We start from the raw sequence: 224,514 nt of genomic DNA, 5'->3' as shown, positions 1-224,514 counted from the left end.
GTGCGGTGCTCGACCGCCGTCTGGCGGATCGTGGCGCTCTGCGGCGTCGCCGAGGTCAGCGGACTGCTCTTCGAGCCCTCGACGCGAGCAGGCACCGATACTTCGTCCAAGGCCGCTCAGTGACCGCCGCGCACTCCACCGGAACCGGGTTCGACCACGCCGCGCTGATCGTCGACTCGGACGACACCGTCCAGCAATTGCTGGTGCCGGTGCTGCGCAGACACGCGACCGACCGCACACCGGTGCTCCTGGTCGTCGGCCCGCACACCGAACGGGTGCTCCGCGCCGAGCTCGGCCCGGTCGCCGAGACCCTCGAGTGGGGCACACCGGACGCGTTCTACCAGCGGCTCGGTTTCGCGTTCGCGAACTTCCGGCAGTACCTGCGGGAGCAGCACGCGCAGGGCCGGAGCGTGCACGTGATCGCCGAGCCCGACGTCGCGACGGATCTGGAGGCCCCGGTCGACCGGGTCGCCGCGTACCTGAGCTACGAGTCGATGTGCAACGACGTCTACGCCGCGTACGGCTGCCCGATCACCTGCATCTGGGACAGCCGGCGCCACCCGACGCTGGTCATCGAGAACGTCCGCAGCATCCACGACCACGAGCTGACCGTCGACGGCCGGTTGGAGAACGACGGCTTCATCCCCACCGACCGGTACCTCGACGGGCGCGCGGACGTGACGATGCCGCCCGCGCCCGAGGCCTCCGACCTGGACCTCGTCATCGACGAACTGGACGAGCTGACCGGCTGCCGAGCGGCGATCAGCGCCTGGGCGACCGAGCACGGCTTCGCCGACCTGGCCGCGAAGCAGGTCTCCGCGGCCGCGAGCGAGGTCCTGACGAACGGGCTGCGGCACGGCCGCCCACCGGTGCGCGTACGCACCTGGCACCACGACAAGACGCTCGTCGTCCACGTCGAGGACCGCGGCGGGACGCCGATCCCGGCGGACGCGGGTTATCGCCCGCCGCTCCGGCCGGGGGACGGCATGGGCCTGTGGGTCGCCCGGCAGTTCGCGGACGTACTGCTCACGCACACCGACGTGGGATGCACCGCGGTGCGCCTCTACTTCCCGTACGGGGTGACGCACCGCGGCCTCGACGTCGACGAGGGCTGAACCCCGCTCTCAGGGCGCCACCGCACCGAAGTCCGCGAAGCCGGACGGGTCGTGGCGGCCGATGCTGGCGTGTTCGAACAGACCCCAGCCGACCTGGCCGTCGCAGGTCGCCCGCGCCGGGTGGTCGACGACACCCCACACCGTCCGTCCGGCGATCGCCGGGTCCTTCATGTCGTACCGGTCCGCCCGCGACCAGTTGCGGCCGTGCCAGGTGCCGTGCGTCCAGTCCGGATCGCCGCCGTAGCCGGCGCCGACGTGCAGCGGGATGCCGCCCAGCGATTCGACGTCGACGACCAGCGCCTCACCCCGTGCGGTGGTACAGGACAGACGTGCGCCGACCGGGATCCGCGTCCCGCTGGTGTAGTCGATCTCGATGCGCGGCCAGCCGAGTTGCTCGACTCGACCGTCCGGGAACACCCGGGTCGCGTCGTTGAGCGTGCGGTACCCGTCCGGTGTCTCCTGGACGATGATCACGATCGCGAAGTCGTCGAACCGCAGCGGCACGTAGAGCCACCACAGCCCCTCGTTCGGGTCGTCCAGCGGACGCCCGGGCGGCACCGCCTCGCCGACCGGCCGGATCCCCCAGGACCGATCCCGGGTGCCCAGCCAGACCTCCGGGTCGACGCTCACGTCGATGCCGTCCACGACGAGCTGCCCGCTCCACGTCCCGACCTGCGCGAACCGGTTCGCGTCCAACGTGACGCGGGGGCCGCTGAGCATCAGGTGCGACTGCTCCAGCACCGCCGGGAACGACCCCTCCCAGGTGAGGTCGAACCCGACGCCCAGGTCGGCCGCGTCGCAGATGACCCGGATCCGCTGGAGCGGGTCGACGACCTCGATCCGGTACGGCCCGACGGTCTGCTGCAGGCTCCGCGCCTCCAGCGCGTCGGAGAACTTCACCGAGTACTGGACGTCGCCGCGCTTGGCGAGCGCGAACGCGTCGACCACACCGAGGTGCGGGTAGGTACCGAAGCCGGTGATGACCGCGGTCTCGCCGGTCCGGTCGTGCGCCAGGAAGTAGCTACGGTCGTAGAAGTGCCGGTCGCTGGTCGCGCCACGGGCGATCGGCAGCGGTGCCTGGTGGATCGGGTACTCGTCGAGCGGCGTCGGCTTCATGCGTGCATCCACTCCGCGCGTCCGTCGATCATCGCGCGGAGCAGCGTGTGGAACAGCACGTATTCGTCGGGCGTCGGTGGCACGGCGTCCTCCCCGAAATGGATCATCCGGCGTTTGATCCGGCTCATGATCACGGCGTGCCGGACCGCCGCGTACATCAGGAAGAACGGGAAGTCGCGCACGGTGTGGCCGGAGGCCTGCTCGTAGACCGCGACGGCGTCGGACGCCCGGAACAGACCGGGGATGCCCGGGAACTCGAACACCTCGGCGATGTCCTGGAAGAACCGGTGCAGGAACACCATCCAGGCCAGGTCGACCTCGCGCGGGCCGAGCACGCACATCTCCCAGTCCAGCACCGCGACCGGGCGGAACCCGTCGTAGATGACGTTGCCCGGCCGGGCGTCGCCCCAGCAGAGGACCGCCTCGCCGGGGTCGGCCGGCCAGTGCTCCTCCAGCCAGGCGAACGCGTCCTCGATGACCGGGATCCGCAGGCCGTCCGCGGCCCGGGTCCACTCGTAGTACGCGCGCTGGTCGTCGACGAGCTGCCGCAGCGGGTCGGCGCCCGCCTCGGCGGCGAGCAGCGGCAGCCGCCGCCGCACGTCGGTCAGCGCGTGCACGCGAGCCAGCAGCCGCACGGTCGCGTCCTGGAACTCGCGCTGCTCGTCCGGGCCGGCGTCCAGCAGCCAGCCGCCGAACACGTACGGCGGGTTGTCCACCGGGATCCGGCCCTCGACGCGCTCCATCACCAGGAACGGGGAGCCGAGCACGTCCGGCGACTCCTCCAGCCAGTGCAGCCGCGGCACCGGCACGTCGGTGTGCGCAGCGACCGTCGCGATCACGTCGTGCTGACGCCGCAGGTCGTAGGCGGGGAACACCGGGTAGGCGTCGAGGTCCGGTGGGATCCGGGCCACCAGGCCACGTTCCACCCGCTCACCCTCGTGCGTCCAGGCGGCGTCGAACAGCAGCGAGACGCTGGACATCCCGGTCTCCCCCGGCCGGCGCAACTCGCCGACCTCGGCGGGGCCACCGGTTTTCGCCGTCAGCCACTCGGTCAGACGCCGACGGAGGTCCACCAGGTCGGTGACCGTCGTCGTCATGGTCTTGGACACCCGCGCGGGGGTTTCGGACTCGGCCATCGCACGCCTCCCGGCACTGGAACGCGTTCTGGTTTCGCGGACAGTAGAGGCGCGGAGGCCGTGCGGTCAAGGTGTGGATGCCGGCGGGCGCACGCTGGCCAGCGTCCGCTCGACCTCCCAATACGCGCGCATCATCTCGATCCGCCCGTCGTCGTCGAGGCGGTAGACGCTCACGAGTTGGGTGTCGGCCGTCGTACCGTCCTCCAGCTCGGTGCTGAACGTCGCGACGTTCGCGCAGTGCGGGCCGTTGGCGAACGAGTCGTGGATCGTGAAGTGGAAGCGTTTCACCGGCGCGATCGCGAGATCCCAGAACGCACCGATCCCGTCGCGGCCCCGGTGCCCCTTGGCCTCCGGGTCGAAGAACGACGGTCCGACCGGATCCTCGAGGACCGCGTGCTCGGAGAAGAGCGCGAGCCACTCGTCCTTGGACTTGCGTCCGACCGCGTCGTACGACCGCTGCGAGGCGGCCCGCGCCGGGTTCTCGCCGTCCGGCGCGTTCCAGGTGATGAACTCCGACTCGATCATCAGGGCACTATAACGCGTTCTAGTGAGCCGGACCGAGGTTAAGGTCCGGGCATGACGATTCGTCTGGGCTACCAGATCCCGAACTTCACCTACCCGGACACGCCGAACGACCAGCTGTTCGACGTCGTGATCGCCCAGGCGCGCGAGGCGGAAGCGTCCGGGTTCGACACCGTGCTGGTGATGGACCACTTCTACCAACTGCCCGGCATCGGAACGCCCGACCACGCGATGCTCGAGTGCTACACCACGCTCGGCGCGCTGGCGACCGCGACGTCGACCGTACAGCTGTCCGCGCTGGTCACCGGCGTCACCTACCGCAACCCGCCGATGCTCGCCAAGGCCGTGACGACGCTCGACGTGGTGTCGAAGGGCCGCGCGGTCCTGGGCATCGGCGCCGGCTGGTTCGAGCGCGAGCACCACGACTACGGCTACGAGTTCGGCACGTTCACCGATCGGTTCGAGCGGCTCGAGGAGGCGCTCAACATCATCGCGCCGATGCTGCGCGGGGAGGCGCCGTCGTACTCCGGCGCCTGGTACACGGTCCGGAACGCGCTGAACAACCCGCGCGTGCGGCCGACGATCCCGATCATGCTCGGCGGCTCCGGCGAGAAGAAGACGTTCCGGCTCGCGGCGCTGTTCGCCGACCACCTCAACGTCATCTGCGGCCGGGCCGACGTCCCCCGCAAGATCGAGGCGCTGCGGCAGCGCTGCGCGGAGGCCGACCGCGATCCCGAGACGCTGGCGACGAGCTTCCTGACGTCGGTGCTGATCGCCGAGAGCGAGGCGGAGCTGGCCACGCTGCTCGAGCCGCTGTCGCCGGGAGCGCGCTCGCGGATCGTCGCCGGGACGCCGGACCGGGTCGCGGAGATCCTGCAGAAGGAGGTGCTCGACCAGGGCATCACCGGGCTGACGATCAACATGCCGTACACCGGGCACCGGCCGGGCGCGGTGGAGCTGGCCGGGCGGACGCTGCGCTCGCTGGTCGAATAAATGCGCGCAGGCCTGGTGGGATTAGCCACGGTCGTGTTCCTGCTGGCCGGGTGCAGCGGCGACGCACCGGAGCCCGGCGGCGGCCCCACGCCGGAGCCCGGCCGGCCCACACCCGGGTCCGGCGGGCCAACGCCGGGAACGCCGACCGCCGCGCCTCCCGCGGACGCGTCGGCGTTCCGGTGCGAATCGCCGATCGATACCCTCGCCGCGCCGCCGGCGGCGTACACCTCGGTGCTGGACGCGGTCGCGCTCGCCACCGCGTCGGTCCAGCAGGTCACCGCGTCCGGGCCGGACGACCCACATCCGCTGTGGGCGAAGACCGGGCTGGTCATCCGCGCCGGCCACCCGGTCGTGCTCACGGTCCCCGAGACCGCGGCGATCGCCTGGGGCACCAACGGCGGCCGGTGGACGAACCGGCTCGCGATCCCCGGGTGCCCGCCGACGGCCGGGGACCGGGAGCCGTGGATGGCGTACCCGGGTGGCTTCGTCGTCGACGAACCGGCGTGCGTGCCGGTCGAGGTCTCCGCCGGAGACCGGCGGGCGACCCTGCGGGTCCCGGTCGGCCGCGCCTGTTAGGCGGGTGTCACACCCGTGGCCCGGCCGGTGTCTCCATGCCGGCAACGACCACGAGGAGGAGACATGGCCACCACCACGCGGATCCCGGCCGCCGAGATCACCGGACCCTACGGCGCCGTCCTGAAAGCCCTCTGCCGGAAGATGATCGGCACCGTGCCCGAGTCACTCGGGGTGCTCTGGCACCAGCGGCAGGTGCTCCGGTTCGGCCTCGGGACCGGCCGGAAGGCCAAGAAGTGGAAGGCGTGCGACGAGACCCTGAAGGCCTACGCTCACCTCGCGGTGTCGTCGCTGGTCGGCTGCTCGTTCTGCCTCGACTACGGGTACTTCGAGGCACACCACGCGGGGCTCGACCTGACGAAGGCCCGTGAGGTCCCCCGCTGGCGGAGGTCGGACGTCTTCACGCCGCTCGAGCGGGACGTCCTGGAGTACGCCGAGGCGGTGTCGCAGACGCCGCCGGCCGTCACCGACGAGCTCTCGGCGCGGTTGCTCGGGCAGCTCGGTCCGTCCGCGCTGGTCGAGCTCACGGCGTGGGTCGCGCTGGTCAACCAGATGACGCGGATGAACGTCGCGCTCGGCATCGAGTCCGAGGGTTTCGCGGCCTCCTGCGGCCTGCCGCCCCTCGCGCAGCGGGAGGTGGCGTCACCGGCCTGAGGGGAGCAGGTGCGCCCGGAGGAACGTGACCGTGCGGTCGAGGGCAGCCGCGGCCGCTTCCGGCGCGCCGCGCCACATGTGGTCGGCCCCGTCGAACAGCTCGAGCGTCGCGCCGGGGAGCAGTGCGGCGAACCGCTCGCTCTGCCGGACCGAGATGAGGCGGTCGGCCGTGCCGTGCAGGAGCAGGAACGGCGGGGCGCCCGGCCCGGCGTACGTGATCGGGCTGGCCTCGGCGGTGCGCTCGGGGTCCGCGGTGACCGGACCGCCGAGGAGCTGCGCTTCCCGCGAGTCCGGAGCGTCCGGGTCGGCACCCAGGTCGGTGGCGACCGCGCCCAGGTCGCTCGGCGTGTACCAGCCGACGACCGCGTCGACCGCGCTCGACGGCCCGGTGTAGCCGATCTCGCCCTCCAGCGCGGCGGAGTTACCGGTGAGGCCGAGCAGCGCGGCCAGGTGGCCACCGGCCGACTCCCCCCAGGCCGCGATCCGCGTGGTGTCGAGCCCGGCCTCGCTGCCCCGGGCGCGCAGCCACCGCACCGCGGCTTTCACGTCGTGCAGCGGCGCGGGCCAGGTGGCCTCGGCCGACAGCCGGTAATCGACGCTCGCGACCGCGATTCCGGCCAGCGCGAGCCGCTCGAACGGCGTCGGGCGCGTTCCGGCGTACGCCGGGCCGACCGTGCTCCGGCTGCCTACCCGCCAGCCGCCACCGTGCAGGAACACGACGACCGGTACCGGCCCGACCGCCTCCGGCGGCAGGATCAGGTCCAGCTCCAGCGGCCGGTACCCGGGCACGCCCGCGTACGGGATCGCGTTCACCGTCCGGACGCCGTCCGCAGCGACGTGTGCCGGCGGCAGCGGCCCCTCGTGCGCGGGCGGCAGCAGTGGACGCGCCCCGGCTGCCGAGTGGACTCCGGTCATCGCGGCACTCCTGTCATCGTCTCGGCGCCGGTAACCATCCGGAGCACGTCGTTGACGTCCTCGACCGCGTCGCCGCGCCAGGCGACGTGCTGGTCCGGGCGCACGAGCACCAGGTCCGCCCCGAACCGCGGCCGGAGTTCGGGCCGGTGCGCGAGGTCGAGCGTCCGCAGTGGGATACCGAGCCGGCCGGCCGCCGAAACCCAGCCGTCCACGTCCGCCGAGCCGAAGCTCAGCAGCGTGAACTCGGGTCCCAGCCGGTCGTAGAGCGAACCACCGTCCGGCAACCACGCGTGCGGCAGCCGGGCACCGGGGTGCGCGGACGGGACGTACTCGGTCAGCCGCGGCGCCGGGACCGGCGCGCCGTCCGGCACGACGACCGGCGAGTCCGGGTAGTCGTAGCCGAGCACCAGCCCGAGGCTGTGGAACTCCGGGTCCTTGACCTGCAGTGCCTCGGCGAGCCGGGCCCGCAGCGCGCGTCCGGCCTCCCCGGCGTCGGTCAGGTCGGCGCCGCTGTCCAGGTCCTTCTTCAGGGCGGGCGCGAGGAACGCCTCCTGCGACCCGGCCGCGTCGATCGTGCGCTCGGCCACCGGACGCCGTTCGGCCTGGTAGCTGTCGAGCAGGGACGCCGGAGCCCAGCCCCGAAGCACCGCGGCGAGCTTCCAGCCGAGGTTCACCGCGTCGCCGACGCACGTGTTGAAGCCGTGCCCGCCCCACGGCGGATTGAGGTGAGCGGCGTCGCCGACCAGGAACACCCGCTGCCCCCGGTACCGGTCGACGAGCAGCATCCGCGCCGACCACGGGTCGGTGGCCAGCACCTCCACGTCCACGTCGACGCCGATGAGCGCGCGCACCAGCGTCGCCGCGTCGGCGTCGGAGTGCACGCCCTGCACGATGGCCCACCACGTGCCGTCCAGGTCGAGGCGGCCCATCAGGCCGCCGGCCTCGGCACCGATCACCCAGTAGTGGACGCCGAGCGCGCAGAGCGCGCCGGTCTCCAGCGCCGGGGCCCGGAACGTGACGCTGAGGTTCGGCATCGTGCCCGACGCACCCTCGTAGCGGACGCCGATCGCCCGGCGGGTGATCCCGCTGCTGCCGTCGCAGCCCAGCACGTACTCGGCGACGACCTCGTGGCGGCCACCGTCCGGATCACGCACCACCGCCCGGGCCGCGTCGGGACCGTCCTCGACCGACTCCGCGCTCCAGCCGATCCGGAGCGACACCGTCGGCTGCGCGGCGACCGCGTCCCGCAGCACCTGCTCCACCACCGGCTGCGGAACCTGCTGCCCGGCCTCGGCGAACGCCTCCCGGCGATCGGTGACCAGCCCGAACGCCTCGGGGAAGCGGGTGATCTCGTGCCCGAACAGCCCGGTGCAGAAGACGACGTCCTGCGCGTGCTCGACCGGCAGCGGCGCGAGTTCCCGGAGCCGGTCGGCCAGACCCCACCGCCGCAGGTGCTCCATCGTCCGGACGCTGGTGGTCTTGGCGCGCGCCCGCAGCGGGTCGAGCGTGGCACGCGGCTCGACGACCAGCACCTCGATGCCCCGGCGGCCGAGTTCGAGTGCCGCGGCCAGCCCGCTGGGGCCGCCGCCGACGATCAGCACCGGGACGTTCACTGCTTCTCCTGCCACTGCCGGACGTATGCCCGGCCGTAGTCGTTGCCGTGCGGGGTGCGCAGGACGGTGTGGATGTGGAAGGGCTGCGGGGTGTCGTAGTCGAGGAACACCCCGCAGTGGTGGTCGAGCTCGGCGATGACCACCGGCGACTGCACCCGGTAGTAGAAGACGTCACCGGGCTCGTGGCCGCCGATCCAGGAGAACCAGGTCTCGTCCCAGTGCTCCCGGAGCTCCCGCAGCCGGGCCGCGCGGGGCCCGGCAGGCAGCACCGACACGAACCGCTCGACCAGCGCCAGCACCAGGTCCTGCGCGGACGCCGGCAGCTCGGCGACCCGGACACCTTCGAACGGGATGACCCGGTTGTCCTGGAACGCACCGGCCAGGTGCCGTTCGTCGCCGGGGTGGACCCGGCCCTCCGGCATCGCGGGGTCGACCATCTGCGCGTACACCGTGGCGGCCGCCCGCTGCGGCGGGGTCAGCGCCGCCATCACGGCACGACCGAGCGCGATGTGGTCGGCGAACGAACCCCGCCCGGCGTGCTCCCCGGCGTCGATCTCGTTGGGTTCGGCACCGAGGAAGATCGGGGAGACGACCATCCGGCCCTCCACCACCAGGCAGTTGACCGCGCAGTGGTGCCCGTAGAGCTGCCAGCCCCAGGGCTTGTGCGGGTCCGGCTCGCCGTAGAGCGCGAGGTTGTAGCTGAACTCGTTGAGGATCGTCTCCAGGTCCACGACCTCGCCGAGGAACCCGTTGATCAGCATCATCGTGTGCGCCAGCTCGAATCCCTCGGGGGACAGCGACGCGCGCATCAGGTCCAGTGCCTTCTCCCGGACCTCGACCGGCTGGAACTCCAGCCGCAGCCCGGTGTCGAACTGCAGGAACTCCGGGTTGGCCCAGGTCTGCCACTCGACCGCGTCCACCGGGAACGAGACCCGCTCCCGGTCCTCCGGCGCGAGCGCGGCCAGCAGCGCACCGGCCGCCTCCACCATGGCCGCCACCGGTGCCTCCGCCCCGCGCGCGGCCGGCACCAGCGGGTAGAGGCCCTGGCGGAGCACCCCGGATTCGGTGACCCCGCGGAACTCGTTGAGGTACAGCGGTGTCCAGCCCTCGACCAGCCCACCGGTGAACGTGCCCGGCTTCCTGGCGAACTCCCGGTACGCGTACGGGTCCAGACCCCGGACCTCCGCCAGCCGCGGGTGGTCGTGCGGGAACAAGTACTTCCGGAAGCTCATCGTGCCTCGTTACCGACGATCGTGTTGCGCAGCACGCCGATCCGCTCGACGTCCACCTCGACGACGTCCCCGGGGTGCAGCAACCACTGCGGGTCGCGGGCGTAACCGACGCCGGACGGGGTCCCGGTGGCGAGCAGGTCGCCGGGGCGCAGCGTGAACGTGTGCGAGATCAGCGAGAGCGTGTCGCCGACCGTGTAGACCATCTCGTCGGTGCGGCCGTCCTGCACGGTCTCGCCGTTGACCCGGGTCCGCACCCGCAGGCCGTCGCGCAGGTCACCGACCTCGGCGGCGGGCACCAGCGGGCCGAGCGGGCCGGAGTTGTCCCCGTTCTTGCCGAGGATCCACTGCGACGTGAGCTTCTGGGCCTTGCGAGAGGTCAGGTCGTTGAACGCCGAGTACCCGACGACCGCGGCGAGCGCGGTGTCCGGGTCGGCGTCGACGAGCGTCGACCCCACCCAGGCGACGACCTCACCCTCCCAGTCGATGCCGTCCTCGTTGGAGGGCACCGGCACCTCGGCGCCGTCGACGGTGAGCGACTGGGTCCAGCGGGCGAACAGCGTCGGGTAGGGCGGGACACCGCTCTCGGCGAACGACCCTTCGGCGACGTGCTTGAGGTAGTTCAGGCCGATGCAGATGACCCGCGCGCCGGGCAGCACCGGCGGCACGAGCTCCACGTCAGCGACGGCCAGCGTCGGTCCGGTGGCGGGCCGGGCCAGGTGCGCCGCGGCGTCCGCCCAGAACTCCTCCAGGCCGGCGACGACCGTGACCGCGGAACCGTCCGCGGCCAGGTCGGCCACCTCGACGCCGGCGGCGTCGCCGCGGCGCACACCGACGATCCTCACGGGCGGTCCGTGGGCCACGTGTACTGCGGCATGAACTGCATGCGGTGCTGCTGGGCGGCCGCCTGCATCCGCGGGAAGTCCGGGATGAACGGCGGCTGCTCCACGGTGGCGTGGTCGGTGGGCTGCCCCATGTGCTGGAAGAACCGTTCGAACCCGCCGGACATCACGCCGAGGATGCGTGCGGCCTCCTCGACCTGGTAGGCGTGCGGCTTGCCCGCCGGGACGTACGCGAAGTCACCGGCCAGCAGCAGCGACGACGACTTCGTGCCCTCGGCGTCCTCGAAGAACACCCGCAGCTTGCCCTCGAGCACGTAGAACACCTCGTGGGTGTCGTCGTGCGAGTGGGTCGGGATGACGTCCCCCGACGGGCAGTCGCTGGTGATGACGCCGAACTGCCCGTTGGTCTCGTCACCCGAGAGCAGCACCGTGAACAGGTCGGTGAACAGCATCGCGTGCTCGCCCTCGCCGCGGCGCAGCACGTAGGGCTCGGGCTTGCCGGGCAGGCGCCCCTGCCACGCGGGCCGCCCCGACGGGTCGGCCAGGTACTCGAAGCTCATCATGTCTCCGTTGTCAGGTCAGGGCTCCGTCACTTCACACTGCGGCCAGAATGCGTGACCACGATCACGGCGTCCCAGAGGGGTTGCCATTGAATGGCACGGACCTTAATCGAGCTCGTCGGAGCCGAGCGCGATGCGGGACCCGAGGCCGCGGGAGACGGCCCGCGCGGCCGTCCGAACCGCCGGACCGAGTGCCCGCGGGTCGGCGCCCTCCTCCGGCACCAGCACCGACAGCGCCGCGATCATCTGCTCGTCGCCGTCGAAGATCGGCGCGGCGACCGTCACCAGCGGCCGCGGCGCCTGACGGTGCACGACGGCCAGCCCGTCCCGGCGCACCTGGGCCAGCGTCCGGCGCAGCGCCGCCGCCGACACCGGAATCCGCTCCGGCTCGTGCACCAGCGGCCGGGCCAGCACCTCGTCCTGGAACTCCGCGGGCGCGTGCGCCAGCAGCACCAGCCCGACGCCGGTGGAGTGCAGCGGCAGGCGTCCCCCGACGTAGTACAGCACCGGCATCGCGCGGTGCGTCGACAGCCGCTCGACCAGCACCGCCTCGTCACCCTCGCGGACCGCGAGCAGGATGTGCTGCCGGGTCACCTCGGAGAGGTCGCGCATGTAGGGCAGCGCCACCTGGCGCAGCCCGCGGGCCCGGGGCGCGAGCGCCGCGACCTCCCAGAGCCGGAGCCCGACCACGAACCGCCCGTCCGCCCCGCGCTCCAGCGCACCCCACTCCACCAGCCGGGACGCCAGCCGCAGCGCGGAGCTCGGCGGGATCGCGCTCCGTCTGCTGAGCTCGGCGAGGCTCAGCGCCGGGTGGCGCACGTCGAACGCGGCGAGCAGCGCGAGCGCCCGGTCGACGACCGGGTCGCCCTGCGGTGGACGCCGGCCGCGTGCTCGGGGCGGGTCGGTGTTTTCCATTGACCGGCATTGTGCGCCGTGACCACGGTGCCGTGCGAGACTGCCGCGGTGAGTGCCGGGTTGCAGCGAGGATTGGCGCTCCTGGTAGCCGCCGCGTATTTCATGGAGATTCTCGACGGCACGGTGATCGCCCCAGCCGCACCGGCCATCGCCGCCGAGTTCGGCGTCGCGCCGGTCGACGTCAACGTCGCGATCACCGCGTACGCGCTCACGCTCGCGGTCCTGATCCCGGTCAGCGGGTGGCTGGCGTCCCGCTTCGGCGTCCGGCGGGTCTTCCTCACCGCGCTGCTGGTCTTCACGGTGGCGTCGGCCGGCTGCGCCGCCGCGCCCAACCTGCCGGTGCTGACCGGCACCCGCGTGCTGCAGGGCATCGGTGGTGCGCTGATGGTCCCGGTCGGCAGGCTCGCGATTCTCCGGACGACGTCCAAGACTGACCTCGTGCGGGCCATCGCGTACCTGACGTGGCCGGCGCTGCTGGCACCGGTCGTCGCGCCGCTGGTGGGCGGGGTGCTCGCCGAGCACGCGTCGTGGCGGTGGATCTTCCTGATCAACCTGCCGCTCGGTGTCGTCGCGCTGATCGTCGCCCGTCGTCTCGTACCGGACCTGCGGGAGCCCGCGCCGGGGCCGCTCGACCGGGTCGGGTTCCTGCTCATCGCCGCCGGGGTGGCCGCGGTCATCGTGGCCGCCGAGGGCCTGCGCACCGGGTTCGGCGTCGGTGTCGCGGTGGCGCTCGCCGTCGCCGTCCTCGGGATCGCCGCGGCGATCCGTCACCTTCTCCGGACGCCGGACCCGCTGGTGGATCTGCGCCTGCTCCGGGTACGGACGTTCCGGGTGACGGTGCTCAGCGGATCGGCGTACCGGGCGGTGATCACCGCGATCCCGTTCCTCCTGCCGCTGTTCTTCCAGGTGGGGTTCGGCTGGTCGGCGACGCAGGCCGGGTTCGCGATGATGGCGCTGTTCGCGGGCAACGTCGGCATCAAACCGGCCACCACCCCGCTGATGCGCCGGTTCGGCATCCGGACCGTGATGCTGGCGTCGATCGTGGTCGGCGCCGCGTGCCTGGTCGGGATGGCGCTGCTCGCCGACGACCTGCCGCTGGTGGCCGTGCTGGCGCTGCTCGCGCTCAGCGGTGTCGCGCGATCGACCGGCTTCACCGCGTACAACAGCGTCGCGTTCGCCGACGTCGACCCGGCGGACATGAACCATGCGAGCACGCTCCAGTCGACGCTGCAGGAGCTCGGGGTCGGCCTCGGGGTGGCGGCCGGTGCGCTGCTCGTCCGGTTCGGCGACGCGGTGGGCGTCGTCTCCGGGGCGGCCGGGCCGTTCCGGGTGGCGTTCGTCCTGCTCGCGGTTCTGCTGGTGATCCCGGCGATCGAGGGCGCGCGGCTCCCGCGGACGGCGGGCGACACGGTCACCGGGAGGGCCTGACGAGGCTTGTGTCCGGCGGTCCCGGATGCCATGGTTCTGGAACACGTTCTAGTTCCGGAGGTGTGCATGAGGCACGGCGTCGTGTTGTTCGCCAGTGACCGCGGCATCCGGCCCGCCGACGCGGCCCGCGCGGCCGAGGAGGCCGGCTTCGACACGTTCTACGTGCCCGAACACACGCACATCCCGGTCCGGCGGGACGCGCCCCACCCCGGCACCGGCGGTGCGGCGCTCCCCGACGACCGCTACTCGAGGACGCTCGACCCCTGGGTGGCGCTCGCGACGGCCTCGCAGGCCACGACCAGGATCCGGCTGGCGACCGCGGTGGCGCTGCCGGTGGAGTCCGACCCGATCACGCTGGCCAAGACGATCGCGACGCTCGACCACCTCTCGAACGGCCGGGTGACGCTCGGCGCCGGGTTCGGCTGGAACACCGACGAACTCGCCGACCACCGCGTCGACGCGCCCCGGCGCCGCACGGTCCTCCGCGAGTACGTCGAGGCGATGCGCGCGCTCTGGACCCAGGAGGTCGCCGAGTACCAGGGCGACCACGTCGCGTTCGGGCCGTCCTGGGCGTACCCGAAGCCGGTGCAGCCGCACGTCCCGCTGGTGATCGGCGCGGGTGGCGGGCCGAAGACGTTCGCGTGGATCGCGCGCACCGCCGACGGCTGGATGACGACCCCGACCGAGACCGGGCTGCACGAGAAGGCCGACGCGCTCCGCGCGGCCTGGGCCGCCGCCGGGCGGGAAGGCGCACCGCAGCTCCACGTGCTCGCCACCACGCGTCCGAGCCCCGAGTTGCTCGCGTCCTGGGCCGAAGCCGGGGTCACCGACGCGATCTGGGGGTTACCCGATCGGTCGCCGGACGAGGTCGTCGCCTCGCTCCGGCGCCAAGCCGAGCGTCTGGGCCTGGCGGCCACGCGCCCCTGACGCTCAGCGCATCTCGCCCGCGCCGACGTACGGGTGCGGGCTCCGCAGCAGCGCGCCCTCGGAGAACCGGGAGAGCCGGAAGTCGCTCCGCGGCCACCGGCTCGCCCCGCCGGTGACCAGATCCGCGACCAGCTCGCCGACCGACGGGGAGATCTTGAACCCGTGGCCGCTGAAGCCCGCCGCGACGATCAGGCCGTCGATCGGCGTCGCGGAGATCACCGGGTTGAAGTCCGGCGTGACGTCGTAGCAGCCCGCATAGGTGCTGGTCACCGTCGCGTCACCCCATCCGGGGAACCGGTGGCTGAGCTTCTGCGCGCAGCCGTCGAGGAAGTCCTCGGTCGCGCGGTCGAGGTACGCGTCGGGGTCGGCCGGCTCGAGCGTCGCCAGGTCGCTGTTGCCGAACAGCACCCCGCCCACGCCTTCGGCGCGGACGTACTGCAGCGAGACCAGATCCGAGAAAACCGGTACGTCGCCGAGCGGCTGCCCCGGGTCGATCACCACGATCGCTTCGCGGTGGACGACGATCGGCAGCTCGACGCCGTGCGCGGCGAGCAGCGGCACGGACCACGGTCCCGCGGCCACCACGACGGTCCCGGCGCTGATCGTCTCCCCGTCGGCCAGGCGCACGCCGGTGACCCGTCCGGCGTCCACCAGGACGTCGTGGACCGGGGTCGCCTGCCGGATCCGGACGCCGGCGGCCCGGGCCGCGGCCGCGAACGCCTGCGCGGTGCGGTAGGCGTCGCCGTAGCCGCCCCGGGGCTCCCAGGCGAACGCGGCGAAGTCGTCGAGGTAGGCGCCGGGCCAGAGCCGCGCGACGTCGTCGCGGCCGATCTCCTCGGTGCGGACACCGACCGCGCGCTGGTCGGCCAGGCTCGCGCGGAGCGCGGCGACGTTCGGTGCGCCGACCCCCACCACGTACCCGGTCTGCCGGAAGCCGACGTCGGCGCCGAGGACGTCGGCGGCGTTCTCGAACACGTCCAGCGCGGCATCGGCCATCGCGGCGAGCGACGTGACGCCGTAGTGGCAGCGCACGATGCCGCTGGACTTCCCGGTGCCGCCGGAGCCGACCGTGTGCCGCTCGCACACCACGACGTCGGTGATGCCGCGGCTGCTCAGGGCCCAGGCCGCGGCGACACCCTCGAGCCCGCCACCGACGATCACCACCTCCGCCACGGCATCCTCCATGGTGTCTCTGAATATGAAACTTAGTCTCCTACTGAGAAACAGGATAGGGCGCCGGTGTTACGTCCCCGTGTCGCACCCTCGACCTCAGGGTTAGAGATCCAGCGTGAGGCCGTCCGAATCGCACCGGGAGATGCAGCTGAGCATCGCGTCCCCGGCCGCACGTTCGTCGTCGGTGAGGTACTCGTCGCGGTGCAGCGGCACCCCGGCGAGGACCGGCACCCGGCACTCCCCGCAGAGGCCCTGCCGGCAGAGGTTCGGCACGTCGACGCCGGCCGCGCGCAGCGCGTCGAGCAGGCTGGTGCCGGACGGCACCGCGACGTCCCGCCCGGAGCGGGCGAGTCGCGCGACGAATGGACGCCCCGGCGGTGGTTCGACCGCGGCGAACCGCTCCCGGTGCAGGCGCTGCGGTACCCAGCCCGCGCGGGCGGCGTCGCCGAGCACCCGGTCGGTGAGCGGTTCCGGCCCGCAGACGTAGAGGTGGGTACCCAGCGGCTGAGTGGTCAGCGCGGCGGCCAGCGCGGCCCGGAACGCCACCCGGTCGGTGGTCCGGCCGAAGCGGGGGCCCAGCCGGGAGGCCAGCTCGTCGACGAACGCGCCTGCCCCGGGCCGGTGCGCGTAGAGGAGTTCGACCTCGCGCCCCCATCGCGCGGCGTCGCGGACGTGGGCGAGCAACGGCGTGATCCCGATGCCCCCGGCGATCAGCAGGTGCTTGCGCGCGGTCGTCACCGGCGCGAACGCACTGCGGGGCCGGGACGCCGCCACACGGTCACCCGGGCGCAAGCCGTGCAGATACCGCGAGCCGCCCCGGCCGTCCGGGCGCCGCAGCACCGCGATCGTGTACCGGAGCGGGTCGCGACCGACGTTGGTGAGCGAATAGGCGTTCCGCGCACCACCGCACTCCAGAACCAGGTGGCTGCCCGCCGGATGCGCCGGGAGCGCGCCGCCGTCCGCCGCGGCGAGCTCCAGCTCGCGGATGCCGTCGGCGACCTCGGTGCTCCGCCGGACGACGAGGTCCAGCACGGTCACCGCGCGGTGCCCAGGTACGCGGCCCGGTGCCGCGAGACGTGCGCGTGCACGACCAGGTCCCGGCCGCATCCGGCGCACACGACGTCGTCCGCGGCCTCGGTCGTCGTCTCGCAGTGCGCGCACCAGACCCGGCGAAGCCGGTCGTCGGTGACGAGCACCGTCACCTCCGCGTCCACGGCCCCACCGGCCAGCGCGACCGCCCGGGCCCGCAGCACGTCGGCCTGCGGACCGGCGAGCATCAGCCGCCACCCCACGGTCGCGGCGCCGACCTGGTCGGCGAGGTCGCTCAGGACGGTCTCGGTGGCGCGCTCCCCCGACCAGGCCCGGACCGGCCGCCCGAGGACCGCGAGCCGTTCCCGCCAGCGGGCGGCCACCCGCTCGGCGTCGGCGCCGAACGCCAGCACCGCGTACGCGCGGCCGGTCTCGTCCACGCCCGGGTCGGTCCTCGGCCAGCGCGGAACGCTGCTGTGCGCCACGGACCCAGCATCCCAGACCGCCGGGCGTCCCGGTCAGGAGGACGTGAGCAGGCGCAGGAACCGGCGACGGCCGACCTTCGCCTCCGCCTCCTCGGTCGCGACGAGCGCGTCGGCCACGGCTTCGACGGCCGCTGCGGGTGGCTCGGACATCAGGCATTCGATCCGGGCGGTGAGCTCTCGCGGGCTGAACGGCTTCGCGAGGAAGTCGTTGACGCCGGAGTTGAAGCTCTCGCCGATGAACTGCGGCTGGCTGTGCGAGGTCACCATGATGACCGGCACCTCGGCGGTGGCCGGATCGACGCGCAGCAACCGGACGACGTCCAGGCCGGAGAGCCCGGGCATCTGCATGTCGAGCACGACGACGTCCGGGACCCCCTGGCGGACCGCCACCAGGGCAGCAGCCCCGTCCTCGGTCGCGGTCACCGTGTGGCCGGCACGCGCCAGCTTCTCGGTGATCATCCCGCGGATATCCGGGTCGTCCTCGGCGATCACGATCGCACCCACGTGTGCACCTCCGCAGCCTGCTCGTCCCTCTGCCGGACACATCGGCAGATCCGCGCCGCGCGCGAGGGGTGTACCGGGTGCGCTCCGGTTGCAGCAGGCCTTTCCGCATCACCGCACCCGCACTGCTCCCCAGCCACAGCCCCCGGCGCACCCGCACCGCCGATAACTGGATCCGGGGGCACCGGCACCGGCCGGCGACGTGGACGAAAGCGGGGGTCATGCGCGGAACGAGGTGGACGTGGACCGTGGGCCGACTCCTCGCGTTCGGCTACGTCCTCGCGATGCTGGCCTGCGCGGTCCTCGGCGGCAGCGCGTACGCGCGCCTCGACACGATCAACCGGGACCAGGCCTCGGTCGAGGACACCACCCGCGTGGTCGGCCGCATCACCGCGGTCTGGAACCACCTGCAGGCCGCCGAGCGTGGCCAGCGCGGTTACGTCCTCACCGGTAGGCAGCAGTACCTGGAGCCGTACCGCCAGGCGCTCCGCGACATCGACTCCACGTTGGCCGACCTCGACACGCGCACCCGCGACGACGCCGAACACCAGCGGGTGCTGACCGCGCTCCGTCCGGTTCTGGCGGTCAAGCTCGCCGAGATGGCCGAGACCGTTCGGCTGCGCGAGACCCAGGGATTCGCCGCCGCGCAGGAGCTCGTGCTGACCGACCGCGGCGCCGAGGACATGGTCCGGATCCAGACGCTGCTCGCCGGCATGGAGAAGCGTGCCCGCGCGCTGCTCGCCACGTACCGGGCCGAGCAGGAGGCCGAGGTGGCCGCCACCCAGCGGCTGCTGGTCGCCGGGACCGCGTCCGCCGCCCTGCTGATCGGCGCCGGCGCCTGGTGGATCACCCGGTCGGTCACCAGCCCGGTCCGGCGGATCACGCGCGCCACCGAGCAGATCACTGCGGGCAACCTCGACCAGCGCGTCGAGCCGACCGGACCGGTCGAGCTCCGTCGTGCGGCCGAGGCCATCAACGCGTCGGTCGACGCGATCTCCGCGGCCCGGGACGAGGCGATCGCGGCCACCGCCGCGAAGTCGGCGTTCCTCGCGACGATGAGCCACGAGATCCGGACACCGATGAACGCGGTGATCGGGATGACCGGCCTGCTGCTGGACACCGACCTGCGTGGTCCGCAGCGGCAGTTGGCCGAGACCGTCCGGGACAGCGGTGAGGCGCTGCTCGCGATCATCAACGACATCCTCGACTTCTCCAAGATCGAGTCCGGCGAGCTGGAGCTCGAGGACACCCTCTTCGACCTGCAGGAATGCCTCGACAGTGCGTTGAGCCTCGTCGCGCTCCCGGCGCAGGCCAAGGGGCTGGAGCTGGTCGGCCGGCTCGACCCGGCCTGCCCGACGTTCCTGCGCGGCGACGTCACGCGCCTGCGTCAGGTCGTGGTCAACCTGCTGAGCAACGCGGTGAAGTTCACCGAGCGCGGCGAGATCGTCGTGGAGGTGACCGGCCGCCGCGTGGCCGCCGCATCGACCGACCCCGACGGGACCGGACCCGTCGAGCTGCGGATCGCCGTCCGGGACACCGGCATCGGCATCCCCGCCGACCGCATCGACCGGCTGTTCCGCGAGTTCAGCCAGGTCGACGCGTCCACCACCCGCGTCTACGGTGGCACCGGGCTGGGCCTCGCGATCAGCCGCCGCCTGGCGCGTGCGCTCGGCGGCGACCTGCGCGTGTCCAGCGCGGTCGGCGTCGGCACCACGTTCACGCTGACCGTGCGGATGACCGCGTGCACCGACCGCCGGGCCGCCGCAGGCGTCCCGGTCCCCGGCCTGGCCGACCGGTCGGTGCTGATCGTCGATGCGAGCCCGACCAGCAGGCAGGTCCTGGCGGCACAGCTGACCTCCTGGGGGCTGCGCTGCACCGAGGCGGAGTCGGCGGACGCCGCGCTCACCGCCCTCGCCGACCGCCCGTACGACGCCGCGCTGGTCGACCTGCGCCTGCCCGGGACCGACGGGGTCACGCTGGCCCGGCGGATCCGGGAGCTGCCGTCCGGCCGTGAGCTGCCGCTCACGCTGCTGACCGGCGCGATCGGCCACCCGGAGGCCTCCCGGACCGGTCTGTTCCGCGCGATGCTCGCCAAGCCGCTGCGTCCCTCGGTGGTCAGGGCCACACTCGACCAGCTGTTCGACGAGTCCGGCGCCGGTGGTGCCGGCCGCGGACGACGGGCCACCGACGCCGCACCGGCACCGCTGGCCGCGCGCCGCCTGCGGGTGCTGCTGGCCGAGGACAACCCGATCAACCAGCAGGTCGCCCAGCTCATCGTGGAAAAGCTCGGGCACCGCATCGACACGGTCGGCAACGGCCAGGAGGCCGTCGAAGCGCTCGCCCGCACGCACTACGACGCGGTGCTGATGGACATCCAGATGCCGGTGCTGGACGGCCTGGAGGCGACCCGCCGCATCCGGGCCGCGCTGCCCGCCGAACGGCAGCCGCACATCATCGCGATGACCGCGAGCGTGCTGGTCGAGGACCAGGCCGCGTGCCGCGCGGCGGGCATGGACTCCTACCTGCCGAAGCCGGTCCGCGCCGCGGACCTGGCGGCAGCGCTCGCCGCGGTGAGCACGCACGGCACGGGCACCACCACTCCCCCGACTCCGACCTACGCCCAGACCCCGACCGACGAGGACATCGTGGACGACGACTCGATCGACCGGCAGAACCTCGCCGACATGCGGGCCCGCGCCGACGACCTGCTCGAGCCGGACGCCGACGACGCCGAGCGCGCGATGGTCGCGCGGCTGTTCGCGTCGTTCGTCCAGCGGCTGCCCGGCGCGCTCGCGGCGGTCGAGGCGTGCTACGCGGCCGGGGACGACGCGGAGCTCACCGCGGCCGCGCACAGCCTCAAGGGGATGGCGTCGAACATCGGCGCGCTCCGGCTCTCCCGGGTCGGTGCCGCGGTGGAGGACGGCGCCCGCGCGGACGCGCCACCGCCGGCCGACACCGTGCTGCCCCGGCTGCACCACGAGGCCGAGCGCGCCGCCCGGCTGGCCGACCGTCTCGCGGCGGAGTTCGCGCCCGCGCCGTCCGCGGCGGCGTGATGCTCTCCCGTCTCCGCGCCGTTCCGCCGTGGGTGGTGTTCCTCGGCTTCGGTGTGGCCGCGATCGTCGCGTACCGGCTCGCGCCGCTGCTCGGGGTGTCCGAGCTCGCGCGCAACGTCCTCTACTGGACGCTCGACGCGTCGGCCGTCGTCGTCCTGTTGCTCGGCGTCCGCCTGTACCGGCCGAACACCCGGTGGCCGTGGTGGCTGCTCGCGATCGGCCAGCTGTCCGCGCTCTTCGCGGACATCACGTTCTACGGCGCGAGCCTGATCGACGTCACGCTGCCGTACCCGAGCGTGGCCGACCTGCTCTACCTGCTCCAGTACCCGCTGGCCGGTGCGGCGCTGTTCCTGCTGATCCGGCGCCGGACGCCGGGCTGGGACCTGCCGTCGCTGATCGACGCGAGCATCGTCGCCGTCGCCGCGGGCCTGCTGTCCTGGGTGTACCTGATCAGCCCCGGCGCGAGCGGCGGCGGCCTGTCCACGGCGGGTGTGCTCGCGACCGCCGCGTACCCGGTCGGCGACCTGGTGCTGCTCTCGGTCGGCGCCCGCCTGATGCTCGGCGCCGGCAGCCGCCCGCCCGCGTTCGGTTTCCTCGCCGCCGGATTCGCGCTGGTCCTCGTGCCGGACACCCTCTACACCTGGCAGATCTTCGCCGGAACCTACACCGAGGGCGGCTGGCTGGAGACGCTGTGGATGGGGTCGTGGATCCTGCTCGGTGCCGCCGGTCTGCACCCGTCGATGCGTGAGCTGAGCGAGAAGTCCGCGGTCGCGGCACCGGACGCCGGATTCGGACGGATGCTGCTGCTGGCCTCGGCCTCGTTGCTGGCGCCGGCGACGCTGCTGGTCCAGTACCTGCGGCAGGCGCCGCTGCACGTCCCGCTGGTGGCCGTCGTCTGCGCGGTGTTGTTCCTGCTCGTCCTCGCCCGGATGGGTCAGCTGGTCGCCGCGCAGCGGCGGGTGGCGATCACCGACGGCCTGACCGGCCTGCGGACCCGGCGGTACTTCGAGGAGGCGCTGAGCGCGCTGGCGGAGCGGGCGATGAGCGGCCCCGGGCTCGCGGTGCTGCTCCTCGACGTCGACCGCTTCAAGTCCGTGAACGACACGTACGGGCACCACGGTGGTGACCGGGTGCTCTGCGAGATCTCGCGCCGGCTGACCGAGGCCGTGCGCCCCGGTGACCTGGTCGCCCGGTACGGCGGCGAGGAGTTCGCCGTCCTGCTGCCGAGCGTCACGCCCCGGGAGGCGCGCCTGGTCGCCGACCGGGTGCACCAGGCGATCCGCCGGACGCCGATCGCGGTCAACTCGACCACTGGCGCCACGGTCACCGCTTCGGTCGGCGTCGCGACGCTGCCGGTCGACGCGCCCGACCCGGAGTCGCTGATGATGCTCGCCGACCAGCTGCTCTACACCGCGAAGGAGGGCGGGCGGGACCGGGTGGCCGTCGGTGCGTCGCTGGCCGCGGTACCCGCCACCGAGCCGGAGCCCGAACTCGTCAGACGAGCATCATGACCGCGGCGACCAGCCCGCCGAGCACGATCAGCACCCGCAGCAGCGTCGCGGGCAGCCGACGGCCGATCAGCGCGCCGACGTAACCGCCCGCCCCCGAGCCGACCGCGAGCAGGCCCGCCGCGGCCCAGTCCACCTCGGCGAGGACCACGAACACCGCGGCCGCCACGACGTTCCCGGCGGCGACCGAGAGCGTCTTCAGCGCGTTGACCACCCGCAGCTCGAGGTCCGCGCCGAAGCCCAGCACGGCCATCATCATCACACCGGAGCCGCCGCCGAAGTACCCGCCGTAGACGCCGACCAGCGTGCAGAACGTCGTCGTCAGGCCGGACAGCCGGACTCGCGCGGCCGGTTCCCGGCCGCGGCGCAGGACCCGCGTGATGATCGGCTGCAGGCCGACGAGCAGGCAGGTGACGAGGATCAGGTACGGCACGACCGCGGCGAACACACCGGACGGCAGGCTCAGCAGCAGGACGACGCCCAGCACCGCCCCGCCCGCGCAGGTGGCCAGCACGACCGCGGTGACGACCGGCTGTTCCCGCAGCTCCCGCCGGTAACCGAACGAGCCGCTCAGCCCGGCCGGCGTCAACCCGATCGTGTTCGAGACGTTCGCGACGACCGGCGGAAGCCCGACCGCCAGCAGCACCGGAAAGCTCAGCAGCGAGGCGAAGCCGACCGTCGAGATCAGAATCCCGGAGCCGATCCCCGCGGCGAACACGGCCACGTACTCGGCCGTCGAGCTCATGCGCCCATCCTAGGTTCGGGGTTTATCACCCGCGCGCCACGGCCACCTGAGTGAAATGGGATCGGAGTGGGTGGCCATTCTGGCCCTGGTGGCGCTGTTCGTCGCCGGGACCGTCCTCCCGATCAACATGGGCGCGCTCGCCTACGTGGCGGCGTGGCTGGTCGGCATGTACTCGCTCGGCCTGGACGAGAAGGAGATCCTCGCCGGGGTCAGCGGTGACCTGATCCTCACGCTGATCGGCGTCACCTACCTGTTCGCGGTCGCGCGGAACAACGGCACGGTCGACCTGATCGTGCAGTCGGCGGTCCGGGTGGTCGGTGGCCGGGTCGCGCTGATCCCGTGGGTGATGTTCGGGGTGACCGCGGTGCTGACCGCGATCGGCGCGGCGAGCCCGGCAGCCTGCGCGATCATCGGGCCGATCGCGCTCGGCTTCGCCGGCCGCTACGGGATCAACCCGCTGATGATGGGGATGTTCGTCGTTCACGGTGCGCAGGGCGGGGGTTTCTCGCCGATCAGCATTTACGGGACGATCACCAACTCGGTGATGGAGGAGGCGAACCTCCCCAACGGCGAGATCACGGTGTTCCTGGCCAGCCTGGCCGTGAACACCGTGATGGCGGCGATCCTGTTCGCGCTGTTCGGCCGCGGACTGCTCCGCCGCACGGTCTCCACGGCCACCGGCGACGTGGCCGCCGAGACGGACGTGACGGCGGACGTGGCCGCGACCGTGCGGAGTACGGCCGCCGGGCGGACCCGCAGCCGTCTCGCGAGGGAAGCGGGCGGCACCGGCGAGACGCCCGCGAGTGGCACCGCTTCCGACGAGCCGGGCACACGCCGCGAGCAGATCCTCACGCTCCTCGCGTTCGTCGCGGTCGCCGTCGTCGCGCTCGTCTTCGACAAGAACATCGGCTTCGTCGCGATCACCGCGGCGGTCGCGCTGGTGATGCTCTCCCCGTCCCGCCACCGCGACGCGGTCCGCCAGATCGCCTGGCCGACCGTGCTGCTGGTCGCCGGCGTCAGCACGTACGCCACGATCCTCACCGAGGCCGGCTCGCCGGAATTCGTCGGCAACTGGGCCGCCGGGCTCGGCGCGGCCGCACGGGCGCGCTCGTCCTCTGTTACGTCGGCGGCGTGGTGTCGGCGTTCGCGTCGTCCACCGCGCTGCTGCCGGTGATCATCCCCATCGGCGTGCCGCTCGTCGTCGACGGCGGCGTCGACGCGGCGTTCTTCGTCGCCGCGCTCGCGATCGCGTCCACGATCGTCGACGTCAGCCCGTTCTCCACTAACGGGGCGCTGATCCTCGCCAACCATCCGGAGTCGATTCCGGAGGCCGCGTTCTACAAGCAGATCCTCACGTACAGCATCGTCGTCGTGCTCGTCGGCCCACTGCTGGTCTGGGCCGCACTCGTCCTGCCCGGCTGGTAGGGCACTGGTCGGGGGGTCCGATGACGCGACGGTGGGACGCGGTGACCCGGAGGACGGCGGCGTGGGCCGGTGCCGCCGCCGCGTTCACGGTGGTCAGTGGCGTCGCGGTGAACCAAGTGCTGGAGGACGGCCGGATCCGCTGGCCGTGGCTGGCCGCAGCGGTGGCGGTGACCGCGATCGGCGGCATTCTGGCGTCGCTGGTGCGGGGGCCCGCCGCCGCCGACCCGCCCGGAGCCGACGCACCCGCCCTGGACGCGCTGGCCGACACCGTGCGCGCGGTCTGGAAGCCGGAGGAGCGTCATCGCCGGCTCCTCCACCCGCACCCGCTGCCCACCGCGTGGACCACGATCGGGCCACCGGTCGCCGACCACTGGGCCAACATCCGGGCCGACGGGATCGACCGGCCGCTGGCGCTGGACGGCGTCGTGGATCCCCGCCGTCCCGACTCCCTCCAGGAGGTCGTCGCCGACCCTCGGCTCCGCGGCCGCGTGGTGATCCTCGGCGAACCGGGCGCGGGCAAGACCGCGCTGCTGCTCCGGCTGACCCTCGCGCTGCTCGAGACCCGCGCGGACGACGCCGAGCTGCCCGTTCCGGTCCTGCTGCGGCTGTCCACGTGGGACCCCGACACCCGCACGCTGGAGCAGTGGATCACCGGCCGGCTCCTCACCGACTACGGTCATCGCCGCCCGCTCCCGCTGGAGCGGTTACTGCCGCTCCTCGACGGCCTGGACGAGATGCCGGCTCCCCGGCGCTGCCGCGCGCTGCTGGCGCTCACCCACGCGTTCACGCCGGGCGCGCCGCTCGTCCTGACCAGCCGCACCAGCGAGTACCTCGACACGCTCGCCGATCTGACCGGCCGGGTCCTGCCCGCCACCGCCGTCCTCGAACTCACGCCGCTGCCCCACGAGGCGGTCCGCGACTTCCTCACGCTCAGCACGACCGCCGAGCGCCCGGGAGGTTGGGCGAACGTCCTGGCTCGCGACGCGGAGGAGCACCGTGGCCGGCTCGCGTCCGCACTGGCGGAGCCGCTGTGGGTCGACCTCGCGCGGACCACCCACGACGATCCGGACCGGGCCGGCCACGACTCCACCGACCTGCTCGGCCTGCCCGACGCGGCCGCCGTCCACGCCCACCTGCTCGACCGCCTCATCCCCGCGGCGTACCCCGACCCGCCCGAGCCCGCGCCGGACGGGCGCATCTGGCGTTGCCACGACGCACAGCGCTGGCTGGGTGAGCTCGCAACCGACATGAGCGAGCGCGGTACGCAGGATCTCGCCTGGTGGGAGCTCACCCGGTCGCTCTCCCGTCCGGTCCGGACGCTGGTCGGGCTCGCGCTGTGGCTCGTGATCGGCCTGCCGACGTGGTTCGTCACCCTTCCGCTCGAACGGCCGTCCGCCTTCCCGTCCTGGCTCGCGGCCGGGCTCTCCGCCGGGTTCGGGATGGGTCCCGTCGTGGGGTTGTTCGTCGGGCTCGGCTCGGAACCGGTCGGGTCCCGGCGGCGCTCCCGCGACCGGCCGCTCCATCGCGCTCTCGCCGTCAGTCTCGCGTTCGGCCTCACGTTCGGCCTCGCGTTCGCGCTGGTGCCGATGATCGGTGTACCGCTACTGCTCTGGGTCGCGCTCTGGCTGGCCGTGGGCCTCGGGGGCGTGTTCGGCGGTGGGCTCGGCTCGTTACCGCTGCCGTCCCGGCGCCGGATCCGGTGGCGCCGCACCGGCCGCCCGCTCGTCCGGCGGCTCGCCGAGTGGTTCGCGTTCGGGAGCACGTTCACGGTGGCGTTCGTGGCAGCGGGCGTCCTCTGGGCCGGGCTCACCGACAGTCTGCCGGTCGCCGACTGGCTGGCGGCCGGCTACGAAGCCGGGCTGTTCGGTTTCGCGTTCGGCATGGTGTTCGGGTTCGTGGGCGAGTTCACGACGTTCTTCCAGGAGGGTGACGCCGACGTCCCGGCGGCGACCGACCCGGTCGGGCTACTGCGGGACGACCGCCGTCGGGTGCTCGTGGTCGGGCTCACGTCCGGCCTCGTGTTCGGCCTGGCATCCGGGAACCCGATCGCGCCGCCCGCCGAGCTCCCGGAGGCACTCCGCTCGTATCTCGGCTCCGCCGTGTCCCACGGCGTCGGATTCGGTCTCGCGGCCGGGCTCACGTACGGGCTCATCGGCAGCGCGTGGGGACAGCTGCAGGTGGCGCGTCTCTGGTGGTGCGCCCGAGGCCGGTTGCCGTGGCGGGTGATGAGCTTCCTCCGCGACGCCCACCGCCGCGGAGTGCTGCGACAGGCCGGCGGGGTCTGGCAGTTCCGGCACGCCCTGCTCCGCGATCGCATAGCCGCGACCCGACGGGGTAGCCCGCGCTGAGCCCGAATCCCGGACGAACGAGAGGACGACCCACGATGGTGAGCGCCAAGGACCAGGACGTCGTTGAACTCCTGCTCGACCAGCACAAGCAGATCAAGGCGCTGTTCGCCGAGGTCAAGGCCGCCGACGGCGACGCCAAGCGGACCGCGTTCCGGCAACTCGTCCGGCTGCTGGCCGTCCATGAGGCCGCCGAGGAGCAGGTCGTCCACCCGGCAGCCAGGGACGCCGCCGGGGACGCCGTGATCAAGGCCAGGCTCCACGAGGAGCACGACGCCAAGCGCGTGCTCTCCGACCTGCACGACCTGGGCACCGAGGCAGCCGACTTCGACACCCGGTTCGCCGCGCTGGAGCGGGCGGTGCTGCAGCACGCCACGCGCGAGGAGCAGGAGGAGTTCCCCGCGCTGCGGCGGACGATCGACCCCGCTCGGCTGCGGCGCATGGCCGGTGCGGTGAAGGCCGCGGAGGCGGTCGCGCCCACGCGTCCGCACCCGGCGGCGGGAGAGTCGGCGATCGTCAACCTGGTCGCCGGGCCGCCGCTCGCGCTGTTCGACCGGGCGCGCGACGCGGTCAGCGACTGGAGTCGCGCCGCCCGCGGCTGAACGGCGCGCGAAATGCGCGGACTCCCGCGCGCCGCACATATCTTCCGCTATTCCGAATAGTGAGTCACGCCCTCATCATGTCGTGCGCCGTGCGGTCGGAAAGCCTCCCCGACCAGCACGGCGGTACACCTTAGCTTGCATTAACGAGGTCTTCCGCGTCGTCGCGGCGCTCTTACGATTAAGCCCGCTCGACCAGATCGAGATCTCCAATGATTTCTCAGTGAGGGGGCCGCGACTCATGCCACTGCAGTCGGCGCAGGAGCCGGTGGATAGTCCGGAGCGGGTCGCGTCCATCGAGGTGACCGACCCCGCCGACGTCCGCCGTGTAGTCGGGCGCGTGCCTGCTCTGACGGCCGCGGAGGTCACCGCCCGCTACGACGCCGCCGAGCTCGGTGCCGTCCGGTGGCGCGCCACCAACCCGCTGCAGCGCGCCGAGATCATGGCGCGCGCCGCTGCCGACCTCCGGGCCCGCAGCGCCGAGATCGCCGGCGATCTGGTCGCCGAGATGGGCAAGACGCTCGCCGAGGCGACTGTCGAGGTGACCAAGGCCGCCGACTTCCTCGACTACTACGCGAGCTGGGCACGGCAGCCCTACGGCGAGCTGATCGCCGACGGCAGGCCCGGCACGCAGACCAGCGTCCGCCGCGAGCCGCTCGGCGTCGTCACGCTCGTCACGCCGTGGAACGACCCGCTGCTCACCCCGGCCCGCAAGCTCGCGCCCGCGCTCATCGCCGGGAACGCGGTCGTTCTCAAGCCGGCCTCGGAGACGCCGCTGGTCGCCTACCACCTGGCCCGGAGCCTGGAGACCGCCGGACTGCCCGAGGGCGTACTCGGCGTGGTGACCGGCCGGGTCCGCGAGATCGAAGCGGCGTTACTGGACGACCCGCGGATCGCCGCGGTCTCGTTCACCGGCAGCACCGCGATCGGCCGTCAGCTGCAGCACCGGCTCGCCGGCCGCAACGTCCGGGTACAGACCGAGATGGGTGGCAAGAACGCGACCGCCGTGCTCGCCGACGCCGACCTGGCAGCCGCGGTCAGCACGATCGCCGCCGCCTCGTTCGGGCAGGCCGGGCAGCGCTGCACCGCGACCAGCCGCGTCGTCGTCGACTGGACGGTCGCCGAGCCGCTGATCGCCGGGCTGATCGAGGCCGCGCAGCAGGTGACGCTCGGTCCGGGCGGCGCCGAGGGCACCACGATGGGGCCGGTCGTCAGCGCCCGCCATCGCAGCGAGGTGCTCGAGCACATCGACCGGGCCCGCGGCGAGGGCGCCGTGGTCCGCGTCGGCGGTGGCGCCCCGGACGGTGAGGCCTTCACGCACGGCTGTTACGTCGAACCGACGGTCGTCACCGGCGTGGACGCGCGCCACTCGATCTGGCGCGACGAGGTGTTCGGGCCGGTGATCGCGGTGCGGGTCGTCGAGGGGTTCGACGAGGCCGTGGACGCGGTCAACGACTCGGTCTACGGCCTGGCCGCCGCGGTGTTCACCACGAACCTGCAGCGTGCGTACGAGTTCGCCGACCGCGTCGAGGTCGGCCAGGTGTCGGTGAACCTGCCGACGTCCGGCTGGGACGTCCACATGCCGTTCGGTGGTTTCGGCGACTCCGGTTCGCCGTTCAAGGAGCAGGGCGCCGAGGCGCTGCGCTTCTACACGAAGACCAAGACCGTCGCCGTGCGGTACTCGCTATGAAGGTCGGCATCGTCGGCGCGGGCCTCGTCGGCCTCGCGGTCGCCCGCCGGATCGCCCAGCAGGGCGCCGACGTCGTGGTCTTCGAGAAGGAGACCGACGTCTCCCGGCACCAGTCCGGCCACAACTCCGGCGTCGTGCACGCGGGCATCTACTACACCCCCGGTTCGCTGAAGGCGACGCTCTGCCGGCGCGGCGTCCACCTGCTCAAGGAGTTCTGCGCGGAGCACTCACTCGGCTACTCCGAGATCGGCAAGGTCGTCGTCGCGCGCGACGACGTCGAGATCGGCCGGCTGACCGAGATCGAGAAGAAGGCGCACGCCAACGGCGTGCCCGGCGTCCGCTGGCTGGACGCCGCCGCGCTCCGCGAGATCGAGCCGAACGTCGCCGGTGCCGCCGCGCTGCACTCCCCCACCACCGCGATCGTCGACTACGTGGCGATCGCCCGAGCGATGGCCGACGACGTCCGCACGGCCGGTGGCGAGGTGCGGTTCTCCTCGCCGGTCACCGCGATCGATCCGGTCGGCGGGCGGATCCGGGTCCGGGCCGGCGGTACCGAGGTGACGCTGGACCAGCTGGTGATCTGCGCCGGTCTGCAGTCCGACCTGGTGGCCGAGCTGGCCGGCGACGACCCGGGCCCGGCGATCATCCCGTTCCGCGGCGAGTACTACCGGCTGGTGCCGGAACGCGCCGACCTCGTCAACGGCCTGGTCTACCCGGTGCCCGACCCCGCGTACCCGTTCCTCGGCGTGCACGTCACCCCACGGATCGACGGCACGGTCGACGTCGGCCCGAACGCGGTGCTGGCCACCGCACGCGAGGGTTACCACCGGCGGAACGTGAACCTGCGCGACCTCGGGCGCACGCTGCGCTGGCCGGGATTCCGAAAGCTGGCGCTCCAGCACTGGCGGGCCGGGATCCACGAGATGCGCGGCTCGGTGTCCAAGCGCGCGTTCACCGCGGCCGCCCGCGACTACGTGCCATCGCTGCGAACGTCCGACCTGGTACCGGCGCCGGCCGGCGTCCGGGCGCAGGCCGTGGACCGCGACGGCTCGCTCGTCGACGACTTCCGGATCAGCACGCTCGGGCCGGTCACCGCGGTCCGCAACGCGCCGTCGCCCGCCGCGACGTCCGCGCTCGCGATCGCCGAGCACGTCGTGACTCAAATGCACGACCGCTCGAATTCCTGACTTTCTTCACCCTCGTTCCGCCTAACTGCGAAGGACCACCGATGTTCATCGTCGATTCCCAGATCCACATCTGGAAAGAGGAGTCCTCGGACCGCCCGTGGGTTCCCGGCGCGCGCGAGCGCATCCGGCTCAACGGCCACCGGGAGGACCCCTTCAGCTACGAGGAGGCCCTCGAGCTGATGGACGAGGCCGGTGTCGACCGCGCGCTGATCCTGCCGCCGTCCTGGGAGGGCGACCGCATCGACTACGCCCTCGAGGCGTGCGAGGCGTTCCCGGACCGGTTCGGCATCATGGCCCGCATCCCGCAGAACAAGCCCGACGAGGGCGCTGCCCTCATGCGCGACTTCGCCCAGAACCCGTACGTCAAGGGCACCCGGCTGACGTTCCACCGGCCGCAGGACCGGAACTGGATGATCGACGGGACCAACGACTGGTACTGGCCGCTGGCCGAGGAGCTGGGCATCAAGACGATGGTCCACGCCCCGATCTGGAAGGCCGAGCTCGGTCAGATCGCCGCGAAGCACCCGCAGCTGAAGATCATCATCGACCACATGGGCATCATGGCCCGCTGCGTCGACGACGCGATCGGCTACTGGGTCAAGGAGACCGCTGACCTGCACGAGCACCCGAACATCTACGTGAAGGTGTCGGCGATCCCGGGCTACTCGACCGCGCCGTTCCCGAACCTGAACATCGGCAAGTACGTCCGCGAGATGGTCGACGCGATGGGCCCGCAGCGCTGCTTCTGGGGCACCGACATCACCCGCCTGCTCGGCCACGGCCTGACCTACACCGACACGATCGAGCAGTTCACGAAGCACTTCGACTTCACCGAGGAGGAGCTCGACTACATCATGGGTCGCGGCATCTCCGAGTGCCTCGACTGGCCGGTGCCCGCAGCCGGGAAGCTCGCCCCAGTCGCCGCCGCGGAGAGCGCATGACCGTCGACGGCGGCGAGGCTCTCCTCGCCGCCGCCCGCGACCTCGACGTCGACGTCATCTTCTGTTCCTCGGGGTCCGAATGGGCCCCGGTCTGGGAGGCGCTCGCGCGCCAGCACCGGGACGGCGTGCACGGCCCGCGGTACGTCGACCTGATGCACGAGACGCTGGCCGTCGCGATGGCCACCGGATACGGCCTGGCCACCGGCCGTCCACAGCTGGTGCTGCTGCACACCGTGCCCGGCCTGCTGCAGGGCGCCGTCGGTATTCACGGTGCACTGCTGTCCGGCGCCGGGATGATCGTCGCCACCTCGGAGTCGATCTCCTACGGGGAAACCGCGGTGGACCCGGGCTCCCAGTGGTACCGGAACCTGTCGATCGTCGGTGGCCCGCAGGCCGTCGCGCAGCCGTTCGTCAAGTGGTCGTCGCAGGTCGGCAGCGTGTCGAACCTGTACCAGATGGTGCTGCGCGCCTCCGAGCTCGCGCGCCGCGGCCCGGCCGGGCCGGTGTACCTCAACGTTCCGGTCGAGGTGCTGCTGGAGCCGTGGAACCCGCCGTCGATCGTCGGCAGGCCGTTGGCCCTGCCGGGTTCCCGCGTCAGTACAGAACCCGACCTGCAGGCCGCGGCCCGGCGGTTGATCGCCGCCGAGCGCCCGGTGCTGCTCACCGAGTCAGTCGGACGCCATGCGGACGGTTTCGAGGCGCTGGTCGAACTGGCCGAGTTGCTGGCGATCCCGGTGGTCGAGCCGCAGTCCGCCGTGTGCAGCAACTTCCCTCGGACACACGCGCTGCACCGGGGCGGAAATCCGGAACCGCTCAGCGCGGACGCCGACCTGATCGTGCTGGCCTGCACCCGCGCACCGTGGTATCCGCCGAGCAACCGGCCGGCCGACGCGGAGATCCTGGTCATCGACGACGTGCCGCACCGGCCGCACGTCGACTACCAGGTGCTCGGCGCCGACCAGTACCTCGAGGGCGACGTCGGGCCGACGCTGCGCGCGCTGGTGGCCACGGTCAAGGCGATCGGCGTCGACGAAGGACGCGTGGCCGCTCGTCGCGCGGCCCTCGCACCGGCGCCGCTGCCCGCGCCGTCCGGAAAGCTGGACGCCGCCGCGGTCGTCGACGCCCTGCGGGACCTGATCGACCCGGACGCCGCCGTCGTCGACGAGACGATCACTCACGCCCGGATGGTCTCGCAGCATCTGCAGGCCGACCGGCCCGGCCGGTACAGCTACGTGCAGGGCGGTCTCGGCCAGGGCATCGGCGTCGCGCTCGGCGTCAAGCTGGCCGAACCGGAGCGCGAGGTCGTGCTGACGGTCGGCGACGGGTCGTTCCTCTACAACCCGATCGTCCAGTCGCTGGCGGCGTCGAAATCACTCGGCCTGCCGGTGCTGATCGTCGTCTTCAACAACCAGAAGTACCTGTCGATGCAGCTCAACCACCTGCGGTTCTACCCGGACGGCGCAGCCGTCACCGAGCAGAACTTCCTCGGCGTCGACCTCTCCGACCAGCCGCCACTGTCCGAACTCGTCGCTCCGTTCGGCATGCACGGCACGGAGGTCACCTCGCTGGACGAACTGCGTCCCGCGCTCGAGGCAGCGCTGGCCTCGGTGCGGGCCGGCGTCACCGCGCTCGTCGACGTCCGCGTCGTCCGCTGATACCTGGAGGCCCTCATGCCACCCAAAACACTGATCTCCCACCAGTCCCTGCGGGAGCTGGTCAGCGGCCTCTTCGTCGCGGCCGGGACGTCACGGGAGCACGCCGACACCGTCGCCGACGTGCTGGTCTGGGCGAACCTGCGCGGGGTCGACTCGCACGGCGTCTCCCGGGTCCCCCGCTACCTCGAGCTGTTCGACAAGGGTGAGGCGAACCCCAAGCCGGCGATCACCGTCGAGCAGTTGCGGTCCGCGGTCGCGATCGTCGACGCGGACGCCGCGCCGGGCCCGGTGGCGCTGACCACCGCGATGCACCAGGCCGTGAGCATGGCGCGGTCGGCCGGTATCGCGTGGGTCGCGGTCCGGGGCACCGTGCACACCGGCGCGATCGGGTACTACACCGACTGCGCGGCGCAGTACGGCATGGCCGGGCTGGGCATCGTCGCGGGCGTCCCGAACATGGCCTACCCGGGCAGCACGTCGGCCGCGGTGGCGACGAGCCCGCTGTCGGTGGCGCTCCCGGCGGGCAAGCACCCCACGGTGTTGCTGGACATGGCGACCGCGGTGATCGCGCTGGGTCGCATCGCGCAGTACAAGGCTTCCGGCACGCCGCTGCCCGCGGGTTCGGCGCTGGCCGCGGATGGCACCGAGACGACCGACGCGGCGCTGGCGAAGGTGCCGCTGCCGGTGGGCGGTGCGAAGGGCGCGGGCATGTCGCTGGTGTTCGAGCTGCTGGCCAGTGGTCTGACCGCGAACCCGATCGTCAGCAGCTTCCACGGCGGCACGCCCGAGGGAAAGCGGCACCGCCAGAACGCCGTGCTGGTCGCGGTGGACATCTCGGCGTTCACCCCGGTGGAGCAGTTCCGGAGCGTCGTCGACGAGACCGTGGACGCGATCAAGGGTCTGCCGTCGACCGACCCGAACCGCGAGATCCTGGTACCCGGCGAGCGCGGCTCCCGCACGTTCAACGAGCGCCTCACCAACGGCATCCCGCTGACCGAGAAGCTGCTCGGCAATCTCCGCGCGGAGGCCGAGAAGCTCGGCGCCCCAGTGCCCGCGGGGCTGTAACACCGGCGGTCACACCGAAGACCGGCGACCGGCGGGCCCCATGGAGGGAGCCCGCCGATCGTCCCAGGTTGACCGTCCGCAGGCCTGACGGCGTCACTCGGTCGGCTCACGAGCCTCCCGAAGCGCTGCCCAGGCGTCCGCGACCGGACCCAGATGCCCGAGCTTGTCGGGGTTGTTCAACGTCCGGATCGCCTGGATCTGTCCGTCCAGGATGTCGAGTGACCAGACGCTGAGGATGTCGCCGCTCCGATCGTGGAAGATCGCGCCGGGCTGTCCGTTCACCTCACGCAGCTCCACCCCCGCGTCGATCCGGTCGAACAGCGGCATGAGCGCGGCGAGCACGCCGGCCACGTTCTCGGACCCGACGAAGCGGTCGCCCCACTGCGGCCCCTTGCCCCCAGCGTCGCCGATCAGCGCGACGTCGGCGGACAGCAGGTCCCGCACCCCGTCGACGTCCCCGTCCCGGAACGCGTCGAGGAAACGCGCGGCGAGCTTCTCGCGTTCGGCGCGGTCGGCCTCGTACCGGGGGCGCCCCGAGTCCATGTGGCGGCGTGCCCGCACCATGAGCTGGCGGCAGGCGGCCTCCGAGCGCCCCACCGTGGACGCGACCTCGGGGAAACCGAAGCCGAACACCTCCCGCAGCACGAACACCGCACGTTCGAGCGGGCTGAGCCGTTCGAGGAGCAACAGGGCCGCCATCGACACCGAGTCGGCCAGCTCCGCCGCCCGGGCGGGATCGTCGTACGGGTCGGCGAGCAGCGGTTCCGGGAACCACGGTCCGGCGTACTCCTCCCGCCGGACCCGGGCGGAGCGCAGGACGTCGATCGCGATGCGGGTCACGGTCGTCGAGAGGAACGCCTTGACCGAGTCGGGTTGCGTGGACGAGGCGGCGTACCGGAGCCAGGTCTCCTGGACGGCGTCCTCGGCCTCGCTCACGCTGCCCAGGATCCGGTAGGCGATCGAGAACAGCAGCGGACGCAGATCCTGGAACTCGTCGGGGTTCGGGTCGCTCATCACCAGACGATGCTGCCTCCCTCGCCGAAGAACCCGGCGGTCGGTCCGTCGGCGCCGAGCGTGGCCAGCCGCACCAGTACGGCGGCGCCCTGCGCCGGCGTCAGGAAACCGGTGTGGTTGTTGCTGTCGGTGTCGACGTAGCCCGGCGCGGCCGCGTTGACGAGGATGCCGTCCTTGCGCAGTTCCTTGGCGTACTGCACGGTCAACGCGGTCAACGCGCTCTTGGACGGCGAGTACGCGGCCGACGGCAGCAGCGCCGCGAACGGACCGTCCAGGTCGCTGTTCAGCGTCAGCGACCCCGCGTGGCTGCTGACGTTGACGATGCGCGGCGCCCGTGACCGCCGCAGCAGGGGCAGCACCGCGTTGGTCACCGCGATCACCCCGAAGACGTTGGTCTCGAACACCGACCGGACCATGTCCAGGTCGACGCCGCTGGGAATCTGATCGGTGGCGTCGGCGGGCGAGACCTGCCCGGAGCCGGTGATGCCGGCGTTGTTGATCAGGACGTCGAGGTGGCCGAACCGCTCCTCGATCCACGCGGCGGCCGCCCGGACGACGTCCTCCTCGGTGACGTCGAGCGTGACCGCGTGCACGTCGCCGCCTGCCTCCCGCAGCGCGGCAGCGGCTTCCTCACCGCGCCGCGGATCCCGGGCCCCGATCACGACCGTCATGCCCAGGTCGGCAAGCTGCTCTGCGGCTGCCCGGCCGATCCCCTTGTTCGCGCCGGTGACGAGCGCGACTTGCCGATACGTGTTCTGCTCACTCATGACGAGCTCCTCGCCGCGGGAGGGTGCGTCCCCTCCGATTTCGTCTTCCGGACCCGAGACGAGACAGCCCGGCCCGCTGTGACATGCGCGGCCGGGGCCGGGGCCGGGGCACGCGCCGGTGCCGGGCCTACCTGGTGGTAGGCCCGGTGTGGGCTGGCGTTGTGCGGGTTAGAAGGGCGGCGGCTCGTCGAGGCCGCCCGAGGCCGGTGCGCCTGCGAGCGCGGGCTCCGGTGCGAGGGCCCGCGTCCAGTCCGCCGGCATGTCCAGGGTGTCCGGTTCATCGCTTTGGTCGGGTGGGGCGACGGTGTAGGTGTGGCCGGCGGGGCTGGTCCAGGTGCAGGCCCCGGTGTCGGGGTGGTGGACGAGACCCCAGCCCGCTTCGTCTTTGGCGCGGTGATGGCGTCGGCACAAGGGGACCAGGTTTTTGGTGCTGGTGGGGCCGCCGTCGATGCGGCGGATGTTGTGGTCGAGGTCGCAGCGGTAGGACGGTTGGGAGCAGCCGGGGAACATACAGGTGGGGTAGGTGGCCCGCACCAGCTTGGCGAGCTCCGCGGACGGCCGGTACGTGGTGCGGCCGAGGTCGGTGACCACGCCACCGGGGTCGGTGATCCACTTTTCCCAGCGGCTGTCGGCGGCGAGTTCGCGGGCCATCGAGGGTGGGACGGGTCCGTAGCCGGTGAGGTCGCCGGGGGTGTTCGTGGTGCCGAGCACGGTGGACAGTGGCACGGTCAACGCGATCCGCGGCGGCGCGGCACGGCGTCCGGCCAGCACGGTCCGGACCAGCGCCGACATCTCAGCATCGGACGCCTGGCCAGCGCCGGCCGCCGCCCGGCCCGCGGGGGTGCGGCCGCCGGACGCCCGGCCGCCGGACGTCCGGCCCGCGGGCGCCCGACCACCGGACACCGGGCCCGCGGGGGTCCGGCCATCGCGCGCCCGGCCACCGGACACCGGGCCCGCGGACGTCCGGCCGGGGGCCGCCTCGCCATCGGGCGTTCCGCTGTCGGGTGTCTCACCGGCGGGGTCGGCGCCGAGGTCGTCGAGCCCGCCTGAGCCGAAGCGGGTCGCGGTGAGCACGCCGAGTTCGGCCAGAGCCACCAGCGCATCAGCGCGGCGCTGGTCGATGGTGCGTGTGTCGTCGCCGGACCGGACGCGGCCCGAGAGCTGGTCGATGTTCGCGCGCAAACGGGCCGCGGCGTCGGCGGGCAGGATGGCGCGCATCTCGGCCATCCCGTCGGGCAGCGGGGTGAACTCCACCCGCCGACCCTTCCGCGCCTTCTTGTGCCGCTCATCGGCGCCCGCCGGATCCGCCTTCGCGACCTCCTTGCGCGCCTGACGCGCCAACTGCGCCGGTGTCTTGCGCTCAGCCGCATCCAACAAGCGGGCTTCCACGGCGGCGGCCGTCTCATCGTCCAAAGGCTCAAGAGCGTGAACGATCTCCGCGGCGTGCCGGTAGGTGATCAGACCGGCGGCGAGGGCCTGGCCGGTGAGCAGGCATCGGCCGCGCAGCGCGCGGGCCACCTCGAGGCGGTCAGCGGTAGCCAGGCCGGACCAGCGCAGTCCGGCGGCGATCTCCTCCCGGCCCCAGTCCTCGTCGCTCACACCGGACCATTGCCCGGCGACCTGCAGCACTGCATCGTCGAGCCGAGACTCCACCCACGCCGAGACCCGCTGCCACGCTCGCGCGACGAGCACCTGCTCGCTCGCGTCCGGAAGTACCTCTCGGACCCCGGCCTCGTCGATCTCCCGCCGCCGCACCGGGCCCAGCCCGGCGAGTACGGCAATCAGTTCCGGCCCGGGGCATACCCCGTGGAGCCGCGCACCCACTCCGCCTTCACTCATGCCAATGACTGTCGCACACCGGTACGACAAAATGCCGGTCGTCCACAGGCGTGGCGCCCTCGCGCCCGACGCTGTGCACAACCCACCGGCCGCGCCCTTACTGCGGTAAGCGGCTACCCACCCCGGTTTACGGCGCTTGTGCCCGAGACGGCACGATCGAGGGCAACTGTCCTACCGGGAGGAGCACCAGAATGACCGAGCTGCGGGCCAGGACGCCGGACGAGGCCTATCTGTTCGTCGAGCTTCTCCTCGGCCGGGAGGAACCGGTCGATCTGCACCGCGTGACCGGCCTGGTCCTCGACACGGAGCGGCCGGTGGTCCGGGTCAACGGCCTGCACGCCGGCCACCACCACGAGTTCGACATCGCCCTGCCGCCGATCTCGCACGATCCGGTGATCCCCGGCGAGCTCTACGGCACGGGCCGCACGCCGTCCTCGCTCATCGACGCCGGACAGTGGCGAGCCGTCGAGCTGTGGGCGTGCTCCACCCTGGACCAGCTGCTCGCGCAGGTCGGTGGCCGCGGACTCGACCGGACCGCGGTCGAGGACATCGGATACCACGTCGACACCGCGTACTCCGCGCTGGCCGAGATCACCAAGTTCCTGCCGCAGGGAGCCGCCGAGGTCCCGGCGGAGGCGTTCTGGACGACCGACGGGTTGGCGATCCGGGGAAGCCAGCCGGACGCGTTCCGCCGCGAGCGGATCCTCGCGGACGAGGAGCACTACCGCGGCATGGGTGAAGAACTCTCAGCCCGTCAGGGGCAGCTCGGGGACGCTGCCGGACCGCCGGTCGAGGCGATCGGCGGCCTGGCGCGAGCGGAGATCTACAGCTCGTTGCCCCAGAAGTAGCGGGCAGCCATCTCGACCAGCTGCAGCTTCCGGTGCTGCTGGTCGACGGTCAGCCCGGCCGAGGGAGAGAACGCGCCGTTCGTCGAGATCGCGATGTCGTCGATGTGCAGGATCTCGGCCGCGGCGTCCACCCGGGCGACGAGGTCGTTGACGTCCTCGGGCTCCGGGGTGGACACGTCCACCAGACCCAGCGACACGACCAGCCCGCCGACGAGCGGCTCCAGCGGGAACGGCGCCGCCGCGGTGTGCTCGACGCAGAGCCGTTCGAACGGCTGCGCACCCACGAACCACTCGACCTCGGAGTAGCCGCCGCTCACCGCCCCGCCGGTGGTGATGTCGAGGCCGACCCGGAAGTTCTCCGGGGTCTCGAGCCCGTCCAGCACGGCAGCGTCGATCGCGAGCGACCGCCGCAGCACCGCGGACGCGTCGATGCCCAGCTCGGCGGCCCGGGCCCGGCCCGAAGCCGAGAGCAGGTGGCCGTAGAGCGGGTTGGTCAGCAGCACGTACATGATGCCGTCCGCCGCGACCGCGGCGATCTCGTCCCGGATGACGCCCGCGAGCGCTGCCGCATCCGACTCGGACGCGTCCCCGAGCAGCGCCACCAGCCCCGGCGCGGGCAGCGTCAGCATCGTCGAACGCTGGACGCCGGCCAGCAGGAAGTCGGTCTCGTGCTTGGTCAGCCGGCCGTGCGCGACCGGCGTCCCGACCAGCGGGCGCCGCTCGGCCACCTCGTCCGATCCGAGCAGCTCGCCGAGCGGCCCCGGAGAAACGGCGTCCCCGAACCCGTCGACGCCGTTGTAGACCACCGACAGGCGGTGCGGACGCCGGAACTCGCCGTCGGACAAGCCGAGCAGGGCCAGCCGCCGCTGCTCCAGCAGGGCCGCGCTGATCGCGGCGTCCTCGGCCGCGGTCAGCTCGGCGTCGGAGACGCCCGCGGCCCGGGCGTCGACCAGCGCGGGCGGCGGCAGCAGCCGCGCGTGGTGGTCGATGTGGTACTTGAAGTCGTCAGCCATGTCAGTGCGCTCCCGAGGCCAGGCCGGCCCACGCCGGGAAGTCGGTGGCGAAGCCCGCCGAGGCGACGATCGACTCCGCGATCTTCTCGTCCTCGGCGGGGCTGCCGCCGGAGATGCCGACGCCGCCGAGGATCTCGCGGCTCGAGTCTTTACCTGCGAGCGGGTATCCGCCCAGCGTGGCGACGATCGGCTGGTGCCCCATCCGGGCGACCTGGCTGAAGAACACCGGGTCGCTCTTCGCCCAGCCCTCGAGCATGTGCGTCGGGCGCTGCATGACCGCGGCCGAGTACGCCTTCGACAGCGCGATGCTCGGGGTCATCGGGCGGGCGCCGTCCATCCGTTCGGTGAGGATGACGTAGCCGCCCGCGTCGACGACCGATATGCTCAGCGCTTTACCGAGCGACTGAGCCTGCCGCTTCGCGTCCTCGACGAGGGCGCGGGCAACGTCCAGTGAGACGCCGTTCATGCGGGAACTCCTGTGAAGACGCGAGAGAGGAAACGGTCGAGCGCCGCGTTGAACAGCTCCGGCGCCTCCCAGTACATGGAGTGCGGTGCGTCCGGGACCAGCTCCAGCACCGAACCCGGCACCTTGGAAGCGGCGCGGCGCACGGTCGTGCCGGACAGCACGGCGTCCAACTCACCGGCGAGGAAGCAGATCGGCAGGCCGGACGCGACCACGGCCTCGATCGTCGGACCGTCGCTGTTGAGGTTGCGCAGGTCGGCCATGGTCGCGGTGTTGAACGTGCCCTGCTGACGGAACAGGAACGTCTTGGCCGGGTCGGCCGCGCGGAACGCGGGCGTCAGCAGCCGGTCGATGACCGGGAGCTTGACCGCCTCGGCGCGGTCGGCCGCGACGAGCGCGGAGAGCTCCGCGTCGTCGATGCCGCCGAGCGAGTGCGCGAGCACGACCCCGGCGGCCAGCGACGGCTCCCGGAGCGCGGCCTTCAGCGCCGCGGCCGCCCCGATCGACTGCCCCAGCAGGACGGCGGGGCCCACGGACGCGGCCCGGAGCACGGCGAGGACGTCGTCCGGGAAGGCCCGGCTGTCGAACTCGTCGAACGAAGAGTCCGAGTTGCCGAAGCCCCGCAGGTCGAGCGTGACGACCGTGTACCGGTCGCTGAACGCCGGCACCTGCTGCCACCACGCGGCGTGATGGCCACCCGAGCCGTGCACGAACACCACGGCCGGGCCGCTGCCGTGCGTCTCGTAGTAGATCTTCGTGCCGTCCTCGGCGGTGGCGAACATCAGCCCTCCGCCACGGCAGGCTGGAGGTTCGGCGCGCCGTCGATCGGCTTCCGACGGTGGTGGTAGACCAGCTCGATCATCGTGTGGTCCGGGTCGTGGATGTAGCAGAACTTCGACTGGTTCTCCGGCCGCTCGATCGGCCGGGTGTGCCGGATGCCGAGCTCCTTGAGATGGGCCAGGAACCCGTCCCAGTCCTCGACCTCGACCGCGAAGTGGTACGGCGCCATCCGGTCCATCGTCTCGACCGGGGTGAAATGCAGGTCGAAGTCACCGCGGGTCATCAGGACGACCTTGGTGTTGCTCTTCGGCGTCACGTTCTTCATGCCGAAGACCTTCGTGTACCACTCTTTGGTGCGCTCGGGATCGGTGGTCGGGAAGTTGACGTGGTGAATGTAGGCGGGGCGGTTACTCATGACTCCTCCTGCACGATCGGATTCTGCAAAGTCCCGATGCCGGTGATCGAGATGCCCAGCGTGGTGCCGGGCTTCAGGGGGACGACCGCGTCGGTTCCCATCCACAGCACGTCGCCCGGGACGAGCGTGATGTAGCGGGAGATCTCGACCAGGTAGTCGTACGGGTCGAAGATCATCGCTCCGGTCGTGAAGTGGGCGACCGTCTCGCCGTCCACGGTCACGGTCGTCGACGCCGTGAGCGGGTCGGCGTCGGTCTCGATCCACGGACCCATCGGCTTGAACGTGTCGCTGTTCTTCGCACGCCAGAACGTCCGGTCGGAGTGCTGCCAGGCACGGGCGCTGACGTCGTTGCCGATCGTCCACCCGAAGATCCCCGCTACGGCCTCGTCCCGCGAGCAGCGGCGCAGCCGCGCACCGACCACCGCCACCAGCTCGGCCTCGGCCTCGAACCGCCCGGTGCAGTCGGCGGGTTTGACCACCGGGGCGCGGTGCCCGATCAGCGCGCTGTTGGCGCGATAGCCCACCTCGGGCCGGTCCGGCATGGTCGCGTTCGCGTGCGCGACGTGGGCGGCGTAGTTCAGTCCGACCGCGTAGAACGTCGGCGGCACCACCGGTGGCTGCAACCGCACGTCGGCCAGCGGGATCCGTTCCCCGGTGCGCCGGTACTCCCCGAACGGGCTTCCGGAAACCGGGAAGACGAGATCGTCCTGGATCAGCGCGAACCGGTCGAGGACCCGCGCCCATCTCATAGGACCAACTTGTGGGAGACGCGTTTGGTGATCAGGTAGCCGTCGAGGCCCTCCGAGCCGCCCTCCCGTCCGTAGCCGCTCTCCTTGAACCCGCCGGACGGCGCGATCGGGACCGACCCACCGGCGTGGTTGATCGAGAGGATCCCGGCTTCGAAGCGGTCGATGAGCCACTCGGCCCGGTCAGCACGGTGGGTGAAGCCGTAGGCGGCCAGCCCGTAGGGCAGGCTGTTCGCCCGGTCCATCACCTCGTCGAGGTCGGTGTACGGGAGGATCGGCGCAACCGGCCCGAACGGCTCCTCGGTGAGGAGCGCGGCGTCCGGGGGCACGTCGATCAGGACGGTCGGTGCGTAGAAAAAACCGGGCCGGTCGAGCGCGTGCCCCCCGGTGAGGACCTGTGCCCCGGATTCCGAGACCAGCCGGTCGACCGCCTCGCGACGGCGGGCGTTGGCCAACGGCCCCATCTGGACGCCGGGCTCGAGGCCGTTGCCGACCACCACCGCCTCGGTCGCGGTCACGAACGCCTGCACAAAAGCGTCGTGCTGCGACTCGTGGACGAAGAACCGGCTCGGGGACGTGCAGACCTGGCCGGCGTTCGTGAACTTGGCGCGCACGCACGCCTGAGCGGCGGCGACCGGGTCGACGTCGTCGCAGACGATGACCGGCGCGTGGCCGCCCAGCTCCATGATCGCCGGCTTCATGAACGACCCGGCGCGCGCCGCGAGCAGCTTGCCGACCGGGACCGAGCCGGTGAACGCGACGAAGCGGATCGTCGGCGAGGCGATCAGGTGCTCGGAGACCTCGGCGGGCACCCCGAAGACCAGGTTCAGCACGCCGGCGGGCAGACCGGCGTCCTGGTAACACCGGGCCAGCAGGACCGCGGTGGCCGGCACCTCCTCCGACGCCTTGAGGACGATCGAGCACCCGGCGGCGAGCGCGGCGGCGATCTTCCGGTTCGGGCCACCGGCGGGGAAGTTCCACGGCGTGAACGCGGCGACCGGCCCGATCCCCTCGCGGACCACCCGCAACGACTCGCCGGGGCCGGTCGGGATGATCCGGCCGTAGGCGCGGCGGCCCTCCTCGGTGTCCCAGTCGAGCAGCGCGGCGGCGCGGCCCGCCTCGCCGGTGGACTCCGTCAGCGGCTTGCCCTGCTCGAGCGTCATCGCCCGGCCGATCTCGGCGGCCCGCTCGCGCATCAGGTCGGCGGCCCGGTGGAGGATCGCGGTGCGGCGCAGCACCGGGGTGTCGCGCCAGACCCGCCAGCCGCGGGCGGCGGCGGCCAGCGCCCGGTCGAGGTCGGCGGCGGTGGCGAGCGGGACGTGCCCGAGGACCTCCCCGGTGGCCGGGTTGATCACCGGCTCGGTGCGGTCGCCGCTGCCCGCCGTCCACTCGCCGTCGATGTAGAGCGCCGGCGACGGATACCCGGTGGCGGCAGCGGTCTCGGATAGAGCGGTACTCACGATTCGGCCTTCTCCCGGTTGCTACGGAGGGTCCAGAGGTGATGCGGTGGGGTCTCCTCGTGCACGCGCTCGCCGTAGGAGGCGTCCACCCGGTCCATGTCGGCGGCGTACTCGACCCGCCCGCCGCAGGGGGCGTGGAAGAACCGGAAGACGTTCGACCCGACCGTGTGGCGACCCAGCCGGCGCGCTTCCTGCCAGCCGGCCTCGATCATCTGGTTGCCGCCGACGATCACCTCGTCGAAATTGCGGACCTCGTAGGAGGTGTGGTTGATGCCCGCCCGGTCGGGGCGGTGGCAGAGCAACAGATTGTGCTGGTCGTCGTCACCCTCGCACTGCATGAAGGTGCCCATCTTGAGAACGCGGTCGGTGGCCCGGAAATGGAGCCGGTCGAGGTAAAAGTCGGTCGCCTTCTCCCGGCCCTCTTTCGGAATGTTGAGAGCGACGTGGCAGATCCGAAGTGGCCGGACGGTCGGCGTCGGCTCGAGGCCTTTGTTCCACCGCTGGACGTTGCCGTACGCATTTGTCGCGAACGTCGTCGAGTCGAGTTCCACCGGCGCCGCGACCGCTAGTCCGAGCCCGAAACCGGTCTCGTCCAGCGTGTGCGCGACACCGTTCTCGTCGACCGTGACAGGGCGGTCCGTGCGCAGATCGTCGATGAGGGCGTCGAGCGAATCCTGGCTGTCGACGCCCCAGACGACCTCGCGGATCGTGGGGCCCGGCTCCAACCCGGCGGGCAGCGACGGGTCGTCGATCGGCCGCAACTCGACCACCTGACCGGTCAGCGTGGTCAGCTCGGTCTCGCTGCGGCGCAGCAATCCGAAATCCTCGAAGAAACGCGCGCACGTGGGGATGTCATCCACCGCGTAGACGGCACGTTCGATCCGAAGAATAGTCACGGGGGCGCACTCCTCATCCGGATTTTTTTCACCCTATGACGGGCAGTTGATCAGCCTCAACGGCGCGGGACGGCAATCGGCGAACTCTAATCATTCGCCGATTGCGAGGTTCGGCGCGTTGATCGGATTCCGCGCGAACCAGGCGGCGATGTAGTCCAGGAAGACCCGGACCTTGCGCAGCGTGTGCGCGCCCGGCGAGTGCACCGCGTACAGCGACCGGTCCGGGCCCTCGTACTCGGGCAGGACGCGCTGCAGCGCCCCGCTCTCCAGGTCGCCCAGCACCGTGCGCACCGGCATCAGCGCGAGCCCTCGGCCACGGACCGCGGCCTTGCGCAGCGTCAGGTAGCTGTTCGACGAGTACACCGTGGTGAGGATCTTCGCGTGCACGTCCTTGCCGCCCTGGTGCAGGTGCCAGATCGGGTCGTTGATGTGCACCAGGCACTCGTGTTCGGCCAGGTCCTGCGGGTCGGTGAGGGCCGGCCTGCCCTTGAGGTACTCGGGCGCCGCGCAGAGCACGTACTCGATGTTCGCGATCCGGCGGATCAGCATCGTCGAGTCCCGCAGGTCCTTGGTGTGGAACGCGACGTCGTAGCCCTTGTCGAGGAAGTCGAACGTGCGGTCGGACATCCCGCCGACCTCGAACCGGACGTGGATCTTCGGATGGTCGACCGCGAAGTCCGCGATCGCCTCCCCGAGGTCGAGGTTGCCGATCCATTTGGGACAGATCACGGCCAGCGGCCCCTCCGGCTTGTCCCGCAGGCCGCGCAGCGCCGCGTCCTCGGCGTCGAGCTCCTCCAGGATCCGGTGCGCGAAGTCGTGGTACCGCCGCCCGGCCGCGGTCAGCGTGACCGCTCGCGCGGTGCGGTTCACGAGCCGGATCCCGAGCTGCTTCTCCAGCTCGGCGACGTGCCTGGACACCAGCGAACCGGATATCCCCAGGCGTCGGGCCGCCTGGCTGAAGCTGCCCTGCTCGCCGACGCCGACGAAGCTGCGCATGATCGTGATCCGGTCCACTGGTGCTCCTCGTATGTCACGCGCTGCGGGCGCGTAGCTTCTTTCGTCCGGTCGAGACGTGGATGGCTGCCACGATCGCGTCCGCGCCCGGCTTGTCCTCCAGCTCCTCGGCGACGCGTCCGTCCCGGAAGACCAGGACGCGGTCGCAGAGCAGCGACAGCTCGTTCTCGTCGCAGCCGGCGACCAGCACCGCGCAGCCCCGCGCCGCGGCGTCGTGGATCGCGGCGATGATCGCGCGCCGTGCCCCGACGTCGACGGCCTGCGTCGGCTCGTGCAGCAGCAGGAGCTGCGGGTCGGTGGAGAGCCACTTGGCCAGCAGCACCTTCTGCTGGTTTCCGCCGGACAGCTTGCCGACCGGCAGCGACGGCACCGGCGGACGGACGTCGAGCTCGGTGACCCACTTCGCGACGCGCGCCTTCTCGGTGCGACGGTCGACCGGGCGGACGCCGTGCGACCGCACGTTCATGCACGGCAGGACGACGTTCTCCGCGATCGACATGTCGAACGCGAGCCCCTGGCGGTCGCGGCTCTCCGGCACCAGCACCACACCGGCCGCGATCGCCGCGAGCGGACCGGTCCGGCGCACGTCGAGCGTCGTGTCGGCCAGCCGGACCGTGCCGCCGGCCGCCGGGCTGACGCCGGCCAGCAGGTACGGCAGTTCCTCGTAACCGGAGTCGGGCAGGCCGGTGACCCCGACGACCTCACCGGGCCGGACCTCGAGGTCGACCGGCCGGACGAGCCGGCCGGAGACACCGCTGACGACGATCGGCGCGCGCTCGCCGGTGGCCGGCGGCGTCGGCCGGTCCAGGTTCTCCAGCGCGCGTCCGAGCAGCAGGTGGACGAGCTCGGCTTCGGTGAGCCCGTCGGTCGGCCGGTCGGCCTCCACGGCGACGCCGTCCCGCAGCACGGTGACCCGGTCCGCCGCCTCGGTGACCTCCTCCAGGCGGTGGGTGATGAGCAGCACCGACGTCCCGGTGGCCACGACGCCGTCCAGGATCTCGTAGAAGTGCTCGAGGGTCTCGCGGTTCAGCGAGCGGGTGGATTCGTCGAAGATGATGACGCCCTGCCCGCTCTGCGCGTCCTGCAGCGCGCGGGCGATCGCGACGCTCGCGCGGTCCTCCTCGCCGAGCGCGCCGACCTTCGCGTCGAGCGGCACCGTGCACCCGAGCCGGGCGAGCACCTCGGCGGCGGCCGCCCGCTCCTCGTCCCAGCGGATCCGGCGGGACCACCGGCTGGCCCGGAACCGGCCCACCCGGAGGTTCTCCACGACCGTGTGGTCGTTGACCAGGCCCAGCGACTGGTGGACGACGGCCAGCCCGCGGTTGCGGGCCTCCAGCGGACGCACCGGCAGGACCAGCTCCGCGCCGTCGACGACGACCCGGCCACCGGGATCCGCCGGGTGGTACCCGGTGAGGATCTTCGCCAGCGTCGACTTGCCCGACCCGTTCTGTCCTACGAGCGCGTGGATCTCGCCGGGGTGCACGTTGAGGCTGACGTTGCGCAGCGCACGGTTCCGGCCGAACGTCTTCGACACGTTGTCGATGCCCAGGCGGACGCTCGACATGATCAGCTCTCCTTCCAGAGAGCGCCGAACTTCTGCGGGAAGTCGGTCGGCCCGTACCACTCGCCGGACTCCTCGGCCTCCTCGGTCAGCTCGATGTCGGCGATGTTGTCCCTGGTGAAGATGCGGACCGGGATCTCGTACTCCGGCAGCGGCTCGCCGAGCATCAGCCGCAACACGGCGTCCGCGTCGGCCCAGCCCTGGAACACCGAGGCCTGGCCGATGTCGGCGTGCAGGAAGTTCTTCGACTCGACCATCTTCAGACCGGGCAGCTGCGCGCCGGCCGAGGCGCCCTTGAGCGACGCGATCTTGCCGGACTGCTGCGCGCCGCCGAGCGTCGGCTGCAGGTACTGGTCGAACTCCGACACCAGGTAGTTGGCGCCCGGCGTCCGGAGCAGTGCGGAGCTGGTCGACGACGCGATCAGTGAGTAGTTCGCCGACGAGATCTTGTTGATCGTCACCGTGCACTTCGGGCACTCGGAGTCGAAGACCTTCTTCGCGGCCTCGACGTAGGCGACCGTGGACTGGGAGTCCGTGCTCTGGTTGACGACGACCTTCGCGGTGCCGCCGGAGTCGTTGATGATCCACTTCGCGACCGCGGTGAGCGACGCGGTGCCGCCGCCCTCGAGGTAGCCGAGGGTCGTGGTCTCCGGGTGTTTCGGGTCCGGGATCTGGTCGGTGATCAGCACCGGGATGCCCTTGACCTGGGCGGCGTCGAAGCCGTTCGCGGCCAGCGCGTACGGGATCGAGTCGGTGACGATCGCACCGGCGTTCGCCGCGGTCGCCTGAGACACGCAGGCGCTGACCTCGGACGGGTTCGAGTTGCCGTTGCAGAGCTGCATCCGGATCCCGACCGTCGCCAAGGCCTTGGAGAGCGCCTCGGCGGTGATCGCGAACTGGTGCGCCTGCTGGGTGATCGGGATGTAGAAGACGGTCTTGCCGCGGAGCGAGGAGACGTCGCCGACGGGCTCGGTGGGCACCGGGTAGGCGTCCCTGGCCTCGGAGAGCTTCTCGACCTCGGCCGCGAGCGCGCTGTTGGTGCTGTTCGAGCCGGAACCGGCGGTGTCGGCGGCCGGGTTACCGCAGCCGGCAGCGACCAGCGCGAGGGCGGTCAGCGCCAGGACCGGCCGCAGCACGCGCCGGAACCGAGGGGTATCGCGCATCATTGAGCGCCTTTCGGAGGGAGTTTCGGGCCGGCGCTACGAGCCGGAGCGCGCGTGCAGCAGCGTGGAGATCGTGACCGCGACGATCAGGACCCCGCCGTAGAAGACGTTGGCGACCCACCCGGCCACGCCCAGCAACTGGAGGCCGAGGATGCCGGTGGCCAGGAAGTAGACGGCGATCAGCGTGCCGAGCGGGTTGAAGCGGCCGGGCTGGAGGACCGCGGTGCCGAGGAACGTGGACGCGAACGTCGGCAGCAGGTAGCTCTGCGACACGGTCGGGTCGAAACCGCCGGTCGCCGCCGCGGACAGCACGCCGCCGAGGCCGGCGATCAGGCCGGCCGCGAGGAACGCGCCGAACCGGATCCGGTTGACCCGGATGCCCGCCAGGCGGCTGACCTCGCGGTTGGCGCCGACGAACCGCATGTTGCGCCCGAGCGGCGTCCCGCCCAGCACGTAGGCGAACCCGACCATCAGCAGGATGCCCTCGAAGAAGCTGATCGGCAGCCCGCCGATGTCGTAGAGGGCGATCTGCGCGAAGTCGCCGGGCAGGCCGCTGACCGGAGCCAGGTTGCTGATCCACAGCGAGATGCCGAGTACGAACGTGCCCATGCCGAGCGTCACGACGATCGTGTTGACGCCGACCCGCACGATGAGGATCGCGTTGATCAGCCCGCAGACCGTCGCGGCGACCACCGCGGCGATCGAGGCCGGCCAGACGCCCCAGCCGTGGTTGACGACCAGCACCGGGAGCAGGATCGCGGACAGGCCGAAGACCGACGCTACCGAGAGGTCGACGAACTCGCCGACGCAGATCGTGCAGAGCAGCGCCGCGGTGAGGAACACCAGCGCCTGCTGGCTGCCGAAGATCGTCTGGAACGTGCCCTGGGTCAGGAACGTCTCCGGCACCGCGACCGCGTAGATCAGCGCCAGCAGGATCCACACGCCGACTACCGCGAACCGCGCGCCGAACACGCCGGCCGCGGAGGTGACGCCCGAGGTCGCGGCCGGCTTCTCCGGCGCTTCCGGGGCGGTGGCGTCGACGGTTGCCGTCACGCCGGTGTCGCCGTCTCTGGCGCGACTTTCGCGAAGCCCCGGACGTCCGGGTACGGCTCGGTCCAGCCGGGCTTGAGGTCGACCTGGAACGTGTTGAGCAGCATCGCGAGCATCGAGTAGTTGCCGAGGCTGCCGATCAGGTCGACGAGGCCCTGCTCGCCGAACGCCGCCAGGCCGGCCGCGAACGTCTCGTCGCTGACGAAGTGCTTCTCCAGCACCTCGGTCGAGAAGCGATAGAGGATCGCGGCCTCGTGGTCGTCGCCGAAGTCCGGGGTGACGCCCTGGGCCAGCTGCTGGACGCTCTCGGCGGGGATCCCGACCTCGACGGCCTTGTCCGCGTGCGCGTTCCACGAGTACGCGGCGTCGAAGTGACGGGCGGCGATCAGCAGGCTGAGCTCACGCAGGCGGAGCGGAAGCGACGATTCGAATCGGCAGAACGCGCCGAGCGCCTCGACGCGCTCACACAATTCGGGGCTGCGTAACCAGACCAGGAATGGCCCGCGCGTGCCACCCCGGCGGGAAGCGATTCGCTCACTGATTTCCGCCTGACGCGGGGTCAGCTCATCCAGCGGAGGAAGTCGCACGTGCACCGTCCAAGTTCTGAGAGGCAATTTCTCGGGGTGACGTAATCCTGCGGAAACCCCCCGTCGATGTCCACCAGGTGCACTGGCCGGAGCGCGAAACATTAGCGTTCGCGTTCGGGGCGTCCGGACGGCATCCGACGGGCCTAGTCTCGGGTGGCGACACCGCCCCCGTCGGAAGGCTCCACCATGACGATCATCAAGGCAGCGCAGGTCACGCGCCTGGACCGCGGCGGCAGCGTCGCCACGATCCCGCTGATCACGAAGCACAGCGCGGTGGAGAAGACGACGCTGACGTCGGGCATCAGCACTTACCCGGTCGGTACCGGGGCTCCCCTGCACACGCACAACTGCGTCGAGCACGTGACCCTCCTATCGGGGGTTGCCGAGGTCGAGACCGACGGGGAGATCACCCCGCTCGAGGTCTACGACACGACTTATGTCGAGGCCGGAATTCCCCACGCATTCCGCAATATCGGCGACACGCCGATGACCATTTTGTGGGTTTACGATTCCGCGTTCGTCACGCGGACTTTCCTGGCGACCGGCAAGACCGTCGAGCACCTTTCCGCCGACGATCAAATGGTGTCCGAGTAACCTGCCCGCGCGATCAGGGACCTGCGCGTCGCTGTGTCATCGCGGTGCTCCCATCGCCGGACCGTGGCGCGCGAAAGTTGAGTCGAGCCGGGTTCCTCCCCGGCGCCAACAGGCTAAGCACCGCACTGACCTGCGCGCACGAGATCCGGCGACCTTAAAGATTGGAATTCACTCAGGTTTCGAACATCCCGCGAGCGATCGGGCGTTGGATGTGCACCGTGCCGAACAGACAACGTGGTCAGTACGCACGCACCGCCGGTCGGCGTCGCGAGATCGCCCGCGCCGTGCTCCGCCTCGTCGAGGAGAAGGGGCACGCGCAGGTCACGACCGCCGAGGTGGCGCGGCGGGCCCGCACCAGCGAGGCGACGGTTCTGTACCACTTCCCGGGCAAGGATCACCTGCTGGTGGCCGCGCTGGAGTACGCGGACGCGGCGAGCGCGGACCGCGAGGTACGCGACCTCGCCGGATTACGGGCGTTCGTCCGGCGCGCCACCACGCACCACGAACCGGTACTGCGGCTGCACACCGTGCTGGCCGGGAACGCCGCGACCCCGGATCACCCGGCCGCGGAGTACTTCGCGCGAAGGAACGCCGCCGCGATCGACGAGTTCCGACGGCTCGTGGAGGAGCGGCAACGATCCGGCGACGCCCATCCGGGGCTCGACCCGGCGGACGTCGCACGGCAGATCGTCGCGGTGTGGGACGGGTTGACGGCGCAGTGGCTCGTCGATCCGAGCTTCGACCTGGCGGAGACGCTGATCCGGGCGATCCGGCGGCTCACCGCCCAGAACTGGATGGACGTCCGCCGCTCCCTGCTGGCTCCGGAGACCGGGTTGTAGCACGGCTGCGCCGCGCCGCAGTGCGGCGCAGGCGGAAGCCTTGGAACGTGCCCGAGCCGAAGCCGCCCGTGACCCGGTCCAGGTAGATCGCCAGGATCACGACCGCCAGGCCACCCTCGAACCCGGCGCCGATGTCCAGCTGGGTGACGCCACGGACGACGACCTCGCCCAGCCCACCGGCGCCGACCATGCCCGCGATCACCACCATCGACAGCGCCAGCATGATCACCTGGTTCACGCCGGCCATGATCGACGGCAACGCCAGCGGCAACTGCACCTGCCGCAGGATCTGCCCCGGACGCGACCCGAACGCGTGCGCGGCCTCGACGATCTCGGTGTCGACCTGTCGGATCCCCAGCTCGGTCAGGCGGACCGCGGGCGGGATCGCGAACAGCGTCGTCGACACGGTTCCCGGCACCACACCGATCCCGAAGAAGAACACCGACGGGATCAGGTACACGAACACCGGCAGCGTCTGCATGAAGTCCAGCACCGGCCGCACGACCGCCGCGGTCCGCGCGCTCCGGGCGGCCCACACCCCGATCGGCACCCCGATGAGCACCGCTGCGACCGCGGCCAGCAGCACGACGGTCAGCGTCTGCATCGCCGCGGTCCACAGCTCCATCGAGACGATGAGCAGGAACGCGAGCACGGTGAAGATCACCAGCTGCCAGCGCCGCGTCGCCACCCAGGCCAGCAGCGCGAACACCGCGATCACGACGCCGTACGGCGGCGTGTGCAGCACCCAGTAGAGGCCGTTGACCAGCGACGTCACCGCCGAGGCCAGCCCGTCGAACACGCCGCCGAAGTGGTCGAGCAGGAACTGGATGAACGAGTCGACCCACTCGCCGATCGGGACCCTAGGCACGGGGGCCTCCCAGCGCGGTGAGCAGGTCCGTGGTCGGGACGACCCCCACCAGGCGTCCGTCGTCGACGACCACGAGCGGCACGGTCGGGTGCCCGGCCAGGTGGAGGAGGTCGGCGAGCGGCCGGTCCGGCGGCACCGTGTGGTACCCGTCGGCCACCCGCGCCGAGAGGTCCGGCTCCCCCGCGTCGGCGGCGGCCGCCACCGCGTCGTCACCCACGATGCCCAGCAGTTTCTCGTCCCCATCGAGGACGAACACGCCGGACGCCTCGCTGGAGGCGAGCCGTCCGAGCACGTCGGACGGGGCCACCGAAAGGCCCGTGGTCAGCGGCGGCGGACGCATCACGGTCGCCGCGGTGAGGACGCGCGACCGGTCGACGTCGGCGATGAAGTCGCCGACGTAGTCGTTCGCCGGGGCCGCGAGGATCTCCGGGCCGGTCGCGCACTGCTGCACCCGGCCGTCCTTGAGCACCATGATCCGGCTGCCGATCCGCATCGCCTCGTTGAGGTCGTGGGTGACGAACACGATCGTCCGCGGGCGCTCGGACTGCAGGTCCAACAGCAGGTCCTGCATGTCGCGGCGGATCAGCGGGTCCAGCGCGCTGAACGGCTCGTCCATCAGCAGCACGTCGGCGTCGGTGGCCAGCGCCCGCGCCAGCCCGACCCGCTGCCGCATGCCGCCGGACAGCTCGTGCGGCTTCGCGTCGCCGGACGACCCGAGGCCCACGCGGTGCAACGCCTCGTCGGCGCGTTCGAGCCGTTCGTGCGCGGGCACGCCACGTACCTCCAGGCCGTACGCGGCGTTCTGCCGGACCGTGCGGTGCGGGAACAGCGCGAAGTGCTGGAACACCATGCTGACCCGGCGGTTGCGCAGTTCCCGCAGTGCGGCGGCGTCGAGCGCGGTGACGTCCGCGCCGGCGATCCGCAGCGTGCCCGCGGACGGCTCGTGCAGCCGGTTGATCATCCGGAGCAGCGTCGACTTGCCCGAGCCGGACAGGCCCATCAGGACGAACAGCTCGCCCTCGTCGACCGTGAAGCTCACGTCGTACACGGCGAGCTTCCCGCCGGCCTTCGCGATCGCCTCCGGCCGATCGAGCAGTGCCACCGCGCGCTTCTGGCTCAGGCCGTAGACCTTGGACAGACCCTCCCCGGAAATCACCCTCCCACCACCGCGGCCACGCCGTCCTTGCCGTCCGCGGTTTTGACCCCGTCGAGCCACTTCGTGACCGTGTCCTCGTTCGCGGCCAGCCACGCCGACGCGATGTCCTTCGCGGACTTCTTCTGGTTGCCGAACGCGTCGATCCACTCCGACGCGGTCGTCGGGTCGACGCTGATCTGCGAGAGGAACTTCGTCAGGTTCGGGTCGTCGGTCTTCAGGCCCTTCCGGGTGAGGACGCGGATCTGCCCGGCACCCGGCCAGACCTTCTCCGGGTCGTCGAGGAAGTCGACCTTCCACTTCACGACCATCCAGTGCGGCTTCCACGCCAGGAACACGACCGGCTGGTTCTTCCCGACCCGGCGGGTGACCTCGGCGAGCATCGCCTCGGTGCTGCTCTGCACCAGCTTCCAGTCGCCGAGCCCGTACGCGTCCTTCTTGATCGCGTCCAGGATGTACTGGTTGCCGGGAGTGCCGGGCTCGATGCCGAGGATCTCCTTCTTGAACACATCGGCGTGCTTGTCCAGGTCGGCCAGCGACGAGACCTTCAGCTGCGCGGCCTGGTCACCCGGGATACCCGGCGCGTACTCGGTGCCGGTGAGCAGTGTGCCGGTCACCTCCACCGAACCGGCGTCGATCAGCTTGCCGAACACGCTCTCCTGCGACGGCCACCAGTTGCCGAGATAGGCGTCGGCCTTACCGGTGGAGAGCGCCTGCGCACCGAGCGGGACCGACACCTCCTGGGCCGACGGCGAGTAACCCAGCTTCGTCAGGATGTCGCTGACGATCTGGTTCTCGACGATCAGGTCCTCCCAAGGCTGCTGGACGAGCCGCACCGCCGTGGAGCCGTCACCGCCGTCCTCGCCGAACGCCGTGGTGTCGGAGCCGCCGCAGCCGGCGACGGCGGCCGTGAGGGCTAGCGCCACGGCCGCAGCACAGAGTCTGCTGATCATCGGGGTGTGTCTCCTGAGGGTTGGTCGGTGTCCACCCAGACCGGGGAGGACCATGCCATCTCGCCGTCCACCTGGATCACGCGGACGTAGTAGTACGCGCCGCGGCCCGGGTCGTCGGTCCACGTCAGCCGCTGCTCGGCTGCCCCGAGCGAGGTCAGTCCGCCGGTCGCGGGGATCACGGTCAGCCGGCCGCCCTCCCCGCCGGGGAGGGTGAGGCCGATGAGCTTCTCCAGCGTGGTTTCGGTCCCGTTCACGGTGACCCGGGCGTCGGGCGGCCCGAGGAGCGTCATTTCGACGCCGCCGCGCTGCGCGCCGTAGGGCTCCCCGAACGACTTGGTGGACGCCGTCCAGCGCACCGTTCGCTCGTCGGCGGCGGTGACCTCCGGGGACCAGTACGGGGTCGCCAGGATCCGGCCGCCGTCGATCGTGAGGTGGCCGCTCCAGTCCGTGGTGGTGCCGCTCTGCCCGAACTCGACCCGGATCGGGAGCTCGAGGTGGCCGTCCGGGAGGTGGCGTTCGGGCGCGCGGACCCGCACCGTCTCGCCGTTGCGGACCAGCTCGATCCGGGCCAGGTCGCGGAAGCCCCGCGCGTAGACCTCGATGTCCACGGGGCCGTCCCGGCGGATCTCGGAACCCATGAACGCGCCGCCGACCCGCACGTCGACCAGGACGTCCCGGGTCGTGGCGCCGAAGACACGGCGATTGCGCAGTGCGGTGAAGACGCCGTCGCGGGTGAGCCGCTCGGCGAACGCGCCGACGTAGCTGGCGCCGTTGCCGTGGTCGGAGCTGGCGATCAGGCCGAAGCGGTGGCCCTTGCCCAGTCCGTCGGCCACGAACGTGCCGTGCCGGGTGGCGTCCGAATACTGCCGGAACGCACCATCGTGTTCGTAGTTCCCGCGGCAGGCCTGGAACACCTCGACCAGCCGCAGGTATTCGGGGTCGCCGTAGTTCCAGTCGTACGGGATCATCGCCGAACCCGGGTGGTGCGGGATCGTCAGCGCCGGGTAGGCGGGGTGCCGCCGCAGGCTCGCCCAGAGTTCGTCCGGGGTCTGCGAACCGGCGGCGAAGCTCGAGTAGATCGGGGCGCCGCGGTCGACCGAGCCGTAGATGACGTTCTGGTGGCCGGTGTTGCCGGTCCACTCGAAGCCGTAGAACGGCACGAAGCGGTCGTCGACGCGGAACAGGTCGGCGATCTTCTGGATCGACCACCACTGGTACTCGCTGCTGTTCTCGGAGTGGTCGGTGACCGCCCAGAAGTCGTAGTCGCAGACGTCCCAGCCGTAGCGGTAGAAGTCCTCCAGCGACGGTTCGTCGCCGGACGTGCAGCGGCTGACCAGCGAGTGGCGGTGCAGGTCTCCCCAGTAGAGCGTGAGGGTTTCTCCGTCGACCTCGGTGGTGTAGCGGCCGGTTCCGGCACCGAGCCATTCCCGGGCCTCGCGGCGGTCGTTGCTCTCGATCGTCGGCGCGGCAGGACCGGCTAGCGCCGGTCCTGCCGCTGCCGGGAGGTCCGTGGTACGCACTTGACCCGTGCCGTGCATGCCGTGCCAGACCACCGAGCCGAGGTGTTCGAGCAGCACCGGGCACTCGCGGCCGCCGAACCCCTCGGTCCAGGTGAGGCTGCGCTCCAGACGGCCGTCGGTCTGCCAGACGATCCGGACGCCGCCCGGTGCGGGGCAGATCGCGGGCTCCTCCAGCGTGCCGTCGCTGCCCTGGAAGGTCACCGGTGCCGACCAGCCGTCCGGGCCGAGCGTCTGGGCGGCGACCTCCCAGTAGTACGTCATCAGCGGCAGCCTGCGGTGGATCCGGTAGGCCACGGTGAGGCCCCCGTTCGCGTCCGCAGCCAGGCGCGGAAGGCCGCCGGGGACGACGTCGAGGCCCGGGGCCAGCAAGCCGTCCGCCTCCTGAACACCGTCCGGGGTGAGGCGCACGACCCGGAGTGCGGCGGTGACGTCCGGCAACAGTTCGGGTGGGATCGCGTCGCCGGGATCCCGGGCGCCGAGGAGCGTCGGCGCCTCGGCAAGTTCCTCCGCCCGGCGTAACCGGGTCGGGCCGGAGCCGCCGTGCCCGTGGACCGCGATCAGGTCGAACGCGCACCAGATGCCGCCGTCGGTGGTGACCGCGAGGCTCGGGTGCAGCGCGTAGTCGGTGCCCGCGCTGATCGGGCGGATCGGGCCGTCGGCGATCCGGACGACGACGCGGTACGACCCGTCGACGTACTCCGACCAGGCGTAAACGCTGCGGCCGTCCGGGAGCGCGGCGACCGCCGGGTCCCAGGCGTTGCCTGCGGCTCCTGCGCTGGCCAGGCGGGTCGGTTCCCAGGCGGTGCCCGACCACCGGCGCGACCAGATGCCGAAGCCGGTGCCGTGCGGGCCCTGCCAGACGACCTCGAGGCCGCGCGGGGTGGCGACGACCTCCTGGTTGAAGCTCGGGTGGCCGGTGTCGCTGATCCGCTCCGGGGTACTCCAGGCGCCGTCGTGACGCTGGGCGTGAACGCTCACCCCGGTGTCGGTGGCACGGCCGTAGAACACCCACGGGACGCCGTCGGCGTCGAACGTCGCCGAGGGGCGGAAGACGTCCGCGGCCTCGGGGGTGAGCACGATCGGGACGCCGTCCAGGGCCGCGACGACACGCTCGCCCACGCCGGCTTCCCAGTCGATCCAGACCGCGAGTTCGCGACCGTCCGCCGCCACCGCGATCGCCGGCCGAGCCGCCGTCGGCCGCGCACCGTCCGCCGTGGCCGGGGCGTCCGCTGACCGTGGCGGGCGCGCCACGCCGTGGCCGGGGACGCGGCGGTGGCCGGGCAGTGGCGGTGCCGCCGTCAGCAGGGCCTCAGCAGTGGCGAGGTACTCGGTCAGGCGGCCGCTGCCCTCGTCGACCCACATGTACCGCAGCGGATCCGGATCCAGCGCCGCCACCACCTCCGCGGTGTCGCGGCCCGCGTCGATCGCGGCGGCCAGGCGGCGGTTGAACGCGAGGACCCGATCGAGGTCGGCCCGCTGACGCGCGGTGTACCCGGCCTCATGATGATCCAGACCGCAGCACTGCTCCATGCGCAAACCTTCTCGTTCGACGTCGAAGGAGAACAATCCCCCGGCGGTCGGGGAGCGATACCGATTTCCGACTAACCCCATAGGATTTACGTATGGATCGCCGCCAGCTGGAGTACTTCCTCGCCATCGTTCAGACCGGCGGCTTCACCAGCGCGAGCCGTCGGCTCCGCGTCGCCCAGCCGTCGCTCTCCCAGGCGATCCGCTCGCTGGAGCGCGACCTCGGCACGCCGCTGTTCGACCGCCTCGGACGCGGGGTCGGGCTGACCGCCGCGGGCGAGGCGCTGGTCCGCCCGGCCAAGCAGGTGCTCCGCGACTTCGCGACCGCGCGGGCGTCGGTGGAGAGCGTGATCGGGCTGACCGGCGGACGGCTGGACATCGTCGCGCTGACCACGCTCGCCGTCGACCCGCTGGCCGGCCTGATCGGACGGTTCCGGCTCGACCACGAGCGCGTCGACGTCCGGGTGGACGACCCCGAGCACGACGACGCGGTCACCGGCATGGTGCTCAACGGGGACTGCGAGCTGGGGCTGGCCGAGTCGCGGGGAACCGCGGAAGGGCTGGACCACCTTCGCCTGCCGGATCAGGAGTTCTTCGCGGTGCTCCCGCCCGGCACCGGCGGTGAGCCCGACTCTCCGATCCCGGTGGCCGCGCTCGCCAACCGGCCGCTGGTCTCGACGCCGGAGGGCACCGCGATGCGGACGCTCGTCGACCGCGAGCTGAGCGTCTGCGGCACTCCGCCGCGGGTCGCGGTCGAGACGACCCACCGGGCCGCGATCGTGCCGCTGGTCCTCGCCGGTGCGGGCGCGACCGTGTTACCGGCGCGACTCGCCGAGGACGCCGCCGTGCGCGGCGCGGTCGTGGTGCCGACGACGCCGCCGCTGGTGCACGGCGCGGTGATGATGTGGCGCAGCGGGCAGCTCTCCCCCGCCGCCAAGGCGTTCGTCGACCTGGCCCGCCCGGTCTGCGCGGGCTGAGAGCGGTCCGCGGCACCCCCCTGTTCCGGTCGGCTCCCGCGGGCGTCGGGGCGGCTACCGTGGAGGCGTGCGGAACTGGACGCTGGCGGCGATCGCGGTCGGGTTCGGCGCCGTCGGCGCCGTGCTCCTGCTCGCCGCCGGATCGCCGTTCGTCGCGCTGGTGATACTGCTCTGGTTCCTGGGGTGGGCGGCGCTGTCCTCGCCGCTGCTGATGCCCTCGTCGGTGAGCGCGACCGAGGCGCAGGACCGCAGCGCCGCTGACGGCCGGCCGATCATCTACTGGCGTCCGGGCTGCCAGTACTGCCTCCGGCTCCGCCTGAGCCTGGGACGCCTCGGGCGGCGCGCGCACTGGGTCAACATCTGGAGCGACCCGTCCGGTGCGGCCGCGGTGCGCGCGGTCGCCGACGGCAACGAGACCGTGCCGACCGTGGTGGTCGCCGGAGAAGCGCACGTCAACCCGGCTCCGGCCACCGTGCGTGGCTGGCTCCGCCGGTAACCGCCACGCTCATCCGGCGTCGACGATCCAAGGGCGCCTCCGAATCGGGAGGCGAACGATGTGAGCGATCGAACGACCTGGGGAATCGGCGACTACCCGGCGATGGCACGGCGGCTGCTGGCCGGTCTGTGCGGTGGCCACGTGACCGGCGTCGACCTGGAGCCGGCGCTGCTCGGCGACGCGACGCTGCTCCCGGGCAGCGGCGCGCCCAGCCGCTGGGGTGACGTGGACGCGGTCCTCGACCTGCTCGCCGCCTCGGGGCTGAGCGTCGTCTCGGCGCGGCGGCGCGAGGTGCGGCTGCGCGGCGCCGACGCCGAGGCGGCAACCACGCTGCTGGCCGAGACCGCGGGCCACCTGATCGCGGAACGTCCGCGGCTGGAAGCCGAACAGCGCTGGAAGCCCCTCCTCGACGATCTGCGGGCGTTCGTGGTCGAGCGCAGTGTCCGCGACGAGGCCGGGCTGTCCCTGCCCCTGGAGTACCTACTCGTGACCGCCGAACGGGGGTAGCGGCCCCGACACGCCGCGCGCTGTGATCGGGCCGTGGCCTCGGCGCCCGATACGCTTCGACGGCCCTCTGGTTCGGCGAGAGGCACGGGGTGGTCGCGGCGCGCATCAGCCTCTACTGCGGCGTCTTCGGTGCCCTCGGCGCGACGTTCGGGTGGTTCCTGTGGGCGGCCACCCTCCAGATCCGGCACGAGCCCGGCGAGGCGCTGCTCTCGGTGGCGGTCGGCGCGACCGTCGGGACAGTCGCGGAACTCGCGCTGCGCTACCGCGCCGCGTCGAAGCGGCCCGCCGAGCCGCCGCCCGAGGGACGCCGTGGCGCGGCGAGGTTTCTCGTCTTTCCGGCGGCCGCGCTCGTCGCCCAGGTGATGACCGAGAACGTCGTCTCCGAACTCGTCAAAGCCGTGCTCCAGCCGTTCGTGGTCAGCCTCGCCGCGTTCTTCGTCGGCGGCGCGCTGCTCGGGTTGCTCCTGGGGCCAGTGCTCAGGATGGGCCCGGAGACGTACTACAGCGGTGGCTACGCACCAACGATCGGTCCCGACGATTCGCCGCTCACCCGTGTGGGTGGCGTGGTGGCCATGGGCTGCGCGACCTACTCCGTCCTGTTCTGGGCCGTCATTGTCCTCGGCTTCCTCTGGTACCTGCTGCGCTCGCCCATCGAATGGCTGCTGCGGGCCTCGGGCGTACTCCGGGACGCCGACCGGCTCTCCGTGTGGTCGCTCATCGTCGTGGTCATCGTCCTCGTCTGCGCCCTTCAGTCGGGACGCCCGCGTCAGGTGCTGACCCTGGGCCTGACGACGACGCTGTTCTCGTTCGCCGCGATCCTGGCCCCCTATGTGTACGACCTGGATCACAACGCGGTGGCCGACGCCCGAGGAGGCGCCGCCACCTATCAGTTGATCGTCATCTCGGACTCGTTGCTCGACTATCCGGACGTGCCGGCGACCACCTGGATCCGCGCCGAGAAGCAACTGATCGAACGCCGCCGGAAGAGCGAACCGCCCTCGTTCGCGCCGGCCGCCGATCCGCTCAACAGCTACCTCTCCGACCGCGTGGACTGCGCGAACCGCACCGACGACGCACCCACCGCGCCGGCCTACGTGAACGAAAAGATGTGGGCCGAGGCGACCTCGGCGCGCCGTGACCGCGTCGCCCGGCTGTGCGTCAAGCTCACCGCGAACTTCGGTGCCGGGCTGTCCCGGTCGCTGTACGTGCTGGCCCTGTTCATCCTCGGCGTGCTGTACGCACCGTGGGCCGAGGCGCGGCTGCGGCCGGCCGACTACGGCGCGGGCGTGATCCGTCTGGTCGACCGGACGTCGCTGGCCGCTCTGCTGGTCGGCGCGGTGATCGTCCTCATCATGCTGTGAGGTCGCCGTTGCCCGGTGCGCGGACCAGCGCGCGCGGTTGTGCCGGCTCGGGTTGCCACGGATCACCGGGCAGTTCCGACGACAGGTGTTTCTCGTACGCGGTGACCTTGGCATCGATCAGCTCGAGGCACTCGGTGAGCCGCGCCATCTGCTCGCCGACCCGCCGACGATGCGCGCGGAGAATCTCCAGCCGCTCGGCCTCGTTGCCGGATCCCTCGCCGACCAGCCGCGCGAGCTCGGCCAGCGTGGCCAGCGGCATCCCCGAAGCACGGAACAGCACGCAGTTGGCGAGCCAGGTGAGGTCCCATTCGCTGTAGACGCGGCGCCCCGCCGCGTCACGTCGCACCGGACCGGCGAGCACCCCGGCGCGCTCGTACAGACGCAGCGTGTGCACGCTCAGGCCGGTCCGCCGGGCGACCTCGCCGATACCGACCCCGGTAGACGTCACACACCGACCCTAACGCGGCGGCGGATGCCCGAGTGCCGGTTGACCTAGACCGCGGTCTAGCACCTAGCTTTCGCCGTCATGACCACCGCCGACGAAGTTCTGCACGACATCAACCTCTCCGGACGCCGGGCCGTCGTCACCGGCGGCTACTCCGGGGTCGGCCTGGCGATCACCCGGGCGCTCACCCGTGCCGGGGCACACGTGACGGTCCCGGCTCGCCGGCCCGAGGTCGCGCGCCGGAACCTGGGCCCGGACGTCGACGTCGAGCCGCTGGACCTGGCCGACCTCACCTCGGTCGACGCGTTCGCCGAGCGCTATCGCCGCCGGTACGCGGCCCTCGACCTGCTCGTCGCCAGTGCGGGGATCATGGCGTGCCCGGAAACCCGCGTGGGGCCGGGCTGGGAGGCCCAGTTCGCGGTCAACCACCTCGGGCACTTCGCCGTGGTCTGCGGGCTCTGGCCCGCGCTGGTTCGCGCCCCCTCGGCGCGGGTGGTCGCGGTGGCATCCGGACGCTCACCCGAGGACCGCATACGCTGGGACGACACCCAGTTCACCAGCGGTTACGACAAGTGGGCTGCGTACGGACAGTCCAAACTGGCCAACGTCCTGTTCGCGCTGCACCTCGACCGGCTCGGTGCCCCGTACGGGGTGCGGGCGTTCTCCGCCGCACCGGGGTACATCCGCACACCGCTGCAGCGGCATCTGACGCTGACCGAGATGATCGACGCCGGATGGCTGGACGCCGCGGGCGAACCGCTGCCCGAGCTGTTCCGCACCCCCGAGGAGGGCGCGGCGACCCCGCTGTGGGCAGCCGTCGCGGCCACCCGCGGTGGCGCGTACTGCGCCGAGTGCCGCGAGGCCGAGCCGTATCCGCATGAGGAGGCCGAGGCCGCGCGCCTCTGGCAGTACTCGGCGGCCCTGACCGGCCGCGACCTGGTCCACCCGTAACACACGCGACGGCCGGGGAGCCTCGAGGGCTCCCCGGCCGGGTTACGCGTTATCGACTCAGTACTTGTAGTCCCAGCAGTAGTCACGCTTCTTGTGGTGGCGACGACGGCGGCGCGGCTTGTAGCAGTCGTTGTAGTCGTAGTCGTGCTTGTAGTCGTAGTCGTAGCAGCCGCTCATGTCGTCCAGCCTCCTGAGGCTTTGTCGTCCGGGGCCGTTCCCCGTGTGCCACTACTCTCGCCCGGATCCCGGCCCGCTTCGCTCGGCCCGGCGACGCCCGCACCGTTCTCTTCCGAACACTCGCGGCTGTGGAAACCCGCCGTCCGGTCGGACCGGCGTCCGCTACTGTGCGTCACACGAACGCCACACGCGGGGGGAAGAGCAGTGGACGAACGCACGGCCGGTTTTGTGGATGCGTTCCGCGCGTTCCTGGACGAAGTCGTCCACTCCGAACGCCTGGCCAAGAAGAGCGACGGCCCGGCGCTGATACCGACGCTGAAGCAGCACCTCGGCGTGGATCCGCAGTCGCTCGCGGTGGTCACCGAGGACCTGCCCGGCCACGTCTTCGTCAACCTCGACCTCGCGATGGCCGCGCTCTGCGAGCAGGCCGGCGGCGGGACGCTGCTCGGCATCGGCGGCGGCGAGCAGCGTCGGCACAGCGCACTCAGCGAGATCCTGGAGTCGTCCGGCCGGTGGGGCCAGTTCCCGCTCGGCACCGTGGACTACGTCAACCTCGCGACCAGCCCGGACGACACCCGGCAGGCGGTCTCGTTCGGACTGCGCCTATTCACGTTCGACGGCGCGCCGGTCGCCGTTCTGCAGCGCGGCCCGGATCCGCGCTACGGCCAGCCGACCGCGCAGCTCGAGGTCCTGACGCCGGTCGACGGTGTCGCGGCGCGGCTGATCGCCGCGGTCCGTGAGGAGATGAAGCGCCTGTCGGTGTTCCGCGGGCAGGTGCTGTCGCTCGGCGGCTCGGACTACGAGGCCGCGGTCGGCGGCGTGACGTTCCATCGCCGCCCCACGCTGACGCCGGACGACATCGTGCTGCCGGACGGCGTCCTGGAGCGGGTTCGGCGGCACATCGCCGGCGTCGCGCACCACCGTGACCGGCTGCGCGCCGCCGGGCAGCACCTCAAGCGCGGCCTGCTGCTGCACGGCCCGCCGGGCACCGGGAAGACCCACACCGTGCGGTTCCTGCTCGGCGCGCTGCCCGAGCTGACCGTCGTGCTGCTCGCCGGGCCGTCGATCGCCTACGTCGCGGAGGCCGCGCAGATGGCGCGCGCCCTCGAACCGGCGTTGGTCGTGCTGGAGGACTGCGACCTGGTCGCGGAGAACCGCGACCACTACGCCGGGGAGCAGCCGCTGCTGTTCGCGGTGCTGGAGGCCCTCGACGGGCTGAGCGACGACGCCGATGTCGCGTTCCTGCTGACGACGAACCGGGTCGAGGTGTTGGAACCCGCGCTGGCCCAGCGTCCCGGGCGCATCGACCTGGCGATCGAGGTGCCGCTGCCGGACGAGCCCGCGCGCAGGCAGCTGATCGCGCTCTACGCGCGCAGTGTGCCGTTCAGCCCGGGCGCGATCGACGAAGCCGCCGCACGTTCCGAGGGAACCACCGCCTCGTTCGCGAAGGAGCTGGTCCGGCGGTCGGTGCTGATCGCCGCCGAGGACGAGCGGGACGCCGGCGACGGCGACCTGGCTGCGGCGTTGGACGAGATGCTGTCCGAGGCGCAGGCGATCACCCGGTCCCTGCTCGGTGCCGGCGGCCCCGGCCCGTGGGGCGTCCCGGACGACGACTACGACGGGCCGGACGGGTTCGACGCGCCACCCGTGTTCGGCGGGCCACCGCCGTTCGGCAGCCCGGCCCCGTTCGGCGGTCCGCCGCGGTTTCCGCGCCCGGGCCGGATCGGCGGCGGCTCCGCCCAGGGCGGGATCATCGGTCCGGACGGCCCCTACCTGGACGACTGACTCGGTACCGCGGGGGCGCTCCGAGCTAGGCTCGCGGCATGCCTGCCGAACCGTCACCCGCCGAGGTGCTCGTCCTGCGGCGGGCGATGGAGGGGTCGGTCCTCCCCCGCCACCAGGCCGGCGGCTCTCCGCAGCGGCTGCTGACCAGCCTGCTCGGCGAACACTGGCTCGACGCGGACGCCGCCCTGCCGCTCGGCGTCCTCATCGACCTCGTCGCCGAATTCGGGATCAGCGAGACCAGTGCCCGCGCCACCGCGAACCGCCTGGTGAAACGCGGCGTCCTGGACGCCGCGCGGGTCGGCAGACACGCGTACTACCGGCTCTCGGCCACTGGGGCGCAGGACATCCGGCACAAGGCAGGCACCGTGCTCGGCTTCGGACCTGCCGCCCGCCCCTGGGACGGCCGCTGGACGCTCGCCGCGTTCAGCGTCCCGGAGGAACAGCGGCGGCTCCGCCACCAGCTGCGCAGTTACCTGCGGTGGCTCGGGTTCGCGCCGCTGTTCGACGGGCTCTGGATCTCGCCGCACGCCGGGCTCGACGCGCTGCGCGAGGTGTTCCAGGCGGTCGGCGTCGACAACCTCAGCGCGTTCCGGGTGGTGGAGACCGCGGTCGGCTGCTCGCCGCTCACCGCCTGGGACCTGACCGGCATCCAGACGGCGTACCAGGATTTCCTGGCCGACCACGCCGCGCTGCGCGAGGACATCCGCACCGGCTCGGTGACCCCGGCGTCGGCGTTGACCGCGCGGACCAGGCTGCTGGAGTCCTGGCGGGTCTTCCCCGGCCTGGATCCGGACCTTCCGGCCGAGCTGCTGCCGGGCGACTGGCCCCGGCCCGCAGCGCACGCGCTGTTTACCGATCTCTACGACGGGCTGGGTGAGCTGGCCGCGCTGCGGTTCCGGCAAATCGTCGCCCAGCACGAGCCGGAGCTGGCCGCCTCGGTCGGCCACCACACGGTCGCCGCCTGGGTCTAGCCGGTCACCTGCTCGGTGAGCCAGGCGCCGACGGTTCGCTCGGCGGCGTCCGGGTCGTAACCGCGGCTGTCGACGTTGTCGGCGCGCAGCTCCAGCACCGGGATGCCGGCCGCGCGCAGCGCGGACGTGGTGAACCAGCTGCCGCGGCCGTCCTCGGACACCAGGTGCACGACCCCGTCGACGCCGTGCGTGCGGGCCTGGTGGACGTACCACTCCACCGACCAGGGCGGCGTGTAGAGCTGGTCGGTGAACGCCGCGAACCGCGCCGCCAGCGCCCGCAGTGGGTCGGGGCCGTACCGGGCGTACCCGTCCGCCGCGATCGCCAGGTACATCGACCAGACGAACACCGCTCCGTACCGCTCCTCGAACCGGCGGTAGAAGCCCAGGTCGAACCAGAGCCCGCGGCCGATCCACATCAGCCGCGCGCGTTCGGCGCCGGCCCCGCGCCCCGCGCCGACCCGCTGCGCCACCTCCTCGTAGAGCGTCCGGGCGGCGTCGCGGGCCCACTCGGTGCCGCGGTGCCACTGCGGAACCATGACGCTCGGCACGATGTCGGTGACCGCTACCGGGCAGGGGCGGGCGGAAGCGATCAGGTCCCTCGTGCGGCGGTTCCACTCGGCCTGTTCGTTCGCCAGGTCCATCACCCGCCGGAACCGGGTTTCGGAGAACCGCCGGCCGGTGTGCATCTCGAGGAACCGGATCAGCCCGACCAGCTCCTCCTGCATCAGGTCGAGGCGCGGGGTGCCGATCGTGTGTTCCCAGTCGTGCGGCATGAGCTCCCACCAGCGCTCGGGCACCGGGTCGTGCGCGGCGGACTCCAGCGCGTAGTACGGGACGCCGGTCTCCTCGTGCCAGGCTTCGAAGATCTTCCGGGTGACGTCGCCGGTCGCCTCGCCGAGGAGTACGGACGGTGTCGGCAGCCCGCCCCACGGCGGATCGTCGACTCCGAACGAGCTGGCGAACGACAGCGAGCTGTACTGCTCGGTGTGGTCGGGGTAGCCGCGCGCGGCCAGCAGCGCGAGGTGGTCGGCGGTCCGCTGTTTCGCCGCGACGATCGACGCCCACCACTGGCTCACCACGTACGGGATCTCCATCGCGCGGAAGATCTCCTGCGGGGCGTCGGCGTTCACCAGCGCGATCGGCACGCCGGAAGCACGCAGCTCGGCGAACCACCGCCGCTGGTACTGCGTGGCGGCCAGTGCCGAGGGGAGCCGTTCGGTCACACCTGCTCCAAGCGTTCGAGGTCTATCTGGCCGTACTGCTGCCGGTCGACGACGACCAGCGGAACACCGCGCCGCGCGCACACCGCTCGCTGGGCGGCCAGGTCCCAGCTCGGCGCGTCGTCGTGCTCCCGGATGTACGCCACGACCAGGTCCGGCACGCTCTCGGTGAGGTCGGCGTCGAGCAGCGCCGCCCGGACCCGCGGCGCGGACCGGGCCGCGGTCGGCCGCGCGGACTGGTAGAACTCGGCGAGGTTCGCCGGGTCGCCCACCTGGCCGCGCGCGAGCAGGTCACCGCGGTCGTGGTCGTCGGAGACGACCACGTAGCCCGCGTTCTCCAACGCCAGGTAGACCGACGGTCCATCGTGGCTGCTCCCGGTCAGATGGACGCGACGCAGAGGGACGCGACGCAGAGGGACGCGACGCCGCGCGCCGTCCGCCTGCCCGCGACTTTCCAGCGCACCGACCGCGCGCGGCACCGCGGCGGCGTCCGGCGGTCCGACGAGCGTGCGGTCGAGCAGGGCGATGCCGTCGGCGACCGGCATGGTCTCCGTGGCGGCGTAGAGCGCGAGCGCGTCCACACCGGACAGCTCGGGCGGCCCGGAGCGCATCGGCATTGCCCGGCGCCGACGAACGAGCGTCGCGAGCCGTGCCCGCAGCAGGTCGTGCGCCCGCACCGCCTCGGCCAGCGCGGCGTCCGCCAGCACGCCGTCCGCCGGCGCCGTGTCGGCGGGCGCCGCGTCGGCGGGGCCGGGCCGGGCCGTACCGAGGACGTCGGCCAGGCGGGTGCGCAGCTCACCGAGGCGGTGGGCGACGTAGCGGGTCGTGCTGCGGTGCGGCAGGTGCAGCACGTCGGCGAGGAGCACCGGCGGGAGGCCGGGCGCGGCCCCCGTGCGGTGTAACTCCCGGAGCGCGTAGAACAACCGCGACGACGCCTCACAATCCCGCCCGACGACCAGCGCGTCCAGCCCCGGCCACGCACCCGCCAACAGCCCCGCGAGCAACGCCCGCGCCTCCGGGTCGACCCCGGTGCCGAGGTACCGGTCACCCAGCTCACGGTCCACGTCCGGCGACCCGGACAGCCGCACCGGCACCGCACCGGCCGCGGTGATCAGCTCGACCGGGACGTCACCACCGACCACCCCGACCACCGGCGCAGTGCTCACAGCACGCCCTTGTCGCGCAGCGTCTCCAGGTCCGCGTCGGAGTACCCCAGCAACTCCCCGAACACCGCGCGGTTGTGCTCGCCGAGCCGCGGCGGCGGCCGGTCGAACCCCGCCTGCGACCGGGAGAACACGATCGGCAGGCCGGTGCCGGACAGCTCCGCGGCCGCACCGAACTCCGGATGCCGCAGCGGGACCACCTCGTTCCGGGCCCGCACCAGCGGATCGGCCACCGCCTCGGCCGGGCTCCGCACCGGCGCGCACGGGGCGCCGGCCGCGGTCAGCGCGGCCACCGCCGAAGCCGTGGTGCGCCCCCGCGTCCACTCCCCGATCAGCGCGTGCAACTCGTCGGCCCGTCCGACCCGCGCGTCCCTGGTGGCGAAGCGCGGATCCGCCACCAGGTCGGGCCGATCGATCGCGGTCAACACGCGGTGCGCGAACGCGTCGGTCGGCGCGGAGATGCTCACGTGCCCGTCGGCCGTCGCGAAGATGCCGAACGGGGCGAGCCGCGGCACCTGGTTGCCGGTCCGCTGCTCCCAGCCGAGGCGCTCGTAGGCGTCGAACGGCTCGCAGGCCACCAGCGACGTCAGCGCGCCGAGCATCGACACGTCCACGTGCTGTCCCTGTCCGGTGCGCTCGACCTCTCGCAACGCGGACAGCGTCCCGATCACCGCGTACATGGGCGCGAGCAGGTCACCGATCGGCAGACCGAACCGGACCGGGTCGGACCCCGGCTCACCGGAGGTGAGCATCGCGCCGGAGAGCGCCTGGATCACCGAATCCATCGCCTTGCCGGGGTTGTCGGTGCCGAACCCGGTGATCGACGTGTAGACCAGCCGCGGGTTGACCGCCAGCAGCGCCGCCGCGTCGATGCCGAGCCGGTGGGTGACGCCCGTGCTGTAGTTCTCGACCAGGACGTCCGCCCGCCGCACCAGGTCGTGCAGCACCTGAACACCGGCGGGCTGCTTCAGGTCGAGCGTCACCGCCTCCTTGTTCCGGCCGCGCAGCAGCATCGAGACCGACATGTCGGCCGGGTCGGTGCGCTGGGTCTTCAGGCCGTCCCGGCCGACGTACGGCGCGTTGTCCCGCGCGGTCTCCCCACCGCCCGGCTTCTCCACCTTGATCACCCGGGCCCCCAGGCCCGCGAGCAGCAGCGTCGCGTAGGGCCCGGCCAGTGCGGTGGTCAGGTCCACGACGGTGACGCCGGTCAGCGGGCCGTCCGTGCGCACGGTCATCGGGTCGCGGGCAGCACGATCTGCCCCTCCTCCCAGTCGAACGTGGTGTCGAAGCCGGCGCGCCTGGTGATGTCCTCGACGTAACCGGCGACCCGCGGGTCGTCGGTCGGCTGCGGCGCTCCGGTCTCGTCGATCCAGCACGGGATCAGCCCGGCGGAGAGCAGCGCGCCGTCGTCGCCGAACCGGCAGGACGCGATCACGGTGTTGCGGCTCTCCGGGTGGAACGGGTACGCGGGCATCGCCGGGTCCGGCGCGAACCCGTACAGCTCGACCCGCTTCCGGGCCCAGGCGGCGCGTTCGGCGCTGTCGCCACCGGACGGGTTCAGCGCCCGGGTGACCGTGACGAAGTTGCCGAGACCGTGGTAGATCGGCCGTCCGCGGTACACCTCGACCCCGCGCAGGATGTGCGCGTGGTGCGCGATCACCACGTCGGCACCCGCGTCGATCGCGGCGTGCGCGACCGGCCGCTCGTACATCGCGATCAGCGCGGGCGTGTGCCCGACCCCCTTGTGAAACGCCACGACGACGACGTCCGCGTGCGCCCGTGCCGCGGCGACGTCGGCGGTCATCGCGTCGAGGCTCGCCGGGTCCGCGAACGTGAACGTCTCCGGTGGGCCGCCCGGGCTGGCGTGGTCGAGCTCGTAGTGGGTGAGCACCCGGACGTACGCGCAGCCGGCTTTCCGGCTGGTCGCCCACGACTCCCGCGGCCCGACGCAGTTGTAGCTGAGCACCGCGACCCGCGGCCCGGCCGTCGTCAGCACCGCGGGGGTCCGCGCGGACGCCAGGTCGGGGCCCGCGCCGGTAACCACCAGCCCGGCGTCGCGGCAGTGCCGCACGGTGTCCAGGACGCCCTGCTCCCCGACGTCGAACACGTGGTTCCCGGCCAGCGTCACGACGTCGAACCCGGCCCGGGAGAGCGCCGCGACGTGCGCCGGGTCGGCCGGCGGCGCCGGGACGTCGGTGCTCAGCTGCGCGGTCGAGGTGCTGTGCGGGACCTCGACGTGACCGATCGCGACGTCGGCGCCGGTCAGCACGTTCCGGGTGCCGTCGAAGAAACGGTCCGGGTCCGGCTCGTCGAGGATCAGGTCGCCGACGGCGAGCAGCGTGATCATTCGGCGGCTCCTACCGCGTAGCGGCGCAGGAACTCCCGGAGCCGGGGTGTCTTCGGGGCCTCGAACAGCTCCGCCGGTGGGCCGGTCTCGACGATCCGGCCGGCCTCCATGAACACGACCCGGTCGGCGACGTCCCTGGCGAACGCCATCTCGTGGGTGACCAGCACCATCGTCATGCCGGCCGCGGCCAGGTCGCGCACCACCTTCAGCACCTCGTCGACCAGCTCCGGGTCGAGTGCGCTGGTCGGTTCGTCGAACAGCAGGATCCGCGGGCGGGTGGCCATCGCGCGGGCGATCGCGACCCGCTGCTGCTGCCCGCCGGACAGCTGCCGGGGGTAGGCGGACGCCTTGTCCTCCAGGCCCATCTTGGTCAGCAGCTCGTTCGCCCGCTCGACGGCGTCCGCGCGGGACCGGCCGTGGACGAGCCGCGGCGGGTCGGTGATGTTCTGCAGCACGGTGCGGTGCGGGAACAGGTTGAACTGCTGGAACACCATGCCCATGCGACGACGCTGCGCGGCGACGGCCTTCTCCGGCAGCGCCCGCAGGTGCCCACCGACCCGGCGTCGGCCGAGCAGCTCGCCGTCGAGGTACATCGCACCGTCGTCGATCGTCTCCAGCTGGTGCACGCACCGCACCAGCGTCGACTTCCCGGATCCGGACGGGCCGATCACCGCGACGACCTCACCGGCCTGCACGTCCAGGTCGACGCCGTCGAGCGCGGTGTGCGTGCCGTAGGCCTTACGGACGCCCCGCAGCCGAAGGACCGTCATCGTTTCTCCCCCCGTGCGAAGTGCTTCTCCAGCCGTTGCTGGCCCAGGCTGAACACCGAGACCACGAGCAGGTACCAGGCGCAGGCGACGACCAGCAGCGGCACGACCTGGTACGTCTGGCCGTAGATCGTCTGCACCGAGTACAGGAGGTCAGCCATCGCGATGACGCTGACCAGCGACGTTCCTTTGAGGACCGTGATGAACTGGCTGCCGGTCGGCGGGATGATCGTCCGCATCGCTTGCGGCAGCACGACCCGGGAGAACGTCTGCCAGCCGGTGTAACCGAGCGACCGGGCCGCGTCGCGCTGCCCGGCGTCGACACCGATCAGCCCGGCGCGGACGATCTCGGCGAGGTACGCGGCCTCGTTGAGCCCGAGGCCGAGCACCGCGGCGGTGACCGGCGTGATCAGGTCGTTGCTCGACCAGCTGACGAACTCCGGCCCGAACGGGACGCCGAGCGAGATCCGGGGTAGCAGGTAGCCGAGGTTGAACCAGAAGATCAGCTGGACCAGCGGCGGGATCGAGCGGAACACGGTCACGTACGCGGTGCCGGCCCAGCGCAGCGGCGCGAAGGCGCTCAGGCGGCAGGCCGCGATCGTGGTGCCGAGCAGCAGCCCGACGACCATCGCTGCGACCGCGAGCAGCAGCGTCGTGCCCAGGCCGCGGAGCACGGCCGGTTCGAACAGGTACTGCCCGACGACGTCCCACTCGAACGCCTTGTTGAACACCAGGAACCGAACGAGCTGCACGGCCACCAGGAACAGGACCGCGCCGATCAGCCAGTGCGTCCAGCGGAGCCGGGTGCGGGCGCGGGCGGCGTAGTCGGCGGTGTCCGGTGGCGCGGTCGTCGACACGGTGGGGGTCACCGTCGTCACGCCTTACCCGCCACATTCATCGCCGGTGCGTCGACCGCGACGTCGGTCAGCCCGTAGCGCTTCATCAGCTCGTCGTAGGTGCCGGTCTCGAACAGGACCTTGAACGCCTCGAAAATGACCGGGCCCAGCCCGCCGGCCTTCGGCGCGAGCAGCGCCAGCTGGTCGACGCCCGCACCCTGGGCGTCCTCCTGCAGCACGTACCGGAACGCGCCCTTGTCGCCCGCGTTGACGATGTCGAGCACGCCGGCCTGAGTCGCGCCGAGCGCGTCGGCGCGTCCGGATCGGACGGACAGGATCGTCGCGTTGGTGTCGGCGAGCGGCTGGCCCTTCACCGCGGGTTTGCCCTGCTTGCCGCACCAGGACGAGAGCGCTTCGAGCTGACCCTCGACGATGCTGCCGGAGACGTACGCGACCGTGGCGCCGCAGAGGTCGCCCGCAGCCTTGACCTTGGCGTCGGCCTTGAACAGGTAGGCGGTCCGCGAGGTCATGTAGACGACGTTGTCGAAGTCGACCTCGCGCTTCGCGGTGTCCTTCACCGGGCCGTTGAACGCGTCGAAGCGCTTCGCCTTCATGCCGGTGAGCGCGGCGGGCAGGCCGGCGATCACCTCGATCCGGGTCTTGACGCCGAGCACCGCCCCGAGCGCGGCCTGGAGGTCGGGGTCGAAGCCGGTGACCGTGCCGTCCTTGGCGACGACCCGGTAGGGCGGGTGGGGGTCACCGGCGAAGACGATCTCACCGGCGTCCTTCACCGATTGTGGGAGCCGGTCGTGCAGCTCCTGCCGGAACAGCGCTTTCGCGTCGACCGACGGTGTGGGCTTCTTCTCCGGAGCGGTGGTGCCACCGCAGGCCGAGAGCGCCAAAATAACGGCTCCCAGCGCTGCGGCCAGGACGGGCCTCGCTAACGTCCACATCTCCTGACCCCTTCGTCATTGAGACGATCTTATGACGTCCGTAATTTGGACTGTCACATGTTGTGGAGCTGAGTGTGGCCCAAACACGGCGCGCCGTACAGTCCTCGTGTGACAGTTTCTTCGCCGACCGCCTCGCGAGACGAAACACCGTCGGGACTGCTGCCGCGAGCGGGGGCGGGACCGCAGCACCTCCTCGTGACGCTGTTCGGCGACTTCTGGCTGCACGAGGACGCGGAGGTGCCGCTCGGAGCGGTCGTGGACCTGATGACGGCGCTCGGGACGTCGGCCGCGAACACCCGGCGGGCAGCAGGGCGGCTCACCGACCGGGGCACGCTCCGGAGCGTCCGGGCCGGCCGGCGCAGCCGGCTGCGGCTGACCCCGTCCGCGGTCGGCGAGCTGCGGGAGGCCGCCGCACGCCTGGTCGCATTCGGACGGCCGGACGACACCTGGGACGGGCGGTGGACGCTGGTGGCGTTCCGGGTGTCCGAGGAACGACGGTCGGTTCGCGCGCAGGTGCGGACCGCGCTGCGCTGGCTGGGGTTCGCCGCGGTGGTGGACGGGGTCTGGATCGCGCCGCGCACGCCGGTGGCCGCGGTCGAAGCCGTCCTCGCCCGGTACGCACTGGACGCGGTCTCGGTGTTCCGGGTCGAGATGCTCGACGAGCCGCCCGCCGACGCGTGGCCGTCGGCGGGCGCATCCTCCGCGTACGCCGCGCTGTTGCAGCAGTTCCACCCGCTGCGCGACCGCGCCCGAGCGGGTGCGGTCGGCGCGGCCGAGGCGCTGGTCGGGCGGGTCCGGTTGATGGACGCGTGGCGGCGGATCCCGGCGCTGGACCCGGGCCTTCCCGACGCGCTGCTGCCGCCGGACTGGCCCCGGGCGCGTGCCCACGCGCTGTTCACCGAGCTCTACGACACGCTAGGACCGCTCGCCGAGTACCGGGTGCGCCAGGTCGTCGCTCAACACGACGCCGACCTGGCGCCCCTGGCCCGCCACCACACGTCCGCGAGCTGGTAGCCGGGCACCGAGCCCGGCCGGGCTCAGCCGAGCTGGATGGCGATCGAGCCGGTGAGGAGGAGCAGAAGGCCGGCCACGCGCCGAGCGTCGAGAGGGCGGCGGGGCAGGCGGAACAGACCGCGCTGGTCGATCACCGCGGAGGCGAGCTGCTGCCCGGTCACGGTCAGCGCGACCGTCGTCGCGGCGCCGATTTCCGGGATGAGCAGGAACGTCGCGGTCACGTAGACGGCGGCGCAGATCCCGCCGAGCCACCCCCACCAGGGCATCGTGGGCAGCCGGGTCGTGCTCGGCACCGGGGTCCGCCGCAGCACGAGCAGCAGCGCCAGCACCACGCCGATCGTGGCCGTCGCGACCGCGAAGCTGAGCGCGGCGACCGCGAGCGGCTCGTCGACGTCGGCCCGCAGCCGGGCATTGACCGCGCCCTGGACCGGCAGGACCGCGCCCGCGACCAGGCCGAGCAGGATCCAGCCGGCCCGCGCCGCCGCCCGGCTGCCGGGCGCCGCCGCACGCTGCGCACGGATCACCAGGACGATGCCGGCGAGCACGAGCGCCGCGCCGACGACGATGCCGACGCTCCACGGGCGCTGCGGAACGCCGAGCGCCCCGGCCAGGTCCAGGCCGAGCGACGCGAACATCTGTCCGGCGACGAAGAGGCCGACCGAGACCAGCGCTCCGAGCCGCGGGAAGAGCAGGATGCCGCTGGTGATGTAAAGCGGGCTGGCCAGGCCCCCGAGCAGGTGCCAGGCGGGCACCGAGCCGAGGTCGCCGACGGCCCCGGTCGCGCCGACCGCGAGCGCTGCGACCACCAGGAGCGCGAGGGCGAGGCCGAGTTGGACGGTTGATGCGCCGTACGGCGTCCCCAAAGCCGTTGTCAGTTGCAGGTTGGCCGACGTCTGCACGGCCAGCAGGCAGCCGACGACGACCGCGACGAGCAGAAGTGAGAGTTCCATGGCCGGGATAAGTGGACAGCATGTCCACTTATTCCCCGGCGGCTTACACTCGCGGTCGATGACCCCACCGACCGAGAAGAGCCGGGGGCCGCGCGAGCGGGCCGACGCGGCGCGCAACCGGGAGCGGGTGTTGCGTGCCGCCGAACGGCTGTTCACCGAACGCGACCCGGTCACCGTCACGATGGAGGACGTCGCCCGCGCGGCCGGCGTCGGACGGGCCACGCTGTACCGCCGCTACCCGGATCCCGCCGCGATCGCCGTCGCGCTGCTCGACGAGCACGAACATGCCCTGCAGGAGCGGCTCATCTCCGGGCCGCCGCCGCTCGGACCGGGCGCGCCGGCCGCGGATCGGCTGGCGGCGTTCTACGCGGCGATGGTGGACCTGCTGGAGCATCACCTGCCGCTCGCGCTCGGCGCGGAGACCGGGAGCGCGCGGTTCGCGATCGGCGCGTACGGGTTCTGGCGGACGCACGTGCACGCGCTGCTCGTCGACGCCGGGGTGCCGTTCGAGGACGCGACGGTCGACGCCCTGCTGGCCCCGCTGGCGCCCGAGCTCTACCGGTACCAGCGGTTCGAGCGAAACCAGTCCCCCGCTCAGGTCACCGGGGCCCTGCGACGGCTCGCCGAGCGCATGCTCACGGGTTGAGCTCGGCGCGCAGCAGCGCGGCAGCGTTCGCCATCGCGCGCATCTTGCCCGCGGCGGACGCCCGCGGCAGGTACTTCATGCCGCAGTCGGTCGCGAGGACGATCCGCTCGGGCGGTACCCGGTCGAAGGCCCGCCGGGTCCGCGCGGCCACCGTCTCCGCGCTCTCCACCTCGGGCGTCGACAGGTCGATCACGCCGAGGACGATCGTCTTGTCCGCGAGGTCGGCCAGCACGCCCAGGTCGAGGTTCGACTGGGCGGTCTCGATCGAGATCTGGTCGGCCGTGCAGGCGGCCAGCTCCGGCAGGAACGAGTAACCGGCCGGGCGCTCGTGCACCAGCGCGGCGTACCCGAAGCACAGGTGCACCGCGGTGGTGCCGGTGACGCCGTCGAGCGCGGCGTTCAGTGCGGCGACCCCGTACGCCCTGGCGACGTCCGGCCGGGCCTGCAGCCACGGTTCGTCGATCTGGACGACGTCCGCACCGGCCGCGTGCAGGTCCTTGATCTCGGCGTTGACCGCGTCGGCGTAGTCCATCGCGGCGGACTCGGCGTCCGGGTAGTGGTCGTTCTGGGCCTGCTGGGACATCGTGAACGGGCCGGGCACGGTCATCTTGATCGTCCGGTCGGTGTGCGCCCGCAGAAACCGCACGTCGTCGACCTGGATCGGCCGCGTCCGGCGGATCGGACCGACGATCCGCGGCACCGAGTACGGCTCGCCGTTGCGGTTGACCGTGGTGCCGGGGTTGTCGAGGTCCAGGCCGTCCAGCGCGGTCGCGAAGTGGTTCGAGTAGCTCTCCCGGCGCATCTCGCCGTCGGTGACGATGTCGAGCCCGGCGTCCTCCTGGGCCCGGATCGCGAGCAGCGTCGCGTCGTCCTGCGCCTCGGCGCGCTGGGCGGGAGCCACCCGCCAGAGCTCCTTCGCCCGTACCCGCGGGGGCATCCGGGCGGCCAGCTTCGACCGGTCGATCAGCCACTCCGGCTGCGGGAGGCTTCCGACCACCGATGTCGCGAGCAGCATGCACGGAACCTATACCCTGGACGGAAATACGGAATTACGTAACTATGGAGAAGTGACCGAAGAAGCGTCTCTCGCCGACCGTGTGGCCACGCTCGAGCGCCGGCTCGACGCGCTGACCGCGCGTCTGACGTCTGCTCCGGCCGAGACTTCCGTTCCGGCCGGCACGTTCTGGGCTCTCGACGGCCTCAAACAACGGGTGGACGCCGAGGGCGCGGGCGCCGTCCTCTTCACCGGCACGGTCGGGCTGCCCACCGGGGAGCACTACGACTGGCAGTACGGAACGCCGGTCGAGGGGCTGTTCGGGGCCGACTGGTCGGCGTGGGCCGATCGCCTGGCCGCCCTCGGTCACCCGGTCCGGCTCCGGCTGCTCCACCGAATCCTCGGCGGTGTCCGCACGACCGCGGAGCTCGCCGCCGACGAGGAGCTGGGCACGACCGGACAGCTCTACCACCACCTACGCCACCTGGTCAGCGCCGGCTGGCTGCAGTCGGAGGCCCGGGGCCGGTACGCGGTGCCGGGCGACCGGGTGGTGCCGCTACTCGTCATCCTCTCGGGAGTGCGGACATGACCATTCTGGACACCCGCCTTGTTCCTATCCGCGTCGCCGTGCTGGCGGCGGTCGGTGTGCTCGCCTCGGCGCTGGCCTTACTGATCGCGCCGTCGCCGCACCGGCTCGGCGCCGACCGTTCCGGGGAGCCCGACCTCGCGGCTCGCGTCACCGACGTCGTGGACGGCGAGGAGACCGGCTACCGCGGCCTCTCGGTCGCGTTCGTCGACGGCGCGCGGGTCGAGACCGCGACCGTCGGCGACCTCGCCGGCGGCCCTCGCTTCGAGATCGGCTCGGTGGCGAAACCGTTCACCGGGATGCTGCTGGCCGACCTGATCGCCGACGGCGTCGTCCGGCCGGACGAGACGCTGCGCGACGTGCTGCCCGAGGTGCGGTTCGACGACCCGGCGGTCGGTGCCGTGACGCTCGCCGAGCTGGCCAGCCACCGCTCCGGTCTGCCGCGGCTCGGCGGCGGGCCCACGCAGGTGTTCCGCTCGGCCTGGGCGGCCCTGCGCGGAGCGAACCCGTACGGCGAGGACGTCGACGACATCCTCCGGCAGGCCGCGGAGACCTCGGTCGGCGGCGGACGCGGCGACGTCCGGTACTCGAACTTCGGTATGGCGCTGCTCGGTCAGGCGCTGGCGGCTCGCACCGGAACGCCGTACACGGAGCTGGTCACCGAGCGGGTTCTGCGGCCGCTGGGTATGAACGACACCACGCTCACGGGTGCTGATTCCGCGCGGGGTTCCACGGCGAGCGGGCGGCCGGTGGAGGCGTGGTCCGGCGTCGGGTACGCGCCGGCCGGGACCGGCGTCCGCTCGACCGCGGCCGACCTGGCGAAGCTGGTCACGGCTCTGCTGGACGGGTCGGCGCCCGGCGCCGACGCCGCGACGCCGCGGTTCGCCGACGACGAGTCCCGGATCGGGTACGCCTGGTTCACCGACGACGGCATCACCTGGCACAACGGTGGCACCCGCGGCTTCCGGTCGTACGTCGGATTCGATCGGGACTCCGGACGCGGCGTCGTCGTGCTCGGCAACACCGACCGGGACGTCGACTGGATCGGCCGGCGGCTGCTCGGCGACGGCGACGCGGAGCCGTCGGCGGCCGGGCCCGGCCTGTGGCAGGCCGCGGTGACCGCCACGCTCCTGCTGTTCGCGATCATCATGCTGCCGACGCTCGCGTTTCGCACTGGCCGGGCAGTGGACCGGCTCCGCGCGGTGAGCGCGGTGCTGTCGACGGTCGTCGTGCTGCTGGTCGCGCACCGGCTCGGAGACTGGATCGCGGTGCCTCCGCCGCTCTGGGCGGTGGCCGCGGGGGTCGCGGCCGCGGGCGCCGGGCTGATCGTGTTCCGGTGGCGGGACATACCGACGCTGGCGAGCGGCCCGGCGTGGATGCGCTGGAGCGGCCTCGCTGCCTCCGCCGCGCTGAGCCTGGTGGTCGGCGTCGCGATCTGGTGAGGTCTACACGTTCTGCTCGGGGCGGCGGAACTCGCTCGGGCTGACGCCCCGGATCCGCTTGAACGCCGCACTGAACGCGAACGCGTCGGAGTAGCCCACCGCGCGGGCGACCTCGGCGACGGTCGCCGCCTCGCGCTCGGCCAGCAGGTCCGCGGCGAGCGTCATGCGCCAGCGGGCGAGGTAGGTCAGCGGTGGTTCGCCGACCAGCTCGGCGAACCGCTTCGCCAGCGTCGAGCGCGACACCCCGGTCCGCTTGCCCAGCGAGGAGACCGTCCAGGGCGCCGCGGGCTCGGCGTGCAGCAGGCGCAGCGCGTCGCCGACCACGGGATCGCGCTGCGCGGCGTACCAGGCGGGCGGCTCGCCGTCGGGCCGGTCGAAATAATCCCGCAGGGCGCAGACCAGCAGCCAGTCCAGCAGCCGGTCCAGCACGATCTGCTGGCCCGGGGTGTCGGCGGCGGCTTCCGCGGCGAGGTGGTCCAGTACGGCGTCGGCCGCACCGCCGCAGGGCACACGCAGCACGACCGGCAGTGTCTCCAGCAGCCTGCGGCTGATCTCACCGCGGACCGGGTAGGCACCGACGATCAGCGTCGTCGCGCCCTCGCCGGGCTTCGCGCAGCTGTCGTCGTTCCAGCCGAGCCGGTGCCGAGTTCCGCCCTGCTCGGGCGTCGCGCAGTGTTCGCCGCACGCGATCGGTTCGGCCCGGGTGCCGACCTCGTCGACGAACGTGAACGGGTCGGGGCCGCGCACGATGACGGTCTCGCCCGCGTCGAGCCGTTCCGGCGCGCGGTGCTCCGGGACGATCCAGCCCGCCCCGCCGAGGACGGTGCACAACGTCAGCGGCGCACCGTCCACGAACCGCAACGCCCAGGGCGGGGTAAGCGTCGAACTGCCGAACAACGAGCCCTGTGCCCGCATGCCGCGCAGGAGATCACCGAAAGCGTCCACGCACCGAGACTAGACGATCACAAAGGCACTCCGGCTTTTCAGCTATGTGTGCGTCCGAGCGCGCGACGTTGAATTACTGGCATGAGTCACACCGTTCTCGTCCTCGGCGCCACCGGCAAGACCGGCCGGCGGGTCGCCGCACGCCTCCGACTGCACGGTACCGACGTGCGCGCGGCCTCCCGCTCCAGCCGCATCCGTTTCGACTGGTCCGACCCCGCGGGCTGGGATTCCGTCCTGGAGGGCGTCAGCGCCGTCTACGTGGTGCCGCCGCCGGTGCCCGGCCCGGTCCACGAGTTCGTCACGCGGGCCGCCGCCGCGGGCGTGCAGCGTCTGGTCCTGCTCTCCGGGCGGGGCGCCGACTCGTGGGGCGACTCCACGTTCGGGCTGGACATGCGGTCGGCCGAGGACGCCGTGCGCGGCTCGGCGCTGGAGTGGACCGTGGTGCGGTCCTCGAACTTCGACCAGAACTTCGACGAGGATCTCTTCCACGCCCCGCTGGTCGCCGGCGAGTTGGTGCTCCCCGCCGGTGCGGTCCCCGAGCCGTTCGTCGACATCGAGGACATCGCCGAGGTGGCGGTCACGGTGCTGGCCGAGCCCGGCCGGCACGCCGGACAGATCTACGAGCTGACCGGGCCGCGGGCGCTGACGTTCGCCGAGGCCGTCGACCTGATCGCGAAGGCATCCGGGCGGTCGATCTCCTACCGGCAGGTCTCGCCCGCCGAGTACGCCGCGGCGCTGGTCGGGGAGGGCTGGCCCGAGGACGCCGCCCACCACGTCGCGGAGATGTTCGTCCTGATGGAGCGCGGGTTGCTGGCCAAGGCGACCGACGACGTGGCGACCGTGCTGGGGCGCGCGCCGCGGAGCTTCGAGGACTACGTCGTCCGGGCCGCGTCGGCCGGGGCGTGGCAGCGATGAGCACGGCGACCAGCCTGTTGAGCGCCGGGGACCGCGAGTTCCTCGGACGGCCGCTGCACGGATTCCTGTCCGTGGCCGGCGGGCCGCAGCCGCCCCAGCCGCGGCCGGTGTGGTTCGAGGCCACCGCCGAGGGGACGGTCCAGTTCTTCACCGAGCCGGGTTCGGCGAAGGTGCGGCGACTCCGGCTCGACCCGCGCGCCTCGATCGTCGTCGCGGCGCCGATGGGTGAGGCCGAACGCTGGGTGTCGGTGACCGGCCGCGCGACGCTGGAGGCCGACGGCGCCCACGACCTGTGTTCCCGCCTCGCCGCTCGCTACTGGGATCTGGGCGACCGATCCCGGGCCGACGATCTCGCCCAGATGCTCGCCGCCGACCTGCTCCGGGTCGTCCTCCACCCGGAATCGGTCCGCCGCTACCCGCACTGACCGACAGGATATGCGCCCCGGACTTGCATGGTCATGCATCGGGGCGCATATACTTGCTACGTGTCCAAGGTGCTGACCTCCCTCCCTGTTGGCGAACGTGTCGGGATCGCCTTCTCCGGCGGCCTCGATACGTCGGTAGCCGTCGCGTGGATGCGCGAGAAGGGTGCCGTGCCGTGCACTTACACCGCTGATATCGGGCAGTACGACGAGCCCGACATCGCCTCGGTGCCCGGCCGCGCGAACACCTACGGCGCGGAGATCGCCCGCCTGGTCGACTGCCGGGAGGCGTTGGTCGAGGAGGGTCTCGCGGCGCTGGCGTGCGGCGCGTTCCACATCCGGTCCGGCGGCCGCGCGTACTTCAACACGACGCCGCTCGGCCGGGCCGTCACCGGCACGCTGCTGGTGCGCGCGATGCTGGAGGACGGCGTCCAGATCTGGGGCGACGGGTCGACGTTCAAGGGCAACGACATCGAGCGGTTCTACCGCTACGGCCTGCTCGCCAACCCGTCGCTGCGGATCTACAAGCCGTGGTTGGACGCCGACTTCGTCACCGAGCTGGGTGGCCGCACCGAGATGTCGCAGTGGCTGCTCGCCCGCGACCTGCCGTACCGGTCGAGCGTCGAGAAGGCGTACTCGACCGACGCGAACATCTGGGGCGCCACCCACGAGGCCAAGTCGCTCGAGCAGCTCGACCAGGGCATCGAGATCGTCGATCCGATCATGGGCGTGCGGTTCTGGGACCCGTCGGTGGAGATCGCCGCCGAGGACGTGACGATCGGCTTCGCGCAGGGCCGGCCGGTGACGATCAACGGCAAGGAGTTCGCCTCCGCCGTCGACCTGGTGCTGGAGGCCAACGCGATCGGCGGACGCCACGGCCTCGGCATGTCCGACCAGATCGAGAACCGCATCATCGAGGCGAAGAGCCGGGGCATCTACGAGGCTCCGGGCATGGCGCTGCTGCACGCGGCGTACGAGCGGCTGGTCAACGCGATCCACAACGAGGACACGCTGGCGAGCTACCACACCGAGGGACGCCGCCTCGGCCGGCTGATGTACGAGGGCCGCTGGCTCGACCCGCAGGCGCTGATGCTGCGTGAGTCGCTCCAGCGGTGGGTGGGGTCCGCGATCACCGGCGAGGTGACGCTGCGGCTGCGCCGCGGTGAGGACTACACGATCCTCGACACGACCGGCCCGGCGTTCAGCTACCACCCGGACAAGCTCTCGATGGAGCGCACCGAGGACTCGGCGTTCGGCCCGGTCGACCGGATCGGCCAGCTGACCATGCGCAACCTCGACATCGCCGACTCGCGGGCGCGGCTCGAGCAGTACGTGGGGCTCGGCATCGTCGGCGCGGCACCGTCGCAGCCGGTGCTCACCGGCGCGGCGCAGGCCGCCTCGACCGGGCTGATCGGTGCGATGTCGGAGGGCGGCGCGCAGGCGATCGCGGCCGGCGGCAAGAAGACGTCACGCCAGGACTTCCCCGGCGACGACGTCCTGTTGGACCACGCCGCCCTGGACTCCGGCACCGACTAGTGCACGGCCCGCCCAGGGCGGGCTCCAGGTCCGTAGTTTTGAACTACGTGTTGGGGTAGGGGCGTTGGTCCACGACGCGGCGCATGACGATGGTGGACGTGAGCCTCCGGACGCCGGGCAGGGTGGCGAGTCGCTCGTCGCGCAACCGCTGGTACGCGGGGAGATCCGCGGTCGCCACCCGGACCAGGTAGTCCGGGTCGCCGAAGAGGCGCTCGGCGTGGCGGACCTCCGGCAGGTCGGCCAGGCCTTGCTCGAACGCGGTGATCGTCGCGGCGTCCTCGCGGTCCATCGTGATCGACGTCAGCACCTCGAACCCGCAGCCGAGCGCTACCGGGTCGACGACGGCCCGGTAGCCCCGGATCACCCCCGCGCGTTCGAGTTCACGTAATCGGCGGTGGCACGGCGCAACGGTCAGCCGCACCCGGCGAGCTAGTTCGGTGACGCTGAGCCGCCCCTCGGTCTCGAGCACGGCAACAATGCTGCGGTCGATGGCGTCCACCCCTGCGAATCTAGCCGTGAACGGCCTTGACCAGCAGAAATACGCAACCATTTCGCGCGGCGTCGTTTCTACCCTGTCCAGCATGGACTTCGTACTGGACGCGCTGCCGCTCGTCGCTGCGGTTCTCGCGACCCCGCAGTACGTTCCGCAGATCCGGCGCCTCCACCGCACCGGCGACACCGCCGGGGTGTCCTGGGCCTGGGCGGCGCTGACCAGCCTGCACAACACCGCCTGGTTCGCCTACTTCACGCTGTCCGGCTACTGGTCGGCGATGGTGCCGTCGTCCGCGGCGGCGTTACTGGCGGGCGTCGTCGCGGTGATGCTCGCCCGGCGCGGCTGCGGGTCCGTGCGGACGGCGACTCTCGTCGGCGCCTGGGCCGCGACGCTCGGCGCCGCCTACGTCGTCGCCGGGCGGGCCGGGCTCGGCGGGCTGCTCACCGCGGCGGCAATCGTCCAATTGGCACCACCGCTCCGGGCGGCGTACCGCACCGCGCGCCCGACCGGCATCGCGGCCGGAACGTGGGTGCTGCTGTTCGCCGAGCTCTCGTGCTGGCTCGCGTTCGGCCTGCACCGATCCGACCCACGGCTGGTCATCCTCGGCGCGACCGGCGTCACTGCGAGCACGCTCATCCTCGCCCGAGTCGCGCACGCGGGGCGCGGGTTCAGCCGCCTCGGGACTCGACCAGCGCGCGGCGGTTGATCTTCGTCGCCGCGCTGCGCGGCATCGCGTCCACCAGTTCGACGGTCTTCGGCACCTTGTACGGGGCCAGCCGGCTCTTCGCGTACGCGATCACCTCGGCCGCGCTCGGCGGGTCGTCCGGGTCCGCCGGTTCGACGACCGCGTGCACCCGGCGGCCCCACTCCGGGTCGCGCAGGCCGATCACGACGACGTCGGCGATCTTCGGGTGGTCGACGAGCGCGACCTCCACCTCCGCCGGGAACACGTTCGCGCCGCCGGTCACGATCAGGTCCGCGCGCCGGTCGACCAGGTACAGGTACCCGTCGGCGTCCAGGTACCCGGCGTCACCCGCGGTCTGGAACCCGTCGGCGGTCTCCCGCAGCCGCGGCGCGTTCCCGAGGTACTCGTACCCGCCGGCCGCGGGCGAGCGCAGGTAGATCTCGCCGATCTCGCCGAGCGGCACCTCGTGCCCATCGTCGTCGAGGATCCGCAGCTCGGTGCCGCGGAACCCGCGTCCGACGCTGCCCTGGTGCGCCAGCCACTCGTCGCCGCGCAGCGTCGTGAGGCCGAGCCCCTCGGTCATGCCGTACGCCATCACGATCCGCTCGTAGCCGATCAGCTCGCCCCAGCGATGCACCAGCGACGGCGGCATCGGCGCGGCGCCCTGCAGGATCCACTGCAGCGACGACAGGTCCCGCTTGTCGACGTCCGGCAGGTCGGCGATCCGCTGGAGCATCGTCGGGGTCGCGGTGAACGTCGAGATCCGGTGCCGCTCGATCACGTCGACGACCCGGGCGGCGTCGAACTTCTCCATCACCACCAGACGATCGCCGCTGAGCAGGCTGAACAGCGTGGAGAAGCCGTTCGCGTGGTACATCGGCGCGAGCACCAGGATCGTCTGCGGCAGCGGCACCGGGTTCCACATCGCGATGAACGGCACGCCCGACGTGGGTTCCCACGTGGCCGGACGGCGGCCCAGGATCACCTTCGGCGTCCCGGTGGACCCGCTGCTGCAGATGCCGTTCACACGCGGCGACACGACGTCGTCCGACAGGTCGGGCACCGGCAGCGCAGCGGTCGCGTCCACCCAGCCGACGTCGTCCGGGCCGAGGTGCACCGGCGCGCCGATCGTCTCGCGGACCCGGGTCAGCTCCCAGTCCGGCAGGTCCCACCGCATCGGCACCGGCGTGGCACCGAGCTTCCAGGCCGCGAGTGCCGCCAGCGTGAACTGCGGCGAGTTCCGGAACCCGAGCCCGAGCAGGTCGCCGTGGCCCAGCCCGCGCGCCGCGAGTGCACCCGCGAGCCTGCTCGCCCGAGAGTCCAGCTCGGACCAGGTGAACGTCGCCTCACCACCGTCCGTGGCGACGTGGCGCACCACGACGTCACCGGAGCAGGCGTCGGCGAACTGCCGGATCCGACGGGCGAAACCGACCACCGTGTCCATCCGCTGCTCTGTGTTCATCAACTACCCCGTCGACCTCAGCGAAGATCCTTCCGGTAATTCATACCGGAAGGACAACGGTAGGCTAGCGGTATTCGTAAGCCCCGAGGTCGGGAGCGGATCCGGCCGGACGGGCGGCGCCGGTGAAATCGGTCGCGGGCGCGGTTCTCCGCGACCCCGCGTCGATCGCGGCCGATCCCGGCCGCAGCCGGACGTCCCCGCGGGCCAGGTCGACGAACCTCGGGTCGGTCGTCAGGTTCCGCTCCAGAACGAACCCGGGGACGCGAGGCAGCGGATTGCCGTACGCGATGTTGTCCCGGGCGACGGAGTCGCTGACCCCACCACCGAGCGCGCGGATCGCGGCGCGCCCGTTGCGGTAGATCGTGTTGTAGAAAACCCGCACGTCGGCGTAGCTGCCGATCCAGAAGTCGACGCCGCCGCCCGGGTTGCCGTGGATGACGTTGTTGTAGATGTCGACGTTGCGAGCGGTTCCGCCGGACTCGACCGCCAGGCCGATCCCGGCCTTCGTCGGCCCGCGGGCATCGAAGATCCGGTTCGCGTGGATCCGGACGTCGCTCGCACCGTCGACGTAGATGTTCGGCCCGTTGTTGCGGTAGACGTCGTTGTGGTGGATCGACCCGCCGCGGGTGCCGTTCTTGACGTCGATGCCTTCCTCGTCGTTCGCGTACACCCGGTTGTACGCGATCTCGAAGTCGCTGACGTTGTAGAGGGTGACGCCCTCGTTCGCCGCGGCCTCGATGTCTCCGCCGCGGGCGGCCGCGTTGTTGTGGTGGACGCGGTTGCAGGTGAGCACGACGTCGGAGCCGTCGCCGACCAGGATCCCGCCGTCCGCCGCGTACGACACCTCGCTGTTCTCGATGACGACGTGGCTCGCGAAGCCCGCGTAGATGCCGTGACGGCGGGAGTTCCGGACCGTGAGGCCGGAGAGCCTGACGTGCTCCTGCTCGTCGAGCGTGATCAGCCCGCGGGCCGAGCCGGACGGCGACGGGAGCGTGCGGCGGCCGTCGAGGATCACGGTGGCGCCGGGCCGGGCGCGGAGCGTGAGCGGGGCGCCGGGGCGCCCGCTCGTCCGGATCGTGACGACCTCGGAGTACGTGCCGCCGGCGATCTCGATCGTGTCGCCGGCCGAGGCGGCGTCCACCGCCGCCTGGATCGTGCGGTACCGCCCGGCCGCCCCCACCGTCAGCGTCGCCTCGGGCAGCCCCGTCACGGGCGGCCCCGTCACGGGCGGCCCCGTCACGGGCGGCCCCGTCACGGGCGGCCCCGTCACGGGCGGCCCCGTGACGCGCGAGGAGGGCTGGGGCGACGCGGCGGCCGACGGGGACCCTGCCGGAGGACCCGCCGGCACGGCACAAGCCGCTCCCGGCGAGGTGCCGTCGGGCGCCGGTGCGCGTCCGCCGCCGGGTGCGGGCAATGCCGGCCCGCCCGACCGGGCCGCGGCGACGGGTGCCTCGTCGGCCGAGTCGGATCCACCCACCACCGTGGACACCACACCCGAGACCAGCAGCACCGCCGCGACCAGCACCGGCACCACCCGTCTCCAGCGGGTGCGCCGCCACACCGACGGACGGCGGTGCCGGGCCATCACGGCGGTGCCCCCCAGGCCCGCAGCACCGTGTCGACGTGCGTCGTCAGCTCGTCGCGCAGCTCCCCGCGTGGCTCGACCGCCCAGAGCACCTGCGTCCCGTGCACGAGCGCGGCCAGCAACCGCGCGGCCTCGGCGGGCGGCGGTGCGCCGGGCAGCGCCGCCGCGGCGACCAGGTCCTCCAGCGCGTGCCGGTACGCGTTCCACATCGCGGCGATCTCGGTGCGCAGCTCCGGATCCGCCAGCTCCGACCCGAGCTGCGCCAGGTGGTTCATCGCGGTCGACGGGTCGTCGATGCCCTCGATCCCGCTGACCGTGGCCGCGCGGACGGCGTCGACCGGATCGGCGGCCGCTCCGGCCGCCGCGGCCACCTCCGTGCGCAACCCCGCGGTCGCGGTGGACGCCATCCAGCGCAGCAGTTCCCGCTTGGAGCCGATCCGGGCGGCGGCGGTGGCGGTGGCGACGCCGGCTTCGGCGGCCACCTGAGCGAGCGTGAACTGCGGCCCGTACCGGCCGATCGCCCGTGCGGTGGCGCGGAGTAGCTCGTCGTCGGAGACCTTGCGGGGCCGGGCCACCCAATTATCGAACCACAGATCGGAAACCTTGCCGGTCCCTGCCGCCCGGCGGAGTTTCCGAATGGTGATACGGAAACCCGGTGATCCTCGCCGGGCTCGCACTGTTCGTCGTCGCGTCGCTGCTGTGCGGGGTGACCACCGCGCCGTGGCAGCTGTTCGCCGCCCGGGCACTGCAGGGCATCGGCGCCGCGCTGGTGTCACCGAACGCGCTCAGCGCGCTGCTCCGCGTCTTCGACGACGAGAAGAGCCGAGGCCGGGCGCTGGGCCTCTGGGCGTCGGTCGCCTCGGCCGGCGCGATCGCCGGACAGTTGCTCGGCGGCGTGCTCACCGACCTGGCCGGGTGGCGGTCGATCTTCCTGATCAACGTTCCGGTGGGGGTGGTGGCGCTGCTGGGGCTGCGGAGGGCCCTGCCCGCCCTGCCCGGCTCCGGGGCCGGTCGCCCCGCCCTGCCGAACGCGCTGCTGCTGGTCACCGTCGTCGGCGGCGGCAGCCTGGTCCTCGCCGCGGCGAACGGCGGGTGGAGCAGCGGCCTCACCGCCGTGGTCGTCGTCCTCGTCGTGCTCGCGGTCGCGCTGGTCGTCGCGGAGTCCCGCAGCCGACGGCCGCTGCTGGAGCCGGGCTTATTGCGGCAACGCGGCGTCGTCGTCGGCAACACGGTGCTCGCGCTGAACGTCGCCACGGTCACCACCGCCCTCTACGTGACCTCGCTGGTACTGCAGAACGAACTGGGCTTCAGCGCGATGCAGACCGGCTTGGCGTTCGCCCCGATCACCGCGATCGTCCTGCTGGTCAGCCCGAAGGCCGGAGCGGCGGTGGCGACGGTCGGGGCGCGGCCGCTGCTGGTCGGCGCCGGGATCGCGACGACCGCCGGGGTCGCGCTGCTGACCGCGTTCGCCGAGCGCGGCTACCTGGTCGGCGTGCTGCCCGGCCTCGCGCTGGTCGCGCTGGGCAGCGGCCTCGGCTACGCCCCGATGTTCGCGCTGGCCACCGGCGTCGACGACCGCCTCAAGGGTGCGGCGTCCGGGCTGGTCACCACCGTCCAGGAACTCGGCGCCGCGGTCGGGCTCGCGGCGCTGACCAGCCTCGGTCTGGTGCTGGCGACGTCCGCGCAGAACGGCACCACCACCTACCTCGTCGCCGCACTCGCGTCGCTGCTGGCCACTCTGGTCGCACTCGCGGCCGGCCCGGCCCGGGAGACGGACCCGATCTCCGAGCCGGAACGTGAACCGGCAACGTAGGGTCGGCACGTGAGTTCGACAGGGATGACGGCCGCGTGGCGCGGATGGCTGAGTAGTTCGGTGGCCCGGTTTCGGAACGAACCGGGCACCGCGAACCTGACGCGGCTCCAGCCCCTGGTGACCGCCGCCAACGAGCGACGGGACGAGACCGCCGCGCTGGACGACGACGAGCTGCGTGCGGCGGCCACCGCACTGCGCACCGGCGCGGAGCTCGACGACGAAGCGCTCGCCGAGTTCTGCGCCGTGGCGCGCGAGATCGGACGCCGGGTCTGGGACCTCGACGCGTTCGATCCGCAGCTGCTCGCCGTCGTGAACATGGTTCGCGGCCACGTCGTCGACATGGCCACCGGCGAGGGCAAGACGCTGGTCGGTGTCCTCGTCGCCGCCGCGTACGGGTGCGCGGGGCGCCGCGTCCACGTGCTGTCGGTCAACGACTACCTCGCCCGCCGTGACGCCCGCTGGTCGGCGGAGTTCCTGGACTGGTTCGGGCTCACGGTGAGCGGCGTGACGTCCGAGCTCACCGACGACGAGCGCCGGGCCGCCTACCTGAGCGACGTGGTGTACGCGCCGGTCCACGAGGTCGGGTTCGACCTGCTGCGCGACCGGCAGCGCACGGTGCCCGACGAGCGCGTGCTCGACCAGCGGGACGTCGCGATCATCGACGAGATCGACGCGGTGCTGCTCGACGAGGCCCTGGTCCCGCTGGTGCTGGCCGGCGACGCCGGCACGATCGACGTCTCCCGGAGCCTCGCGCGGCACGTGCGCCACCTGCGCGTCCACCGCCACTACGAGGTGGACGACGACCGGCGCAACGCGTCGTTCACCGACGCCGGCATCCGCAGCATCGAGGAGCACCTCGGGGTCGACAACCTGTTCCAGCCCGAGCACGTCGCCCTCCTCACCGCGGCGAACCTCGCGCTCCACGCCGCGGTGCTGGTCGAGCGCGACGTCGACTACCTGGTCCGCGACGGCCGTGTCGAGATCATCAGCGCCTCCCGCGGCCGCACCGTCGACCGGCAGCGCTGGCCGGACGGGCTGCAGACCGCGGTGGAGGTCAAAGAGGACCTCGACGTCTCCCCCGCCGGTGAGGTCCGCGACCAGATCCTGATCCGGGCGCTGGTGACCGGCTACCCCACGGTCACCGGCATGAGCGGCAGCGCCCGCGAGGCCGCCGGGCAGATGGCCGAGTTCTACGACCTGCGGATCGGCGTCGTGCCCCCGGCGACGCCGCTGATCCGGGTCGACGAGGACGACCGGCTGTACGCCGACGCCGAGTACCGCGACGAGGCGCTGCTGGAGTTCCTCACCGAGGTGCACGGCACCGGTCAGCCGCTGCTGATCGGCACCCGCGACGTCGCCACGTCGGAGGCGTGGAGCACCCGGCTGGACGCCGCCGGCATCGACCACGTCGTGCTCAACGCCCGCAACGACGACGAGGAGGCGGAGATCATCGCCGAGGCGGGCCGCCGCGGCGCGGTGACGCTGTCGACGCAGATGGCCGGGCGTGGCGTCGACATCCGGCTCGGGGGAACCGCGGCCGACACCCAGCCGGAGCTGGCCGACGAGGTGCGGGAGCTCGGCGGGCTCTGCGTCGTCGGCATCGGCCGATACGACTCCGCGCGCCTCGACCGGCAGCTCCGCGGTCGCTCCGGACGCCAGGGCGACCCCGGCCGGTCGGTGTTCTTCACCAGCCTCGAGGACGAGGTCGTCCTCGAACACGCCCCGGATCGGCCGGCGCTGCGGAAGCTGAACGCCGACGGCCGGATCCTCGACCGTGCGTTGCTGCGGCACGTCGAGCACGCCCAGCGGGTCGCCGCCGGGAAGCTGGACCAGATCCACCGCAAGACCGTCCGGTACAACGAGATCGTCGAGAACCAGCGGGCGGCCACGCTCGCGTGGCGCGCGGAGATCCTCGCCGCCGAGGATCACTACGACCTCGCGGAGTGGCTGACGCCGGACGCCCGCACCCGCTTGGACAAGCAGGAGGCCGAGGACGGGATCGACGCCGCCCGTGCGGCCGCGGTCGCCACACTGCTGTTCCACCTCGACGAGGCCTGGGCCGAGCACCTGGCCTCGCTCGCCTCCGCGCGGGAGGGCATCCACCTGCGGATCCTCGCGCGGGAGACGCCGGTGGACGAGTTCAACGCGGTCGCCGTCGACGCGTTCCGCGCGCTGCGGCGGCACATCCGGGACGCCGCCGGCGAGACGCTGACGACCGCGGAGCTCACCCCGGACGGCATCGACCTCGCCGACGCGGGGCTCCGGCGGCCGACGTCGACGTGGACGTACCTGGTCGCCGACACCCCGTTCCAGAACGCGGAGGACGGCTTCTTCTCCGCGCTGGTCCGCCGCTGACCGGTCCGCTACCGGTACGCCCAGCCGATCCAGCGGGTCACCCGCAGCGCGATCACCGGGCCGGCCGGCCGTTGCGATCGGTACTGCGGGTACTTCGCGGCCAGCCGGTCGATCGGCTCGCGGGTTTCGTCCGGCCCGGTGAGGATCCGGGCGACGCCGTCCGCGCGGACCCACCACAGCTGCGTCCAGTCGTCGTCGTACCGGTCGGCCAGCACACACGCCCGCGGGTTCGCGGCGAGGTTGTCCAGCCGTTTGAGGCGCTGGTGGCGCTTGGGTTTGGCGTCGACGGCGATCACGACGGTGTCGGCGTGCAGCGCGAACGTCGCCGGGACGAGATGGGGCACCCCGGCGGCGTCCGCCGTAGCGAGGTGCACCACCCGCGCGTCGGTCAGCCGGCGACGGGCCTCGGTCTCGGAGAGCTGCACGACCGTCAGTGTGGCGCGGCCAGCGCCGCCTGCCGTACCGGATCCGACCACGCGTGCGGATCGTCCCAGAAGAACGAGTGCGCACCGGGTACCTCGACGTACCGCCCGCCCGGGGTCAGTGCCGCGAGCCGGCGGCACCAGTCCGGCGTGCCGAGCCGGTCTTCGCTGCCCCGGAGGACGAGCGCGGGTGTCTCGAGCCGGGCGAGCGGCTCCTCGATGCGGTACCGCAGGTGCGTCCGGATCAAGTGGACGATCCGGCGCGGTCCGGCCTCCCGCCACTCGGGCCACTGCCAGGAGATCAGCCCGGGCTTTTCCTGCCTGCCGTCGCTCAGCCAGCGCGCCCCGAGCCGGAGCACGCTGCGCGCGGCCGGGTCGACGATCGGGCTGACCAGGAGCACGAGCACGACGTCGGTGCGCCCGACCGCGGCGGCCGCGGCGATCTGCGTCCCGCTGGAATGCCCGCCGAGGACGACGGGGCCGAGCTGCCTGGCGTCCAGCCACTCGGCGACCGACCGGGCGTAGCCCGGCACCGAGAGCAGGCGATCGGGCAGTTCCAGCAGGTGGGCGCGGGTCCAGCCGGCAAAGCCGGCCAGGCCGGGCAGCAGGTAGTCGGCCACCGCGAGACCCTGCACCATCACGATCTGCGGGACGCCGGGCCGCGCGGTGCCGACCGATCGGCACCGCAGCCCCTCATGGATGTCCGACATGCGAGGTTCATACCCCGATTAGCGCAGCGCCAGTAGTTGATCGGCGAGCGTGGTCAGCTCCAGGGAGGGGTTGGCTGCGCGCAGCCGCTCGCGTGCGGTGTGCGGCACGCCGCCGGCGCCGGTGTGTGCGCCGACGACCGCGCCGGTCATCGCCGCCACCGTGTCGCAGTCGCCGCCGAGGCTCGCGGCGTGGCGGCAGGCGTCCCAGAGGTCGTCGGGGAACAGCGCGGCGACGGCCAGCGCGGCAGGCACCGCCTCCTGGGTCGCCAGGCCGGTGCCGACCAGGCGATAGATCAGGTCCAGCGCTTCGGCCGGGGGCCGCCCGCCGACCAGCTCCAACGCCCAGGTGATGCGGGCCGCGACGTCGGCGCCGGGCACGTAGGAGCCGCGGGCGGCGCCGAGGCGGGCGGCGTCGACGGCGAGCCGGAGCGAGTTGTCCAGCGGACTCCCGTCGATGCCCGCGCTGACCGCGGCCGCGACCGCCGCGGCACCGGCGATCGCGACGCCGGTGGAGTGGGTGACGCCGCTCGCCTGCGCGACGGCGTCGACCAGGCGGGGCAGCGGATCGACCGGAACGCCGACGCCGATCGGCGCGATGCGCATCGCGGCACCGTTGGTGTCGCCCCACCGCCCGGTCTCCTCCGGCGGGACGCCCTCGCCGAGCAGCGTCAGTGCCCGGCGGGTCGACGGGCCGAGCAGGTCCGCGGACCCGATCGCTTCCTGGTGTTCCGCCCACCGCAGGAGGCGGTCGGCGAACGCGACCGGATCGACCCGACCGTTCCCGGCGACGAACAGTTCGCCGAGGAGAACCGCCTGGTCGGTGTCGTCGGTGACCCGGCCGGCGGGCAGGCCGCGGCTGATCTGGTTGTCGTCCGGGCCCGGGTGGAGGTTGTCCAGCACGTCGCCGTAGCGGTCGCGGACGACGTCGCGGGGCAGGTTCTGGGTCGGCATCCCGAGCGCGTCACCGAGTGCCAGCCCGACCAGCGCACCGACCGCGCGATCCCGCGGCGCGCGGCTCATGCCCGGTTCGAGGACTTCGGCCGGTCCGGGCCGCGGAGGGCGGCGCGGAGCGAGAGCCGCGAGCCGGTGTGCAGCACGCCGCGCTGGTACACCGCGCCCGCGAGCCGCACGGTGACCGCGAGCGCGACCAGCGTCAGGACGACCGCGAGCATGATCTGCCAGGCCGGGGCCACGCCCAGCGCCCCTCGGGCGGGCATCAGGATCGTCGTGAACGGCGGGATCAGCGACAGCACCTCGACGAGCTCGCTGCGCGGATCCCGGATCAGCAGGTTCAACCCGACGACGAACACGATCGCCAGCAGCATGATCAGCGGCGAGATGACGCTCTGCATGTCCTCGAACCGCGACACCAGCGCACCGGCGGCCGCGAACAGCGACGCGAACAGGAAGAACCCGAGCAGGTACCAGCCGAGCAGCGAGACGAACGTCCCGACGCCGGCGGCCGGCAACGTGAGCTGCCCCGCGAGCGTCGCCCCGATCAACCCGACGCCGCCGAGGATCACGAGTTGGACCAGCCCTACCAGCCCGATGCCCAGGATCTTGCCCATCAGCAGCTGCCACGGGCGGACCGTGGCCAGCAGCAACTCCACGACGCGGCTGGTCTTCTCCTCGACGACGCCCTGCGCCACGCCGCTGCCGTAGGTGATCAGCGCGATGTAGAGCAGCGTCATCGCGACCGCGGCGAGCACGAGCCGCTCGCCCTCCAGCGGGTCGCGTTCGGACAGCGCGTCGACCCGGACCCCGGCCCCGGCGACCGCCTGCTGCACCGCCGCCGGATCGGCACCGGCCCGTTCCAGCGCGCGTTCGAGCGCCTGCTGCTGCAGGACCGCGGTGAGGATGCCGCGGACGCTGTCGTCCAGTTCCTCGTCCACCACCGCGACCGGGGCGGGCGCCGAGCCGATGAGCAACACGTCCAGGTCGCCGTCCCGCACCTCGCGGCGGGCGTCGTCCACGTTGCCGACGATCCGGACCTCGATGTCCTCGTCGAGGCTCTCGGCGACGGCCTCGATGGCCGGGCGCAGCTGGCTGATCGGGCCGGAGAGCCCGATCACCGGCCCGGACGAACTGGCGAGCCACGCGCTGAGCACGAGGTACCCGGTGATCGCCGCCAGCAGTCCGAGTGTCCCGATGACGAACGACTTCGCCCTCAGGCGCGTCCGCAGCTCCCGCGACGCGACCAGCCAGACGATCGACGAGGTGTTCATCGAGTGGTCTCCCCGTCGGTGACGACCGTGCGGTACAGCTCGGTGAGCGTCGGGCGATACGGACGGAACTCCGCGACCGGCCCGGCGGCCAGCGCCGAGCGCAGCACGTCCTGGTCGTCGACGTCGTCGTCCAGCTCGAGCACGTGCCGGGTTCCGTCGGTACGAACGATCCGGACGCCGGGCAGCGCGGGTTCCCACGGGGCGCCGACGTCGACCGTGAGCTGGCGCTCGGTGCTGCGCAGTGCGTCCACCGAGTCGCAGGCGACCAGCCGGCCGGACCGGATGATCCCGACCCGGTCGCAGAGTCGCTGCACGAGGTCGAGCTGATGGCTGGAGAACAGCACCGGGACGCCCTCCGCGGCCCGCTCGGCGAGCACCCCGCTCATCACGTCGACCGCCACCGGGTCGAGACCGGAGAACGGTTCGTCGAGCACCAGCAGCTCGGGCCCGTGCAGCAGCGCCGCGGCGAGCTGGACGCGCTGCTGGTTGCCGAGGCTCAGCGCGCCGATCTCGCTCTTGCGACGCTCGGCGAGCCCGAGCCGCTCGGTCCACTCCGCGGTCGCCGCGCGGGCGTCGGCCCGGCTCATCCCGTGCAGACGCCCCAGGTACTCCAGCTGGTCGGCCACCGTCATCTTCGGGTAGAGGCCGCGCTCCTCCGGCATGTACCCGATGCGGCGGGCCGCCTCCAGCGTGATCGGCGCGCCCTTCCAGCGCACCTCACCGCCGTCCGCGGACAGCACGCCGAGCGCGATGCGCATCGCGGTCGTCTTCCCGGCGCCGTTGCTGCCGACGAACCCGAACAGCTCCCCCGGCCGGACGTCGAACGACAGGTCGTCGAGGGCGACGAGATCGCCGTACCGCTTGGTGGTGCCGTCGAACTCCAGCGTGCTGTCGGCCATCGAACCCTTCCCCGTTCGGCTGCCCTCTCAGACTGCCTTACCCGCGCCAACGGGTTCGACGCGGGGCGTGCTCGGCCTGGAGGCCGTGAACAGGGCGCCGAGCAGGAGCAACGCCCCGAGCGGCAGGAGGTCGAGCTCGATCGTCAGCACGACGAAACCGCCCAGCGCGAGCAGCGGGCTCCACCACGCGGTCCGGCCCGCGACCGCGAGCAGCGCCAGCAGGACGACGAGGCCGAGCGGGAACAGCATCCCGACAAAATCGAGCGCGGGGTCGGCGGGGGTCTCGTAGTCCCGGTAGCGCAGGTTCATCTCCGCCCGGTCGGCCGCGCCGAACCCGACGATCAGGTCGACGATCACCACCTTGGCGAACGCGAGCAGACCGAGCCCCACCGCGACGGTGGTGAGCAGCGCGGGCAGCGAGCCGATCCGGCGGCGCAGGTCGAGCGTGACCGCTCCGAACCCGACCAGCGCCGCGAGGAACAGCAGGTGGCCGATCGTCCAGGCGGGGCCGGGGCCGTGGCTGCCGTCGAGGCCGTCGACGAGCCGCACGAGCCCGTAACCGAGGAGCAGGAGTGGGGCGGCGAGGTAGCGATTCATGCGTTCCACCCTCGGCGGGGGCCCTGCCCGGTGCATCGCCGTCCCGAGCGATGTTCCGCGCTCCGCCGCCCGAGGGATCCGGCCCTTCTTGATATGTGGACGATCAGCTGCCGGGGACGATCAGGCCCGTCTCGTAGGCCGCGATCACGGCTTGAATCCGGTCGCGGAGCCCGAGCTTGGCCAGCACGTTGCTCACGTGCGTCTTCACGGTGTGCTCGCTGACCACCAGCGCGGCCGCGATCTCCGCGTTCGACAACCCCCGGCCGAGCAGCGCGAGCGTCTCCTGCTCGCGCGGCGTCAGCGCGCTCAACCGCCCGGGTGCCACCTGGCCGCGCGCCCTGGCCCGGGTCAGCTCGGCGATCAGCCTCCGGGTCACGGTCGGGGCGAGCAGCGCCTCACCGCCGGCGACCACCCGCACCGCGTGCACGAGGTCGTCCCGGCGCAGGTCCTTGAGCAGGAACCCGCTCGCCCCGGCGGCCAGCGCGTCGTAGACGTAGTCGTCCTGGTCGAACGTGGTCAGCATGATGACCTTGGCGCTGGTCCCGGCGCAGATCCGGCGTGCGGCACCCAGCCCGTCCAGCTTCGGCATCCGCACGTCGAGCAGGACGACGTCCGGGTCGTGCGCGGACGCGGCGGCCACCGCGGCCAGACCGTCACCGGCCTCGGCGACCACGGTGAAGTCCGGCTGCGCCTCCAGGATCATCGTGAAACCGCTGCGCACCAACTCTTGGTCGTCGGCCACGACGATACTAATCATTTCGGTCACTCAGCATCGCGGCAGCCACGCCGTCACCAGGAACCCTCCCTCGACCGGACCGGCCGAAGCGGTACCACCGCACGCCGTGGCACGCTCCCGGATCCCCACCAAACCCTGCCCACCCGTCCCCGGTGGCCCGCCCCGGCCGTCGTCACGGACCGCCACCCGCAGCCCGTCCGGCTGCCAGCCGAGCGTCACGGTCACCGTCGTCGCGGCGGCGTGCTTCACCGTGTTCGTCAGTCCCTCCTGGACGATGCGGTACGCCGCGAGCTCGGCGTCCACCGGGAGCGGCACCGGCTCGCCGACGGTGTCGACCGAGACGCGCAGCCCGGTACCCCGGACCCGCTCGGCCAGGTCGGGGATCGCGGCGACCGTCGGCTGCGGTGCGAGCGCCGGAGCGTCCCCCGCGGTACGAAGGACGCCGAGCGAGCGCCGGAGCTGCGCCATCGCATCGCGTCCGGAACTGGCTATCGCGTCGAAGACGCGCTCGGCGCGGTCCGGGTCCGAGCGCACCACCAGCGGGCCTGCCTCGGCCTGCACGACGATCACGCTGACCGCGTGGGCCAGCACGTCGTGCAGGTCGCGGGCGATCCGGGCGCGTTCCTCCGCGACGGCCCTGGCGGCGTCGGCGGTGCGCTGCCGCTCCAGCTCGGCGGCCCGGTCGGCCAGCGCGTCGGCGCGTTCGCGGTGCAGGCGGGCGACCGTGCCGAGCATCCAGGCGGCGATCGGCAACAGCAGCGTGAACAGGAATTCGGGCAGCGTGTTGTCTTTGATCCAGATCGCGCCGGGTGGGATCACCGCGCACTCGCCGAGCAGCACCGCCCAGCGCTGCCAGGGGCGTTCGGCGAGGTCGGCGACCGTGTACGTGGCCACCAGCGCGCCGTACTGCAGCTGCTGGCCCGGTTGCGCGTAGGCGGAGGCCGCCAGTCCGATCAGCAGGACGACGACCGTGATCGCGAACGGTGCGCGGCGCCGCCAGTACAACGGGACGACCGTGCCCGCGTTGAGCGCGATGCCGAGCGCGTCGACGTCGCTGGGTTCCGCGCTGACGATCTGCCCGGCCACCGGCACCGCGACCGCGGCGGTGACCAGCAGATCGATCGTCCGGGCGCGCACCGCCCCAGTCTGCCCGCTGCGTTGCCGCCGCGCCTCACTCGCCCGAGCGATCCGCCCCCTCCCCCGCGCGACGGGGGAGGTGGGCGATGAAGTCCCGCGCGCGCCGGGTGACGCCGGGCCAGTCGGCGGCGGCGACCGCGTCGGGGGGCACGACGCCGGTCCCGGCGGTGACCGCGGCGGCGCCGGCCGCCAGGTACTCGGCCGCGTTGGACGCGGTGACGCCCCCCGACGGGACCAGGCGCAACGTGGGATACGGCCCGTGCAGGTCACGGAGGTAGCGCGGCCCGAACGCCGACGCCGGGAAGATCTTCACCGCGTCCGCGCCCAGCGACGACGCCGCCCGCACCTCGGTCGGTGTCAGCGCCCCCATCAGGAGCGGCACGTCCGCCTCGCGCGCCACCGCGGCGACGTCGGGCGCGACCCCCGGCGTGACGAGGAAACGGGCCCCGGCGTCGAGGGCGGCGCGGGCGTCTTCGGCGGTCAGCACGGTACCGGCGCCGACGGTCACTCCGGAGACGGTTGAGGCCGTGGCCAGATGCCGCAGCACGTCCGGGGTCGTGAACGTCAGCTCGACGGTGCGGATGCCGCCCGCGGCGAGCGCCCCGCACAACGCGGCCGCGTCCGGCAGCACCGGCGCCCGCACCACGCACACGACCCGGTCGGCGAACATCGTGTCCAGCGCGCTCATGCGGCCCGCCGCTGATTCGCTCATGCGGCCCGCCGCTGATTCGCTCATGCGGCCCGCCGCTGATTCGCTCATGCGGCCCGCCGCTGATTCGCTCATGCGGCCCGCCGCAGCGATCGCCCGGGCAGCGCGTCGGTGCGGCGGCCGTCGTCGATCACCGGGACGCCGTTCACGAACACGTACGGGATCCCGACCGCGGGCCGCCGCGGATCGTCGAACGTGGCCCCGGCGGCGACCGTCGCCGGATCGAACAGCACCAGGTCGGCGACCGCCCCCTCCCGCACCACGCCCCGGTCGGACAGCCCGAGCCGCGCCGCCGGGCGCGACGTCATCCGCGCCACGCACTCCGCCAGCTCCAGCACGCCTTCCTCGCGCACGTAGTGGCCGAGGTAGCGCGGGAACGTGCCCCACGCCCGCGGGTGCGGGCGTGCGCCGACCAGCAGGCCGTCGCTGCCGACCGTGTGCCTCGGGTGCCGCATGATCGTTCGGACGTTCGACTCGTGGCCGACGTGCAGCAGGATCGTCGTGCCGAGCCGGTCGCGGCGCAGCACGTCGACGAAGACCTCGAACGGGTCCTGGGATAACGCGGCGGCCAGCGACGCGATCGTGGAACCGACCGCACCGCTCAGCGCGGGGTTCCGCACCCCGGCGATCTGCAGCGTGTCCCAGTCCGCGGTGCAGCCGTTGCACCCGTCGGAGCCGGTGACCTCGAGCGCCTCACGGATCCGGGCCAGCGCCGCCGGGTCGGCCAGCCGCCGCAGCACCGCGTCCGGCCCACCGGTGGACGACCAGCTGGGCAGCATCGCGGCGAGCGTCGTCGAGGCGGGCAGATACGGGTAGGTGTCGAGCGTGACGTCCACCCCGTCGGCGAGGGCGGCATCCACCAGCGCCAGGAGCTCACCGGCGCGGTCGCGGTTGACCGAGTGGTTCATCGTCGCGTGCGTGAGGTGCAGCGCGACACCGCTGCGGCGGGCGACCTCGACCATCTCGGCGTACGCCTCCAGCGCGCCGCGACCGTAGGAGCGCTGGTGCGGTGCGTAGAAGCCCTCGGCCTCGGCGACCACCCGGCACAGCGCGACCAGTTCGTCGGTGTCGGCGAACATGCCCGGTACGTAGGTCAGGCCGCTGGACATCCCGACCGCGCCTTCCGCCAGGCCGATCCGCACCAGGTCGGTCATCCGGCGGACCTCGCCCGGCGTCGCCGGCCGGTCCTCGGTGCCGACGACGAGCATCCGGACGCTGCCCTGCGGCACGAGGTAGCAGACGTTGACGGCCGCTCCGGCGTCCACCCGGTCGAGGTACTCGCCGACGCTCCGCCAGGGGATGTCGGCGGGAACGCCGTTCCAGCCCGCGAGTTGCTCGCGCAGGATCGGCAGCGTGACGTCGTCGACCGGCGCGTAGCTCAGGCCATCCTGGCCGACGACCTCGGTGGTGATGCCCTGGGTGGTCTTCGCGAGGTGCTGCGGGTCGGTGACCACGGCCAGGTCGGAGTGGGCGTGCATGTCGATGAACCCGGGGGCGAGCACCAGACCGTCGGCGTCGAGGACGCGGCCGTCCGCGGGCACCGTGCCGAGGGCCGCGATCCGCCCGTCGACGATCAGCGCGTCGCTGCGGTAGCCGGGGGTACCGGTGCCGTCGATCACCGTGGCGCCGCGGATCAGCGTGTTCATCCGAACACCGTCCGGACGACGTCGACGACGACCGGTTGGTCGCGATGAGCGTCGTCCAGGACCGGTAGCAGGCTCCACTTGTCGAACGTCGTGCACGGGTGGGACAGGCCGAGCCGCACCACGTCGCCGACCGCGAGCGACTCGGCGTCGCCGGACAGCCGCAGGAACGTGTGCTGGTCGGCGAGCGCGGTGACCTCGGCGCCGTCCAGCGGTTCGGTGGCGCCGGTCGCGCCCCGGCGGACCGCCTGCACCTCCGGGAGGCCCTCGTCGAACGGCAGGTCACGCTTGCCGCCGTCGGCGAGCGCGAGGCCGGGTTCGGGACGCGAGATCACCCGCACCCAGCCGTGCAACGCGGAGCGGAATCTCGGGCCGGCGTCGCGATTGGCCGGCGAGATCCCGCGGTAGAAGCCGTCGTCGTGCGCCAGGTAGGCGCCGGCGCGGACGACGACGCGGGTGGCCGGCGGGTCGTGGAGGGGTGCGAGCGCGTCGGCGACCAGGTCGAAGTAGGCGCTGCCGCCGGCGGTGACGATCGCCTCGCCGTCGTAGAGGTCGCGGAGTGCGGTGTGGAGTGTGGCCAACTGCGCCAAGTAGGTTCGTACCCGTTCGAGGCTGTCCGGCGAGGCGTCGTGGGCCAGCGACCCCTCGTACCCGGCGACCCCGGCGAGCCGCACGCCCGGAGTACGCACCACCGCACGGGCGACGGCGACCGCCTCCTCCACCGACCGCGCCCCGGTGCGTCCGCCCGGTGCGCCGAGGTCGATCAGGACGTCGATCGGCTGCGCCGCGTCGGCCACGTGCGGCGCCATCGCCTCGACGACGTCCACTCCGTCGGCCCAGACCAGCACCCGGGACGTCCGCGGCCGGGACAGCAGGCCGAGCACGCCCAGGTCGAGCACGGCGTACGCGGCGAGGATGCGCGGTACGCGCTCGGTGAGCGCGACCCCCAGCTGCCAGGGCGTCGCGACGGTCACGGCCCAGGCACCGGCGTCCAGCTGGGCGCGCCAGAGCGTCGGCGCCATCGTCGTCTTACCGTGCGGCGCCAGGTCGACGCCGGCCGCCCGGGCCCAGGCCGCCATCGCGGCGAGGTTGTCGGTGACCGCGCCGTCGTCGAGCGTCACCACCGGCGTCGGCAGGTCGGCGAGGCCAGGTTTCCCGGCGACGAACGCGGCCGCGGTCCGGCCCCACGCCGCGACCGGTACGGCCTTCCGTTCCGGCCCGAGCAGTCCCAGCGTCTCCGCGTCGTATCGCACGATCCACCTCCGTTGCATACTGTGCAACGTCCGTTGCAAGAATGCTTCTGCCCGTTCTAGCATCGGCGCATGTCCGGGTCAAAGGTCGTCTGCGTCGGCGAAGCGATGGTCGTGCTGACCCCCGCGGACGACGTCCCGCTCGCCGACGCGTCGACGTTCATCCGCACGGTCGGGGGCGCCGAGCTCAACGTCGCGCTGACGCTGGTCGGGCTCGGCGTCCCCACCGCCTGGCTGTCGCGGCTCGGCGACGACGGGTTCGGGCACCACATCGCGGCCACCGCGCGGGCCGCGGGGGTCGACGTGTCCGGCCTGGAGTTCGACCCGGCGCGCCCGACCGGCCTCTACGTCAAGTCGCCGGGCACCGCACACGACGGCTCCCGGCGCTCGGCGATGCTCTACTACCGCCGTGGTTCGGCCGCCTCCGCGCTCTCCCCCGGCTACCTGGCCCGGCCGGACGTCGCCGCGGTCCTCGCCGGGGCCGCGCTCGTGCACGTCAGCGGCATCACGCCCGGCCTCTCCGACAGCGCGGCGGCGTTCTGTGACGCGCTGCCGGCGACGATCCGGCTCTGCGTCGACCTCAACTACCGGCCCGCGCTCTGGCGCGACCGCGACGACGCGCCGCTGCGCCGCCTGCTGGCCCGCGCGGACGAGGTGCTGCTCGGCGCCGACGAGGCCGCTGCCGTGTTCGGCGCCGCGACCCCGGACGCGCTGCGCCGCGCGCTCCCCCGGGCCGAGCGGATCCTGCTCAAACAGGAGGAACGCGGCGTGCTGGTGCTCGACGGAGACCGGCCGCCGTGGCACGTGCCCGCGCTGGAGGTCGACGTCGTGGAGCCGGTCGGGGCCGGTGACGCGTTCGCCGCCGGGTACCTCGCCGGGCGGTGGCGCGACCTGGACGTCGAGGACGCCGTCCGGCTCGGGCACCGGTGTGCCGCGGCCGCGCTGGTGGTCCGGGAGGACCGGCCGCTCGAGCTGCCCGCCTGGGGGGATCTCGCGGTATGAGCCAGTCCGTGGCACGGGCGTTGTCGCTGCTCGACCGGGTGGCGAACGGTACCGGCACGCTCGGCGAGCTGGCCGAGGCCGAGGGCGTCCACAAGAGCACGGTGTTGCGGCTGCTGCGCGTCCTGGAGGAGGAGGGTTTTGTCCACCACGACGGCGCGCACCGCTACGTGCTGGGCCCCCACTTGTTCCGGCTGGCCCAGCAGGCGCTGGACTCGTTCGAGGTGCGGGTCGTGGCCGCTCCCCGGCTCCGGCGGCTCCGCGACGAGATCAGCCAGACCGTGCATCTCGCGGTGCTGGACGGCGCGGTGGCGACCTACGTGGACAAGCTGGAGCCGCGGGAGATGCCGGTGCGGATGGCGTCCCGGATCGGCGCGTCGGCGGCGCTGCACAGCACCGCGGTCGGCAAGGTCCTGCTCGCCGGGCTCGACCCGGCCGAACGGGACGAGCTCGTCGCGCGCCTGGAGTACGAACGCTTCACCGAGCGGACGCCGAGCGGCCCGGCCGAGCTGCTGGCCGAGGTGGCGCGGGTGGCCGAGCGCGGCTGGGCGACCGACCATGCCGAGAACGAGACGTTCATCAACTGCGTCGCCGCGCCGATCCGGGGCGCCGACGGGCGGACGCTGGCCGCGGTGTCGGTGTCCGTCCCGGACGTCCTGCTGCCGTACGAGGGTGTGCTGGAACTCGTCCCGTCCCTGGTGGCCGCCGCCGCCGACGCCTCCCGCGACTGCGGACACCGCCCCTGACGCGGCCGACGCCTCCCGCCGTCCGGGCAGATTGCATTTGGAAGGGCTCTGACCCTCCTCAACGCAATCTGCTTCAACGGCGCGGCGCGTTACTGCGGGCCGCTGGCGCGGAGGGCGTCGATGACGCTCTGGATGTGCCGTCGGATCGCCCGCTCGGCGCCACCGGGGCTGCGGGCGCAGATCTCGTCGATGATCGCGAGGTGCTCGGGCAGCGACACCTGCGGCCGCCCCGGACGCAACGCCAGCCGGAACTGGTGGCGTACGTTCTGCGCCCGCAGCCGAGCCAGCACCTCGGCGGCGACGGGCTGCGCGGCGATCTCCCGGATCAGACCGTGGAGCTGCTCGTTGAGCTGCGAGTACGTCAGCACCTCGCCGGTCGCGACCGCGGTGCGCATCGCGTCGGCGAGGCCGCGCAGCTCGGCGATCTGGGCGTCGGTGACCCGCTCGGCGGCCTTCGCGGCGCACAGCCCCTCGACGACCATCCGCACCTCGGTGATGTTGATGGCCTCCTCGATGCTGACCGCCCGGACCCGCGCACCCCGGTTCGCGATCCGCTCGACCAGTCCCTCGTGCGCGAGCACGAGCAGCGCGGTGCGGACCGCGCCGCGGCTCGCTCGGTACCGCTCGGAGAGTTCCGCCTCCACCAGCCGCTGATCGGCGACGAGTTCCCCGGCGAGGATCGCGGACCGGATCCCGTCGGCGACCCGGTCGGCGTCCGCGGGGGCGTGGGTGCGGTCGGCTGTGACCGGCGCGAGCGGCACCGGGTCCGATTCAGGCGACGTCACGTGTCGGTCTCCGCCGGTTCGAGAAGTGTCCGCATCATGCTAGTCACCGGCTTCTCGTCCTCCGCTTGACAACACTGCCCACCCGCCAGATTGTTAACAGTATCGTGCACAACCCGGGGAGCCGCGAGACCGCCCGAAATCGGAGGACCCGTGTCGGAGTCTTTGTTGGTCGTCAGCGCACACGCCGGCGACTTCGTCTGGCGCGCCGGCGGTGCGGTCGCGCTGACCACGTCTCGCGGCGGCACCGCGACCGTCGTCTGCCTCACCTACGGCGAGCGTGGCGAGTCCGCGCGGGCCTGGCGCGAGGGCCACACGCTGGAGGAGATCAAGGCGATCCGCCGGTCGGAGGCGGAGAGCGCGGCCGACGCTCTGGGCGCCCGGATCGAGTTCCTCGACGCCGGTGACTACCCGCTCCGCCCGAGCGAGACGATCACCGACCGGCTCGTCCACCTCTACCGCGAGTTGCAGCCGACCGTGGTCCTCACGCATCCGCTGGAGGACCCGTACAACGGCGACCACCCGGTCGCCGCCCGGATCGCGCTGGAAGCGCGGGTGCTGGCGCAGGCCATCGGGTACCCCGCGCCCGGCGACCCGCTCGGCGCCCCGCCGGTGTTCTTCTTCGAACCGCACCAGCCCGAGCAGTGCGGCTTCGTCCCGCAGGTGCTGCTCGACGTCACGCCGGTGTTCGAGACCAAGCAGAAGGCGATGGGCTGCTTACCCGCCCAGCAACACATGTGGTCGTACTACACCGACCTGGCGACCCGCCGGGGCGTCCAGCTCAAGCGCAATGCCGGACCAAACCTGGGGCTGACCAGCGACACCAAGGCCGAGGCCTACATGCGGTACTACCCGCAGGTGACGACGGAGCTCGCATGAGGACGGTCATCGTCACCGACGTCCCCCGCCCGGCGGCGGCGAGCCTGGACGCGCTGCGCGGGTTCGGCGTGGCCACCGTGCACGAGGCGCAGGGCCGCACCGGGTACCTCGGCCCCGACCTGGTCGCGCGGGTGCCCGGGGCTTGCATCGCCGGTGCGGTGGTCACGGCGGTTTGCTGGCCGGGTGACAACCTGATGATCCACGCGGCGGTCGAGCAGTGCGCGCCCGGCGACGTACTGCTCGTCACCACGACCTCACCGTGCCGCGACGGCCTGTTCGGCGAACTGCTCGCGACATCGCTGCGCAGCCGCGGCGTACGGGGCGCGGTACTGACCACCGGCGTCCGGGACGTCGCCGAACTGCGAGAGCTTCCGTTCCCGGTCTGGTCGGCGGCGGTGAGCGCCCAGGGGACCGTCAAGGCCACCGCGGGCGCGGTCAACGTCCCGATCGCGGTCGGTGGGGTGCTGGTGCACCCCGGGGACGCGCTGGTCGCGGACGACGACGGCGTCGTCGTGGTGCCCCGGGCAGAGGTGGACGCCGTGGTCGAGGCCTCCCGGGCGCGCGAGACCGCGGAAGACGCCACCCGTGCGGCGCTGGCCGCCGGGGAGCTGGGCCTGGACCGGTACCGGCTGCGGCCGCTGCTGGAGCGACTCGGCGTGGAGTACGTGAAGCATGGCGTTTGACGGGGTCCGCTGCCTGCTGATGCGCGGTGGCACGTCGAAGGGGGTGTACTTCCTCGCCGAGGACTTACCGGCCGAGGCCGCGGCCCGCGACGACCTGCTGCTGCGGCTGTTCGGTTCCCCGGACGAGCGGCAGGTCGACGGTATCGGCGGCGGCCATCCGCTGACCAGCAAGGCCGCCGTGGTGAGCCGCAGCGAGAACGACCCGGACGCCGACGTGGACTACCTGTTCCTGCAGATCGTCCCGGACCGCGCCACGGTCTCGACCGGCCAGCCGTGCGGCAACATCCTGGCCGGGATCGCGCCGTTCGCGGTGGAACGCGGGCTGGTCGAGGCCGGGCCGGAGATCACGACCGTGCGGATCCGGATGGTCAACACCGGCGGCCTGGCGATCGCGACGATCCGGACGTCCGGCGGCCGGGTGCGGTACGACGGGAACACGGTGATCGCCGGAGCGCCGTTCCCGGCCGCGCCGGTGTCGATCCGGTTCGCCGACACCGCCGGCGCGATCTGCGGCGGCTTGCTGCCCACCGGCTCGGTCCGCGACGACCTCGACGGCACGCCGGTGACCTGTGTGGACAACGGGATGCCGGTGGTGCTCGTGAACGCCGCCTCGCTCGGCGTCAGCGGGTACGAGACCACGACCGAGCTGGAGGCGAACGACCTGCTGCGGGCCCGGCTGGAAGCGCTACGGCTCCGGGCCGGAACGCTGATGGGCCTCGGTGACGTCTCCGGCGCCACCGTGCCCAAGATGACGCTGGTGGCGCCGCCGCGGAACGGCGGCACGCTGACGACGCGCACGTTCATCCCGCACCGCTGCCACCCCGCGATCGGGGTGCTGGCCGGGATCAGCGTCGCGACCGCGGTCGCGCTGCCCGGCTCGGTCGCCGCCGACGTCGTCGGCTCGGCGGCGCACGCCGGAAGCCGGATCCGGATCGAGCACCCGACCGGCCACTTCGACACCGCGAACGACCCGGACGCCGCCCCGGAGGACGCGCGAATCAGCGTCCTGAGCACGGCTCGCAAGCTCTTCGACGGCGTGGCCTGGCCCCGACCGTGACCACCGACCAGGGAGACCTCATGTTCACCGAGCGCGTCCGCGACCTCGCCCACGTCGGCTCGGTCGAGCTGTTCACCCCGACCCCGGAGGAGAGCCGCGCGTTCTTCGTCGATCTGCTGGGGATGAGCGAGTCCGGCCGGCAGGGCGATTCGGTCTACCTGCACGCGTGGGACGACTACGAGCGATTCACGGTCAAACTCACGGCCAGTTCGACGTCGGGAATCGGCCGCACGTACGTCCGGGCCGCGTCGCCGCAGGCCCTGGAGCGGCGGGCGGCCCAGATCGGTACCGGCTCCTGGGTCGAGGACGAGCTGGGGATCGGCAGGATCTACCTCTGTACCGACCCGGACGGCCACGAGGTCGGGCTGTACTGGGAGACCGAGCGGTTCACACCGTCGCCGGGCAAGGGGCCGGCGCTGAAGAACCAGGCCGATCGGTTCCCGGGGCGCGGCGCGAACGTGCGGCGGCTCGACCACGTCAACTACCTGTCGGTCGACACCCCGGCGTGCGGGCGGTTCCTCACCGAGAGCCTGCGGGCCCGGCCGACCGAGCAGATCGTGCTCGACTCCGGCGACGTCTCCGCGATCTGGTACACGGTCTCCGACAAGTCCTACGACCTCGTCTACACCAACGACTGGACCGGCACCCACGGGCGGCTGCACCACGTCGCGTTCGCCACCGACACCCGGGAAGACATCCTGCGGGCCGCGGACGTGATGCTGGAGAACGGGATCCACATCGAGACCGGCCCGCACAAACACGCGATCCAGCAGACGTTCTTCCTCTACGTCTGGGAGCCGGGCGGCAACCGGATCGAGCTGTGCAACGCCGGTGCGCGGCTGGTGCTGGCGCCGGACTGGGAGCTGATCTCGTGGACCCAGGCCGAGCGCGCGAAGGGCCAGGCCTGGGGACTCAAGACGATCGAGACGTTCCACACCCACGGCACGCCCCCCGTCAGCTAGGAATGCCCGTCAGCTGAGGGACGAGCACGCGACCAGGGCGAACACCGGGACACCGGCCACCGCCCAGCCGGTGACCGCCGCGATCGACCCGGCGGTGACCGGCGTGGACGCGCCGCCGCCGCGGCGCAGGAGCAGCAGCGTCACCTCGCCGATCAGCACGGCGATGCCGAGCGCCGGTCCACCGACCGCGATCCCGATCACCAGAACGGTGTCGCGCGGGTTCAGGTCACAGCCGAAGCCGATGCCGTCGCAGGTGTCGTCGGACTTCGCGGCCGGTAGCAGCGCCAGCACCACGAGGAACACGACGATCGGTAGCGCCTGCCAGGCGACGTGCACGGCGCTGGGGGTCAGCCGGAGCCGGGTGCGCGGGACGGTGTCCATGGCCGGGAGGCTAGGCGTTCCGGTCACCGCTGTCCCGAGTGGTTCTACTCAGGTGTCCGGGCAACGTGAGTGACGGATCGGCCCCTGTGGGTCACGATTCCTGGGAGTGTCGTGAACGCGACTTACGCGTTGACTCCAGGTCCGCTCAGGATCGTTTCCCGAGCACGCGGTACCGGGCACCTTACGGGTATGCGATGGGTGAAGGCAGGGCTTCTGATCGGCATCAGCCTGGTCGTGGCGTACGGCGTTTACGGGGTGACCGAGAACCTCGCGGTCCCGACCGCCGTCGTGCTGGCCGGTGTCGTCTTCGCGTGCATGGCGATCGCGCTGGACAGCCACGACGTCGCCCCACCGCAGGGCGAACGCCCCCGCGTCCGGGGTGCGGACGCGCCGCAGCAACCGGAGCGCGCGGCGGCCTGGTCCGGCGGTCCGGAGCGCCCCGACCCGGACGCGCAGGCCTGGCGCGCCGCCGCACAGCGCCGGGTGGCCGGCACGCACTGACCCGCCCGACACACCCCGATGCAGCCCCCGCGCGTTTCGCGCGGGGGCTGCGTCGTTCGGTCTGAAATCCGGGATCTGTGCGATGCGCAGTGGCCCGATCGCTCTGTGTTACCTCATCCGTACGGTGTGACCAGAGCTACCTGACAGTACGTACGCGTCCCGGTGCGTCTTCCGTATATTCCACTGTGGTTGTTGGCACGAACAGGTGCCGACGCTGTGCGTCCCGAGCTCCACGAGCATGCCCCGCCCTACGCGTGCCCGTTCCCTGACCGTCGCGACCTCGAAGGGGCCCATGAGTCGACGACGCGCCACGGCCGTGCCCTGCGCGCGGTCGATCGCTGCCGCGCCCGGGCGGGAGGCAGGCGATGGCTGAGCGCACCCTGCTCCGTGCCGTGCTCGAGCAACGCGGCTGGGCCAGCTGGCCGGTGTTCGAGATGCACTTCTCGGACGCCGCCCGCCGCGTCGCCGAGCGCACCGCCGCGGTGCCGATGAGCATTTCCCAGGCGACGTTCAAACGCTGGCTGTCCGGCGAGCGCGACCCGCGCAGCCTGGCCGGCGTCGTCCTGGAGGAGATGCTCGGCGTCGAGACCGAACTGCTCTTCCGCCCGGCGCCCAGCCACGACGTGGTGCTGCCACGACCGCTCGGGATCACGTCCAGGGCCGCGGCGCTGGCACTCGACGCCCGATGGGGGAACTCGCTGCTGTTCCCGTCCTCCCCGGCCGCCGGAGTGGACGGTTCCTGGCGGATGGAGGGCCTCGGGCTGTTCGACGGCACCTCGGTCGCGGTGCAGGCCTACGAGGCGATCGCGCTGCCGGACGACCTGGTCGGCATCGGACCGGACGACTACCCGCATCTGCGGGCGTTCGTCCAGCCGCTGCGCCGGGCCCTGGTCCTCGGGTCGCTCGGCGCCGGTCAGGGCACCGGGCTGTTCGCGGTGGACGCCGCGCACGTGCGGCGTCAGCTGGTCGCCGAGCGGCCGGTCGACGTGCTGCCGATCCCGGCCGCGTACCGGCTCGACGACCTCACCTACGGGCTGATCTGGGCGTTCACCAACCTCGACGACGGCTTGTCGGCCGACGACGCCGCGCTGCGCAGCGGGGCCGCCGATCTCGACACCCAGCTGGCCCGTCCACTCTCGGCGGTCGCCAGGGCCGCGTTCCCCGGCCTCTCGGCGGTGGGCGCGCTCTGGCTGGGTTCCCGCCACTGCGCCCGGCACACGATCCGGCGGCTGCGCAGGCCGGTGGACACCTGGGCGCTCTGGCACCGGGACTGCCGCGGCGAGGAGGCGGCGGCCTGGCTGTTCTTCCGTCACCAGCACGACGTCGTCCGCACCGTGCTCGACCACCTCGCGGACGGCCGGACTCCGCTCGGCAGCGCGTTCTGCGTGCCGGCCGCCGCGGTGAAGGACAGCCCGGCGTTCGAGCGGATCCTGCTGTTCCTCGCGATCGCCTGGCTCGAGTCCTGCGGTGTTCCGGCCTGGGTCTGCGCCGAGCCGGAGTACGCCCAGGTCGACGGCTTCCTGCTGGTGCCGGGGCAGCGCGCGGTCGTCACCAACTGGCTGCGGACGCCCGACGTCTGCCAGGTCGACGTCACCGACCGCAAGGCCCAGCTGCGCGACTACGCGGACGCCGTCGGCCACGCCCGCGCACACACCGTCGCCGCCGGAGACACGCCCGCCGCCCGGCTGCGGGCGCTGGCCGACCACCTCGAACTGGACTGGTCCTGGGTGACCCGGCGCTGCCGGGAGCTGAGCGAGTACGGACTCGTCGACATGCTGCGCCCCCGCAGCCGCCTCCTGACGCTGAGCCAGGCCGACTCCGTCCTGGCCTTCCTCGGAAAGCTGGACGCCGATGACTGACATCTCCGCGGCGAGCACCCCTCGGGAAACGGCGGCGCCGTCGCAGCAACAGGAACCACCGCCGGGAGCCGACCAGCCGCCGGCGGTCCGGGCCCGGCTGTGGTGGATCGTCGTCCTCGCGCTGGTCCTGGTCGCGCTGATCGGCGCCGCCGCCGCGGTGCTCACGGCCGCGTTCGAACCGACGATCTGGCACGCCGTGGGAGCCGCCGCCGGGTGGCTGCTCGTCCTGCTCGGCGCGCTGCTCGCGGTGAACGCCGCGGTGCGTCCGATCGGTACGGAGCTCGCCGCCGAACGCGCGGCGAGAACGAAGGCCGAGCGGGCCGCGTGGGAAGCGCAGTGGCGGGACAACTCCAACCGGGCCGCGCTGGAGGAGCAGCAGCGCGGCATCGCGGTCGCGGTCGCGCAGGTCAACGCCGCGCTCGCCGATTCGGTCCGAGAACTGGCCCGGGTCGCCGAGGAGATCCGCGGCGGTGACAGCCCCGACGTCCGGCCACCCGCGCTGTCCGCCGAGGGCTGGCCGGCGCCGCTGATCGAGTTGCACGGCGGCGTCCAGCAGTTGCTCCAGGCGTCGTTCGGCGTCGCGTCGCTGACCGCGTCGCACCAGCCGGTCGGCGTCCTGATCACGCTCGCCCGGCGGCTGCAGCCGCTGATCCACCGTGCGATCAAGGAGCTCGACGCGCTGGAGAGCCAGGTGGAGGACCCCGACCTGCTCAACGCGCTGTTCCAGCTCGACCACCTGGTGACCCGCGCCCGCAGGCAGGCCGAGAGCATCGCGGTGCTCGGCGGCGCGACCGCGCGCCAGATCCGCAAGCCGGTGCCGGTCTACACGGTGCTCCGGCAGGCGATCGCGGAGATCGAGCACTACGGCCGGGTCAAGGTGCTGCGGCCGGTGCAGGGCACGATCATCGGTCCCGCGGTCACCGAGGTCATCCACCTGATCGCCGAGCTGGTGGAGAACGCCACCGTGTTCTCGCCGCCGGAGTCGCGAGTGCAGATCCAGGTCGACCTGGTGCCGGACGGGTTGTCGATCGAGATCGACGACCTCGGCCTGGTCATGTCGGCCGAGCTGCGGCAGCGGATGAACCAACTGCTCACCACCCCGGAGCGGTTGGACGTCGGTGAGCAGCTCAAGGACGGCCGGATCGGTCTGATCGTGGTCGCGGCGATCGCCCGCCGCTACCAGATCCGGGTCCGGCTGGAGCGCAACGAGCGCGGGGGCAACCGCGCGCTGGTCGTGCTCCCGGCGAAGCTGCTCAGCGACGAGCCGCTGCGCCGCTCGGATCTGGGTCCGTCCGCGCTGCCCGCGGCGCCGGTCCCGGTAGCCGCCGCGATCGCCCCACCCGCCCACGCCGCCGAGCCCGGTGTGCTCTCCACGCTCGACCGGGAGCGGCTGGCCGAGATCAGCCGGGACGCGATGGCCAACGCCAGCCGTACCCGGCCGCCGACCCACAACACGACCGGGACGGAAGGTGCGGCGCTCGGCGAGGTCGACGCCGACCGGAAGGCCGACTCCGCGCGGCCGCCACTGCCCCGGCGGGACGGCCAGCACATGGCGCCCGAGCTCCGAAACCCGATCCGGGCCGAGGATTCCGAGCCGGGCGCGCACAACCCCGGATTGTTCGCGTCCTACCAGCGGGGACGCGAGCGGGCCGACGCGCAAGAACCCCCGGCGGCGCCGCCCACCACCTGACCCGGCGCGGCCGGCTCGTCCAGGAGAGAGTTCCAGTCGATGACCGAGATCTACCCGACCCCCTCGACGCCCAACCTGACCTGGGTGCTCGACGAGTTCAAACGCGACACGCCCGACGTCCATACGGTGATCGCCGTCAGCATCGACGGCATCTCCACGTACGCCAACACCGGCCTCCCGCTCGCCGACAACGAGCGGCTGGCCGCGATCACCTCCGGGTTCCACAGCCTGGCGCAGGGTATCGGTGCCCACTTCGCGGGCGGCGTGGTGCGGCAGGTGGTGGCCGAACTGGACAACCTGCTGTTCTTCGTCGCCGCGGCCGGACGCAACACGCTGCTCGCGGTGCTCGCCGCACCGCACGCCGACGCCGGCATCGTCGGTTACGAGATGACCCTGCTCGCGCGCCGCGTCGGTGACTACTTCGCGACCGCGAGCCGGGTGGGCAGCCACCGCATCGATGACTTCGCCGGGTGATTCGGGCGCCGGGGCGTGGCCCGTGACCAGACCGTGGGTCGAGGACGACGACACCGAGGCCGTGCGTCCCTATGCCGTGACCGGCGGACGGACCGCGCCGAGCGTCCCCGTCGATCTGATGGCTCTGGTCCGCGCCACCGGCGCGGTCCCGGACCACCACCTGGAACCGGAACAGCTGTACGCGGTCCACGCGTGCGCGGCGGAGCCGCGCACGGTGGCCGAGATCGCGGCGGCGCTGCGGCGACCGGTCCAGGTGACGAAGATCTTGATCTCCGACCTCATCGGGCTGGGCGCCGTACGGCTGCGAACCCCCGCGGCCGCGATCGGACCGACCCGCGAACGCCTCTTGGAGAAGCTGCTCGATGGACTCGAGAACCTCTGACAGCGACCCGGACGAATCGTTTCCGTTCGTCCCGCTGAAGATCCTGGTCGCCGGCGGGTTCGGCGTCGGCAAGACGACGCTGGTCCGCGCGGTCAGCGAGATCACGCCGGTGACCACCGAAGCGCTGATCACCACGGCCAGCGCGCGTCTCGACCGGCTGGACGGCGTCGAGGCGAAGACGACCACGACCGTCGCGATGGACTTCGGCCGGATCTCGTTCCCCGCCCAGAAGCTCAAGCTCTACCTCTGGGGGACTCCCGGCCAGGACCGCTTCTGGTTCATGTGGGACGAGCTGTCGCTGGGCGCGGTCGGCGCGGTCGTCCTGATCGACACGCGGCGGCTCGCGGACAGCTTCCCGGCCGTCGAGTACTTCCTGGACCGTGCCCTGCCGTTCGTCGTCGCGGTCAACGAGTTCGACGACGCCTACCGCTACACCGCCGACGAAGTCAGCGAAGCGCTCGCGCTCCGGCCGGACGTACCGGTCGTGCACTGCGACGCACGGCTGGCGCGTTCGGTGACCGACGTCCTGATCGCGGTCGTGCGCCACTCGCTGCGCGCCGCGTCCTCCGCCTCTTCCATCCGAAACGGGAGCTGAGTCATGCCTTTCGACGACGAGACCGGGCTGGATCTGCCGCTGCCCGACCTGCACGCGCCGCAGCGTGTCGCCCGCCTGCGCGAGCTGGGCCTCTACGACACCCCGGACGAGCAGTTCGACGCGCTGGCCGCGAAGCTCGCCCAGGACGGGGCGACGCTGGCCGGGATCGACTACGCGCCCTACGCGATGGTGAACTTCCGGACCGACCGGCACCAGTTCTTCGCCGGGCTGCACGTGCCGTCCGAGTCCCAGCCCAGCGCCGACGCCGACGGTGTCTCCCGGGTGATGGACCTGCAGCACGGCTACTGCCCGGAGGTCGTCGGCCGCGGCCGGGCGCTGGTGCTGGACGACGTCTGCGCGCACCCCCGCTTCGAGAGCAACGAGGTCGTCGACCTGATCGGGATCCGCAGCTACCTCGGGGACGTCGTCCACGACCCGCGAACCGGGATCGTGCTCGGCACCGCGTGCATCGTCGACACCGAGCGGCGGGCCTGGGGGCGCGCCGGCCTGAAGCTGATCAAGGACACCGTCGCCCAGATCGAGCAGCGCATCGCCGAACTCGACCGCTAGGCGGTGTCCGCGCGCCGCCCTGGGCGCGCGTTCACGCGAAACCGGGGTCTAAGCGCGCCTTACGGCCCGGTTACGCGTCAGACCGCGTGAGGGAAGGGCCGGGCCTCGCCGTTGAGGCCCGGGGCACGGGGGCGGCACGGGGGTGCGGCCGGGGTCAGACCGCTTCGGCGTCGGCGAACGCCTCGGCGCGCGGCGCCGGGATCCGGTCAGCCAGCGGGACGAGCTCCGCCGGGGGTTCCACCGGCGGCGCGAACCGGGTGGACCAGGGCGCGCCCTTGTCCGCGCCGAGCGCGGCTTCGGCCAGCCGGAGCCGCTGCACCGCCGACGTACCGGCCGGCGGCAGGATGTGGAACGCGTCGCGCTGGTAGCGGGCGATCGGCGAGTCGTCCGGGAACAGCCCGTGCGCGCCGTGGATCTCGACCGCGAGCCTCGCGGAGTCCAGCGAGTACTCGGCGTTGATCAGCTTCGCGTTCTGCAACTCGGCGTCGCAGGGAAGCCCCTGATCGAGCAAGTACGCAGCGTGGTACGCGGCGAGCCGGGCGGTCATCAGCGCCGACTGCATCCGCCCGATCTGGTCGCGGACGGTCGGCAGCTCGGCGAGCGGCTTGCCGTAGCGCCGCTGCCAGGTCGCGAAGCGGACGGTCTCGGCGACGATCGCCTCGTGGATGCCGAGCGACACAGCGGTGAGGTTCGGCCTGCCGACCAGGATGCTGGACGAGTACGCGACGTCCAGCCCGTCGCCCTCGCCGCCCAGCAGGTTCGCGACCGGCACCCGGCAGTCGGTGAAGATCAGCTCGCCGAAGCTGAACCCGGGCAGGCCGACGGCCGGGCGGTGCGGTGCGAGCGAGAAGCCGGGGCGATCGGCCTCGACCAGGAACGCGGAGAGCCCCCGGCTGCCGCTGCCCGTGCGGGCCACCACCCCGTGCAGGTCACCGACGTGGCTGTTGCCCACGAACGCCTTGCGTCCGTTGAGGACGTAGTGGTCGCCCTCGCGCCGGGCCGTGGTCGACATGCCGAGCACGTGGCTGCCCGACGTCTTCTCGGTCACCGCGATCGTCGGCAGGCAGTCGCCGGACGCGACCGCGGGCAGCCATCGCTCCTTCTGCTCGGGCGTGCCGAAGTGGAGGATCTTCGCGGTGCCCAGCTGCGATGCCTGCACCATCGCGCCCATCGCGCCGCTGACCCGGGACAGCTCCTCGATGATGATCGTCTTCGCGACGTGGCCGGCGTCCATGCCGCCGTACTCGGCGCCGATCGTGGCGCCGATCCACCTCTGGCGGGCGATGAGTCTGGACAGCTCGTACGCGACGCCGCGGTCCTCCTCCATCTCCGCGACCCTGGGGCGGACCTCGTCCTCGGCGAAGGTCCGCACCTCCTGTCGGATCCGGTCGTGACGTGCGGTGGTGAAATAGCCGTCCATACGCAGCCTCCGTCGCGAGTCGCCGGGCAGCCGGACGCCCACGGGCGACGCGGCGGGCCCGACGACGATGGTGCTTCTGGTACCTGGGGGCGGGGAAGACGCCAGTCCGCAACAGCTCCGTCCTGAGTGGCGCTGAGGTAACCCTGGCGGTTACCGGGGCCCGACGCACCCGTTGCAGGGGGTCATTCGAGGGTCACTTTTGGTATTCCCACTCGGGGTAGGACCTGGTTGTTGTCAGGCCAGAACGGCGCAGACCGCGTAGACGCGGCACAGCGCTGATTCAGGTCATGCACCCGTAATGAGCCGGATCGGGGCGGGCGAGGTTGTCCGCTACCTTCCGTAAGGCCGGGAGGGTGTCGAGCCCTGGTGCTTCCGCGCCAGAACGGCGCCGAAGCGAATTCTGTGAACCGCTGGGTCTCCTGCGGCACATTGGAGGCTTTGCGCCTTTCGCCGAGGCCCTTCGCATACTATCCCATCCGGGGCTAAACACATGATTCGGAACGGGGGCCGAGCATGTTCAAGCCGTTCCCGGACGGCTCGGCGCCGCCGCTCGTGCACGTGGGGCGCCGGCCCGTCCACGACCGGAGCGGCGCGGTCGTCGCGTACCGGCTGCTGTTCCGGGACACCGCGCCGGGGGCCGTCGCGTCGTCCGCGCGCACGACCGCGCTCACCCAGCTGATCGTCACCGCGTTCACCGAGTTCGGGATCTCCGAGCTGGCCGGGTCGCTGACCTGCCTGGTCACCGTGAACCGCGACTTCCTCACCGGCGCCGTCCCGCTGCCGTTCGCCCCCGGGCAGGTCGTGCTCGCGGTCGACGAGCCGTTTCCGCTGGACGACGAGGCCGTGGCCGGCGGGGCCGCGCTGGCCGGTCGCGGCTTCCCGCTCGCGGTCGACGCGTTCACCTGGGGAACTCCGCAGGAGCGTCTGCTGCCGTTCGCCGGCTACGTGACGCTCGACCTGCGCGGCGCCGATCGGGCCGCAGCGGACGACGCCCGCCGCCGACTGAGCGCCGCGCCCGGCGTCCGGATGATCGCGGGTCACCTGGAAACGGCGGAGCAGTTCGACCTGGCGCTCGAACTGGGGTTCGAGCTGTTCGAGGGCCCGGCCGTCGGCCGGGTCCGCACCGCGTCCCGGCCCGCGCTCTCTCCGGCGGCGGCGTCCCGGCTGCAGCTGATCGCGCTGCTCAGCGGCGACGACGTCGGGATCGACGAGGTCACCGACGCGGTGGCGGAGGATCCCGCGGTCAGCTACCGCCTGCTGCACGCCGCCGGTGCCGCGGCGTCCGGGCAGATCAGCAAGGTGGCCTCGCTGCGCGAGGCGGTCGTGCTGCTCGGTCTCGACCGGATCCAGGGCTGGGTGACGCTGATGCTGCTCAGCGACGGCGCGACGCTCGACGCGTACCGAGCCTCGGTGGTGCTCGGCCGCGCCCGGTTCTGCCGCAACCTCGCCCCGATGCACGACGCGCCCCCGGATGCGGCGTTCACCGTCGGCCTGCTGTCCGGCCTCGCGGACGTCCTCGGGGTGCCGGCCGCTGAGCTGATCGTGGCGCTTCCGCTCGCGGATGCGCTGGTCGCCGCGCTGGTCGACGGCGACGGTCCGCTGGGCGCGACACTCCGTACCGCGGTCCGGTACAGCGAGGGCAGGGTGGAGCGGCTGCCCGGGGCGCTCGGTCCGCGGCAGCTGATCGAGGCCCAGCTCGGCGCGTTCCGCTGGACGAATCGCCTGCTCGCCACCGCAGCCTAGGTCAAAATGGCTGTTCTGTCAGGTTACGGTGTATTTCGATCCGTACCGGGGAGGTCGCAATGGGCGTGACGACCACGGGCTGGGCCCTGACCGTCGCCGTGATCCTCGTGCTGCTCGCGCTCGACCTGATACTCGGCACGATCCGGCCGCACGCGGTCGGGTTCCGCGAGGCCACCGCGTGGTCGGTGTTCTACATCCTGGTCGCGGTGGTGTTCGGGTTCGTACTCGCCGGGCAGTACGGGTGGGACTACGGCACCGAGTACTTCGCCGGCTACATCGTCGAGAAGAGCCTGTCGGTCGACAACCTGTTCGTGTTCGTCATCATCATGTCGACGTTCGCGGTGCCCCGGGAGCACCAGCACAAGGTGCTGACGTTCGGGATCATCGCCGCGCTGGTGCTGCGCGCGATCTTCATCGCGGTCGGCGCGGCCTTGCTGGAGCTGTTCTCGTTCATGTTCCTGATCTTCGGGCTGATCCTGCTCTGGACCGCCGTGCAGCTGTTCCGGCACCGGGACGAGGACCCGGACATCGAGAACAACGCGCTGGTGCGGACCGCGCGCCGCGTGCTTCCGGTGACCGACGAGTACCTGGGGGGACGCCTGCTCGCCCGGGTCGACGGGCGCCGGGTCGTCACCCCGCTGTTCGTCGTGCTGATCGCGATCGGCGGCACCGACATCCTGTTCGCGCTGGACTCGATCCCGGCCGTCTTCGGCGTCACCAGCGAGGCGTACATCGTCTTCGTCGCCAACGCGTTCGCGCTGCTCGGGCTGCGGGCGTTGTTCTTTCTGGTCACCGGCCTGCTGGACCGGTTGGTGTACCTGTCGGCCGGGCTGGCGCTGATCCTCGCGTTCATCGGCGTGAAGCTGGTCCTGCACTGGGCGCACGACCTGAGCGACGCGGTTCCGGTGATCCCGACGCCGCTCTCCCTCGTCGTCATCCTCGGGATCCTGCTGATCACCACCGTGGCGAGCCTGCTCAAGACGCGGCGTGACCCGACCGCGAAGGCGCACGCGGGCGTTGTCCTGGGCTCGCCGTCCCACCCGCCGGAGCACGAGTAGCGTTAACGGAATGGAATATCGCCAACTCGGGACGTCCGGCCTGCGGGTCTCGACGCTGACGATGGGCACGATGACCTTCGGCGGGTCGGGGAACTTCGCGAACGTCGGCGACACCGATGTCGACACCGCCCGGCGCCAGCTCGACCTGTGCCGCGATCACGGCGTCAACCTCGTCGACACCGCCGACGTCTACTCGGGCGGCGCGTCCGAGGAGATCGTCGGCGAGGCGCTGAAAGGCCGCCGGGACGACTGGCTGGTCGCGACGAAGGTGCGGTTCCCGATGGGGGACGGACCGAACGACGCGGGCCTCTCGCGGCACCACGTCCTGGCCGGAGCCGAGGCCAGCCTGCGGCGGCTGCAGACCGACCACATCGACCTCTACCAGCTGCACGAGTGGGACGGGCAGACCCGGCTCGAGGAGACGCTGGGCGCGCTCGACACACTCGTGCGGCAGGGCAAGGTGCGGTACGTCGGGGTGAGCAACTACGCCGGGTGGCAGCTGCTCAAGGCCCTCGGCGTGGCCGAGCGCGACCGGCTGCCCCGGTTCGCCAGCGAGCAGATCTACTACTCGCTGCAGGGCCGGGACGCGGAGAACGAACTGCTGCCCGCCGCGGTCGACCAGGGCTTGGGCGTGCTGGTCTGGAGCCCGCTCGCCGGTGGGCTGCTGTCCGGCAAGTACTCCCGGGGTTCCGACGGCCAGTTGCAGGGACCGGCCGGGGCGCGGCAGCTCACCGAGTGGAGCGAACCGCCGATCGACGCACCGGACCGGCTGTTCGCGACGATCGACACGCTGCGTTCGGTGGCGGACGGGCACGGTGTGTCGGCGGCGCAGGTGGCGCTGGCGTGGCTGCTCACCCGGCCCGCGGTGACGTCGCTGATCGTCGGTGCGCGGACCGAGTCGCAGCTCGCCGACAACCTCGGGGCGGCCGAGCTGACCCTGAGCGCGGACGAGATCGCGGAGCTGGAGCGGGTGAGCCGGCCGCCGCTGCTGTACCCGTACTGGCACCAGGCAGCGACGGCGCGCGACCGCCTCGGCGCCGCCGACCGCGTGCTGCTGGATCCGTACCTGTAAGGGTCTCGGGTGCCCTCCGCCACTCACGACCCGGCGGGCCCGCCCCCGGGGGCGTGGGATCTGCTCGGGTACTGGCTGACCGGCTCGCTGCAGCCGGTCGCGCTCCTCGTCGTGGCGGGCGCCGGCCCGGCGCTGTTCGCGTGGCGGAGCCCGCACGACGAGGCCGTGGCCACCTACATCCGGGAAACCACCCGTCTCCGCGGACGCTGACGTCGCGTCGAACGTCCGGTCGGAAACGGCGGCGGCGTACGTGCGCGGTGCTCACCGTCGCCGGGTGCACCTCGGTGTGCACAGAGCGACGCTACGGTGACGTGATGCGTTTTCTCGCCGCACTGGTCGCTCTGGTCACAGCGCTCGCGCCGCAGGCCTCCACCGCACCGGCCACCCACGCTGCCGCCCCGACCGCGGAGGCCACGGTGGAGACCGAGCCGGTCGGGCATTCCGCCACCGCCGCGCTCGACGTCGCACTCTGGCAGGACCCGAACCGGCGCCGCCGGGCGATGGTGGTGGGCACCGACCAGAAGGGTCCGCTGGAGACGTACGACCTGTCCGGCCGGCGGCTCCAGCGGATCAACGGTGTCTACCCGACCGGCGTCGACGTGCGGGACGACGTCGTGGTCGCCACCTCCGGCCGGGCGCTTCGCGTCTACACGGTCGAGCCGTCGACGCGGCGGCTGACCCAGCGTGCGGTGGTGCCCACGGGGGTCACGCCGTTCGGCGTCTGCCTCTACCGCTCGTACCGCACCGACCGGCTCTACGCGTTCGCGACCACGGTCGGCGGGCGGGTCGAGCAGTGGCACCTCACGCTCCGCGGCACCCGGGTGACCGCGCGGTCGCTGCGGACCTGGAAGATCGGCACCCGGCTGGACGCGTGTGTCGCCGACGACTCCAACGGCGCGCTGTACGTCAGCGAGCAGCGGTACGCGATCTGGCGGTACCGGGCCGAGCCCGACGCCGGCCTCGGGCGCACCCGGGTCGACTGGGCGAAGACGCGCTGGAGCGGCGCGGACGGCAAGGTCACCGCGAACGCCGAAGGGCTGGCGATCGCCGGTGACCGGCTCTACGTGTCGTCCCAGGGAAGCTCGGACTTCGCGGTGTACCACCGGGTGAGCAACGCCTACCTCGGCCGGTTCCGGGTCGCGAACAGCGACGACGTGGACGGATGCCAGGACACGGTCGGCATCGAGGCGACCAGCCGCAGGCTCGGCCCGCGCTTCCCGGACGGGGCGCTGATCTGCCACGACGGCTACAACCTCGACGGGACGACGGTCAAACGGGAGAACTACAAGCTGGTCCCGATGACCCGAGCGATGCGCCCGTAGCGCGTGGCGCACCGGGCCGCCGCGGCCGCGCCGTGGAAGCAGATTGCATTAAGGAGGGTCAGAGCCCTTCCACATGCAATCTGCCCGGACGGCTGGCGCCACTAGGCCAGGGGCTGCCGCGTGCGGCGCAGGGTGGGACCCGCGAGCACGATGCCGACGATCGTCAGGACGAACGCGGTCGTCACCAACGCGAGGATCCAGGGTGGAGCGTCGAGGAACCACCCCGGCAGTCCGAACGCGAACGCGTTCACCAGCGCCGCGACGATCGCGATCAGCAGGCCGGTTCTGCTGCCCCGCCACGCGGCGTAGGCACCGGCGAGCGTCACCACCCCGAGTCCGACGACCGCCAGGACGACCCCGATCGGGGCGTCGTCCGGATCTACCAGTGAGAACACCGTGCACACGTTGAGGGCGCCGGCGGCGGCCAGCGCCGCCGAGCCCCGCTGAAGGTTGTCAGTAGTCATGCCGTCGACGGTAGGAATCCGGCCGGCCAGCGGCTGCCCGGTAGGCCGCAGACTCGGTTGGGGGCCTACCGGATGGTCACCCAACGCGAACCCGCCCACACTGACGGGATGCGGCGCGTCCCGTCACTCCCGCGGTGGATCCTGGTGCTGGCCGGGATCGGCGGCGCCGCGTTCGTCGTCGCGCTGGTCGTCGATCTGTCGGTCGGGGACAGTGCGCACGCGGGCTGGGTCATCGTCGGACCGACGCCGTTCCTGGTCGCCGGCCTCGTCGGCGCGGTCCGCCATCCCGACGGCGCCGGGTGGAAGTGGCTGCTGGCCAGCGGCGCCATGTTCGAGCTTTCGGTCTGCGTCGGCGACTCGCTCCTTCCCGCGTTCGGCGACCGCTCGTACGCCTGGACGCTCGCGCTGGCCCGCGACTGGGTCGACAACGCCACCGCGGTCAGCGCACTCGGCCTGATCGGGCTCTTCCCGACCGGCAGGCCGCAACGCGCGTACGAGCGGTGGGTCCTCCGGATCGCGGTGGTCCTCGCGGCGGTGCTGCCGATGCTGTACGCGGTCACGCACCCGACGATGGCGTCGCCGATGTTCCCGACGCCGGGGGTTCCGGTTCTGGCGAGTCCGCTGTACGTCGCGGCCACCGCACCGGCGGCGGCGGTGACCGAGTGGCTCCGGTACCTCTGCGTGTTCGGCTCGCTGATCGGCTTCGTCCTGCTCGCGCTGCGGTACCGCCGGACGTCCTCCGAGGAGCGGCGCGGGATCCGGCTCCTGCTGCTCTTCGGCGCGGGCGCCGCGCTGGTGGTGTGGGGCGGAGTCATCGCGGTCGCCTTCGCGATCGACGGCCGCGCGGCGGATCTCGCGCTGATCGTCCTCTGGCCGATCGCGCTCACGCTCTCGCTGGGTGCGCTGGTCGCCGGATTGGACGCCGACTGGCGTCTGTTCGTGCCGGACCAGCCGCTGCGCCGGTCGATGGGCTACCGGCTCCTCTGGACGCTGATCGCCACGTCCTACGTGGCCGCCGCCGCGACGCTGGGCGCGTTCGCCGCGGAGTTCCTCCCGCTGGGCGCCGTCGTCGTGCTCGTGGCCGCCGCCGGGCTGCTGTTCCAACCGGCGCAGCGGCGGGTCGAGCGGATGGCGGCACGCTGGGTGTTCGGCCCCCGGCTGGACGGGTATCGCGTGCTCACGACGTTCGGCGCCGCGCTGGACTCCGCGCCCCGGTCCGCGGACCTGCTCACCGGACTCGCCGAAGCGGTCCGCACCGGCCTCGGGCTCCGCTGGGTCCGCGTCCGCCTGGACCTCCCGGACCGCCCCGCCGCGCTGCCGACCCAGGGGCTCGCCGGCGACCGCACCGAGGATCCCGAGCTCGTCGTCCCGCTCGCGGAGGGAGGAGCGCCGCTCGGCTGGATCGAATGCGGACCCCGGCGCGACGGCCACCTTCTCGACGAGGACCGCCGGTTGCTGCGGCACCTCGCGACGCAGGCCGCGCCGGCCGTGCGCAACCTCTACCTCACCGCGGAACTGACCGCGCGGGTGGAGGTGATCCGGCGCCAGGCCGCCGACCTGACCGCGTCCCGGTTACGGCTGGTCACCGCGCAGGACGCCGAGCGCCGCCGGATCCAGCGGAACCTCCACGACGGCGTCCAGCAGGACATCGTCGTGCTGACCACCACGCTTGCGATGGCCCGGGAACGGCTGCGCCGCGGTGACCCGTCCGCCGACGTCCTGCTCGCCTCCCTGCAGGACGAGCTGGCCGCGCTGCTGCACGAGGTGCGGGAGTTCGCGCACGCGATCCACCCCCCGGTGCTGGCCGACCAGGGGCTGCTGGAGGCGATCGAGGCGCAGGCCACCCGGTTGCCGCTGGAGACCGTGATCGAGGCGGACGCCTGCCTCCGCGGCGTCCGCTACCCCGAGCACGTCGAGGCCACGGCCTGGTACGTGCTGTCCGAGGCGCTGACGAACGTCGTCAAACACGCCGACGCCTGCCGGGTGCGGGTCGCGCTCGACCAACCCGACGGGCGGCTCACGGTCGAGGTGCGCGACGACGGCCACGGCTTCGACCCGGCGAGCCCGCGCGGCCTGGGGCTGACCGGCCTCGCCGATCGCATCTCGATCGTCCGCGGTGTGCTCCGGGTGGACAGCACGCCCGGCCACGGCACCGTGCTGCACGCGGAGATCCCGGTCGAGGCGCCCGATGACTGAGCAGCTGGGGATCGTCCTCGCCGACGACAACTACCTGGTGCGCGAGGGCACCCGGCGCTTGCTCGAGGAGTCCGACGCGGTGCGCGTGCTCGCCGCGGTGGGTTCCGCCACCGACCTTCTGGACGCCGTCCGGCGCACCCGCCCCGACGCGGTGCTGACCGACATCCGGATGCCGTCGCCCGGCCGCGACACCGACTCCGGACGCGCGATGGAGGGCATCGACGCCGCGCACGCGATCCGCGCGTCGGCGCCGCGGGTCGGCGTGGTCATCCTGTCGCAGTACGCCGACGAGGCCTACGCGTTCGAGCTGTTCCGCAACGGCACCGCCGGGCTCGCGTACCTGCTCAAAGACCGCGTCGGCGATCTGCGACAACTCCTGGCCGCGCTGCGTGAAGTCACCAGCGGAGGCTCGGTGGTCGACCCGCAGGTCGTCGACGCGCTGGTCGCCCGCCGGGCTCGGCTGCGGGAGTCACCGCTGGCGCGCCTCTCCCCGCGGGAGCTGGACGTCCTGCGAGAAATGGCGCAGGGGCACGGCAACGCCCGCATCGCCCAGCGGCTCTCGGTGTCCGAGTCGTCGGTGGAGAAGTACATCAACGCGATCTTCGGCAAGCTCGGGCTCTCCTCCGAGCAGCAGGTGCACCGCCGAGTCGCGGCCGTGCTCACGTTCCTCCGCGACGGCAGCCCCCGCCCCGAGTGAGCGTCGGCCGGCCTAGTCGCCGGCGACCTGGTCGGAGACGCGGGCGCCGCGCACGGACTGGGCCTCCGCGGCCGAGCGCGGCACCGGCTCGGCCTCCGTCGGCGCCCCGGTCATCTCCGGGTCACCCGCGGACTGCTCGACGTGCGCCTCGCCGCTCTTCGTCCGCTCGGGATGGGTGTGGGTCTCGTGCAGGGCGCTGTCGTTCTCGGCGGCACCGATCGCGGAAGCGACGTCCGGGCCGCTGCGCTCGTGCGCTGCCGGGTCCTGCGGCGTCTCGCTCATCGCCAGGCTCCTCTCCCGGCGCCTCCCGCCCGGGAAGCGCCTCGCGGAGTCCGTACCCAGACCGGCGGCGTCCTATCGCGATCACTCGCCGCCGATCTCGCCGTAGGCGACGACCGAGAGGAAGCGGATCGGCAGCTCGACGAGTTCCTGCGGCCCGTGCGTGCCCTCGCCGTCGAGCTGCAACGCGTCGCCCGGCCGCATCGTGTAGCTCGACTCGCCGTGGCCGTACACCATCTCGCCCTCGAGCATGAAGAGCAGCTCGGTGCCGGGATGCTGGAACAGCGGGAACTTCTCGCTGCGCTCGGTGAGCGTCACCAGGTGCGCCTCCATCCGCTTGTGCGGACCGCGCAGCGCGCCGAGCAGCGTGTAGTCGTGACCGACCCGGGTGCCGCGCTGGACGATCCGCGCCCCGCTCCCGGCCGGGGTGAACACCGCCTCGCGCTCGGCGTCCGCACCACGGAACAGCGAGGTCACCGGCACGTCGAGCGCGTCGGCGAGCCGGGCCAGCGTGGTCAGGCTGCAGCTGGTCTGGGCGTTCTCGATCTTCGAGAGCATCGCCTTGGAGATGCCGGTGCGCACCGCCATCTCGGCGAGCGTCTGCCCGGACGCCAGCCGGATGCGCCGGAGCTGCGCGCCGATCGCCCGCTCGAGCCGGCCCTCCTCACCGGCCGGCTCATCGACCTCCCGCGCCGCCGGTCCGTGCGGCTCGTCACCCATACCCGTCACACTACTCAGCGTCCCGGGACCCAGGACGTGCCCGCCAGCGGCACCCGCGCCATCGCCGCCGCCTCGATCGTCAGCGCGACCAGGTCTTCGGGCTCCAGGTGCTGCACGTGCGACTTGCCGCACGCCCGGGCCAGCGTCTGCGCCTCCATCGTCAGGACCCGGAGGTAGTTGGCCAGCCGCTGCCCGCCCGCCACCGGATCCAGCCGCGCGGCCAGCTCCGGATCCTGGGTGCTGATCCCGGCCGGGTCGCGCCCGTCCTGGAAGTCGTCGTAGAACCCGGCCGCCGACCCGAGCGCCTGGTACTCGGCGGCGTAGCGCGGGGAGTTGTCACCGAGCGCGATCAACGCCGCGGTCCCGATCGCCACCGCGTCGGCGCCCAGCGCCAGCGCCTTCGCCACATCCGCGCCGGTCCGGATCCCGCCCGACACGATCAGCTGGACACGACGGTGCATCCCGAGTTCCTGCAGGGCCTGCACCGCCTCCGGCAGCGCGGCCAGCGTCGGGATGCCGACGTGTTCGATGAAGACGTCCTGGGTAGCGGCGGTGCCGCCCTGCATGCCATCGACCACGACGACGTCGGCGCCCGCCGCGACCGCGAGCTTCACGTCGTAGTAGGTGCGGGACGCGCCGACCTTGACGTAGATCGGCTTCTCCCAGTCGGTGATCTCGCGCAGCTCGAGGATCTTGATCGCGAGGTCGTCGGGGCCGGTCCAGTCCGGGTGCCGGGACGCTGACCGCTGGTCGATGCCGGCCGGCAGCGTGCGCATCGCCGCGACGCGGTCGGAGATCTTCTGGCCGAGCAGCATGCCGCCGCCGCCGGGTTTGGCGCCCTGCCCGAGCACGACCTCGATCGCGTCGGCCTTGCGCAGGTCGGCGGGGTTCATCCCGTAGCGCGACGGCAGGTACTGGTAGACGAGGTGCTTGGACTGGCCCCGCTCCTCGGGGGTCATGCCCCCGTCGCCGGTCGTCGTCGACGTACCAACCGCCGAGGCCCCCCGTCCCAGCGCCTCCTTCGCCTGCGCCGACAGCGCGCCGAAGCTCATCCCGGCGATCGTGATCGGGATGTCCAGGTGCAGCGGGTACTTCGCGTTGCGGTCGCCGAGCACCACGTCGGTGTCGCAGCGCTCCCGATACCCCTCCAGCGGGTAGCGCGACATCGACGCGCCGAGGAACACCAGGTCGTCGAAGTGCGGCAGCGGACGCTTGGCGCCCCAGCCACGGATGTCGTAGACCCCGGTCTCCGCGGCGCGCTGGATCGCCGCGATCGTGGCCCGGTCGAACGTCGCGGACTCCCGCAACGACGGATCGATCATGCCGACGCTCCTAGTACGTGTTGGAGGACGCGAAGTGGTACAGCGTCCGGGCGGAGCCGTACCGCCGGAACGACGCCGGATCGTGGTCGAGCCCGGCGGCTTTCAGCAGATCGGCCAGCTCGGCCAGGTGTTCGGCGCGCACGGGCTTCTCGACGCAGTCCGCGCCCAGCGACCCCACGGCGCCCCGGACGTAGAGCCGCGCCTCGTAGATCGAGTCGCCCAGCGCGTCCCCGGCGTCGCCGCAGACCACCAGCCGCCCGGCCTGCGCCATGAACGCGCTCATCGGCCCGACGTCGCCGCCGACGACGATGTTGATGCCCTTCATCGAGATCCCGCAGCGCATCGACGCCGAACCGTCGATCACGAGCAGCCCGCCGTGCCCGGTCGCGCCCGCGGACTGCGACGCGTCGCCGTGCACCCGCACAGTGCCGCACATCATGTTCTCCGCGACCCCGGTGCCCGCGCTGCCGTGCACGGTGATCGTCCCGCCGTCGTTCATGCCGGCCGCGTAGTACCCGGCGTGCCCGCGGATGTCCACGCTGATCGGGTGCCGCACCCCGGCGGCCAGGGCGTGCGCCCCCTGCGGGTGCAACACCTCGTAGGCCTGCGTCTGCGGGTCGTGGAGCTCCGCGTTCACGTGGCGGACGCTCGACGCGCGCAGATCGATCGTGCGCACACCGCCCGCCGCGCTGGCACCATCCGGCTCGGCCGTCGGTCGCGCGTCCGTGTTCAGCGCTGCCATGCGTAGACCCTCTCCGGCTCGGGTTCGTAGATCCGCGCGGACTCGATGCCGGGGAGCGTCGCCAGCGCCCGGAACTCCGACGCCATCGCGACCCACGCCGCGGTCTCGGCGATGATCGCGGGCTTGCAGGCGATCGCGTCGCGCACCACCGCAAAGCCGTCCGCGCTGGTCACCAGCAACGTGTAGAACCCGTCGAACCGCTCGCAGAGGAGCGTGAGCGCCTTCTCCAGGTCGACACCCTGCTCGAGTTGCCGGGCCACGAACCGGGCCCCGACCTCGGAGTCGTTGTCGGAGTCGAACACCACGCTGTCGCGCTGCAGGTCACGGCGGATCGTCGCGTGGTTCGCGAACGACCCGTTGTGCACCAGGCACTGGTCCGCGCCCACCGAGAACGGGTGGCAGCCCTCCGGGGTGACCGCCGACTCGGTGGCCATCCGGGTGTGCGCCAGCCCCTGCCAGCCGGACGCGTTGACCAGATCGTAGGTACGCGCCAAGTCCTGTGGGGAGCCGGTTCCCTTGTAGACGGTCAAGTCGGTGCCGACCCCGACGATCCGCACCCCCGAATCGGCCGCGCGCACAGCGTCCGCCAAGGCAGTGGTCGTGAGGGGGGCCGCGACCACGGTCGTGTCACCCGCGACCGTCACCACCGCCTCGGGGTGGACCGACCGGACCGACGGTCCGGCGCCCAGGAGCGACACCGCGGCGAACCCGGCAGGGCAGCGGCGACGGTCACCGTAGATCGCGACGCCCGCCGAGTCGGGCCCGCGCTCGGCGACCTGGCAGAGCATGCCCTCCAGCAGCGCGCCGAGCCGGGGATACAGCCCGGGGTCGCGCAGGTGGAGTCCGACGATTCCGCACATACATACTCCTTCGAACACAGCCCTTCAGAACGCGGTCAGGTACCGGTCGTGCTCCCAGGAGCCGACCGTGCCGTGCCAGTCGAAGAACTCGGCCCGCTTCAGCTCGCCGAAGTACGCCGCAACGCCCGGGCCGGCGGCGTCGAGCGCGCCGCTGACCACCGGATCCGCGGCCAGCGCGTCGACCGCGTGCAGGAGCGTCGGCGGGAGGTCGGGGCGGGTCCTGGCGCCGGTCGCGCCGGGGTCGAGGTCGCGGGTGACGCCGTCCAGCCCGGCGGCGAGCGTGGCGGCCAGCGCCAGGTACGGGTTGGCCGAGCCGTCGGCGCCGCGCAGCTCGATCCGGTTGCCCTCGGGGATCCGGACGTAGTGCGTGCGGTCGTTGCCGCCGTAGCTGGGCTGCCGCGGTGACCAGGTCGCGCCGGAGCGGGTGGAGACCGCGCCGGTGCGCTTGTACGAGTTCACCGTGGGGGCGAGCACGGCCTGCAGCGCGTGGGCGTGCTCGAGCACCCCGGCCAGGAACTGGTGGGCCAGCCCGGACAGCCCGTGGTCGCGTTCGCCGGGGAACAGCGGGTCGCCACCGCGCCAGAGCGAGAGGTGCAGGTGCAGGCCCGAGCCGGTGCGGTCGGCGAACGGCTTCGGCATGAACGTGGCGGTCATCCCGCGCCGCTCGGCGAGCACCGAGATCAAATAGCGGGCGGTGATCACTCGGTCGGCGGTGGTCAGCGCGTCGGCGTAGGCGAAGTTCTGCTCGAACTGGCCGTTGCCGTCCTCGTGGTCGTTCGCATAATTGCCCCAGCCGAGCGTGTTCATCGCGGTCGAGACGTCGGTGAGGTGGTCGTACATCCGGGTCAGGCCGCGGGCGCCGTAACAGGGCTGCGCGTCGGTGTCGCGGGCGTCCGCCGGCGTCAGGCGGCCGGTGTCGTCCCGGTGGACCAGGAAGTACTCCACCTCGGCGCCGGCGAACAGCTCGAGTTCGGTCGAGCCGAGGACCGCCTTGAGGATGTTGCGCGGCGCGAACGGCCAGGGTGTGCCCTCGACGTACGGGTCGCAGTGGACGAGCGCGAGGTCCTCCCGCACCCACGGGAGCGGGGTGTAGCTGGTCAGGTCCGGAATCGCCATAACGTCCGGGTCGGACGGTTGCTGGCCCAGCGCGCCCACCGCGTACCCGGCGAACCCGACGCCCTCGTGCTGCAGGATGTCTGCGGCCTCGACCGGGACGAGCTTCGCGCAGGGTTTGCCGGTGAGGTCGACGAACAGCGCCAGCAGGAACTTCACGCCGTCGTGGGTGGCACGGGCCGTCAGGCCCTGCGCGGGCGCGGGCGCGGGCGCGGGGGCGGGGGCGGTCGGCGGGGCGGGCACGTCGAGCGTCATGGAGGCTCCCGAGGGGTTCGCTGTGTCCTAGCGTGAAACGTAGTCTCCCGCTGTGAGACGCGCGGTGGGTTTCGCGGCGGTAACGTGTCACATCCCGCCGGGCCCGGCCGTCTAGGGGAGATGGAAGACATCCGTGAGGTGGCTGACGCCGTCCGGCCCGCGTTGCTCGTCGCGCTGGAGCAGCTCGAACCGGCCGAGCGGCTCGCGTTCGTGCTGCACGACCTGTTCGCGGTGCCGTTCGACGCGATCGCGCCGCTGATGCGCCGCTCCCCCGCGACCGTTCGCCTGCTGGCCGCGCGGGCGCGGCGGCAGATGCGGGGTACGCGCGCGTCCGCGGATCCCGCCGTGGTCGACGCGCTCCTCGCCGCGGCCCGGAACGGCGACTACGCGGGCCTGCTCGCCGTGCTCGACCCGGACGTCGTCCTGCGCGCCGACGCCGTCCCGCGGGGGGACGTCGGCGGGCTCGTGCGGGGCGCCGGGGACGTCGCCGAGGTGCTCCTCGACCGGGCGGGGTCCGCGGTTCCGGCGCTGGTGGACGGGCGGCCGGGGGCGGTGTCCGGTCCTCCGCGCGAGGTGTTCGACATCACGGTCATCGGCCGGCGCGTCCACGCGGTCGAAATCCTGGCCGATCCGGAGATCCTCGACGCCCTCGACCTGGAATTTTCCGAACGTGAGCGCCGGTGAGGTGAATCCGGCTGCTCATGACTCGGCCGGGATAATGCGAGGGTGCCGAAAGAACTCGACATCGACGAATGGGCGGCCGCGGTCGGCCTGCCCGAGGGCCGACCGCACCGGATCACCGTGCACGGCAGCCCGGTCCTGCACCGACGCTGCCAGGACGTGACGGAATTCGACGACCGGCTCAAGCAGCTCGTCGCCGACATGCTCGAGAGCATGGACGCCGCCGAGGGCGTCGGGCTCGCCGCCAACCAGATCGGCGTGGACGCTCGCGTCTTCGTCTACGACTGCCCGGACGAGACCGGTTTCTACCACGTCGGGGCGATCGTGAACCCGGTCGTGGTCCCGCCGGAACCGGGCGTCGACCTGGACAAGGACGACGAGGGCTGCCTGTCGCTGCCGCTGGAGTTCGCGCCGCTCGCCCGGCCCGCCCGGGCGTCGGTGACCGGCCAGGACCTGGAGGGACGACCGATCCGGGTGGACGGCACCGGGCTGCTGGCGCGGTGCCTCCAGCACGAGACCGATCACCTCGACGGGCTGCTCTACGTCGACAAGCTCGGGCCGGACGAGCGCGAGGCGGTGCTGAGCGCGAATGCCGAGCGGATCGCCGCCGGGACCATGCCGCCGTGGTCGGAGGGCAAACCCCGCGAGGCCTAGCGCGCCACCGGCGCCGGAGCGAACACGAACGCAGCGGTGGCGCTGCCGGGCGTCACCTCGGTGAACCCGGCGTCGCGCACGACCGGGGCGCCCGATCGCCGCGCGGCGGCCCACTGTGCCCCGGACGCCGTCCGCACCGCGAGCGGGAAACCGTCGGCGGCCCAGCGCGCCGCCACCGCGGGGTCCAGCGACCAAAGCCCCAGCTGAGCGGCGTGCCCGGCCTGCGCCATCGCCTTGCCCGCGGTCATCTCGACGTCCGGCGAGAGCAGGACGAGGGGCGTGCCAGGGTCCGGCACGCCTGGCGCGGCCGGATCGTCCAGCTCGGTGCCGCTCACCTGGAGCCGCGCCAGGTCCCGCGGCCACTCGTCGACCGGGATCGGCGGGTACACGCGCACCTCCGCCGTACCGGACTGCACGGTGACGCCGGGCAGCTCGGCGGCGCGGCGCCACTCCGAGCCCCGCGCCCGGCGCACCACCTTGCGGATCCGGTTGCCCTGCCAGGCGTCGACGGCGTCCCGCCAGTCCGGCTCCGCGGTCGTGACCATCACCAGCACGGCGCGCGCGGCGGCCTCCAGCGCGTCGGTGCGGGTGGGCGGCTCGGCCCGCTCGACCCGGACGACCAGCGGCAGCACCCGTTCGACGTCGCTCACCCCGGCAGTCTATGTATCGGCCAGCAGCCGAAGCACGGCGGTTTCGGCCCCGCGGTCAGCGCGCGAGCAGCCGGAGCACGGCGGATTCGACCATCGGTTGGGCGGTCAGCGCACTTGCGTCCTGGGTGGCGAGGCGGTCGAGCGTCGGCCGGATCGACCGGCCGTCCTCGTAGGCCGTGACGACCCGCGGATCGACGTAGGACGCCTTCGCGACCGCGGGCGTGTTGCCGAGGTACTCGGCTACCTCCTCCAGTGCCGCCCGCACGACCTTGCGCCGCGCCCGCTCGGCGTCCGGTGGCTCGCCGGCCAGCGCTAACTGCACCGCCATCAGCACGGTCGCGTGCCAGGTCCGGAAGTCCTTCGCGGTGATCGTGACCCCGGCGTTATCGCGCAGGTAGTCGTTGATGTCCGCGCTCTTGACGTCGTACCAGCGCCCGCCGCTGCGGTAGGCGAGCAGATCGTCCTCCTCGTCCTGGTGACGCCGGAGCGCGAGCACGACCTTGCGGACCGCGTCGTCGTGCACCTCGATCGTCCGCTCGATGCCGCTCTTGGCCGGATAGCAGAACAGCACCGCGCCCCGGTGCAGCGAGACGTGCTTCTTGCGGATCGTCGCCAGCCCAAAGCTTCCGTTCTCCTCCGTGTACTCCTCGCCGCCGATTCGGAACAGCCCGAGTTCGAGCAGCCGGACGCCCGCCGCCAGCACCCGCTCCCGGTCGAGCGCGCGGTGCTCGAGGTGCCGGGCGACGGTCTTGCGCAGCTTCGGCAGCCTGCGGGCGACCTCCAGCACCCGGTCGTGCTTCTCGGCGTCCCGCTTCTCGCGCCAGACGTCGTGGTAGCGGTACTGCCGGCGACCGGCGTCGTCGGTTCCCACCGCCTGGATGTGCCCGTTGGGGCGCGGTGCGATCCAGACATCGCGCCAGGCGGGCGGGATCACCAGCGCCTTGATCCGCGCGATCTCCTCGGGGTCGGTCAGCCGCGTGCCGTCGGTGTCGAAGTAGCGCCAGCCCTTGCCGGAGCGCCGGCGCGTGTAGCCGGGCCGGGAGAGGTCGCTGCGCCGCAGCCGAACGCGTGCCATGGGCGCCCGGATACCCGGAAACGCACCGTCCTATCTACCAACCTTATATAAGTGTTCTGTTACGCTTCTCCGCGTGTCCGTCTGGGAAGCGTTGGGTGACCCCGTGCGCCGGGAGATCCTGGCCGTGCTGGGCGGCGGCGAGGCCACGGTCGGCACGCTGGCGGCGCGGTTCCCGATCAGCCGCCCGGCGGTCAGCCGCCACCTGCGGGTGTTGCGGGAGGCTGGGCTGGTCCGCTCCGAAGTGCACGGGCAGGAGCGGGTCTACCGCCTGCATGCTGCCCCACTCGCCGAAGTGGACGCCTGGCTACGGAACGTGACGCCGGTACCGCGGTCGCTGCCCGGCCCGGCGTCGCGGCTGGACGCGCTGAGCACCGAGTTGCGCCGAGGACGAAAGACCCGAGCGAAGGAGATGGCGGATGACAACCGGTCCGCTGGGTGAGGTACATCCGAACAACGACGGGACCGAGACGCTGGTACTCCGTCGTGTGTTCCCCGATCCGATCGAGGACGTGTGGGCGGCGGTGACCGAATCGGACCGGCTGGCGCGCTGGATCGGCCACTACGAGGGCACCGGCGGGACCGGCGGAACCGTCGAGTTCACGGTCACCGGCGAGATGGACGCCGGCGGCGAGGAGGCGCAGCCGGTCACCGTGCAGATCCTCGACTGCTCACCGCCGACCCGGCTGGTCGTCGACTTCCCGTCCGAGGACGGTGGTGCGTGGCACATCGCGGTGACGCTGGCGCCCCACGCGGACGGCACCACGCTGGAGTTCACCCAGCGCCTGGCCGCCGGCTTCGACGCCACCGACGTGGAAGCGGGCTGGCGCTGGTACCTCGACCGCCTCGTGGCCACCGTCGCCGGCGAGCCCCTCCCACCCTGGGACGACTACGCCCCGAAGGCCGCCGAATGAGATGCGGATCGGTCCAGCCAGGGCTGGACCGATCCGCGTTTCACGGGCGACGGTCAGGCAGTCGCGGCGAGCGCCCGGTCGGCGATCGCGTGCACGGTGCGTCCATCGACCGTCTCGTGCTCCAGGAGCTGCGCGGAGAGCTCGTCGAGCGCCGCGCGGTGCTGGGTGAGCAGGTCGATGGCCCGCGCCTCCGCCTCCCGGAGCAGGCGCGCGACCTCCTCGTCCACCACCCGCTGGGTCGCCTCGCTGTACTCCCGGTCGTGGCCGCCGACGCCCAGGTACTGCGGCTGGTCGTTGCCGTACCCGACCGGGCCGAGCTTCGGCGACAGCCCGAACTCCCGCACCATCCGGGTCGCCAGGTCGGTGGCCTTCGCCAGGTCGTTCGAGGCACCGGTGGAGCCCTGACCGAACACCACCAGCTCCGCCGCCCGCCCGCCGAGCTGCACCGAGAGCGTCGTCGTGAGCTGCTCGGCCGAGTACAGGTGACGCTCGGCCTCGGGCAGCTGCTCGGTGACGCCGAGCGCCATCCCGCTGGGCAGGATCGTCACCTTGTCGACCGGGTCGGCGGCCGGCGAGAACGCGGCCACCAGCGCGTGCCCGGACTCGTGCACCGCCACGCTCTGCTTCTCGTTCGGCAGCAGGAAGTTCGACCCGAGCCGCTGCCCGAGCAGCACCCGGTCCCTGGCCTGCGACAGGTCCGCCGCGCTGACCTCGGCCCGCCCGTCACGCACCGCGACGATCGCCGCCTCGTTGAGCAGGTTCGCGAGGTCCGCGCCGGAGAATCCGGGCGTTGCCCGCGCGGTCGCGTTCAGGTCGACGTCGGACGCCAGGTGCTTGCCCCGGGCGTGGACGCCGAGGATCGCCTCGCGCTCGGCCTGGTTCGGCAGCGGCACCGTCACCTGCCGGTCGAACCGCCCGGGACGCAGCAGCGCCGGGTCGAGCGTTTCCGGCCGGTTCGTCGCGGCGATCACCACGACGCCGGTGGACGGGTCGAATCCGTCCATCTCGGCCAGGAGTTGGTTGAGCGTCTGCTCACGCTCGTCGTTGCTGGCGAATCCGCCGGTGTTCCGGCGCTGGCCGATCGCGTCGATCTCGTCGATGAAGATGATCGACGGCGCGCGCTTCCGCGCGTCGGCGAACAGGTCCCGCACCCGGGACGCCCCGACACCCACGAACAGTTCGACGAACGACGAGCCGGTGACCGCGAAGAACGGCACCGCCGCCTCCCCCGCCACCGCGCGGGCGAGCAGCGTCTTACCCGTACCGGGCGGCCCGGACATCAGGATGCCCTTCGGGCCGACCGCACCGGCCGCCGCGTACTTCTCGGAGTTCTTCAGGAAGTCGACGACCTCGGTGACGTCCCGCTTGACGCCCTCGTACCCGGCCACCTCCGCAAACGTCGTCTCCGGACGCTCCGCGTCGATGACCTTCGCCGGTGACTTGCCGACGCCGAGCATGCCGCCGAAGCCGCCGAGCTGGGCGCCGCGCTTGGCCTGGCGTCCGATCCACCAGAAGTAGCCGATGAACAGCAGCAGCGGCGCGAACGACAGCAGGATGCTCAGGAACGAGCTGCGGGCGCCGGTGGCGGTGAAGTGCGGGACGATCTCCGGGTCGCGCACCGCGGTGAGGAACGCCTGGTCCGGGCCGTTGAGGCCGGTCGGATAGTGCGACTCGAACTCGGCGCCGTCCTCGAAGCTCTTCCGGTACGTGCCGGTGATCGTGCCGTCGGCGCGTAACTCCAGGCTCTCGACGTGCTTGGCGTTGATCTGCTCGGTCAGCGTCCCGTAGTCGACGCTCTTCACGCCCATCCCGCCGAACGGGAAGAACAGCAGGATGAGCGTGAGCGCGATGCCGATCGGGATGAGAAACCGTCGCCAGCCCGGCGGAGGCGGGGGGGCAGGCGCCGGCGGGCGATCCTTGGGTGGGCCGGACTTTGCGGGTGGGGTCATGAGGGCGTCTCCGAAGTGAGCATCGAAGCGAGCCCTAGCGCGCGAGGAGCGGAGCGGCGGAGGCGCCCGGGGCACTCAGTCATGAGCACACCGCTGAGGGGAAGAGGCGGGTCACGGTGGCAAGTTTGTCACCGACCGCGCGCACCGGCCTCAGTCGGTCGACTTACGTCTTCCGGTTCTCCGGGCGGGGCCGGGTGAACAGGAGCCACCCAATCACCGCGAGTAGCGCCACCAGCCCACCGATCAGCACCCACTGCCACCAGCCGGTCGCTCGGGGATGCTGCCGGTAGAACTCGGCGCGGGCCTCCTCGCTCGTCATCGGGGAGGCGGTCGGTGACGCGCTCGCCGTCGCCGTGGCCGTGGCGGCGGGCTGCCGGTCGTCCCCGCTGACGTAGGCCGCGGCCAGCGACCCGACCGCGGCGAACATCCCGACGGCGAGCAGCACGACCAGCATCAGCCGCCCGCGCCGCGGGTTCGTCGCCGCCTTGTTCTCCGCCACGCCGTGTCGCTCCGTCTTCCGGGGATTCCGATCCGCCACTGTAACGAGCGGACGGCTGAGAACGGAGGGTGCGTCGGGTGAACGCCGGGATCCTGCTGGTACTCCTCGCCTTGGGCGCGATCGCGATCTCGGAGTTCGGACGCCGGATCAACGCCCAGCCGGGCCTGCTCATCCTGGTCGCCGCAGCAGCCGTGTCGTTCCTGCCCGGCCTACCGCGCCTGGAGCTGCACCCGGAGCTGATCCTCGGCCTGGTCGTGCCGCCGCTGCTGTACGCGGCCGCGCTGGAGTTCTCGTTCTTCAGCTTCGTCCGGAACCTGCGATCGATCATCGGGCTCGGAGTCTGGCTGGTGCTGCTCACCGCGCTGGCCGTCGGGTACACGACCGCGTGGCTGCTGCCCGCCGTCGGTGTGAGCGTCGCGTTCGTGCTGGCCTCGATCGTCGCGCCGCCGGACACCGTGACGATCACCAGCCACGGGGACGAGATCGGCCTCCCCCGCCGGGTCAGCGCGATCCTCACCGGTGAGAGCCTGGTGAACGACGCCGCCGCGCTGACGCTGTTCACGATCACGGTCGGGTGGACGTCCGGTGAGGCGTCGTTCATCGACCAGCCGGTCCTGCTGTTCCTCTACTCCGCGGCCGCCGGGATCCTGATCGGGACGCTGCTCGGCAACCTGGCCACGCTGCTGCGCCACTACCTCGACCCGACGCTGGCCACCGCGGTCGGCCTGATCCTGCCGTTCGGTGCCTACCTGGCAGCCGAGGAGGTGCACGCGTCCGGCGTCCTCGCGGTCGTGATGGCCGGGTTCTCGGTCAGCGTCGACTCGGCGTTCGGCAACCGCCGGCGGCAGCGGCTGGACTACCGCACCCGGATGACCGAGCGCGAGGTCTGGCCGGTGCTCGGGTCGCTGCTGGAGGCGTTCGTGTTCGCCTACACCGGGCTGCAGCTGCGGTTCGTCATCGAGGAGCTGCGGGAGTCCGGGGAGCCGTTCGGACGGGCCGTTCTCGCGGGCGTCGTCCTGCTGCTGGTCGTGATCGCGGTGCGGTACCTCTGGGTGTCGGTGGTGTTCGGCCGCCGGCTGCTCGCGATGCAGGCGTTTTACCGCCGGCTGGAGGATCCGCGCTGGCGGGAGCTGATGGTGCGCCGCAGGCAACGCGCGCTGGAGCGCCTCCAGCGCCGGCAGCGGCGTCGGGGTCGTCCGGGCCGTCTGCGCGGCCAGGGACCCTCGGCACGTCCCCGCGGTCCGATGCGCAGCCGGCGCCTCCCGGCGGTGCTCAGCTGGGGCGAGCAGGCGCTGGTGTCCTGGACCGGGATGCGCGGCATCGTCACGCTCGGCGCCGCCGGTGGCATCCCGCTGGTCACCGAGGCGGGTGAGCCGTTCCCGCACCGCACGCTGCTGCAGTTCCTGGCGTACGTCGTCGTGATCGGCACGCTGCTGATCCAGGGCCCGACGCTGCCGCTGCTCGCCCGGTGGCTGCGGATCGACACCACCGAGGAGGACCGCGAGGCCGCCGACGCGCTCGCGCGCGCGACGGCGGTGGCGGCCCTGGCCGCAGGGTCCGGCAACGACGAGGGGACCGACGCTTACTTCGACCGGCAGCGGGACGCGCTGGCGCTGGCCGTCGTACAGCGCGATTTGGACGACGAGGCGGCGCAGATCGTCCTCGAACGAATCGACCGTCGCCAGGCCGCGGCCGAGCCCGTCACAGGTAGCGTTCGGTGAACGCGTTGCGGAACTTGCCGTCCGGGTCGTACCCGCGGATCAGCTGCTGGGCGTCGGCGAAACGCGGGTAGCGCGCCGCGACCGCCGCCGGTTCCATCGCGAACACCTTTCCCCAGTGCGGGCGCGCGCCGAGCGGCGCCAGCCCGGCCTCCAGCGCGCGGAGGACCGGGTCGACCGCCGCCGGGTCCGGCAGCCAGGTGAAGTGCAGCGCGACGCTGTCCTGCCGGTACGCCTCGGACAGCCAGAGCTCGTCGGCCGCGACCGTCCGGATCTCGCTGACGTGCAGCACCGGCCCGAGCCGGTCGGCGAGGCCGGTCAGCACGTCCAGCGCGGGCACCGCGTTCTCGATCGGCAGCAGGTACTCGGTCTGCAACTCGTCCCCCGCGCTCGGCGTGAACTCCAGCCGGAAGTGCGGCAGCCGCGCGTTCCACGGCCCGGGGACGCCGCCCTGCTGGGTGGCGAAGCCGGGGTCCTGGCCGGGCACCGGGTTGCGTTGGCTCGGCGCCAGCGTCGCGCCCAGCCAGTCCCGTCCGTGCGGCCACGCACCACCGTCCGTGCGGTGCTTGACCCACACCTGCTCGGCGAACGGTCGCCGCCAGGTCAGAAACACGCTGACGCTGTACGCGGACGTCAGGACCTCGTGCAGGTTCACCCGCAGCGCGGACAGGAACATCCGGTCGTAGACCCGCTGCTCGATCTCGTAGCGCGGCTGGATGTCGAGGCCGAGCGCGGTCACCACGCCGATCGAGCCGAGCGTGACCACCGACCCCTCGAAGTCCGCGTCGCCGCGTTCCAGGCGCTTCAGATCGCCGCTCGGCACCACGATCTCGAGCGCGTTGACCGCCGCGGCGAGCGCGCCGTTGGTGATGCCGGAGCCGTGCGTCCCGGTCGCCACCGCGCCGCCGACGCTGATGTGCGGCAGCGAGCCGAGGTTGTGCAGCGCCCAGCCCGCCGGGTCGAGCACCTGCGTCAGCTCCCCGAACCGGGTCCCGGCGCTCACCGTGACCGAGCGCCGGTCGGCGTCGATCTCGATCCGGCGCGGCAGGTCGGCCACCGTGAGCAGCGCGCCGGGGGTGTCGGCGACCGTGCTGAACGAGTGCCCGGTGCCCAGGACGCGGAGGCGCTCGCCCGCGGCGACCACCTCCTGCACCTCGTCGACGCTGGTCGGCCGGTGCAGTGTCGCGGTGGAGAACGCGACGTTGCCTGCCCAGTTGGTGAGGGGTTGTGCGGTGGCCATGGCATCAGCCTTCCATGCCTCGCATTAACGCCACCCCGGCGGGCATCACGGGGTCACCACCGGTAGGAGGGGACCGAAATGGCATCACACGGACTGTCGATGACCCGCCACGACGGGGTCGCCCTAATCGGGTTCCTCGCGGCCGCGTTCGCCACCGCGGCGGTCGGCGGCCTGGCCAGCGTCGATGCCGGCACGTACTACAACGGGCTGGACCGGCCGGCGTGGGCGCCGCCGAGCGGCCTGTTCGGACCGGTATGGACGGTGCTCTACACGCTGATCGGGATCGCCGGTTGGCTCGCCTGGCGGCGGGGCGGCTTCCGGGCGGCGCCGGCCGCGTTCGCGCTCTACGCCGGCCAGCTGGTGCTTAACGCGGCGTGGACCTGGCTGTTCTTCGCCGGTGAGCAGCCGGGAGCGGCGTTCGCCGAGATCACCGTGCTGTGGCTGGTGATCCTGGCGACCGCGGTGCTGTTCGCCCGGCGCAGCCGACCGGCGGGCCTGCTCCTGGTCCCGTACCTCGCCTGGGTCGGGTACGCCGCCGCGCTCAACTTCGCGTTGTGGACGTCTAACTGAGAGCGACAGGTTTCCCACGTCTCGGCCCGGACACTCTCCCGGGGACCGATCCCCGATTGCCCCCAGGGGTTGCCATGACGAGCACGCCCAGCACGACCGATCGGGCCCGTGAGACGGCGGGCACCGCACAGCAGGAAGGAACCGCGCTGGCGTCCAGCGCCAAGGACGCCGGTTCGGACGTCGCCCGCACCGCGAGCGACCAAGCGTCCCAGGTGGCCGGCGAAGCCAAGGCGCAGGCCGCCGACCTCCTCCGCACGACGAAGGACGAGGTGAGCGGTCAGGTCGACGCGCAGCGGCAGCGTCTCGTCAGCGCGCTCCGGACCACCGGCGACGAGCTGGGGTCCGGCCGCGATCAGCACTCGGCGCTGACCGCCGAACTCACCCAACGGGCCGGTGACTACACGCGCCGGTTCGCCGACTACCTCGACGCGAAGGGCCCGGACGCGATCCTGGAGGACGTCCGGTCGTTCGCCCGCCGTCGGCCAGGCACGTTCCTGCTGCTCGCCGGTGCGGCGGGCGTGGTGGCCGGCCGGGTGTTCCGCAGCGTCTCCGCGGCGTCCGGCGAGGGCGCGTCCGACTCCGGTGAATACCGGGCCTCGATCGCGGATACCGGCACGTCGACCACCTACTCCGGCCTCGGGGTCGGGACCACCGAGACGATCCCGGCTGCGCCCGCGCGGGACCTGGACGACACCGCGATCGGCGTCGCCGAAGTACCGCCTGCCCAGCCTGTGCCCCCGGTCGTACCGCAGGCGCCGGGCACCCGGGCCACGACCGACTACGCATCCGGGTACACGCCCGGCTCCGACCCGTATCCGCCCGGACGGCACGCACCGGGCGGACCGACGCCGGGTCGTCCGGCTCCCGGCGCCCCCGGTGACGCCGGATACGTCTCCGGCGACACCGCGTACCGCGAAAGCTCTGCGGAGCCCGGTTATGGGGAGCCCGGCTACGGGGAGACCGGCTATCCGCCGCCTCCGCCCGCCGCGCCGGTCACCGACCCGCGTTTCTCCGACCCGGTGCAGCCGGGCTCGGCGCACACCGGCCCGGTCCAGCCCGACCCGCTGGCCTCCGACCCGGTACACCCCGAGCCGGTGCGTGACCCGGATGGCCAGGGCGGCGCCTACCCCGACCCGTCGCACCGCGGGGACCGACCGTGACCGCCGCCGACGTCCCGGGCGAGCCGCCCAGGACGGTATCGGACGCCTCGGTCGGTGACCTGGTCCGCAACGTCGCCGACGACCTCACCACGCTGATCCGCCAGGAGATCGCGCTGGCCAAGTCGGAGACCAAGGCCGAGGTCACGAAAGCCGGAAAGGCGGGCGGCGCGTTCGGCGGCGCCGGCGTGGCCGGCTGGCTGGCACTGCTGTTCGTCTCGCTCGCGGTGATGTACGGCCTCGGGGCGGTCATCCCGGTGGGCTGGGCAGCGCTGATCGTCGGAGTGCTCTGGGCCGCCGGTGCGGCCGCACTCGCGGCGTACGGCCGGAAGAAGATCCGCGCCGTGAACCCGGTTCCGAAGCGGACGGTCGAGACCGTGAAGGAGGACGTGCGGTGGGTGCAGAACAGGAACGCATAGAGCGGGACATCATGCGCCAGCGGATGCGGCTCGGCGACGACGTCGACGCGCTGGTCGAGAAGGTCAGCCCGCGACAGGCCGCCCGGCGGCAGGTCGGACGGGTCACCCACGCGGCGTCAACGGCGAAGGAGCGGATCATGGGGACGGCATCCGACGTCACCGACACGGCCAAGGAGAAGGCTGCCGACCTCGCGCACGGCACGCACGACCGGGCGTCCGAGGCCGGCCACGGCCTCGCCGACCGCGCGGCGAGCGCCAAGGACTCGGTGGCGAGCGCGAAGGACTCCGCGGCCGACGCGGCGAGCGGCACCGCGGACGCCGCCCGGCGTCACACCGAGGGCAACCCGCTGGCCGCCGGGCTGATCGCGTTCGGCATCGGCTGGCTGGCGTCCAGCCTCATCCCGGCCTCCGCTCCCGAGCGGCGGGCGGGCGCCGCTCTCCGCGAGCGCGCCGAGGAGCCGGTCCGGCAGGCCGGTCAGGCGGTCGGCGAGAAGGCCAAGGAGGTCGCCGACAACCTCAAGGAACCTGCGAAGGACGCCGCCCAACAGGTGAAGGAGACCGCGGTCGGCGCGGCGCAGGACGTCAAGCAGACCGCGACCGGTCACGCCGAGGAGCTGAAGGGCGAGGCGAAGGACCGGGCCGGGAACGTCCAGGACACCGCCCGGCAGTAACCACCACGACGGCGGCCGGGGCCATTCGGCCCCGGCCGTCGTTCGTCACTCGATCCGCAGCGCCTGCAGCGGGCACGCGTCGACGCCCCGCCGAGCCGTGTCCTCCATCTCCGGTGCGACGTCGACACCGCCCGCCGGGAGCGCGCTGTACCCGTCGTCATCCAGCGGGAAGAATTCCTCGTCCACCATCCAGCACTGTCCGTGCGCTTCGCACCGCTGGTTGTCGACCAGTACCTTCACGACGTTCCTCCCCGATGAGGCGACCGCCCACAGAAACCAGAACTATGTTTCAGTCAGCACGGTAGGACACTCGGGGTCAGTGCGGGGCGAACTCGCGCGTCTCGTCCGGACGACGTTCGAGCGCTGCCCCCTCGACGTCGAGCGTCGGGAGCCAGCGCAGCCCTCGCGGCAGCCACCAGGCGGACGCGCCCAGCAGCGACATCGCCGCGGGCATCGCGACCATCCGCACCACGATCGCGTCGAACAGGATGCCGGTCGCCAACGCGAACGCGATCGGCTTGATCGTCGCGTCGCCCTCCGGGATGAAGCCCGCGAACACCGCGAACATGATCGACGCGGCCGCGACGACGACCGGCGCGGCCTGCCGGAAGCCGGTGACGATCGCGGCCCGGGGCGCGGCGCCGTGCGCGTGCGCCTCGTGCATCCGGGAGACGAGGAAGACCTGGTAGTCCATCGCCAGGCCGAACAGGATGCCGACGACGATGATCGGCGCCAGGCTCAGCAGCGGCCCGGTCGTCTCGGCGTTCACCAGTACTTTCAGCCAGCCCCACTGGAACACCGCGACCGTCGCCCCGAGCGCGGCGCCGATCGTCAGCAGGAATCCCAGCACGCCGGCGATCGGCACCAGCAGCGACCGGAACACCAGGATCAGCAGCACGAGCGCGAGCCCGACGACGAGTACCAGGTACTCCGGGAGCGCCTCGTTCAGCTTCTGCGAGACGTCGACGCTGACCGCGGTCGTCCCGGTGACGTACGACCGAGCACTCCCGCCGAGGCCGGCGAGCGCGTCCCGCAGCGCGTGCACGAGGTCGACGGTCTCCTCGCTGTCCGGCCCGGACTCCGGGATCACGGTGATCAGCGCCGCACCACCGTACGGGGACTCCCGCGGCGCGGACACCAGCGCGACGTCGTCGAGCGCCTCGGCCGCCGGGACCGCGGACCGCGCCACGCCGGTCGCGTCCTCTCCCTCGACCAGGATCAACAGCGGGCCGGTGACGCCCGCACCGAACCGCTCGGACAGGATCGCGGTCGCCTTCGCCTGGGTGGTATCCGGCGCCGGCTCCTGGTTCAGCGACGTCCGCATCGAGAACACCGGCACCGCGATCACGGCAAGCACCACGACCGCGCCGAGCAGGCTCAGCCAGCGTCGTTCGGTGACGGTCCTGGCCCAGCCCGCGACGAAACCCCGATCCGGGTGCGGCGGCAGCGGGTTGCCGCTGCGGAGCGTCGGCCGGACCTTGGGGGGCAGCGCGCGCAGGCCGATCAGGGCGAGGACCGCGGGCACCAGCGTCACCGCGACGAGCACCGCGACCACCACCGTGCCCGCGGCGGCCAGCCCCATCTCGGTGAGGAACGGGATGCCGGCGACGGCCAGCCCGGACAGCGCGATGACCACGGTGATGCCCGCGGTGACCACCGCGGATCCGGCGGTGCCCACCGCCATCGGCGCCGCCTCGCCGATCGTCCGGCCGCTGAGCAGTTCCTGCCGGAAGCGGGTGAAGATGAACAGCGCGTAGTCGATACCGACCGCGAGCCCGAGCATGACCGCGAGCACCGACGTCGTCGCCTGCAGGTCGATGAAGCCGGTCAGCAGCGTGATCCCCAGCGCTCCGATGCCGACGCCGACCAGCGCGGTGAGCAGGTTCATCCCGGCGGCCACCAGCGACCCGTAGGTGATCGCGAGGACGATCAGCGCGACCACGACACCGGCCGCCTCCCCCGCGCCGCCGACACCGGCACCCTGGGCCTCCGCCGCCTCGCCGGTGACCTCGGCGGTGAGCCCGTCGAAGCGGGCGGTCGCGACCGCCGCGAGCAGCGCGTCGCGCTGCTCCTCGGTGATCTCGGCGGCCTGCGCCTGGTAGGTCACGGTGCTGTACGCGGCGCGCTGATCCGCCGACACGACGGGTGACGCCGGGTCCAGCGGGTCCGTCGCGCTGAGTACACCGGGCAGCTCGCGGAGCGCGGTCACCAGCGTGGCGACCTTCGCCGCGGGCTCGGCCGCGGTGATCGTGCCGCCGCCGGGCGCCTCCAGGACGACTTGCGCGGTCGCGCCGGTTGCCCCGACCTCGAACTTCTCGGCGATCAGTTCGAGCGCGGTCGTCGACTCCTGCCCGGGGATGCTGAAACTGCTCACGGTCTTGCCGGAGAGTGTCACCGCACCGACGCCCACGGCGAGAAGAACCAGCACCCACGCGACGCACACCTGGACGCGGAAGCGGAACGCACCCGCTCCGAGGCGATACAGCAACGCTGCCACGCCGAGGTTTTGCCCCCAAATGGGATTTTTACTCTTGAATGGGTCAATCCGGCAGAACGTCGGGGAACGCGCGCCGCCGACGGGCCGGGAGCAGCGGAGTCAGCAGGTGACGGCCGGTCATCCCGGTCGCCCGCGCGGACGCCTCCTCGGTGCGGTCGAGCAGCCAGTCCTGCTGCCGCAGCGCCCAGCGCACCTGCGCGCGCACCCACGCCGCGTCGCGGGCCTGGACGACGCTCCACGTGCTGATCAGGTGGACGATCGGCTCGAACGGTTCGCCGAGCTCCTCCGGACCGGACAGCAACGCCAACCGGATCTCCGCCTCGACCTCCTCGAAGATCGCGTTGATCCGCAGGTAGTCGACGCCGACCCGCTCGTCGCCGGGGTGGGTGCCGTGCGCCAGGCAGGCGTCGACGGTGGCCAGCGCGAGGTCGTGGTTGATGTGGGCGTTCATGCCGGCCACCGCGAACTGGACGGGGTGGATCCGCGGATCGGTGCGCTGGGCGAACAGCGGCCGCCACGCCGGGCTCACCCGCCGCACGTCCGCCGCCCCGGCGTCGACCGCGGCGAAGTAGCGGCCGGCGAAGAGCACCGCGAACCGCTCGACGAACTCGGGGTCGCGGAAGAACCCGGCGCTCAGCCGGGGTTGCAGCTCCTCGGTGACCCGTAAGTAGACGCGGTTGAACTGCCGGACGCCGTCCGCCGGATCGAGCGTGTCGCGGAGCGATCGCATCCGCGCCAGCACGTCCTGGATCCCACCGGCCATCCGTCCCCCCTGGCTCGGCGAGCGTCCGGAAAACAACGACTTCCCGAGCGTACGGCGAACTGCATGAACACTCGCGCGTTCACGCGGATCATGGACGCCAGGTCGCTGCATCCGGTACAGGGAGGTCCCGATGGCCGTGGTCGACAGAAGACAGTTCCTGATCGGTGCCGCTGCCGGCGCCGCCGGTGCGCTCACCGCGAGCGCGCTCCCGGTCGGCGTCCGGACCGCCCACGCGGCTCCGCTCCGGACCGATCCGTTCCGGCTGGGCATCGCCAGCGGTGATCCGCTCCCGGACGCGGTCGTGCTCTGGACCCGGCTGGTCAACGACCCGTTCAACGCGGGGTCGCTGCCGGGGCAGCCGATCCCGGTGGAGTGGCAGGTCGCCACCGACGCGCGATTCTCCCGGGTGGTGCGGCGGGGCACCGCGACCGCGCACCCCGGCCGGGCGCACTCCGTCCACGTCGACGCCCGCGGCCTGCGTCCCGGCCGCGAGTACTGGTACCGCTTCCGGGCGGGCGGCCACGTGAGCGAGACCGGCCGCACCCGGACCGCTCCGGCGCCGTCGGCCGACGTCTCCCGGTTACGGATCGGCGTCGTGAACTGCCAGGACTGGCAGAACGGCTACTGGCCGGCCTACGACGGGCTGGCCGCCGAGGACCTCGACGTCGTCCTGCACCTCGGCGACTACATCTACGAGTACGACCCGCGCAGCGCCTACCCCGACCGGATGCACACCCAGCCGCAGACCGCGGGCCTCGACCAGCTGCGGACGCTCGTCGACTACCGAGCCCGCCACGCGCTCTACAAGACCGACCCGTCCCTGCAGGCCGCGCACGCGGCGTTCCCGTGGATCGTCACCTGGGACGACCACGAGGTCGAGAACAACTACGCGAACCTGATCGACGAGGCAGAGGACGCGAACAGCCCGAAGTTCCAGTCCCCGGCCGCGATGGCCGCTCAGCGCGCGGCCGCGTACCAGGCGTACTTCGAGCACCTGCCGCTCCGCCGGCCGATCACGCCCGGCTCGCCGAACTACCGGCTCTTCCGCCGGTTCGACTTCGGGCGGCTGGCCCGGATCAACGTCCTGGACACCCGGCAGCACCGCACCGATCAGCCGCCGGGCATCGCGCTGGACTTCGGACCGGCGCAGCCGGGCCTGGACAACACCGCGGGCACGCTCACCGGCGGCGCCCAGGAGCAGTGGCTCCACGCCGGGCTGGCCGGTTCCCGCGCCCGCTGGAACGTCATCGCCCAGCAGGTGATGGTGAGCCAGATCCGGTTCCCGAACCTGCTGGACCCGGCCAACCCGCTGCCGCCGATCGTGAACCTCGACCAGTGGGACGGCTACCACCCGGCCCGGACCCGGCTGCTGCGGTTCTTGGCCGAGCGCAAGATCGCGAACCCGGTCGTGCTGGCCGGGGACATCCACTCCTCCTGGTTCAGCGACCTGCGGATCGACCGGGACGACCTGGCCGCGGCGCCGGTCGCGGTGGAGTTCACCGCGACGAGCGTGAGCTCGGACTTCCCCGCCCCGTTCATCGCACCGGTCACCGCCGCCAACCCCTCGTTGAACCCGCACGTCCGGTACTTCGACGGTTCACTCCGCGGTTACCTGCGGTTCGACGTCACCAAGGAGCGTTGGCTCGCGGAGGCCCGCACGGTCGCCAGCATCGCGGTCCGGACGTCGCCGGTGTCCACCAGCGCGTCCTGGGTGACGGTGGCCGGGCGGCCGGGGCTCGTCCCGGCGTGACGTAGTGGGGCGCATGCCACACCCCACGCCGAGCTTCAACTAGTTAGGGTTACCTAACTAGTTGAAGCTCGAGGAGGACCGACCCGATGACAGCGCAGGCCGACCAGCGCGTCCCGCAGGTGCACGGCGCCACCGTCCGGCGGCTCACCGCCGCGAACGGCCCGACCCGGACCGCGCGAGTCCTGGTGGAGGTCGACCTGACCGGCGGTGGGGCGCCCGGGATCGCGTCCGCGCTGTGCGCGGAGATCAGCGACCTGCTCGCCGGGCACGCCCGCGCGGGTGACACGACCGTCTCCGCGCTGGTCTCCCTCGGTTTCGGCGACGACGCGGCGCGGCCGCCGTCGGCGCCGGTCTTCTCCGCCCGCGACGACGGCACGCCGGTGCCGGACGCCACGGTGGACGCCAGGCCGGGGGCCGCCACGCGGGGTGCCGCCGTGGCGGCGCGTCGCAGCGACGCGGGCACGCCGCCGCTGCGGATCCTGGCCGGTCGCCGGGTCGCGACGCTCGCGGGCAGCGAACTCTCGCTCACCCGCCGCGAGTTCGACCTGCTCGCGTTCCTCGCCAGGCACCCGCGGCAGGTCTTCAGCCGCACCCAGCTCATCGACGCGGTCTGGGGCGCCCGGTTCCGCTACAGCGAGCGGACGATCGACGTCCACGTGCGGCGGCTGCGGGTGAAGCTCGCCGACACCGGCCCGCAGATCGTCACCGTGCGTGGCGTCGGCTACCGCCTGGACCACGCCGACCGCGTCGCCGTCCTGCCGGGCGTCGACTGAGTAACCGCAGGTAGACGGGGTACTCGACCGGGCATGAGCACCCAGCTGACCGCACATCGGATACCGACCGCGGGTGTCGACCTGGAGGCCGACGTCCACCTTCCCGACGATCCTCGCGGCGCGGTGCTGTTCGCCCACGGCAGCGGCAGCTCGCGGCGCAGCCCGCGTAACCGGGCGGTCGCCGACGTCCTGCACGACCGGGGGTTCGGGACGGTCCTCGTCGACCTGCTCACCGAGGACGAGGAGCGGATCGACGCGATGAGCCGCGAGCTGCGCTTCGACATCGGCCTGCTGGCGGTCCGGCTGACCGGCATCCTCGACTGGCTGCACGCCCGCCCGGACACCCAGCACACGCCGCTGGGCCTGTTCGGCGCCAGCACCGGCGCGGCGGCCGCCCTGGTCAGCGCCGCCGCACGCCCGGACCTGGTCGGCGCGGTCGTCTCCCGGGGCGGCCGGCCCGACCTCGCCGACTCGGCGCTGACCGCGGTGCAGGCGCCGACGCTGCTGATCGTCGGCAGCCACGACGAGACCGTGATCGAGCTCAACCAGCAGGCGCGCACCGCGATGACCGCGCCGAACGAGCTGCTGCTGATTCCCGGCGCCACCCACCTGTTCGGCGAACCCGGAGCGCTGGAGCAGGTCGCCGACCACGCCGCCGACTGGTTCAGCACCCACCTCACAACCTGAGGTATCACCGGGCTACTGTCCCGCTCTGTCCTCCTGAGTACTCGTCTCGTCCGGGAGGACACCATGGAGCACGCCTTCGACGACGCCACCCTGTCCCAGGTGATCGACGTCTTAGTCCGGGTCGCACCGGAGATCCGCACGCTGGAGCTGCTGGACGACGTCACGATCCGGATCAACGACACGATCGTGGTGGAGGGTGACTCCCCGGAGGAAATCGCGTCGCTGATCGAATTCTTCGTCGCCGAAGACCTCTGGATCCGTAGCACGGAACACGACCCGGAATCTTAATCGTTCGTGTTTTTGTCACCGGAGTTCAACTGTATTGATTGAGTGACCTCGGATCGAACCGTCCGGCGTGAGGTGTTCGTTACATCGGTATTCGGAACCGGAGAATCCATGTCAACATCACGCACGTCGTGGTTGCCGCGCTGATCGGTGCCCCCGGAAATCAGCTGCCGCCGCGTGCGGATGGCTGCTATCCGGCCACCGCATCGCGCCTGAGGAGGGACACCCGATGGATGGAACTGAGCAGTCGCCGCCGGGGCAAATGCTGGGGGTGGTGGCCGAATCGTCCCCGGGGGAAACCCGGGTGGCCGCCACTCCGACCACCGTAGGTCAACTGGTCAAACTCGGTTACGACGTGGTCGTCGAATCCGGGGCGGGCGGAAAAGCGAGTTTTTCGGACGACGCCTACGCCACCGCGGGCGCCCGGATCGCGGATACGGCCACGACGTGGCGGTCCGACGCCGTACTGAAAGTGAATCCGCCGTCGCCGCAGGAGATCGGTGCGTTGTCCGACGGCGCCACGCTGATCTCGCTGATCAGCCCGGCGTCGAACCCGGCGCTGGTGGAGTCGCTCACCAAACGCCCGATCACGGTCCTGGCGATGGACGCCGTCCCGCGCATCTCCCGCGCGCAGTCGATGGACGTGCTGTCGTCGATGGCCAACATCGCCGGCTACCGGGCAGTGATCGAGGCCGCGCACGCGTTCGGCCGGCTGTTCGGCGGTCAGGTCACCGCCGCCGGGAAGGTGCCGCCCGCCAAGGTGCTGGTCGCCGGCGCCGGGGTGGCGGGACTGGCCGCGATCGCGGCCGCGAACAGCCTCGGTGCGGTGGTGCGGGCGACGGACCCGCGGCCCGAGGTGGCCGAGCAGGTCCGCTCGCTGGGCGGTGAGTTCCTCGCCGTCGAGGTCGAGCAGGAAGCCAGCACCGACGGGTACGCGAAGGCGACCTCGGAGGACTACGACCGCGCCGCCGCCGCGCTGTACGCCGCGCAGGCCGCCGACGTCGACATCGTGATCACCACCGCGCTGATCCCCGGGCGCCCCGCGCCGACGCTGCTGACCGCCGAGCACGTCGCGGCGATGAAGCCGGGAAGCGTCGTCGTGGACATGGCCACCACGCAGGGCGGGAACGTGGCCGGGAGCGTCGCCGGACGGTCGGTCGTCACCGACAACGGCGTGACGATCATCGGCTACACCGACCTGGCCGGACGCCTGCCCGCCCAGGCCTCCCAGCTGTACGGCACGAACGTCGTCAACCTGCTCAAGCTGCTCACGCCGAACAAGGACGGCGTGCTGACGCTGGACCTCGCGGACGTCGTCCAGCGCACGATGACCGTGGTGCACAACGGCGAGAAGCTGTGGCCGCCGCCCCCGGTCTCGGTCAGCGCGACCCCCGCAGCACCACCGAAGCAGGTCGAACCACCGCAGGCGGCCGAGGCCAAACCCAAGCACCCGGCCCGCCGCCTGATCCCCGCCGCGCTCGCGGCCGTGGCCCTGTTCGCGATCGTCGGGTTCGCACCCGCCGCGCTGACCGCCCACTTCACGGTGTTCGTCCTGGCGATCGTGATCGGCTACTACGTGATCGGGAACGTCCACCACGCGCTGCACACGCCGCTGATGTCGGTGACGAACGCGATCTCCGGGATCATCGTCGTCGGCGCGCTGCTGCAGATCGGTCACGACCACGTGAGCGTCACCGTGCTGGCCTCGATCGCGATCCTGCTGGCGTCGATCAACATCTTCGGCGGCTTCGCCGTCACCCGTCGCATGCTCGGCATGTTCTCCCGCAGCTGATGATTGGGCGCTGACCTCGATGACTATCTCCTCGGCGGCCCAGGCCGCCTACCTGCTCGCTGCCCTGTTGTTCATCCTCAGCCTCGCCGGACTGTCCAAGCACGAGACGTCCCGCGCCGGTGCGTCGTCCGGCATCGTCGGCATGGTCATCGCGCTGGTCGCGACGATCGTGCTGGCGATCGACGGCGACATCAACACGCTCGGCATCGTGCTGCTCGTCGCCGCGGTGGCGCTCGGTGCCGCGATCGGCCTGTGGCGCGCCCGGGTCGTCGAGATGACCGGCATGCCGGAGCTGATCGCGCTCCTGCACAGCTTCGTCGGCGCCGCCGCGGTGCTCGTCGGCTGGAACGGCTACCTGGAGCACTCGTCCGACTTGGAGGGCTCGCTCCTCGGCATTCACCACGCCGAGGTGGCGATCGGCGTGTTCATCGGCGCGGTGACGTTGACCGGGTCGATCGTCGCGTACCTCAAGCTGTCCGCGCGGATCAACTCCTCGCCGCTGATGCTGCCGGGCAAGAACGCGCTGAACATCGGGGCGCTGGTCGTGTTCGTGGCGCTCACCGTCTGGTTCGTCGCCGCGCCGAGCCTCGGGCTGCTGATCGCGCTGACCGTGCTGGCGCTCGCGCTCGGCTGGCACCTGGTGGCCTCGATCGGCGGTGGCGACATGCCGGTCGTCGTCTCGATGCTCAACAGCTACTCCGGCTGGGCCGCCGCCGCGTCCGGGTTCCTGCTCTCGAACGACCTGCTGATCGTCACCGGCGCGCTGGTCGGGTCCTCGGGTGCGTACCTGTCGTACATCATGTGCCAGGCGATGAACCGCTCGTTCCTCTCGGTGATCGCCGGTGGGTTCGGGATCGTCGCTGGCCCCGCAGACGACACCGACTACGGCGAGCACCGCGAGATCACCGCCGAGGGCACGGCCGAGCTCCTCGCGTCCGCCCGGAGCGTGATCATCACGCCCGGCTACGGCATGGCCGTCGCGCAGGCGCAGTACCCCGTCGCCGAGCTCACCCGGACGCTGCGCGACCGCGGCGTCGACGTCCGGTTCGGCATCCACCCGGTCGCCGGACGCCTGCCCGGCCACATGAACGTGCTGCTCGCCGAGGCGAAGGTCCCGTACGACATCGTCCTGGAGATGGACGAGATCAACGACGACTTCCCGGAGACGTCGGTCGTGCTGGTCATCGGCGCCAACGACACCGTCAACCCGGCCGCGGCCGAGGACCCCGGCAGCCCGATCGCCGGCATGCCGGTCCTGCACGTCTGGGAAGCCGAGAACGTCATCGTGTTCAAGCGGTCGATGGCCGCCGGGTACGCCGGCGTCCAGAACCCGCTGTTCTTCCGGGAGAACACCCAGATGTTGTTCGGCGACGCGAAGGCGCGCGTCGAGGACATCCTCCGGGCGCTCGCCCCGGTCACCGCGGAGCGCGAACCGGTCTCCGTGCGCTGATTCGTTCCGGGGAGCCGACGTTCAGGTGAACGTCGGCTCCCCGTCGTTTGGCCCTCACGGCGCGCGGGCATCGCCGCCGGTGACGAGGGGAGAACGATGCGCTATCGAGCGTTGGCATTCGACTACGACGGAACGCTGGCCCACGACGGTGCGGTGCCGGAGAGCACGGTCGACGCACTCCGCAGAGCCGCCGACTCGAAACGCGCGCTGATCCTGGTCACCGGCCGCGAGCTCGACGATCTCCAGCGCGTCTTCGACCACCTCGATCTGTTCGACCGGGTCGTGGCCGAGAACGGCGGGCTGCTCTACCGGCCGGACTCCCGGGAGCACCAGCCGCTCAGCGATCCGCCGCCGGAAGCGCTGGTCGAGCGGCTCCGCGCGGCCGACATCCAACCGCTCGGCGTCGGCGCGGTGATCATCGCGACCCGCCAGCCGCACGACGACGTCGTCCAGGACGCGATCCGCGACCTCGGCCTGGAGTACCAGCTCATCTACAACAAGGGCGCGGTGATGGTGCTCCCGCCCGGCGTGAACAAGGCGTCCGGGCTGCGCGCCGCGCTGGACGAGCTGGGGCTGTCCGGCCACGAGGCGCTCGCGGTCGGCGACGCGGAGAACGACCACGCGTTCCTGGACGTGTGTGAGTGCGGTGTCGCGGTCGCGAACGCCGTCGACTCGCTCAAGGAACGCTGCGACGTCGTGACCGAGGGCGCACGCGGCGCCGGGGTCGAGGAGATCATCGACCGGGTCATCGAGAACGACCTCGAGGACCTGCCCGGCGGCTGGGGCGGTGCCGGTCCGGTCCGCCACCACATCCTGCTCGGCCGGTCGGAGGAGGCCGGGCCGGACGAGGCTGGGCCGGACGACGACGACGGGGAAGTCCGGCTCGCGCCGTACGGCGTGCGGGCGATGATCGCCGGTCCGTCCGGCGGCGGGAAGTCCACGGTCACGTCGGCGTTCCTGGAACGCCTGCTGGCCGCCGGGTACCAGGCCTGCCTGGTCGACCCCGAGGGTGACTACGACAGCGGCATCGGCAAGGACAGCGTCGTGATCGGCGACCCCCAACGGGAGCCGACCGCGCGGGAGATCCACGGCCTGCTCGAACGGCCCGGCCAGAGCACCGTGCTCAACCTGCTGGCGGTGCCGATCGCCGACCGGCCCGCGTACTTCACCGGTCTGCTCCCCCGGCTGCTGGAGCCGGTGGCGCGGCACAGCCGTCCGCACTGGCTGGTCATCGACGAGGCGCACCACCAGCTGCCGCCGAACACCGCCACCGACAACGCCACCCTGCTGCGCCGGTTCTCCTCGACGCTGCTGGTGACCGTCCACCCGGAGAGCGTCGACCCCGCGGTCGTGGGGCTGCTGAACACCGTGATCGGGGTCGGTCCCGAGGGCCACACGGTGTTCGAGCCGGTCGCCGAGGCGCTCGAGGTCGACCCGCCGCGGTTGCCCGCCGACGGGTTGGAGCCGGGTCAGCTGCTGATCTGGCGGGTCGGCGAGGACGAGGCGCGGCTGGTCGAGCTGGAGCCGGGGACGATCGACCGGGAGCGGCACCGCCGCAAGTACGCGCTCGGCACGATGTCCGCCGACACCAGCTTCTGGTTCCGCGGCCCCGAGCAGAAGCTCAACCTGCGCGCCCACAACCTCATGCTGTTCCTGGAGATCGGGCAGGGCGTCGACGAGGACACCTGGCTCTACCACCTGCGGCGCGGCGACTATTCGAAGTGGATCAGCGGCACGCTCGACGACGACGAGCTCGCCACCGAGATCGAGACCGTGGAGAAGGACGAGTCGCTGGACGCCGCGGCGTCCCGGGACCGGGTGCGGGATCTGGTGACCGCGAAGTACACCCAGGCCGCCGAGCCCGATCCGGAGGGCGGAGCGTAACGCTCGCCGGGCCTCTGACCGAGACCGGGTGGGTCAGCCGAGGCGGCGGGACACCCGGGCCGAACGAAGCCGCGGGGTGACGGATCGTCCGTCGCCCCGCACCGGCAGCTCGGCCGGTGGGGCCGCCGGGCCGCCGGTCGCGGCCGGGTCGAGGCTGCGGGTCAGCTCGATCGCCGGCCCCGGCCTCCCGAGCAGGTAGCCCTGCGCGTAGCCGACGCCGAGGACGAGCAGTTCGTCGAGCTGCTCACGGCTCTCGACGCCCTCGGCGATGACCGGGAGCCCGAGGTTGGTGCCGAGCCCGGTGAGCAGCTTGACCACCGCGTGGTCGTTCGGGTTCTCCAGCATCCCGGCGACGAAGGACTTGTCGATCTTGAGCCCGGACACCGGCAGCACCGACAGGTGGCGGAGCGTCGAGGAGCCGGCGCCCATGTCGTCCAGGATCACGCCGACGCCGTGCCTGCGCAGCGTGTTGAGGTTGCCGACGGCGTCGGTGAGCAGCGACAGGTCGGCGGACTCCGGCAGCTCGACGTGCAGCCGGTCGGGGCTCAGGCCGACCTGGCCGGTCGCCCGCAGCACGGCAGCCTCGAGTCCGCCGTCCCGCAGCAGCGCGGCCGTGACGTTGACGTTGACCCGCTCCGGCGCGTGTTTGCCCAGCACGTTCGTCCAGAACGCGAGATCGGCACAGGCGGTGCGCAGCACCCACTGGTCGATCAACGACAGGTCGTCCGCGCTCCGGACCGGGAACTTCTCCGGGTTCAGCAGCCCGTGCCGCGGATGCCGCCAGCGCACCAGCGCCTCCACCCCCACGGCCCGGCCGCTCGGGAGCTCGACGATCGGCTGGTAGTGCAGTTCCAGCTGCTGGCCCTCCAGCGCGCGCTGCAGCGGGGCCGAGCTGTCCGCGTGCCGCCCCGGCGGCGGGGCACCGCTGCCGACCGCGCGCACCGCGTTGCGGCCGGCCCGCTTCGCCTCGTACATCACCGCGTCCGCGTCGTGCAGCAGCGCGCCCGGCTCGATCGGGCCGGTCGCGACCGCCACCCCGACGCTGGCGGTGCTGTGCGCCGCCTCCGGCAACGACGGGTCCGGGGTGGCCACGGCGGCGCGCAGCCGCTCGCCGAACGCCGGGGCGTCGATCCCGCCCGCGCCGACCGCCACCCGGCGGAGCACCGCGAACTCGTCGCCGCCCAACCGCGCGACGACGTCGTCCGGCTCGGTCGCGGCCACCAGCCGCCGGGACACCGAGACCAGCAACTGGTCACCGACGCCGTGCCCCAGCGAGTCGTTGACCTGCTTCATCCGGTCGAGGTCGACGAAGACGACCGCCACCGAACCGTCGACGTTCCCGGCGCACGCGGCGCCGAGCTCGTCGAGGAAGTGGCGCCGGTTCGCGAGGCCGGTCAGCGCGTCCTGAGTGGCCTGCTCGACCAGCCGGCGTGCCAACGCGTCGAACAGGCTGGCCGCCGAGACCCGGCCGATCCGGCCGCCGGGCCAGCTCACCAGCAGGTCGTCGTACCGGTTGTGCCAGCCGCGTGTGCGCACCCGGTGGGAGGCGTCGGTGACCGGGGTTTCGGCGGGCAGCACGAGCGGCGTCCAGTCCGCCATCGAACCCACCGGCCGGCGGCCCCAGAGCGACCGTCCATATCCGAACGGCCCGGACATGACCAGCTCGAACGTCGACCGCATGACCAGCCCGGTCCTCCGCGAGGCGTCCCGGACGACGACCACCGGCAGCGTGTCCTGCGAGCGGAACAGCTGGTCGAGCTCCGCGCACGACTGGTCGGCGGAGACCACGACGACGTCGCGGGAGAGCTCACCCACCGACCACGGTGTGACCCGCGCCGGGCTTCCCGGCGCTACCGAGGACGGTGGCGAGACAACCGCTACCGCCTCCACGTCTGTGCACTGCTGATCCGCACGCGCCCTCCCGCGATCGAAGACAGCAGAGTGACTCCCTAGATCGTAGGCGCCGCCGACCGCGCCGGGGCAGAGTCACCAGGTCGTTAACATTGGCGCCCGACCTTTAGGTTAGCCTCACCTTCATGCACTCCGCGTTAACCCATCCGTCGGCCCTCACGGGCGCCGACCTCACGCTCGCGTACGACGGCCGGACGGTCGTCGAGGACGCGAACCTGGAGCTGCACGCCGGTGAAGTGGTCGCGCTGGTCGGGCCGAACGGATCCGGCAAGTCGACGCTGCTGCGGTCGCTCGCCCGCCTGCACTCCCCGAAGGCGGGCACAGTCACGCTGAGCGAGGGGAACGAACACGTCGACGTCGCCGCACTGCATCCCAAGCAGTTCGCGCGTTGCGTGACGCTGCTCACGCAGTCGCGGCCCACCCCGGGCGGTGTGCGGGTCCGGGACGTCGTCGCGTATGGACGCCACCCGTACCGCGGCCGGTTCGGCAGCGGTGACGCCGAGGGCCCGGACGTCATCGAGCGGGCGATGCGGATCACCGGTGTCGACCCGATGGCCGAACGCCCGGTCGACGAGCTGTCCGGTGGCGAGCTCCAGCGCGTCTGGCTGGCCACCTGCCTCGCCCAGGACACCGGCGTCGTCCTGCTCGACGAACCGACGACGTTCCTCGACCTGCGCTACCAGGTCGAGACGCTGGACACGGTCCGCGACCTCGCCGACGAGCACGAGGTGGCGGTCGGCGTCGTCCTGCACGACCTGGACCAGGCCGCCGCGGTCGCCGACCGCGTCGTCCTCCTGCACAAGGGGACCGTCCGGGCGGCCGGCCTGCCGGCCGAGGTCCTCACCGCGGACCTGCTGACCGAGGTCTACGGCCTCCGTATCGACGTCGACGTCGATGAGTCCGGACGCGTGCGCACCCGGCCCGTCGGCCGGCACACCACGCGTTCACGCGCACTTCGCTGAACCCCTGTTGAACCCTCGAAACCGAAGGACAGCCATGCTCACCACATCCCGCCGCGGCGCGCGCAGAGCGCTCACGACGACGGTTGCCGCGGCGCTGACCGCCCTGCTCCTGGCGGCTTGCGGCACCACCGAGGACGCGAGCGACGACGCCAGCGCGACCGCGAAGGCCTCGTCCGGACCGGTCGAGGTGAAGGACGAGCGCGGCACGGTTCGCCTGGACGCGCCCGCCGTGAACGTCGTGTCGCTCGAGTGGGGCCTCACCGAGACGCTGCTCGCGCTCGGCGTGAAGCCGGTCGGCGCCGCCGACGTCAAGGGTTACAACCAGTGGGACAAGAGCATCGCGCTCGACCCGGCCACGCCGGACGTCGGCACCCGTGGTGAGCCGAGCCTGGACGCTATCGCCGCGCTCAAGCCGGACCTGGTCGTCTCGGTGACCGACATCCCGGCCAACGTCCTTTCGCAGATCGAGAAGACCGCGCCGGTGCTCGCGCTGCGCGGCTCGGACGCCGCCGACCCGGTCGCGTACATGCGCCGCACGGTCACGACGCTGGCGCAGATCACCGGCACCGAGGACAAGGGCGAGGAGCTGCTCGCCGGCTACGACAAGAAGATCGCCGAGGGCAAGGCGGCGCTGGAGAAGGCCGGCAAGGCCGGTGCGCCGTTCGTGATGGCCGACGGCTGGATCGACTCCGGCACGGTGTCGATCCGCCTGTACACCCCGGGCTCGTTCTTCGGCGCGATCGGCGAGGACCTCGGGCTGAAGAACCAGTGGCCGTCCGGCGGCGACAAGGACTACGGCCTCGCGCAGACCGACCTCGAGGGCCTGACCAAGATCACCGACCCGAAGACCGCGTTCCTCTACGTGTCCAACGACGGTGACGCCAGCTCCGCGATCATCAAGGCACTCTCGTCCAACGCGGTCTGGAAGCAGTTGCCGTTCGTCAAGTCCGGCGACAACCTCCACCGCATCCCGGACGGCATCTGGATGTTCGGCGGTCCGGCGTCGGCGGGCGCCTACGTCGACGCCATCGTCGACTCGCTCGCGAAGGCGTGACCCGAACCGCCGTCTCGCCGCCGCAGGCGGCGCCTGCCCCCGACCTCTCGGCCGGGGGCAGGCCCCTGCGCGTCACGGTCGCGTTCGCCCTCGCGTTGGTGCTGCTCGCGGTCCTGTCCGCGATCCACCTGATGCAGGGCACCGCGCGGCTGGGCATCGACGAGCTCTTCCGCGCGCTGCTCCCCTGGGCCTCTGACCACGGAGACCGCGGTGAGGCCGTCGCGGTCCTGCTCGCCAGCCGGGCGCCGCGGCTCGCGGCGGCCGTGCTGGTCGGCGTCGCCGTCGGCATCTCGGGTGCGGTGCTCCAGTCGGTGGCGCGCAACCCGCTGACGTCGCCGGACACGCTCGCGGTCAACGCCGGGGCCTGGGTGTCGGTGGTGGCCGTCGCGGCCGCCGGTGTGTCGCTCCCGTTCGGGCTGCGAGGGTTGATCGCGTTCATCGGAGGGCTCGCGGCCTCGTCGTTCGTGCTGCTGGTCGCGCGCGGAGGCGCCGCCGGACCCACCCGGCTGATCCTCGCCGGGCAGGCGGTCGCGCTGGCGCTGAACGCGCTGACGCTCGTCCTGCTCATGCTCTTCCAGCAGAACACCGTCGGCCTGTTCGCCTGGGGCAGCGGGAGCACCGTGCAGTCGGGGATCCGCCAGGTCGCGATGGCGACGCCGGTGGTGGTCCTGGGCGTGCTCGCCGTGCTGCTGCTCGTCCACCGGCTCGACGTCCTGGGCCTCGGCGACGACTCCGCGCGCGTGCTCGGCGTCGGCGTCCGCCGGACCCGGGTGATCGCGGTCGTGCTCGCGGTACTGCTCGCCGCGATCGCGGTGACCGTCGCCGGTCCGATCGGGTTCGTCGGGCTGTGCGCGCCGGTGCTCGCGCGCCTGACCGCACGCCGCGTGCCCGGTCTGGGCAACCACCTGGTCCTGGTGCCGTTCGCCGGGCTGGTCGGTGCGCTCGTCGTCGTCGGCGCGGACGTGCTGCTGCGCCTGCTGGTCCCGGCCGCGAGGGGCATCGTGGTCCCGACCGGGATCCTCACGTCGCTCGCCGGTGCGGCTCTCGTGGTCTGGCTGGCGCGGCGGCTGCGGGACGGCGGACCGGCCGCGACCCCGACGCGGGGTGCCTCCGGGACCGTCCGCTCCCGCGGCTGGGTCGCCGCGGTCGGGGTGACGCTGGCGGTCGCCGCGGTCGGGGCGTTCGTCGCCGCGCTGCTGCTGGGCGACCGGCTCGTGCTGCTCGGCGACGTCGTGAACTGGGCCCGCGGCGCGTCCGGTCGCGAGGTGACGTTCGTCCTGGACCAGCGCTGGCCCCGGATCCTCGCAGGACTGCTCGGCGGTGCCGCGCTGGCTCTGGCCGGATCGATCGTCCAGGCGATCTGCCGCAACCCGCTGGCCGAACCGAGCCTGCTCGGCGTCACGCCGGGCGCGGGTGTCGGCGCGGTCTCGCTCGTGCTGCTGGTGCCCGGCGTCGGGATCTGGCCGGTGATGGGCGTGGCGACGCTCTTCGCGCTCGGCACGTTCGCGCTGGTGTACTGGCTCGCCGCCGGTCGTGGTCTGTCGTCCGACCGGATCGTGCTGGTCGGCATCGGGATGAGCACCGGCGCTCTGGCGCTGACGACGCTGATCGTGGTCGTCGTCTCGCCGTGGAACACGAACCTCGCGCTCACCTGGCTGGCCGGCTCCACCTACGGGCGCAGCATCAGCCAAGTGTTGCCGGTCGCGCTGTGTCTGCTGGTGGCCCTGCCGCTGACGCTGGTCGGCGCCCGGACGCTGGACCTGATCGCGCTCGACGAGGACGTCCCGCGGGTGCTCGGCGTCCCGCTGAACCGGGCCCGGCTGGCGTACCTGACGCTGGCGGCCGTGCTCACCGCGGCCGCGGCGTGCGCGGTGGGAGCGCTGGCGTTCGTCGGCCTGGTCGCGCCGCACGCGGCGCGGGCGCTGGTCGGGTCGCGGCACTCCCGGTCGGTGCCGGTGGCGATCGGCCTGGGTGCGGTGCTGGTGAGCGTGGCCGACACGGTCGGCCGCACGATCATCGCGCCGTCGCAGCTCGCGGCCGGTCTGGTCACCGCGATGATCGGCGCGCCGTACTTCATCTGGCTGCTCTGGAAGGCCCGGGCCTCCGCGTGAGGCCCGGGTCCCCCCGGGGATCTACGTGGCGATGTCCGGATAGGGCAGCGTGAGGTGCTCCATCTTCGCGGCGTAGGCCTTCACGTAGCCGAGCGGCTCGTGGTCGTGCTCGAACATCGCGATGAACAGCGTCAGCGTGAGGAACGGGTGGGCACCCATCTCGAACAGCCGCACGTGGTCCTGGGCGACGAGCGCCTCGCGCTCGTCGTCCGCAAAGGCTTGATAGGTCGAACGCTCGGCGGTGGTGCAGTTGAGCAGTTCGTTGGCCTTCTCGGCCTCCCACCAGGCCACCGTGCCGGCCGGGTCGGCCTTGTACCGGGCGACCAGGTCGGGATCGCGGTCGACCGTGAACAGGAACTTGTTGATCAGGTACTTGCTCACAGCGACTCGACCCCCTTCGGGTACCAGGTGAAGTAGGCCTCCATCGTGTGGAACAGGTCGACGGTCTCCACGTAGTCGGCCTTCGCGCCCTCACCCGCGACGCCCATCATCAGCATGAAATCCATGAACCCGTGGGTCGCGTTACCCGGCAGGTGCAGGCTGTCGAGCGTCACCTCCGCCAGGCAACCCTCGATGTCGCCGGACGCGATCCACTCGACGGCCTTGCGATCGAACTCCGGGTCCGGCCCGGTCGGTCCGAACTGCCGCGGCCCGCCGAGCTCCAGCGACAGGTGACCGGTGCCGACCACCGCGACCCGCTGGTTGCCCGGCATCGACTCGACCAGCTCCCGGATCGTGCGTCCGAGCTGCACGAACCGCTTCGGCTGCGGCAGCGGCGGCGCGAAGATATTCGTGTAGATCGGGACGATCGGCAGGTCGGCCTCGGGCCGCAGCGTGATGATCGGGCACGTGATGCTGTGGTCGATCCGCAGCTCGTTGCTGAACGCCAGGTCGAAGCCCGCGTCCAGGCCCTCGCGGAGGATGTGCTGGCTGAACGCCTCGTCGCCGGCCAGGCGCATCCGCGGCAGCCCGAACTCGCGTTCCTCGTTGTACCAGTTCGCGTCGTAGACCGGCGCCTTGCCGACCAGGAACTGCGGCATGTTGTCCAGCCACAGCTGATGGAAGTGGTCGGAGCCGACCATCACCAGGACGTCCGGGCGCGCTCTGGTGAGCGTCTCGCGGAAGTTCTGGATCTTGCTGATCCACTCCGCGGCGAACGGCGGACGTTCCTCCTCGGGCAGCGTGCTCGTCTTGTAGTAGAACGGATGGTGGGTGGACGCGATCACCGCGACGAGTTCAGCCATGGTGGCTGCCTCCGTAGGACTTGAGCTCATCGATGGGGGGAGCGACGGACCGGTTGTTGAGGTCTACCGAGAGAAAGACGTCGTTCGCGACCGGATGCCGGAGTTCCTCGGCTAGCTGTCCGATCAGTCCCGCGGTACGAGCCAGCAGCGCGAAGCCCCGCAGCAGCTCCAGCGGCAGGCCGAGGTCGGCCAGCGCCGCGCCGCAGACCCCGGCGCCGTTGAGCGGCAGCCTCTTGCCGAGGATCTCCGGGTGGACGCGGCCGATCGCGGCGAACAGGCTCAGGTGCGGGCCGTAGAGGCCCTCCTCGGCCGCGATCGCGAACAGCCGCGGCGTGCGCGGGTCGCCGTCCTTGTGGACGTGGTGCCCGAGGCCGGGAATGAGCTTTTTCGCTTCGCGCTGCGCGGTGACGGTTTCCCGCGCGAGGGCGTCCCAGCCTTCGTCGTCCGTCGGCAGGGCTTCCGCGTTCACGACGACGTCGTGCAAGAACCGTCCGCAGTCCTCGGTGACGCCGAGGAAGCGCGAACCGCCGCCGAGCAGCCCGGCGGCCAGCGCGCCCTGCACGGAGTCCGGCGCCGACAGGTACGTCAGGCGGGTGACGATCGCGGTCGGGGTGAACCCGTGGTCGGCCAGCGCCGCGAGCACCGCCTCGAAGACGCGGGTCTCGTGGGGTGTGGGACGGCGCTGGGTGGCCAGCCAGAACGCCAGCTCACCGAACCCCACGTGGCCCATCACGTCGTTGGCGAGGTCTTGGCCGAGCAGCGTGATCGTGTGCCTGCTCGACGCGCCGAGCGCGGTGGGATATTCAGGCACGAGGGACCTCCGCGAGCCACCGGCGGATCTCGTCGCCGTGTTCGTCGAGCGCCGGAGGCGGGAGCCGGTAGCTCGGCGGGGTGGCCGAGAGCCCGATCGGGTTCCGCACGCTCGGCACACCCTCGACCTCGACGACCGGCTCCAGCCCCAGACGTTCGGCGAGCTCGACGCCGCCCTGGACGGTGTTGATCGGCCCGCACGGCAGCCCGGCCTCGGTGAGGATCCCGAACCAGTCCTGCGCGCTCTTCGCCGCCAGCGCCGCCACCAGCAGCGGACGCAGCTCCTCGCGGTTGTCGTTGCGCTTGCCGACCGTGTCGAACCGGTCGTCGTCCGCCCACTCCGGATGCCCGAGCACCTCGGCCAGCCGCCGGAACTGCCCGTTGTTGCCCGCGACGACGATCAGCTCGCCATCGCCGGTCGGCAGCGGCTCGTACGGGAACAGGCTCAGGTGCGCGTTGCCCATCCGGGTCGGCACCACTCCCCCGGCCACGTACGCCGAGGTCTGGTTCACCAACGTGGACAGCGCGGTCGACAGCAGGTTCGTTTCGACGTGCTGGCCCTCGCCGGTCAGGTCCCGGTGGTGCAGCGCGGCGAGGATCCCGATCACCGACTGCAGGCCGGTCATCACGTCGAACACCGAGATCCCGGCGCGGAACGGCGGGCCGTCCGGCGCGCCGGTCAGGCTCATCAACCCGGACATCCCCTGCACCAGCAAGTCATAACCGGGCAGCGCCGCACCACCGCCGGCGCCGAAACCGCTGATCGAGCAGTAGATCGTCCGGGGATTACGGCCGCGGACCGCGTCGTAGTCCAGCCCGAAGCGCGCCAACCCGCCCGGTTTGAAGTTCTGGATGAACACGTCCGCCCGCGCCGACAGCGCGTGCGCCACCTCGCGGTCGGACGGGTCCTTCAGGTCCAGCGCGATCGACCGCTTGTTGCGGTTCACCGCCAGGAAGTACGTGCCGACGTCACCCCGGGTCGGCGGCACCCAGCCGCGGGTGTCGTCGCCGCCGGGCCCCTCGACCTTGATCACCTCGGCTCCGAGGTCCGCGAGCAGCATCGTCGCGTACGGCCCGGCCAGCACCCGCGAGAAGTCCGCGACGACGACGCCCGCGAGGGGCCCACTCGGTTGCTGTGCGGCCACTCGACCACCCCTAACCGCTATACGGACACTTGTCCGCTACTCTGCGCGCGCCGCTCCGCCCTGTCAAGAACGGCGCTCACGCCGTCTGTGAGCGATTAACCTCGACGTGCGGGCGGGACTGCCAGAGCGCCCACTCCGCGCTCACGTCCCCGGCCGCTCGCAACAGCCGTGGCAGGTGCACGTCGAGCAGCGTCTCCAGCGGCGTCTCGGCCGCGTGCACGGTCACGTTCATCGCCGCGCGGACCCGTCCCGAACCGTCGCGTACCGGCGCGGCCACCGACCGCACCCCCGGCGCCAGCTCCTCGTCGGCCAGCGCCCAACCCCGCGCCCGCACCTCGGTCAGCTCCGCCGCGAAGTCCCCGGCGTCGCGTCCGGTGTACGGCGGCAACCCCGCCCGGCTGGGCTCCGCCAGCACGTGCTCCACCTCGGCGGGCGGAAGCCCGGCCAGCAGCACCTTGCCCTGCGAGGTCTGCGCCGCCGGGAACCGGGTGCCGATGTCCACCCGCAGCGTGATGATCTTCGGCACCGACACCCGGGCGACGTAGACGATGTCCGAGCCGTCGAGCTGCGCCATCGACGAGGACTCCCCGGTCGCGGCGACCAGACGCTCCAGGTGCGGCCGGGCGATGTCCCACAGCCCCTGCGAGCTGACGTACGCCATGCCCAGCGAGAGCACCTTCGGCGTGAGCGCGAACCCGCCGCCCTCGGCCGTGCGGACGTACCCCATCTCCTCCAGCGTCAGCAGCAGCCGGCGCGCGGTCGGACGGGCCAGGTCGGTCGCGGCCGCCACCTCGCTCAGCGACATCACCGGCCGCCGCGCGTCGAAACACGCCAGCACGTCCAGCCCTCGGGCGAGGGCCTCGACGAAGTCCGGCCCGGTTCCACGGTTCGCCATCTCGTCGTTCCTCCGGACACCTGTCCACCGGACCGTGGTGTCCGGCGCACACCTACCGTCTCACACCTGCCGCCGCGCACCGCCGCAGTCACGCGCGGCGGCTAGCGGACAATCGTCCGCACAGTGAACACCGTCACGCGTCCGGCAGCACGTCGAGGGGCAGGTCCGCGGTCACGACACCCCCGTCCGGCCCGCCGGTCGCGACCAGCACCGCGGCGAGCATCGCCCGCACGGTCAGCGGCGGAACCTCACCGATCAGCACCCGCAGCACGGTCTCACCGCCGCGGCGACCGGCGTCGTCCTGACGTTGATCGCGGTGCTGCTGGTGCTCGCGCGTCCGGAACCGGCCTGAACGAGGGGCGGCCCGCCACCGCGGGCCGCCCTTTTCGCCGACCGGGATGTCCAAATCGAACCTATTGCGGTCACCGATGAGTCCTGTCATCGTGTTCTCCGACAGTTGTCGGAGAAACCGGGAGACTTCGTGACCGCGACCGCCACGGGCGAGGTGCACTTCAGCCCCTACGACCAAGACATCGTGAGCGACCCGTATCCGGTGTACCGCCGGCTCCGCGAGGAGGCGCCGCTCTACCACAACGCCGAGATCGGCTTCTACGCGGTGAGCCGGTTCGCGGACGTCTCGGCGGTGCTGCAGGACCACGAGACGTACAGCAGCGCGAAGGGCGACATCCTGGAGCTGATCCAGGCCGACATGGAGGTGCCGTCCGGCGTCCTGATCTTCGAGGACCCGCCGGTCCACCCATTACACCGGCGCCTGCTGTCCCGGATCTTCACGCCGAAGCGGATCATCGCCCTCGAACCGCAGATCCGTGACTTCTGCGTGCGGTCGCTCGACCCGCTCGTCGGCGCGTCGGAGTTCGACATCATCGCCGAGCTCGGCGCCCAGGTCCCGATGCGGGCGATCGGGATGCTGCTCGGCATCCCGGAGGCCGAGCAGGAGGCGGTCCGGGACGCGGTGGACGAATCGCTGCGCACCGAGGCGGGCGCACCGATGAGCGCCGACCAGACGCTGCTCGACGGCGAGGCGTTCGCGCAGTACGTCGACTGGCGTGCGGAAAACCTGTCCGACGACATCATCAGCCAGCTCCTGCAGGTCGAGTTCGAAGACGAGACCGGCACGGTCCGCAAGCTCACCCGGCAGGAGGTCGTGCTCTACGTGACCGTGCTGGCCGGCGCGGGCAACGAGACCACCGGCCGGCTGATCGGCTGGACCGCCAAGCTGCTCGCCGAGAACCCCGGCCAGCGGGCGGAGCTGGTCGCCGACCCCACGCTGATCCCCGGTGCGATCGAGGAGATCCTGCGGATGGAGGCGCCGGGTCACTTCATGTGCCGGTACGTCACCCGGGACGTCGAGGTGCACGGCACCACCGTCCCGCAGGGCAGCATCATGATGGCGATCATCGCCGGGGCCAACCGGGACCCGGAGCGATTTCCCGACCCGGAGACGTTCGACATCCACCGCCGAGACGTCCAGCACATGGCCTTCGGCGGCGGCATCCACTTCTGCCTGGGCAACGCGCTCGCCCGGCTGGAGGGCCGGGTCGCGCTGGAGGAACTGCTGAAGCGGTTCCCCACCTGGGACGTCGATCTGGCGAACGCCCGGCTCTCCTCGACCTCGACGGTCCGCGGCTGGGAGAAGCTCCCGCTCCGGATTCGGTGAGGGTGACCGTGAAAATCCTCGTGGACTTCGCGAAGTGCACCGGTCTCGGCCTCTGCGAGGCCGCGGCACCGGAGCTGTTCGAGATCGACGACGACGGCGGGCTGGTGGTCCTCGTCGACGACGTTCCGCCCGGTGAGGTGGACGCCGCCCGCGCGGCCGTCGTCGGGTGCCCGACCGCGGCGCTGCAGCTGACGGACGAGTAAGCCGTTCAATCCTCCCCGGCCGGGCCCGATCCGCTCGGCGTACCATCGGCGCGGAGCGGGTCGGCCGGGACGGATCGGCCGGGACGAGGAGCAGCGTGTCGAGCAGCGGTGGGCCTACGCCGCCCAAGGATCCCCGGGCACGGCGCTCGCGGCAGGCGCTCGAACGGGCGCTCCTGGACCTCGTCGCCGAGCAGGACCTCGCGCAGATCTCGGTCTCCGACATCACCAAGCAGGCCGGGCTCAGCCGCTCGACGTTCTACGAGCACTACGTGGACGTGCACGACCTGGCGGCCTCGGCGTGCACCCTGCTGTTCGACCAGCTGGTCGAGGGCCTGCCGATGGCCGATCCGGGGCTGGTGGAGAAGCCCGACCCGCCGGACAACCCGCTGGTCCCGGTGTTCTCGCACTTCGCCACGCACGCGCCGCTCTACCGCTCGCTGCTCGGGCCGGACGGCAGCGCCCGGGTGATCAACCACCTCGTGCACCGGCTGCGGGCCGCCACCCGTGCGAACCTGCGGTTCGCCGCGCAGATCACGCCGCGCGTCACCGGTGCGCCGGGCACCCCGCCCGACGACCCGACGTACGCGCTGATCGCGGGCGCGATCGTGGGCATCGTCGTCGACTGGTTGCGGCACGAGACGCCGGACACTCCCGAGCAGCTCGCGGCACGGGTGTGGCCGCACCTCGTGGGCGCCGCCGAAGCCCGTGAGTCCTCGTTCTAGAGCCCGAACGCGCCGCCCTCGATCAGGATCACCAGCCCGATGCCGATCAGCACGACCGGCAGGACGACGTGGCCCCAGCGGGCCAGCGCGGCGGCCACCAGCGGCCGGGTGGCCAGGAACCATCCCGCGGCGCACCACACCCCGACGCCGACCAGGAACACCGCCGCGTACAGGCCCAGGTACGGGACCACCGCGTCCGGAAGCAGGCCTGCGCCGAGCGACCCGACCACCGCCACCGCGAGAATGCCCAGGAAGCCGAGGTACTGCCCGGCCACGACCCCCCGGACGCCGCCCCGGCGGCCGGCGGCCCGCCCGAAGAACACCGCGAGGACGAGCAGGTCGTCGACGTTGGTCGCGGCGAACATGCCCGCCGCCTGGCCGAGCGTCGAGAGCTCCACGCACGCCCTTCCCCGGTCCGGTCCGCCCTCGGGAGCCTACGGGGTGGCGGGTGACGTCAGATGTGGCGCATTCGCTGGGTCGGCGCGTTCATCAGCGACTCCGCGGTACGCCGGTGCGCACCGCCCGGCGCCGCCTCCCGCGCCCGGTGCCGCAGCCAGAGCGACCCGACGATGGCCCAGGCGATCGTCGTCGGGGCGATCAGCGCGAACAGGACGAACGTGATCACCTGGTAGGTCCAATCCAGGCTGCTGCCGAGGACGGCGGTGAGCGCGTACCCCTCCAGCAGCAGCGCCCCGGTTCCGGCGGCCGCCGCGGTGGTCCAGTGCGGCACGACCCGCGAGTCGTACGCCCGCCGGGCCACCTGGAAGCCCGCGTAGCCGAGCAGGACTACAGCCAATAAGTACGCGCTCACATCGACTCCCCGGGGGACGACAGCACCTGTTCCGGGGATAACCAGAACCACCCGGCCGTGAACGTGCTCGAGGACATGAGTCCGGGTGGGTAGCGGCATCGGCAGAATTGCCCATTTGTCAGGACCGGCGACGATTCTCCGGCCGTCGCGGCGGACGATGCGATTGCCATCAGCGCCGATCGTCACGGCAACTGTCCGATGACGATCGCGACCAGAGGAGGTCCCATGAGAGCGTCCCGACTCCCCCGGCGATTACTCGTCGCCGTCGCGGCCCTCACCGTCGCCGTGTTCACCGGCGCCGGGTTCGCGCCGGCCCCGAGCGCAGCGGCCACCGGCTCCGGCCCGTACCCCGCCCGGTACGAGACCGACGCCACGCTGCGCAACCACACGATCTACCGCCCGGCCGACCTGACCACCGCGCCGCGGCTGCCGATCGTCGTCTGGGGCAACGGAGCGTGCCGGGCCGACGGCACGTGGTTCGAGAACTTCCTGTCCGAGATCGCGTCGCGCGGGTACCTCGTCGTCGCGAACGGTCTCCCCGGCGGCAGCGGCCAGACGCAGGCCTCCTGGCTCACCCAGAGCATCGACTGGGCGATCCGGGAGAACAGCCGGCTGGGCAGCAAGTACCGCGGCAAGCTCGACACGACGAAGATCGCCGTGATGGGCCAGTCGTGCGGCGGGCTGGAGGCGATCGAGGTCTCCGGCGACCGCCGGATCACCACGACCGTCGTCTGGAACAGCGGGCTGTTCGGCACCGGCGCGAAGCTGGGGTTGCGTAACCTCACCCGGCCGGTGGCCTACATCAACGGCGGTCCGAGCGACATCGCGTACGCGAACGCGGTGGACGACTTCGGCAAGCTGCCCGCGGCCACCCCGGCGTTCTTCGGCGCGCTGAACGGCGCCGGACACTTCGGCACGTACGGCCAGCCGAACGGCGGCGAGTTCGCGATCGTCGGCACCGCGTGGCTGGACTGGCAGCTCAAGGGCAGCCAGACCGCTGCGGCGCAGTTCGTCGGCGCGGCGTGCGGCCTCTGCCGGGACGCCGACTGGGAGGTCCGCCAGCGCAACCTGCGCTGAGCCCTATCACCCGCGAGCGGGCGCGTTCAGGCAGGCCATAGGTCGCCCGAACGCGCCCGCTCCTGCTTGCCCCCCGTGGCCCAGGTCTCAACGGCTCAGGGAATGCCTCTTCCGCCCGTAGGGTTGTGGTGCATGCAAACGCATAGAGGTTACGGTAAGTGAGCATAGGGAGACGGCCATGCAGTTCGGGGTGTTCTCGGTCAGCGACATCACGCGCGACCCGGTTTCCGGTGAGACGCCGAGCGAGGCCGAGCGGATCGACGCGATCGTGCAGATCGCCAAGAAGACCGAGGAGGTCGGGCTCGACGTCTTCGCGATCGGCGAGCACCACAACCCGCCCTTCTTCTCCTCCGCGCCGACGACGCTGCTCGCGCACATCGCCGCGCTCACCGAGAGGCTGATCGTCACTACGTCGACGACGCTGATCACGACCAACGACCCGGTGCGCATCGCCGAGGAGTACGCGATGCTGCAGCACCTGTCGAAGGGCCGGATGGACCTGATGCTCGGGCGCGGCAACACCGCACCGGTGTATCCCTGGTTCGGCCAGGACATCCGCCAGAGCCTGCCGCTGGGTCTGGAGAACTACAACCTGCTCCACCGGCTGTGGCGTGAGGACGTCGTGGACTGGGAGGGCAAGTTCCGGACGCCGCTGCAGGGCTTCACGTCCACGCCGCGCCCGCTCGACGACGTGCCGCCGTTCGTCTGGCACGGGTCGATCCGCAGCCCCGAGATCGCCGAGCAGGCCGCTTACTACGGGGACGGCTTCTTCGCCAACCACATCTTCTGGCCGAAGGAGCACTACATGCGGCTGATCACGTTCTACCGCCAGCGCTACGCGCACTACGGCCACGGCTCCGAGAAGCAGGCGATCGTCGGCCTCGGTGGCCAGGCGTACATCGCGAAGCGGTCGCAGCAGGCGGTCAAGGAGTTCCGTCCGTACTTCAACGAGGCCCCGGTCTACGGCAACGGCCCGACGATGGAGGACTTCGCGGACCAGACGCCGCTCACCGTCGGTAGCCCGCAGGAGGTCATCGACAAGACGCTGACGTTCCGCGAGCACTTCGGTGACTACCAGCGCCAGCTCTTCCTGATCGACCACGCCGGCCTGCCGCTGAAGATGGTGCTGAACCAGCTAGAGCTGCTCGGCGGCGAGGTCGTGCCGGTGCTGCGCAAGGAGCTGGCCGCCAAGCGCGACCCGGAGGTGCCCGAGGCCCCGACCCACCAGAGCCTGGTGAAGGCCAAGTACGGCGACGGCCCGGTCCGCCAGCCGCGGCCGAACGCGAACCGCGGCGACAACGTCACCGGTGGCTCGCCGTACCAGGACACCGACGCGGTCCAGGCCGGCTAATGACCGCCAACGGGGCATGGGAGGCCCTGCTCGAAGCCCACGCCCGGCTGATGAAGCAATTCGCGGCCGAGGACGTCTGGCAGGGCCTCTCCATGCGCGAGTACGACGTGCTCTACACGCTGTCCAAGTGCCCCGGGCCGCAGCGCATCGGCGAACTGTCCCGGCACGTGCTGCTTAGCCAGCCGGCGCTCTCCCGCCTCGTGGACCGCCTGGTCGAGCGCGGGTACGTCGAGCGCTGCCCGGATCCCGCGGACGGCCGCGGGGTCCGGCTCTCGCTCACCATGGCCGGCCGGGACCTCCAGCGCCGGGTCGGACGGGCGCACGCCCGCGGCGTCAGCCGGGCCCTGCGCGAGCGACTCACCCCGGATGAACTGCACCAACTCGAGACCATCGGCAGGAAGCTCGGACATGAGTAAGAACCTTTCGCTCGTCGTCGTCACCGCGGGCACCAGCGACCCGTCGTCCACCCGGCTGCTGGCCGACCGCACCGCGGAGCGCGTCAGCGCGCTCACCGGCCGGCGCGGCCACACGGTGGCCGTCCAGGTCGTCGACCTGCGTCAGCTCGCCACCGAGATCACGACCGCGATGATCTCCCAGCTGATCGGGCCGAAGCTCCGAGCCGCGATCACCGCGCTCGGCGAGGCGGACGGCATCGTCGCCAGCACGCCGGTCTACAAGGCGGGCGCTAGCGGCCTGTTCACGTCGTTCTTCCAGGTGCTCGACAACGACCTGCTGATCGCGAAGCCGGTCGTGCTGGCCGCCACCGCGGGTACCGCCCGCCACGCGCTCGTCGTCGACGACCAGCTGCGGTCGCTCTTCGCCTACCTGCGGACCGTGGCGGTGCCGACCTCGCTGTTCGCATCCACCGAGGACTGGAACGACCCGGCGTTGAACAAGCGCGTCGACCGCGCGGCGCTGGAGCTCGTCGTGCTGATGGAGAGCGGGTTCGCGCAGGAGATCCGGGGCGAGTCCTGGCATAGCTACCAGCACGAGTTCGGCAGCGCGGGCGGGACCGAGGTGTCGATCAACCTCGACTCGGACCTGATGCGGCTGGCGACCGGCGGCTCGGCGAACTGACCGCCGGTTAGCGCGCCAGGTCGCGGAGGGCGGCGCGGAGCAGGTCCGGCGTCCGCTGCGGCGGTTCGGCCTCGATGAACAGCTGGCCGATCGCCGCCGCGTACAGGTCGACGTCCTCTTCCTTGTCCAGGTAGAGCGCGCTGGTGAGGTACTCGAGATAGACGACGTCGGACATGTCCGGGTGCGGAAAGCGCAGGATGCTGAAGGCCCCGCCGGACGCCGGGTGACCGCCCGCGCGGAACGGAATGACCTGCAGGCGGACGTTCGGCAGGTCGGTCGCCGCCAGCAGCGCCTCGATCTGCCCGCGCAGGATGTCGGCCCCGCCGATCGGCCGCCGCAGCACCGCTTCGTCCAGCACCGCCCACAGCCGCGGCGGCTCGGGCCGGGTGAGGACCGTCGCGCGGGCCATCCGCAGCTCCACACGGCGGTCGATCTCGTCCCGCGCCCGCGAGCCGTGCCCCAGGTTGATCACCGCGCGGGCGTACGCCTCGGTCTGCAGCAGCCCCGGTACGAACTGGACCTCGTAGGTCCGGATCAGCTCGGCCGCCTGCTCCAGGTCGAGGTAGTTCTGGAACCAGGGCGCGAGCACATCGGAGTACCCCTGCCACCAGCCGGGCGCGTTGGCCTCACGGACCTGCGCGAGCAGGCGGGAGTGCTCCTCCCCGGGCTCCACACCGTACAGGCGGAGCAGGTCGACGACGTCCCGCTCCTTGAAGCCGACCCGGCCCAGCTCGATCCGGCTGATCTTCGACTCGGAGCCGCGGATCGCCCAGCCCGCCTCGGCGCGGGTCAGCCCCCGCGCTTCCCGCAGTTGTCGTAGCTGCGCACCGACCTGGATGCGGTGCGCGATCGGCCCACCGTTCGACTGCGGTGTATTCACCAGCCGCCTTCTCGTCAGGTTGTGCGGACAAGCATAGTCCGCAGCCGAGACCTACCCGCCACCCCGCTCTCCGACCGTGCTGTCGCATGTGGACATACTGGGGACCCGTGCGGCCCCGCACGCGCGCGAGTCGAACCGGCGCGGTTCAATGGCCGTGATCGGAGTTGGCACGCACCGTTGTCAGAGGAAGCGGAGTTGCGTTCTATGACCGAGGAGACCGGCCTCCCCGCCGACACGAAGATCGACATCAGCGTTCCGCACTCCGCGAGAATCTGGAACTACTGGCTCGGCGGCAAGGACCACTTCGCCGCCGACCGCGCGGCCGGTGACGAGGTGCTGGCCCACATCCCCGACATCCCGCTCGGCGCGCGGGCCGAGCGCGCGTTCCTCAAGCGCGTCGTGCGGTACCTGGTTCGCGACGCCGGGATCACCCAGTTCCTCGACGTCGGAACCGGCTTGCCGTCCGCGGACAACACCCACGAGGTCGCGCAGTCGCTCGACCCGACCGCCCGGGTGGTGTACGTCGACAACGACCCGCTGGTGATGGTCCACGCCCGCGCGCTGCTGGTCAGCTCGCCGGCGGGCGCGAGCGACTACGTCGAGGCCGACCTGCGCGACCCCGAGGCGATCTTCGCCGCCGCGGAGCGGACGCTGGACTTCAGCCGTCCGGTCGCGCTGATGCTGCTGGGCGTCGTCAACCACATCATGGACGACGACGAGGCGTACCCGGGTGTCGCCCGGCTGGTGTCGAAGCTCGCGCCGGGCAGCTACCTGGTGCTGACCCACTCCACCGCCGAGATCCACGGTGAGCCGATGCTGCGGGTGATGCGCGAGACCACCGAGCGGGGCGGCACCCCGATCCGGGCCCGCACCCGGGTGGAGCTCGAGCGCTTCTTCGACGGGCTGGAACTGCTGGAGCCCGGCGTCGTGTCCTGCTCTCGCTGGCGACCCGACGCGGACGAGCTCGACGTCCCGGACGTCTACCTGTTCGGTGGGGTGGGCCGGATCGGCTGAGGCCCGGCCGGGTGCCGGCGCCGCGTCCGACGGCGCGATCACCCGCACCACGTCGACGGCGGTGGCGTCCGGTGCCCGGCCGATGGTGGACGATCGCCCTGCGCCGGAGCGTGCCACACCCCGCTCCGGCGGCTCGACCGACTATCCGGCGGTGGACAGCGGAACCCGCTGGGCGGGCGCGAGGACGACCCGGTTCCGGCCGTGTTCCTTCGCCCGGTACAGCGCGCGGTCGGCGTCCCGCATCAGAGCCGTTGCGTCGTCGGTGCCGCGCAGCGTCGCCACGCCCAGCGATCCGCTCATCTCGACCGGACCGGTCTCCGGCAGGACGACCGGCGCACCGGCCAGCGCCGCCCGCAGCCGCTCGGCGAGTTCCGCCGCGCCCTGCTCCGGGGTGTCCGGCAGCAGCCAGGCGAACTCCTCGCCGCCGTGCCGGGCGATGACGTCACCGGCCCGCGCCACCGCACCCAGACGCTGGGCTGCCTGCACCAGCGCGGCGTCGCCCGCGGCGTGCCCGTAGGCGTCGTTGATCCGTTTGAAGTGGTCGATGTCCAGCACGACCAGGCTCAGCGGCGCCCCGGAGCGGCGGGCCCGAGCGACCTCGCGGTCGAGGGCGTCCTGCAAGAACCGCCGGTTGTGCAGGCCGGTCAGCGGGTCGGTCACCGCCAGCCGGGCCTGCTCGGCCAGCGCGTCCCGCAGTTCGCGGGCCAGCCGGGTGCGGTCCCGGGTCACCAGCAGCTGCCGGTACAGCAGCCCGGCGACGATCACGGCAGCGACCACCACCGGCACGAACGGAATGTCCGCCGCGGCGATCTGGGCGGCCACCACCGCCCAGGCGGCGAGTGCGGCGACCAGCAGCGGGACGATCGTGAGATCGCGGCCGATCACCGCGGGTACCGCCTCCTTCTCCGGGTAGCGCAGCGCGACCAGTCCGCCGAGCGTCAGCACGATCGCGCCCACTTGGTAACCGAGGTTCAGCCAGCTGGTGTCGCCGTAGCTGTCGTTGATCGTCTGGTAGGTGTAGCCACAGTCGACAACGGCCCAGACCAGGTAGGCCCAGCCGACCAGGCGCACCGACGTCGGGAGCCGGTCGTGGCCGGACAGCCCGAGCGACACCAGGCACACCAGGATCGCTATGTCGGTGAGCGGGTACGCGACCGTGATCAGGCGGCTGAACCCGTCGCTGTCGTCGACCTGCGGTGCGACGAGCACCTGCCAGCCCAGCGTCGCCAGGCCGAGGGCCACCAGCGTGACGTCGAGCAGCATCCGCCGGCTCCGCGGGGCACCGGCCCTGCGGAACGCGACCAGCAGGCCGATCGGGATCAGCAGGCCGCTCAGGATGTAGAAGACGTCAGCCGGCGACGGATAGGTCTCATCGTCCGGCGCGGTGTACGCCCGGTAGCTCCACATCACCTCGCCGGCCAGCCACAGCACGCCGGAGCAGGCGAACAGCACCCACGCCCTGCCGATCCGGTTGGCGTGCCTGCGACGCCAGGCCGCCCGGCACCCGGTGACCGCGACCACGATCACCGGCACCAGGTAGGCGATGTTCGCGGTGAACTTCGCCAGCCCGGGGGCGTCCTGGCTCCGCCAGGTCAGCACCGCGAAACAGGCCAGCCAGCAGAGCCCGAGCAGCGCGGCCCGGCGGATCACACGATCGGAGCGCAGCACGCGCACGATCGCTTCCGGGGCGATCCCGGTCGGCTGTGCGGCGGCGGTCATCGATTGCCCGTCAGCAGGTGGTTCGGGGTACGCGGCCCGGCCAGCGCCGCACCGATGAGTTCGGGGTCCCCCGGGCGGCCGTAGAGCCAGCCCTGGATCTCGTCGCAGCCGTACCGCCGCAGCAGCGCGGCCTGGTGCGGCTCCTCGACGCCTTCGGCGACCGTCCGCAGGCCGAGCGTCCGGGCCAGCGCGGTGATCGCGGCGATGACCGGCGCCTCCTGGTCGGTGGGGCCCAGCACGGCCACGAACGACCGGTCGATCTTGAGGATGTCGGCCGGGAGGCGGTGCAGCCGGCTCAGCGACGAGTACCCGGTGCCGAAGTCGTCGATCGCGATCCGGATCCCGAGTGCCCGCAGGCGGCGCAGCACGTCAAGCGCCGCGGCGGAGTCGGCGTCCAGCGTGCTCTCGGTGACCTCCAGGACGAGGCGGTCGGCGGGCAGCCCGGAGTCGGCCAGCGCCGCGACGACCTGATCGTAGTAGTCGGGCTGGTCCAGCTCCTGGCCGGAGACGTTGACGGTGACCTTCGTGGCGACGTGGCGGGGCCAGGACGCCGCCGCCTGGCACGCGGTCCGGAGGACCCAGCGGTCGAGCACCCGGATGAATCCGCTGCGCTCGGCGTCCGGAATGAAGTCGTTCGGGGGGACGGGGCCGAGGCCGGGCCGGATCCACCGGACCAGTGCCTCCGCGCCCGTGACGCGGCCTTCGGCCGCGTCGACGATCGGCTGGTAGACGACGGTGAACTCGCCCGCGGTCAGTGCGGCAGTGAGCTGGGACGCCACACCCGCGGTGTCCTCGTAGTGCACGGTGCTGCTGCCGCCGGTCCGCCGTGCCTCCGACAGCGCGCTCTCGGCGCGGCCGGTGAGCAGGGCGGACGTGTCGCCGGCGCAGTGTCCGGCGGTGCCGACCGGGAAGCCGCCCGCGGTGCTCGCGGCGGCGCGGAGCCGTTCCAGCAGCGCGGTCGTCGCGGTGACCCCGCCGGTGACCAGCACCGCGAACGTGGTGTCGCCGTAGCGGGCGACCACGGCCGGACCGGCCTCGGCCGACCACGTCTGGCCGAGCCCGCGCAGCAGGTCGTCGGCGGCCGCGGGGCCGCGGCGGGCGGCGCTGTCGACGAGCTGTTCGACGTCGAGCAGGGCCAGCGTCAGCGGCGTGCCGTCGCGGTCGGCGGCGAGCTTGACACGCAGCGCGCGGACCAGCCCGCGGCGGTTCGGCAGCCCGGTGAGCAAATCGATGTCCGCCTCGGCCGCCGCGCGGACCAGCCATCCGGTGACCGCAGCGACGACCCCGTTGACGCAGACCAGCGTCGCGGCGATCGCCACCGGCAGCGCCGACCAGGCGAACTGGGCGAGCGCGATCAGCCCGACGATCCCGGCGTCGGCGAGCAGCGTGGCGCGGCGGTCGAAGAACGCGTGTACGAACATCGACAGCAGCGGCAGGAGCAGCGCGGCAGCGGTTGCCTCCGCGTGACCGCGCTGGGACGACATCTGCAGCGCCAGCAGGGCGAGCGTCGCGAAGACCAGGCCGTAGAAGCCCCGGACGGACAGCCGCTCGCCGCAGAGGACGAGCAGGACACCGCCGATCAGCGCGACCGACGAGACGGCCAGTGCCGCGGCACGATCTTCCCAGGCGGGGACCAGCCAGGCGGTGAGGAACCCGACCAGCCCGCCGGTCAGGTAACAGACCGCGGCGAGCCGGGCCATCGCGCGCCGCGAGGCGATCACCGAGGGATGCGGCCCGAACCGTACGCGCATCGCCCCTCCTGTCCCCGCAGTGCGCCCCACGTCGGGGTGATCGGCGGGCAGTGGCCCTACCGGAGGAATCCGGGTCACCTCGTGTCCGAGGTCACGAAGATCCACGGCCTCACCCACCGCGCCACCGACGCGACCGCAGGCCTGCCTGCGCGGGTGAACCGGTGCGGGCGGCCGCCGACCCCGCCGTCACCGGAAACGGCGGCGGCGAGCTCGAATCGCGGCTCTAGGATCGGGGGCCTCCGGGCCTGCCCGCCGAGTCGCGAAGGAGCAGGAGCCTTGTCTCTCGTCCGCGTCCAGAACTTCTCGATCTCCCTCGACGGTTTCGGCACCGGTGACGGGCAGAGCCTCGACGCACCGTTCGGTCACGCCGGCGAACGGCTGCACGAGTGGATGTTCGCCACTCGGTGGGGCCACGAACTGCTGGGGCGACCCGGCGGGACCGGCGGCATCGACGACGCGTTCGCGCGGCTGTTCTCGGTCGGCATCGGCGCGGAGATCATGGGTTCCGGGAAGTTCGGGCCGCCCGGATGGCACTCGGACCCGGACTGGCACGGTCCGTGGGGCCCCAACCCGCCGTTCCACACCCCGGTCTTCGTCCTGACGCATCACTCGCGCCCGTCGCTCGAGATGGACGGCGGCACGACGTTCCACTTCCTCGACGCGCCGCCCGCCGAAGCGCTGGAGGCGGCGCGCGCGGCCGCGGGCGGGCTGGACGTCCGTATCGGCGGCGGTCCCAGCATGCTCCGCGACTTCCTCGCCGCCGGGCTCGTCGACCATCTGCACGTGGTCGTGGTCCCGATCCTGCTCGGGCGGGGAGTGCGGCTCTGGGACGGGCTGGAGGACTTCGACCGGAACTACACGATCGAGACCATGGTCTCCCCCACCGGAGTTACACACCTGACGTTCACCCGCACGGGCGCTGATGGCTGACGAGCCGTTGGACGATGCCGCGGCCGCACGGCTACGGCACGCCGTGGCCGTGGTGCAGCGCGACCTCGACGCCGCCGGGATCGGCAGGGCGCCGAACGCTGCTCCGGTGTCGGCCAGTAGCTCTCCGGGGTCAGCGCGCCAGTTCGGGGCTCGGTGCCCGGAACGCCGGACGCGCGTCAGCGAGCAGCGGCGCCGGTGCGGGCAGAGCCAGCCGCTCCCGCAGCGTCCACGCCCCGCCGGCCGCGACCGGCGCACCGGGGACCGTCCGCAGCCACGCGCCGGCCCGGTCGAGGAAATCGGCCAGGTCCTCGGTGTCACCAGGTCGTAGCAGGACGCCGTGGACCCGCTCGTCGGCGAGCAGCGACGCCGCCCGGGTCCCGTCGTCCACGATCTCGGCCAGCAGCGGCACCGCCGGCGCATACCCCGCCGGAAGCGCGCCGTCGACCGGCCGGATCACCACGTCCGCAGGCACCTCCGCCCCAACGGCGGCCTCGGGCACGCGCCACGCCAGCACCGGGGTGCCCTGGCGCGTCGTCGGCACGGTCAGTGGACCCTCGACGTCGAACACGTCGTGGTGGTCGATCCGGCGGATCCGCTCGGCACGCGCGTAGATCCCGGTCTCGCGGTCGGCGACGATCGAGTCCGCGGGCCAGCTCTGCCACAGCCCCCGGATCGCCGCCGCCGCACCACGCGCCGTCTCGGCCCCGATCGGGACACCCTCGGTCAGCCCGGCGCCGCCCCACACCGTGCCACCGTCCGGCGCGTACCAGTCCCGGACCCCGAGCGCGAGACCGGTCCGGCCACGGGCGAGGTGGTCGAGCGACGCGACGCGCCGCGCCAGGTTGTACGGGTGGTCACGGTGCACGGCAGCGGCCGCGAGCCACCCCAGCCGAGGCGCGCGCTCGGCCAGGAACGTCACCGCGATCGTCGACTCGATCGTTCGGCGGCCCGGCGCGGAGACCGTCGAACGGCCCGGAAACGAATCGCCGATCCGGTCGATCCCGGCCACCGCGACCGCGAACCCGCTGCCGTCCAGCGCCCGCACCGGCGCCGGGTCGGCGAGCAGTTCGAGCAGGTGGCTACCGGTCAGGGCGACACCGATGGGCTTCATGCGACATCCGATCCGCCGAAGTGGCCGCGCAGCGTGGTGGTCTCGTACTCGTGGCGGAACAGGCCGCGTTTGCGCAGCAGCGGCACGACCTCGTCCGCGATCACCTCCAGGCCGTCGATCAGGACGTCGGGCTGGAGGTTGAACCCGTCGATCGCGCCGGACCGGTACCAGTCCTCGATGTGGTCGACGAACTGCTCGGGCGTACCGACGAAGCCGTGGTGCCCGGAGCCGGTGTAGCGGGTCTGCTTGAGGTACTCGCGCACGGTCGGGTTCGTCGCCCGGATCTGCTTCACGATCGACTGCCGGAACCCGATGCTGCCGCCCTGGAACGCCGGGTCGGCCGCCTGCGCCAGCACCTCCGGCGGGAACGGCGCGTCCAGGTCGAGCGTGGTGGCGTCGATGCCGAGCGCGCCGGAGAGCCACTGTGCGGAGTAGACCGACGGCCCCAGGTCGTGCAGCGCGTCGCTGCGCCTGCGTGCCTCCTCCTCGGTGCTGCCGAGGCTGAACAGGACGCCGGGGAGGATCTTGACCGTGTCCGGGTCCCGGCCGGCGTCCGCCGCGTATTGCTTGACCTCGTTGTAGTGCTCGATCGCGCCCTCTTTGGTGAGCTCGGCGGCGAACACGCCGTCGGCGCGGGTACCGGCCAGCCGGCGTCCCTTCTCCGAGCCGCCCGCCTGCAACAGGACCGGCTTCCCCTGCGGCGACGGCGGCACGCGCAGGCGACCCCGCAGCGTGAAGTGCTCCCCCGCGTGGTCCACGTCGACGCCGGTGCGCGCGGACTCCCACAGCGCGACGACGAGGTCGACGAACTCCACCGCGCGCTCGTAGCGGTCGCTCCGCTCGGGCAGCCCGGTCAGGCCGAAGTTGCCCGCCGCGGCACCGTGCCGGGTCGTGACGATGTTCCATCCGGCCCGGCCGTCGCTGACATGGTCCAGCGACAGCAGCCGCTCGGCCAGCTCGAACGGGTCGTTGAACGTCGTCGACGCGGTGGCGATCAGCCCGAGGTGCTCGGTGGCTGCCGCCAGGTGCGCCCAGTTGATCGTCGGCTCGAGCTTGCTGACGTTCGCGTCGTAGGACGGATCGCCCAGCGCGGGCCCGTCGGCAAGGAAGAACGCGTCGAGCGTCGCTCGCTCGGCGGTGGCGGCGATCCGCTGCCAGTACCCGGGGTCGGTGGGCGCATCCGGGGTCAGCCGGGCGTCCCACTGCCAGGCCGCGGGCAGGTACCCCAGGACCAGCGTGTTCACGCCGAGGATGACGTGCCCCTCGCGGGCACTCATGCCTGCGACGCGTCGTGGCTCGACGCCCCGGTGAGTGCCTGCAGCGGGTTCCTGCCGTTGACGAACCAATCGCCGAGCAGGCGTTCCTTGTAGACGCGCGGGTTGTGGGAGGCCAGCGTCCTGGCGTTGCGCCAGTGCCGGTCCAGCCGCAGCTTCTCGGAGACCCCGGACGCCCCGAGCGCGTCGAACACGATCGTGGCGGCTTCCAGCGTGTGCTCGATGATGACGATCTGGGCCTGCGAGATCGCGACGTTACTGGCCACGAGTTGCCGCTGCACAGCGTCCGCATCGTTGGTGAGACGGGAGGAGACGATCGCGTCGAGCGTCGCCGCAGAGGCCGAGAGCGCGGAACGCGCGCCGTAGGCGAGCGCACCGACCCGACCGATGACCTGTAGTAACTGGGGGTCGTCGGTGATCGAACCGGTGACCGCGTGCCGGTAGGTCCGCTTGCGGGCCTTCAGCGCCTCGATCCCGTCACGGTGCGCGGCGGCCGCGATGCCGGCCAGCGCCGCGAGCATCGCCTCCTGGTAGAAGTGGCCCAGGTAGGGCGCGCGGTCGGCGTACGGGATGACGTTGTCGGTCTCGATCCGGGCGTGGTCGTAGGTGGCGCTGCCGCTGCCGGTGACGCGCTGCCCGAACCCGACCCAGTCGTCGACGACCTGCACGCCCGGCTGGTCGACCCGCACCAGCGCGGTGAGCGGACCGTCGTCCGGGCCCTTGCCGAGCACGTCGAGCCAGTCCGCGTACAGGCTGCCGGTGGCGTAGAACTTCGCGCCGGTCACCTGCCAGTGATCACCGTCCGGGGTGATCACGGTCTTGAGGTTGTCCAGCGTGCCGTTGTTCGCCTCGGTCCAGCCGCCGCCGACGAATTCGCCGGCCAGGAACCGGGCGATCCATGCCTCGTTGGCGGGGGTCACCGCGGCGGCGAGGCGGTCCTCGACGAACGCGAGGTGGTTGCGGAACACGTGGGCGACGTTGGGGTCGGCGGCGCCGAGGTCGGTGAGCAGCTCGAACGTCTGCTGCAGCGAGGCGCCGAGGCCACCGCGGTCGACCGGGATCCGCAGCGTTCCGAAGCCCGCGTCGACGAGCCACCGGACCTGCTCGTGGACGAGCGTGCGGCCGTTCTCCCGGTCGGCGCTGTCCTTGGCGATGCGTTCGAAGACCGGCGCGAAGGCCTCGTGCAGACGAGCGCTGTCGGCGGTGGGTGGAGCGAGGAAAGTCGATGTCACAGAGTTTATCTATCAGATTAGTAGGTTACTGAACAGGAGCTCCCCGTTCGCCGATGCATCGCTGACCGTTTTGGCCGGTGACCCGGGGTGCACGCAGGGGCTACCGTGCGGTTATGACTCTGCCGCTCCCCGGTCCTCATGACCGCGATCCCTGGTACCCGGCAGATCCCGCATCGGCTCCGCCGCACGCCGGGTATCCGTACTCGGCGCCGCCGAACGCCGGCGGGGTCCAGCCCTACTCCGCCCAGCCCTACTCCGCCGCGCCCTACTCGGGACAGCCGTACCCCGGGCCCCACCCGCCGCACTACGCCCCGCCGGTCGGCTACGGCGTCGATCCGATCACCGGCTTGCCGTACTCGGACAAGAGCAAGCTGGTGGCCGGGCTCCTGCAGATGCTGCCGGGGTTCTTCCTCGGCCTCGGGGGCATCGGACGGCTCTACGCGGGCCACACCGCGCTCGGCGCCGTGCAGATCGGCGCGACGCTCGTCGGATGGGTGTCGTTCTGGCTGGCCGTCTGCCTGTCGTTCCTGCTGTTTCCGCTGCTGATGTTCGGGGTGTACGGGGCGATGTGGCTGTGGTTCGTGATCGACGGGATCGTGCTGCTGGCCGGTAACCCCCGAGACGGCCAGGGCCGCCCCCTCCGCACCTGACGGGTGCCCGCGCTGAAACTGCACGGTGTGGTGTTTCTGACCCTGGGCGTCTGTTGTTTCGGACTTAGGTTCTACTTTTAGGGGGCCCGGCGGCGTCGCGGGCGGACCGAAGGGTGGAACGGTGACAGCAACCGGGTCGGACGGGATCGTCGTGCTGGGCACGGAGCAGCAGGCGGCCTGGGGACGGCGGGAGCTGCCGCCGATCGAGAAGTTGCCGGGTGGGATCTGGTCGGTGCCGGTACCGATCCCCGACAACCCACTGCGCTACACGCTGAGCTACCTGCTCCCCGGCGACACCGGCGTGGTCGTCGTCGACCCCGGATGGAACGACGAGGAAACCTGGTCGGCGCTGCTGGCCGGGCTCGAGGTCGCCGGGTTCGCGCTCGACGACGTCCTCGGCATGGTCGCGACCCACGTCCACCCGGACCACCACGGGCTCTCGCTCCGGCTGCGGGAGGCCACCGGCGCCTGGGTCGCGATGCACCCGGCCGAGGCCGACAACATGCCGCAGCGGATGGGCGCGACCACGCCGGAGATTCGCCGCCGGGGCATGACGCAGATCCTGAAGGTGTCCGGTGCCAGCGACGAGGACATCGAGGAGCTGCTCACCGGCGGCAACCCGCGCAGCGAGCCGGACTTCCGGATGGCCGAGCCCGACGTCCTGCTGGAGGACGGCGAGCTGGTGCCGCTACCCGGCAGGCGCATCCGCACGGTCTGGACGCCCGGCCACACGCCCGGTCACATCTGCCTGGCCGACGAGGACACGAAGGTGCTGCTCACCGGCGACCACGTGCTGCCCCGGATCAGCCCGAACATCGGACTGAACCCCTCGGCCGAGGGCGCGCCGCTGGCGGACTTCCTCGCCTCGCTGCAGAAGGTCGCCGGGTACGACGACCACGACGCGCTGCCCGCGCACGAGTACCGGTTCCGCGGGCTGAGCGCGCGGTCGGCGGAACTGATCGCGCACCACGAGGAGCGCTGCCGGGAGCTGGTCGCGGTCGTCGCGTCGCTCGGGCAGCCGACGATGTGGCAGATCGCGGTCGGTCTGACCTGGTCGCGGCCGTGGGCGGAGATCGGCCGGATGCGATTCGCCGCCCTCGGCGAAACCGCGGCACACGTGCAGCACCTGGTCGGCCGCGGTGAGCTGGCCTGGGTGGCCGGTGAGCCGGGTGGGGCCCCGCGCGTCCGGGTCGACGGATGACGCGCCTCGGGCTCGGTTTGGCCGCCGTCGGGCGGCCGGCCTACCTGACGGCGGCCCGGTCCGCCGAGTTGGGCGACGATCGGTCGGTTGCTGCCCTGCGCGCCCGTACCGCTGAGCTGTTGGACGCCGCCTACGCTGCCGGTGTGCGGTATGTCGATGCCGCCCGCTCGTACGGGCGCGCCGAGGAGTTCCTCGCCGCCTGGCGCGCGTCCCGTCCGGACGTCACGGATCTGATCGTCGCGTCCAAGTGGGGATACACCTACGTCGGGGACTGGCGCACGGACCGTCGCGTCCACGAGGTGAAGGACCACTCGGTGCAGGCGTTCCGCCGCCAGTGGGCGGAGACGCGGGCACTGCTCGGCGACACGGTCGCGGTCTACCAGATCCACTCGGTCACACCCGAGAGCCCGGCGCTCGACGACGCCGAGCTGCTCGGGGAGCTCGCGCGCCTCCGGGACACCGGCGTCCGGGTGGGGGTGTCCACGTCCGGGCCGGCGCAGGCCGACTCGGTGCGGCGGGCGCTCGGCGTCGTGGTGGGCGGCGCGCCGCTGTTCTCGGTTGTCCAGTCGACGTGGAACGTGCTGGAACCGTCGGTGGGTCCGGCGCTGGCCGAAGCCGCCGACGCCGGGGTCGCGGTCGTCCTCAAAGAGTGCCTCGCGAACGGGCGGCTCGCGGCGACCGAGCCGGACGGCACGCCGGGAGTCGCGCGGGCGGCGGACGTCGCGAAGCGGCTCGGGTTGCCGCTGGACGAGTTCGCGATGGCGGTGGCGCTGGCCCAGCCGTGGGCCGGGCGGGTGCTGACCGGCGCGGTGACCACCGACCAGATCGCCCGGAACCGGCGCGCGGCCGAGGCGGGGATCCTGCCCGCGGACGCGGCGGCGCAGCTGGCCGACCTGGCCGAGGCTCCCGCCGACTACTGGGCGACCCGGTCCCGCCGGGAATGGCGCTGAGCGCCGTGCGCCGCTCCCCCGCGCTCCGGCTGCTCGCCCCCGGCTCCTGGCCGGAGGCCCGCCGGATCGCCGACATCCTGCGCCGCGAGACGATCGGTGGCGCGCTCCTCCTGATCGCCGCGGTCAGTGCGCTGATCTGGGCCAACTCGCCCTGGTCCGGCGCCTACGAGACGCTCCGCGACACCGAGCTGGGCCCGGCCGCACTGCACCTCGACCTCACCGTCGGCGCCTGGGCCGCCGACGGCCTGCTCGCGATCTTCTTCTTCGTCGCCGGTCTCGAACTCAAGCGCGAGTTCGTCGCGGGTGACCTGCGCGATCCTCGCCGGGCCGCGGTCCCGATCGCGGCGACGCTCGGCGGTGTGGCCGTGCCCGCCCTGCTCTACCTCGTCATCGTCGTCGTCGGGGACGGGCCGCTCCGCGGCTGGGCGATCCCCACCGCGACCGACATCGCGTTCGCGCTCGCCGTCCTCGCCGTGATCGGCAGCCACCTGCCGTCCGCGCTCCGGACGTTCCTGCTGACGCTCGCGGTCGTCGACGACCTGATCGCGATCGTGATCATCGCGGTCGTCTTCACCGACGACCTGAGCCCGGTGCCGCTGCTGGTCGCGCTGGTGCCGCTGGGGCTGTTCACGCTGCTGGTGCAGCGGCGGGTGCGCGCGTGGTGGTTGCTGCTCCCGCTTGCGGTGGTGAGCTGGGCGCTGGTGCACGCCTCGGGGGTGCACGCGACGGTGGCCGGCGTTCTGCTGGGGTTCGCGGTGCCGGTGCTGCGCAGTGCGCGCGGCGACGCCGGCCCGGGCCTCGCCGAGCACTTCGAGCACCGCTTCCGGCCGCTCTCGGCGGGCGTCGCGGTGCCGGTCTTTGCGTTCTTCTCTGCCGGGGTGACCGTCGGCGGGCTGCACGGCCTGACCACCGCACTGACCGACCCGGTCACGGTCGGGGTCGCGGCCGGGTTGGTGATCGGCAAGACCGTCGGTGTGCTCGGCACGACCTGGCTGGTCGCGCGCTTCACCCGCGCCGACCTGGCCGCCGGACTCGGCTGGGTCGACGTCACCGGCCTCGCGATGCTGGCCGGTATCGGCTTCACCGTGTCGCTGCTCGTCAGCGAACTCGCGTTCGGCGCGGGCAGCGTCCACGACGAACACGCGAAGGTCGCGATCCTCGGCGGGTCACTGCTCGCCGCGCTGCTGGCCGCCGGCGTTCTCCGCGCCCGGAACCGGACCTACCGGAGAATCGCCGAGGAGGAGACGCTCGACACCGATCACGACGGCATCCCGGACATCTACCAGCGCTAACCCTTGGTGGCGGCGCGGGCCCACGCGACGAGGGCGGGCTGGCCCAGCAGGCGCAGCGCGCGCTTGCGGTCGGAGTCCAGCCCGAACGCGTCCTTGTGTTCGACGAGCTGCGCGATGTTGCCCGGGAACACCGCGACGAAGAACCCGGCGACGAGCGTCCCGAGCCGTCGCCGCGCGGGCTGCCGCCACGTGGTCAGCAGCGACGCGCCGAGCGCGATCTCGACGACGCCCGAACCGAGGACGACGGTGTCCGGGTCGACGGGGATCCAGCTGGGTACCTGGGCCTGGAACTCCTCGCGCAGCGTGGTCAGATGGCCGACGCCTGCGCCGACCAGGACGGCGCCGAGCGCGACCTGTCCGGCCGCGCGTAGTGCGCGGGAAGGGGTGGTCACCGGTGCTCTCCGTTCGTCGGCTGCGGTGCCCCCGAAACCTAACCCGCCAACCCGCGAGCCGCCCGCTGGATCCGCGTCAGCCGCACTCGCCGCCCGCGGTCGACACCGTCGACGTGACGTGGCCGCCCGCGGTCACGAAGAACATCGTGACCGCCAGGTCGTCGAGGCTGCGGCGGCTGCGCTCGAACAGCGAGCGGTAGCTGGGGACGTCCGGCAGCGCGATCGCCACCCGGTACCCGGGGTAGGCGTCGCGGACGAGGACGGCTTTCAGCAGCGCGGCGGCGTAGCCATGCCGCGCCTGCTCGCCCGGGGCGGCGGTGCCGGAACGGCGCGGAGAGCCCTTCACCTCGATCGCCCAGGTGCAATGGCCCTGGCGCGCGACGACGTCGATGCCGCGCTCGGTGGCGGCGGAGTCGGCGGTGTCGGCGACCCGCTGGATCTCCCAGCCGCTCCGGGTCAGGTGGGCGACGAGGTGAGCCTGGACGGCCGCCTCCGACTGACCGGCGTCCGGGTTCTCGAACGGGCGGAACCCCTCCCGGTAGGCGTCCGGATCCCGGTAGCCACCCGGGTCGCGGAAGTCGTCACGGCCGCGCCGCACGAACGCCACCCGCCCGCCGCTGAGGTCGACGCGATCAACGACGAACCCGGCGGCGAGCCACGCGGCCGCCTGCGGTGACGTGCCACTGTTGCCCCACCAGGCGCGGTAGTCCCTGGCCGACGGCGGGAGGGTGCCGACGAGGCCCTCGACCTCCCCTAACGACAGTCCGATCTCTTGCTGGTCGTTCGGCACCGCGGCCAGGTGCCGGCGGAGCGGGTCGTACTTCCCCATGATCCGATCACCTCGGATTCGTCCGACGCGGTCCGCGGTGCGGAGGCGGTGACGCCGATCCTCCTCCGACCTTACCGATCCGATCCCACCCTTACCGCCCCATTTCGGAGCCGGTCCTGCACGCTGTGACTCGCCTGAGTACCGCACAGTAACGTCACAGCGCCACCCCGCCACGATGACCGCGCGTCGTCGACACGGGGAGTGCACTGTGGTGGATCACCGGTTACGGGCCTGGGCAGCGCTGACGTTCGCGGTCGGCGAGATTCTCCTGCGGGCGTCCTGGCTGGCCGGGAGCCGGTGGGGATACACCGCCTGCGACCGGACCGACCTCCCGGCCGACCCGAGCGGCGGGTGCGGCGCCGACCGGGTGACGGCGGTTCCGTTCGGGGTCGGATGGGGCGCACTGCTGGCCTGCGCCCTGCTGGCCGGCTGCGCGGTGCTGGCGCTGTGGCGTCCGGGCCGGGTGGCCGCGGCCGCCGCCTGGGCCGGTGCGGCCGGCCTGGTGCTGGCCTCGTTCCCGCTGCACCTGCTGTTCGAACTCCCGGCGGCGATCGGCGGCCGGCCGGAGGACTGGCGGGACCTGTTCGGACGGCTGGCCCTGCTCGGTGGCGGTGTGCTCTTCGGCGAGCTGGCCGCGGCGCTGACCCCGGTGGCGCCGGGAGGCACGCCGACGCTGCGGCCGGTGCCCCGCTGGGCCCGGATCACGGCGTACACGGCGGCGGTGCTGCCCTGGATCGGCTGGGCGGTCCCCCACGCGCTCTGGTTGCTCGGGGTGCCGTTCGGCATCTCGTCCGCGATGGTGGACGACATCGACGCCGAGCTGAGCAGCACCGCCGGGATCGCGATCACCGCGATACCGCCGCTGGCCGGCTTACTGGTGCTCGGTCTGGCGCAGCGCTGGGGCCAGATAGTGCCGGAGTGGGTGCCGCACCTCGGCGGGCGCGCGGTCCCCCGGCTGCTCGCGCTGGTGCCCGCGGGCACGGTCGCGGCAGCGCTGGTCGCGTACGGCCTCCTGTCCACCGCCGCGCTGATCGCGGCGCTGGCCGACGGCTCCTCGTCCGGTGCGGACGTGCTGTCCGGGTGGGCGGCGACCGGCACGCTCGTGGTCTTCGTGGCCTGGGGCGGCACGCTCGGCGCCACCGCCGTCGGCTACCACGTCGCCACCCGCACCCCGCGCCCCGCCGCGGCGACGCCCGCCGTCATCCCGGAGGTCGGCCGGGGGCGGCTGAGCTCGTCGCGTCCAGACGCACCGCCGGAAGTGCCAGCGACAGTTCCACCATCGCCCGGAGCGACGTGAGCCGCCGCCCGGTCAGCGCCTCGATCCGGTGCAGCCGCTTCTGCACCGTGTTGCGGTGGCAACCCAGCCTGCGGGCCGCTGCCGATACCGACCCGTCGCACTCCACCAGCGCCTCGAGCGTCTCGACGTAGGCGTCCCACTCGGACGGACGCAGCGCGGAGAGCCCGCCGAGCGTGTGCCGGACGAGGACCTCCGCCACGTCCGGTGCGGCGGCGACCAGCGCGTGCGGCAGCCGGTCGGTGACCAGCACGACCCCGCGGTGGCCGGTGGGCAGCGTCCGCAGAGTGAGCACCGTCAGGCGGTGGGCTGTCGCGACGTCGTCGAACCCGTCGATCACCGGCGACACCGACGCCTGGCCCGGAACGCAGTCCACCAGCGCCGCGACGGCGCCCTCGACGTCGTCCGGATGATCGAGGGCCACCAGACCGGACTCGCGCGCCCCGTGGGTGACCCAGACCGACGGGAAGCCGGCCGCCCGCAGCGCCGCCTCCGGGTTCCGCCCGTCGTCCGACGGCGTGCACGCGGTCGCGGTCACGACCAGGCGGGGCCCGCGCGCGGGGATCCCCAGCACGTCGCTGGCCTCGGCGACCGCCGACGGCGTCGGCGGCCGGCGTTCGAGCAACCCGGAGAGCACGGTCTCCCGGCGCAGCCGGGTGGTGCGCTGCAGGCGGGTCTGTTCCTCCCGGTACGCGGCGGCGACGACGGTGGAGACCCGGTCCAGGGCATCCCAGACGACGACCGCCTCGGCCAGCAGGCGGCGGACGCCGTCGTCGCCGCTGCGGGTCGCCTCGCTCACCAGCGCCTGCCAGATCGCCCGAGCGCAGAGCCGATACCCGTGGAGCAGCCACTCCATCGGCGCGCCCTCCTGCGCGCGCCGACGTCCGGTCTCCTCCAGCGACAGCCGTCCCCCGGCGCCACCGTCCGCCAGCTCACCGAGCATCTGGCCGAGGCTGACCCGGCAGGTGTCGCGGAGGTCGGTCGCGCTCAGCGCGCCGCTCGCGAGGTACTCCGGCCGCAACTCGACGACGTGCCGGAACACCTCGCCGGTCAGCGCGGGCAGACGGTGGGCGCGCAGCAGCGCGGCGAGCGCGTGCACGCTCGGGCCGACCGGAGCCGCTGACATATCGGCGGAGCGTAGAGACTCCGACCCGCGATCGACAGCGCCTGACGCCGGTCCCGTGCACCCGCTCCGGACGACGGGCCGCCACAGTGTGCAGTGTGCACACCGCAGAACGTCATCGTTTGCCCGGTGCCCGCCCGGTCGCGCCGGCCAGCCCGATCGACAGCCACTGGGCGTCGGGGTCGTCGACGATCGCCAGCGCTTCGGTGTAGTCCTCCGGGGAGAGCAGCCCGATCTCGATCAGCCGCGGGCCGATCTGGTGCATGGTGAGCTTGGAGAACGCGGACTCCGGCGAACCACCGCGGACGACGCGGTAGGTGAGGTCCGCCTCGACGTCGACGAGACCGGCCGCGCGGAGCGTCGTCGACAGCTGCAGACCGAACTCGGGGTCGGCACCGATCGCGCGGAACGCGGTGGCCACCGCGGCCAGCGTGCGGGCCTGCGCGGGCGCCACCGACGCCGGGACCGTGACCGCCTGCCACGCGGCGGTCTCCGGACCGCCGAACACGGTGTCCTCGAGGACCAGCGCCCCACCGGGGCGGAGTGCGGTGGCGAGTTTGGCCACGATGCGCGCCCGGTCGGGGATGTGCTCCAGCACGGCGCGGGCGTGCACGACGTCGTACGCGCCCTCCTCGAGAGGGTCGGTGGTCACGTCGTGCTGCCGTACCTCGATGACGGAGTCCGCTTCGAGGAACCGGACGTCGAGGTCGGTGGCCACCACCCGGCCGGTGGGGCCCACCGCGGTGGCGAGCCACCGCGCGATGCTGCCCGCGCCCGCCCCGACCTCCAGGCAGCGCCCTCCGGTCGGGACGCCCGCCGCGGTGAGATGACGAATCGTCACCTCGTCGAAGCCGGCGGAGAGGCCTTCCAGCCGCCCGCGCTCCTGCTCCCACTCCTGGCTGTAGATGTAGGTATCACTCGATGGAGTCGACATGCCTCGCGACTATCCGCCGGGTGGACGCCGACGGGGTGGGCCGAGTCACCAACGCGACGCCGCACGCGAGCGGGGTGTGCACGCTGCACACCCGATCACGCCACGAACAGTGCTTCGGACACCGATCCCGCGGCATCGGCCGGGCAGCCCTGTGTCGTAGGACACACTGTGTCCCACTCTGCCGGGCCCCCACGCAGGGAGGACCTCCGTGCTGACGGTCGACGACGTCCACGTCTCCTACGGTGGTGTGGTCCAGGCCCTTCGTGGCGTGACGCTCTCGGTGCCCAACGGCGCGGTGGTCGCGGTGCTCGGCAGCAACGGCGCCGGGAAGAGCACGCTGCTCCGGGCGATCTCCGGCACGCTGCGCCTGCAGTCCGGGCGGATCGACGCCGGCCGGATCCGCCTCGACGACCGTGACCTTCCCGGCACCGATCCCGGGACCATCGTCCGCCGCGGTGTCGTTCACGTCCCGGAGGGACGCCGGATCTTCGGTCGGCTGACCGTCGAGGAGAACCTCCGCGCGGGTGGGCTGGCCAATTCCGACCGCGCCGCGAAGGCGCGGGCGCGCGACCGGGTGCACGACCTGTTCCCGGTCCTCAAAGAACGGCGGACGCAACGCGGCGCGCTGTTGTCCGGCGGTGAGCAGCAGATGCTGGCGATCGGCCGGGCACTGATGGCCGACCCGAAACTCCTGCTCCTCGACGAGCCGTCGCTGGGGCTGGCGCCCCGGGTGATCGGCCAGATCGGCGAGGTGATCACCGAGATCAACCGGCAGGGCACCGCGGTGCTGCTGATCGAGCAGAACGCCACGATGGCGCTCAGCGTCGCCGAGCAGGCCTACGTGCTCGACGTCGGACGGGTGTCGCTCTCCGGCACGGCGGCCGAACTCGCCGGCAGCGACGAGGTGCAGCGCCTCTACCTCGGTCAGGACACCACCCGCGCCGCTCCCGGCGAGGCGGCGCCCCGCCGGACCCTGTCGCGGTGGTCCGGATGACCGAGATCCCGACCCTGGAAGTGGACGACGTCACCGTGCGGTTCGGTGCGCTCGCCGCGCTGTCGGGCGTCTCGTTCACGGTCGAGCCGGGCGCGATCCACGCGGTCATCGGTCCGAACGGCGCCGGGAAGTCGACGCTGTTCAACGTGTTGTCCGGGGTGTATCGCGCCGCCGCAGGGGCGGTGCGGTTCGGGCCGGCGCGGCTGGACCGGATGCGCCCGTTCCAGATCGCGGGCGTCGGCGTCGCCAGGACGTTCCAGAACATCGCGCTCTCCGGCGGGCAGACCGTGGCCGAGAACCTCATGCTCGGCAGGCACCACCTCACCCGCACCGGCTTCCTCGCGGCGGGTCTGCGGCTGCCCACCGCCACCCGCGAGTATCGGCGGCACGCCGCGCGGGTGGCCGAGATCGCCGACTTCCTCGAGCTCGGCGGCAAGCTCGACACACCGGTCGGCGCGCTCTCCTACGGCGACCAGAAGCGCGTCGAGGCCGCCAGGGCGCTCTGCACCGAACCGCGGATCCTGCTGCTGGACGAACCGGTGGCCGGCATGAACGCCGACGAGACCGCGCGGATGGCCGGGACGATCGGCGCGATCCGCACCGCGCTGGGGATATCGATCGTGCTCGTCGAACACGACATGAGCCTGGTCATGGCGCTGGCCGACCGGGTCACGGTGCTCGACTTCGGACGCCGGATCGCCGACGGCAGCCCGGCGGAGATCCAATCCGACCCCGAGGTGATCCGCGCCTACCTCGGCTCGGGCAGCGACGTGCTGCCACCACCCACCGCGACCCACGGGGAGGACACGTGAGCCAGTTCCTCTCGCTGCTGCTCAACGGCGTTTCGCTGGGCGCGATGTACGCGCTGATCGCGCTCGGCTTCGTGGTGATCTTCAAGGCCAGCGGCGTCGTGAGCTTCACCCACGGCTCGCTGCTGCTGCTCGGGGCGTACGCGATCGTCCGGTTCGCCGAGCCGTGGGGGTTCTGGCTCGGCGCGCTGGCCGGGATCACGCTCACCGCCGCGGTGTCGCTGCTGATCGAGCGGCTGGTGATCAACCCACTGCGTGGCGCGCCGGACATCAGCCTGGCCGTAGTGACGATCGGCGTCGACATCATCCTGGTCACCGACATGATCCGGCGGATCGGGTCGGACATCCTCAACGTGCCCCACCCCTGGGCCGGGGACGTCGTCCGGCTGGGTGACGTCGGCATCAGCACGAACCGTGCGCTCGCGATCGGCGTCGCCACCATCCTGATCGCCCTGTTCTTCGCCGCGTTCAAGTACTCGGACTGGGGCGTGGCGATGCGGGCGGCGGCCGAGGACGGCGAGGCCGCGGCGCTGATGGGAATCCGGCAGGGCCGGGTGTCGGCGATCGCCTGGCTGATCGCCGGTGTGCTGGCGGCGGTGGCGGCGCTGTTCCTCGTCGGTGCGCCGACGCCGGGGGTGAGCCCGGCGGTGTACACGGTGGCGCTCGGCGCGCTGCCCGCCGCGATCCTCGGCGGCCTGGACTCGACCGGCGGCGCGCTGGTCGGCGGCCTGCTGATCGGCGTCGCGGAGGCGCTGGCCGCCGGCTACCAGGACCACCTGCTGTTCCTGGGGCGGGGCATCGGCGCGGTCGTGCCGTACCTGGTGATGATCGTCGTCCTGCTGGTGCGGCCGTCGGGTCTGTTCGGGACGAAGGAACTGACACGTGTCTGAGCCCGCCCGCGTGGCCGAGCCCGCTGCCCCCGCGCCGTCCGGTGCGGCCGGGCCGCCGAAGCGTCGCGTCGAGCGGCCGGTGCGGCTGCTCGTCGTCGGTGCGGTGCTGGTCGTGCTGCTGGTCGCGCCGTTCTACGTCGAGGAGTTCTGGCTGCGGACCGGCTTCGCGATCTGCGGTGCCGTGGTCGGTGCGCTCGGGCTGAATTTGCTGGTCGGGACCGCGGGCCAGCTGTCGCTCGCGCACTCGTTCTTCCTCGCGGTCGGCGCGATCAGCTACACGTTCGTGGCCGACGACCCGAGCGGTGTCCGGGCCGACGAGCTGTCCGGGCTGGGCTGGCCGCCGTTGTTCGGGCTGGTCGTCGGCGTCGTGCTGGCGGGCGTCGCGGGGCTGGCGTTCAGCCCGATCGCGGCCCGGCTCCGCGGTATCTACCTCGGCGTCGCGTCGCTCGCGCTGGTCTTCATCGGCCAGCACGTCCTCAACAGCTGGACGTCGGTCACCGGCGGGTTCAACGGCCGTTCGGTGCCGGAGTTCACGCTCTTCGGGTTCCAGTTCGCGGACACGCCCGCGCTGACGCTGCTCGGCGTCCCGTTCCGGGAGTCCGAGCGGCTCTGGTACCTCGGGCTGGCGCTGGCGCTGGTCTCCTACCTGTTCGCCCGCAATCTGCTGCGCAGCCGCCCCGGCCTGGCGCTGCGGACGCTGCGCGACAGCGAGGTCGCGGCTTCGGTGATGGGCGTGGACGTCCAGCGGTACAAGGCCGGGGTGTTCCTGGTCAGCTCGGCGTACGGCGGGCTGGCCGGGGTGATCTACGCGCTCTCGATCGGGAGCGTCGCGCCGGAGTCGTTCGGCCTGTTCGTCTCCATCCAGTACCTCGCGATGATCGTCCTCGGCGGGCTCGGCTCGCTGGGCGGCGCGATCGCCGGGGCGGTGTTCGTCGCCGCGCTCCCGCTCGTGCTCCAGCGTTACGCGGACGCGCTGCCGCTGGTCACCGACGCCGGCGGCGGTGGCCTGGCCGCCGGTGAGGCCGCCCGGTACCTCTACGGCCTGGCGATCGTCCTCGTGGTGCTCTTCCACCCGACCGGGCTGGCCGGTCTCGCACGCCGATTCCGCCGCCGCACTCCTTCCACCGATCCCGCGACACCGAGGGGGCACCGATGAGCATCGCCGCCCGCACCCGTCTGGTCGCCATCGCCACCGCGTTCGCGGTCGTGCTGGCCGGGTGCAGCAACAAGGCCGACGACGGGAACAACGGCTCGGGCTCGGTCGCCACCGACGTCGGGGTGGACGGCGACACGATCACGCTGGGCGTGCTGACCGACCTCACCGGCGTCTTCGCCGCGCTGGGCAAGGACATCACGAACGCGAACACGCTCTACTGGAAGACCCGCAAGGTCTGTGACCGGTACACGGTGAAGCTCGACGTTCAGGACACCGGGTACGTGCCGCAGCAGGGCGTCCAGCTCTACAGCTCGATCAAGTCCGGCGTGCTGGCGATGCAGCAGACGATCGGCTCGCCGATCAACGCCGCGCTGGCCGCGGACTACGAAGCCGACCGGATCGTGAACTTCCCGTCGGCGTGGGGCGAGACGCTCACCGATATCCCCGGCACCGGCCTGCCCGGCGCGACGTACGACGTCGAGCTCTCGAACGGCTACGACTACATGTTCAAGCAGGGTCTCCTCAAAGAGGGCGACACGGTCGGCCACATCTACTTCGAGGGTGAGTACGGCGAGAGCGGCCTGGCCGGCACGAAGTTCGTCGCGGGCAAGAAGAAGCTGACGGTCGTCGAGGCGCAGATCAAGGCGACCGACCAGGACATGAGCGCCCAGGTGAGCCAGTTCAAGGCGCGCGGGGTCGACGTGATCGTGCTGACCGTCGCGCCGACGCAGACCGCGTCGGTCGCCGCGGCGGCGCAGGCGCAGAACATGCGGGTGCCGATCCTGGGGAGCAACCCGGTGTTCGCTCCGGGCCTGCTGCAGGGGCCGACCGCCGGTTGGCTGACGTCCTACCTGCACGTGGCCGCTCCGGTGTCGACGTTCGACCGCCACCCGGCCCTCTACGACGAGTACACGAAGGCCTACCCGGAGACCCGGAACCCGAGCGCTGGTGTGGTGCTCGGGTACGGCATGGCCGAGATCATGCGCCAGGTGCTGGACGCCGCCTGCGAGCGTGACGACCTGACCCGCCAGGGCGTGCTGAACGCGTTCAACGAACTGAAGCAGGTCGACACCAACGGGCTGCTGGTGCCGATCGACAGCTTCACGCTGCACCGGTCGCCGAGCCTGCAGAGTTTCATCTTCCGGCCGGCCGATGTCCGCGGCGGAGCGAAGGTCGTGCAGGACGCGTTCGAGGGTGAGTGGGCGGAGCAGCTGGCCGGCCGCTGACGGTTCCCGCCGTCCGGGTCACCGGCTGGCCAGGCTGGATAACCTGACGCTCGATGGACGCCGAACAGCCGCTGATGAGCCCGGTCGGGGTGGGCATCTTCCTGGTTGCGGCCCTGGTCGGACTGGGTGGCCTGGTCGCTGTCTGGTTCGACTCGACCCGGACGTACGGGCTGATCGCGGTCGGCGCCGGGCTCACCGCGATGCCCCCGCTGCTGTCGGTGGAGCGGTGGCGGGTCGCGTTCGAGGAAGAGCGGACCTGGCTCGCCGCGCTCCGCGTGGTGAGCGGGACGGTCGGGTTCTGGCTGTGCGTGACCGGTGTGCTCGCGCTGGTCGATCCGCGGTCTCGACCCGTCGGGGTCCCGCTGCTCACCGCGGGCGTGGTCGTCGTCATCGCCTGGTTCTTCCTGGCGTGGGCCTGGTACGAGAAGGCGTACCGTCCGCTCCCCGACGTCGCGACGCCGTACCTGGTGTCCCGGCGCCGGAACGCGCTGACGCCGACCACGGAACTCGGGGTGGCCGGGCTCGGGGTGGCCGTATTCGCCGTCCTGGTGGCCGCGGCGGTCTTCACCTGGCGGATCACGGACGACGGCGCCGCCGGGGTCCGGTTAGTCGTCCTCGGCGTCGCGGCGTTCGTCGCCGGGGTGGGCAGCGCCGGGATGGTGCTGCTGGGGAGGGCGCTCCGGGCGGCGGACCGGTCGGGGCGCGGGAGCGTCGTCGCCGGGATCGCCGGCTACGCGGGTCTGGCGCTCGGACTCGTGCTCGTCCTGGTGCCCGACGCCCGGGTGGTGGCGATACCGATCCTGTGCGGAGCCCCCGCGCTCGCCGTCGGCGCAAACCTCACCGCCGCGGGGATCCTGCACGGCAACAACCCGTGGGCCTCCCTGCGCGGACGCCTCTGGCTGACCGTGATCGCGCTGGTGCCGATCGCCGTCCTCGGCGTGGTGGGTGTCGTGTACAGCTCCCACCCCGACTACTACGCCCGGTACGGAGAGCCCGTCCAAGCGCGCAACCCGTCGCACTGCGTCGTCACGTCGCGATTCCGGAACGGCTCGCCCGCCAGAACCTCGGAGACTTGCCTGGTCCTCTACGAACGGAACGGCGAGACCGAGGTCGGTGACCTCACCGTCGGCGCGGGCGACGATCCCTTCGTGCGCGGGGGCGTGGACGCGTACGTCCTGGACGACCGCCTGGTGACCGAGGCGGCGGTGGGAAGCCGGATCTCCGGCGAGGTGGTGCTGGGCCGCTACCTGCCCGGTTCGCTGCGCATCGCGGCTCTGCCCGCCCTCGTCATCTTCCTGGCGCTGGCCGGAACGCTCGGTCAGCAGGAGCGACAACGCAAACGCGCGCGCCGCCGCGGTGAGGTGGTTCAGGCACCGTTCCGCCGGCGCCCCGGAAAGAAATACCGCTCGCCGTTCCGCGGGATTCCGGACAGAAAGTGACCGCTATGGCTCCTAGCCTCGAATCATGAGCCACTCCGAGTTGACCTGGGCCCACGTCCACGCCCGCCGGACCGCACGCCACGCGCTCACCGCGCCGCTGCCCGCCGGGCGCGCCGCCGAGGCGGCGCGGGCGCTCTGCGGCGCGCACGCGCAGGTGCTGTCGGCCGCCGAGCTGTCGATCGGCCTGCGGGTCGCCGACACGACCCGGTCCGACGTCCGTGCCGCGCTCTGGGACCGGCACGAGCTGGTCAAGACGTTCGGTCCGCGCGGGACCGTGCACCTGCTGGCCACCGCGGACCTTCCGGTCTGGACCGCCGCGCTGTCCGCGATCCCCTCGTCGGCGAGCCCGTTCCCGGACGGCGTCCGGTTCACCGCGGCCGAGGTCGACGCGGTGGTCGCCGCGATCGACGACGCGCTGATCGACGCCACGCTGACCACCGACGAGCTGGGCGACGAGGTGGTCGCGCGCACCGGGCCGTGGGCGGGCGAACGGACGATGGAGGCGTTCCAGGACAAGTGGCCGCGCTGGCGGCAGGCGATCAGCGCCGCCGCGCACCGAGGCGTCCTGTGTTTCGGCCCGACCCGGGGCCGGAAGGTGACGTACGCGAGCCCGCGCCGGTATCTGCCCTCCGAGCGGCCCGGCAGCGAGGAGGCGCTCGCGCAACTGGTGCGGTGGTACCTCACGAGCTACGGCCCCGCGACGCCGCACCAGTTCGCGCAGTGGCTCAGCGCGCCACGCGGCTGGGCGACGACGCTGTTCGCCACGCTCGCCGACGAGCTGGAGCCGGTCGACGTCGAGGGGTTCACCGGCTGGGTCGTGGCGGGCGAGGCCGCACCGACCGACGATCCGCCCGGCGGGCTGCGGCTGCTGCCGTACTTCGACGCGTACCAGGTCGGCAGCCATCCGCGGGACCGCGTGTTCCCCGGACCGGCCAGGGAGCGGGCGCTGGCCGGGAGCCAGGCGGGCAACTACCCGGTGCTGCTGATCGACGGCGTGGTCGCGGGCGTCTGGCACCTGCGGCGCTCGGGGCGGCGGCTCGCGATCACGGTCGAGCCGCTGCGACCGCTGAGCGCCCGGCGGCGCGCGGAGCTCGACGTCGAGGTCGAGCGGGTCGGCGTGATTCTCGAGGGAACACCGACCCTCACGATCGGGCCGATAACGGTCGGCGCGCACGCCTGATCCCGTTACAGTCGCTCGGTGCGACTCAAGCTGGGGCGTCCGGACCTGTCGGCCTACGCCGCTCGGTTCGCGGTGCCACCGGCCACCGCTGCCAGCCCGCTGAGCGTGACGTTCCTCGGTGTGGCGACGCTGCTGGTGGACGACGGCCAGGACGCGGTGCTGACCGACGGGTACTTCAGCCGCCCGGGGCTGCTGAGGGTCGCGCTCGGCCGGATCGCGCCGGACGTCGACCGGATCACCCGCGAGCTGACCGCCGCCGGGGTGTCCCGGCTGGCCGCGGTCGCGCCGGTGCACACCCACTTCGACCACGTGCTGGACTCCGCGGTGGTCGCCGAGCGCACCGGCGCCGTGCTGGTCGGCGGCCGGTCGGCCGCGAACGTCGGCCGGGGTGCCGGCCTTCCCGAGGACGCCGTCCGCGTGGTCACCCCCGGCGAACCGCTCGAGTTCGGCCCGTACACGATCACGCTGGTCGAGTCGCACCACTGCCCGCCCGACCGCTACCCGGGTGAGATCGACGCTCCGCTGCGGCCACCTGCCCCGGCAGCGGCGTACCGCTGCGGCGAGGCGTGGTCGACGTTTCTCACGCACGGGCCGTCCGGGCGGCGGCTGCTGGTCCAGGGCAGCGCGGGTTTCGTGCCCGGCGCGCTGCGCGGTTACCGGGCCGACGTCGTCTACCTGGGCGTGGGCCAGCTGGGGCTGCGCCCGGAGACGGAGATCCGGCAGTACTGGGACGAGACGGTCCGGCAGGTCGGCGCACAGCGTGTCGTGCTGATCCACTGGGACGACTTCTTCCGCCCGCTGGACCGGCCGCTCCGGGCGCTGCCGTACGCCGGTGACGACCTCGACGTCACGATGCGGGTCCTGGGCGAGCTCGCCGACGCCGACGGCGTCCGGCTGTGGTTCCCGACGGTCCGCGTCCCCGAGGACGCCTGGGCGTAGCGCGCCCCGAGCGGATAAATCCGTCCTGATCCGACCATCGATCGGTTAGCATGTGGCCAGCTATTCACTCAGTGAATAGCTGGCCCAGTTATCTGCTCGAAGGAGCGTGTGGACCGTGGACTTAGCCATCAAAGGCAGCCTCAACATGGTCGGGTACGGCCTCTCCGCCATCGGCCCAGGAATAGGAATCGGCCTCATCTTCGCCGCGTACATCAACGGCGTCGCCCGGCAGCCGCAGGCGCGCGGCACGCTGCAGGGCATCGCGATCCTCGGCTTCGCGCTGGCCGAAGCGCTGGCGATCATCGGCATCGGACTGGCCTTCGCCATCCCCTGATGTTCGTCCACTCTGGATCGGCGTGGCGTAGCCGTCGCTGGGGCGACAGTTACGCCACGCTGAACCACTCCGGCGAGCGGCGGGGCTCCTCGCGGGCGTCCGCGGGGCTCCTGAGATCGTGGGGTGATGGACTACGACACGATCCGCTACCAGGTCAGCGACCGCATCCTCACGCTGACGCTGGACCGGCCGGAGCAGCTCAACGCGTTCACGGTGCGCATGGCCGAGGAGCTCGTCGACGCGTTCGGGCGCGCGAGCACGGACGACGACGTCGCCGCGATCGTCGTGACCGGCAGCGGCCGCGCGTTCTGCGCCGGTATGGATCTGTCGGCCTCCGGCAACGTCTTCGGCCTGGACGAGACGCTCCGCCCGACGCCGTCGGAGATCCGGGACCGGCTGGACGACCCGGAGATCGTGCACGGCGTCCGGGACACCGGTGGCCGGGTGACGCTGGCGATCTACGACTGCCCGAAGCCGGTCATCGCCGCGATCAACGGCCCCGCGGTCGGGATCGGCGCGACGATGACGCTCCCGATGGACATCCGGCTCGCGTCCGACAAGGCCCGGATCGGGTTCGTCTTCGGCAAGCTCGGCGTCGTGCCGGAGGCCTGCAGTTCGTGGTTCCTACCGCGGATCGTGGGTATCAGCCGGGCGCTGGAGTGGACGTACTCGGCCGACATCCTGTCCGCGGCGGAGGCGCACGAGGGCGGTCTGGTGCGGCAGGTCGTCCCGGCCGACGACCTGCTGCCGACCGCCTACGCGCTCGCGGCGAAGTTCACCACCGACCGCTCACCCGTCGCGACCGCGCTGACCAGGCAGCTGATGTACCGCAACAGCGCCCAGCCGCACCCGCTGGAGGCCCATCTCAGCGACTCGCTGGCGATGTTCTACACGAGCATCGGCGACGGTAAGGAGGGCGTGCGGGCCTTCCTGGAGAAGCGCCCGCCCCGATTCACGGGCGGTGACGTCCCGCGCGTCTTCCCGGAGAAGGACTGACCTCAGAGGTCGAGGACCGCGACGGTCTCGCCGTCGCTCACCTCGCCGGTCGGGCGGAACCCGAGTTTGCGATAGAACGGCTCGGGGCCGCCCGGTCGTGGCGTCCAGCTGACGTAGACCTGCGTGCCGCCGCGGGCGCGGATCTCGTCGCACACCGCGCCGACGGCGAACCGGCCGTAGCCCCTGCCCTGCGCGTCCGCGGCGATGTTCAACCGCCAGAGCCCGGAACGCCGGTCGTCGGGGTCGTCCGCGGGATCCCACGGCAGGTCGAGGAACGCCATCACGAACCCGACCAGCCGGTCACCGTCGTAGACGAGCCGCGGCCACGCGTTCTCGCCGTGGGCGTACGCCTCGGCGAGCGACACCGCCACCGGCGCGACCAGGTCCTCCTGGTCGGCGCGGACGCTCAGCGCGAGCGCCGCCTCGACGTTCTCCGGAGTGACCCGCTCCAGCCGCATGCCGCGGACGGTACTCGCGGCGGTCAGACCGAGTGCTCGAACAGCGAGCTTCTCAGGGTCGGTAGGAGGGGCGCAGGGCGTCCGAGACCGACTTGGCGCCACCGTGCGAACCCGCACCACCGTCCACCGGGATCTCCGCGCCGGTGACGAACGAGGCGGCATCGCTGAGCAGGAACGCCACCACGGCCGCCACCTCCTCCGGGCGGCCGGGCCTGCCGAGCGGGGTCTCGGCGACGGCACTGTCCCGGAACGCCGGCGCGGCCGACGCGGTCATCGGCGTCTCGACAAAACCGGGGTGGACGATGTTGACCCGGATTCCGCGCGGGCCGAGCTCCAGGCACGCGGCGTGGGTGAGGCCGCGCAGCGACCACTTGCTCGCCGTGTACGCGACCGGGTAGTGCCCCTGCACGGCGGCGAGCGACCCGACGTTGACGATCGACGCGCCGGCGGGCATCAGCGGCGCCAGCGCCTGGATCCCCAGCAGCGGGCCGAGCACGTTGACGTCCTGCACGCGCCGGAAGGCGTCCGGGGTGACGTCGCCCAGCCGGGCCCGCCAGGTGGTGCCCGCGCAGTTGACCAGGCCGTGCACGGTGCCGAGCTCGGCGGCGAGCGCACCCCAGGCCGCCTCGTCCGTGACGTCGAACTGCCGAACGTCGAACTGCCGAACGTCGGACGCCACCGCGCCGACGGAGGCCGCACCGTCGGCCCAGGCCGCACCGTCGGCCAAGCCCGCACCGTCGGCGGAGGCCGCCGCGAGGTCCAGGCCGATCACCGACGCACCGGTCGCACGGACCGTCGCGGCGACCGCCGCACCGATTCCCGACCCGGCCCCGGTGACGACGACGGTCATCGCGCGCCCGCCTCCCGGCGTGCGGCCGCCTCCGTGCGTGCGCCCGCCTCCCGGAGCGCAGCCGCATCCCGGCGTGCGGCCGCCGAGTCGCGGCGGCGGACCGGCGGCAGCCTGGGCGCGGGCTCCGCGCTCGCTACCCGGTTGGTCAGCGTGCCGATGCCCTCGACGGTCAGCGTCACCTCGTCGCCGTTCCGCAGCGGCGGCGGATCTTGCTGTCCGCGGCGTCCCCACAGCTCCGCGAGGCAGCCGCCGTTCCCGACCGTGCCAGAGCCCAGCACGTCACCGGCGACCACCCGGCTGCTGCGGGACGCGTACGCGATCATCGCCTCGAACGTCCAGCCCATGTTCGACAGCAGGTCCCGGCCCACAACTTCACCGTTGACGGACGCCGTGCACGCCAGGTCGAGGAAGCCCTCGGCGTCGCGGTACGGCTCGAGCTCGTCGGCGGTGACGATCCACGGGCCGAGCGTGGTCGAGAAATCCTTGCCCTTGGCCGGTCCGAGGTTGACCTTCATCTCGCGGCTCTGCAGGTCGCGCGCCGACCAGTCGTTGAGGACGGTGTAACCGAAAACGGCGTCCCGCGCCTCGTCGACCGACAGGTTTCGGCCGCCCGCACCGACCACGACCGCGACCTCCAGCTCGAAGTCCCGGGCGACGGAGTCGGCCGGGAACGGCACGTCGTCACCCGGGCCGAGGATCGTGTGCGGGTTCGTGAAGTAGAACGTCGGCGCGTCGTACCAGGCCTCGGGCACCCCGCCGGTCCCGTCGATGCTGCGCCGCACGCCCTCGACGTGCTCCTCGAACGCCACGAAGTCCCGGACGCTCGCCGGGGCGAGCGGCGCCAGCAGCCGCACGTCCGCCAGCGGCACGCCGGACGTGCGCGCGATGGTCTCGGCGCCGAGTGCGAGTGCCGCGTCCAGGCCCAGCGCGACGACCGCTCGCGCGTCCAGGCCGTCGGCGAACGGGTGCACGAGGTCGTCTGCGACGAGACCGGCACGCTGGACGCCGTCGTGCAGGTAGGTGGCGATTCGCATCGATCCACTGTCGGGCAACGGCCGACCATCAGGAAGACCGATCTCTTGATGTCAGCCATTCAAACTGCTTATGGTGACGCCGTGACCGCGGACCGACTGCTGGTCAACCTCGACCTCAACCTGCTGGTGACGCTCGACGCGCTCCTCCGCGAGCGGAACGTCACGCGCGCCGCCGAGCAGGTCGGCACCAGCCAGCCGGCGGTGAGCGCGGCGCTCGCCCGCCTGCGGCGGTACTTCGGGGACGAGCTGCTGCACCGGATCGGCAACCGCTACGAGCTGACGCCGCTCGCCATTCAGCTCGCCGCACGGACGCCGCCCGCGCTGGCGAGCGTCCGGCGCGTGTTCGACGTCAGCACGGACTTCGACCCGGCCACCGTCGAACGCGAGCTGACGATCGTGACGTCCGACTACGCAGCCACCGTCCTCGGCCCGATCGTGGCCGGCCTGCTGTCCCGGCAGGGGCCCGGCGTCCGCCTGCGCCTGGTGCAGACGACGCCGGAGGCCGTCGACCACGCGGCGGACACCCTGCGGAGCGTGGACGGGATCCTGCTCCCGCACGGCTTCCTGACCGACACGCCGCACACCGACCTCTACGAGGACCGCTGGGTCTGCCTGGTCGCGCCGGAGAACGACCTGGTCGGCGACGAGCTGACGCTGGCTCACCTCGGCGAGCTGCCGTGGGTGGTGCTGTTCCACCGTCCGACGGCGTTCGCCCCGGCCGCGCAGCAGCTGCGCATGCTCGGCGTGGAGCCGCGGATCGACGTCGTGGTCGACGGCTTCCTGCAGATGCCGTTCCTGGTGGCCGGTTCGCAGCGGGTCGCGCTGCTGCAGGAACACCTCGCCCGGCGCATCGCGCCGGCGGCCGGCGTGCGGGTGCTCCCGTGCCCGTTCGACGCGGTGCCGGTGGCCGAGGCGTTCTGGTGGCATCCGATGTACCGGGCCGATCCGTTCCACACCTGGGTGCGCGACCTCCTGGTCGAAGCCGGCCGCCAGGTCGCGATGCCCTAGTCGGCTCCGCCGGTGACGCGGACGGTGAACCAGACCGTCTTGCCGCCGTGGTGGTCCTCGGTGCCCCAGCGGTCGGCGATGTGGTCGACGAGCTGCATGCCGCGCCCGCGGACGGCTCGCTGGTCGAGTTCGCGCACCATCGGGCGGACCGAGGAACCGTCGGTGAGCGCCACCCGGAGCCAGTCGCCGGAGTGGGAGAGCTCGAGTTCGAACGTCGCTTCCCCGCCGACGTGCTCGACGGCGTTCGACACGACTTCGCTGACCAGCAGGACGACGTCGGTGTGGTGTTCTGCGGCGATTCCCCAGGCGGTCAGCAGGCTGGTGGTGATGCGACGCGCCGCCTCCGGGGAACCGGGCAGGGGCGGCAGGTCGATGCGGGCGTTGGAGGTGGTCATGAGCGGGCCTCGGTCAGGTCGTTCGTCGCCGTGACGCACCCGGGGCGTCGGGTGGGTCGCGCGTAGTCTGTGCCCGCTCCGGCCGGTCCGCATGCACAATCTCGCGGCCTGGGACGTCGGATTCTCGACGCCACCGGTCGCGGAACAAAAAGCGGCAGGCGCGTCCGTCGGACGCGCCTGCCGTGCCACCGGGGTCAGGACGCGGAGACCGCGTGCTTCTCCTCGTAGCGGCGACGCCACTCGGCGCGAGGGCGGACCGTGGTGTCGACGTCGGTGGCCTTGGCGCGCAGCGCACCGACCGTGGCCTGGTCGCGCGGGGTGAGCGCGAACGGGTCCCAGTTGAAGAACCGGGCGCTGTTCTCCCAGGTGATCTTGTTGATGTCGGAGTCGTCCGCGCCGGCGGCCTCGAGCTCGGCGAGCACCTTCTCCGGCGCGTCCGGCCAGAAGCAGTCGGAGTGCGGGTAGTCGCACTCCCAGGCGATGTTCTCGATGCCGATCTCGTGGCGCAGCTTCAGCGCGGTCGGGTCGGTGACGTAGCAGGCCAGCGAGTGCTCGCGGAACACCTCGCTCGGCAGCTTGCCGCCGAAGTCACGGCGCAGCCAGCGCTGGTTGGTGTAGTGCCGGTCGCTGCGGTCCAGGTACATCGAGATCCAGCCGATGCCGCCCTCGGAGAACGCGAACTTGAGGTCCGGGTAGGAGCGCATCGCCGGGCCCCAGAGCAGGTCCTGGGCGCAGATCCCGGAGATCTGGGGCGCGAGGACCATGAGGTTGTCGATCGGCCCGTCCTTCGCCAGGTCGAGCGCGGCGAAACCGGTGCCGATGTGGCAGCACATCACCAGGCCGGTGTCGGACAGCGCCTTGAAGACCGGGCCCCAGTACTCGATGTCGTGGTAGCTGGGCAGGCCTTCGAGGTGCGGCAGCTCCGGCATCGTGATCGCGCGGGCACCCTTCTTGGCCACCCGGTGGACCTCCTTGACCATGGCCTCGGGGTTCCACGTCGGCATCAGCGCGAGCGCCAGGAAGCGATCGGGGTACGCGCCGGCCCACTCGTCGATGTGCCAGTCGTTGTAGGCCGCCACCATGATCGTCGTGATGTCGTCCCGCAGCTGGTTGAGGTGGCGGGCGCTGAACCCGGCGAACGTCGGGAAGCACATCGACCCGAGGATGCCGTTGCGGTCCATGTCGCGGACGCGCTCGTGGATGTCGTAGACGCCCGGCCGCATCTCGGCGAACCCGGCCGGGTTGAGGCCCCACTCCTCCGGTGGCCAGGTGACGACCGCGTTGAGGCCGGTGACGCCGGTCGACTTGCCGCGATAGATCCAGTGGTCGACGCCCTGCTCGTCGACCACGACGTGCGGCGCGTACTCGGCCCACTTGGCCGGGACGTGGCGGGTGAACATGTCGGGCGGCTCGACGACGTGGTCGTCGATGCTCAGCAGGACAAGATCGTCGATGCGCACGGGAGCTCCTCGGCGAGTGCGGTGGTGAGGGGGTCCGCTGTCCGCTACGGGGAAGAGCGGGGATCGGCCGGAACGCGGCCTCCTCTGTTTGTACGCTGGAAACCGATGAGACTCGGTGCACGATCGGCCAAAGATCCTGCAGAAACGGCCAGCGTCGACATTCGCCGTGGCGGCAGGGCGCTCGCGGGGAGCTATCTCTACGAGGGTGACCGCTTGGTCACCGGCTGGCACTCGCACGAGATGCACCAGATCGAATACGCGGTCAGCGGCGTGGTCGAGGTCGAGACCGCCAGCGCTCACTATCTGCTACCGCCGCAGCAGTTCGCGTGGATCCCGGCCGGGCTAACGCACCAGGCGACGATGAACGCGCACGTGCGGACCGTGTCGGTGATGTTCGCGCCGGAGCTGGTCCCACGCCCCGGTGATCGGGCGCGGATTCTGGCGGCGTCGGGGCTGATCCGGGAGATGGTGCTCTACGCGCTGCGCTGGCCGATCGACCGGGAGGACGGTGACGCGGCCTCCGACGACTACTACCGCGCGCTGGGGCACGTGGTGTCCGACGCGCTGGAGCACGAGGCGCCGCTGAGCCTGCCCAACTCGTCGGACCCGATCGTGGCCGCGGCGATGGACTACACCCGCGAACACCTGGACGAGATCACGGTCGACCAGGTCTGCCGGGCGATCGCGGTGTCCGAGCGGACGCTGCGGCGACAGTTCTCCGCCGCGGTCGGCATGTCGTGGCGCGCCTACCTGTTGCGGGCGCGGCTGATGCGGGCGATGGCGCTGCTCGCCGCACCCGGTCACTCGGTGGGCGAGGTCGCCGCGGCCGTCGGCTTCGCCGACGTCAGTGCTTTCGCCAGGGCGTTCGGCCAGCACTGCGGTGAGACGCCGACGTCGTACCGCCACCGGGTGCGGTCGGACGTCGGACGCTGAGGCCTACCCTGGGTTCACAGCCGTCTCCGAGCTACTTCACGGTTCGCTGAGAGCTTCTCCAGCAACAGTGGGTGATCGTTGATCGATCGGAGGACCTTGATGCAGCACCGTGACGTAACGCCCACCTATCAGGGGCGCCCACTGCCCCGTCCGAACGAAGAGGTGGTCGACCAGGGCCTCGGCTTCGACCTCGGGACGTTGATGGGCCGGCGGCGGGCGCTGCTGATGATGGGTCTCGGCGCCACCGCACTCGGCCTCGCCGCCTGCAGCGACGGCAGCGACGGCGGCACGAACACGAAGGCGTCCGCGTCGACGACCAGCTCCGGCGAGATCCCGGACGAGACCGCGGGCCCCTACCCGGGCGACGGCTCCAACGGGCCGAACGTGCTGCAGCAGAGCGGGATCGTGCGCAGCGACATCCGGTCGAGCTTCGGCGACGCGACCGGCACCGCCGAGGGGGTGCCGATGACGCTCGAGCTGACGATCACGGACCTGGCCAACGGCGGCAAGCCGTTCGCCGGCACGGCCGTGTACGTCTGGCACTGTGACCGAGAGGGCCGGTACTCGCTGTACTCCGACGGGGTCACCGACCAGAACTACCTCCGCGGCGTCCAGATCGCCGACGCGAGCGGCGTCGTGCGGTTCACCAGCATCTTCCCGGCCTGCTACACCGGGCGCTGGCCGCACATCCACTTCGAGGTCTACCCCGACCAGGCGAGCATCACCGCGAGCACGAACGCGATCTCGACGTCCCAGGTGGCGCTACCCAAGGACGTGTCCGACAAGGTGTACGCGACGACCGGCTACTCGGCCTCGATCACGAACCTCGCGCAGCTCAGCCTGCAGAACGACAACGTCTTCGGCGACGACGGTGGTGCGAGCCAGCTCGGAACGGTGACCGGGGACGTCACCAGCGGCTACACGGTGAAGCTCGGCGTCGGCGTCGACACGCGCACCAAGCCGTCCGGCGGTGGAGGTGCGCCGCCGAGCGGTGGTGCGCGGCCCAGCGGACCGCCGCCGAGCGGCGTCCCCAGCAGTAATTAGTCGTTGACGGGCCCGGCCGCGGCCGGGCCCGCTCACCTCAGCAGTTGCTCGTCGCCGGCTTGCCGGCGAACCGGTCGGTGAGGAACCCGATCACGTCGGGAGCCGACGCCACCAGCGTCGTGACGTGCTCGCCGACGAACGTGGCCCAGCGAACCTTCACCCCGGCTGCGCAGTACTGCCTGCGCAGCGTCTGGGCTTGGGAGAGCGGGATGATCTCGTCGTGGGTGCCGTGGAACAGGTAGACCGGCGCCCTCGGCGGAGCCGACCCGAGTTTGTTCTCGGCCAGCCGCGCCTGCCACTGCGGGGTGCTCAGCGGGTTGGACGTCGTGTAGTCGGCGATGCGCTGGAAGGCGTAGCCGAACACCGCGTCGACGCACGCGCCCTGCTGGGTCGCGTAGAGCTGTTTGCCCTTCTCGTTGAGGTAGGCGGGCAGGTTCAGCTCCGGGTAGGCCGCGTTCAGTCCGAGCGACGCGAGCAGCAGGAACCCGAAGCCGAGGGTCCCGTCCAGGCTCTTCGCGACGACGTCGAGGTCGGCGGGGGTGCCGCCCGCGGAGATCCCGACGACGTTCAGCTCCGGCGCATAGGTCGGGGCCAGCTCACCGGCCCAGGCCGCGCCACCGCCGCCCTGCGAGTAACCGGCGAACGCGATCGGTCCGCCGGACCGCAGACCCGAGGCGGGCAGCCGGGTGGCGGCGCGGACGACGTCGATGACACCGCGTCCCTCCGACCGGCCGACGACGTACGGGTGCGTGCCGGGCGTGCCGAGCCCCTCGTAGTCGGTGATCGCCACCGCCCAGCCGCGCCGCAGCATCGCGTCGATGAACAGCGGCTTCTCGTAGTCGGGCTGCCACTTCGACGGAGCGCAGCCGTCGCCGATGCCGCGGGTGCCGCTGGCGACCGACACGATCGGCCGGACGCCGGGGCCCCTCCAGGCCGCCTTCGGCACCAGCACCCGGCCGGACACCGCGACCGGTGCGCCGAGCGCCGACTCCGACCGGTACAGGAGCAGGTAGCCCTTGTTGATGAGGTCGTCGGGTAGCTGCCGCCACCAGATCACGTCACCGTCCGCACCGGACGGTAACGGGTTCGGCGGGGTGTAGAACGCGTCGCCGCTCGGACCCGTAGGCGGGGGTGCCGCGGCGGCCGGATCGGGCCTGGCGACGACCGGGGCGAGCAGCGTCGCGGCCACCAGCGCCAGTGCTGCCAGTAGCGTTCCGGCGCCTCGCCACGTCCGGAGGAACCTGGTCACGAAGAACTCCTCGTCGAGTCCATCACCCACGGAAGAACCCGCAGGTCGGGGATCAAACGGTACGGAGGAGTACCGAGAGAAAGAACCGATTGCCGGTCTCGGTACCGGCGAGTAGCCTGACCCGCCTCCCGGTACGGTCGCCGGGTGCTGAACACCCGGGGATTACGGGCCCGCGCGCCGGTGCTGGTCGCGGTGGTCGCGGTACTGCTGGCCGGTGCGGGCGTCTGGCTGGTGGCGGGCGCGGGTGGTGACGTCCTCCGCCGTCATACGGTTGTCGACGGCGTTCCGTTGGACGTCGTCCGGCCGGCCACCGCAGCCGGGCGGCGGCCCGGGGTGGTCGTCGCGCACGGGTTCGCGGGGTCGGCGCGGCTGATGGCGCCGATCGGTGACACGCTCGCCGCGCGCGGTTTTGTCGTCGTGCTGCTCGACTTCTCCGGGCACGGCGCCCACGAGCGGGGGCTCCCGTCCGATGCGGACGCCGCCGAGGCCGCCAGGCAGCGCGACCTCGACGTCGCCGTGGCACACCTGCGCGGACTGCCGGGCGTCGACCCGGCGCGGATCGCGCTGGTCGGTCACTCGATGGGGGCGGGCGCGGTGACCCGGTACGCGGCGGGGCACCCCGGCATCACAGCCACGGTCGCGATCTCGCTCCCGGAGGCGTCCGATGTGGCGCCGGGCCGTCCGGAGCGGTTGTTGCTGCTGGTCGGCGGCCTGGAATTCGCCGGCTTCCGCGACGCGGCGGACGAGGCGGCGCGGAACGGCGGGGATGCGGTGGTCGTCGTGCCCGCGGTCGAGCACATCTCGATCCTGTACGCGCCGCGCGCGCACCGGGAGATCGGACGCTGGCTCGACGGGGGTGGTGGGGTGGCGCCCTCGCCGCTGCGCGGGGTCGCCGGGGCGGGGCTGTTGCTGCTGGCGCTGCTGATCGGGGTGTATCCGCTGAGCCGGCTGCTGTTGGGCGGAGTTTCTGGATCGTGGCCGCCGGCCGTGGTGCCGCGGTTCGGGCGGGTGTTGGGTGTCGCAGCGGGGGCTGCGGCAGTGGCTGCGCTGGTGGCGCCGATTCTGCCGACGACGCGCCTGCCGCTGGCCGTGGGCGGGTACGTGGTCGGGTTCACGCTGGTGGCCGGTGGGGTGATGCTCGTCTGGACCCGCGTCCGCGGCGCCGGGTCGGCCGCGTCGGGCGGGGCGGCGGGCCGGTCGGGGCGGGTTCGGGTGGGCGTGGCCGTGCTGGTGCTGGTGGCGTACGCGGCGGTGGCGGTCGCGGTGCCGCTGCACGTCGGCGTCACTCATGCGGTGCCCACCGGGCCGCGCTGGTGGCTCCTCGCCCTCGTATGGGCGGGTTTCGCGCTCCTCGCGTACGGGTCCGAGCGGCTCACCGGCGGCAACAGCGTCGGCCTGCTCGCGGTGTCGGCGGTCGTGACGGTCGCGCTGACCGGTGCCGCGCTCGTCGGTCTGGCACCGGGGTTCGTGCTGCTCGTCGTCCCGTTGCTCGCGGTGCTGCTGGCCTGGCAGGCGGTCTGGAGTGCGGTGCTGCACCGGTTCGCGGTGCCGTACTGGGCGATCGCGCTCGTCGGCTCACTGCTGGTGGCCTGGCCGGTCGCGACCGCGCTCCCGGTCGTCGTCTGAGGACGGATCCGCCGAAGTCCACCGCTCTCGCGTCCACCGCCTGGCAGTCTGACGCGCGACGCCGGCGGAGGTGCCTGTGGACGAACCCGAGGAATGGACGCGCTTCCTGCGGCAGTGGAGCGCGGAGTGGCTGGCTGTTCCGGAGTCGGAACACCGGCCCCCACCGTGGCCGCCGCGCGTCGCGGCGTCCGGGTGGCTGGGGTACGAGCCGGCCTCCGAAGAGTCGATCGCCGCGGCAGAGGAACGTCTCGGGGTCCGCCTACCACCGTCCTACCGTGCGTTCCTCGCCGTGAGCGACGGGTGGCGCGCGTTCAGCCCGTTCATCTGGGAGCTGCTGCCGAGCGCCCGGGTGGGCTGGTTCCGGGAGGTGAGCCCAGCCTGGCTGGAGGCCTGGGACGCGGACAAGTTCGTCCCGCGGGAGACCGGACTCTGGCAGCGCACGCTGGAGGAGGAGGGCATCGATCCGGAGGATCTGCCCGACTGGGACGAGGACGACTTCTACGACGACGGCGCCGAGGAGTGGTCTCCCGATGCGCCGCCGCGTTTGATGGCCCGTGCACTCCAGGTCAGCGGCGACGGGGATAGCGCGGTGCTGCTGCTCGACCCGTCCGACGTCGGCCCGGACGGCGAGTGGGCCGGATACTTCCTCGCGAACTGGGCAGCGGGGACGCACGGACGACACGCGTCGTTCGCGGAGCTGGTCCGCGCGGAGTACGCGACGTTCCGCCGGCTGATCCACGGCGACGAGTCGCCGGGAGCGTAACTGCGGTACGCGTCGCCCTAGACTTTCGGGGTGAAACGGTCGCGAGCGGGGCGGAGAGCGGTCGTCGTTCTCGTGGTGGTGCCGGCGGTGCTGGTGGCCTTCCTCGCCACGGCCATCGGCGGAATGATGGCGGTCCTCGGCGGACGGTCCGACCAGCGCTCGCCACTGACCCCGGACTACGTCGGGGTGTCCGGTGCGGGTGTCGTGGCCCTACTCGTCCTGGCCGTCTGGTGGACCAGGAGAGAGCGGCCGTTCCGAGCGAAGCCGCCCTTGCTGCCGGTAGCGGCGGTCACGGTGGTGGCCCTCGTGCTCTGCACGGTGCCGCTCTGGAGGCGGTACAACACGATCGACGTGACCATATTGGGGTTTCACCGGCCGGACTACACGTTCGTGGGTGGATTCAGCGTGTGGAACGGCTCGGGAGAACGCCTGCGGGTGTGTGCGGGCGAGACCGGCACGTGCCTCGAGGGCCGTCCGGTGCTGACCCTCGAGCCGGGCCGGCGGGGATCGGTCAAGGACACCTACCGGGCCGGTCGGCACGCGCTCACGATCGTCGAGCCGGGGGCGTGGGCGCGCCGGGACACCCGCGTGAGAATCGAGGAGTCCGACTCCGGCGACGACGACTCGTACACGCCGAGCGTTCCCACGCAGCCCTACGTACCGCCGCCGTACGTGCCGCCCCCGGTCCCGATGGTTCCCTACCGCTGACCGCGCCGAGGTGCGGGCCCGCACCGGTTTCGGCGACATCCTCATCCGCCGCTCCTGACGGTCCCGTCGGCTCTTCGACCGCCGGACGACCCGCTAGTTGACTGAATATATAGACCGGTCTATTTTGAACGAGTGGCAGACACCAAAGGAGCCCGGACCAGCGCCCGGCTGACCGAATCGATGCTCGACCTCATCCAGCGGCACGGCTACAGCGGCACCGGCCTCAACACGGTCGTGCAGCACGCCGGAGCCCCCAAGGGCTCGCTCTACTTCCACTTCCCCGACGGCAAGGAGGCGCTCGGCGAGAAGGCCGTCGAGCTGGCGGCCGCGCAGTTGGCCGCGCTCGCCGCCGAGGTGACGCCGGGCGCCGCGACGCCCGGCGCCGCGGTGCGCCGGTTCATCGAGGCGCTCGCCGGGATCCTCGTCGAGAGCGACTACGAGCTCGGCTGCCCGGTCTCCGTCGTGACGCTCGAGATGGGCGGGCAGAGCGAGCGGCTACGCACCGCCTGCGCGAACGCGTTCGCGTCGTGGATCGATCCGCTGGCCGCGCATCTCGTCGCGCACGGGCGTTCCGCCCCGGCCGCGCACGCGACCGCCACCGCCGTCGTCAGCCTGATCGAAGGAGCCGTCATCGTGTCCCGGGCGCAACGCTCCACCCAGCCGCTCGACTACGCCGCGCAGGCCGTCGGCATCCTCGTGGACGGCACGCCGTGAGCGCCGACCGGCACGCGCTGGTGTTCGGCGCGACCGGGCTGGTCGGCCGCCACGTCGTGCTCGCGCTGGGCCGGGACGGCGTCCGGGTGAGCACGGCCGGACGCAGCGCCGCGTCGTCCGCCCGGCTGGCCGGGTGGCTGGCCGAGCACGACCACTCGCCGGCCCCGCGTGACCTGCGGGTCGACTTCACCGACCCGCGCCTGGTCGACGGCGACTGCGACGACGTCACCGAGATCTACCAGTGCGCCGGCGCCTACCGGTTCGGCATGTCTGCGGACGAGGCACGACGCGCCAACGTCGAGAGCGTCCGCGCGGTGGTGGAGTTCGCCGCCCGGCTTCCGCGCCTGCGGCGCGTCGTCCACGTCTCCGGGTATCGCGTGGGCGGTCAGGACAACCTCGACCTGCCGACCGCCTACCGGACGCTCGGCGCCTACGAAGCGTCCAAACTCGAGGGGGACGCGGTGTTCCGCGCCACCGCAGAACAGCACGGTGTGCCCTGGACCGTGGTCAACCCGGCCACCGTGATCGGCGAGAGCGACCAGTACCTCGGGCTGGCCGCCACGCTGCGCGGCCTCTGGTGGGGCGCGGTCCCGGCCTCACCGGGCAACGCGCGGACGTTCGTCCCGGTGGTCGCGGCCGACCACCTGGCCCGGTTCATGACGCTGCTGCCCACCGACGCGGACGCCGAGGGCGCGGCCTACTGGCTGCTCGACGACGCCACGCCCGCGCTGCCCGACCTGCTGAAGCTCGTCGCGGAGCACTACCGGGTCGCGGCGCCGCGCGTGCGGATCCCGGTCGCGGTGCTCCGGCGTCTCCCCCGGCGGTTCACCCGGGCCGACCCGGAGACGCTGTCGTTCCTCTCCGCCGACCGTTACCCCACCGACTCCGCTCGCGCGTTCGCCGCCCGGCACGGGCTGACCGAACCGGACACCGTCCCGACGATCCTCGGCTGGGCGGATCACCTGGCCGCGCACCGTTTCGGCGGCGCACCCCCGGCGAACCGCCGCTTCACCGCGCCGGGCGGCGTCCGGACGTTCGAACTGGGTGACCCCGGCGCGCCCACGGTGGTACTCCCCGGGCTACCGCTCAACGCCGACACGTGGGCGCCGGCCGTCGCGGAGCTGGGTGACGCCCGCGCCGTCGACCTGCCCGGTCTCGGGTTGAGCCCCGGATCCGAGGCCGACTGGCCTGCGTTGCTGGCCGCGCTGGTGACCGGCGAGGGCGTCCGGCACCTGGTGGGCCACTCGATCGGTGCGGCGGCCGCCGTCGAAGCCGCGGCCGCCCACCCCGACGCCGTCGAGCAGCTGACGCTGGTGGCGCCGTTCTTCCTGCAGGCGTCGTCCGGGGCGGCCGTGACGAGCCGCCGCTTGCGCCGGGTGACGCCGGAGCAGCTGTCCGAGCGGCTCACCGGGTCCACCGCGCTCGCGGCGACGCTCCGGTCGAGTGTGGAGGACCTCCGCCGCAGCAGTGCCCCAACCGTCGCGCGGCTCCTGGCCTCCTCGGCGCGGCCGGAGCGACGGGCGGAGCTACGGGAGGCGCTGAAGAGCTACCCGGGCCGGGTGCACCTGATCGTCGGTGCGGAGGATCCGCTCGGGTTCGATCCGCCGCCCCGTGCGGTGGTCACGATTCTGGACGGTGCCGGCCACCATCCTCAGCTGACCCATCCGGACGCCGTCGCCCGCGCCGTCCGTCGTTGATCGCCCGGAGGCTCGGCGCCCCAACCCTGAGTGAAGAACCAGCCACGGGCGGGTGGTTTCCCTGAGGCGGGCGGCGCGGTCGGAGGTCCATGCTGAGCAGGTCTCAACGACACTCCTCGGAGGTGGTCCACATGCGAAGCCAACTGCTTTCCGCCCGCGCCGCCGCTCTCTTCGCCAGCGACTTGCCGACCGGCTCTCACCCGGGCAACGCTGTGGTCCGCGCCGCGATCGCGGCCTCCGTCCACGCCTGCGGCGGAACGCGTGGGTGCGTCGCCACGATGGCCACCGCCTACGGGGACTCCCCGGAGACCGCGGCGCCGCGCATGCGCTGGGCCCTCGGGGTCCTCACCGACCAGGAGGCACCCCGCCGGCTGCCCGACCGCGAGCCGATCGCGGCGTGACCCCTAGACCGGATACGCCTCGCTGATCTCGTGCAGTTGCGCGAGCCAGCCGGGCAGGTACGTCTGGTCCAGGCCGTGCAGTTCGAACGTCAGCCGGTTGCCGTCTCCCCCGGCCCGGTCGGCGACCTCCCCCGCCACCCGCAGCCGTCCGTTGGGTTCACAGACGACGGTCAGCGTGATCCACTCCTCCAGGCACTGCAGCACCGCCGTACCGGCGAGCGTGGTGTCGATCGACGTCAGCCCCGCAGCGAACCGGTGGAAGTCGGGCACTTGCAGCGCGGCGTCGAGGTCCACGGCGAAGGCGCCGGCCCGCACGTGGATCGCCACCCGGACGAAGCTTCGGTCCCACTCGTTCGTAGCGCCCGGGAAGGCGCGGCCGCGCACCCGCAGCGCGACGTGCTCGGTGTCCGGGAAACCCACGATGAGGGTGTTCACCGCACCGTCCCCAGAAGCCGCTCGGCGCCGCTGACCACCTCGCACCGATCGTCGCCCCGTGCGTGCACGACGGCCGCCGACGCCGGTGTCTGGGCGCGTACGGTCTCCGCGGGCGCGTGCACCAGACAGCGCGCCTGGTGCGGGTAGGCCCGGCTGGCCACCCCCTCCTGCATGTAGGTCGCCGCGTCCGGCGCTTCCCGCAGACGGAAGCCCCAGGTCCGTGCCGCCACGCCGGTCATCCGGTCGGCCCGGAAGCTGCGCCAGTCGTCGCGATCGAGGTCATACGCGAACAAGTACCAGCGCCGGTCCGAGTCCACCAGCCGATAAGGCTCGACCCGCCGCCGTCGCCGCTGGTCGCCGGAGGGGTAGTCGAAGCCGGCCTCCATCCTGTCCGCGAGGAGTGCCAGAGTGGCCCCATGGACTTCGACTGGAACCGGACGCTACGGGAGCAATGGGAGTTCCACTGGAATCATCAGGTGCGATCTCGCCTGGAAGGCCTCACCGACGACGAGTACTTCTGGTCGCCGGTGGCGGACGCGTGGAGCGTCCGGCCGCGCGGTAGCTCGACCGCGCCGGTGCAGGCCGGAGCGGGTGACTTCACGATCGACTTCGGGTTTCCGCCGGCGGATCCCACGCCGTTCACCACGATCGCCTGGCGGCTCGGGCACGTCGTCGTCGGCGTGCTCGCCGCGCGCAACGCGACGCACTTCGGCGCGCCGGCCGCGTCGTACGAGAGCTGGGAGTACGCCGGAAGCGCGGCCGAGGCGCTCGAGCAGCTCGAGATCCAGCTCGACACCTGGCTGGCCGGCGTCCGCGGCCTGGACGAGCCCGCGCTCCGGGCGCCGCTCGGCCCGACCGAGCCGTACCCCGACGCCCCGATGGCCGATCTCGTGCTGCACATCCACCGCGAGCTGATCCACCATTTGTCGGAGGTCTGCTTGCTGCGCGACCTGTACCTGCACACCGCAACGACGGGAGCACTCCGATGAGCCGCGACGTCCAGATCACCTTCGACGCCCACGACCCACGGGCGCTGTCGACGTTCTGGCGCGACGTCCTGGGCTACGTCCACCCCGGGCCGCCCGGGGTCGAGGTGCCCGAGGGCACCGACCCGTTCACGGTCTGGGACGAGTTCCTCGCCCGGGTCGGGGTTCCGCCGGAGGAGCGCAACACCCGATCGGCGATCGAGGACCCGGAGGGGAAGGGCCCCCGGGTGTTCTTCCAGAAGGTGCCGGAGGACAAGGACGCGAAGAACCGCGTCCACCTCGACGTGCGGGTGGCGCCGGGGCTACAGGGCGACGAGCGGATGGCCGCGTTGGAGGCCGAGTCCGACCGGCTCGTCGCGCGCGGAGCCAAACGGCTGCGGCGCTTCGAGCCCGAACCGCCGATGAGCACCGGCTTCCTCGTGATGGCCGATCCCGAAGGGAACGAGTTCTGCCTCGACTGAGGTAAGAACTACAGACATGCACGTCGATGCGAAGCTGCACTCCGACGCGGCCACTCGGATCGTGTTGGCCGACGCGTTCGGGCTGGTCAGCGATCTGCCGACGACGGTAGAGACCGGTTGCGGGCAGCGCGTCCCGTACGCGATGACGGCCTCCCGGCCGGAGGGCGTCACCTGCACCGCCTGCCGCGAGTTCGCCGCCGAACAGCATGCGGACGCCGCTGAGCAGGCCCTGCGGCTCGCCAGGATGCCCGGCATCGGCGTCCCGATCGACGACCTCCTCCGCGCCGCGCGGGCCCATCGCGACCTCGCCGAGCGGTACCGAGAGGCCTAGCGCGGCCGGCCGTCAGCGGGGGGCGGTGCGGTCCGCGGCGGCGTAGGACGCGGCCGCGGTGAGCGCCGAGACCGCCAGCACCGACGGCCAGGGGCCGATCTTCTTGGCCAGCGGGTGCGAGAGGCCGAAGGCACCGAGGTACGTCGCAACGAGTGCCCCGGTCACGGCCGGGCTCGTCCGCCTGGCCCACTCGCGTCCGGCCAGGATGCCGCCGGCGGCGAGGACGAACCCGCCGAGGGGGCGCTTGCCGGTCAGGCGGGCGAGCTGCCACCCGCCGACCAGGGAGCCTGCGGTGATCGCTGCGGTAGGGATACGCACAGGCCCGACCGTACGCCCTCGCTACCAGCGGCGTTCATACTGCCCCGGTGAAGATGCGTCCGTGGCCGCTGGTGATCGTGTGGCTCCTCGTCTCGGCCGGGCTGGCCCGGGTGTGGCTCACCGCCGACTCCGTCCCGGACGCGGTCTGCGGCAGCCTGCTCGGGCTCCTGGCCGTGACCGTGCTCTCGCTCGCGTTCGGCGGCGTGGTCTGGGCCGCAGCCGGGGGCGACGTCACGGCGGTGGCGGTGGGCGTCGGACCAGTGATGTGGGTCCGCTTCTCTCCCACCGGCCGATCCCGGCAGGTCCACGTGGCGCCGGTCGGCGTCACCGTGCGGGGCTACGGTGCTCGGCCCGGCCGGCACCCACGGACGCCGTTCCGCGCGGCGGTCGCCTACTGGCTCGTTCTCGGCGTCGCCGGGGCCGTGACCTGCGCAGTCACCGGCTCCGGCCTGTTGTTCGGAGTCGGCGCGGGCGCGCTCGTGCTCGCGGTCGGGCAGTTCGCGCTCACCGGCCCGAGCGCCTACCTGCCCGCAGCCCGCTCGGAGTCCGAGGCCCGTCGCCGCGCCCGGCTCGGACCCGTCGTGCTCGCGGCCCAGCGGCGCGACCGGGCCGAGGTGATCCGGCTGACCGCGGACCTACCTGCGGTCCCCGCGCACTGGAGCGACAGCATGCTGCTCGCGTTCCGCGTCGACGCGATCTGTGTGCTGTCCGGCGCCACCGACGCCGCCCGTTTGCTCCGCGCCGCGCTCGACGGACCGCCGGACGCGATGACACCGGTGTTGCGCGCCCTGCTGACGACCACGCTGTTCCAGGCACTGGTCTGCGGCGACGTCACTCCCGACCAGCAGGTACCGGTCGCCGACGAGATCCGCGCACGCACCACCGACCCGGACTCCCGTGTCCGGTCGCTGCCGGTCGAGTACGTGCTGGCCGCCCAGGTCGGGTACCTCGACGGCAACTGGCCGGTCGCGATCGAGCGCAGCGTCCGGGCCACGCGCGTCATGCCGCCCGGGATGCGGGGCGACATCTACGCGCTCGCCTCGCTGGCCTGCGCGGCCATGGGCGACGCGGTCAGCGCTGCCCGCTACCTCGACGACGCCCGCCGGGACGACCCCGACGCTCCACTGATCCGCGCAGCCGAAGCCCGGACTGCGGCAACCCGTTGACCGCGGCGCTACCGCCCCAGCAGGGATACCTCAGCGAGGGACACGAATTGTCGTAGGGGGCGCGCAGAATCGGGCCATGTCAGAGACGACTTCGCACCGGCACCACGCCATCGACTACATCGAGATCCCGGCCACCGACCTCGAGGCCGCCAAGCGGTTCTACGCCGACGCGTTCGGGTGGCAGTTCAACGACTACGGACCCGGGTACGCCGGCATCCGAGGGGCGGGCGAGGGCTCCGCTGAGGTGGGTGGGCTGCGCCCGGAGACCGACGTGCGGGCCGGCGGGCCGCTCGTCCTGCTCTACTCCACCGACCTCGACGCGTCGGTGGAAGCAGTGCGGAAGGCCGGGGGCACGGTCGTGGCCGGGCCGTATGAATTCCCGGGCGGGCGCCGCTTCCACTTCACCGACCCGAGCGGCAACGAGCTCGGCGTCTGGGCCGAGGCCTGACCGAGCCAGCCCCGGCCGGCCGCGCGCACTCCTGACGGCTGTCTAGGCCGACTCGCGTTCGATCACCGTGGCCGGGTCTCGCGGCAGCGGGCCCGGATCCAGGCCGAGCGCGTGCCGCGCCGCGCATCGCCCGTACGCCACCGCCTGGATCCGGACGGACGTCAGCGTGGGGCTCCACAATGCCGCGAACTCGGCGTCGTCGAACCCGATCACGGCCAGGTCGTCCGGCGCCGACAGCCCGAGATCGCCCAGCGCGGCCAGCGTCCGGATCGCGACGTCGTCGTCGCACGCCGCGAGCGCGGTCACCGCGGGATGCGCGTGCCGGAAGTCGCGCAGGCGGTCCCGGGCCTCGGCACGATCCGCCGAGACCGTGAACGAGACCGGCGCGCGCAGCCCGAGCGCGTCCGCCGCCGTCCGGGCCTGCTCCCATCGGAGCTGGGCGAGCCGGGCGAAACGCTGGTCGGCGGGCAGCACGAACCCGATCGTGGTGTGGCCGCGGCGGGCGAGATAGCTGATCTGGGTCAGCGTGTGGGCGGCGAGCCCGGCGATCCAGCCGCCGTCGTGGGCGTCCGGATCGTCGGAGGCGTACAGGCGCGCGATGTCGAGCACCGCGCGCGGCGCAGCCGCGTCGACGACGTGGCGCAGCCCGCCGGGGGTCGGGGCGCCGTAGCGGACGAGCAGCGCGTGGCCGAGGCGGGTGAGCTCCTCGTCGAGCCCGTCGATGAACCCTTCCAGGCTGGTTCGCCGCGGGAGCTGCCCGACGTTCAGCAGCACCAGCCGCGACGTGCCCTCCCGCAGTGCCCGCGCGATGCCGTGCGGAACGTAACCGAGTTCCTCGGCCGCGCGGCGCACCCGTTCCTGGGTGGCCTCCGGGATCGTCTGGCCGGTCACCCGGTTGAGGACGAAGCTAGCCGTGGCCGACGAGACCCCGCTGCGCCGCGCCACGTCCGCCAGCGTGACCCTCGCTCGCCGCATCGCTGCCCCTTCCGTCGCGCTCCTCGATACCCTACCGTCGACTAAAGCGATTTAGTGCAGGTCAGCGGCGACACGAGGAGACCCACCCCATGACCACCCCGCACCCGGTCCCGGAAGCCCCGGTCCCGAACACCCCGATCGCGCGGCGCTTCGAGGGCAAGGTCGCGTTCATCACCGGCGCCGCCCGCGGGCAGGGCCGGGCCGAGGCCGTCCGGCTGGCCGCGGAGGGCGCCGACATCATCGCGCTGGACATCTGCGCGGACCTGCCGACGACGTCCTACGCCGGTTCCACCCCGGAGGACCTCGCCGAGACCGTGCGCCTGGTCGAGAAGCTGGACCGGCGCATCGTCACCAGCCAGACCGACATCCGCGACTTCGACGGGGTCAAGGCCGCCGTCGAGGCCGGGGTCGGCGAGCTGGGCCGCCTCGACGTGGTGATCGCCAACGCCGGGATGACCAGCGCCGCCCGCGCCTGGGAGATCGACGCCGAGCACTGGAAGGCGACGATCGACATCAACCTGACCGGTGCCTTCCACACCGCGAAGGCGGCGATCCCGATCATGATCGAGCAGGCCACCGGTGGCTCGATCACGTTCACCAGCTCGGTCGCCGGGCTGGTGGGGCTGCCGATGCTCGCCGACTACGTCTCCGCCAAGCACGGCGTTACCGGCCTGTCGAAGACCCTCGCGAACGAACTGGCGCCGTACCGGATCCGGGTCAACTCGGTGCACCCGTTCGGCGTCGCCACCGGGCTGCAGATGACCGAGCTCCACCCGGTTCTCGACAGCAACCCGCAGCTCGGCGTGCTCTACATGCCCAGCCTTCCGGACGGCATCAGCCAGGCCGACGACATCGCTGCGGCGGTCGCGTGGATCGCGTCCGACGAAGCGCGTCACGTCACCGGGATCCAGCTGCCGGTCGACCTCGGCCGCACCAACCGCTGACACCCGCGCTATGAAACGCGGATCAGTCCAGCCAGGGCTGGACTGATCCGCGTTCGTCATGAGTCAGACGTCATCCAAGCTCGCGGGCAACGGCTTCCGGTGTAGGACGGTCAGGCCCTCGACGGCGCGGGTCAGCGCGACGTACAACCGGTTGAGGCCACGCGGTTCGGCCTCGACGATGTCGGCGGGCTCCACCACGATCACCTGGTCGTACTCCAGCCCCTTCACGGTGGCGGCGGGCACGAGGGCGACGCCCGGCAGGTCGGCGACCACCGGCGCGAGTTCCGCCTCCGCGTCGTCGGCGACGAGAACCGCGAGCGATCCCCCGTCCGGCGCCGCACGAACCGCGTCCCGCACCGCCGTCGCGAGGTCGTCGACGTGCCGCACCGACAGCGTGCCGCCGGGCCGGTACGAGCGTGTCGGTGCGATCCCCGGGGCGAGGATCCGGGCCGCGTAGTCCGCGATCGTCTGCGGCACCCGGTACCCGGTGAGCAGCTCCAGCGTCCGGACCTCCCGTTTGCCGAGCCGCGCGACCAGCTCTGGCCACGACCCGACGGCCAGCGGGTGGGTGGCCTGCCCGAGGTCACCGACGACGGTCATCGACGCGTACTCGGCGCGACGCGCGATCATCCGGCACTCCATCGGCGACAGGTCCTGGGCCTCGTCGAGGATCACGTGACGGTACGGATCCGGGGTGGGTGCGTCGTCCGGCTCGTCGACCGGCAGCGGTTCCTCCAGCTCGGGGACGTATCCCTCCTCGCCGTGCGGATCAAAGCCGTCCGTCCACCCGACGACCTTGTGGCCCTCCCGGAGCAGGACGAACTCCGCCCAGCGCTGCGCGGCGGCGACCGCGTTGCTGTCGATGGCCTGCGCTCCGGCGGACGCGAACGGCGTCGGATGGCCCGGCTGGTACACCTCCCACCCGTTGTGCATGCCGTAGCTGAGGACAAACGTGTCCACCGAGCGCGGGCCGGTGGACAGCTCCCGGAGCTGCCAGAGGGGCGTGGGTCCCTTCGGCTCCGGCGGCGGGTCGCCGAGCAGCGCGGACAGCTCGTCGAGCAGCGGGACGTCGTCCACGGACCAGTCGGCCCGATCACCGTACGTCGCGGCCAGCACCGCGGCGTCCGCCGTGTCCAGGCCGACGATCCGATCGACGTCGGCGAGCCGGGACAGCACGTCCGCCGGGATCAGGGCCGGCCACCAGGCGCGCAGGAAACCCCCGAACTCGTTCCGCTCGCCCACCTCGCCGGCGAACGTCTCCCGGTCCGGACGCCGCCGTGGGTCTGCGCCGGCCCACAGCGCGTCGAGCAGGATCTGGGCGGCGACCGGACGCGCGCTGTTGGGCGGCGTCCCCGTCGCCTCGCAGCGCGCGCGTACGCGTCGTCGGGCTTCGGCCAGGACGTCCGCGTCGAGCGTCAGCACGTCGCCGGAGTAGACGAGGCGCAGCCGAGTCGGCGCCGTCGGCGCCGGTTGCCACCCGAGCTCGGCGAGCACGTCGCGCATGCGCTCGCTGCCCTTGATCGCGGCGACCTCGGCGCGGTCGCGGCGGGTCGCGGTCACACCGTCGACGAGTTCACCGAGGGCGCGCAGGTGCACGCTCTCCTCGCCGAGCGAGGGCAGGACCCGGCTGATGTAGTTCGTGAACACGGTCGAGGGGCCGACGACGAGGATCCGGCCGTCGGCGAACCGGCCCCGGTCGGTGTAGAGCAGGTACGCCGCGCGGTGCAGCGCGACCTGTGTCTTGCCGGTTCCCGGTCCGCCGCTGATCAGCGTGACGCCCCGGGCGGGCGCCCGGATCGCCTCGTCCTGTTCCCGCTGGATCGTGGTGACGATGTCGCGCATGTGCGGGCCGCGGGACCGCCGTAGCGCGGCCAGCAACGCACCCTCGCCGAGGACGCGCAGGTCACCGACGTCGTCCGGCAGCAGGACGTCGTCGTCGAGGTCGACGACCCGCTGACCGCGAGAGATGATGACCCGGCGGCGGACGACGCCGAGCGGCTCGCCGGAGGTCGCGCGGTAGAACGGCGCCGCGGCGGGTGCTCGCCAGTCGATCAGCAGCGGGTCCAGCCCGTCCCGCACTCCCACACGGCCGACGTGATACGTGTCGCCGTCGTCAAAATCGAGCCGGCCGAAGACGACGCCTTCGCTCTCGGCGTCCAGCGTCGCGATCTGCGCCGCGGCGTTGCGAACCAGCACGTCGCGCTCGACCAGTCCCGCGGCGGAACCTCCCGCCGCCCGTCCGTGACCTTCACGCGCAAGCTCGTCCGCCTGCGCGCGCATCTCCGCGAGCCGCTCGTGGACGCGGTCGACGACTCGCTGTTCCGCAGCGATCTCCTGCGTTCTGGCGTCGGGCACAGTGCTCCTCAGGGCGAATTCGTGGATGCAAGCGAGCATATGTACGGGTCACGCCACAGAAATCCGCTTCGACGCCGATGTAACGGGCTTGACGGGCCCATACGATAAGAGTGGCAAGAAGGGCTGGGTCCCTAGCGCAACGCCCGCCGCAACCGGTGGCCACCGTCCTCCGGATGAGCGGTGCTGACGTAACTCAGCCGCAGATATGGCCCGGGAGCTTCGGCGGTGAAGTACGAGCCGCCCGGCGTCACCGCCACCCCCTCACGCAGCGCCGCCGCGACGACCGCCTGCTCGTCGGTGCCGTCCGGCAACCGCAGCCACAGGTGGTAACCCCCGTACGGCGTCCACTGCGGCCGGAGGTCGGCCAGCGCACCGAGCAGCGCCGTGCGACGGTCGCGCAGCGCCACCGCGAGCGTCCGGAGATGGCGGGCCCACGCCGGTGACCCGACGAGTTCCAGTGCCGTTTCCTGCAATGGCCTGGGGACGAAGAAGCTGTCGACGATCTGGGTCGCCCGCAGTCGCTCCAGCGCCGGGCCGCGGGCGGTGAGTGCCCCGATCCGCAGGCTGGGGGAGGTCACCTTGGTCAGCGATCGCACGTGGACGACGACGCCGTCCGGATCGTCGGCGGCGAGCGGGGGCGGCAGCGGCGGTGCGTCGGCGTGCACGAGGCGCCGGGCGAAGTCGTCCTCGACCACGAACGCTCCCGCCGTGTGGGCGATGCGGACGACCTCGGCCCGCCGCACCGGGGCCAGCACCGTTCCGGTGGGGTTCTGGAACAGCGGCTGGCAGACGAACAGCCGAGCCCGGGTGGCCGCGAACGCGTCGGCGAGCAGGTCGGTGCGCACGCCGTCCGCGTCGACCGGTACCGGCACCGGCCGCAACCCCGCCGCGCGGGCGACCGCGAGCAGGCCGGGATAGGTCGGCGACTCGACCAGGACCGGAGCGCCGGGAACGGCCAGCGCCCGGAGTGCGGTGGTCAGCGCCGTCTGTCCCCCGGCGGTGACCAGGACATCCCCACCGTCGAGCGAACCACCGATGTCCCTCGCGAACCAGGAACGCAGCTCGGGCAGCCCCTCCACCGGCGGCCGCGACCACGCGCCGGGCCGACGTCCCGCCCGCGCGAGGGCGGCGGCCAGCGCCCGCTCCGGCTGCAGCGACGTGTGCAGGTACCCGCCGTTGAGGTCGACCACCTCGGCCGGTGGGGCCGTCAGCGTCGCCAGCACGCCTGCGGCGTCCACCCCGCGGGCGCCCGCGTCCGCGCTCAGCGCCACCTCCTGCCACGAAACGTCACCGGGGACGCCACGCTCGGCGCGGTTCGCCTTGAACACACCGGCACCCGGACGCGACGTGACGAGCCCTTCGGCGACGAGCGCCGCAATCGCCCGGGCCACCGTGACGGGGCTGACCTCGTACTGCCGGACGAGCGCGCGGCTCGACGGCAGCTTCTCGCCAACTGAGTAGCGGTTCAGCGCAGTTCGCAGCGCTTCTACCAGGTGTGCGGTACTGCTACCGTCGTACATGACAGCACAAGATAGCGCTACTCGCCCCGCGCCGATAGCGGTCCGCAGCGGCACGCTCCTGGCCGGGCTCGGCGTGGTGTCGTTCTCGTTCAGCTTCCCGGCCACGGTGTGGGCGCTGGACGGCTTCGGTCCGTGGACCGCGACCGGAGTCCGCGGCCTGCTCGCCGGCCTGCTGGCCGTTGCCTGCCTGGCCGGCGCGCGTGCACGGGTGCCCGCCCGGGCGCACTGGCCGGCCCTACTGACGGTGGCCGTCGGCTGTGTCCTCGGTTTCCCGCTCTTGACGACGCTCGCGCTGCAAACGTCCAGCACCGCGCACTCGGCGGTGGTCATCGGCGTGCTCCCGCTCGCGACCGCCGCACTGTCGTCCGTGCTGACCGGGCGGCGTCTCTCCCGGACGTTCTGGACCGCCGCGGGCCTCGGCGCGCTCACCGTCGTCGCGTTCACGTTGCAGCAGAGCTCCGGCCTGCCGACGCTCGGCGACATCTACCTGTTCGGCGCGCTGCTGCTGTGCGCGGCGGGATACGCACAGGGTGGCCGGCTCACCGCGCACCTGCCCGGTTGGCAGGTCATCGCGTGGGGCGTGGTCGCCGCACTGCCGGTCAGCGCGCTCGTCACGGTGCTCGCGCTCGCCGTCGAACCCGTGCACCTGACCGGCGAGGCACTCGTCGGCATGGCGTACATCGCCGCGGTGTCCCAGTTCGGCGGGTTCGTCGTGTGGTACCGCGGGATGGCGCTGATCGGGGTGCCGAAGGCCAGCCAGCTCCAGCTCGCGCAGCCGCTGCTGACGCTCGGGTGGGCGGTCCTGCTGCTCGGTGAACACCTCTCGCCGCTCGCCCCGGTCGCCGCGCTCGTCGTCCTCGGCTGCATCGCGGTGACCCAACGCAGCCGCGGCTGAACGCCTACCTCATAAGCCACGTTTATGAGGTCAACAGCAGAACCGGCCTACCGCGTCGGCGCGTTGCGACAGAGGCTGGCTGATTGACGGGCGCCTCACTCCGGCATCGAGGTGTTCGAGCTCCGGTCCTCTCCGGGACGGTGGCTTGCAGGGCTGAAAGCGGTGCCGGTCGAGGGAGGACAGCGGAGTGAGCAAGCAGGTCCAGCGGTTGGACCGTGTGGTGATCCGGTTTGCCGGGGATTCCGGTGATGGGATGCAGTTGACCGGGGATCGGTTCACGTCGGAGACCGCGTCGTTCGGGAATGATCTGTCGACGTTGCCGAATTTCCCGGCGGAGATTCGGGCGCCTCAGGGGACGTTGCCGGGGGTGTCGAGTTTTCAGGTGCACTTCGCTGATCACGACATCATGACGCCGGGGGATCGGCCGGATGTGTTGGTGGCGATGAACCCGGCGGCGTTGAAGGCGAATCTGGGTGATTTGCCGCGTGGGGCGACGATCATTGTGGATACGCATGATTTCGCGAAGCGTGCGCTGGCCAAGGTCGGTTATGACGCCAACCCGCTGGAAGACGGGTCGTTGGACGGGTATCACCTTCACGCGGTGGGCCTGACCGATTTGACGCTGCAAGCCGTGGACGGTCTCGGATTGTCCCGTAAGGACGCCGGGCGGGCGAAGAACATGTTCGCGCTCGGGCTGGTCTCGTGGATGTACTCGCGTCCGATCGACGCGACCGTGGCGTTCCTGGAGAAGAAGTTCGCCACGAAGCCGGATGTCGCGGCGGCGAACGTTTCGGCGCTCAAGGCGGGCTGGAACTACGGCGAGACGACCGAGGATTTCTCGGTGACGTATGAGGTGAAGCCGGCGCCGATGCCGGCCGGTACCTACCGGAACATTTCCGGGAATCTGGCGATGGCCTACGGGTTGCTCGCGGCGGGGCAGCTGGCGGAGTTGCCGTTGTTCCTGGGGGCGTATCCGATCACTCCGGCCTCCGACGTGCTCCACGAGCTCTCGAAGCACAAGCAGTTCGGGGTGCGGGCGTTCCAGGCCGAGGACGAGATCGCCGCGATCGGCGCCGCGCTGGGTGCCTCGTTCGGCGGTGCGCTGGGCATCACCACCTCGTCCGGGCCGGGGATCGCGTTGAAGTCCGAGACGATCGGGCTGGCGGTGTCGCTGGAGTTGCCGCTGGTCGTGGTCGACATTCAGCGCGGTGGCCCGTCGACGGGGTTGCCGACCAAGACCGAGCAGTCAGATCTGCTGCAGGCGATGTTCGGCCGTAACGGCGAGGCCCCGGTGCCGATCGTCGCCCCGCGCTCACCCAGCGATTGTTTTGACGCGGCGGTCGAGGCGGCGCGGATCGCGATCACCTACCGCACCCCGGTGTTCGTGCTCTCCGACGGGTACCTGGCCAACGGCTCCGAACCCTGGCGCGTCCCCAACGTGGACGAGTTGCCGGATCTGCGGACGGAATTCGCGACCGAACCCAACCACGACGGTCCGGCCGGCCCCGAGTTCTGGCCTTACCTGCGCGATCCCGAGACCCTGGCCCGGCCGTGGGCGGTGCCCGGCACGCCGGGGCTGGAACACCGGATCGGGGGCATCGAGAAGGCCGACGGATCCGGGAACATCTCCTACGACCCGGCCAACCACGACCTGATGGTCCGCACCCGCCAAGCCAAGATCGACGGCATCGCCCGCTCGATCCCCGCCCTCGAGGT

223 protein-coding genes and 2 pseudogenes (1 of these 225 only partly in view) are annotated in these 224,514 nt (G+C 72.3%); 117 read left to right on the top strand and 108 right to left on the bottom strand.

Going from position 1 to position 224,514, the window contains the following annotated elements:
- Both BUB75_RS45405 and BUB75_RS23905 read left to right on the top strand, forming a co-directional pair.
- Positions 1-123, top strand: partial view of an STAS domain-containing protein gene (locus tag BUB75_RS45405; protein ID WP_143175369.1) — the end only. It extends 243 nt beyond the left edge of the window; 123 of the gene's 366 nt are visible here — the last part of the coding sequence; the start codon falls outside the window, past its left edge; it ends in the stop codon at positions 121-123.
- Positions 120-1,115 (top strand): MEDS domain-containing protein, encoded by a 996-nt coding sequence (locus BUB75_RS23905; RefSeq protein ID WP_073260022.1) that lies wholly within the window; start codon positions 120-122, stop codon positions 1,113-1,115. Before BUB75_RS45405 ends, BUB75_RS23905 begins: the two co-directional genes overlap by 4 nt.
- Positions 1,116-1,124: 9 nt before the next feature.
- Here BUB75_RS23905 and BUB75_RS23900 read toward each other — a convergent pair whose 3' ends face one another.
- The 3 genes from BUB75_RS23900 to BUB75_RS23890 form a co-directional block, all read right to left on the bottom strand.
- Positions 1,125-2,231, bottom strand: a complete 1,107-nt coding sequence (locus BUB75_RS23900) for an Rv3169 family protein (protein WP_073260021.1) — start codon at positions 2,229-2,231, stop codon at positions 1,125-1,127.
- Positions 2,228-3,367, bottom strand: coding sequence for a phosphotransferase family protein (locus BUB75_RS23895; RefSeq protein WP_073260020.1), 1,140 nt, complete (start codon positions 3,365-3,367; stop codon positions 2,228-2,230). The genes BUB75_RS23900 and BUB75_RS23895 overlap by 4 nt, the downstream gene beginning before the upstream one ends.
- A 66-nt stretch (positions 3,368-3,433) precedes the next feature.
- A complete protein-coding gene (locus BUB75_RS23890; protein ID WP_073260019.1) occupies positions 3,434-3,892 on the bottom strand; it encodes a nuclear transport factor 2 family protein in 459 nt (152 codons plus the stop codon).
- A 51-nt stretch (positions 3,893-3,943) separates the two neighbouring features.
- Between BUB75_RS23890 and BUB75_RS23885 the strand changes: the two genes are divergently transcribed.
- From BUB75_RS23885 to BUB75_RS23875, 3 genes are all read left to right on the top strand, one after another.
- A complete protein-coding gene (locus BUB75_RS23885) occupies positions 3,944-4,882 on the top strand; it encodes an LLM class F420-dependent oxidoreductase (protein WP_073260018.1) in 939 nt (312 codons plus the stop codon).
- A complete protein-coding gene (locus tag BUB75_RS23880) occupies positions 4,883-5,458 on the top strand; it encodes a hypothetical protein (RefSeq protein WP_073260017.1) in 576 nt (191 codons plus the stop codon).
- A 63-nt stretch (positions 5,459-5,521) separates the two neighbouring features.
- On the top strand, positions 5,522-6,109 hold the full coding sequence (locus BUB75_RS23875; protein WP_073260016.1) for a carboxymuconolactone decarboxylase family protein: 588 nt from the start codon (positions 5,522-5,524) through the stop codon (positions 6,107-6,109).
- On the opposite strand, the gene BUB75_RS23870 is transcribed toward BUB75_RS23875, so the two are convergent.
- The 6 genes from BUB75_RS23870 to BUB75_RS23845 all read right to left on the bottom strand — a co-directional run bounded on the left by BUB75_RS23870 (position 6,098) and on the right by BUB75_RS23845 (position 12,183).
- The gene (locus BUB75_RS23870; protein ID WP_084741636.1) at positions 6,098-7,024 is read right to left on the bottom strand and encodes an alpha/beta hydrolase; all 927 of its coding nucleotides are present in this window, start codon (positions 7,022-7,024) and stop codon (positions 6,098-6,100) included. The two genes, BUB75_RS23875 and BUB75_RS23870, sit on opposite strands and share 12 nt — an antisense overlap.
- Entirely contained in the window at positions 7,021-8,637 is a 1,617-nt protein-coding gene (locus BUB75_RS23865) for an FAD-dependent monooxygenase (RefSeq protein ID WP_073260015.1), read from the bottom strand. The genes BUB75_RS23870 and BUB75_RS23865 overlap by 4 nt, the downstream gene beginning before the upstream one ends.
- Positions 8,634-9,869, bottom strand: a complete 1,236-nt coding sequence (locus tag BUB75_RS23860; protein ID WP_073260014.1) for a DUF3500 domain-containing protein — start codon at positions 9,867-9,869, stop codon at positions 8,634-8,636. The genes BUB75_RS23865 and BUB75_RS23860 overlap by 4 nt, the downstream gene beginning before the upstream one ends.
- Positions 9,866-10,711, bottom strand: coding sequence for a fumarylacetoacetate hydrolase family protein (locus BUB75_RS23855; RefSeq protein ID WP_073260013.1), 846 nt, complete (start codon positions 10,709-10,711; stop codon positions 9,866-9,868). The genes BUB75_RS23860 and BUB75_RS23855 overlap by 4 nt, the downstream gene beginning before the upstream one ends.
- Positions 10,708-11,268 (bottom strand): quercetin 2,3-dioxygenase, encoded by a 561-nt coding sequence (locus BUB75_RS23850; protein ID WP_073260253.1) that lies wholly within the window; start codon positions 11,266-11,268, stop codon positions 10,708-10,710. The genes BUB75_RS23855 and BUB75_RS23850 overlap by 4 nt, the downstream gene beginning before the upstream one ends.
- A 105-nt stretch (positions 11,269-11,373) precedes the next feature.
- Positions 11,374-12,183, bottom strand: a complete 810-nt coding sequence (locus BUB75_RS23845) for an IclR family transcriptional regulator (protein ID WP_073260012.1) — start codon at positions 12,181-12,183, stop codon at positions 11,374-11,376.
- Between the two features lie 72 nt (positions 12,184-12,255).
- Between BUB75_RS23845 and BUB75_RS23840 the strand changes: the two genes are divergently transcribed.
- Complete coding sequence (locus BUB75_RS23840) at positions 12,256-13,611, top strand: MFS transporter (protein ID WP_073260011.1); 1,356 nt, start codon at positions 12,256-12,258, stop codon at positions 13,609-13,611.
- 66 nt (positions 13,612-13,677) lie between these two features.
- The gene (locus BUB75_RS23835) at positions 13,678-14,538 is read left to right on the top strand and encodes a TIGR03619 family F420-dependent LLM class oxidoreductase (RefSeq protein WP_073260010.1); all 861 of its coding nucleotides are present in this window, start codon (positions 13,678-13,680) and stop codon (positions 14,536-14,538) included.
- A gap of 3 nt (positions 14,539-14,541) precedes the next feature.
- Here the strand turns inward: BUB75_RS23835 and BUB75_RS23830 are convergent, their stop codons facing one another.
- From BUB75_RS23830 to BUB75_RS23815, 4 genes are all read right to left on the bottom strand, one after another.
- Positions 14,542-15,723, bottom strand: a complete 1,182-nt coding sequence (locus tag BUB75_RS23830) for an FAD-dependent oxidoreductase (RefSeq protein WP_073260009.1) — start codon at positions 15,721-15,723, stop codon at positions 14,542-14,544.
- Between the two features lie 90 nt (positions 15,724-15,813).
- The gene (locus tag BUB75_RS23825; RefSeq protein ID WP_073260008.1) at positions 15,814-16,749 is read right to left on the bottom strand and encodes a PDR/VanB family oxidoreductase; all 936 of its coding nucleotides are present in this window, start codon (positions 16,747-16,749) and stop codon (positions 15,814-15,816) included.
- A complete protein-coding gene (locus BUB75_RS23820) occupies positions 16,746-17,225 on the bottom strand; it encodes a dimethylamine monooxygenase subunit DmmA family protein (RefSeq protein WP_073260007.1) in 480 nt (159 codons plus the stop codon). Before BUB75_RS23820 ends, BUB75_RS23825 begins: the two co-directional genes overlap by 4 nt.
- 33 nt (positions 17,226-17,258) lie before the next feature.
- A complete protein-coding gene (locus BUB75_RS23815; RefSeq protein ID WP_073260006.1) occupies positions 17,259-17,729 on the bottom strand; it encodes a response regulator in 471 nt (156 codons plus the stop codon).
- Between the two features lie 245 nt (positions 17,730-17,974).
- Between BUB75_RS23815 and BUB75_RS23810 the strand changes: the two genes are divergently transcribed.
- Both BUB75_RS23810 and BUB75_RS23805 read left to right on the top strand, forming a co-directional pair.
- Positions 17,975-20,779: a response regulator gene (locus BUB75_RS23810; RefSeq protein WP_073260005.1), complete on the top strand. Its 2,805-nt coding sequence runs from the start codon at positions 17,975-17,977 to the stop codon at positions 20,777-20,779.
- Positions 20,779-22,290, top strand: coding sequence for a GGDEF domain-containing protein (locus BUB75_RS23805; RefSeq protein WP_084741631.1), 1,512 nt, complete (start codon positions 20,779-20,781; stop codon positions 22,288-22,290). Before BUB75_RS23810 ends, BUB75_RS23805 begins: the two co-directional genes overlap by 1 nt.
- On the opposite strand, the gene BUB75_RS23800 is transcribed toward BUB75_RS23805, so the two are convergent.
- Positions 22,274-23,032 (bottom strand): sulfite exporter TauE/SafE family protein, encoded by a 759-nt coding sequence (locus BUB75_RS23800; protein WP_073260004.1) that lies wholly within the window; start codon positions 23,030-23,032, stop codon positions 22,274-22,276. The genes BUB75_RS23805 and BUB75_RS23800 overlap by 17 nt on opposite strands.
- Positions 23,033-23,087: 55 nt before the next feature.
- Between BUB75_RS23800 and BUB75_RS23795 the strand changes: the two are divergent.
- From BUB75_RS23795 to BUB75_RS23760, 8 genes and pseudogenes are all read left to right on the top strand, one after another.
- A pseudogene (locus BUB75_RS23795) lies at positions 23,088-24,457 on the top strand (SLC13 family permease).
- Positions 24,458-24,498: 41 nt separating this feature from the next.
- Complete coding sequence (locus tag BUB75_RS23790; protein WP_178379962.1) at positions 24,499-26,805, top strand: NACHT domain-containing protein; 2,307 nt, start codon at positions 24,499-24,501, stop codon at positions 26,803-26,805.
- A 35-nt stretch (positions 26,806-26,840) separates the two neighbouring features.
- Positions 26,841-27,404, top strand: a complete 564-nt coding sequence (locus BUB75_RS23785; protein ID WP_143175368.1) for a hemerythrin domain-containing protein — start codon at positions 26,841-26,843, stop codon at positions 27,402-27,404.
- A 238-nt stretch (positions 27,405-27,642) separates the two neighbouring features.
- Positions 27,643-29,091 (top strand): aldehyde dehydrogenase family protein, encoded by a 1,449-nt coding sequence (locus BUB75_RS23780; protein WP_073260002.1) that lies wholly within the window; start codon positions 27,643-27,645, stop codon positions 29,089-29,091.
- The gene (gene lhgO, locus BUB75_RS23775) at positions 29,088-30,278 is read left to right on the top strand and encodes an L-2-hydroxyglutarate oxidase (protein ID WP_073260001.1); all 1,191 of its coding nucleotides are present in this window, start codon (positions 29,088-29,090) and stop codon (positions 30,276-30,278) included. The genes BUB75_RS23780 and lhgO overlap by 4 nt, the downstream gene beginning before the upstream one ends.
- A gap of 41 nt (positions 30,279-30,319) precedes the next feature.
- Positions 30,320-31,219: an amidohydrolase family protein gene (locus tag BUB75_RS23770; RefSeq protein ID WP_073260000.1), complete on the top strand. Its 900-nt coding sequence runs from the start codon at positions 30,320-30,322 to the stop codon at positions 31,217-31,219.
- Positions 31,216-32,874, top strand: a complete 1,659-nt coding sequence (locus BUB75_RS23765; RefSeq protein WP_073259999.1) for a thiamine pyrophosphate-dependent enzyme — start codon at positions 31,216-31,218, stop codon at positions 32,872-32,874. Before BUB75_RS23770 ends, BUB75_RS23765 begins: the two co-directional genes overlap by 4 nt.
- Before the next feature lie 15 nt (positions 32,875-32,889).
- On the top strand, positions 32,890-33,939 hold the full coding sequence (locus BUB75_RS23760) for an Ldh family oxidoreductase (RefSeq protein ID WP_073259998.1): 1,050 nt from the start codon (positions 32,890-32,892) through the stop codon (positions 33,937-33,939).
- Between the two features lie 93 nt (positions 33,940-34,032).
- On the opposite strand, the gene BUB75_RS23755 is transcribed toward BUB75_RS23760, so the two are convergent.
- The 3 genes from BUB75_RS23755 to BUB75_RS23745 form a co-directional block, all read right to left on the bottom strand.
- Positions 34,033-34,953: an RNA polymerase sigma-70 factor gene (locus tag BUB75_RS23755; RefSeq protein ID WP_073259997.1), complete on the bottom strand. Its 921-nt coding sequence runs from the start codon at positions 34,951-34,953 to the stop codon at positions 34,033-34,035.
- Positions 34,953-35,720 carry an SDR family NAD(P)-dependent oxidoreductase gene (locus BUB75_RS23750; protein ID WP_073259996.1) on the bottom strand — a complete coding sequence of 256 codons (768 nt, stop codon included), beginning with the start codon at positions 35,718-35,720 and terminating at the stop codon, positions 34,953-34,955. The genes BUB75_RS23755 and BUB75_RS23750 overlap by 1 nt, the downstream gene beginning before the upstream one ends.
- Positions 35,721-35,888: 168 nt before the next feature.
- The gene (locus tag BUB75_RS23745; protein ID WP_084741630.1) at positions 35,889-37,559 is read right to left on the bottom strand and encodes an HNH endonuclease signature motif containing protein; all 1,671 of its coding nucleotides are present in this window, start codon (positions 37,557-37,559) and stop codon (positions 35,889-35,891) included.
- A gap of 191 nt (positions 37,560-37,750) precedes the next feature.
- Between BUB75_RS23745 and BUB75_RS23740 the strand changes: the two genes are divergently transcribed.
- Entirely contained in the window at positions 37,751-38,407 is a 657-nt protein-coding gene (locus BUB75_RS23740; protein ID WP_073259994.1) for a hypothetical protein, read from the top strand.
- Here BUB75_RS23740 and BUB75_RS23735 read toward each other — a convergent pair.
- The 12 genes from BUB75_RS23735 to BUB75_RS23680 form a co-directional block, all read right to left on the bottom strand.
- Positions 38,383-39,420, bottom strand: a complete 1,038-nt coding sequence (locus BUB75_RS23735; protein ID WP_073259993.1) for a uroporphyrinogen decarboxylase/cobalamine-independent methonine synthase family protein — start codon at positions 39,418-39,420, stop codon at positions 38,383-38,385. The genes BUB75_RS23740 and BUB75_RS23735 overlap by 25 nt on opposite strands.
- Position 39,421: 1 nt before the next feature.
- Complete coding sequence (locus tag BUB75_RS23730) at positions 39,422-39,886, bottom strand: GlcG/HbpS family heme-binding protein (RefSeq protein ID WP_073259992.1); 465 nt, start codon at positions 39,884-39,886, stop codon at positions 39,422-39,424.
- Positions 39,883-40,665: an alpha/beta fold hydrolase gene (locus BUB75_RS23725; protein ID WP_073259991.1), complete on the bottom strand. Its 783-nt coding sequence runs from the start codon at positions 40,663-40,665 to the stop codon at positions 39,883-39,885. Before BUB75_RS23725 ends, BUB75_RS23730 begins: the two co-directional genes overlap by 4 nt.
- On the bottom strand, positions 40,665-41,078 hold the full coding sequence (locus BUB75_RS23720) for a VOC family protein (RefSeq protein WP_073259990.1): 414 nt from the start codon (positions 41,076-41,078) through the stop codon (positions 40,665-40,667). The genes BUB75_RS23725 and BUB75_RS23720 overlap by 1 nt, the downstream gene beginning before the upstream one ends.
- Complete coding sequence (locus BUB75_RS23715; protein WP_073259989.1) at positions 41,075-41,827, bottom strand: fumarylacetoacetate hydrolase family protein; 753 nt, start codon at positions 41,825-41,827, stop codon at positions 41,075-41,077. The genes BUB75_RS23720 and BUB75_RS23715 overlap by 4 nt, the downstream gene beginning before the upstream one ends.
- Positions 41,824-43,284, bottom strand: a complete 1,461-nt coding sequence (locus BUB75_RS23710; protein WP_073259988.1) for an NAD-dependent succinate-semialdehyde dehydrogenase — start codon at positions 43,282-43,284, stop codon at positions 41,824-41,826. The genes BUB75_RS23715 and BUB75_RS23710 overlap by 4 nt, the downstream gene beginning before the upstream one ends.
- The gene (locus tag BUB75_RS23705; RefSeq protein WP_073259987.1) at positions 43,281-44,180 is read right to left on the bottom strand and encodes a VOC family protein; all 900 of its coding nucleotides are present in this window, start codon (positions 44,178-44,180) and stop codon (positions 43,281-43,283) included. The genes BUB75_RS23710 and BUB75_RS23705 overlap by 4 nt, the downstream gene beginning before the upstream one ends.
- 90 nt (positions 44,181-44,270) lie before the next feature.
- The gene (locus BUB75_RS23700) at positions 44,271-45,194 is read right to left on the bottom strand and encodes a LysR family transcriptional regulator (protein ID WP_073259986.1); all 924 of its coding nucleotides are present in this window, start codon (positions 45,192-45,194) and stop codon (positions 44,271-44,273) included.
- A 16-nt stretch (positions 45,195-45,210) separates the two neighbouring features.
- Positions 45,211-46,758 carry a sugar ABC transporter ATP-binding protein gene (locus BUB75_RS23695; RefSeq protein WP_073259985.1) on the bottom strand — a complete coding sequence of 516 codons (1,548 nt, stop codon included), beginning with the start codon at positions 46,756-46,758 and terminating at the stop codon, positions 45,211-45,213.
- A 2-nt stretch (positions 46,759-46,760) separates the two neighbouring features.
- The gene (locus BUB75_RS23690) at positions 46,761-47,918 is read right to left on the bottom strand and encodes a sugar ABC transporter substrate-binding protein (RefSeq protein WP_073260250.1); all 1,158 of its coding nucleotides are present in this window, start codon (positions 47,916-47,918) and stop codon (positions 46,761-46,763) included.
- A gap of 36 nt (positions 47,919-47,954) precedes the next feature.
- Entirely contained in the window at positions 47,955-48,971 is a 1,017-nt protein-coding gene (locus BUB75_RS23685) for an ABC transporter permease (RefSeq protein ID WP_073259984.1), read from the bottom strand.
- On the bottom strand, positions 48,968-49,555 hold the full coding sequence (locus tag BUB75_RS23680) for a carboxymuconolactone decarboxylase family protein (protein ID WP_073259983.1): 588 nt from the start codon (positions 49,553-49,555) through the stop codon (positions 48,968-48,970). Before BUB75_RS23680 ends, BUB75_RS23685 begins: the two co-directional genes overlap by 4 nt.
- Before the next feature lie 186 nt (positions 49,556-49,741).
- Between BUB75_RS23680 and BUB75_RS23675 the strand changes: the two genes are divergently transcribed.
- Positions 49,742-50,149, top strand: a complete 408-nt coding sequence (locus BUB75_RS23675) for a cupin domain-containing protein (RefSeq protein WP_073259982.1) — start codon at positions 49,742-49,744, stop codon at positions 50,147-50,149.
- Between the two features lie 209 nt (positions 50,150-50,358).
- Entirely contained in the window at positions 50,359-50,988 is a 630-nt protein-coding gene (locus tag BUB75_RS23670) for a TetR/AcrR family transcriptional regulator (protein ID WP_073259981.1), read from the top strand.
- Here the strand turns inward: BUB75_RS23670 and BUB75_RS23665 are convergent.
- Genes BUB75_RS23665 through BUB75_RS23650 form a run of 4 tightly spaced genes read right to left on the bottom strand, consistent with a single transcriptional unit; the run spans position 50,927 to position 57,012 of the window.
- On the bottom strand, positions 50,927-51,856 hold the full coding sequence (locus BUB75_RS23665) for an ABC transporter permease (RefSeq protein WP_073259980.1): 930 nt from the start codon (positions 51,854-51,856) through the stop codon (positions 50,927-50,929). The two genes, BUB75_RS23670 and BUB75_RS23665, sit on opposite strands and share 62 nt — an antisense overlap.
- Positions 51,849-53,012: a quaternary amine ABC transporter ATP-binding protein gene (locus tag BUB75_RS23660; protein WP_073259979.1), complete on the bottom strand. Its 1,164-nt coding sequence runs from the start codon at positions 53,010-53,012 to the stop codon at positions 51,849-51,851. The genes BUB75_RS23665 and BUB75_RS23660 overlap by 8 nt, the downstream gene beginning before the upstream one ends.
- On the bottom strand, positions 53,009-53,962 hold the full coding sequence (locus tag BUB75_RS23655) for a glycine betaine ABC transporter substrate-binding protein (RefSeq protein WP_178379961.1): 954 nt from the start codon (positions 53,960-53,962) through the stop codon (positions 53,009-53,011). Before BUB75_RS23655 ends, BUB75_RS23660 begins: the two co-directional genes overlap by 4 nt.
- Positions 53,959-57,012, bottom strand: a complete 3,054-nt coding sequence (locus BUB75_RS23650) for a DUF3604 domain-containing protein (RefSeq protein ID WP_073259978.1) — start codon at positions 57,010-57,012, stop codon at positions 53,959-53,961. The genes BUB75_RS23655 and BUB75_RS23650 overlap by 4 nt, the downstream gene beginning before the upstream one ends.
- 92 nt (positions 57,013-57,104) lie before the next feature.
- On the opposite strand from BUB75_RS23650, the gene BUB75_RS23645 reads away from it, so the two are divergent.
- From BUB75_RS23645 to BUB75_RS23630, 4 genes are all read left to right on the top strand, one after another.
- Positions 57,105-57,986, top strand: coding sequence for a LysR family transcriptional regulator (locus tag BUB75_RS23645; RefSeq protein WP_073259977.1), 882 nt, complete (start codon positions 57,105-57,107; stop codon positions 57,984-57,986).
- 67 nt (positions 57,987-58,053) lie between these two features.
- Positions 58,054-58,482, top strand: coding sequence for a glutaredoxin domain-containing protein (locus BUB75_RS23640; RefSeq protein WP_073259976.1), 429 nt, complete (start codon positions 58,054-58,056; stop codon positions 58,480-58,482).
- 60 nt (positions 58,483-58,542) lie between these two features.
- Positions 58,543-58,989, top strand: coding sequence for a hypothetical protein (locus BUB75_RS23635; protein WP_073259975.1), 447 nt, complete (start codon positions 58,543-58,545; stop codon positions 58,987-58,989).
- Between the two features lie 89 nt (positions 58,990-59,078).
- The gene (locus tag BUB75_RS23630; protein WP_073259974.1) at positions 59,079-60,350 is read left to right on the top strand and encodes a hypothetical protein; all 1,272 of its coding nucleotides are present in this window, start codon (positions 59,079-59,081) and stop codon (positions 60,348-60,350) included.
- On the opposite strand, the gene BUB75_RS23625 is transcribed toward BUB75_RS23630, so the two are convergent.
- The gene (locus tag BUB75_RS23625; RefSeq protein ID WP_073259973.1) at positions 60,340-60,798 is read right to left on the bottom strand and encodes a MerR family transcriptional regulator; all 459 of its coding nucleotides are present in this window, start codon (positions 60,796-60,798) and stop codon (positions 60,340-60,342) included. The two genes, BUB75_RS23630 and BUB75_RS23625, sit on opposite strands and share 11 nt — an antisense overlap.
- A 78-nt stretch (positions 60,799-60,876) precedes the next feature.
- Between BUB75_RS23625 and BUB75_RS23620 the strand changes: the two genes are divergently transcribed.
- From BUB75_RS23620 to BUB75_RS23610, 3 genes are all read left to right on the top strand, one after another.
- Positions 60,877-61,746: an SDR family NAD(P)-dependent oxidoreductase gene (locus BUB75_RS23620; protein WP_073259972.1), complete on the top strand. Its 870-nt coding sequence runs from the start codon at positions 60,877-60,879 to the stop codon at positions 61,744-61,746.
- 381 nt (positions 61,747-62,127) lie between these two features.
- On the top strand, positions 62,128-63,708 hold the full coding sequence (locus BUB75_RS23615) for an AAA family ATPase (RefSeq protein ID WP_073259971.1): 1,581 nt from the start codon (positions 62,128-62,130) through the stop codon (positions 63,706-63,708).
- 38 nt (positions 63,709-63,746) lie between these two features.
- Entirely contained in the window at positions 63,747-64,679 is a 933-nt protein-coding gene (locus tag BUB75_RS23610; protein WP_073259970.1) for a PaaX family transcriptional regulator, read from the top strand.
- Here BUB75_RS23610 and BUB75_RS23605 read toward each other — a convergent pair.
- From BUB75_RS23605 to BUB75_RS23575, 7 genes are read right to left on the bottom strand one after another with little or no spacing between them, the layout of a single operon-like run.
- Positions 64,676-65,902 (bottom strand): 2-hydroxyacyl-CoA dehydratase family protein, encoded by a 1,227-nt coding sequence (locus BUB75_RS23605; RefSeq protein ID WP_073259969.1) that lies wholly within the window; start codon positions 65,900-65,902, stop codon positions 64,676-64,678. The genes BUB75_RS23610 and BUB75_RS23605 overlap by 4 nt on opposite strands.
- Positions 65,899-67,065, bottom strand: coding sequence for a 2-hydroxyacyl-CoA dehydratase family protein (locus BUB75_RS23600; RefSeq protein WP_073259968.1), 1,167 nt, complete (start codon positions 67,063-67,065; stop codon positions 65,899-65,901). Before BUB75_RS23600 ends, BUB75_RS23605 begins: the two co-directional genes overlap by 4 nt.
- A complete protein-coding gene (locus BUB75_RS23595; protein WP_073259967.1) occupies positions 67,062-68,297 on the bottom strand; it encodes a CaiB/BaiF CoA transferase family protein in 1,236 nt (411 codons plus the stop codon). The genes BUB75_RS23600 and BUB75_RS23595 overlap by 4 nt, the downstream gene beginning before the upstream one ends.
- Positions 68,294-69,409, bottom strand: coding sequence for a CapA family protein (locus BUB75_RS23590; protein ID WP_073259966.1), 1,116 nt, complete (start codon positions 69,407-69,409; stop codon positions 68,294-68,296). Before BUB75_RS23590 ends, BUB75_RS23595 begins: the two co-directional genes overlap by 4 nt.
- On the bottom strand, positions 69,406-70,179 hold the full coding sequence (locus tag BUB75_RS23585) for an amino acid ABC transporter ATP-binding protein (protein ID WP_073259965.1): 774 nt from the start codon (positions 70,177-70,179) through the stop codon (positions 69,406-69,408). Before BUB75_RS23585 ends, BUB75_RS23590 begins: the two co-directional genes overlap by 4 nt.
- A complete protein-coding gene (locus BUB75_RS23580; protein ID WP_218617724.1) occupies positions 70,176-71,045 on the bottom strand; it encodes an amino acid ABC transporter permease in 870 nt (289 codons plus the stop codon). The genes BUB75_RS23585 and BUB75_RS23580 overlap by 4 nt, the downstream gene beginning before the upstream one ends.
- Before the next feature lie 5 nt (positions 71,046-71,050).
- Complete coding sequence (locus BUB75_RS23575) at positions 71,051-71,965, bottom strand: transporter substrate-binding domain-containing protein (RefSeq protein WP_073259964.1); 915 nt, start codon at positions 71,963-71,965, stop codon at positions 71,051-71,053.
- A gap of 108 nt (positions 71,966-72,073) precedes the next feature.
- Here BUB75_RS23575 and BUB75_RS23570 point away from each other — a divergent pair, with 108 nt between their 5' ends.
- Entirely contained in the window at positions 72,074-72,979 is a 906-nt protein-coding gene (locus tag BUB75_RS23570; RefSeq protein WP_178379960.1) for a PaaX family transcriptional regulator, read from the top strand.
- Between the two features lie 23 nt (positions 72,980-73,002).
- Here the strand turns inward: BUB75_RS23570 and BUB75_RS23565 are convergent, their stop codons facing one another.
- Positions 73,003-73,929 (bottom strand): DMT family transporter, encoded by a 927-nt coding sequence (locus tag BUB75_RS23565; RefSeq protein WP_073259963.1) that lies wholly within the window; start codon positions 73,927-73,929, stop codon positions 73,003-73,005.
- Positions 73,930-73,987: 58 nt separating this feature from the next.
- Between BUB75_RS23565 and BUB75_RS23560 the strand changes: the two genes are divergently transcribed.
- Positions 73,988-74,575 carry a TetR/AcrR family transcriptional regulator gene (locus tag BUB75_RS23560; RefSeq protein ID WP_073259962.1) on the top strand — a complete coding sequence of 196 codons (588 nt, stop codon included), beginning with the start codon at positions 73,988-73,990 and terminating at the stop codon, positions 74,573-74,575.
- Here BUB75_RS23560 and BUB75_RS23555 read toward each other — a convergent pair.
- On the bottom strand, positions 74,565-75,590 hold the full coding sequence (locus BUB75_RS23555; RefSeq protein ID WP_073259961.1) for a uroporphyrinogen decarboxylase family protein: 1,026 nt from the start codon (positions 75,588-75,590) through the stop codon (positions 74,565-74,567). The genes BUB75_RS23560 and BUB75_RS23555 overlap by 11 nt on opposite strands.
- A gap of 52 nt (positions 75,591-75,642) precedes the next feature.
- Here BUB75_RS23555 and BUB75_RS23550 point away from each other — a divergent pair, with 52 nt between their 5' ends.
- Entirely contained in the window at positions 75,643-76,158 is a 516-nt protein-coding gene (locus BUB75_RS23550; RefSeq protein WP_073259960.1) for an ArsR/SmtB family transcription factor, read from the top strand.
- Complete coding sequence (locus BUB75_RS23545; protein WP_084741626.1) at positions 76,155-77,597, top strand: serine hydrolase domain-containing protein; 1,443 nt, start codon at positions 76,155-76,157, stop codon at positions 77,595-77,597. The genes BUB75_RS23550 and BUB75_RS23545 overlap by 4 nt, the downstream gene beginning before the upstream one ends.
- Positions 77,598-77,600: 3 nt before the next feature.
- On the opposite strand, the gene BUB75_RS23540 is transcribed toward BUB75_RS23545, so the two are convergent.
- Entirely contained in the window at positions 77,601-78,542 is a 942-nt protein-coding gene (locus tag BUB75_RS23540; protein ID WP_073259958.1) for an AraC family transcriptional regulator, read from the bottom strand.
- An 81-nt stretch (positions 78,543-78,623) separates the two neighbouring features.
- Here BUB75_RS23540 and BUB75_RS23535 point away from each other — a divergent pair, with 81 nt between their 5' ends.
- The 3 genes from BUB75_RS23535 to argG are packed head-to-tail and all read left to right on the top strand — an operon-like array spanning position 78,624 to position 81,415.
- The gene (locus BUB75_RS23535; protein WP_073259957.1) at positions 78,624-79,457 is read left to right on the top strand and encodes an NmrA family NAD(P)-binding protein; all 834 of its coding nucleotides are present in this window, start codon (positions 78,624-78,626) and stop codon (positions 79,455-79,457) included.
- A complete protein-coding gene (locus BUB75_RS23530; RefSeq protein ID WP_073260246.1) occupies positions 79,454-79,882 on the top strand; it encodes a pyridoxamine 5'-phosphate oxidase family protein in 429 nt (142 codons plus the stop codon). Before BUB75_RS23535 ends, BUB75_RS23530 begins: the two co-directional genes overlap by 4 nt.
- A gap of 60 nt (positions 79,883-79,942) precedes the next feature.
- On the top strand, positions 79,943-81,415 hold the full coding sequence (argG, locus tag BUB75_RS23525) for an argininosuccinate synthase (RefSeq protein ID WP_073259956.1): 1,473 nt from the start codon (positions 79,943-79,945) through the stop codon (positions 81,413-81,415).
- A 43-nt stretch (positions 81,416-81,458) separates the two neighbouring features.
- Here argG and BUB75_RS23520 read toward each other — a convergent pair whose 3' ends face one another.
- Complete coding sequence (locus tag BUB75_RS23520; RefSeq protein ID WP_073259955.1) at positions 81,459-81,914, bottom strand: Lrp/AsnC family transcriptional regulator; 456 nt, start codon at positions 81,912-81,914, stop codon at positions 81,459-81,461.
- 82 nt (positions 81,915-81,996) lie between these two features.
- Here BUB75_RS23520 and BUB75_RS23515 point away from each other — a divergent pair, with 82 nt between their 5' ends.
- A complete protein-coding gene (locus BUB75_RS23515; protein ID WP_073259954.1) occupies positions 81,997-82,614 on the top strand; it encodes a PQ-loop domain-containing transporter in 618 nt (205 codons plus the stop codon).
- On the opposite strand, the gene BUB75_RS23510 is transcribed toward BUB75_RS23515, so the two are convergent.
- The 3 genes from BUB75_RS23510 to BUB75_RS23500 form a co-directional block, all read right to left on the bottom strand.
- Complete coding sequence (locus tag BUB75_RS23510) at positions 82,577-84,037, bottom strand: AMP-binding protein (protein ID WP_073259953.1); 1,461 nt, start codon at positions 84,035-84,037, stop codon at positions 82,577-82,579. The two genes, BUB75_RS23515 and BUB75_RS23510, sit on opposite strands and share 38 nt — an antisense overlap.
- 82 nt (positions 84,038-84,119) lie before the next feature.
- Complete coding sequence (locus BUB75_RS23505; RefSeq protein ID WP_178379959.1) at positions 84,120-85,265, bottom strand: right-handed parallel beta-helix repeat-containing protein; 1,146 nt, start codon at positions 85,263-85,265, stop codon at positions 84,120-84,122.
- Between the two features lie 374 nt (positions 85,266-85,639).
- Entirely contained in the window at positions 85,640-86,215 is a 576-nt protein-coding gene (locus BUB75_RS23500; protein WP_073259951.1) for a TetR family transcriptional regulator C-terminal domain-containing protein, read from the bottom strand.
- A gap of 80 nt (positions 86,216-86,295) precedes the next feature.
- On the opposite strand from BUB75_RS23500, the gene BUB75_RS23495 reads away from it, so the two are divergent.
- Both BUB75_RS23495 and secA2 read left to right on the top strand, forming a co-directional pair.
- A complete protein-coding gene (locus BUB75_RS23495) occupies positions 86,296-87,453 on the top strand; it encodes an MFS transporter (RefSeq protein ID WP_073259950.1) in 1,158 nt (385 codons plus the stop codon).
- A 9-nt stretch (positions 87,454-87,462) separates the two neighbouring features.
- Complete coding sequence (secA2, locus tag BUB75_RS23490) at positions 87,463-89,808, top strand: accessory Sec system translocase SecA2 (protein ID WP_218617722.1); 2,346 nt, start codon at positions 87,463-87,465, stop codon at positions 89,806-89,808.
- Positions 89,809-89,816: 8 nt separating this feature from the next.
- Here the strand turns inward: secA2 and BUB75_RS23485 are convergent, their stop codons facing one another.
- From BUB75_RS23485 to BUB75_RS23435, 11 genes are all read right to left on the bottom strand, one after another.
- Entirely contained in the window at positions 89,817-90,233 is a 417-nt protein-coding gene (locus BUB75_RS23485) for a TIGR03668 family PPOX class F420-dependent oxidoreductase (RefSeq protein WP_073260245.1), read from the bottom strand.
- Between the two features lie 5 nt (positions 90,234-90,238).
- Positions 90,239-90,940: an alpha/beta fold hydrolase gene (locus tag BUB75_RS23480; protein ID WP_073259948.1), complete on the bottom strand. Its 702-nt coding sequence runs from the start codon at positions 90,938-90,940 to the stop codon at positions 90,239-90,241.
- Positions 90,941-90,958: 18 nt separating this feature from the next.
- Positions 90,959-91,960, bottom strand: a complete 1,002-nt coding sequence (locus BUB75_RS23475) for an ADP-ribosylglycohydrolase family protein (protein WP_073259947.1) — start codon at positions 91,958-91,960, stop codon at positions 90,959-90,961.
- Positions 91,957-93,165: an ABC transporter permease gene (locus BUB75_RS23470; RefSeq protein ID WP_073259946.1), complete on the bottom strand. Its 1,209-nt coding sequence runs from the start codon at positions 93,163-93,165 to the stop codon at positions 91,957-91,959. Before BUB75_RS23470 ends, BUB75_RS23475 begins: the two co-directional genes overlap by 4 nt.
- Positions 93,162-94,064 (bottom strand): ABC transporter ATP-binding protein, encoded by a 903-nt coding sequence (locus BUB75_RS23465; protein WP_073259945.1) that lies wholly within the window; start codon positions 94,062-94,064, stop codon positions 93,162-93,164. The genes BUB75_RS23470 and BUB75_RS23465 overlap by 4 nt, the downstream gene beginning before the upstream one ends.
- A 27-nt stretch (positions 94,065-94,091) precedes the next feature.
- Positions 94,092-94,661, bottom strand: coding sequence for a hypothetical protein (locus BUB75_RS23460; protein ID WP_073259944.1), 570 nt, complete (start codon positions 94,659-94,661; stop codon positions 94,092-94,094).
- Between the two features lie 103 nt (positions 94,662-94,764).
- On the bottom strand, positions 94,765-95,418 hold the full coding sequence (locus BUB75_RS23455; RefSeq protein WP_073260244.1) for a response regulator: 654 nt from the start codon (positions 95,416-95,418) through the stop codon (positions 94,765-94,767).
- Positions 95,419-95,427: 9 nt separating this feature from the next.
- Positions 95,428-96,534, bottom strand: coding sequence for a sensor histidine kinase (locus BUB75_RS23450; RefSeq protein WP_073259943.1), 1,107 nt, complete (start codon positions 96,532-96,534; stop codon positions 95,428-95,430).
- Positions 96,535-96,568: 34 nt separating this feature from the next.
- Positions 96,569-97,222 carry a bifunctional 4-hydroxy-2-oxoglutarate aldolase/2-dehydro-3-deoxy-phosphogluconate aldolase gene (locus tag BUB75_RS23445; RefSeq protein ID WP_073259942.1) on the bottom strand — a complete coding sequence of 218 codons (654 nt, stop codon included), beginning with the start codon at positions 97,220-97,222 and terminating at the stop codon, positions 96,569-96,571.
- 92 nt (positions 97,223-97,314) lie between these two features.
- Entirely contained in the window at positions 97,315-98,889 is a 1,575-nt protein-coding gene (locus BUB75_RS23440) for an N-acyl-D-amino-acid deacylase family protein (RefSeq protein WP_073259941.1), read from the bottom strand.
- Complete coding sequence (locus BUB75_RS23435; RefSeq protein WP_245806300.1) at positions 98,886-100,139, bottom strand: alanine racemase; 1,254 nt, start codon at positions 100,137-100,139, stop codon at positions 98,886-98,888. The genes BUB75_RS23440 and BUB75_RS23435 overlap by 4 nt, the downstream gene beginning before the upstream one ends.
- Before the next feature lie 69 nt (positions 100,140-100,208).
- On the opposite strand from BUB75_RS23435, the gene BUB75_RS23430 reads away from it, so the two are divergent.
- Entirely contained in the window at positions 100,209-101,138 is a 930-nt protein-coding gene (locus BUB75_RS23430) for a sugar kinase (protein WP_073259939.1), read from the top strand.
- On the top strand, positions 101,135-101,881 hold the full coding sequence (locus tag BUB75_RS23425) for an IclR family transcriptional regulator (protein ID WP_073259938.1): 747 nt from the start codon (positions 101,135-101,137) through the stop codon (positions 101,879-101,881). Before BUB75_RS23430 ends, BUB75_RS23425 begins: the two co-directional genes overlap by 4 nt.
- 89 nt (positions 101,882-101,970) lie before the next feature.
- Here BUB75_RS23425 and BUB75_RS23420 read toward each other — a convergent pair whose 3' ends face one another.
- Positions 101,971-102,642 (bottom strand): GntR family transcriptional regulator, encoded by a 672-nt coding sequence (locus tag BUB75_RS23420; protein ID WP_073260243.1) that lies wholly within the window; start codon positions 102,640-102,642, stop codon positions 101,971-101,973.
- Between the two features lie 174 nt (positions 102,643-102,816).
- On the opposite strand from BUB75_RS23420, the gene BUB75_RS23415 reads away from it, so the two are divergent.
- Genes BUB75_RS23415 through BUB75_RS23400 form a run of 4 tightly spaced genes read left to right on the top strand, consistent with a single transcriptional unit; the run spans position 102,817 to position 106,244 of the window.
- Positions 102,817-103,542, top strand: a complete 726-nt coding sequence (locus BUB75_RS23415; protein ID WP_073259937.1) for a PIG-L deacetylase family protein — start codon at positions 102,817-102,819, stop codon at positions 103,540-103,542.
- Positions 103,539-104,225 carry a 4-carboxy-4-hydroxy-2-oxoadipate aldolase/oxaloacetate decarboxylase gene (locus tag BUB75_RS23410; protein WP_073259936.1) on the top strand — a complete coding sequence of 229 codons (687 nt, stop codon included), beginning with the start codon at positions 103,539-103,541 and terminating at the stop codon, positions 104,223-104,225. Before BUB75_RS23415 ends, BUB75_RS23410 begins: the two co-directional genes overlap by 4 nt.
- Complete coding sequence (locus BUB75_RS23405; protein WP_073259935.1) at positions 104,215-105,282, top strand: 4-oxalomesaconate tautomerase; 1,068 nt, start codon at positions 104,215-104,217, stop codon at positions 105,280-105,282. The genes BUB75_RS23410 and BUB75_RS23405 overlap by 11 nt, the downstream gene beginning before the upstream one ends.
- 20 nt (positions 105,283-105,302) lie before the next feature.
- Entirely contained in the window at positions 105,303-106,244 is a 942-nt protein-coding gene (locus BUB75_RS23400) for a VOC family protein (RefSeq protein WP_073260242.1), read from the top strand.
- 9 nt (positions 106,245-106,253) lie between these two features.
- Here the strand turns inward: BUB75_RS23400 and BUB75_RS23395 are convergent, their stop codons facing one another.
- Positions 106,254-106,625, bottom strand: coding sequence for a hypothetical protein (locus tag BUB75_RS23395; RefSeq protein ID WP_073259934.1), 372 nt, complete (start codon positions 106,623-106,625; stop codon positions 106,254-106,256).
- 189 nt (positions 106,626-106,814) lie between these two features.
- Between BUB75_RS23395 and BUB75_RS23390 the strand changes: the two genes are divergently transcribed.
- The 7 genes from BUB75_RS23390 (at position 106,815) to BUB75_RS23360 (ending at position 112,696) form a co-directional block, all read left to right on the top strand.
- Entirely contained in the window at positions 106,815-107,126 is a 312-nt protein-coding gene (locus tag BUB75_RS23390; protein ID WP_073259933.1) for a hypothetical protein, read from the top strand.
- 365 nt (positions 107,127-107,491) lie between these two features.
- Positions 107,492-108,985 carry a hypothetical protein gene (locus BUB75_RS23385; RefSeq protein WP_073259932.1) on the top strand — a complete coding sequence of 498 codons (1,494 nt, stop codon included), beginning with the start codon at positions 107,492-107,494 and terminating at the stop codon, positions 108,983-108,985.
- Positions 108,978-110,675, top strand: a complete 1,698-nt coding sequence (locus BUB75_RS23380; protein ID WP_073259931.1) for a sensor histidine kinase — start codon at positions 108,978-108,980, stop codon at positions 110,673-110,675. The genes BUB75_RS23385 and BUB75_RS23380 overlap by 8 nt, the downstream gene beginning before the upstream one ends.
- 39 nt (positions 110,676-110,714) lie before the next feature.
- A complete protein-coding gene (locus tag BUB75_RS23375) occupies positions 110,715-111,149 on the top strand; it encodes a roadblock/LC7 domain-containing protein (RefSeq protein ID WP_073259930.1) in 435 nt (144 codons plus the stop codon).
- 22 nt (positions 111,150-111,171) lie between these two features.
- The gene (locus BUB75_RS23370) at positions 111,172-111,531 is read left to right on the top strand and encodes a DUF742 domain-containing protein (RefSeq protein ID WP_218617718.1); all 360 of its coding nucleotides are present in this window, start codon (positions 111,172-111,174) and stop codon (positions 111,529-111,531) included.
- Complete coding sequence (locus BUB75_RS23365) at positions 111,512-112,126, top strand: GTP-binding protein (protein WP_073259928.1); 615 nt, start codon at positions 111,512-111,514, stop codon at positions 112,124-112,126. The genes BUB75_RS23370 and BUB75_RS23365 overlap by 20 nt, the downstream gene beginning before the upstream one ends.
- Positions 112,127-112,129: 3 nt before the next feature.
- Positions 112,130-112,696 carry a GAF domain-containing protein gene (locus BUB75_RS23360; RefSeq protein ID WP_073259927.1) on the top strand — a complete coding sequence of 189 codons (567 nt, stop codon included), beginning with the start codon at positions 112,130-112,132 and terminating at the stop codon, positions 112,694-112,696.
- A 154-nt stretch (positions 112,697-112,850) separates the two neighbouring features.
- Here the strand turns inward: BUB75_RS23360 and BUB75_RS23355 are convergent, their stop codons facing one another.
- Positions 112,851-114,116 (bottom strand): acyl-CoA dehydrogenase family protein, encoded by a 1,266-nt coding sequence (locus BUB75_RS23355; protein ID WP_073259926.1) that lies wholly within the window; start codon positions 114,114-114,116, stop codon positions 112,851-112,853.
- A gap of 513 nt (positions 114,117-114,629) precedes the next feature.
- Here BUB75_RS23355 and BUB75_RS23350 point away from each other — a divergent pair.
- The 5 genes from BUB75_RS23350 (at position 114,630) to BUB75_RS23330 (ending at position 119,311) form a co-directional block, all read left to right on the top strand.
- Positions 114,630-115,859, top strand: coding sequence for an EAL and HDOD domain-containing protein (locus BUB75_RS23350; RefSeq protein WP_073259925.1), 1,230 nt, complete (start codon positions 114,630-114,632; stop codon positions 115,857-115,859).
- A gap of 59 nt (positions 115,860-115,918) precedes the next feature.
- Complete coding sequence (locus BUB75_RS23345; RefSeq protein WP_073259924.1) at positions 115,919-116,917, top strand: TerC family protein; 999 nt, start codon at positions 115,919-115,921, stop codon at positions 116,915-116,917.
- Between the two features lie 10 nt (positions 116,918-116,927).
- Positions 116,928-117,989, top strand: coding sequence for an aldo/keto reductase (locus BUB75_RS23340; RefSeq protein WP_073259923.1), 1,062 nt, complete (start codon positions 116,928-116,930; stop codon positions 117,987-117,989).
- A 9-nt stretch (positions 117,990-117,998) separates the two neighbouring features.
- Positions 117,999-118,199, top strand: a complete 201-nt coding sequence (locus BUB75_RS23335; protein ID WP_073259922.1) for a hypothetical protein — start codon at positions 117,999-118,001, stop codon at positions 118,197-118,199.
- Between the two features lie 104 nt (positions 118,200-118,303).
- The gene (locus BUB75_RS23330; RefSeq protein ID WP_073260241.1) at positions 118,304-119,311 is read left to right on the top strand and encodes a phytase; all 1,008 of its coding nucleotides are present in this window, start codon (positions 118,304-118,306) and stop codon (positions 119,309-119,311) included.
- Between the two features lie 101 nt (positions 119,312-119,412).
- Here the strand turns inward: BUB75_RS23330 and BUB75_RS46420 are convergent, their stop codons facing one another.
- Entirely contained in the window at positions 119,413-119,775 is a 363-nt protein-coding gene (locus BUB75_RS46420) for a hypothetical protein (protein WP_073259921.1), read from the bottom strand.
- A gap of 108 nt (positions 119,776-119,883) precedes the next feature.
- Between BUB75_RS46420 and BUB75_RS23320 the strand changes: the two genes are divergently transcribed.
- Together BUB75_RS23320 and BUB75_RS23315 are read left to right on the top strand one after the other, a co-directional pair.
- On the top strand, positions 119,884-121,971 hold the full coding sequence (locus tag BUB75_RS23320) for a sensor histidine kinase (protein ID WP_073259920.1): 2,088 nt from the start codon (positions 119,884-119,886) through the stop codon (positions 121,969-121,971).
- Entirely contained in the window at positions 121,964-122,668 is a 705-nt protein-coding gene (locus BUB75_RS23315) for a response regulator transcription factor (protein ID WP_073259919.1), read from the top strand. Before BUB75_RS23320 ends, BUB75_RS23315 begins: the two co-directional genes overlap by 8 nt.
- Before the next feature lie 12 nt (positions 122,669-122,680).
- Here BUB75_RS23315 and BUB75_RS23310 read toward each other — a convergent pair whose 3' ends face one another.
- The 6 genes from BUB75_RS23310 to glnT form a co-directional block, all read right to left on the bottom strand.
- Positions 122,681-122,950 carry a hypothetical protein gene (locus tag BUB75_RS23310; protein ID WP_073259918.1) on the bottom strand — a complete coding sequence of 90 codons (270 nt, stop codon included), beginning with the start codon at positions 122,948-122,950 and terminating at the stop codon, positions 122,681-122,683.
- A gap of 81 nt (positions 122,951-123,031) precedes the next feature.
- On the bottom strand, positions 123,032-123,667 hold the full coding sequence (locus tag BUB75_RS23305) for a helix-turn-helix domain-containing protein (RefSeq protein ID WP_073259917.1): 636 nt from the start codon (positions 123,665-123,667) through the stop codon (positions 123,032-123,034).
- Positions 123,668-123,681: 14 nt separating this feature from the next.
- Positions 123,682-124,989, bottom strand: coding sequence for an FMN-binding glutamate synthase family protein (locus BUB75_RS23300; protein ID WP_073259916.1), 1,308 nt, complete (start codon positions 124,987-124,989; stop codon positions 123,682-123,684).
- 10 nt (positions 124,990-124,999) lie between these two features.
- Positions 125,000-125,731 (bottom strand): GltB/FmdC/FwdC-like GXGXG domain-containing protein, encoded by a 732-nt coding sequence (locus BUB75_RS23295; RefSeq protein WP_084741623.1) that lies wholly within the window; start codon positions 125,729-125,731, stop codon positions 125,000-125,002.
- Positions 125,719-126,591 (bottom strand): class II glutamine amidotransferase domain-containing protein, encoded by an 873-nt coding sequence (locus BUB75_RS23290; protein ID WP_073259915.1) that lies wholly within the window; start codon positions 126,589-126,591, stop codon positions 125,719-125,721. Before BUB75_RS23290 ends, BUB75_RS23295 begins: the two co-directional genes overlap by 13 nt.
- Positions 126,592-126,615: 24 nt before the next feature.
- Entirely contained in the window at positions 126,616-127,959 is a 1,344-nt protein-coding gene (gene glnT / locus BUB75_RS23285) for a type III glutamate--ammonia ligase (RefSeq protein WP_073259914.1), read from the bottom strand.
- Positions 127,960-128,079: 120 nt separating this feature from the next.
- Here glnT and BUB75_RS23280 point away from each other — a divergent pair, with 120 nt between their 5' ends.
- Together BUB75_RS23280 and def are read left to right on the top strand one after the other, a co-directional pair.
- A complete protein-coding gene (locus BUB75_RS23280) occupies positions 128,080-128,643 on the top strand; it encodes a sigma factor-like helix-turn-helix DNA-binding protein (RefSeq protein ID WP_073259913.1) in 564 nt (187 codons plus the stop codon).
- Between the two features lie 42 nt (positions 128,644-128,685).
- Positions 128,686-129,294, top strand: a complete 609-nt coding sequence (def, locus tag BUB75_RS23275) for a peptide deformylase (protein ID WP_084741622.1) — start codon at positions 128,686-128,688, stop codon at positions 129,292-129,294.
- On the opposite strand, the gene BUB75_RS23270 is transcribed toward def, so the two are convergent.
- Positions 129,291-129,944, bottom strand: coding sequence for a peptidyl-tRNA hydrolase (locus tag BUB75_RS23270; RefSeq protein ID WP_073259912.1), 654 nt, complete (start codon positions 129,942-129,944; stop codon positions 129,291-129,293). The genes def and BUB75_RS23270 overlap by 4 nt on opposite strands.
- A gap of 55 nt (positions 129,945-129,999) precedes the next feature.
- Complete coding sequence (locus tag BUB75_RS23265; protein ID WP_073259911.1) at positions 130,000-131,019, bottom strand: DNA topoisomerase IB; 1,020 nt, start codon at positions 131,017-131,019, stop codon at positions 130,000-130,002.
- A gap of 73 nt (positions 131,020-131,092) precedes the next feature.
- Between BUB75_RS23265 and BUB75_RS23260 the strand changes: the two genes are divergently transcribed.
- Together BUB75_RS23260 and BUB75_RS23255 are read left to right on the top strand one after the other, a co-directional pair.
- Positions 131,093-131,458 carry an ArsR/SmtB family transcription factor gene (locus tag BUB75_RS23260; RefSeq protein ID WP_073259910.1) on the top strand — a complete coding sequence of 122 codons (366 nt, stop codon included), beginning with the start codon at positions 131,093-131,095 and terminating at the stop codon, positions 131,456-131,458.
- On the top strand, positions 131,436-131,930 hold the full coding sequence (locus BUB75_RS23255) for an SRPBCC domain-containing protein (protein ID WP_073259909.1): 495 nt from the start codon (positions 131,436-131,438) through the stop codon (positions 131,928-131,930). The genes BUB75_RS23260 and BUB75_RS23255 overlap by 23 nt, the downstream gene beginning before the upstream one ends.
- Positions 131,931-131,983: 53 nt before the next feature.
- Here the strand turns inward: BUB75_RS23255 and ftsH are convergent, their stop codons facing one another.
- Together ftsH and BUB75_RS23245 are read right to left on the bottom strand one after the other, a co-directional pair.
- Complete coding sequence (gene ftsH / locus BUB75_RS23250) at positions 131,984-133,879, bottom strand: ATP-dependent zinc metalloprotease FtsH (RefSeq protein ID WP_073259908.1); 1,896 nt, start codon at positions 133,877-133,879, stop codon at positions 131,984-131,986.
- Between the two features lie 163 nt (positions 133,880-134,042).
- Positions 134,043-134,378 carry a hypothetical protein gene (locus BUB75_RS23245; RefSeq protein ID WP_073259907.1) on the bottom strand — a complete coding sequence of 112 codons (336 nt, stop codon included), beginning with the start codon at positions 134,376-134,378 and terminating at the stop codon, positions 134,043-134,045.
- A gap of 77 nt (positions 134,379-134,455) precedes the next feature.
- Here BUB75_RS23245 and BUB75_RS23240 point away from each other — a divergent pair, with 77 nt between their 5' ends.
- Positions 134,456-136,099 carry a cation:proton antiporter gene (locus BUB75_RS23240; protein WP_073259906.1) on the top strand — a complete coding sequence of 548 codons (1,644 nt, stop codon included), beginning with the start codon at positions 134,456-134,458 and terminating at the stop codon, positions 136,097-136,099.
- Here BUB75_RS23240 and BUB75_RS23235 read toward each other — a convergent pair.
- Positions 136,080-137,336, bottom strand: coding sequence for an FAD-binding protein (locus BUB75_RS23235; RefSeq protein ID WP_073259905.1), 1,257 nt, complete (start codon positions 137,334-137,336; stop codon positions 136,080-136,082). The genes BUB75_RS23240 and BUB75_RS23235 overlap by 20 nt on opposite strands.
- A 78-nt stretch (positions 137,337-137,414) precedes the next feature.
- On the opposite strand from BUB75_RS23235, the gene BUB75_RS23230 reads away from it, so the two are divergent.
- The 4 genes from BUB75_RS23230 to BUB75_RS23215 all read left to right on the top strand — a co-directional run bounded on the left by BUB75_RS23230 (position 137,415) and on the right by BUB75_RS23215 (position 140,153).
- Positions 137,415-137,906, top strand: coding sequence for a TspO/MBR family protein (locus BUB75_RS23230; RefSeq protein WP_073259904.1), 492 nt, complete (start codon positions 137,415-137,417; stop codon positions 137,904-137,906).
- A 74-nt stretch (positions 137,907-137,980) separates the two neighbouring features.
- Positions 137,981-139,066 carry an ATP synthase subunit B family protein gene (locus BUB75_RS23225; RefSeq protein WP_073259903.1) on the top strand — a complete coding sequence of 362 codons (1,086 nt, stop codon included), beginning with the start codon at positions 137,981-137,983 and terminating at the stop codon, positions 139,064-139,066.
- Complete coding sequence (locus tag BUB75_RS23220) at positions 139,063-139,482, top strand: phage holin family protein (RefSeq protein WP_073259902.1); 420 nt, start codon at positions 139,063-139,065, stop codon at positions 139,480-139,482. Before BUB75_RS23225 ends, BUB75_RS23220 begins: the two co-directional genes overlap by 4 nt.
- Positions 139,458-140,153 carry a DUF3618 domain-containing protein gene (locus BUB75_RS23215; protein ID WP_073259901.1) on the top strand — a complete coding sequence of 232 codons (696 nt, stop codon included), beginning with the start codon at positions 139,458-139,460 and terminating at the stop codon, positions 140,151-140,153. Before BUB75_RS23220 ends, BUB75_RS23215 begins: the two co-directional genes overlap by 25 nt.
- 45 nt (positions 140,154-140,198) lie before the next feature.
- Here BUB75_RS23215 and BUB75_RS23210 read toward each other — a convergent pair whose 3' ends face one another.
- From BUB75_RS23210 to BUB75_RS23200, 3 genes are all read right to left on the bottom strand, one after another.
- On the bottom strand, positions 140,199-140,393 hold the full coding sequence (locus BUB75_RS23210; RefSeq protein WP_073259900.1) for a ferredoxin: 195 nt from the start codon (positions 140,391-140,393) through the stop codon (positions 140,199-140,201).
- Positions 140,394-140,469: 76 nt separating this feature from the next.
- Entirely contained in the window at positions 140,470-142,650 is a 2,181-nt protein-coding gene (locus tag BUB75_RS23205) for an MMPL family transporter (RefSeq protein ID WP_073259899.1), read from the bottom strand.
- Between the two features lie 43 nt (positions 142,651-142,693).
- On the bottom strand, positions 142,694-143,413 hold the full coding sequence (locus BUB75_RS23200; protein ID WP_073259898.1) for a DUF5995 family protein: 720 nt from the start codon (positions 143,411-143,413) through the stop codon (positions 142,694-142,696).
- Between the two features lie 130 nt (positions 143,414-143,543).
- On the opposite strand from BUB75_RS23200, the gene BUB75_RS23195 reads away from it, so the two are divergent.
- From BUB75_RS23195 to BUB75_RS23165, 7 genes are all read left to right on the top strand, one after another.
- Positions 143,544-145,163, top strand: a complete 1,620-nt coding sequence (locus BUB75_RS23195; protein WP_073259897.1) for an alkaline phosphatase D family protein — start codon at positions 143,544-143,546, stop codon at positions 145,161-145,163.
- Between the two features lie 86 nt (positions 145,164-145,249).
- Positions 145,250-145,936, top strand: a complete 687-nt coding sequence (locus BUB75_RS48190; protein WP_084741617.1) for a winged helix-turn-helix domain-containing protein — start codon at positions 145,250-145,252, stop codon at positions 145,934-145,936.
- A 33-nt stretch (positions 145,937-145,969) separates the two neighbouring features.
- Positions 145,970-146,623 (top strand): dienelactone hydrolase family protein, encoded by a 654-nt coding sequence (locus tag BUB75_RS23185; RefSeq protein WP_073259896.1) that lies wholly within the window; start codon positions 145,970-145,972, stop codon positions 146,621-146,623.
- A 63-nt stretch (positions 146,624-146,686) separates the two neighbouring features.
- Positions 146,687-146,911: a hypothetical protein gene (locus BUB75_RS23180; protein ID WP_073259895.1), complete on the top strand. Its 225-nt coding sequence runs from the start codon at positions 146,687-146,689 to the stop codon at positions 146,909-146,911.
- Between the two features lie 226 nt (positions 146,912-147,137).
- Positions 147,138-148,700 (top strand): Re/Si-specific NAD(P)(+) transhydrogenase subunit alpha, encoded by a 1,563-nt coding sequence (locus BUB75_RS23175; protein WP_143175364.1) that lies wholly within the window; start codon positions 147,138-147,140, stop codon positions 148,698-148,700.
- Between the two features lie 19 nt (positions 148,701-148,719).
- Complete coding sequence (gene pntB, locus BUB75_RS23170; RefSeq protein WP_073259893.1) at positions 148,720-150,150, top strand: Re/Si-specific NAD(P)(+) transhydrogenase subunit beta; 1,431 nt, start codon at positions 148,720-148,722, stop codon at positions 150,148-150,150.
- Between the two features lie 96 nt (positions 150,151-150,246).
- Positions 150,247-152,034 (top strand): HAD-IIB family hydrolase, encoded by a 1,788-nt coding sequence (locus tag BUB75_RS23165; RefSeq protein WP_073259892.1) that lies wholly within the window; start codon positions 150,247-150,249, stop codon positions 152,032-152,034.
- A 33-nt stretch (positions 152,035-152,067) separates the two neighbouring features.
- On the opposite strand, the gene BUB75_RS23160 is transcribed toward BUB75_RS23165, so the two are convergent.
- Positions 152,068-153,849: a putative bifunctional diguanylate cyclase/phosphodiesterase gene (locus BUB75_RS23160; RefSeq protein WP_073259891.1), complete on the bottom strand. Its 1,782-nt coding sequence runs from the start codon at positions 153,847-153,849 to the stop codon at positions 152,068-152,070.
- Positions 153,850-154,070: 221 nt separating this feature from the next.
- Here BUB75_RS23160 and BUB75_RS23155 point away from each other — a divergent pair, with 221 nt between their 5' ends.
- From BUB75_RS23155 to BUB75_RS23145, 3 genes are read left to right on the top strand one after another with little or no spacing between them, the layout of a single operon-like run.
- Positions 154,071-154,907: an ABC transporter ATP-binding protein gene (locus BUB75_RS23155; protein ID WP_073259890.1), complete on the top strand. Its 837-nt coding sequence runs from the start codon at positions 154,071-154,073 to the stop codon at positions 154,905-154,907.
- Positions 154,908-154,941: 34 nt separating this feature from the next.
- Positions 154,942-155,961 (top strand): ABC transporter substrate-binding protein, encoded by a 1,020-nt coding sequence (locus BUB75_RS23150; RefSeq protein WP_084741616.1) that lies wholly within the window; start codon positions 154,942-154,944, stop codon positions 155,959-155,961.
- Positions 155,958-158,072, top strand: a complete 2,115-nt coding sequence (locus BUB75_RS23145) for an iron ABC transporter permease (RefSeq protein ID WP_073259889.1) — start codon at positions 155,958-155,960, stop codon at positions 158,070-158,072. The genes BUB75_RS23150 and BUB75_RS23145 overlap by 4 nt, the downstream gene beginning before the upstream one ends.
- Positions 158,073-158,093: 21 nt before the next feature.
- Here BUB75_RS23145 and BUB75_RS23140 read toward each other — a convergent pair whose 3' ends face one another.
- From BUB75_RS23140 to BUB75_RS23115, 6 genes are all read right to left on the bottom strand, one after another.
- Entirely contained in the window at positions 158,094-158,453 is a 360-nt protein-coding gene (locus tag BUB75_RS23140) for a hypothetical protein (RefSeq protein WP_073259888.1), read from the bottom strand.
- On the bottom strand, positions 158,450-159,316 hold the full coding sequence (locus BUB75_RS23135; protein WP_073259887.1) for a DODA-type extradiol aromatic ring-opening family dioxygenase: 867 nt from the start codon (positions 159,314-159,316) through the stop codon (positions 158,450-158,452). Before BUB75_RS23135 ends, BUB75_RS23140 begins: the two co-directional genes overlap by 4 nt.
- Entirely contained in the window at positions 159,309-160,127 is an 819-nt protein-coding gene (locus BUB75_RS23130; RefSeq protein ID WP_073259886.1) for a citryl-CoA lyase, read from the bottom strand. The genes BUB75_RS23135 and BUB75_RS23130 overlap by 8 nt, the downstream gene beginning before the upstream one ends.
- A complete protein-coding gene (locus tag BUB75_RS23125) occupies positions 160,120-161,271 on the bottom strand; it encodes a CaiB/BaiF CoA transferase family protein (RefSeq protein ID WP_073259885.1) in 1,152 nt (383 codons plus the stop codon). The genes BUB75_RS23130 and BUB75_RS23125 overlap by 8 nt, the downstream gene beginning before the upstream one ends.
- A 76-nt stretch (positions 161,272-161,347) precedes the next feature.
- Entirely contained in the window at positions 161,348-162,166 is an 819-nt protein-coding gene (locus tag BUB75_RS23120; RefSeq protein ID WP_073259884.1) for an IclR family transcriptional regulator domain-containing protein, read from the bottom strand.
- Between the two features lie 133 nt (positions 162,167-162,299).
- A complete protein-coding gene (locus BUB75_RS23115; RefSeq protein ID WP_143175363.1) occupies positions 162,300-162,608 on the bottom strand; it encodes a hypothetical protein in 309 nt (102 codons plus the stop codon).
- 39 nt (positions 162,609-162,647) lie between these two features.
- On the opposite strand from BUB75_RS23115, the gene BUB75_RS23110 reads away from it, so the two are divergent.
- The 3 genes from BUB75_RS23110 to BUB75_RS23100 all read left to right on the top strand — a co-directional run bounded on the left by BUB75_RS23110 (position 162,648) and on the right by BUB75_RS23100 (position 164,769).
- On the top strand, positions 162,648-163,844 hold the full coding sequence (locus BUB75_RS23110; protein ID WP_073259882.1) for a cytochrome P450: 1,197 nt from the start codon (positions 162,648-162,650) through the stop codon (positions 163,842-163,844).
- A gap of 8 nt (positions 163,845-163,852) precedes the next feature.
- A complete protein-coding gene (locus BUB75_RS23105) occupies positions 163,853-164,047 on the top strand; it encodes a ferredoxin (RefSeq protein WP_073260236.1) in 195 nt (64 codons plus the stop codon).
- Positions 164,048-164,142: 95 nt separating this feature from the next.
- A complete protein-coding gene (locus tag BUB75_RS23100; RefSeq protein ID WP_073259881.1) occupies positions 164,143-164,769 on the top strand; it encodes a TetR/AcrR family transcriptional regulator in 627 nt (208 codons plus the stop codon).
- Here BUB75_RS23100 and BUB75_RS23095 read toward each other — a convergent pair.
- Together BUB75_RS23095 and BUB75_RS23090 are read right to left on the bottom strand one after the other, a co-directional pair.
- Positions 164,766-165,167 carry a hypothetical protein gene (locus BUB75_RS23095; protein WP_073259880.1) on the bottom strand — a complete coding sequence of 134 codons (402 nt, stop codon included), beginning with the start codon at positions 165,165-165,167 and terminating at the stop codon, positions 164,766-164,768. The genes BUB75_RS23100 and BUB75_RS23095 overlap by 4 nt on opposite strands.
- A 56-nt stretch (positions 165,168-165,223) precedes the next feature.
- The gene (locus BUB75_RS23090; RefSeq protein ID WP_143175362.1) at positions 165,224-165,580 is read right to left on the bottom strand and encodes a hypothetical protein; all 357 of its coding nucleotides are present in this window, start codon (positions 165,578-165,580) and stop codon (positions 165,224-165,226) included.
- 225 nt (positions 165,581-165,805) lie between these two features.
- Between BUB75_RS23090 and BUB75_RS23085 the strand changes: the two genes are divergently transcribed.
- The 4 genes from BUB75_RS23085 to BUB75_RS23070 all read left to right on the top strand — a co-directional run bounded on the left by BUB75_RS23085 (position 165,806) and on the right by BUB75_RS23070 (position 169,085).
- Positions 165,806-166,657 carry an alpha/beta hydrolase gene (locus tag BUB75_RS23085; protein WP_073259878.1) on the top strand — a complete coding sequence of 284 codons (852 nt, stop codon included), beginning with the start codon at positions 165,806-165,808 and terminating at the stop codon, positions 166,655-166,657.
- A gap of 178 nt (positions 166,658-166,835) precedes the next feature.
- Positions 166,836-168,008: an LLM class flavin-dependent oxidoreductase gene (locus BUB75_RS23080; protein ID WP_073259877.1), complete on the top strand. Its 1,173-nt coding sequence runs from the start codon at positions 166,836-166,838 to the stop codon at positions 168,006-168,008.
- On the top strand, positions 168,008-168,424 hold the full coding sequence (locus tag BUB75_RS23075; RefSeq protein ID WP_073259876.1) for a MarR family winged helix-turn-helix transcriptional regulator: 417 nt from the start codon (positions 168,008-168,010) through the stop codon (positions 168,422-168,424). Before BUB75_RS23080 ends, BUB75_RS23075 begins: the two co-directional genes overlap by 1 nt.
- The gene (locus BUB75_RS23070; RefSeq protein WP_073259875.1) at positions 168,417-169,085 is read left to right on the top strand and encodes a CE1759 family FMN reductase; all 669 of its coding nucleotides are present in this window, start codon (positions 168,417-168,419) and stop codon (positions 169,083-169,085) included. The genes BUB75_RS23075 and BUB75_RS23070 overlap by 8 nt, the downstream gene beginning before the upstream one ends.
- Positions 169,086-169,092: 7 nt before the next feature.
- Here BUB75_RS23070 and BUB75_RS23065 read toward each other — a convergent pair whose 3' ends face one another.
- Positions 169,093-169,968 (bottom strand): helix-turn-helix domain-containing protein, encoded by an 876-nt coding sequence (locus BUB75_RS23065; protein ID WP_425430898.1) that lies wholly within the window; start codon positions 169,966-169,968, stop codon positions 169,093-169,095.
- A 201-nt stretch (positions 169,969-170,169) separates the two neighbouring features.
- Here BUB75_RS23065 and BUB75_RS23060 point away from each other — a divergent pair, with 201 nt between their 5' ends.
- Positions 170,170-170,979: an SAM-dependent methyltransferase gene (locus BUB75_RS23060; protein ID WP_073259874.1), complete on the top strand. Its 810-nt coding sequence runs from the start codon at positions 170,170-170,172 to the stop codon at positions 170,977-170,979.
- Between the two features lie 141 nt (positions 170,980-171,120).
- On the opposite strand, the gene BUB75_RS23055 is transcribed toward BUB75_RS23060, so the two are convergent.
- Together BUB75_RS23055 and BUB75_RS23050 are read right to left on the bottom strand one after the other, a co-directional pair.
- The gene (locus BUB75_RS23055; protein ID WP_073259873.1) at positions 171,121-172,698 is read right to left on the bottom strand and encodes a GGDEF domain-containing protein; all 1,578 of its coding nucleotides are present in this window, start codon (positions 172,696-172,698) and stop codon (positions 171,121-171,123) included.
- Positions 172,695-174,449, bottom strand: a complete 1,755-nt coding sequence (locus BUB75_RS23050) for a putative bifunctional diguanylate cyclase/phosphodiesterase (RefSeq protein ID WP_073259872.1) — start codon at positions 174,447-174,449, stop codon at positions 172,695-172,697. Before BUB75_RS23050 ends, BUB75_RS23055 begins: the two co-directional genes overlap by 4 nt.
- A gap of 276 nt (positions 174,450-174,725) precedes the next feature.
- Between BUB75_RS23050 and BUB75_RS23045 the strand changes: the two genes are divergently transcribed.
- Positions 174,726-175,379: a dihydrofolate reductase family protein gene (locus BUB75_RS23045; protein ID WP_073259871.1), complete on the top strand. Its 654-nt coding sequence runs from the start codon at positions 174,726-174,728 to the stop codon at positions 175,377-175,379.
- Between the two features lie 130 nt (positions 175,380-175,509).
- On the opposite strand, the gene BUB75_RS23040 is transcribed toward BUB75_RS23045, so the two are convergent.
- The 3 genes from BUB75_RS23040 to BUB75_RS23030 are packed head-to-tail and all read right to left on the bottom strand — an operon-like array spanning position 175,510 to position 178,996.
- On the bottom strand, positions 175,510-176,490 hold the full coding sequence (locus BUB75_RS23040) for an LLM class oxidoreductase (RefSeq protein ID WP_073259870.1): 981 nt from the start codon (positions 176,488-176,490) through the stop codon (positions 175,510-175,512).
- A complete protein-coding gene (locus tag BUB75_RS23035; protein ID WP_073259869.1) occupies positions 176,487-177,767 on the bottom strand; it encodes an LLM class flavin-dependent oxidoreductase in 1,281 nt (426 codons plus the stop codon). Before BUB75_RS23035 ends, BUB75_RS23040 begins: the two co-directional genes overlap by 4 nt.
- Complete coding sequence (locus BUB75_RS23030; RefSeq protein WP_073259868.1) at positions 177,764-178,996, bottom strand: acyl-CoA dehydrogenase family protein; 1,233 nt, start codon at positions 178,994-178,996, stop codon at positions 177,764-177,766. The genes BUB75_RS23035 and BUB75_RS23030 overlap by 4 nt, the downstream gene beginning before the upstream one ends.
- A 113-nt stretch (positions 178,997-179,109) precedes the next feature.
- On the opposite strand from BUB75_RS23030, the gene BUB75_RS23025 reads away from it, so the two are divergent.
- The 4 genes from BUB75_RS23025 (at position 179,110) to nhaA (ending at position 183,089) form a co-directional block, all read left to right on the top strand.
- Complete coding sequence (locus BUB75_RS23025; RefSeq protein WP_073259867.1) at positions 179,110-179,646, top strand: hypothetical protein; 537 nt, start codon at positions 179,110-179,112, stop codon at positions 179,644-179,646.
- A gap of 121 nt (positions 179,647-179,767) precedes the next feature.
- Complete coding sequence (locus BUB75_RS23020; protein WP_218617716.1) at positions 179,768-180,847, top strand: MBL fold metallo-hydrolase; 1,080 nt, start codon at positions 179,768-179,770, stop codon at positions 180,845-180,847.
- Entirely contained in the window at positions 180,844-181,797 is a 954-nt protein-coding gene (locus BUB75_RS23015) for an aldo/keto reductase (RefSeq protein WP_073259866.1), read from the top strand. The genes BUB75_RS23020 and BUB75_RS23015 overlap by 4 nt, the downstream gene beginning before the upstream one ends.
- Entirely contained in the window at positions 181,788-183,089 is a 1,302-nt protein-coding gene (gene nhaA / locus BUB75_RS23010) for a Na+/H+ antiporter NhaA (RefSeq protein WP_073259865.1), read from the top strand. Before BUB75_RS23015 ends, nhaA begins: the two co-directional genes overlap by 10 nt.
- On the opposite strand, the gene BUB75_RS23005 is transcribed toward nhaA, so the two are convergent.
- Together BUB75_RS23005 and BUB75_RS23000 are read right to left on the bottom strand one after the other, a co-directional pair.
- On the bottom strand, positions 183,086-183,481 hold the full coding sequence (locus tag BUB75_RS23005) for a DoxX family protein (RefSeq protein ID WP_073259864.1): 396 nt from the start codon (positions 183,479-183,481) through the stop codon (positions 183,086-183,088). The two genes, nhaA and BUB75_RS23005, sit on opposite strands and share 4 nt — an antisense overlap.
- Positions 183,482-183,557: 76 nt before the next feature.
- Positions 183,558-184,310 (bottom strand): DUF7662 domain-containing protein, encoded by a 753-nt coding sequence (locus tag BUB75_RS23000; protein ID WP_073259863.1) that lies wholly within the window; start codon positions 184,308-184,310, stop codon positions 183,558-183,560.
- Positions 184,311-184,518: 208 nt separating this feature from the next.
- On the opposite strand from BUB75_RS23000, the gene BUB75_RS46415 reads away from it, so the two are divergent.
- On the top strand, positions 184,519-185,607 hold the full coding sequence (locus BUB75_RS46415; RefSeq protein WP_073259862.1) for a serine/threonine-protein kinase: 1,089 nt from the start codon (positions 184,519-184,521) through the stop codon (positions 185,605-185,607).
- On the opposite strand, the gene BUB75_RS22990 is transcribed toward BUB75_RS46415, so the two are convergent.
- Both BUB75_RS22990 and BUB75_RS22985 read right to left on the bottom strand, forming a co-directional pair.
- Positions 185,510-186,730 carry a PucR family transcriptional regulator gene (locus BUB75_RS22990; protein WP_073259861.1) on the bottom strand — a complete coding sequence of 407 codons (1,221 nt, stop codon included), beginning with the start codon at positions 186,728-186,730 and terminating at the stop codon, positions 185,510-185,512. The genes BUB75_RS46415 and BUB75_RS22990 overlap by 98 nt on opposite strands.
- Positions 186,731-186,842: 112 nt before the next feature.
- Complete coding sequence (locus BUB75_RS22985) at positions 186,843-187,661, bottom strand: class I SAM-dependent methyltransferase (RefSeq protein WP_073259860.1); 819 nt, start codon at positions 187,659-187,661, stop codon at positions 186,843-186,845.
- A gap of 208 nt (positions 187,662-187,869) precedes the next feature.
- On the opposite strand from BUB75_RS22985, the gene BUB75_RS22980 reads away from it, so the two are divergent.
- The 10 genes from BUB75_RS22980 to BUB75_RS22935 all read left to right on the top strand — a co-directional run bounded on the left by BUB75_RS22980 (position 187,870) and on the right by BUB75_RS22935 (position 197,624).
- Positions 187,870-188,655, top strand: a complete 786-nt coding sequence (locus tag BUB75_RS22980; RefSeq protein WP_073259859.1) for an ABC transporter ATP-binding protein — start codon at positions 187,870-187,872, stop codon at positions 188,653-188,655.
- The gene (locus tag BUB75_RS22975; RefSeq protein ID WP_073260233.1) at positions 188,652-189,467 is read left to right on the top strand and encodes an ABC transporter ATP-binding protein; all 816 of its coding nucleotides are present in this window, start codon (positions 188,652-188,654) and stop codon (positions 189,465-189,467) included. Before BUB75_RS22980 ends, BUB75_RS22975 begins: the two co-directional genes overlap by 4 nt.
- Entirely contained in the window at positions 189,464-190,354 is an 891-nt protein-coding gene (locus BUB75_RS22970; RefSeq protein ID WP_073259858.1) for a branched-chain amino acid ABC transporter permease, read from the top strand. The genes BUB75_RS22975 and BUB75_RS22970 overlap by 4 nt, the downstream gene beginning before the upstream one ends.
- The gene (locus tag BUB75_RS22965; RefSeq protein WP_084741615.1) at positions 190,347-191,510 is read left to right on the top strand and encodes a branched-chain amino acid ABC transporter permease; all 1,164 of its coding nucleotides are present in this window, start codon (positions 190,347-190,349) and stop codon (positions 191,508-191,510) included. Before BUB75_RS22970 ends, BUB75_RS22965 begins: the two co-directional genes overlap by 8 nt.
- Positions 191,507-192,736 carry an ABC transporter substrate-binding protein gene (locus tag BUB75_RS22960; RefSeq protein WP_073259856.1) on the top strand — a complete coding sequence of 410 codons (1,230 nt, stop codon included), beginning with the start codon at positions 191,507-191,509 and terminating at the stop codon, positions 192,734-192,736. The genes BUB75_RS22965 and BUB75_RS22960 overlap by 4 nt, the downstream gene beginning before the upstream one ends.
- A gap of 53 nt (positions 192,737-192,789) precedes the next feature.
- Complete coding sequence (locus tag BUB75_RS22955) at positions 192,790-194,175, top strand: hypothetical protein (protein ID WP_073259855.1); 1,386 nt, start codon at positions 192,790-192,792, stop codon at positions 194,173-194,175.
- A gap of 25 nt (positions 194,176-194,200) precedes the next feature.
- Positions 194,201-195,355 carry a winged helix DNA-binding domain-containing protein gene (locus BUB75_RS22950; protein ID WP_073259854.1) on the top strand — a complete coding sequence of 385 codons (1,155 nt, stop codon included), beginning with the start codon at positions 194,201-194,203 and terminating at the stop codon, positions 195,353-195,355.
- A gap of 18 nt (positions 195,356-195,373) precedes the next feature.
- Positions 195,374-196,294, top strand: coding sequence for an MBL fold metallo-hydrolase (locus BUB75_RS22945; protein ID WP_073259853.1), 921 nt, complete (start codon positions 195,374-195,376; stop codon positions 196,292-196,294).
- A gap of 145 nt (positions 196,295-196,439) precedes the next feature.
- Complete coding sequence (gene atpE / locus BUB75_RS22940; protein ID WP_178379971.1) at positions 196,440-196,628, top strand: ATP synthase F0 subunit C; 189 nt, start codon at positions 196,440-196,442, stop codon at positions 196,626-196,628.
- A gap of 126 nt (positions 196,629-196,754) precedes the next feature.
- Positions 196,755-197,624, top strand: a complete 870-nt coding sequence (locus BUB75_RS22935; RefSeq protein ID WP_073259852.1) for a crotonase/enoyl-CoA hydratase family protein — start codon at positions 196,755-196,757, stop codon at positions 197,622-197,624.
- Between the two features lie 2 nt (positions 197,625-197,626).
- On the opposite strand, the gene BUB75_RS22930 is transcribed toward BUB75_RS22935, so the two are convergent.
- The 3 genes from BUB75_RS22930 to BUB75_RS22920 are packed head-to-tail and all read right to left on the bottom strand — an operon-like array spanning position 197,627 to position 199,966.
- On the bottom strand, positions 197,627-198,082 hold the full coding sequence (locus BUB75_RS22930; RefSeq protein ID WP_073259851.1) for a GNAT family N-acetyltransferase: 456 nt from the start codon (positions 198,080-198,082) through the stop codon (positions 197,627-197,629).
- Positions 198,083-198,134: 52 nt separating this feature from the next.
- Positions 198,135-198,932, bottom strand: coding sequence for an SDR family NAD(P)-dependent oxidoreductase (locus tag BUB75_RS22925; protein WP_073259850.1), 798 nt, complete (start codon positions 198,930-198,932; stop codon positions 198,135-198,137).
- Entirely contained in the window at positions 198,929-199,966 is a 1,038-nt protein-coding gene (locus tag BUB75_RS22920; RefSeq protein WP_073259849.1) for a fumarylacetoacetate hydrolase family protein, read from the bottom strand. The genes BUB75_RS22925 and BUB75_RS22920 overlap by 4 nt, the downstream gene beginning before the upstream one ends.
- Before the next feature lie 81 nt (positions 199,967-200,047).
- On the opposite strand from BUB75_RS22920, the gene BUB75_RS22915 reads away from it, so the two are divergent.
- The gene (locus tag BUB75_RS22915) at positions 200,048-200,974 is read left to right on the top strand and encodes a LysR family transcriptional regulator (protein ID WP_143175361.1); all 927 of its coding nucleotides are present in this window, start codon (positions 200,048-200,050) and stop codon (positions 200,972-200,974) included.
- Here the strand turns inward: BUB75_RS22915 and BUB75_RS22910 are convergent.
- Positions 200,971-201,369, bottom strand: coding sequence for an ATP-binding protein (locus tag BUB75_RS22910; protein ID WP_073259847.1), 399 nt, complete (start codon positions 201,367-201,369; stop codon positions 200,971-200,973). The genes BUB75_RS22915 and BUB75_RS22910 overlap by 4 nt on opposite strands.
- Positions 201,370-201,563: 194 nt before the next feature.
- Positions 201,564-202,829, bottom strand: coding sequence for an amidohydrolase family protein (locus BUB75_RS22905; RefSeq protein WP_073259846.1), 1,266 nt, complete (start codon positions 202,827-202,829; stop codon positions 201,564-201,566).
- 105 nt (positions 202,830-202,934) lie between these two features.
- Here BUB75_RS22905 and BUB75_RS22900 point away from each other — a divergent pair, with 105 nt between their 5' ends.
- Together BUB75_RS22900 and BUB75_RS22895 are read left to right on the top strand one after the other, a co-directional pair.
- Positions 202,935-203,762 (top strand): AraC family transcriptional regulator, encoded by an 828-nt coding sequence (locus BUB75_RS22900; protein ID WP_073259845.1) that lies wholly within the window; start codon positions 202,935-202,937, stop codon positions 203,760-203,762.
- Positions 203,763-203,861: 99 nt separating this feature from the next.
- On the top strand, positions 203,862-204,806 hold the full coding sequence (locus BUB75_RS22895; RefSeq protein WP_073259844.1) for an intradiol ring-cleavage dioxygenase: 945 nt from the start codon (positions 203,862-203,864) through the stop codon (positions 204,804-204,806).
- A 37-nt stretch (positions 204,807-204,843) separates the two neighbouring features.
- Here BUB75_RS22895 and BUB75_RS22890 read toward each other — a convergent pair whose 3' ends face one another.
- On the bottom strand, positions 204,844-206,055 hold the full coding sequence (locus BUB75_RS22890; RefSeq protein ID WP_084741666.1) for a lipase family protein: 1,212 nt from the start codon (positions 206,053-206,055) through the stop codon (positions 204,844-204,846).
- 144 nt (positions 206,056-206,199) lie between these two features.
- Here BUB75_RS22890 and BUB75_RS22885 point away from each other — a divergent pair, with 144 nt between their 5' ends.
- The 6 genes from BUB75_RS22885 (at position 206,200) to BUB75_RS22860 (ending at position 211,964) form a co-directional block, all read left to right on the top strand.
- On the top strand, positions 206,200-207,681 hold the full coding sequence (locus BUB75_RS22885) for an alpha/beta hydrolase (RefSeq protein WP_143175360.1): 1,482 nt from the start codon (positions 206,200-206,202) through the stop codon (positions 207,679-207,681).
- A gap of 76 nt (positions 207,682-207,757) precedes the next feature.
- Positions 207,758-208,444: an SMI1/KNR4 family protein gene (locus BUB75_RS22880; protein WP_073259843.1), complete on the top strand. Its 687-nt coding sequence runs from the start codon at positions 207,758-207,760 to the stop codon at positions 208,442-208,444.
- A 30-nt stretch (positions 208,445-208,474) separates the two neighbouring features.
- Positions 208,475-209,152 (top strand): hypothetical protein, encoded by a 678-nt coding sequence (locus BUB75_RS22875; protein ID WP_143175359.1) that lies wholly within the window; start codon positions 208,475-208,477, stop codon positions 209,150-209,152.
- 132 nt (positions 209,153-209,284) lie between these two features.
- The gene (locus BUB75_RS22870; protein ID WP_073259841.1) at positions 209,285-209,866 is read left to right on the top strand and encodes a TetR/AcrR family transcriptional regulator; all 582 of its coding nucleotides are present in this window, start codon (positions 209,285-209,287) and stop codon (positions 209,864-209,866) included.
- Entirely contained in the window at positions 209,863-211,563 is a 1,701-nt protein-coding gene (locus BUB75_RS22865) for an alpha/beta fold hydrolase (protein ID WP_073259840.1), read from the top strand. Before BUB75_RS22870 ends, BUB75_RS22865 begins: the two co-directional genes overlap by 4 nt.
- Before the next feature lie 131 nt (positions 211,564-211,694).
- Positions 211,695-211,964 (top strand): hypothetical protein, encoded by a 270-nt coding sequence (locus tag BUB75_RS22860; protein ID WP_073260229.1) that lies wholly within the window; start codon positions 211,695-211,697, stop codon positions 211,962-211,964.
- Positions 211,965-211,967: 3 nt separating this feature from the next.
- Here BUB75_RS22860 and BUB75_RS22855 read toward each other — a convergent pair whose 3' ends face one another.
- Positions 211,968-212,399, bottom strand: coding sequence for a WapI family immunity protein (locus BUB75_RS22855; RefSeq protein WP_073259839.1), 432 nt, complete (start codon positions 212,397-212,399; stop codon positions 211,968-211,970).
- 14 nt (positions 212,400-212,413) lie between these two features.
- A pseudogene (locus BUB75_RS22850) lies at positions 212,414-212,791 on the bottom strand (WYL domain-containing protein); the annotation flags it as partial.
- Between the two features lie 24 nt (positions 212,792-212,815).
- On the opposite strand from BUB75_RS22850, the gene BUB75_RS22845 reads away from it, so the two are divergent.
- Genes BUB75_RS22845 through BUB75_RS22835 form a run of 3 tightly spaced genes read left to right on the top strand, consistent with a single transcriptional unit; the run spans position 212,816 to position 214,177 of the window.
- On the top strand, positions 212,816-213,388 hold the full coding sequence (locus BUB75_RS22845) for a DinB family protein (protein ID WP_073259838.1): 573 nt from the start codon (positions 212,816-212,818) through the stop codon (positions 213,386-213,388).
- Positions 213,385-213,846: a VOC family protein gene (locus BUB75_RS22840; RefSeq protein ID WP_073259837.1), complete on the top strand. Its 462-nt coding sequence runs from the start codon at positions 213,385-213,387 to the stop codon at positions 213,844-213,846. Before BUB75_RS22845 ends, BUB75_RS22840 begins: the two co-directional genes overlap by 4 nt.
- A gap of 16 nt (positions 213,847-213,862) precedes the next feature.
- On the top strand, positions 213,863-214,177 hold the full coding sequence (locus BUB75_RS22835) for a hypothetical protein (protein WP_073259836.1): 315 nt from the start codon (positions 213,863-213,865) through the stop codon (positions 214,175-214,177).
- A 12-nt stretch (positions 214,178-214,189) separates the two neighbouring features.
- On the opposite strand, the gene BUB75_RS22830 is transcribed toward BUB75_RS22835, so the two are convergent.
- Positions 214,190-214,495: a hypothetical protein gene (locus BUB75_RS22830; RefSeq protein ID WP_073259835.1), complete on the bottom strand. Its 306-nt coding sequence runs from the start codon at positions 214,493-214,495 to the stop codon at positions 214,190-214,192.
- A 47-nt stretch (positions 214,496-214,542) separates the two neighbouring features.
- Here BUB75_RS22830 and BUB75_RS22825 point away from each other — a divergent pair, with 47 nt between their 5' ends.
- Both BUB75_RS22825 and BUB75_RS22820 read left to right on the top strand, forming a co-directional pair.
- Positions 214,543-215,661: a hypothetical protein gene (locus BUB75_RS22825; protein WP_143175358.1), complete on the top strand. Its 1,119-nt coding sequence runs from the start codon at positions 214,543-214,545 to the stop codon at positions 215,659-215,661.
- A gap of 76 nt (positions 215,662-215,737) precedes the next feature.
- Positions 215,738-216,109, top strand: a complete 372-nt coding sequence (locus BUB75_RS22820) for a VOC family protein (RefSeq protein ID WP_073259833.1) — start codon at positions 215,738-215,740, stop codon at positions 216,107-216,109.
- 42 nt (positions 216,110-216,151) lie between these two features.
- Here BUB75_RS22820 and BUB75_RS22815 read toward each other — a convergent pair whose 3' ends face one another.
- Positions 216,152-217,084 carry a LacI family DNA-binding transcriptional regulator gene (locus BUB75_RS22815; RefSeq protein ID WP_073259832.1) on the bottom strand — a complete coding sequence of 311 codons (933 nt, stop codon included), beginning with the start codon at positions 217,082-217,084 and terminating at the stop codon, positions 216,152-216,154.
- 89 nt (positions 217,085-217,173) lie between these two features.
- Here BUB75_RS22815 and BUB75_RS22810 point away from each other — a divergent pair, with 89 nt between their 5' ends.
- Positions 217,174-218,028 carry a mycofactocin-coupled SDR family oxidoreductase gene (locus BUB75_RS22810; RefSeq protein WP_073259831.1) on the top strand — a complete coding sequence of 285 codons (855 nt, stop codon included), beginning with the start codon at positions 217,174-217,176 and terminating at the stop codon, positions 218,026-218,028.
- Positions 218,029-218,091: 63 nt separating this feature from the next.
- On the opposite strand, the gene BUB75_RS22805 is transcribed toward BUB75_RS22810, so the two are convergent.
- Together BUB75_RS22805 and BUB75_RS22800 are read right to left on the bottom strand one after the other, a co-directional pair.
- Entirely contained in the window at positions 218,092-220,383 is a 2,292-nt protein-coding gene (locus BUB75_RS22805; RefSeq protein WP_218617715.1) for a HelD family protein, read from the bottom strand.
- A 131-nt stretch (positions 220,384-220,514) separates the two neighbouring features.
- Complete coding sequence (locus BUB75_RS22800) at positions 220,515-221,903, bottom strand: aminotransferase-like domain-containing protein (protein ID WP_073259829.1); 1,389 nt, start codon at positions 221,901-221,903, stop codon at positions 220,515-220,517.
- Between BUB75_RS22800 and BUB75_RS22795 the strand changes: the two genes are divergently transcribed.
- On the top strand, positions 221,902-222,798 hold the full coding sequence (locus BUB75_RS22795; RefSeq protein ID WP_073259828.1) for a DMT family transporter: 897 nt from the start codon (positions 221,902-221,904) through the stop codon (positions 222,796-222,798). The two genes, BUB75_RS22800 and BUB75_RS22795, sit on opposite strands and share 2 nt — an antisense overlap.
- Positions 222,799-222,985: 187 nt before the next feature.
- Positions 222,986-224,514 (top strand): 2-oxoacid:acceptor oxidoreductase subunit alpha (locus BUB75_RS22790; RefSeq protein ID WP_073259827.1); only part of this gene is annotated, 1,529 nt, incomplete at its 3' end.

It is taken from the genome of Cryptosporangium aurantiacum (assembly GCF_900143005.1).
Classification (GTDB): domain Bacteria; phylum Actinomycetota; class Actinomycetes; order Mycobacteriales; family Cryptosporangiaceae; genus Cryptosporangium; species Cryptosporangium aurantiacum.
This window is presented reverse-complemented; position numbering and strand designations above follow the sequence as displayed.

Bases quoted from the DNA above. Each gene is read 5' to 3' on its own strand.
- BUB75_RS23900 (WP_073260021.1), bottom strand. From the start codon at position 2,231: ATGAAGCCGACGCCGCTCGACGAGTACCCGATCCACCAGGCACCGCTG.
- BUB75_RS23895 (WP_073260020.1), bottom strand. From the start codon at position 3,367: ATGGCCGAGTCCGAAACCCCCGCGCGGGTGTCCAAGACCATGACGACG.
- BUB75_RS23890 (WP_073260019.1), bottom strand. From the start codon at position 3,892: ATGATCGAGTCGGAGTTCATCACCTGGAACGCGCCGGACGGCGAGAAC.
- BUB75_RS23885 (WP_073260018.1), top strand. From the start codon at position 3,944: ATGACGATTCGTCTGGGCTACCAGATCCCGAACTTCACCTACCCGGAC.
- BUB75_RS23880 (WP_073260017.1), top strand. From the start codon at position 4,883: ATGCGCGCAGGCCTGGTGGGATTAGCCACGGTCGTGTTCCTGCTGGCC.
- BUB75_RS23875 (WP_073260016.1), top strand. From the start codon at position 5,522: ATGGCCACCACCACGCGGATCCCGGCCGCCGAGATCACCGGACCCTAC.
- BUB75_RS23870 (WP_084741636.1), bottom strand. From the start codon at position 7,024: ATGACCGGAGTCCACTCGGCAGCCGGGGCGCGTCCACTGCTGCCGCCC.
- BUB75_RS23860 (WP_073260014.1), bottom strand. From the start codon at position 9,869: ATGAGCTTCCGGAAGTACTTGTTCCCGCACGACCACCCGCGGCTGGCG.
- BUB75_RS23850 (WP_073260253.1), bottom strand. From the start codon at position 11,268: ATGAGCTTCGAGTACCTGGCCGACCCGTCGGGGCGGCCCGCGTGGCAG.
- BUB75_RS23845 (WP_073260012.1), bottom strand. From the start codon at position 12,183: ATGGAAAACACCGACCCGCCCCGAGCACGCGGCCGGCGTCCACCGCAG.
- BUB75_RS23835 (WP_073260010.1), top strand. From the start codon at position 13,678: ATGAGGCACGGCGTCGTGTTGTTCGCCAGTGACCGCGGCATCCGGCCC.
- BUB75_RS23830 (WP_073260009.1), bottom strand. From the start codon at position 15,723: ATGGAGGATGCCGTGGCGGAGGTGGTGATCGTCGGTGGCGGGCTCGAG.
- BUB75_RS23805 (WP_084741631.1), top strand. From the start codon at position 20,779: ATGCTCTCCCGTCTCCGCGCCGTTCCGCCGTGGGTGGTGTTCCTCGGC.
- BUB75_RS23800 (WP_073260004.1), bottom strand. From the start codon at position 23,032: ATGAGCTCGACGGCCGAGTACGTGGCCGTGTTCGCCGCGGGGATCGGC.
- BUB75_RS23785 (WP_143175368.1), top strand. From the start codon at position 26,841: ATGGTGAGCGCCAAGGACCAGGACGTCGTTGAACTCCTGCTCGACCAG.
- BUB75_RS23780 (WP_073260002.1), top strand. From the start codon at position 27,643: ATGCCACTGCAGTCGGCGCAGGAGCCGGTGGATAGTCCGGAGCGGGTC.
- lhgO (WP_073260001.1), top strand. From the start codon at position 29,088: ATGAAGGTCGGCATCGTCGGCGCGGGCCTCGTCGGCCTCGCGGTCGCC.
- BUB75_RS23770 (WP_073260000.1), top strand. From the start codon at position 30,320: ATGTTCATCGTCGATTCCCAGATCCACATCTGGAAAGAGGAGTCCTCG.
- BUB75_RS23765 (WP_073259999.1), top strand. From the start codon at position 31,216: ATGACCGTCGACGGCGGCGAGGCTCTCCTCGCCGCCGCCCGCGACCTC.
- BUB75_RS23760 (WP_073259998.1), top strand. From the start codon at position 32,890: ATGCCACCCAAAACACTGATCTCCCACCAGTCCCTGCGGGAGCTGGTC.
- BUB75_RS23755 (WP_073259997.1), bottom strand. From the start codon at position 34,953: ATGAGCGACCCGAACCCCGACGAGTTCCAGGATCTGCGTCCGCTGCTG.
- BUB75_RS23750 (WP_073259996.1), bottom strand. From the start codon at position 35,720: ATGAGTGAGCAGAACACGTATCGGCAAGTCGCGCTCGTCACCGGCGCG.
- BUB75_RS23745 (WP_084741630.1), bottom strand. From the start codon at position 37,559: ATGAGTGAAGGCGGAGTGGGTGCGCGGCTCCACGGGGTATGCCCCGGG.
- BUB75_RS23740 (WP_073259994.1), top strand. From the start codon at position 37,751: ATGACCGAGCTGCGGGCCAGGACGCCGGACGAGGCCTATCTGTTCGTC.
- BUB75_RS23735 (WP_073259993.1), bottom strand. From the start codon at position 39,420: ATGGCTGACGACTTCAAGTACCACATCGACCACCACGCGCGGCTGCTG.
- BUB75_RS23730 (WP_073259992.1), bottom strand. From the start codon at position 39,886: ATGAACGGCGTCTCACTGGACGTTGCCCGCGCCCTCGTCGAGGACGCG.
- BUB75_RS23725 (WP_073259991.1), bottom strand. From the start codon at position 40,665: ATGTTCGCCACCGCCGAGGACGGCACGAAGATCTACTACGAGACGCAC.
- BUB75_RS23720 (WP_073259990.1), bottom strand. From the start codon at position 41,078: ATGAGTAACCGCCCCGCCTACATTCACCACGTCAACTTCCCGACCACC.
- BUB75_RS23715 (WP_073259989.1), bottom strand. From the start codon at position 41,827: ATGAGATGGGCGCGGGTCCTCGACCGGTTCGCGCTGATCCAGGACGAT.
- BUB75_RS23695 (WP_073259985.1), bottom strand. From the start codon at position 46,758: ATGTCGAGCGTCCGCCTGGGCATCGACAACGTGTCGAAGACGTTCGGC.
- BUB75_RS23690 (WP_073260250.1), bottom strand. From the start codon at position 47,918: ATGCGCGATACCCCTCGGTTCCGGCGCGTGCTGCGGCCGGTCCTGGCG.
- BUB75_RS23675 (WP_073259982.1), top strand. From the start codon at position 49,742: ATGACGATCATCAAGGCAGCGCAGGTCACGCGCCTGGACCGCGGCGGC.
- BUB75_RS23670 (WP_073259981.1), top strand. From the start codon at position 50,359: ATGTGCACCGTGCCGAACAGACAACGTGGTCAGTACGCACGCACCGCC.
- BUB75_RS23655 (WP_178379961.1), bottom strand. From the start codon at position 53,962: ATGATCAGCAGACTCTGTGCTGCGGCCGTGGCGCTAGCCCTCACGGCC.
- BUB75_RS23650 (WP_073259978.1), bottom strand. From the start codon at position 57,012: ATGGAGCAGTGCTGCGGTCTGGATCATCATGAGGCCGGGTACACCGCG.
- BUB75_RS23645 (WP_073259977.1), top strand. From the start codon at position 57,105: ATGGATCGCCGCCAGCTGGAGTACTTCCTCGCCATCGTTCAGACCGGC.
- BUB75_RS23620 (WP_073259972.1), top strand. From the start codon at position 60,877: ATGACCACCGCCGACGAAGTTCTGCACGACATCAACCTCTCCGGACGC.
- BUB75_RS23610 (WP_073259970.1), top strand. From the start codon at position 63,747: ATGCCTGCCGAACCGTCACCCGCCGAGGTGCTCGTCCTGCGGCGGGCG.
- BUB75_RS23595 (WP_073259967.1), bottom strand. From the start codon at position 68,297: ATGACCGTGCGCACGGACGGCCCGCTGACCGGCGTCACCGTCGTGGAC.
- BUB75_RS23590 (WP_073259966.1), bottom strand. From the start codon at position 69,409: ATGATCACGCTGCTCGCCGTCGGCGACCTGATCCTCGACGAGCCGGAC.
- BUB75_RS23585 (WP_073259965.1), bottom strand. From the start codon at position 70,179: ATGACGGTCCTTCGGCTGCGGGGCGTCCGTAAGGCCTACGGCACGCAC.
- BUB75_RS23575 (WP_073259964.1), bottom strand. From the start codon at position 71,965: ATGTGGACGTTAGCGAGGCCCGTCCTGGCCGCAGCGCTGGGAGCCGTT.
- BUB75_RS23565 (WP_073259963.1), bottom strand. From the start codon at position 73,929: ATGGAACTCTCACTTCTGCTCGTCGCGGTCGTCGTCGGCTGCCTGCTG.
- BUB75_RS23560 (WP_073259962.1), top strand. From the start codon at position 73,988: ATGACCCCACCGACCGAGAAGAGCCGGGGGCCGCGCGAGCGGGCCGAC.
- BUB75_RS23555 (WP_073259961.1), bottom strand. From the start codon at position 75,590: ATGCTGCTCGCGACATCGGTGGTCGGAAGCCTCCCGCAGCCGGAGTGG.
- BUB75_RS23545 (WP_084741626.1), top strand. From the start codon at position 76,155: ATGACCATTCTGGACACCCGCCTTGTTCCTATCCGCGTCGCCGTGCTG.
- BUB75_RS23535 (WP_073259957.1), top strand. From the start codon at position 78,624: ATGAGTCACACCGTTCTCGTCCTCGGCGCCACCGGCAAGACCGGCCGG.
- BUB75_RS23530 (WP_073260246.1), top strand. From the start codon at position 79,454: ATGAGCACGGCGACCAGCCTGTTGAGCGCCGGGGACCGCGAGTTCCTC.
- BUB75_RS23515 (WP_073259954.1), top strand. From the start codon at position 81,997: ATGGACTTCGTACTGGACGCGCTGCCGCTCGTCGCTGCGGTTCTCGCG.
- BUB75_RS23510 (WP_073259953.1), bottom strand. From the start codon at position 84,037: ATGGACACGGTGGTCGGTTTCGCCCGTCGGATCCGGCAGTTCGCCGAC.
- BUB75_RS23480 (WP_073259948.1), bottom strand. From the start codon at position 90,940: ATGTCGGACATCCATGAGGGGCTGCGGTGCCGATCGGTCGGCACCGCG.
- BUB75_RS23475 (WP_073259947.1), bottom strand. From the start codon at position 91,960: ATGAGCCGCGCGCCGCGGGATCGCGCGGTCGGTGCGCTGGTCGGGCTG.
- BUB75_RS23470 (WP_073259946.1), bottom strand. From the start codon at position 93,165: ATGAACACCTCGTCGATCGTCTGGCTGGTCGCGTCGCGGGAGCTGCGG.
- BUB75_RS23465 (WP_073259945.1), bottom strand. From the start codon at position 94,064: ATGGCCGACAGCACGCTGGAGTTCGACGGCACCACCAAGCGGTACGGC.
- BUB75_RS23460 (WP_073259944.1), bottom strand. From the start codon at position 94,661: ATGAATCGCTACCTCGCCGCCCCACTCCTGCTCCTCGGTTACGGGCTC.
- BUB75_RS23455 (WP_073260244.1), bottom strand. From the start codon at position 95,418: ATGATTAGTATCGTCGTGGCCGACGACCAAGAGTTGGTGCGCAGCGGT.
- BUB75_RS23445 (WP_073259942.1), bottom strand. From the start codon at position 97,222: ATGAGCGCGCTGGACACGATGTTCGCCGACCGGGTCGTGTGCGTGGTG.
- BUB75_RS23440 (WP_073259941.1), bottom strand. From the start codon at position 98,889: ATGAACACGCTGATCCGCGGCGCCACGGTGATCGACGGCACCGGTACC.
- BUB75_RS23430 (WP_073259939.1), top strand. From the start codon at position 100,209: ATGTCCGGGTCAAAGGTCGTCTGCGTCGGCGAAGCGATGGTCGTGCTG.
- BUB75_RS23425 (WP_073259938.1), top strand. From the start codon at position 101,135: ATGAGCCAGTCCGTGGCACGGGCGTTGTCGCTGCTCGACCGGGTGGCG.
- BUB75_RS23410 (WP_073259936.1), top strand. From the start codon at position 103,539: ATGAGGACGGTCATCGTCACCGACGTCCCCCGCCCGGCGGCGGCGAGC.
- BUB75_RS23405 (WP_073259935.1), top strand. From the start codon at position 104,215: ATGGCGTTTGACGGGGTCCGCTGCCTGCTGATGCGCGGTGGCACGTCG.
- BUB75_RS23400 (WP_073260242.1), top strand. From the start codon at position 105,303: ATGTTCACCGAGCGCGTCCGCGACCTCGCCCACGTCGGCTCGGTCGAG.
- BUB75_RS23395 (WP_073259934.1), bottom strand. From the start codon at position 106,625: ATGGACACCGTCCCGCGCACCCGGCTCCGGCTGACCCCCAGCGCCGTG.
- BUB75_RS23390 (WP_073259933.1), top strand. From the start codon at position 106,815: ATGCGATGGGTGAAGGCAGGGCTTCTGATCGGCATCAGCCTGGTCGTG.
- BUB75_RS23385 (WP_073259932.1), top strand. From the start codon at position 107,492: ATGGCTGAGCGCACCCTGCTCCGTGCCGTGCTCGAGCAACGCGGCTGG.
- BUB75_RS23380 (WP_073259931.1), top strand. From the start codon at position 108,978: ATGACTGACATCTCCGCGGCGAGCACCCCTCGGGAAACGGCGGCGCCG.
- BUB75_RS23375 (WP_073259930.1), top strand. From the start codon at position 110,715: ATGACCGAGATCTACCCGACCCCCTCGACGCCCAACCTGACCTGGGTG.
- BUB75_RS23365 (WP_073259928.1), top strand. From the start codon at position 111,512: ATGGACTCGAGAACCTCTGACAGCGACCCGGACGAATCGTTTCCGTTC.
- BUB75_RS23360 (WP_073259927.1), top strand. From the start codon at position 112,130: ATGCCTTTCGACGACGAGACCGGGCTGGATCTGCCGCTGCCCGACCTG.
- BUB75_RS23355 (WP_073259926.1), bottom strand. From the start codon at position 114,116: ATGGACGGCTATTTCACCACCGCACGTCACGACCGGATCCGACAGGAG.
- BUB75_RS23350 (WP_073259925.1), top strand. From the start codon at position 114,630: ATGTTCAAGCCGTTCCCGGACGGCTCGGCGCCGCCGCTCGTGCACGTG.
- BUB75_RS23345 (WP_073259924.1), top strand. From the start codon at position 115,919: ATGGGCGTGACGACCACGGGCTGGGCCCTGACCGTCGCCGTGATCCTC.
- BUB75_RS23340 (WP_073259923.1), top strand. From the start codon at position 116,928: ATGGAATATCGCCAACTCGGGACGTCCGGCCTGCGGGTCTCGACGCTG.
- BUB75_RS23330 (WP_073260241.1), top strand. From the start codon at position 118,304: ATGCGTTTTCTCGCCGCACTGGTCGCTCTGGTCACAGCGCTCGCGCCG.
- BUB75_RS46420 (WP_073259921.1), bottom strand. From the start codon at position 119,775: ATGACTACTGACAACCTTCAGCGGGGCTCGGCGGCGCTGGCCGCCGCC.
- BUB75_RS23320 (WP_073259920.1), top strand. From the start codon at position 119,884: ATGCGGCGCGTCCCGTCACTCCCGCGGTGGATCCTGGTGCTGGCCGGG.
- BUB75_RS23315 (WP_073259919.1), top strand. From the start codon at position 121,964: ATGACTGAGCAGCTGGGGATCGTCCTCGCCGACGACAACTACCTGGTG.
- BUB75_RS23310 (WP_073259918.1), bottom strand. From the start codon at position 122,950: ATGAGCGAGACGCCGCAGGACCCGGCAGCGCACGAGCGCAGCGGCCCG.
- BUB75_RS23305 (WP_073259917.1), bottom strand. From the start codon at position 123,667: ATGGGTGACGAGCCGCACGGACCGGCGGCGCGGGAGGTCGATGAGCCG.
- BUB75_RS23300 (WP_073259916.1), bottom strand. From the start codon at position 124,989: ATGATCGATCCGTCGTTGCGGGAGTCCGCGACGTTCGACCGGGCCACG.
- BUB75_RS23295 (WP_084741623.1), bottom strand. From the start codon at position 125,731: ATGGCAGCGCTGAACACGGACGCGCGACCGACGGCCGAGCCGGATGGT.
- BUB75_RS23290 (WP_073259915.1), bottom strand. From the start codon at position 126,591: ATGTGCGGAATCGTCGGACTCCACCTGCGCGACCCCGGGCTGTATCCC.
- glnT (WP_073259914.1), bottom strand. From the start codon at position 127,959: ATGACGCTCGACGTGCCCGCCCCGCCGACCGCCCCCGCCCCCGCGCCC.
- BUB75_RS23280 (WP_073259913.1), top strand. From the start codon at position 128,080: ATGGAAGACATCCGTGAGGTGGCTGACGCCGTCCGGCCCGCGTTGCTC.
- BUB75_RS23265 (WP_073259911.1), bottom strand. From the start codon at position 131,019: ATGGCACGCGTTCGGCTGCGGCGCAGCGACCTCTCCCGGCCCGGCTAC.
- BUB75_RS23255 (WP_073259909.1), top strand. From the start codon at position 131,436: ATGACAACCGGTCCGCTGGGTGAGGTACATCCGAACAACGACGGGACC.
- ftsH (WP_073259908.1), bottom strand. From the start codon at position 133,879: ATGACCCCACCCGCAAAGTCCGGCCCACCCAAGGATCGCCCGCCGGCG.
- BUB75_RS23235 (WP_073259905.1), bottom strand. From the start codon at position 137,336: ATGGCCACCGCACAACCCCTCACCAACTGGGCAGGCAACGTCGCGTTC.
- BUB75_RS23230 (WP_073259904.1), top strand. From the start codon at position 137,415: ATGGCATCACACGGACTGTCGATGACCCGCCACGACGGGGTCGCCCTA.
- BUB75_RS23225 (WP_073259903.1), top strand. From the start codon at position 137,981: ATGACGAGCACGCCCAGCACGACCGATCGGGCCCGTGAGACGGCGGGC.
- BUB75_RS23200 (WP_073259898.1), bottom strand. From the start codon at position 143,413: ATGGCCGGTGGGATCCAGGACGTGCTGGCGCGGATGCGATCGCTCCGC.
- BUB75_RS23195 (WP_073259897.1), top strand. From the start codon at position 143,544: ATGGCCGTGGTCGACAGAAGACAGTTCCTGATCGGTGCCGCTGCCGGC.
- BUB75_RS48190 (WP_084741617.1), top strand. From the start codon at position 145,250: ATGACAGCGCAGGCCGACCAGCGCGTCCCGCAGGTGCACGGCGCCACC.
- BUB75_RS23185 (WP_073259896.1), top strand. From the start codon at position 145,970: ATGAGCACCCAGCTGACCGCACATCGGATACCGACCGCGGGTGTCGAC.
- BUB75_RS23180 (WP_073259895.1), top strand. From the start codon at position 146,687: ATGGAGCACGCCTTCGACGACGCCACCCTGTCCCAGGTGATCGACGTC.
- BUB75_RS23175 (WP_143175364.1), top strand. From the start codon at position 147,138: ATGGATGGAACTGAGCAGTCGCCGCCGGGGCAAATGCTGGGGGTGGTG.
- pntB (WP_073259893.1), top strand. From the start codon at position 148,720: ATGACTATCTCCTCGGCGGCCCAGGCCGCCTACCTGCTCGCTGCCCTG.
- BUB75_RS23165 (WP_073259892.1), top strand. From the start codon at position 150,247: ATGCGCTATCGAGCGTTGGCATTCGACTACGACGGAACGCTGGCCCAC.
- BUB75_RS23155 (WP_073259890.1), top strand. From the start codon at position 154,071: ATGCACTCCGCGTTAACCCATCCGTCGGCCCTCACGGGCGCCGACCTC.
- BUB75_RS23150 (WP_084741616.1), top strand. From the start codon at position 154,942: ATGCTCACCACATCCCGCCGCGGCGCGCGCAGAGCGCTCACGACGACG.
- BUB75_RS23135 (WP_073259887.1), bottom strand. From the start codon at position 159,316: ATGGCTGAACTCGTCGCGGTGATCGCGTCCACCCACCATCCGTTCTAC.
- BUB75_RS23120 (WP_073259884.1), bottom strand. From the start codon at position 162,166: ATGGCGAACCGTGGAACCGGGCCGGACTTCGTCGAGGCCCTCGCCCGA.
- BUB75_RS23115 (WP_143175363.1), bottom strand. From the start codon at position 162,608: ATGACAGGACTCATCGGTGACCGCAATAGGTTCGATTTGGACATCCCG.
- BUB75_RS23085 (WP_073259878.1), top strand. From the start codon at position 165,806: ATGAGAGCGTCCCGACTCCCCCGGCGATTACTCGTCGCCGTCGCGGCC.
- BUB75_RS23080 (WP_073259877.1), top strand. From the start codon at position 166,836: ATGCAGTTCGGGGTGTTCTCGGTCAGCGACATCACGCGCGACCCGGTT.
- BUB75_RS23075 (WP_073259876.1), top strand. From the start codon at position 168,008: ATGACCGCCAACGGGGCATGGGAGGCCCTGCTCGAAGCCCACGCCCGG.
- BUB75_RS23070 (WP_073259875.1), top strand. From the start codon at position 168,417: ATGAGTAAGAACCTTTCGCTCGTCGTCGTCACCGCGGGCACCAGCGAC.
- BUB75_RS23060 (WP_073259874.1), top strand. From the start codon at position 170,170: ATGACCGAGGAGACCGGCCTCCCCGCCGACACGAAGATCGACATCAGC.
- BUB75_RS23055 (WP_073259873.1), bottom strand. From the start codon at position 172,698: ATGACCGCCGCCGCACAGCCGACCGGGATCGCCCCGGAAGCGATCGTG.
- BUB75_RS23050 (WP_073259872.1), bottom strand. From the start codon at position 174,449: ATGCGCGTACGGTTCGGGCCGCATCCCTCGGTGATCGCCTCGCGGCGC.
- BUB75_RS23040 (WP_073259870.1), bottom strand. From the start codon at position 176,490: ATGAAGCCCATCGGTGTCGCCCTGACCGGTAGCCACCTGCTCGAACTG.
- BUB75_RS23035 (WP_073259869.1), bottom strand. From the start codon at position 177,767: ATGAGTGCCCGCGAGGGGCACGTCATCCTCGGCGTGAACACGCTGGTC.
- BUB75_RS23025 (WP_073259867.1), top strand. From the start codon at position 179,110: ATGACTCTGCCGCTCCCCGGTCCTCATGACCGCGATCCCTGGTACCCG.
- BUB75_RS23015 (WP_073259866.1), top strand. From the start codon at position 180,844: ATGACGCGCCTCGGGCTCGGTTTGGCCGCCGTCGGGCGGCCGGCCTAC.
- nhaA (WP_073259865.1), top strand. From the start codon at position 181,788: ATGGCGCTGAGCGCCGTGCGCCGCTCCCCCGCGCTCCGGCTGCTCGCC.
- BUB75_RS23000 (WP_073259863.1), bottom strand. From the start codon at position 184,310: ATGGGGAAGTACGACCCGCTCCGCCGGCACCTGGCCGCGGTGCCGAAC.
- BUB75_RS22990 (WP_073259861.1), bottom strand. From the start codon at position 186,730: ATGTCAGCGGCTCCGGTCGGCCCGAGCGTGCACGCGCTCGCCGCGCTG.
- BUB75_RS22985 (WP_073259860.1), bottom strand. From the start codon at position 187,661: ATGTCGACTCCATCGAGTGATACCTACATCTACAGCCAGGAGTGGGAG.
- BUB75_RS22975 (WP_073260233.1), top strand. From the start codon at position 188,652: ATGACCGAGATCCCGACCCTGGAAGTGGACGACGTCACCGTGCGGTTC.
- BUB75_RS22960 (WP_073259856.1), top strand. From the start codon at position 191,507: ATGAGCATCGCCGCCCGCACCCGTCTGGTCGCCATCGCCACCGCGTTC.
- BUB75_RS22955 (WP_073259855.1), top strand. From the start codon at position 192,790: ATGGACGCCGAACAGCCGCTGATGAGCCCGGTCGGGGTGGGCATCTTC.
- BUB75_RS22950 (WP_073259854.1), top strand. From the start codon at position 194,201: ATGAGCCACTCCGAGTTGACCTGGGCCCACGTCCACGCCCGCCGGACC.
- atpE (WP_178379971.1), top strand. From the start codon at position 196,440: ATGGTCGGGTACGGCCTCTCCGCCATCGGCCCAGGAATAGGAATCGGC.
- BUB75_RS22935 (WP_073259852.1), top strand. From the start codon at position 196,755: ATGGACTACGACACGATCCGCTACCAGGTCAGCGACCGCATCCTCACG.
- BUB75_RS22930 (WP_073259851.1), bottom strand. From the start codon at position 198,082: ATGCGGCTGGAGCGGGTCACTCCGGAGAACGTCGAGGCGGCGCTCGCG.
- BUB75_RS22925 (WP_073259850.1), bottom strand. From the start codon at position 198,932: ATGACCGTCGTCGTCACCGGGGCCGGGTCGGGAATCGGTGCGGCGGTC.
- BUB75_RS22920 (WP_073259849.1), bottom strand. From the start codon at position 199,966: ATGCGAATCGCCACCTACCTGCACGACGGCGTCCAGCGTGCCGGTCTC.
- BUB75_RS22910 (WP_073259847.1), bottom strand. From the start codon at position 201,369: ATGACCACCTCCAACGCCCGCATCGACCTGCCGCCCCTGCCCGGTTCC.
- BUB75_RS22900 (WP_073259845.1), top strand. From the start codon at position 202,935: ATGAGACTCGGTGCACGATCGGCCAAAGATCCTGCAGAAACGGCCAGC.
- BUB75_RS22895 (WP_073259844.1), top strand. From the start codon at position 203,862: ATGCAGCACCGTGACGTAACGCCCACCTATCAGGGGCGCCCACTGCCC.
- BUB75_RS22860 (WP_073260229.1), top strand. From the start codon at position 211,695: ATGCGAAGCCAACTGCTTTCCGCCCGCGCCGCCGCTCTCTTCGCCAGC.
- BUB75_RS22845 (WP_073259838.1), top strand. From the start codon at position 212,816: ATGGACTTCGACTGGAACCGGACGCTACGGGAGCAATGGGAGTTCCAC.
- BUB75_RS22840 (WP_073259837.1), top strand. From the start codon at position 213,385: ATGAGCCGCGACGTCCAGATCACCTTCGACGCCCACGACCCACGGGCG.
- BUB75_RS22835 (WP_073259836.1), top strand. From the start codon at position 213,863: ATGCACGTCGATGCGAAGCTGCACTCCGACGCGGCCACTCGGATCGTG.
- BUB75_RS22820 (WP_073259833.1), top strand. From the start codon at position 215,738: ATGTCAGAGACGACTTCGCACCGGCACCACGCCATCGACTACATCGAG.
- BUB75_RS22815 (WP_073259832.1), bottom strand. From the start codon at position 217,084: ATGCGGCGAGCGAGGGTCACGCTGGCGGACGTGGCGCGGCGCAGCGGG.
- BUB75_RS22810 (WP_073259831.1), top strand. From the start codon at position 217,174: ATGACCACCCCGCACCCGGTCCCGGAAGCCCCGGTCCCGAACACCCCG.
- BUB75_RS22795 (WP_073259828.1), top strand. From the start codon at position 221,902: ATGACAGCACAAGATAGCGCTACTCGCCCCGCGCCGATAGCGGTCCGC.
- BUB75_RS22800 (WP_073259829.1), bottom strand. From the start codon at position 221,903: ATGTACGACGGTAGCAGTACCGCACACCTGGTAGAAGCGCTGCGAACT.